General features: G+C 65.7%; 184 protein-coding genes, 3 tRNA genes and 1 pseudogene (2 of these 188 cut by a window edge). 83 read left to right on the forward strand and 105 right to left on the reverse strand.

The genetic code is table 11. The features are described 5' to 3' along the window. Together W930_RS26395 and W930_RS26400 are read right to left on the reverse strand one after the other, a co-directional pair. Positions 1 to 191 carry the 5' end (the start) of an IclR family transcriptional regulator gene (locus W930_RS26395; RefSeq protein ID WP_023595864.1) on the reverse strand. The gene continues 676 nt to the left of window position 1, outside the view, so the window shows 191 of its 867 coding nt (coding positions 1-191); its start codon is at positions 189 to 191; the stop codon falls past the left edge of the window. A gap of 33 nt (positions 192 to 224) precedes the next feature. Further along, entirely contained in the window at positions 225 to 902 is a 678-nt protein-coding gene (locus W930_RS26400; RefSeq protein ID WP_023595863.1) for a hypothetical protein, read from the reverse strand. 213 nt (positions 903 to 1,115) lie between these two features. On the opposite strand from W930_RS26400, the gene W930_RS0106565 reads away from it, so the two are divergent. Then, positions 1,116 to 2,378 (forward strand): MFS transporter, encoded by a 1,263-nt coding sequence (locus tag W930_RS0106565; protein WP_023595862.1) that lies wholly within the window; start codon positions 1,116 to 1,118, stop codon positions 2,376 to 2,378. Positions 2,379 to 2,499: 121 nt separating this feature from the next. Here W930_RS0106565 and W930_RS0106570 read toward each other — a convergent pair whose 3' ends face one another. From W930_RS0106570 to W930_RS0106590, 5 genes are all read right to left on the reverse strand, one after another. Beyond that, complete coding sequence (locus W930_RS0106570; protein WP_023595861.1) at positions 2,500 to 4,371, reverse strand: feruloyl-CoA synthase; 1,872 nt, start codon at positions 4,369 to 4,371, stop codon at positions 2,500 to 2,502. Next, a complete protein-coding gene (locus W930_RS0106575) occupies positions 4,356 to 5,528 on the reverse strand; it encodes an ABC transporter substrate-binding protein (protein ID WP_023874427.1) in 1,173 nt (390 codons plus the stop codon). Before W930_RS0106575 ends, W930_RS0106570 begins: the two co-directional genes overlap by 16 nt. Before the next feature lie 63 nt (positions 5,529 to 5,591). After that, positions 5,592 to 6,512: a 3-keto-5-aminohexanoate cleavage protein gene (locus W930_RS0106580; RefSeq protein ID WP_023874429.1), complete on the reverse strand. Its 921-nt coding sequence runs from the start codon at positions 6,510 to 6,512 to the stop codon at positions 5,592 to 5,594. A 129-nt stretch (positions 6,513 to 6,641) separates the two neighbouring features. Next, a complete protein-coding gene (locus W930_RS0106585) occupies positions 6,642 to 7,568 on the reverse strand; it encodes a 3-hydroxyacyl-CoA dehydrogenase NAD-binding domain-containing protein (RefSeq protein ID WP_024788492.1) in 927 nt (308 codons plus the stop codon). Between the two features lie 26 nt (positions 7,569 to 7,594). Next, the gene (locus W930_RS0106590; protein ID WP_023874433.1) at positions 7,595 to 8,353 is read right to left on the reverse strand and encodes a crotonase/enoyl-CoA hydratase family protein; all 759 of its coding nucleotides are present in this window, start codon (positions 8,351 to 8,353) and stop codon (positions 7,595 to 7,597) included. A 219-nt stretch (positions 8,354 to 8,572) separates the two neighbouring features. Here W930_RS0106590 and W930_RS26405 point away from each other — a divergent pair, with 219 nt between their 5' ends. Then, a complete protein-coding gene (locus W930_RS26405; protein WP_023874435.1) occupies positions 8,573 to 9,490 on the forward strand; it encodes a helix-turn-helix transcriptional regulator in 918 nt (305 codons plus the stop codon). Positions 9,491 to 9,665: 175 nt separating this feature from the next. Then, on the forward strand, positions 9,666 to 10,451 hold the full coding sequence (locus W930_RS0106600; RefSeq protein ID WP_023595855.1) for an FRG domain-containing protein: 786 nt from the start codon (positions 9,666 to 9,668) through the stop codon (positions 10,449 to 10,451). Positions 10,452 to 10,497: 46 nt separating this feature from the next. Here the strand turns inward: W930_RS0106600 and W930_RS0106605 are convergent, their stop codons facing one another. Next, positions 10,498 to 11,871 carry a diguanylate cyclase domain-containing protein gene (locus W930_RS0106605; RefSeq protein WP_048806355.1) on the reverse strand — a complete coding sequence of 458 codons (1,374 nt, stop codon included), beginning with the start codon at positions 11,869 to 11,871 and terminating at the stop codon, positions 10,498 to 10,500. A 635-nt stretch (positions 11,872 to 12,506) separates the two neighbouring features. On the opposite strand from W930_RS0106605, the gene W930_RS0106610 reads away from it, so the two are divergent. Beyond that, the gene (locus W930_RS0106610) at positions 12,507 to 12,977 is read left to right on the forward strand and encodes a VOC family protein (protein ID WP_023874438.1); all 471 of its coding nucleotides are present in this window, start codon (positions 12,507 to 12,509) and stop codon (positions 12,975 to 12,977) included. A 24-nt stretch (positions 12,978 to 13,001) separates the two neighbouring features. On the opposite strand, the gene W930_RS30740 is transcribed toward W930_RS0106610, so the two are convergent. From W930_RS30740 to W930_RS0106625, 3 genes are all read right to left on the reverse strand, one after another. Beyond that, entirely contained in the window at positions 13,002 to 16,109 is a 3,108-nt protein-coding gene (locus W930_RS30740) for a VTT domain-containing protein (RefSeq protein WP_023595852.1), read from the reverse strand. Next, positions 16,110 to 16,766, reverse strand: coding sequence for a DUF4142 domain-containing protein (locus W930_RS0106620; protein ID WP_024788490.1), 657 nt, complete (start codon positions 16,764 to 16,766; stop codon positions 16,110 to 16,112). Between the two features lie 87 nt (positions 16,767 to 16,853). Beyond that, a complete protein-coding gene (locus W930_RS0106625) occupies positions 16,854 to 18,272 on the reverse strand; it encodes a sigma-54 dependent transcriptional regulator (RefSeq protein WP_051399364.1) in 1,419 nt (472 codons plus the stop codon). 166 nt (positions 18,273 to 18,438) lie between these two features. Between W930_RS0106625 and W930_RS0106630 the strand changes: the two genes are divergently transcribed. Continuing rightward, entirely contained in the window at positions 18,439 to 19,392 is a 954-nt protein-coding gene (locus W930_RS0106630) for a sigma 54-interacting transcriptional regulator (RefSeq protein WP_051399266.1), read from the forward strand. Positions 19,393 to 19,742: 350 nt separating this feature from the next. Further along, a complete protein-coding gene (gene dapA / locus W930_RS0106635; protein WP_023874444.1) occupies positions 19,743 to 20,705 on the forward strand; it encodes a 4-hydroxy-tetrahydrodipicolinate synthase in 963 nt (320 codons plus the stop codon). A gap of 16 nt (positions 20,706 to 20,721) precedes the next feature. Here the strand turns inward: dapA and W930_RS31050 are convergent, their stop codons facing one another. The 5 genes from W930_RS31050 to W930_RS0106660 form a co-directional block, all read right to left on the reverse strand. After that, positions 20,722 to 22,359 (reverse strand): methyl-accepting chemotaxis protein, encoded by a 1,638-nt coding sequence (locus W930_RS31050; protein ID WP_023874445.1) that lies wholly within the window; start codon positions 22,357 to 22,359, stop codon positions 20,722 to 20,724. 306 nt (positions 22,360 to 22,665) lie between these two features. Continuing rightward, on the reverse strand, positions 22,666 to 23,538 hold the full coding sequence (locus tag W930_RS0106645) for an AraC family transcriptional regulator (protein ID WP_023595846.1): 873 nt from the start codon (positions 23,536 to 23,538) through the stop codon (positions 22,666 to 22,668). Between the two features lie 58 nt (positions 23,539 to 23,596). Beyond that, positions 23,597 to 24,439 carry a trans-aconitate 2-methyltransferase gene (tam, locus tag W930_RS26420; RefSeq protein ID WP_023874446.1) on the reverse strand — a complete coding sequence of 281 codons (843 nt, stop codon included), beginning with the start codon at positions 24,437 to 24,439 and terminating at the stop codon, positions 23,597 to 23,599. A gap of 38 nt (positions 24,440 to 24,477) precedes the next feature. After that, positions 24,478 to 25,227 (reverse strand): anti-sigma factor, encoded by a 750-nt coding sequence (locus W930_RS30645; protein WP_023874447.1) that lies wholly within the window; start codon positions 25,225 to 25,227, stop codon positions 24,478 to 24,480. Continuing rightward, positions 25,214 to 25,501: a hypothetical protein gene (locus W930_RS0106660; protein WP_038617659.1), complete on the reverse strand. Its 288-nt coding sequence runs from the start codon at positions 25,499 to 25,501 to the stop codon at positions 25,214 to 25,216. Before W930_RS0106660 ends, W930_RS30645 begins: the two co-directional genes overlap by 14 nt. Positions 25,502 to 25,764: 263 nt before the next feature. Here W930_RS0106660 and W930_RS26430 point away from each other — a divergent pair, with 263 nt between their 5' ends. Both W930_RS26430 and W930_RS0106675 read left to right on the forward strand, forming a co-directional pair. After that, on the forward strand, positions 25,765 to 26,463 hold the full coding sequence (locus W930_RS26430) for a phosphatase PAP2 family protein (protein ID WP_023874449.1): 699 nt from the start codon (positions 25,765 to 25,767) through the stop codon (positions 26,461 to 26,463). 254 nt (positions 26,464 to 26,717) lie between these two features. Beyond that, the gene (locus W930_RS0106675) at positions 26,718 to 28,640 is read left to right on the forward strand and encodes an alpha/beta fold hydrolase (protein ID WP_028730870.1); all 1,923 of its coding nucleotides are present in this window, start codon (positions 26,718 to 26,720) and stop codon (positions 28,638 to 28,640) included. Here W930_RS0106675 and W930_RS0106680 read toward each other — a convergent pair. Then, positions 28,622 to 29,212: a phasin family protein gene (locus W930_RS0106680; RefSeq protein WP_023595839.1), complete on the reverse strand. Its 591-nt coding sequence runs from the start codon at positions 29,210 to 29,212 to the stop codon at positions 28,622 to 28,624. The genes W930_RS0106675 and W930_RS0106680 overlap by 19 nt on opposite strands. Before the next feature lie 63 nt (positions 29,213 to 29,275). After that, on the reverse strand, positions 29,276 to 30,019 hold the full coding sequence (phbB, locus tag W930_RS0106685; RefSeq protein WP_023874451.1) for an acetoacetyl-CoA reductase: 744 nt from the start codon (positions 30,017 to 30,019) through the stop codon (positions 29,276 to 29,278). A gap of 454 nt (positions 30,020 to 30,473) precedes the next feature. Here phbB and W930_RS0106690 point away from each other — a divergent pair, with 454 nt between their 5' ends. From W930_RS0106690 to W930_RS26445, 4 genes are read left to right on the forward strand one after another with little or no spacing between them, the layout of a single operon-like run. Further along, positions 30,474 to 31,649: an efflux RND transporter periplasmic adaptor subunit gene (locus tag W930_RS0106690; protein WP_023595837.1), complete on the forward strand. Its 1,176-nt coding sequence runs from the start codon at positions 30,474 to 30,476 to the stop codon at positions 31,647 to 31,649. Positions 31,650 to 31,708: 59 nt separating this feature from the next. After that, positions 31,709 to 34,828: an efflux RND transporter permease subunit gene (locus tag W930_RS26435; RefSeq protein ID WP_051399366.1), complete on the forward strand. Its 3,120-nt coding sequence runs from the start codon at positions 31,709 to 31,711 to the stop codon at positions 34,826 to 34,828. Then, entirely contained in the window at positions 34,825 to 36,378 is a 1,554-nt protein-coding gene (locus W930_RS26440) for an efflux transporter outer membrane subunit (RefSeq protein WP_023595835.1), read from the forward strand. The genes W930_RS26435 and W930_RS26440 overlap by 4 nt, the downstream gene beginning before the upstream one ends. Next, entirely contained in the window at positions 36,375 to 37,076 is a 702-nt protein-coding gene (locus tag W930_RS26445; RefSeq protein WP_023595834.1) for a TetR/AcrR family transcriptional regulator, read from the forward strand. Before W930_RS26440 ends, W930_RS26445 begins: the two co-directional genes overlap by 4 nt. A gap of 101 nt (positions 37,077 to 37,177) precedes the next feature. Here the strand turns inward: W930_RS26445 and W930_RS26450 are convergent, their stop codons facing one another. Continuing rightward, a complete protein-coding gene (locus W930_RS26450) occupies positions 37,178 to 38,434 on the reverse strand; it encodes an MFS transporter (RefSeq protein WP_023874456.1) in 1,257 nt (418 codons plus the stop codon). 280 nt (positions 38,435 to 38,714) lie between these two features. Between W930_RS26450 and W930_RS0106715 the strand changes: the two genes are divergently transcribed. Further along, positions 38,715 to 39,980, forward strand: a complete 1,266-nt coding sequence (locus W930_RS0106715; protein ID WP_023874457.1) for an NAD(P)/FAD-dependent oxidoreductase — start codon at positions 38,715 to 38,717, stop codon at positions 39,978 to 39,980. Positions 39,981 to 40,085: 105 nt separating this feature from the next. Here W930_RS0106715 and W930_RS29075 read toward each other — a convergent pair whose 3' ends face one another. The 8 genes from W930_RS29075 to bcsB form a co-directional block, all read right to left on the reverse strand. Continuing rightward, positions 40,086 to 41,024 carry a universal stress protein gene (locus tag W930_RS29075; RefSeq protein ID WP_023595831.1) on the reverse strand — a complete coding sequence of 313 codons (939 nt, stop codon included), beginning with the start codon at positions 41,022 to 41,024 and terminating at the stop codon, positions 40,086 to 40,088. Between the two features lie 276 nt (positions 41,025 to 41,300). Next, positions 41,301 to 42,296, reverse strand: coding sequence for an aldo/keto reductase (locus tag W930_RS0106725; RefSeq protein ID WP_023595830.1), 996 nt, complete (start codon positions 42,294 to 42,296; stop codon positions 41,301 to 41,303). Positions 42,297 to 42,444: 148 nt separating this feature from the next. After that, the gene (bcsG, locus tag W930_RS0106730; RefSeq protein ID WP_023874459.1) at positions 42,445 to 44,079 is read right to left on the reverse strand and encodes a cellulose biosynthesis protein BcsG; all 1,635 of its coding nucleotides are present in this window, start codon (positions 44,077 to 44,079) and stop codon (positions 42,445 to 42,447) included. Between the two features lie 12 nt (positions 44,080 to 44,091). Beyond that, positions 44,092 to 46,749, reverse strand: coding sequence for a UDP-forming cellulose synthase catalytic subunit (gene bcsA, locus W930_RS0106735; RefSeq protein ID WP_024788485.1), 2,658 nt, complete (start codon positions 46,747 to 46,749; stop codon positions 44,092 to 44,094). Continuing rightward, positions 46,746 to 47,528 (reverse strand): cellulose synthase operon protein YhjQ/BcsQ, encoded by a 783-nt coding sequence (locus tag W930_RS0106740; RefSeq protein WP_023874461.1) that lies wholly within the window; start codon positions 47,526 to 47,528, stop codon positions 46,746 to 46,748. Before W930_RS0106740 ends, bcsA begins: the two co-directional genes overlap by 4 nt. Positions 47,529 to 47,617: 89 nt before the next feature. Then, complete coding sequence (locus tag W930_RS26460) at positions 47,618 to 51,454, reverse strand: cellulose synthase subunit BcsC-related outer membrane protein (protein ID WP_158516337.1); 3,837 nt, start codon at positions 51,452 to 51,454, stop codon at positions 47,618 to 47,620. 29 nt (positions 51,455 to 51,483) lie between these two features. Beyond that, complete coding sequence (gene bcsZ / locus W930_RS0106755; protein ID WP_023874464.1) at positions 51,484 to 52,731, reverse strand: cellulose synthase complex periplasmic endoglucanase BcsZ; 1,248 nt, start codon at positions 52,729 to 52,731, stop codon at positions 51,484 to 51,486. Beyond that, entirely contained in the window at positions 52,732 to 55,101 is a 2,370-nt protein-coding gene (gene bcsB / locus W930_RS0106760; protein WP_023874465.1) for a cellulose biosynthesis cyclic di-GMP-binding regulatory protein BcsB, read from the reverse strand. Positions 55,102 to 55,388: 287 nt separating this feature from the next. Between bcsB and W930_RS0106765 the strand changes: the two genes are divergently transcribed. From W930_RS0106765 to W930_RS0106780, 4 genes are all read left to right on the forward strand, one after another. Next, positions 55,389 to 55,604, forward strand: coding sequence for a hypothetical protein (locus tag W930_RS0106765; protein ID WP_141571682.1), 216 nt, complete (start codon positions 55,389 to 55,391; stop codon positions 55,602 to 55,604). Positions 55,605 to 55,610: 6 nt separating this feature from the next. Next, the gene (locus W930_RS0106770; protein WP_023595821.1) at positions 55,611 to 56,261 is read left to right on the forward strand and encodes an HAD-IB family hydrolase; all 651 of its coding nucleotides are present in this window, start codon (positions 55,611 to 55,613) and stop codon (positions 56,259 to 56,261) included. A gap of 22 nt (positions 56,262 to 56,283) precedes the next feature. After that, positions 56,284 to 58,209 carry an FUSC family protein gene (locus tag W930_RS26465; protein WP_023595820.1) on the forward strand — a complete coding sequence of 642 codons (1,926 nt, stop codon included), beginning with the start codon at positions 56,284 to 56,286 and terminating at the stop codon, positions 58,207 to 58,209. A gap of 102 nt (positions 58,210 to 58,311) precedes the next feature. After that, entirely contained in the window at positions 58,312 to 59,472 is a 1,161-nt protein-coding gene (locus W930_RS0106780; protein WP_023874467.1) for a class I SAM-dependent methyltransferase, read from the forward strand. Positions 59,473 to 59,566: 94 nt separating this feature from the next. Here W930_RS0106780 and W930_RS0106785 read toward each other — a convergent pair whose 3' ends face one another. After that, positions 59,567 to 60,859 carry a TIGR03862 family flavoprotein gene (locus tag W930_RS0106785; RefSeq protein ID WP_023874468.1) on the reverse strand — a complete coding sequence of 431 codons (1,293 nt, stop codon included), beginning with the start codon at positions 60,857 to 60,859 and terminating at the stop codon, positions 59,567 to 59,569. A gap of 247 nt (positions 60,860 to 61,106) precedes the next feature. Here W930_RS0106785 and W930_RS0106790 point away from each other — a divergent pair, with 247 nt between their 5' ends. Next, positions 61,107 to 61,856, forward strand: a complete 750-nt coding sequence (locus W930_RS0106790) for a class I SAM-dependent methyltransferase (protein ID WP_023874469.1) — start codon at positions 61,107 to 61,109, stop codon at positions 61,854 to 61,856. Positions 61,857 to 61,939: 83 nt separating this feature from the next. Here the strand turns inward: W930_RS0106790 and W930_RS0106795 are convergent, their stop codons facing one another. The 6 genes from W930_RS0106795 to astD form a co-directional block, all read right to left on the reverse strand. Continuing rightward, complete coding sequence (locus tag W930_RS0106795) at positions 61,940 to 62,131, reverse strand: DUF2964 family protein (RefSeq protein WP_023874470.1); 192 nt, start codon at positions 62,129 to 62,131, stop codon at positions 61,940 to 61,942. 147 nt (positions 62,132 to 62,278) lie between these two features. Beyond that, positions 62,279 to 62,488, reverse strand: a complete 210-nt coding sequence (locus W930_RS0106800) for a DUF2964 family protein (RefSeq protein WP_023595816.1) — start codon at positions 62,486 to 62,488, stop codon at positions 62,279 to 62,281. Positions 62,489 to 62,668: 180 nt separating this feature from the next. Then, the gene (locus W930_RS26470; RefSeq protein ID WP_023874471.1) at positions 62,669 to 62,971 is read right to left on the reverse strand and encodes a DUF1488 domain-containing protein; all 303 of its coding nucleotides are present in this window, start codon (positions 62,969 to 62,971) and stop codon (positions 62,669 to 62,671) included. A gap of 200 nt (positions 62,972 to 63,171) precedes the next feature. Next, positions 63,172 to 63,738, reverse strand: coding sequence for an NADPH-dependent FMN reductase (locus tag W930_RS0106810; protein ID WP_023874472.1), 567 nt, complete (start codon positions 63,736 to 63,738; stop codon positions 63,172 to 63,174). 69 nt (positions 63,739 to 63,807) lie between these two features. After that, the gene (gene astB / locus W930_RS0106815) at positions 63,808 to 65,172 is read right to left on the reverse strand and encodes an N-succinylarginine dihydrolase (protein ID WP_023874473.1); all 1,365 of its coding nucleotides are present in this window, start codon (positions 65,170 to 65,172) and stop codon (positions 63,808 to 63,810) included. 58 nt (positions 65,173 to 65,230) lie between these two features. Then, positions 65,231 to 66,712, reverse strand: coding sequence for a succinylglutamate-semialdehyde dehydrogenase (gene astD, locus W930_RS0106820; protein ID WP_023874475.1), 1,482 nt, complete (start codon positions 66,710 to 66,712; stop codon positions 65,231 to 65,233). Positions 66,713 to 66,911: 199 nt separating this feature from the next. On the opposite strand from astD, the gene astE reads away from it, so the two are divergent. The 3 genes from astE (at position 66,912) to ydiK (ending at position 71,402) form a co-directional block, all read left to right on the forward strand. Beyond that, positions 66,912 to 67,952 carry a succinylglutamate desuccinylase gene (astE, locus tag W930_RS0106825; RefSeq protein ID WP_024788483.1) on the forward strand — a complete coding sequence of 347 codons (1,041 nt, stop codon included), beginning with the start codon at positions 66,912 to 66,914 and terminating at the stop codon, positions 67,950 to 67,952. Between the two features lie 457 nt (positions 67,953 to 68,409). Further along, entirely contained in the window at positions 68,410 to 70,050 is a 1,641-nt protein-coding gene (locus tag W930_RS0106830) for a hypothetical protein (protein ID WP_145929460.1), read from the forward strand. A gap of 128 nt (positions 70,051 to 70,178) precedes the next feature. After that, positions 70,179 to 71,402 (forward strand): AI-2E family transporter YdiK, encoded by a 1,224-nt coding sequence (ydiK, locus tag W930_RS26475; RefSeq protein WP_023595809.1) that lies wholly within the window; start codon positions 70,179 to 70,181, stop codon positions 71,400 to 71,402. A gap of 563 nt (positions 71,403 to 71,965) precedes the next feature. Here ydiK and fahA read toward each other — a convergent pair. Then, positions 71,966 to 73,240 (reverse strand): fumarylacetoacetase, encoded by a 1,275-nt coding sequence (gene fahA, locus W930_RS0106840; protein WP_023595808.1) that lies wholly within the window; start codon positions 73,238 to 73,240, stop codon positions 71,966 to 71,968. Between the two features lie 105 nt (positions 73,241 to 73,345). Then, positions 73,346 to 74,665: a homogentisate 1,2-dioxygenase gene (gene hmgA, locus W930_RS0106845; RefSeq protein WP_023874480.1), complete on the reverse strand. Its 1,320-nt coding sequence runs from the start codon at positions 74,663 to 74,665 to the stop codon at positions 73,346 to 73,348. Positions 74,666 to 74,779: 114 nt separating this feature from the next. On the opposite strand from hmgA, the gene W930_RS0106850 reads away from it, so the two are divergent. Further along, on the forward strand, positions 74,780 to 75,685 hold the full coding sequence (locus W930_RS0106850; RefSeq protein WP_023595806.1) for a LysR family transcriptional regulator: 906 nt from the start codon (positions 74,780 to 74,782) through the stop codon (positions 75,683 to 75,685). 24 nt (positions 75,686 to 75,709) lie between these two features. Here W930_RS0106850 and W930_RS0106855 read toward each other — a convergent pair whose 3' ends face one another. The 10 genes and pseudogenes from W930_RS0106855 to W930_RS30755 form a co-directional block, all read right to left on the reverse strand. Next, a complete protein-coding gene (locus W930_RS0106855) occupies positions 75,710 to 79,093 on the reverse strand; it encodes an ATP-binding protein (RefSeq protein WP_080685112.1) in 3,384 nt (1,127 codons plus the stop codon). Positions 79,094 to 79,122: 29 nt separating this feature from the next. Then, positions 79,123 to 79,797 carry a response regulator transcription factor gene (locus tag W930_RS26480; RefSeq protein ID WP_023595804.1) on the reverse strand — a complete coding sequence of 225 codons (675 nt, stop codon included), beginning with the start codon at positions 79,795 to 79,797 and terminating at the stop codon, positions 79,123 to 79,125. Between the two features lie 285 nt (positions 79,798 to 80,082). After that, on the reverse strand, positions 80,083 to 80,622 hold the full coding sequence (locus W930_RS0106865; RefSeq protein ID WP_141571693.1) for a hypothetical protein: 540 nt from the start codon (positions 80,620 to 80,622) through the stop codon (positions 80,083 to 80,085). Between the two features lie 450 nt (positions 80,623 to 81,072). Further along, on the reverse strand, positions 81,073 to 81,984 hold the full coding sequence (locus tag W930_RS0106880) for a sulfite exporter TauE/SafE family protein (RefSeq protein WP_023874484.1): 912 nt from the start codon (positions 81,982 to 81,984) through the stop codon (positions 81,073 to 81,075). Positions 81,985 to 82,244: 260 nt separating this feature from the next. Continuing rightward, positions 82,245 to 83,549, reverse strand: a complete 1,305-nt coding sequence (locus W930_RS0106885) for a CaiB/BaiF CoA-transferase family protein (RefSeq protein WP_023874485.1) — start codon at positions 83,547 to 83,549, stop codon at positions 82,245 to 82,247. Between the two features lie 211 nt (positions 83,550 to 83,760). Beyond that, positions 83,761 to 84,738 (reverse strand): magnesium/cobalt transporter CorA, encoded by a 978-nt coding sequence (gene corA / locus W930_RS0106890; protein WP_023595798.1) that lies wholly within the window; start codon positions 84,736 to 84,738, stop codon positions 83,761 to 83,763. Positions 84,739 to 84,811: 73 nt separating this feature from the next. Further along, entirely contained in the window at positions 84,812 to 87,517 is a 2,706-nt protein-coding gene (locus tag W930_RS0106895) for a bifunctional acetate--CoA ligase family protein/GNAT family N-acetyltransferase (protein WP_023595797.1), read from the reverse strand. Positions 87,518 to 87,650: 133 nt separating this feature from the next. Then, positions 87,651 to 88,136 (reverse strand): DNA starvation/stationary phase protection protein Dps, encoded by a 486-nt coding sequence (gene dps, locus W930_RS0106900; RefSeq protein WP_024788480.1) that lies wholly within the window; start codon positions 88,134 to 88,136, stop codon positions 87,651 to 87,653. A gap of 132 nt (positions 88,137 to 88,268) precedes the next feature. Next, on the reverse strand, positions 88,269 to 88,697 hold the full coding sequence (locus tag W930_RS26485) for an HdeD family acid-resistance protein (protein WP_051610636.1): 429 nt from the start codon (positions 88,695 to 88,697) through the stop codon (positions 88,269 to 88,271). A 19-nt stretch (positions 88,698 to 88,716) separates the two neighbouring features. After that, positions 88,717 to 88,839 (reverse strand): annotated as a pseudogene (locus W930_RS30755) (HdeD family acid-resistance protein); the annotation flags it as partial. A 559-nt stretch (positions 88,840 to 89,398) separates the two neighbouring features. Here W930_RS30755 and W930_RS0106910 point away from each other — a divergent pair. Then, the gene (locus W930_RS0106910; protein ID WP_023595794.1) at positions 89,399 to 89,926 is read left to right on the forward strand and encodes a spore coat U domain-containing protein; all 528 of its coding nucleotides are present in this window, start codon (positions 89,399 to 89,401) and stop codon (positions 89,924 to 89,926) included. A gap of 15 nt (positions 89,927 to 89,941) precedes the next feature. Next, entirely contained in the window at positions 89,942 to 90,700 is a 759-nt protein-coding gene (locus W930_RS26490; RefSeq protein ID WP_023874488.1) for a molecular chaperone, read from the forward strand. Positions 90,701 to 90,706: 6 nt separating this feature from the next. On the opposite strand, the gene W930_RS30395 is transcribed toward W930_RS26490, so the two are convergent. Beyond that, entirely contained in the window at positions 90,707 to 91,027 is a 321-nt protein-coding gene (locus W930_RS30395) for a hypothetical protein (RefSeq protein WP_023874490.1), read from the reverse strand. Positions 91,028 to 91,124: 97 nt separating this feature from the next. Between W930_RS30395 and W930_RS26495 the strand changes: the two genes are divergently transcribed. Beyond that, positions 91,125 to 93,377, forward strand: coding sequence for a fimbria/pilus outer membrane usher protein (locus W930_RS26495; protein ID WP_023595791.1), 2,253 nt, complete (start codon positions 91,125 to 91,127; stop codon positions 93,375 to 93,377). Between the two features lie 50 nt (positions 93,378 to 93,427). After that, the gene (locus W930_RS30035) at positions 93,428 to 94,342 is read left to right on the forward strand and encodes a spore coat protein U domain-containing protein (RefSeq protein ID WP_051399270.1); all 915 of its coding nucleotides are present in this window, start codon (positions 93,428 to 93,430) and stop codon (positions 94,340 to 94,342) included. A 6-nt stretch (positions 94,343 to 94,348) separates the two neighbouring features. On the opposite strand, the gene astA is transcribed toward W930_RS30035, so the two are convergent. The 6 genes from astA to ilvB all read right to left on the reverse strand — a co-directional run bounded on the left by astA (position 94,349) and on the right by ilvB (position 101,488). Next, positions 94,349 to 95,389 carry an arginine N-succinyltransferase gene (astA, locus tag W930_RS0106935; RefSeq protein WP_023874494.1) on the reverse strand — a complete coding sequence of 347 codons (1,041 nt, stop codon included), beginning with the start codon at positions 95,387 to 95,389 and terminating at the stop codon, positions 94,349 to 94,351. 206 nt (positions 95,390 to 95,595) lie between these two features. After that, on the reverse strand, positions 95,596 to 96,837 hold the full coding sequence (locus W930_RS0106940) for an aspartate aminotransferase family protein (RefSeq protein ID WP_023595788.1): 1,242 nt from the start codon (positions 96,835 to 96,837) through the stop codon (positions 95,596 to 95,598). Positions 96,838 to 97,048: 211 nt separating this feature from the next. After that, entirely contained in the window at positions 97,049 to 97,771 is a 723-nt protein-coding gene (locus W930_RS0106945; protein ID WP_023595787.1) for an amino acid ABC transporter ATP-binding protein, read from the reverse strand. Continuing rightward, entirely contained in the window at positions 97,755 to 98,507 is a 753-nt protein-coding gene (locus W930_RS0106950) for an amino acid ABC transporter permease (RefSeq protein WP_023595786.1), read from the reverse strand. The genes W930_RS0106945 and W930_RS0106950 overlap by 17 nt, the downstream gene beginning before the upstream one ends. 150 nt (positions 98,508 to 98,657) lie before the next feature. After that, on the reverse strand, positions 98,658 to 99,437 hold the full coding sequence (locus W930_RS0106955; RefSeq protein ID WP_023595785.1) for a basic amino acid ABC transporter substrate-binding protein: 780 nt from the start codon (positions 99,435 to 99,437) through the stop codon (positions 98,658 to 98,660). A gap of 230 nt (positions 99,438 to 99,667) precedes the next feature. Continuing rightward, complete coding sequence (gene ilvB, locus W930_RS0106960; protein ID WP_023595784.1) at positions 99,668 to 101,488, reverse strand: biosynthetic-type acetolactate synthase large subunit; 1,821 nt, start codon at positions 101,486 to 101,488, stop codon at positions 99,668 to 99,670. Positions 101,489 to 101,660: 172 nt separating this feature from the next. Between ilvB and W930_RS26500 the strand changes: the two genes are divergently transcribed. From W930_RS26500 to W930_RS0106975, 3 genes are all read left to right on the forward strand, one after another. Further along, the gene (locus tag W930_RS26500; protein ID WP_023595783.1) at positions 101,661 to 102,155 is read left to right on the forward strand and encodes an Lrp/AsnC family transcriptional regulator; all 495 of its coding nucleotides are present in this window, start codon (positions 101,661 to 101,663) and stop codon (positions 102,153 to 102,155) included. A 147-nt stretch (positions 102,156 to 102,302) separates the two neighbouring features. Then, on the forward strand, positions 102,303 to 102,860 hold the full coding sequence (locus W930_RS0106970) for a peroxiredoxin (RefSeq protein WP_023595782.1): 558 nt from the start codon (positions 102,303 to 102,305) through the stop codon (positions 102,858 to 102,860). A 14-nt stretch (positions 102,861 to 102,874) separates the two neighbouring features. Next, positions 102,875 to 103,540: a hemolysin III family protein gene (locus W930_RS0106975; RefSeq protein ID WP_023595781.1), complete on the forward strand. Its 666-nt coding sequence runs from the start codon at positions 102,875 to 102,877 to the stop codon at positions 103,538 to 103,540. Here W930_RS0106975 and W930_RS0106980 read toward each other — a convergent pair. Then, positions 103,531 to 105,171, reverse strand: coding sequence for an ATP-binding protein (locus W930_RS0106980; protein ID WP_023874495.1), 1,641 nt, complete (start codon positions 105,169 to 105,171; stop codon positions 103,531 to 103,533). The two genes, W930_RS0106975 and W930_RS0106980, sit on opposite strands and share 10 nt — an antisense overlap. A 284-nt stretch (positions 105,172 to 105,455) precedes the next feature. Between W930_RS0106980 and W930_RS31055 the strand changes: the two genes are divergently transcribed. Then, entirely contained in the window at positions 105,456 to 107,087 is a 1,632-nt protein-coding gene (locus W930_RS31055; RefSeq protein ID WP_269203725.1) for a methyl-accepting chemotaxis protein, read from the forward strand. A 150-nt stretch (positions 107,088 to 107,237) separates the two neighbouring features. Here the strand turns inward: W930_RS31055 and W930_RS0106990 are convergent, their stop codons facing one another. After that, a complete protein-coding gene (locus W930_RS0106990) occupies positions 107,238 to 107,522 on the reverse strand; it encodes an acylphosphatase (protein WP_023595778.1) in 285 nt (94 codons plus the stop codon). A gap of 119 nt (positions 107,523 to 107,641) precedes the next feature. Next, a complete protein-coding gene (locus W930_RS0106995) occupies positions 107,642 to 110,236 on the reverse strand; it encodes a sulfite reductase flavoprotein subunit alpha (RefSeq protein ID WP_024788478.1) in 2,595 nt (864 codons plus the stop codon). A 444-nt stretch (positions 110,237 to 110,680) separates the two neighbouring features. Here W930_RS0106995 and otsB point away from each other — a divergent pair, with 444 nt between their 5' ends. Genes otsB through W930_RS0107010 form a run of 3 tightly spaced genes read left to right on the forward strand, consistent with a single transcriptional unit; the run spans position 110,681 to position 113,704 of the window. Then, positions 110,681 to 111,409: a trehalose-phosphatase gene (gene otsB / locus W930_RS26505; RefSeq protein WP_023874500.1), complete on the forward strand. Its 729-nt coding sequence runs from the start codon at positions 110,681 to 110,683 to the stop codon at positions 111,407 to 111,409. Between the two features lie 11 nt (positions 111,410 to 111,420). After that, on the forward strand, positions 111,421 to 112,839 hold the full coding sequence (gene otsA / locus W930_RS0107005) for an alpha,alpha-trehalose-phosphate synthase (UDP-forming) (protein WP_023874502.1): 1,419 nt from the start codon (positions 111,421 to 111,423) through the stop codon (positions 112,837 to 112,839). 55 nt (positions 112,840 to 112,894) lie between these two features. Continuing rightward, entirely contained in the window at positions 112,895 to 113,704 is an 810-nt protein-coding gene (locus tag W930_RS0107010; RefSeq protein ID WP_051399271.1) for a crotonase/enoyl-CoA hydratase family protein, read from the forward strand. Positions 113,705 to 113,723: 19 nt separating this feature from the next. On the opposite strand, the gene W930_RS0107015 is transcribed toward W930_RS0107010, so the two are convergent. The 5 genes from W930_RS0107015 to mltG all read right to left on the reverse strand — a co-directional run bounded on the left by W930_RS0107015 (position 113,724) and on the right by mltG (position 118,123). Beyond that, complete coding sequence (locus tag W930_RS0107015; protein ID WP_023595772.1) at positions 113,724 to 114,398, reverse strand: ankyrin repeat domain-containing protein; 675 nt, start codon at positions 114,396 to 114,398, stop codon at positions 113,724 to 113,726. 61 nt (positions 114,399 to 114,459) lie between these two features. Further along, a complete protein-coding gene (locus tag W930_RS0107020) occupies positions 114,460 to 115,242 on the reverse strand; it encodes a TatD family hydrolase (RefSeq protein ID WP_023874505.1) in 783 nt (260 codons plus the stop codon). A gap of 29 nt (positions 115,243 to 115,271) precedes the next feature. Beyond that, complete coding sequence (holB, locus tag W930_RS0107025) at positions 115,272 to 116,312, reverse strand: DNA polymerase III subunit delta' (RefSeq protein ID WP_023595770.1); 1,041 nt, start codon at positions 116,310 to 116,312, stop codon at positions 115,272 to 115,274. A gap of 147 nt (positions 116,313 to 116,459) precedes the next feature. After that, positions 116,460 to 117,131 carry a dTMP kinase gene (gene tmk / locus W930_RS0107030; protein ID WP_023595769.1) on the reverse strand — a complete coding sequence of 224 codons (672 nt, stop codon included), beginning with the start codon at positions 117,129 to 117,131 and terminating at the stop codon, positions 116,460 to 116,462. After that, positions 117,128 to 118,123 (reverse strand): endolytic transglycosylase MltG, encoded by a 996-nt coding sequence (gene mltG, locus W930_RS0107035; RefSeq protein ID WP_023874506.1) that lies wholly within the window; start codon positions 118,121 to 118,123, stop codon positions 117,128 to 117,130. Before mltG ends, tmk begins: the two co-directional genes overlap by 4 nt. Positions 118,124 to 118,321: 198 nt before the next feature. Between mltG and W930_RS0107040 the strand changes: the two genes are divergently transcribed. From W930_RS0107040 to W930_RS0107055, 3 genes are read left to right on the forward strand one after another with little or no spacing between them, the layout of a single operon-like run. Continuing rightward, positions 118,322 to 119,446 carry a folate-binding protein YgfZ gene (locus W930_RS0107040; protein WP_023874507.1) on the forward strand — a complete coding sequence of 375 codons (1,125 nt, stop codon included), beginning with the start codon at positions 118,322 to 118,324 and terminating at the stop codon, positions 119,444 to 119,446. A 20-nt stretch (positions 119,447 to 119,466) separates the two neighbouring features. After that, a complete protein-coding gene (locus tag W930_RS29085) occupies positions 119,467 to 119,781 on the forward strand; it encodes a DUF4936 family protein (protein ID WP_023874508.1) in 315 nt (104 codons plus the stop codon). Further along, positions 119,772 to 120,602 (forward strand): NRDE family protein, encoded by an 831-nt coding sequence (locus W930_RS0107055; RefSeq protein WP_023874509.1) that lies wholly within the window; start codon positions 119,772 to 119,774, stop codon positions 120,600 to 120,602. The genes W930_RS29085 and W930_RS0107055 overlap by 10 nt, the downstream gene beginning before the upstream one ends. 62 nt (positions 120,603 to 120,664) lie before the next feature. On the opposite strand, the gene W930_RS0107060 is transcribed toward W930_RS0107055, so the two are convergent. From W930_RS0107060 to W930_RS0107100, 9 genes are all read right to left on the reverse strand, one after another. After that, positions 120,665 to 121,660 carry an NADP-dependent oxidoreductase gene (locus W930_RS0107060; protein ID WP_023874510.1) on the reverse strand — a complete coding sequence of 332 codons (996 nt, stop codon included), beginning with the start codon at positions 121,658 to 121,660 and terminating at the stop codon, positions 120,665 to 120,667. A 59-nt stretch (positions 121,661 to 121,719) separates the two neighbouring features. Then, positions 121,720 to 122,160 (reverse strand): PaaI family thioesterase, encoded by a 441-nt coding sequence (locus tag W930_RS0107065; RefSeq protein WP_023595763.1) that lies wholly within the window; start codon positions 122,158 to 122,160, stop codon positions 121,720 to 121,722. Between the two features lie 157 nt (positions 122,161 to 122,317). Next, positions 122,318 to 122,923 carry a bifunctional nicotinamidase/pyrazinamidase gene (gene pncA, locus W930_RS0107070; protein WP_024788476.1) on the reverse strand — a complete coding sequence of 202 codons (606 nt, stop codon included), beginning with the start codon at positions 122,921 to 122,923 and terminating at the stop codon, positions 122,318 to 122,320. Positions 122,924 to 123,019: 96 nt separating this feature from the next. Further along, on the reverse strand, positions 123,020 to 125,116 hold the full coding sequence (locus W930_RS0107075) for a 3-hydroxyacyl-CoA dehydrogenase NAD-binding domain-containing protein (protein ID WP_023874512.1): 2,097 nt from the start codon (positions 125,114 to 125,116) through the stop codon (positions 123,020 to 123,022). Positions 125,117 to 125,205: 89 nt separating this feature from the next. After that, a complete protein-coding gene (locus W930_RS0107080; RefSeq protein WP_023874513.1) occupies positions 125,206 to 125,967 on the reverse strand; it encodes an ABC transporter ATP-binding protein in 762 nt (253 codons plus the stop codon). Further along, on the reverse strand, positions 125,960 to 126,787 hold the full coding sequence (locus tag W930_RS26515; protein WP_023874514.1) for an ABC transporter ATP-binding protein: 828 nt from the start codon (positions 126,785 to 126,787) through the stop codon (positions 125,960 to 125,962). The genes W930_RS0107080 and W930_RS26515 overlap by 8 nt, the downstream gene beginning before the upstream one ends. Then, positions 126,784 to 128,046, reverse strand: a complete 1,263-nt coding sequence (locus tag W930_RS0107090) for a branched-chain amino acid ABC transporter permease (RefSeq protein WP_024788475.1) — start codon at positions 128,044 to 128,046, stop codon at positions 126,784 to 126,786. The genes W930_RS26515 and W930_RS0107090 overlap by 4 nt, the downstream gene beginning before the upstream one ends. Beyond that, positions 128,046 to 128,999 carry a branched-chain amino acid ABC transporter permease gene (locus W930_RS0107095; RefSeq protein ID WP_023874516.1) on the reverse strand — a complete coding sequence of 318 codons (954 nt, stop codon included), beginning with the start codon at positions 128,997 to 128,999 and terminating at the stop codon, positions 128,046 to 128,048. Before W930_RS0107095 ends, W930_RS0107090 begins: the two co-directional genes overlap by 1 nt. Before the next feature lie 262 nt (positions 129,000 to 129,261). After that, positions 129,262 to 130,890 carry a 3-(methylthio)propionyl-CoA ligase gene (locus W930_RS0107100; RefSeq protein WP_023595756.1) on the reverse strand — a complete coding sequence of 543 codons (1,629 nt, stop codon included), beginning with the start codon at positions 130,888 to 130,890 and terminating at the stop codon, positions 129,262 to 129,264. 317 nt (positions 130,891 to 131,207) lie between these two features. Between W930_RS0107100 and W930_RS0107105 the strand changes: the two genes are divergently transcribed. From W930_RS0107105 to W930_RS0107130, 6 genes are all read left to right on the forward strand, one after another. Then, positions 131,208 to 132,725: a YdiU family protein gene (locus W930_RS0107105; RefSeq protein WP_023595755.1), complete on the forward strand. Its 1,518-nt coding sequence runs from the start codon at positions 131,208 to 131,210 to the stop codon at positions 132,723 to 132,725. Positions 132,726 to 132,843: 118 nt separating this feature from the next. Continuing rightward, the gene (msrB, locus tag W930_RS0107110) at positions 132,844 to 133,266 is read left to right on the forward strand and encodes a peptide-methionine (R)-S-oxide reductase MsrB (protein ID WP_023595754.1); all 423 of its coding nucleotides are present in this window, start codon (positions 132,844 to 132,846) and stop codon (positions 133,264 to 133,266) included. Positions 133,267 to 133,435: 169 nt separating this feature from the next. After that, entirely contained in the window at positions 133,436 to 133,852 is a 417-nt protein-coding gene (locus W930_RS0107115; protein WP_023595753.1) for a YgiW/YdeI family stress tolerance OB fold protein, read from the forward strand. 156 nt (positions 133,853 to 134,008) lie between these two features. Beyond that, a complete protein-coding gene (locus W930_RS0107120) occupies positions 134,009 to 134,542 on the forward strand; it encodes a septation protein A (RefSeq protein WP_023595752.1) in 534 nt (177 codons plus the stop codon). 29 nt (positions 134,543 to 134,571) lie between these two features. Further along, a complete protein-coding gene (locus W930_RS0107125) occupies positions 134,572 to 134,835 on the forward strand; it encodes a BolA family transcriptional regulator (RefSeq protein WP_023595751.1) in 264 nt (87 codons plus the stop codon). Positions 134,836 to 134,897: 62 nt separating this feature from the next. Further along, positions 134,898 to 135,692 carry a peptidylprolyl isomerase gene (locus tag W930_RS0107130; RefSeq protein WP_023595750.1) on the forward strand — a complete coding sequence of 265 codons (795 nt, stop codon included), beginning with the start codon at positions 134,898 to 134,900 and terminating at the stop codon, positions 135,690 to 135,692. Between the two features lie 188 nt (positions 135,693 to 135,880). Here the strand turns inward: W930_RS0107130 and purL are convergent, their stop codons facing one another. After that, a complete protein-coding gene (gene purL / locus W930_RS0107135) occupies positions 135,881 to 139,912 on the reverse strand; it encodes a phosphoribosylformylglycinamidine synthase (RefSeq protein ID WP_023874520.1) in 4,032 nt (1,343 codons plus the stop codon). 292 nt (positions 139,913 to 140,204) lie between these two features. Between purL and W930_RS0107140 the strand changes: the two genes are divergently transcribed. The 3 genes from W930_RS0107140 (at position 140,205) to pgi (ending at position 145,203) form a co-directional block, all read left to right on the forward strand. Further along, positions 140,205 to 141,479, forward strand: a complete 1,275-nt coding sequence (locus W930_RS0107140; protein WP_023874521.1) for a D-amino acid dehydrogenase — start codon at positions 140,205 to 140,207, stop codon at positions 141,477 to 141,479. Positions 141,480 to 141,729: 250 nt separating this feature from the next. Then, entirely contained in the window at positions 141,730 to 143,433 is a 1,704-nt protein-coding gene (locus W930_RS26520; protein WP_145929461.1) for an NAD(P)H-hydrate dehydratase, read from the forward strand. A gap of 111 nt (positions 143,434 to 143,544) precedes the next feature. Beyond that, complete coding sequence (pgi, locus tag W930_RS0107150) at positions 143,545 to 145,203, forward strand: glucose-6-phosphate isomerase (RefSeq protein ID WP_023874524.1); 1,659 nt, start codon at positions 143,545 to 143,547, stop codon at positions 145,201 to 145,203. Positions 145,204 to 145,229: 26 nt separating this feature from the next. On the opposite strand, the gene W930_RS0107155 is transcribed toward pgi, so the two are convergent. Continuing rightward, positions 145,230 to 145,922 carry an ABC transporter ATP-binding protein gene (locus W930_RS0107155; protein WP_023874525.1) on the reverse strand — a complete coding sequence of 231 codons (693 nt, stop codon included), beginning with the start codon at positions 145,920 to 145,922 and terminating at the stop codon, positions 145,230 to 145,232. A 52-nt stretch (positions 145,923 to 145,974) separates the two neighbouring features. Here W930_RS0107155 and W930_RS26525 point away from each other — a divergent pair, with 52 nt between their 5' ends. Next, positions 145,975 to 146,619, forward strand: a complete 645-nt coding sequence (locus W930_RS26525) for an arylesterase (RefSeq protein ID WP_023874526.1) — start codon at positions 145,975 to 145,977, stop codon at positions 146,617 to 146,619. Between the two features lie 69 nt (positions 146,620 to 146,688). Here W930_RS26525 and W930_RS0107165 read toward each other — a convergent pair whose 3' ends face one another. The 8 genes from W930_RS0107165 to tig all read right to left on the reverse strand — a co-directional run bounded on the left by W930_RS0107165 (position 146,689) and on the right by tig (position 155,755). Then, positions 146,689 to 148,614, reverse strand: coding sequence for a SurA N-terminal domain-containing protein (locus tag W930_RS0107165; protein ID WP_023874527.1), 1,926 nt, complete (start codon positions 148,612 to 148,614; stop codon positions 146,689 to 146,691). Between the two features lie 82 nt (positions 148,615 to 148,696). After that, a tRNA-Asp gene (locus tag W930_RS0107170) sits at positions 148,697 to 148,773 on the reverse strand. A gap of 14 nt (positions 148,774 to 148,787) precedes the next feature. Then, positions 148,788 to 148,863: transfer RNA gene (locus W930_RS0107175), tRNA-Val, on the reverse strand. Positions 148,864 to 148,919: 56 nt separating this feature from the next. Further along, the gene (locus tag W930_RS0107180; RefSeq protein ID WP_023595742.1) at positions 148,920 to 149,192 is read right to left on the reverse strand and encodes an HU family DNA-binding protein; all 273 of its coding nucleotides are present in this window, start codon (positions 149,190 to 149,192) and stop codon (positions 148,920 to 148,922) included. A gap of 309 nt (positions 149,193 to 149,501) precedes the next feature. Further along, positions 149,502 to 151,922: an endopeptidase La gene (gene lon, locus W930_RS0107185; RefSeq protein ID WP_023874528.1), complete on the reverse strand. Its 2,421-nt coding sequence runs from the start codon at positions 151,920 to 151,922 to the stop codon at positions 149,502 to 149,504. A gap of 195 nt (positions 151,923 to 152,117) precedes the next feature. Continuing rightward, the gene (clpX, locus tag W930_RS0107190) at positions 152,118 to 153,398 is read right to left on the reverse strand and encodes an ATP-dependent Clp protease ATP-binding subunit ClpX (protein ID WP_023595740.1); all 1,281 of its coding nucleotides are present in this window, start codon (positions 153,396 to 153,398) and stop codon (positions 152,118 to 152,120) included. A gap of 237 nt (positions 153,399 to 153,635) precedes the next feature. Next, positions 153,636 to 154,292 carry an ATP-dependent Clp endopeptidase proteolytic subunit ClpP gene (clpP, locus tag W930_RS0107195; RefSeq protein ID WP_023595739.1) on the reverse strand — a complete coding sequence of 219 codons (657 nt, stop codon included), beginning with the start codon at positions 154,290 to 154,292 and terminating at the stop codon, positions 153,636 to 153,638. Positions 154,293 to 154,414: 122 nt separating this feature from the next. Then, a complete protein-coding gene (gene tig, locus W930_RS0107200; RefSeq protein ID WP_023595738.1) occupies positions 154,415 to 155,755 on the reverse strand; it encodes a trigger factor in 1,341 nt (446 codons plus the stop codon). A 441-nt stretch (positions 155,756 to 156,196) separates the two neighbouring features. Here tig and W930_RS0107205 point away from each other — a divergent pair, with 441 nt between their 5' ends. The 7 genes from W930_RS0107205 to W930_RS0107235 all read left to right on the forward strand — a co-directional run bounded on the left by W930_RS0107205 (position 156,197) and on the right by W930_RS0107235 (position 166,633). Next, on the forward strand, positions 156,197 to 157,045 hold the full coding sequence (locus tag W930_RS0107205; RefSeq protein WP_023595737.1) for a TetR/AcrR family transcriptional regulator: 849 nt from the start codon (positions 156,197 to 156,199) through the stop codon (positions 157,043 to 157,045). Between the two features lie 345 nt (positions 157,046 to 157,390). Beyond that, entirely contained in the window at positions 157,391 to 159,889 is a 2,499-nt protein-coding gene (locus tag W930_RS0107210; protein ID WP_023874529.1) for an acyl-CoA dehydrogenase, read from the forward strand. Between the two features lie 58 nt (positions 159,890 to 159,947). Further along, positions 159,948 to 161,417, forward strand: a complete 1,470-nt coding sequence (locus W930_RS0107215) for a 3-oxoacyl-ACP reductase (protein WP_023595735.1) — start codon at positions 159,948 to 159,950, stop codon at positions 161,415 to 161,417. A gap of 24 nt (positions 161,418 to 161,441) precedes the next feature. Continuing rightward, positions 161,442 to 162,377, forward strand: a complete 936-nt coding sequence (locus tag W930_RS26530; protein WP_023595734.1) for a MaoC/PaaZ C-terminal domain-containing protein — start codon at positions 161,442 to 161,444, stop codon at positions 162,375 to 162,377. After that, a complete protein-coding gene (locus tag W930_RS0107225) occupies positions 162,374 to 163,696 on the forward strand; it encodes an acetyl-CoA C-acetyltransferase (RefSeq protein ID WP_023595733.1) in 1,323 nt (440 codons plus the stop codon). Before W930_RS26530 ends, W930_RS0107225 begins: the two co-directional genes overlap by 4 nt. Before the next feature lie 113 nt (positions 163,697 to 163,809). Beyond that, positions 163,810 to 165,609, forward strand: coding sequence for an AMP-binding protein (locus W930_RS26535; RefSeq protein WP_023874532.1), 1,800 nt, complete (start codon positions 163,810 to 163,812; stop codon positions 165,607 to 165,609). Position 165,610: 1 nt separating this feature from the next. Next, the gene (locus W930_RS0107235; RefSeq protein ID WP_023595731.1) at positions 165,611 to 166,633 is read left to right on the forward strand and encodes a DUF1571 domain-containing protein; all 1,023 of its coding nucleotides are present in this window, start codon (positions 165,611 to 165,613) and stop codon (positions 166,631 to 166,633) included. A 164-nt stretch (positions 166,634 to 166,797) separates the two neighbouring features. Here W930_RS0107235 and minE read toward each other — a convergent pair whose 3' ends face one another. The 3 genes from minE to minC are packed head-to-tail and all read right to left on the reverse strand — an operon-like array spanning position 166,798 to position 168,679. Beyond that, positions 166,798 to 167,052, reverse strand: coding sequence for a cell division topological specificity factor MinE (gene minE, locus W930_RS0107240; protein ID WP_023595730.1), 255 nt, complete (start codon positions 167,050 to 167,052; stop codon positions 166,798 to 166,800). 9 nt (positions 167,053 to 167,061) lie between these two features. Next, a complete protein-coding gene (minD, locus tag W930_RS0107245) occupies positions 167,062 to 167,877 on the reverse strand; it encodes a septum site-determining protein MinD (RefSeq protein ID WP_023595729.1) in 816 nt (271 codons plus the stop codon). A gap of 43 nt (positions 167,878 to 167,920) precedes the next feature. After that, positions 167,921 to 168,679: a septum site-determining protein MinC gene (gene minC, locus W930_RS0107250; protein ID WP_023595728.1), complete on the reverse strand. Its 759-nt coding sequence runs from the start codon at positions 168,677 to 168,679 to the stop codon at positions 167,921 to 167,923. A gap of 350 nt (positions 168,680 to 169,029) precedes the next feature. Here minC and W930_RS0107255 point away from each other — a divergent pair, with 350 nt between their 5' ends. Then, complete coding sequence (locus W930_RS0107255) at positions 169,030 to 169,218, forward strand: hypothetical protein (RefSeq protein WP_023595727.1); 189 nt, start codon at positions 169,030 to 169,032, stop codon at positions 169,216 to 169,218. Positions 169,219 to 169,705: 487 nt separating this feature from the next. Here the strand turns inward: W930_RS0107255 and W930_RS0107260 are convergent, their stop codons facing one another. After that, a complete protein-coding gene (locus W930_RS0107260) occupies positions 169,706 to 170,497 on the reverse strand; it encodes an SDR family NAD(P)-dependent oxidoreductase (protein WP_023874536.1) in 792 nt (263 codons plus the stop codon). 26 nt (positions 170,498 to 170,523) lie between these two features. Next, positions 170,524 to 171,237 carry an SDR family oxidoreductase gene (locus tag W930_RS0107265; protein ID WP_023595724.1) on the reverse strand — a complete coding sequence of 238 codons (714 nt, stop codon included), beginning with the start codon at positions 171,235 to 171,237 and terminating at the stop codon, positions 170,524 to 170,526. Between the two features lie 179 nt (positions 171,238 to 171,416). Here W930_RS0107265 and W930_RS0107270 point away from each other — a divergent pair, with 179 nt between their 5' ends. Beyond that, positions 171,417 to 172,322, forward strand: coding sequence for a LysR family transcriptional regulator (locus W930_RS0107270; protein ID WP_023595723.1), 906 nt, complete (start codon positions 171,417 to 171,419; stop codon positions 172,320 to 172,322). A gap of 274 nt (positions 172,323 to 172,596) precedes the next feature. Here W930_RS0107270 and W930_RS0107275 read toward each other — a convergent pair whose 3' ends face one another. From W930_RS0107275 to W930_RS0107285, 3 genes are all read right to left on the reverse strand, one after another. Continuing rightward, positions 172,597 to 173,505 carry a recombination-associated protein RdgC gene (locus W930_RS0107275; RefSeq protein ID WP_023874537.1) on the reverse strand — a complete coding sequence of 303 codons (909 nt, stop codon included), beginning with the start codon at positions 173,503 to 173,505 and terminating at the stop codon, positions 172,597 to 172,599. An 87-nt stretch (positions 173,506 to 173,592) separates the two neighbouring features. Further along, positions 173,593 to 174,060: a DUF1854 domain-containing protein gene (locus W930_RS0107280; protein WP_023874538.1), complete on the reverse strand. Its 468-nt coding sequence runs from the start codon at positions 174,058 to 174,060 to the stop codon at positions 173,593 to 173,595. A gap of 19 nt (positions 174,061 to 174,079) precedes the next feature. Next, positions 174,080 to 176,512: an ABC transporter ATP-binding protein gene (locus W930_RS0107285; RefSeq protein ID WP_028730879.1), complete on the reverse strand. Its 2,433-nt coding sequence runs from the start codon at positions 176,510 to 176,512 to the stop codon at positions 174,080 to 174,082. 294 nt (positions 176,513 to 176,806) lie between these two features. Between W930_RS0107285 and cphA (W930_RS0107290) the strand changes: the two genes are divergently transcribed. Together cphA (W930_RS0107290) and cphA (W930_RS0107295) are read left to right on the forward strand one after the other, a co-directional pair. Continuing rightward, positions 176,807 to 179,440 (forward strand): cyanophycin synthetase, encoded by a 2,634-nt coding sequence (gene cphA, locus W930_RS0107290; RefSeq protein ID WP_023595719.1) that lies wholly within the window; start codon positions 176,807 to 176,809, stop codon positions 179,438 to 179,440. A 168-nt stretch (positions 179,441 to 179,608) separates the two neighbouring features. Continuing rightward, the gene (gene cphA, locus W930_RS0107295) at positions 179,609 to 182,188 is read left to right on the forward strand and encodes a cyanophycin synthetase (RefSeq protein WP_023874540.1); all 2,580 of its coding nucleotides are present in this window, start codon (positions 179,609 to 179,611) and stop codon (positions 182,186 to 182,188) included. Positions 182,189 to 182,264: 76 nt separating this feature from the next. Here the strand turns inward: cphA (W930_RS0107295) and W930_RS0107300 are convergent, their stop codons facing one another. From W930_RS0107300 to W930_RS0107315, 4 genes are all read right to left on the reverse strand, one after another. Then, the gene (locus W930_RS0107300; RefSeq protein ID WP_023595717.1) at positions 182,265 to 183,716 is read right to left on the reverse strand and encodes a hypothetical protein; all 1,452 of its coding nucleotides are present in this window, start codon (positions 183,714 to 183,716) and stop codon (positions 182,265 to 182,267) included. Further along, positions 183,703 to 184,419, reverse strand: a complete 717-nt coding sequence (locus W930_RS0107305; protein WP_023874541.1) for a hypothetical protein — start codon at positions 184,417 to 184,419, stop codon at positions 183,703 to 183,705. Before W930_RS0107305 ends, W930_RS0107300 begins: the two co-directional genes overlap by 14 nt. Before the next feature lie 345 nt (positions 184,420 to 184,764). Further along, complete coding sequence (locus tag W930_RS0107310) at positions 184,765 to 185,301, reverse strand: GNAT family N-acetyltransferase (protein WP_028730880.1); 537 nt, start codon at positions 185,299 to 185,301, stop codon at positions 184,765 to 184,767. Next, positions 185,298 to 186,323 carry a LysR family transcriptional regulator gene (locus tag W930_RS0107315; protein WP_023874544.1) on the reverse strand — a complete coding sequence of 342 codons (1,026 nt, stop codon included), beginning with the start codon at positions 186,321 to 186,323 and terminating at the stop codon, positions 185,298 to 185,300. Before W930_RS0107315 ends, W930_RS0107310 begins: the two co-directional genes overlap by 4 nt. Before the next feature lie 239 nt (positions 186,324 to 186,562). Here W930_RS0107315 and W930_RS26540 point away from each other — a divergent pair, with 239 nt between their 5' ends. The 7 genes from W930_RS26540 (at position 186,563) to W930_RS0107350 (ending at position 197,310) form a co-directional block, all read left to right on the forward strand. Then, complete coding sequence (locus tag W930_RS26540) at positions 186,563 to 187,492, forward strand: alpha/beta hydrolase (RefSeq protein WP_024788472.1); 930 nt, start codon at positions 186,563 to 186,565, stop codon at positions 187,490 to 187,492. 28 nt (positions 187,493 to 187,520) lie between these two features. After that, the gene (locus tag W930_RS0107325) at positions 187,521 to 188,795 is read left to right on the forward strand and encodes an efflux RND transporter periplasmic adaptor subunit (RefSeq protein ID WP_023595713.1); all 1,275 of its coding nucleotides are present in this window, start codon (positions 187,521 to 187,523) and stop codon (positions 188,793 to 188,795) included. Between the two features lie 38 nt (positions 188,796 to 188,833). Further along, complete coding sequence (locus tag W930_RS0107330) at positions 188,834 to 192,019, forward strand: efflux RND transporter permease subunit (protein ID WP_023874546.1); 3,186 nt, start codon at positions 188,834 to 188,836, stop codon at positions 192,017 to 192,019. 12 nt (positions 192,020 to 192,031) lie between these two features. Further along, positions 192,032 to 193,588 (forward strand): efflux transporter outer membrane subunit, encoded by a 1,557-nt coding sequence (locus W930_RS26545; protein WP_023874547.1) that lies wholly within the window; start codon positions 192,032 to 192,034, stop codon positions 193,586 to 193,588. Between the two features lie 500 nt (positions 193,589 to 194,088). After that, the gene (locus W930_RS0107340) at positions 194,089 to 194,547 is read left to right on the forward strand and encodes an RcnB family protein (RefSeq protein ID WP_023874548.1); all 459 of its coding nucleotides are present in this window, start codon (positions 194,089 to 194,091) and stop codon (positions 194,545 to 194,547) included. Between the two features lie 529 nt (positions 194,548 to 195,076). After that, positions 195,077 to 196,189 carry an HPP family protein gene (locus W930_RS0107345; RefSeq protein WP_023595711.1) on the forward strand — a complete coding sequence of 371 codons (1,113 nt, stop codon included), beginning with the start codon at positions 195,077 to 195,079 and terminating at the stop codon, positions 196,187 to 196,189. 293 nt (positions 196,190 to 196,482) lie between these two features. Next, positions 196,483 to 197,310 carry a hypothetical protein gene (locus W930_RS0107350; RefSeq protein WP_023595710.1) on the forward strand — a complete coding sequence of 276 codons (828 nt, stop codon included), beginning with the start codon at positions 196,483 to 196,485 and terminating at the stop codon, positions 197,308 to 197,310. A gap of 51 nt (positions 197,311 to 197,361) precedes the next feature. Here W930_RS0107350 and map read toward each other — a convergent pair whose 3' ends face one another. From map to W930_RS26550, 3 genes are all read right to left on the reverse strand, one after another. Beyond that, on the reverse strand, positions 197,362 to 198,219 hold the full coding sequence (map, locus tag W930_RS0107355; protein ID WP_023595709.1) for a type I methionyl aminopeptidase: 858 nt from the start codon (positions 198,217 to 198,219) through the stop codon (positions 197,362 to 197,364). After that, positions 198,219 to 198,473 (reverse strand): ParD-like family protein, encoded by a 255-nt coding sequence (locus W930_RS0107360; protein ID WP_023874549.1) that lies wholly within the window; start codon positions 198,471 to 198,473, stop codon positions 198,219 to 198,221. Before W930_RS0107360 ends, map begins: the two co-directional genes overlap by 1 nt. Before the next feature lie 80 nt (positions 198,474 to 198,553). Then, a complete protein-coding gene (locus W930_RS26550) occupies positions 198,554 to 199,861 on the reverse strand; it encodes an NRAMP family divalent metal transporter (RefSeq protein ID WP_023874550.1) in 1,308 nt (435 codons plus the stop codon). A 275-nt stretch (positions 199,862 to 200,136) separates the two neighbouring features. Here W930_RS26550 and W930_RS0107370 point away from each other — a divergent pair, with 275 nt between their 5' ends. Next, positions 200,137 to 200,763, forward strand: coding sequence for a hypothetical protein (locus W930_RS0107370; protein WP_023874551.1), 627 nt, complete (start codon positions 200,137 to 200,139; stop codon positions 200,761 to 200,763). Here W930_RS0107370 and W930_RS0107375 read toward each other — a convergent pair. From W930_RS0107375 to W930_RS26555, 3 genes are all read right to left on the reverse strand, one after another. Further along, positions 200,757 to 201,365 carry a hypothetical protein gene (locus W930_RS0107375; protein WP_023874553.1) on the reverse strand — a complete coding sequence of 203 codons (609 nt, stop codon included), beginning with the start codon at positions 201,363 to 201,365 and terminating at the stop codon, positions 200,757 to 200,759. The two genes, W930_RS0107370 and W930_RS0107375, sit on opposite strands and share 7 nt — an antisense overlap. 70 nt (positions 201,366 to 201,435) lie before the next feature. Further along, positions 201,436 to 201,810 (reverse strand): hypothetical protein, encoded by a 375-nt coding sequence (locus tag W930_RS0107380; protein ID WP_145929462.1) that lies wholly within the window; start codon positions 201,808 to 201,810, stop codon positions 201,436 to 201,438. Between the two features lie 135 nt (positions 201,811 to 201,945). Beyond that, positions 201,946 to 202,818: a LysR family transcriptional regulator gene (locus tag W930_RS26555; protein WP_029753906.1), complete on the reverse strand. Its 873-nt coding sequence runs from the start codon at positions 202,816 to 202,818 to the stop codon at positions 201,946 to 201,948. Positions 202,819 to 202,954: 136 nt separating this feature from the next. Between W930_RS26555 and W930_RS0107395 the strand changes: the two genes are divergently transcribed. The 6 genes from W930_RS0107395 to W930_RS0107420 all read left to right on the forward strand — a co-directional run bounded on the left by W930_RS0107395 (position 202,955) and on the right by W930_RS0107420 (position 209,015). Then, complete coding sequence (locus tag W930_RS0107395; RefSeq protein WP_023874558.1) at positions 202,955 to 203,968, forward strand: quinone oxidoreductase; 1,014 nt, start codon at positions 202,955 to 202,957, stop codon at positions 203,966 to 203,968. A gap of 21 nt (positions 203,969 to 203,989) precedes the next feature. Next, a complete protein-coding gene (locus tag W930_RS0107400) occupies positions 203,990 to 204,283 on the forward strand; it encodes a YciI family protein (protein ID WP_023595701.1) in 294 nt (97 codons plus the stop codon). Positions 204,284 to 204,884: 601 nt separating this feature from the next. Continuing rightward, entirely contained in the window at positions 204,885 to 206,156 is a 1,272-nt protein-coding gene (locus W930_RS0107405; RefSeq protein WP_023874561.1) for a M20 family metallopeptidase, read from the forward strand. A gap of 9 nt (positions 206,157 to 206,165) precedes the next feature. Continuing rightward, positions 206,166 to 206,831, forward strand: coding sequence for a trimeric intracellular cation channel family protein (locus tag W930_RS0107410; RefSeq protein WP_235195519.1), 666 nt, complete (start codon positions 206,166 to 206,168; stop codon positions 206,829 to 206,831). 264 nt (positions 206,832 to 207,095) lie between these two features. Further along, a complete protein-coding gene (locus tag W930_RS30990; RefSeq protein WP_255315166.1) occupies positions 207,096 to 207,227 on the forward strand; it encodes a hypothetical protein in 132 nt (43 codons plus the stop codon). Positions 207,228 to 207,437: 210 nt separating this feature from the next. Continuing rightward, positions 207,438 to 209,015 (forward strand): carboxylesterase/lipase family protein, encoded by a 1,578-nt coding sequence (locus tag W930_RS0107420; RefSeq protein WP_024788469.1) that lies wholly within the window; start codon positions 207,438 to 207,440, stop codon positions 209,013 to 209,015. Between the two features lie 74 nt (positions 209,016 to 209,089). On the opposite strand, the gene W930_RS0107425 is transcribed toward W930_RS0107420, so the two are convergent. After that, positions 209,090 to 209,176, reverse strand: a tRNA-Leu gene (locus W930_RS0107425). A 303-nt stretch (positions 209,177 to 209,479) separates the two neighbouring features. On the opposite strand from W930_RS0107425, the gene hpnD reads away from it, so the two are divergent. After that, the gene (gene hpnD, locus W930_RS0107430; RefSeq protein ID WP_023595696.1) at positions 209,480 to 210,364 is read left to right on the forward strand and encodes a presqualene diphosphate synthase HpnD; all 885 of its coding nucleotides are present in this window, start codon (positions 209,480 to 209,482) and stop codon (positions 210,362 to 210,364) included. Positions 210,365 to 210,386: 22 nt separating this feature from the next. Here the strand turns inward: hpnD and W930_RS0107435 are convergent, their stop codons facing one another. From W930_RS0107435 to W930_RS30590, 3 genes are all read right to left on the reverse strand, one after another. After that, positions 210,387 to 211,643 carry a DUF1501 domain-containing protein gene (locus W930_RS0107435; protein WP_023874567.1) on the reverse strand — a complete coding sequence of 419 codons (1,257 nt, stop codon included), beginning with the start codon at positions 211,641 to 211,643 and terminating at the stop codon, positions 210,387 to 210,389. Between the two features lie 115 nt (positions 211,644 to 211,758). Continuing rightward, on the reverse strand, positions 211,759 to 213,201 hold the full coding sequence (locus tag W930_RS0107440; RefSeq protein ID WP_023874568.1) for a DUF1800 family protein: 1,443 nt from the start codon (positions 213,199 to 213,201) through the stop codon (positions 211,759 to 211,761). Positions 213,202 to 213,570: 369 nt separating this feature from the next. After that, positions 213,571 to 213,891 (reverse strand): hypothetical protein, encoded by a 321-nt coding sequence (locus W930_RS30590; protein WP_144347317.1) that lies wholly within the window; start codon positions 213,889 to 213,891, stop codon positions 213,571 to 213,573. A gap of 169 nt (positions 213,892 to 214,060) precedes the next feature. On the opposite strand from W930_RS30590, the gene ompR reads away from it, so the two are divergent. From ompR to W930_RS0107465, 4 genes are all read left to right on the forward strand, one after another. Next, positions 214,061 to 214,786, forward strand: coding sequence for a two-component system response regulator OmpR (ompR, locus tag W930_RS0107450; protein WP_010808867.1), 726 nt, complete (start codon positions 214,061 to 214,063; stop codon positions 214,784 to 214,786). A 191-nt stretch (positions 214,787 to 214,977) separates the two neighbouring features. Further along, positions 214,978 to 216,318: an ATP-binding protein gene (locus W930_RS0107455; protein ID WP_115344360.1), complete on the forward strand. Its 1,341-nt coding sequence runs from the start codon at positions 214,978 to 214,980 to the stop codon at positions 216,316 to 216,318. Positions 216,319 to 216,552: 234 nt separating this feature from the next. After that, entirely contained in the window at positions 216,553 to 217,101 is a 549-nt protein-coding gene (locus W930_RS0107460; protein WP_023595691.1) for a peroxiredoxin, read from the forward strand. A 59-nt stretch (positions 217,102 to 217,160) separates the two neighbouring features. After that, complete coding sequence (locus tag W930_RS0107465) at positions 217,161 to 217,688, forward strand: carboxymuconolactone decarboxylase family protein (protein ID WP_023595690.1); 528 nt, start codon at positions 217,161 to 217,163, stop codon at positions 217,686 to 217,688. A gap of 238 nt (positions 217,689 to 217,926) precedes the next feature. Here the strand turns inward: W930_RS0107465 and ispF are convergent, their stop codons facing one another. Together ispF and ispD are read right to left on the reverse strand one after the other, a co-directional pair. Beyond that, a complete protein-coding gene (gene ispF / locus W930_RS0107470; protein ID WP_023874574.1) occupies positions 217,927 to 218,460 on the reverse strand; it encodes a 2-C-methyl-D-erythritol 2,4-cyclodiphosphate synthase in 534 nt (177 codons plus the stop codon). Between the two features lie 46 nt (positions 218,461 to 218,506). Further along, on the reverse strand, positions 218,507 to 219,229 hold the full coding sequence (gene ispD / locus W930_RS0107475; protein WP_023874575.1) for a 2-C-methyl-D-erythritol 4-phosphate cytidylyltransferase: 723 nt from the start codon (positions 219,227 to 219,229) through the stop codon (positions 218,507 to 218,509). Between the two features lie 108 nt (positions 219,230 to 219,337). On the opposite strand from ispD, the gene mfd reads away from it, so the two are divergent. From mfd to W930_RS0107510, 7 genes are all read left to right on the forward strand, one after another. After that, on the forward strand, positions 219,338 to 222,802 hold the full coding sequence (gene mfd, locus W930_RS0107480) for a transcription-repair coupling factor (RefSeq protein ID WP_023874577.1): 3,465 nt from the start codon (positions 219,338 to 219,340) through the stop codon (positions 222,800 to 222,802). Positions 222,803 to 223,079: 277 nt separating this feature from the next. Next, on the forward strand, positions 223,080 to 224,297 hold the full coding sequence (argE, locus tag W930_RS0107485) for an acetylornithine deacetylase (protein WP_023874579.1): 1,218 nt from the start codon (positions 223,080 to 223,082) through the stop codon (positions 224,295 to 224,297). A gap of 286 nt (positions 224,298 to 224,583) precedes the next feature. After that, complete coding sequence (locus W930_RS0107490) at positions 224,584 to 225,870, forward strand: MFS transporter (protein WP_023874581.1); 1,287 nt, start codon at positions 224,584 to 224,586, stop codon at positions 225,868 to 225,870. A 70-nt stretch (positions 225,871 to 225,940) separates the two neighbouring features. Beyond that, positions 225,941 to 226,969 (forward strand): threonine/serine dehydratase, encoded by a 1,029-nt coding sequence (locus tag W930_RS0107495; protein WP_023874582.1) that lies wholly within the window; start codon positions 225,941 to 225,943, stop codon positions 226,967 to 226,969. 111 nt (positions 226,970 to 227,080) lie between these two features. Continuing rightward, positions 227,081 to 228,106, forward strand: a complete 1,026-nt coding sequence (locus W930_RS0107500; protein ID WP_028730887.1) for an ornithine cyclodeaminase family protein — start codon at positions 227,081 to 227,083, stop codon at positions 228,104 to 228,106. Between the two features lie 152 nt (positions 228,107 to 228,258). Next, positions 228,259 to 228,816 (forward strand): cysteine hydrolase family protein, encoded by a 558-nt coding sequence (locus W930_RS0107505; RefSeq protein ID WP_023595682.1) that lies wholly within the window; start codon positions 228,259 to 228,261, stop codon positions 228,814 to 228,816. 43 nt (positions 228,817 to 228,859) lie between these two features. Next, complete coding sequence (locus tag W930_RS0107510) at positions 228,860 to 229,894, forward strand: GlxA family transcriptional regulator (RefSeq protein WP_023595681.1); 1,035 nt, start codon at positions 228,860 to 228,862, stop codon at positions 229,892 to 229,894. A 12-nt stretch (positions 229,895 to 229,906) separates the two neighbouring features. Here W930_RS0107510 and W930_RS0107515 read toward each other — a convergent pair whose 3' ends face one another. Next, positions 229,907 to 230,686, reverse strand: partial view of a hypothetical protein gene (locus W930_RS0107515; protein WP_023874585.1) — the final stretch only. It continues 4,983 nt past the right edge of the window; the window shows 780 of its 5,763 coding nt (coding positions 4,984-5,763); its start codon lies beyond the right edge, outside the window; the stop codon is at positions 229,907 to 229,909.

The raw sequence follows: 230,686 nt of genomic DNA on the forward strand, positions 1-230,686 counted from the left end.
AGATGCGTCACCCCACACTCGGCATTGCGCTCGGCCAGCAACTCGAGAATGCGCAGCGAAATCACCGAAGTCGACGACGTGTTGAGTTCGTCGCCGCCCGCCTCGCCCTGGCTTGACGGATTCGGCAGGGTCGTGGCGGCATCGTGCGCGCCGGGCCTTACGCCGTTCGGGGTGTCCTTCGATGGTTTCACTGCGTGTCCTTTGTCACTGGCGCCGCACGGTGACTACTGCGCGTCGAGCGAGATGAAACGCTCGCCGAACACATGGTAGCGCTGCGGCTTGTTCTTGTTCGCGTCCTCGGCGTTGACATAACGGATCGAACTGCGATTCCGGCAGGCCCGCGGCAGGATGAAGCAGCGGATGAATGTCGTGTCGCGCGCCTCGGTCGTGGGCGCGAGCACGGGCGCGTGCCCCAGTTCGAGCCAGGCCTCGCCGGGCCCGTGCGTATGCGACGCGCCGAGCGTTTCGATCGTGATCTCGCCCTCGAGCGTGCAGCGCACGCCAGGTCCTTGATGCACGTGCGTATGCGCCACGCCGCCGGGGGGGAATTGTACCTTGTCGCATCGCATCAGCCAGCGCTGCCGCGGGTCCAGCTCGATGGGCGCGGCCAGTTTGAGCGTCGACGACGCCCCCGGGGCGGAAGCGATCTCGCCCGGTGTCGGCGCATCGCCCGACATCAGTTCCCAGCGCCACAGCGTCGCACCTTCGCTGCCCGCGTTCAATGCCACATCGTCTTCGCCCAGCCAGGCACTGTGCGCAGGATGATGCTGCGCTCCCGTCTCGAACTCGATGGCTACGTCACCGCGCACGACAAAAATCGCGCGCCTCGCCGCAGGCAGATAGACAGGCGCGTGGTTCGGCGCGATGACGTCCTCGTACAAACGCAATTGAAACGGCTTCACTTCTCGATCTCCTGTAACCCATCGCTTGCCCCGACCATCGAGACAATGCTGATACGAAGTATCGTTCATCGATACGCAAAGCACCATTTATGGTTTACCACAACACCCGACTCCGGATTGTCCTGCTACTATTCAAACGAAATCATTCCTGCTCGTATCGATAATCGATACAAAGCACATGATATAACGATGACATCCATGAAGGAGACAAGAATGGACACTGGCACGACCGCCCTGAAATCGGCGGGCGGGGCACGCCGGCCGTGGTATCGCGGCGCGAGCCCCGCGCAATGGCGGGCATTTGGTTCGGCGTATATCGGCTGGATGCTCGACATCATGGATCTGATGCTGTTCGCGATGGTGATTCGCTACATCAGCGCCGATCTGCACTTCGACAAGGGCGTGGCGGGCATGATCGCGTCGCTCACGCTGCTGGCCACCGCTTTCGGGGGATTGTTCTTCGGCTTTCTCGCCGATCGCATCGGCCGCACCCGTTCGATGATTCTGTCGATCCTGTGCTACTCGATCGGGACTGCGCTGTGCGGCTTCGCCGACTCGGTGACGCAACTGCTGGTATTCCGCTTCCTGCTCGGGCTCGGGATCGGCGGCGAGTGGTCGGCCGGCGCCGCCCTCATCACTGAGACGTGGCCCGCCGAGCATCGCGCGAAAGTCATGGCGTGGGTGCAGAGCGCGTTTGCCGTCGGTTACGCGGTCGCCGCGATCGTTGCCGCCGTCATCCTGCCGTATTTCGGCTGGCGTTGGGTCTTCGCGTTCGGCCTGCTGCCGACGGTGCTGGCGTTCTGGGTCCGTCGGCACGTCGAGGAACCGGCCATCTGGCGCGAGCAGCGCGTGCGTCTCACGCTGGGGCAGACGCTGGGCATGCTCTTCGGCCCGTATGCCCGCAGCACGATGGTCGGTCTCGCCTTCACGGCGGCGGCAATGTGCGGCTACTGGGGATTGTTCACGTGGATCCCGGCGTATCTCGCCACGCCCGTCGATCAGGGCGGACCGGGCTTCGACCTGCTGCGCTCCACCACCTGGATCGTCATCATGCAGATCGGTGCGGCGGCCGGCTTCGTGTGTTTCGGCTACATCGCCGATCGCATTGGCTGCCGCAAGTCGTTCCTGCTCTTTTTCCTCGTGTCGGCGGTCACGGTGCCGCTCTACGTGGCGATTCGCGAGCCCCTGCTCCTGCTGGCGTTCGGTCCGGTCGTGGCGTTCTTCGGCACGGGGTTCTACAGCGGCTTCGCCCCGACCTTCGCCGAGATGTTTCCGACGCAGGTGCGCGCCACCGCCCAAGGCTTCATCTATAACACCGGGCGCGCGGCCAGCGCACTCGCCCCGGCCGCGGTCGGCCTGCTCTCGCGCGGCGAAAACGTGAGCGCCGCACTGGGGGCGACAGCCGGCTTCTTCCTGCTCGCGGCCGTCATCGTGTACTTCTTCCTGCCGGAAAGCCACGGCGACGCGCTCGCCTGAGCGACATCTTCCCGGGCAATGAAGGCCTGGCGCGCCGGTCGGTGCACGTTGTGCCACCGGCGCGCCTTCGCGCTCACATTCCTACGCTTGCAGGTTGGCCCCGCGCGGGCCGCCGAACGTGTCAGAGCGGCGGCAGGCGAATCACCGACTCGCACGTCGAATACAGTCTCGCAACATCGTCCGCACGCAAATTGAGCACCGCTCGCTGATTGACGTAGCCCTTGTCGGTGATCTCCCCCAACTCCAGCGATGGCGGCGACCCCAGTATCGCCGCGCGCGCCGCGCGCTGCGAACTGCCCGCATCCTGAGCCAATTGGTCGAGCGCGGACGCAATCGCGGCACGCACCTCGCCATGCATCGCCATCGCCTTGCCGGCATGCGCGGCATCGCCCGCCAGTTCCACCGCCTTTGCGCGCATGGCAGGGCTCGGGAAGATCAGCAAACCGATCTCGTCGCGGTCGTGCCCGGCGATCACCACATCCGACGCGTAGGGTGCGAGGGCCATGACCGCCCGCAAGCGCAGCGCGCCAACGGAGACCCATGTCCCGCTGGTCAGCTTGAAGTCTTCCGATACGCGGCCGTCGAAAATCACGCCTGCCCCCGGATCCCGGGGATCCGACAGGCGACCGGCGTCGCCGGTGCGATAAAACCCTTCGTCGTCGAACGCCTGCGCCGTCGCGGCGGGATCGCCCGCATAGCGCTCGAATACCGCCGGGCCTCGCACGCGCATTTCCAGCTTGTCGCCGTTGGGCACGAACTTCAGCTCGTTGCCCGGCGCCGGCACGCCGATGTTGCCCGCGCCCGGGATCGGAAAATGCACGCTGGTGATGAGCGGCGAGGTTTCCGTCGCCCCCCACGCCGACGTGAAGAACGGCAATGTCTCGCAATGGCGCGACGCGAGCCGTTCGAAGCGCTGCCAGAGCGCGGGCGGCAAACTCGCCGCCGCGTAAAACAGCACTTGCAGGCGGGCGAAGAATCTGGCGGCGAACGCCTCGTCGTCTTCCAGGAACGGCGCGAGCGCCTCGAACCCCTTCGGCACGTTGAAGTGCAACGTCGGCGATACGTCGCGCAGCGCCTCGACCGAGCGCTCGATCAGCTCCGGCACCGGGCGGCCGTCATCCACATAGAACGCACCGCCGTTGCGCAGGGCCATATGGAAGTTGTGATTGGCGCCGAACGTGTGGCTCCACGGCAACCAGTCGACCACCACCGGCGCGGCCTCGTCGATGAACTGCCAGCACTGCGCGATCATCTGTTGGTTCGCGGCGAGCATGCGGTGCGAGTTGACAACGACCTTCGGCTTGCCGGTCGATCCCGAAGTCAGCAGCAGCTTGGCCGTATCCTCCGCTCGCACCTGCGCGAATGCGATGTCGACGGCAGGTGAGGCCTCGGTCCCCGCCAGCGCATCGAAGCACAGCCAGCCCGCGCGCCCGTTGCGGGTCGCGACGATCGGGCAGCGAATCGGTGCGCCGTCGAGCGCACGCCCATAGGCATCGCCGTCTTCCACATAGATCAGCGACGGGTCGAGACGCGCGAGAATGCCGTGCAGCTTGCTCATGTCCTTCGCAATTCGCGAATACGCCGACGACACGATGGCGGCGTGACGCCCCGCCATCATCGCGCCGAGCACGAGCAACGCATGATTGACGCTGTTGTCGGACAGGATCACGACCGGGCGATCGCGGGCAATGCCGAGATCCAGCAATGCCTGCGCCACGCCGCGAGCGCGGCGCAGCGCGTCGCCATACGTCACACACCGCCACAACGCCGGGCCACGCTCGCCCGGTTGCGCGCGCTCCGCCACGAACACGGCGTCGGGCGTGCGCGCGGCCCACTGCACCAACCAATCGGCAGGACTGCGTGCGTAAGCGCCCAGCGGGGTACGCGACCGGATGATGAAACTGCCGTCGGCGCGCGCCTCCCGTTCGATATCCGGCCGGGCGAGGCGTGGCGTGCCGGCCGCTGCGAAGCCGGGATTCAGTCGATGGTCCACTTTCCGCCCTTGACCGTGACGAGCACACGACCGTCTTCGCCATAAGCCGAATGGTCCTGCGCGCTGACATTGATCATGCCGTGCGTTGCCGCAAGGCCACGGGTTTGCTCGATGGCCGAGACCAGGGCGTCGCGAAACGCCTGTGTGCCCGGCTGCGCCTGCTTCACGGCCACCGCCACCGCGCGATCGAGCACCAGGTAGGCATCGTAGGCGTACCCGGCGAACAGATTACGCGACCCGGCGCCATACTGCGCTTCGTAGCGCTTCGCGAAATCGGTGGCCACTGCCTTGCCGGGGTGGCTGGGGCTCAACTGTTCGGCAACCAGAATGTTGCCCACGGGCAGGATCACCCCCTCGGCGCTCTTGCCGGCCACGCGCAGGAAATCGTTGTTGGCGACACCGTGCGTCTGGTAGATGCGCCCCTTGTAGCCACGCTCGCGCAACGTGCTCATGGGCAACGCACCCGGCGTGCCGCTCGCGGCGATGATCACGGCGTCGACATTGGCGGACATCATCTTGAGCGCCTGCGCGGTGACCGATTGATCGTTACGCGCGTAGCGCTCGACCGGTGCGACCTGGATCTGCCGCGCGCCCGCGCGCGCCTGAATGTCCTTGAGCCACGCTTCGCCATACGAATCGCTGAAGCCGATGAAGCCAAGCGTCTTCACCTTGTGCGCCTTCATGTCGTCGAGCACCGCGTCGGCCATCACTGCCACCGATTGCGGCAGCGAAAAGACGTAGCGCATCTGTGCCGCGCTCGGCACGAACGGACACAGCCCCAATTGCGGCGTGCGCGTGTCGGCGGCCACCGCCGCCACGGCCAGGCAAGCGGGGGTCGTCGACGACCCGATGATCGCATCGACCTTGTCCTCCGTGGCCAGGCGCCGTGCGTTCTTTGTCGCCGTCGTCGGATCGGTGGCATCGTCAAGCACGATGTAGCGCACCGGCAGACCGCCGAGCGTGGGCGCAAGCATGCCGATGGCCTGCTTCTCCGGGATGCCCAGCGATGCGCCGGGACCGGTGCTCGAGAGTGTTACGCCGATGGTGACGGCCGCCGGTTGCGCGCCCGCCTGGGTGGAAGTGCACAATGCAGCCACGCAAAACGAGAGCGTGGACAGCGAGAAAGCGATACCGCGCGTGAATCTGTTTGCCGCCATGTGACATGTCTCCTTGTCATTTTCGTTATCGGGGCCGGACAGCCAACTACGCACCGCTGAAACTCATCGCATGGCGAACTCCGGCAGCACCTCCCGGTTACGCGGCAAGCCCATGATTTCACGGGCTTCGGCCGGCGTTGCGGGCTCGTAGCCCATATCGCGCACCATGCGCACGATGCGCTCGGTCAACTGCTGGTTGGTCGCCAGCACGCCTTGTTCGTAATAGAGGTTGTCTTCCAGGCCCGTGCGCACGTGACCGCCGAGCAGCAGGGAGTTCATCGCCGAGGGCAACTGCGCTGGGCCGATGCCCGATACGCAGAAGATGCTCCCCTTGGGCAGCATGTCGACCATTTGCTGCAATACGCGCGGGGTGTAAGGCATGGCGTTCTGAAAGCCGCGATGCACGCCCAGCACGAGGTTCACGAAAAAGGGCTCCTCGTCGAAGCCTGCCGCGGTAAGCGTGGCCAGGTCCTGCACGATGTGCGTTGGGCTGAACACTTCCCACTCGGGCTTGATGCCGCGCTTTTTCATTTCCACGGCCAATTGCTTGCAGCGCTCGGGCGAGGTGTGCATGAGCAGCTCCTTGCCGCCGAAGCTCGCGATGATGGTCGTGGCATCGAGCGTGCACATCTCGGCGCCAGCCTCCATGCCCTTGATGCGCTCCTCCCACAGAATTTCCCAATAGCCGTTGGCGGCCTGACCGATCATGTCGCCATGCACGCCGCCTCCGGTCGAGTTGTTGATGACGATGTCGCACTTGTCGCGGATGCGGCGGTTGATGTCGCGGTAGATCGCCGGATCGCACGTGGCACCATCGTCACCCGGACGTCGCGCGTGGATCGCCACGACGCTCGCGCCCGCGTTGTAACAATCGTAGACGTCGCGTGCGATCTCGTCGGGCTGCGTGGGCAAATGCGGATTCTGCGACTTGTGGGCCATCCCCCCCGTGGGGGCAATGGTGACGATGACTTTCGGCTTGCTCATGCGTGTCTCCTTGAATCGTTCGTTCAATCGTTTCATCGGCCGACAGGCCGACGACATCGGCGTTGCGTCGCAGCGCACCGGTTGTCTTGCCCCGTGGCGCCGGCCGCCTCCCCACCGCGGTGACGGGCGTTACGGCTTGCTCGCGAGAATGCCGAGAATGATCTCGTCGCGCTGGGCTTCGAGCCGGGCGTTGCCGCGCCCCGCCAGTTCGGCCTCCACCCCCGCGGTGATACGCGCCTTGAGCGCGTCGGTCAGCTTCGGCTCACCCAGATCGGCCCACCATGACTCGATGGGCGGGCCCAGATGGTCGAGCAGATGCGCGATCCCACCGGCGCCGCCGGAGAGGTGCAGATTCAGGAACGGGCCGAGCGCTGCCCAGCGCAAGCCCGGGCCGTAGGCAATGGCGTCGTCGATGTCCCCGACCGACGCCACGCCGGTATCGACCAGATGCATCGCTTCGCGCCATAGCGCCGCCTGCAACCGGTTAGCGATATGCCCCTTGACCTCTTTCTTCACGTGAATGGGTCGCTTGCCGATTGCGCGATAGAACTGCATCGCGGTGTCGATCGCCGCCGCTGACGATTGCTCGCCGCCGATCACCTCGACGAGCGGAATCAGATGCGGTGGGTTGAACGGATGCCCGAGCACCACGCGGCCCGGGTGCGCGCACACGGATTGCACCCGGCTCATCAGCAACCCCGACGAACTCGATGCGATCACCACGTCCGGAGGCAACGCCGCGTCCATCTTGCGAAACAGCGCCTGTTTCAGATCCTCGCGCTCAGGGCCGCTTTCCTGCACGAATCCAGCACCCGACAGCGCGCCCTCGAGCGTGTCGTGGAACGTCAGCGCGTCGCGGTTCGCGTCGGGCGACAGACCGATGCGGATGAGCGTAGGCCAATGGGCATCCACCGCTTCGCGCAAGCGCTCGCGTGCGCCGGGCGCGGGATCCCATGCGCATACGCGCAGCCCGCGCGCCAGAAAATAGGCCGCCCAACTCGCACCAATCACGCCGGTGCCGATCACCGCAACCTGCTCGATGTTGTCGTATTTCACGTTCGTCTCCGTGGTGGGCCGCACGATTAGCGCGACGCGCGGCCGAGAAATCGTTCCATGCGCTCTCGCGCTTCGGGTGTGGCGAGCATCAGCGCACTGGTCACCGACTCGGTGAACAGGCCGTCGCCCATCGACATGTCATGGATGCGCGAAAGCGCGTGAATCGTCGCCCAGTTCGACAACGGGCTGTTCTGCGCCGTGTCGCGTGCGAGTTGCGTGGCGAGGGCGAGCCCCTCGCCTGCTTCGGTCAGGTAATGCCCCAAGCCGAGTCGTTCGCCGTCGGCCGCATCGTAGCGACGGCCGGTGAGCATCATCTCCGTCATGCGATCCGGCCCGAGAATCCGCGCCACGCGCACCGACGCGCCGCCACCGACGAAGATGCCGCGCTTGCCTTCGGGCAACTGGAAGAACGCGCTTCGCTCGATAACGCGCACATGCGCACAGAGCGCCAGCTCCAGGCCCCCACCGATGACGGCCCCATGCAACACGGCGATCACCGGGCGTCCCCCGAACTGGATCTCGTGGAATACCTTGTGCCAGCGCTGCGAGACACGCAGTACGTCGATCGGGTCGCGCGTGCTGTTCTCCGAGAGGTCGAGCCCCGCGCAGAAGTGCTCGCCCGCGCCGCTCAACACCACGGCGCGCACACTGTCGTCGAAATCGCGGAACGCCGCCTCGAGGGAATCGATGGCGGCGTCGCACAGAGCGTTGCGCTTCTCGGCACGCTCGAGCGTCACGAAAGCGATCGCGTCTTCAACGTGAACTCGCAAGTGGGAATAGGTCATGTCTGCATTGGCTCCGAAACGTAGAAAGTATCTTATAAGATATTTTCTACGTTTCGCCATTTGTGCAATGCAGTTCAGGGTTAACAGGGACAATCCACCGCTCAAAGAAATTTATTGCACAATAATCGCAACCCGTCTTCGTCGAACCCCGCACGATTGTCGCGAGAGAGCTATCCCATAGTATATTTACGTGCGACATCTTCGAATCCCTGCTGCCCCATGCCGAAACTGCCTGCCGATGCGCACCTGCCCGCCAAGTTCGACGACGTCGGTGCGGGCGTGACGTCGCGCCTGGCGTCGCTTGCTATGCGAATTCGCACGCTGCGCGCACAGCGCGGCATGACGCGCAAGCAACTTGCCGCCCAGTCCGGCGTGTCGCTGCCGTACCTCGCGCGCGTGGAAGCCGGTACCGGCAACGTGTCGCTTGCCGTACTGCACAAGCTGGCCGAAGCATTGAATGTCGGCGTGGAGACGCTGGTGGCCGAGCGCACCGCCTACGACGGCGATCTGCTCATCCTGGTCGAATATTTGCGCCAGCAACCGCCGGAAGTGCTCTCGCGGTTGCGGCGCGAGATCGTCGTGCCGCAGCCCGCGGACGGGCGCCGTGCGGGGCAACGCATCGCCCTTATCGGACTTCGCGGCGCGGGCAAGTCGACGTTGGGCCCGATGCTTGCGGAGGCGATTGGCGCGCCCTTCATCGAACTGGATAAGGAAGTCGAGCGCGATGCCGGCATTGCCATCGGCGAAGTGATCACGCTCTACGGTCAGGCGGCGATGCGGCGCATCGAACGCCAGTGCATCGAGCGGATCATTGCCGAGCATGACCACGTGGTGCTTGCCACGGGCGGCGGCATCGTGTCGGAAGCGCCGACGTACGAGCGCGTGCTCCGCGCCTTCCGCACGGTATGGCTGTGCGCCAGGCCCGACGTTCACTTCCAGCGTGTCATGCGGCAGAACGATGCACGCATCGCCACCGAGGCCTTGCGCAACGAAGCCCTCGATCACATCCACCGCATGCTCGACGCGCGCGAATCGCTTTACCGGCTGGCCGACATCACGCTGGACACTTCCGACATCACGCCCGACGCCGCCCTCGAAGCCCTCACGCGCCACCTCGCACCGGTCCGAGCAGCGTAAGTCGGCGTCATCGGTCATTCGCCCGAAGATGCCGACGCCAACATGCTTGAGCTGCCACGGTCGCCGTACTATAGTGGCCGACGCATCGCTGGCGCTGCGTTGGCGAGCTCACAAAACCGGCATGAACGCTTCGCCCAGCGCATCGCTGCAGGCCGACTCAAGGATTTCGCCCACTATGGACACCACCGTCGTCGAGAGCTGGAAGGATTTCACGGAACTCTCTTCGCGCTTCGAAGGATGGGCGTTTCGCGGGCAGCAGGACCAGCGTTGGCACCTGCAAAGCTCGCTGTCCCGCTACCTCCACGCCTATGTATCGGACAAGGAGCAGTGGCGCAGCCGCGAAGCGCGCGCCATTCGCATCTTTCGCCGCAAGGCGCACAACCACGTCCCCTGGCCCGAGTTGCTGCACGACGACCTGCGCTGCCTTGGCCTGATGCAGCACCACGGCGCACCGACCCGCCTGCTCGACTTCACCAAATCCCCGTTCGTCGCCGCGTTCTTCGCACTGGAGCGCGCAACAACCGACGCAGCCATCTTTGCACTCAATACCCCCGCGCTGTATGCGGACCGCGCGCGGCCGCGTCACGCGCCATGGCTCACCCGGGACACGATCGATCCGCGTGTGAAGGGCAATATGGAGAAATACTTCCTCGGCAACGACAACGAGGTGGTCTGGTTTGGAGAGCCGGAGGAAATGGACGGGCGCCTGATCGCCCAGTCGGGAACTTTCGTGTTGCCGGGCGTGATCGACCGCCCGCTGCATCGAATTCTCGACGGCTACGAAAGCGACGAGCCGCTGCTGCGCAAGATCGTGTTGCCATCGACGCTGCGCGCCGACGCGATGAAATGGCTGTACCGGATGAACGTCACGAATGCGTCGCTTTTCCCCGACCTCGACGGTCTGGCGCGCTCGATTGCCGTCGAAATCGAAATGGTCTGGCCGACGCAGACCCTCGGCTGACGATCACGGCGAAATCGCTCGGTCAGCCACGCCGCGCAATGACGCTTTACACCAACCGTTCGAGAAAGCTCGGGCCGCCCGACTTACGCTCGGACTTGTTCGCGTACATGCGCTGATCGGCAATTCGAATGAGTTCGCTCATCGATTCGCCGTCGTCCGGGAACACCGCCACTCCCACGCTCACTTTCACGCCCACCCTCACGCTTCCGGCGGCATTGTCAACATCGATGGCCTGCTCGATCTCGGCACGCAAGCGCGTTACCGCGAAGTCGATGCGCTCGACGATCTCGGTGTCCTGGAGAATGGCGACGAACTCGTCGCCCGAGTAGCGCGCCACGAATCCGCCCTCGCCCACGACTGCCTTCATGCGTCCGCCGATTTCGCACAGCAGCCGGTCGCCCACGGCATGGCCGTGGCTGTCATTGACGTCCTTGAAGCCGTCGATATCCGCGAACAGCAGCGCGAGCTTGCCGTTGGTGCGTTGCGCGCGTCTCACCGCCTCGCCGACGAATTCCCCGAACGTGCGACGGTTCGGCAGTCCGGTCAGCTCATCGAACCTCGCCGCGTGATAGAGATCGTCGATGAGCTGCTTTCGCTCGATTGCCAGCGCCGTCTGATCGCAAACAAAGGCCAGCAGACGCTGCGCGGCGTCGACCTGCAAGGCTCCCGCCGGACCGTAGATCATGAGCGTGCCTACCGCACGCCGCGCCGTGACCATGGGCAGCACGACGAGAGCCGGACGCTTACCCTGCTCATTCCCATCAGGCAAGAACTCAATGGCACGCACGGACGAGATCGCCTCTGCCGCCGCCCCGGGGTCGGCCTCGATCAGTCGCCACAGCGGCTGCTGGCCGTGCGTCGCCTGCATCGATAGCGCGCGGGCCTGAGACCAGTCGAGCAACGCAACGTTGGCGCTTTCGCGGTATTGGTACGCCTTTTCCCACGATGCGATAGCCGCGTCGCAAGTCCCCACGACCATCGCATCGACGGGAAACAGCGTGGACAGGGTGTCATGGACGGCCCGGCACAGGGAGCGGATGTCGGCCGCGTCGTGAGCGGCCTCGGAGATCGAGTAGGTTGCCCGCTGCATTGCCTCGGCATGCTTCCTGGCGGAAATGTCGCGCGCCACGCCAATGCGCAGCCCGTGGGCTTCGGACCAACGGGCGGACCACATGATGTGCACATAGTGGCCGTCCTTGTGCACGTACCGATTCTCGAATCCGATTCGGGGAACGCCCGACATGACGCGTTTCGATTCCTCGATCGTTCGCTCCCGGTCTTCCTTCGCAACGAATTCGAGCATCGAACGCCCGATCAGCTCCTCAGGCGCGTACCCGAAGATGGCAGCACTCGCCGGACTCACATAAACAAGTGTGCCGGTGCGATCGACGAGAAATACGGCGTCCAGCAGCAGCTCCATGCAGCTCGCCAGAACGTCTTTTGTTACGAATTCCATTCATTTCGAACGGACACGAAGCGCTCGCCGATCTCCCGGCGATTCCAATATGTGCACATTACAGCAATATGTTGCCTATCCGCCCCGGCCCGTGTTGCTTAAGAAATCGGTTGTTTTATGCTCGGATTCGCCCGAATCCCGAAATCGACTTCGGGTGATGACGCCGATTGTCACTTGAGCGATTCAAATTGGCAATCACAAAGATTCGCCCCGTGGCGACCGTACCACGGGCCCCGAGACCTGTGCCCGCGCGAAGAGATATGCGCTTTTGATTCAACATTGATTCACATGTTTTCGATAAATCCATTGGATTGCGAATTAAAACATTTTCTGGCTTCCACTCAGACGTATCACCGCCACAATGCGACCGTCCGGGGAAATTCCAATACCTGACGCTCAGGACGACGACGCACGATCAGGCGTTGGCACGGCTCCATAGCGTCGCCGCGCCACGCGCGTCGCGAACAGCGGCAATCCCGTTTTCGACACCGATGGCATGGCGTCCTACCCGATCCTGCGCGGGTCGACTAGGATGGAGGCGGGAAGATCGATATTGCGGGCCTGCCGCTCGTGCGAGCGGCGCATCAGAGGAGACTGACATGACGAAGCTCGTCACGTGTGTTTGGTTCAACGGCGACGCGCGCGAAGCGGCCGAATTCTACGCCGCCACTTTTCCCGACAGCCATGTCGACGCCGGTCACCGCTCGCCGATCCCTGGTGTCGGCACGGGCGAGGAGCTGACGGTGGAATTCACGGTGCTCGGCCAGCACTTCGTCGGCCTGAATGGCGGTCCGGAGTTCACGCCGAACGAAGCCGTGAGCTTCATGGTGCTCACGCAAACCCAGGAAGATACCGACCGCTACTGGAATGCCATCGTCGGCAACGGCGGTACCGAATCGGCGTGCGGCTGGTGCAAGGATCGGTGGGGCTTCTCCTGGCAGATCACACCACAGCGACTGCTCGATCTCGTGACGCATTCGGACACATCCCTGGCACGACGGGCCATGGAGGCCATGATGACGATGCGCAAGATCGACATTGCCGCGCTGGAGCGTGCCGTGGCCGTCTGACGCGGTGTCCTGCCGTACGAGACGTCACCGGCGGGCGCAGTCTCGGCAGACACGCACGAAGGCGTCGTCGGACATGGCGGTCGCAGGATCCGACCATGCACAGGCATCGGCTCGCGAGGCGGGACGCGCAGCGGCGGGCGCGTGAACCACGCTCCCACGCGGCGCCGTCGTGCGCAGCGTGGCGACCATCGGCAAATGATCGGAAGCGCGCCGGGCGAGCGGCGACGCGTGGCGTCGTACCGTGCGCAGATGGGCGCGCGGCGACGTCCATATCCGGTCCAGCGCAAGCAACGGCCAACGCGACGGGAATGTGGCCACGTGTGGCGCGCGCTCGAAATACCGGTGTAGCCAGCGCAGCGGTCGTCCCCAGAGAAACCACTCGTTCACGTCGCCCAGCAATACGGTCGCGGTGCGCGGCTGATTCGCCAGGCACTCGAGCAGACGACGCACCTGCTCGCGACGCTCGCCCGGGTGCAGTCCCAGATGCGTGGCGATGACCCGCAATTGCATCTCGCGACCCTGCGCGTCATGCCACGCCAGTGTCGCGTCGATCGCACCACGCGGCTCGCGCCCCGGCACGCTCAGGTCGATGTGCCGCACCGCCACGGGCGCCAGGCGCGTCACGATGGCGTTGCCGAAATCCATTCCCGCACGCGTGAGCGTCGGTCCGGGAATCACATGCATGCCACGGCCTTCGGCCAATTGGGCCAGCATGCCTACGCCCGTGGCGCTCGCTTCCACTTCCTGCAAGGCCACGATATCGGCGTCGATCTCGCCGAGCACGCCAGCCACGCGTTCCGGCGCGTGGCGACCGTCCGTGCCGACGCCGCCATGCACGTTGTAGCTGGCAAGCGTGAGCTCACGACTCACCGCCTCCGGACGGGCATCGCATCGAACCGGCGCGCGCATCGTATCCGTCGCATGGCGCGCACCGGCGCGGGTGGCTGCGCCGTCATCGTCGCCAGCACCTCCCATGCGTCGCCGAAGCACGACGACGCCGATGCCGGGCAACACCAGCACCGCGGCCAGGAGCGCCGCGGTAAACCCGCTGGGTCGCTGCGCGAGGGCCGCGACGCGATCGACCAGCGCGGCGGCCACGAGTATCCCCGGCGACATGCCGATCAGCGTGCCCAGCAAACAATCCCGCAAGCGAATACGTGATGCTCCGACGACAAGATTGACCAGCGTGAACGGCGCCAGCGGCATCAGGCGCAGCACGACCATGGCCAGCAATCCGTGATTGCCGATCTGCCGGCTAAGGGCATTCAGGCGACGTCCGCCCAGACGCCGCACGGCGTCTCGCCCCGCCACGCGTCCGACCCCGTAGCCGGCGACCGTCCCCACGGCCGTCCCCATCAAGGCGTAAACCGCCCCCATGACGGGTCCGAAGACAATGACCGTCACAACGATCAGCACCGTCACCGGCACCATGATGAGCGCGCCCCCGAGATAGACCGCCATCATGACGAGCGGCGCAAACGGCATACGATGAATGTGCTCGACGATACCAAGCACGCGACGCACGTCGGCCCACTCGCGCAGCGGCGTGTAACGCCAGGCGAGCGCGAGCCCGGCGAGCACGAGCAGCAGCACGACCAGCGCCGTAATGCGTCCGATGAGCCGTGGACGCGCCCGCGTGGCGATGACCGTGCCCATCACGTTCTCGAAGTCGATGGGCTCCGTCGGATCCAGCACGACCGGGCCGGGCGACGCTGCATCGTCGGCCTCGCTCAGTTCGGGCTCGAAGGCCTCGAGCGTGCGCATGCCGGGGCGATGCAGGACCTCGATCGCCGCATGCAGCCCTTTATCGCGCGACAACGCGAGTGACACCGATGACACCGGCACATCGAGGTGTTCGGCCAGCAATCGATCGCGGGCGCGGGCAATGCCGGCGGCAATGCGTGCGTCCCCGTTCGCGGCCACCGCCAGATTGCACTCCGTATCGAGCGCCATGGAACGGTTGTTGAGATTCGCCGAACCGATGACGAGCAGCGCGTCGTCGACCACCATCACCTTGCTGTGCACGTTCACGCAAGCCGGGGCGATGCCCGGCACCTCGGGGCAATACAGGCGGAAACGTCCGGTGGGGTCGGCCTCGCGCAGCCGCCGGTACAGGCGTGCACGCAGCACCCCCATGCTCTGCTCCTGCAACCACCCCGTCTCCGCGCGCCGCGACACCACGGCGATGTCGGGGCACCCGGGCGTCGCCAGTCGCGCGCTGAGTGCATCGCCGATCGGGGTCGCGGTGAAATACTGGTTCTCGAAGTAGAGACGGTGGCGGGCGCTGGCGATCGCATCGAGATACAGTGCCTGGATTTCCTGGACTGCGGGTCGCCCGTCAAAGGCCGGCGCCGTGCGCGAGATCGCGACCTCCACATCGGTCAGATCCGGCGCCACGCTGGCCGGCCATGGATCGAGCGGCGCGTAAGGCGCGTCGCGCGCGTCCCTGAGGCGCAGGTCGACGTGGATGCCCGTCGCGCGATGCCAGCGATCTTCCGCGAGTGTCGCGAGCGCCTGCGCGGCCGGTCCGTCCACCATGGCGTGAACGTCGTGGAACGGCGGATACGCGTGGCCGGACGGATCGCGTCGCCCCGGTTCGTCCGGCGCATGCCGCGATGTATCCCAGCGACAACGGGTGAGGTCGAGCCCACCGACGAAGGCGAGCCGTTGATCGATGACAACGATCTTCTGATGGTGGGAGGCCCCCGTCGGATGATTGCCGTCGAGGCGAAAGCTCAGCCGGCGGTGCGTCTGCCAGTCGAGCTTGACCGACGGCAGCCACTCGCGCTCGAGCGCGTACAGCATGGCGAAGTCCCAGCTCAGACCGTAGATGTGCAGCCCCTTGCGGCGTCGCACCAGCGCGTCGAGGAAGTCCCGCAAGCCCGACGGGAAGCCGTCGTCCGGCCCGTTCGGCGTGAGTTGCATCCGGCTGTCGATGTCCCACCCGAGAATGAACACGGTGTGACGCGCCGCGCGCAGGGCGTCGCGCAGCGCGCTGAAATAGGCCTCGCCATCGACCAGCATGCGCATGCGGGACGCCGGCGCGATGCGCCAGCAGTTGCGGCCCTCACGCAGCAGTGCCTGCTCGTCGGGCGCCCCACCCGAGGGCCCATACGTTCGTGAGTCCTGCACTTACTTCCCCATCTCGACCTTGGCGGACACTTCGCGCGCCTCGCTCAAGTGATGACGCAGTGTCGGCAGGGTTTGCTGCGCGAAGGTGCGCAAGTCGGGGTCTCGCCCCTTCTCCGCTTCCGACTGGAAGAGCGTGACGGCCCGCTCGTGCGCATCGGGTCCGGCCAGCGCCATGTAGGCGACGTCGAACTCGCGTCCCGTCTTGCGCTTGAGCGCTTCGATGTCCGGGTCGACGGCAGCGTCGTTGGGAACGCTCACGCCTTTCTTCGCGCCCAACCGGCGCAGTGCCTCGTTGGTCTTGCTGTGATCCGAGACCATCTGTTGAGCGAAGCGCTTGACGGCCGGGTTCGCGGATCGCCGCACGGCAACCTGACTGGCCTGCACCTCCGATTTGCCCGCCTTCTGCGCCTTGTCGACGAACTCGACGTCCAGACCTGCCGTCGGTTGCGCCGTGCGGGTCGCGGCCGATTTGCCATGCGTGACTTCCTGCCCCGCCGTCAGTCCGGCCTGATCGGTGCCGCCGTCCTGCGCCGGCACCCCCTTGGGCAGCTCCTGCGCCACGGCGAGCGCACTCGCCATGAGGGCAACGCCTGCGAACGACGCGCCTGCGGCGCGCATACGGCTGACCTCCTGTCGTGAACGATGCAGCGATTTCATGGTTCCTCCCGGATGAGCACATTGGTCTATCCCCTTGTCGCGTCACGCCGCGATTCGCGCGTCGACACGACGTGCAGGGTGCGTGATTCATGTCGTCGTGCGTAACTGGGCAAGGCGCGCGTACAGCGTCTTCAGGCTGATGCCGAGTTGACGCGCCGCGCGCGCCTTTACACCCCCACATTGCGCCAGCGCCCCGAGAATGACTTGACGGTCGAGCTCGGCCAGCGGCGCGTCGAGCGCGATGTGCGTCAGTTGGTCGCGCACGGGAAATGCGGCAATCTCCGCCAGGATCGGCGGCGGCAGCGTGTCGATTTCAGGGGTGGCGGTGAGAATGCGCACACGCTGGACGAAGTTGCGCAGCTCACGAACATTGCCCGGCCAATCATGCTGCGACAGCGCCGCCAGCGCGCGCGGCGTGAAGTGCATGCGCACGCCATCGCGGTCGCCGGCCTCGTCGAGCATCGCCTGCGCCAGCAACGCAATGTCGCTGCCCCGCTCGCGAAGTGGCGGCAGGGTAACCGGAAACACGTTCAGCCGATGGTAGAGGTCGGGGCGCAGCTTGCCCGCCTGCATGGCCTCATCCGGGCGGACGTTGGTCGCGGCGACGATGCGCACGTCCACGGCGATCTCCTGTGTGCCGCCAAGACGTGTGAGCCTGCCCGTCTCGAGCACGCGAAGCAGGTTGACCTGCGAGGCGAGCGGCATTTCGGCGACTTCGTCGAGAAACAGGGTGCCGCCATCGGCGCGTTCGAAAAGTCCCTGGTGCCGACGTTCAGCGCCGGTAAAGCTGCCGCGATCGTGACCGAAGACCTCGCTCTCCACGAGGTTTGGCGCGATCGCCCCGCAGTTGACTGCCAGAAATGGGCGGTCGCGCCGCTCGCTGAGATCGTGCACGGCACGCGCGGCCAGTTCCTTGCCGGTGCCCGATTCGCCGGTGAGCAAGACCGCGGCGTCGGTCGGCGCGACACGCGCGAGGGCATCGAAGACCCGGCGCATCGCATCGGACTTGCCAAGCATGCGCCCCAAAGCTGTTGGGTGATCGGTCGAGTCGGTGCGATCCGTGTAGCTCCATGTCTTCCCGTCGGTAGCGCGAACACGATCCCGCCCAGGCATGGGTTCGGACGCCCTCACCATCCATTCGCCCGCGCGATCGCGGTCTTCAGGCAATACGAGGTAATCGCGCGCGCCGCGCCGCAGCGCTTGCACCGCGCTCTCCCACTGCGGACGCGCCGTGCACATCACGACATCGAGATCGCGGCGGTGCGCCCATCCGTCGAGCACATCGAAGCCACTGCCGTCGGGCATCTCCAGACCGGTCATCACCAGTGACGGCAACGTCCGGGCAAGGCACGCATCCGCGTCGGCGAGCGTGCCCGCCCACGTGGGTGGCGGCATGGTGGATGGACAGATGGCGTACAACGTGTCGCGCGTCACCTTGTCGGGCCCGACCAGCAAAATCGGCGACCGGCAGGCAGCTTGTCGCAACGCGTCGGAATCGACTGACATGGCTCCTCCGTAGGGCGGCAGATGGCTGTTCGACTGCGTGATCCGCGATGCCGTTCGGCATATCGCCATCGAAACTTCCTATGCGGCACGCGATCCGACTACAAAATTTCAATGTCGATTTCGAAAACGTGCGGGATATTCGCGGCGCACTTCACGTCACACAGGGATGACACCTCAGCCTACCCACGCGGCCACGGCGGCACTGCTCGGCGACTCCGAGGCGATACGTGCGCTACGTGCACAGATCGATCGGGTCGCGCGCACGTCGTTGAGCGTGCTGATTCTCGGCGAGAGCGGCAGCGGCAAGGAACTGGCCGCGCGCGCCATGCATGCGGCCAGCGATCGCCGTGACGGGCCGTTCATTGCCGTGCCGTGTGGTGCCATGCCCGCCGATCTTGCGGAGTCCCAATGGTTCGGTCACGAGCGAGGCAGTTTCACGGGTGCGACGCAGCGTCGGCGCGGGGTCTTCGAAGCCGCGCATCGGGGCACGCTCTTTCTCGACGAGATCGGCGATATGCCGCCTGCCATGCAAGTCAAATTGTTGCGGGCACTCGAGTCGGGCGTCATCGTGCGAGTCGGCGGCAGTGACCCCATCCCCGTCGACGTGCGTGTCATCGCAGCCACACGCCACGACGTGCTGCACGCGCTGCGCAACAAGGGGCTTCGCGACGACCTGCTGTACCGTCTTGCGGCGTTCGTGCTGCACGTGCCCGCGCTTCGGCATCGGGAAGCCGACGTGGACGCGCTGGCCAGAGCGCATTTGCGTACCCTCAACGTGCGTGCCCGCACGGCCAAAACGCTCTCGCCGCAATCAATACGTCGGCTCGGACAACACCACTGGCCGGGTAACGTGAGAGAACTGCACCACGCGATCGAGCGCGCGTTCATTCTCGCGGACGACGTGCTGCAAGTCGTGACCGATCCGGTCTCGCCCGCCATCCCCGCGGTACTCGACGGCACCTTGGCGTTACCCCGCGAAATCAAGCTGGCCGACGCACAACAGCACTTCATCGCAGCATCGCTCGCCCATCACGCCGGCGACAAACCGGGCGCCGCCCGCTCGCTCGGCGTGAGCCTCAAGACGCTTTACAACCGCCTGGCCGCGATGGGCCAACGGTGACACGCCACAGGTCGACGTGCTTGACGTGACACGCGCAAAGCGGATAGAGTCGCTGCATGACGAATTCGCGCCTTTGCTTCCCGCAAGCCTTGCACGCTGTCCCGATGGGTCAGCCGGGTGCGTTCGTCAAAAGCAAAAAACAGTCGCTCAACTGACCGGAGCGTGCTGTTCCGTCAGTTGAGCGACGGAACAGCCACGTGGACCCGGCAGTCCCGCACAGCGCCCTGCGCGCGCCTGCCTCGCACTCCCCGCGTATCTGAACTTCCTCGTCGCCCTGCTGCGCGGTTTCCGTAAGGGTCATCACGCGTTCGCGGCTCGCTTAGCCGCGCGTTGCGTCCTGGGAGACATTCATGCACGTCGCACAGCCTCACCTCGCGTCCACGGCTTCGGCCACATCGTCGACATTGCGCGGCATCTGGCTGCCACTTGTCACGCCATTGCGGCGTGATGGAGCCGATACCGCCGTCGATCACGCCGCCCTGCGGCGGCTGGTGGCGCACTATCGCCACTCCGGCATCGCCGGTCTCGTCATCTGCGGTACCACGGGCGAGGCCGCCGCGCTCGACGATGCCGAGCAACTCGCCGTATTCGACACCGTGCTGTGCGAAGCCGGCTCGCTGCCGGTGATCGCCGGGCTCGCCGGCAACCATCTCGGCCACACGCTGGCGCGACTCGACGCTCTCAACGGTCTGCCGCTGTGCGGTGTGCTGAGCCCGGCACCGTACTACATCCGGCCGTCGCAGGCGGGCCTGCTCGACTGGTTCCACGCCCTGGCCGACCGGTCGCGCGCGCCGCTGGTGCTTTACGACATTCCCTACCGCACCGGCGCAACGCTCACGCTCGACACGCTGCTCACGCTTGCCGGCCATGACAACATCCAGGGGATCAAGGATTGCGGCGGCAATGCGCACACCACGCAGGCGCTCATCGCCGATGGCCGTCTGTCGGTGCTGGCCGGCGAGGACCACCAGTTGCTATCGACACTCGCCATGGGTGGCCACGGCGCGATCATTGCGTCGGCGCATTGCCGCCCGGCTCACTTCGCCGCGCTCTACCGCGCCGTGCGCGCGCAACAGCTCGATGTGGCACGCGTGCTGTTTCACGCGCTCATGCCGGTGGTAAGGCTGCTCTTCGCCGACGCCAATCCCGCCCCGCTCAAGGCGTGGCTGGCGCGCGAAGGGTTGTTGGAAGACGTGCTGCGAGCGCCGATGGCGAATGCGTCACCGGCGCTCGCGCAACAGTTGGTGGATGCCGTGGCCGCGATCGACGCCGCATTCGGCGCGCAAACGTCCACCCCGGCAAACGCCGCCTGACACGTCGCCCGCGACCTCAGGCGGCGGCGCGCTGCGCGATGAGCGCGCCGGCACCTGCCGGGGTCTCGCGACGGGGCTCCGGCAACGTGGCAACTCGGGACAGCCCGACGTCGGCGTCGACGCGGAACTTCGACGTCTCGCTCACGAGATCGGCGGCCTGCTGGCGCATATGCTCGGCGGCGGCGGCAGCTTCCTCGACGAGTGCCGCGTTTTGTTGCGTGACCTGGTCCATCTGCGTGACGGCCTGGTTGACCTGCTCGATACCGCGAGCCTGCTCGTCGCTGGCGGCGGCGATTTCGGCAATCAGTTCGTTCACGCGGCGCACCGACACCACGATCCGGTCCATCGTCTGCCCGGCGACTTCGACCCGCGAGGTGCCATCCTGCACCTGCTGGATGGACGCGGCGATCAATTCGCGAATGTCCTTGGCGGTGCCCGCCGAGCGCTGGGCCAGCGTACGGACTTCGCCGGCCACGACAGCGAAGCCGCGGCCCTGCTCGCCCGCGCGCGCCGCTTCGACCGCTGCATTGAGCGCGAGGATGTTGGTCTGGAATGCGATGCCCTCGATGGCGCTGATCATGTCGCTCATGCGGGCCGAGGCGCTGGCCATCGCCTGCATGGTTTCGATCACGGCCCGCACGCTCTGCGCTCCGGCATCGGCAACGCCCGACGCCTCTTGCGACAGGCGCCGCGCCTGCATTGCGTGCTCCACGTTCTGGCGCACGGTCGAGGTCAGCTCTTCCATCGACGCGGCCGTCTGCTCGAGCGAAGCCGCCTGCTCTTCGGTGCGTTGCGACAAGTCGGTATTGCCCTGCGCGATCTCGCGCGCGGCGTTGTCGATCGCGCCCGACGCGCTCTGGATATTGCGCACCAGGCGGCTGAGCTGGTCGATCGCGGTGTCGAGCGAGGTCGCCATCCGGCCGATTTCGTCGGTGCTGTCCACACGGACACGATAGGTGAGATCGCCGCGCGCGAGTGCCGTGGCCCCCTCGGCGGCGGCCTTCACCGGACGCGTGACCGAGCGCACGATCGCCAGCCCCGCAATGACCGACAGCACCACGGACGCCAGCAACGTCAGCATCAGCCACAGCCGCGCGGAGATATAGGCCGCATTGGCGTCGGCGGCTTCCTTCGCGCTCACGGCCTTGCCCACGCCCATCAGGTCGTCGAGCGGCGAAAAGTAAGCAACCTGGGCCTTCTGCATGGGCCCCATCAACTCTGCCTTCGCCTGGGCGAAGTCACCGCTGTGCACCAGTGTCTTGATCGTGTCGAGCTCTTTGCTGTAGACCACGTTGGCCTCGGTCAGGGAGCGATACAGCGCCTTGCCCTTCTCCGTGTAGAACATGGTGGCCATGCCGGCGATGCCCTTGTTGTTGGCTTCGCGCAACTCGTCGATCTTGGCCAGGCGGGCGTCGATCTGTGATGCGTCGGCCGACATCACGATGTCGCGCAAAATGACCGCAACGTGCGCCGCACGATCCTTCAGATTGTGGAATTCCAGAATCTTGTGGTTCAGGTCGGAGACGATGAGCTGCGTGTTCGCATCCATCGTCGACATCTTCGTGACCGCCACCACCGCCACGACGAGCAGCATGACCACGTTGAGGGAAAAGGCGGCGATGAGCCGTTTGCTGATACTCAGATTCTTGAACATTGCCTTGCGCGTCCAGCGATTCGTCCTGCGTGTCGAGAAAGATCCCCCGCCTGACTCGCGCGGCGGATCTCGTTCGATACCTTCCCCGGTACCTCTGACGAGGATTAACGAATCGTTCGCGGGAAAACTTGAGCCGTTTCAGGCAAACCTATGGAATACCCTGAAACGCCCGGTCCGCAATGTGTTTCACAGGTGAAAACGTCGATCCACGACGCACAATGCGCGCATGCAACAGCCCGAATGAACGGGGCGCCGACGCGTGCACAGGCTCGAGGCATGCAACGTTCGCCCTGCGAACGTGACCGGTTACACGCCCCGACCGGCGCTCCATTTTCCGGGCGACACACCGAACGCGCGTCGGAAATAGCGGGTGAAGTGCGACAGGTCGCTGAAGCCCTGCGCCAGTGCGACGTCGGTGGCGGAGACGCCCGCGCGCAGTGCGGGCAACGCTCGCGCCAGTCGCAACTGATTGCGCCACGCATGCGGCGCCAGGCCCGTCTCTCGGGAAAACAGACGCGCGGCGTGAAATGGGGAAAGGTCGACTGCTTCGGCCAGCGACGTGAGCGACATCGGCTCGGTCAGATCGGCCGACAAGCGCGCCTTCATCGTCTCGACGCGCACGCTGTCGCGATGCGTGGGCGTCTCGGGAATACGCGCCTGCGTGTGGCGGACCAACATCATCGACACCGCATCGATCAACACGCTCTGGGCGAGCAGCGGATCGGCGCCCGTCTGCAGCAGGCGATGGGCGGCAAGCAACCGCTGCATGACCTGCACGTCGCGCACCACGTCATCGCCGAACCAGGGCAGCGCATCGGCGCATGCCGCCAGCCCGGGCAGCGGGTCGGTCAACTGACGCTGCACGCCCTGCACGAAATCCACCGGCAGGTAGAACACGCGGTAACGCCAGCCGAAGTCGGTCTCCCGCGATCCGGTGTGGACTTCGCCGGGATGGATGATGGCCACCGACCCGGCATCCGCCACGTGCTCCCCGCCGCGATAGGCATAGCGCTCCGCTCCCTCGACGATGCACGCGAACGTATACGCGTCGTGCCAGTGCGGCGCGAACGTATGGTCGTTGTATTCCGCCGTGACCATGTCGGCCCCGGGCACCAGCGACGAGCGCCAGTACAACGGGGCATTGCGGAAAGGCTGGTGAGGAGGACGAGCGGCGCTCATGGCCGTTACTTTACACCGGGGCAGCGGCCGGCGCCGGGCGCACGGCGCGCCGACGCGCTCAGCGTGTGGCGACCACGAAAAGCCGCGGAAACGGCAGCAGCACCGTACCGTCGGCGAGTGCCGGATAGGCCTTGGCGATCTCGTCGGTGTAACGGGCGAGAAACGCCTCGCGCTCGCCCTCGTCGAGTCTTGCAAGGAACGGTCGCAACGCACTGCCCTTGAACCACTCCACCACCGCCGGAGCACCGCCCGCGAGTGGATGATGGTAGGTGGTGCGCCAGATGTCGATGCGCGAGCACAGGGCGCGCAGCAGCGGGTAATAGAACATTGCGTCGTGACGCGCCGTGCGCTCCACGCCCCTGAGCCGGTCGGCCCATCGCGCGTCGGCTGCCACCTCCCGCATCAGCCGATGCGCCGGTTCGTCCAGATTGTCGGGTGTCTGCACCGCCAGCGAGCCACCAGGCGCCAGGCAGGCGACGAGGCGTGGATACAGCGTCTCGTGATCCGGCAGCCATTGCAGCACGGCGTTGGCCAGCACCACGTCGAACGGCCCCGCCTGCCAGGTGGCGATGTCGGCGACTTCGAAGCGAAATTGCGGCAGACGCGAGCGCGCCGCGTCGATCATGTCGCCCGAGCTGTCCAGTCCGAGCACCTCCGCGTGGGGATATCGGGCCGCAAGCACTTCCGTGGAATTGCCGGGGCCGCATCCGATATCGACCACTCGCGCGTGCGCCCGCTCCGGCAGTTCCGGGATCGCCGCCACGAGATCGCGCACAGGGCGCGTGCGCTCGTCTTCGAACTTGACGTACTGCGCCGCCTGCCAAGCCGGATTGACGGGCGCCGCGGGCGCATTCTTGACATTCTCGACCTTCGACGGACTCGGCGACGGCACTTGCTGCATGACTCACTCCAGGGGGCACGAACCATGACGCAACGATATCAGGTCGCCGCCTGCAACGCCTCCACGAAGACCCGCAGGTGCGAGGCCTCGGCGTCGGTGATCGCCCAGTAGGTCATGCCGCCGCGCCGCCAGCGGGCGATCGCGTAACCGTCGGCGCCGGTCATCATCGGTGCGGCAGCCGCCTTGTCGCGCGCCGGAAACACATACACGTCGATCGGATGCTTGTCCGTACGATAGACGAGCACGGCAACCGTGCGGCCGCCGACATAGTCGATACGCCCCCCTGCGAGCGGGAAGCCGTTCGCCGACAGGTCGACCACCGCAGGCGCGTAATCGATGCGGCCGTTGAACCACGGCTTGACGGTGTGTCGATCCGTCGAGATCACATCGATGGGATGCTGCGACAGCAGCGCGCGCACGTGGCTCGCCACGATTTCCTGCGGTTGCAGGCCCTGGGTCGCCGCCACGTCCGGCGCGGGTTCGGGCTGCGTCGGCGGACGACCCACGAGCAGCGCCATCGTCACGGCCAGTCCCCCCAGGATCGCGCCGCCCGCGCCCCCGAACAGCCACGGCGCCAGGCTCGGCCCCCATGCCGCTTCGGCCGGCCTGACAGGCGCGCCGGGCGTTGAACGCGACGGCGCCGGTTTCTGTCCGGACGCCTCGCCGTCGCCCGGTGCATCGCTTTCCCCCACCCCCGGGACGGCACGCCGCATGCGTCCGCCGTCCTCAGGTAAGCCGCCCGGCACTTCTGGCGCCTTCGTCACGTCCGCATCATCAGGCCGGTTCATCACGTCCTCCCCCATGGGTGCCGTCGAGCGGCAAACGCGCAAGGCGTGTGACCTGCGCCGAAGGTGTCACCGGTGCGCCCGGTGTCGCCGCAGCCAAGGACGCACGCGTGCGGCGGGCGTCCGGCGCCGCGAGCGCTTCGCGCACCAGTTCGCGCTCGTCCCGGCGCACGGCCAATCGCTCCGGATCGCCGGGCGAGGCGTCGTCCCATCCCGGCAAGCGCAGTGCCCGGAGTGGGCCGGTCTGACGTTGGCAACGCCACGTCATTGCTTGCATTGAATCACATTCGCCGAGGCTGCCGTTTTATTCCCGGAAGATGTGCCACCGTGCGCGCCAGGCAATCCCACCGGCGGATCGACCGCGCATCTTCACGCCGCCACGACGAACTGACGCCCGCGCACTGGCGAACGAAAGACCTCGACCGATGTCGGACGCTCTGAGCTGCGTGCCGTGCGTTCGTGGCGTCCCCCTCGAACGCACGTGCGCGTAAGATAATGCGTTTGCCCGGCTTTCCCCGCCGGGCCGATTTTTCGGTAGTCATGTCAAGCGCCTGGATTTCCATTACCAATTTCGGCGGTGCGGCCGTGACGGTCCCCGCCGCCGCCGCTCTCACGCTCTGGCTGCTCTTCGCCCGCGCCTGGCGCATGGCGCTGGCATGGGGCATGCTCTTCGGCGCCGCCGCCCTCGTCGTCGCCATCTCCAAGATCGTGTTCCTCGGCTGGGGCCTTGGCCTGCGCGAGCTGGACTTCACCGGGGTGAGCGGGCACACGATGCTCGCCGCCACGGTCTACCCGGTCATCGCGTGGCTGCTGCTGCGTCGCGTCGCGTGGCCCTGGCGCACGCTCGGCACGCTCGCGGCCATGGCGGGAAGCGTGGCCGTCGGTGTGTCACGTGTGGCCCTCTCGGCGCATTCGATTTCGGAGTCCGTGGCGGGATGCGCCGTGGGTTTCACCGTGGGTGCGGCCTTCGCGTGGTTCACCCGACACGACGACGCCCCCAACCTGAAGACACTGCCGATGGCCGCCAGCCTGTTCGTGCTCGTCATGTGGCTGCACGGCGAACGGGTGCCCACGCAGCGGTGGATCACGCATATCGCGCTGACCCTGTCGGGCCGCGAGCAGCCTTTTCGCCGCATCAGCTGGCATGCACGCAAGCCACAGCCGCGCCCGGCGCCGCTGTCGCCCGCCGCCGGGACTCCGGTGGTTTCCCCTGGCTTGCCGTCGGCCCCCGCCCGATAAGTCCTCGTCACGACCGCGCAACTTGTCGCAGATCACGGAAGTCTCGCGGGGTCTGCGTTATATTCGTCGCATTCGTGGCATGTTTCGAAACGCGCGAACCGGTTCGACGGCGATCCGCGAGGCGCCGGGCCACGCGGCAGACAAAGCCTGATACCTCATTGACGCGGCGACCGGAAGCTCGCGGCATCCCCTCTTCTCGTTGTCGCAACCGGCAGGCGCTCGCATGCCTGCGGCAGATCGAAACGGAGTCCGCCATGCCAGACCGCAGCAAAATGTCACCGTCGGCGCCGTCGGAAGTTCGGCAACCCGAACCGCCGCCGGCGTCCAAGGCGGCATCGCGCTCGCGCGGAACGCGGCTCACGGGATCGCACACGCGGCGCGCAACGCCTGCCGGCACGGCCCCTGCCCATGCGAGTGCCGCCCACACGAAGGAACCGCACGCGCCCGAGAAGGCGCCGACCTCGGCGGCATCGACGTTTGCCGACCATCTCGATCGCGCGGCCATGGCCACCACGGCGCGATTTACCGGCAACGTCTCTCCAGCGGCCGTCGCGCTCGCATGGGCCGATTGGGCGATGCACGCAATGACCGCGCCCGGCCATCAGCTCGACGTTTTCAGGGCATTCACCCACCTGGACCAGTCCGCCGCCCCATCGAAGGCCACGGGCGGTCCGCCACCGGCCGACCGGCGCTTTCGCGATCCCGCCTGGGATGCGTTGCCGTTCTCCTGGTGGAGAGACCGCTTTCTGCGTGCGCAATACTTCGTCGACGAGATGACCGGCGATATTCCGGGGGTGGATCCGCACCATCGCGACGTGGTGCGCTTCATGGCGCGCCAATGGCTCGACGTTTTCGCGCCGAGCAACCAGTGGTTCCTGAACCCTGAAGTGCTTGCCGCGATTCGTGCGTCGCACGGGCAGAACCTCGTCGACGGTGCGCAACGCTGGTGGTCCGACCTCCAGGACATGGCGGCCGGCCACGCGCCCGGCGCCGGACCCAAGGCCTGCGAAGCGTTTCGCGTCGGGCATGAGATCGCCGCCACGCCAGGCAAGGTCGTGTATCGCAACGCCTGCTTCGAGTTGATTCAGTACGCCCCGATGCAGCCGCGAACCTGGCGCGAACCGGTACTGATCGTGCCGTCCTGGCTGCTGAAGTACTACATCCTGGACCTGGAGGCACAGCATTCGCTGGTGCGCTTTCTTGTGGAACAGGGGCTCACCGTCTTCATGATCTCCTGGCACAATCCGGGCCCCCAGGCGCGGGACCGGGGTCTCGAGGACTATCTCGACACCGGCCTGCTCACTGCCCTGCGCGAGGTTCGGCGTCTGACGGGAGAAGTGCCGGTGCACGCCTGCGGATACTGCCTCGGCGGCACGCTCCTCGCCATTGCCGCGGCCGCCCTCGCCCGGCGGCGCGGGCGCGGCGACCTGGATGCCAGGGCCCTCGCCAGCGTGACGCTGCTTGCCGCGCAAACCGACTTCAGCGAACCCGGCGAACTGGGCCTGTTCATCGACGCCAGTCAGGTTGCCTACCTGGAAGCGATGATGTGGCGCCAGGGGTTCATCAGCGGCGAGCAACTTGCCGGGACCTTCCAGTTGCTCAATTCGCGCGACCTGATCTGGTCACGGCTCATGCGTGACTATTTGCTCGGCAAGCCCGCGCAAACGACTGACTTCACTGTGTGGAATGCCGATACGACACGCATTCCCGCGCGTCTGCACAGTCAGTGTCTGAGAGAGTTGTATCTGAATAATGCGCTGGCCTCCGGCGCGCTCAAACTCGGCGCGCAACCGGTCGCACTCGCGGACATTCGCACGCCGATGTTCGTGGTGGCTACCGAGCGCGACCACATCTCACCGTGGCGATCGGTCTACAAGCTGCATCTGCTCTACCACGGCGACCTCACATTCGCGCTGGTCTCGGGTGGCCACAACGTGGGCGTGGTGTGTCCGCCGGGACACCCGAGCAGCCACTATCGGGTGGCGACGCGCACGGCGGGGTCGACCTATCGGGATCCGGACGCATGGTTCGACGCCACGTCCGCCATGCCGAGCTCGTGGTGGCCCGCCTGGCAGGCGTGGCTGCTCGCACGGGGCGGCGGCGAGTCCGTCGCCGCGCCCTGGCCACCGGAAAACCCGCTGGGCGACGCGCCCGGCGATTACGTGCTGGAGCGATGAGCCTGCGCGCCGCCGCGCTTGGGCGCCACACGGCCGTTGAGCGGCGATGACTGCGACACGGCCGCTTCCGTCGCCTGCGCGGCTTCGCTCGACATCCGACGCCAGGCATCCATGGTGCCTTGCGTGGCGTCGTTGAACGCCTGGAACCACTTCTGCAACGGTGCTTCAGCCGCCCGGGCCGCGTCGCCGGCCGCCACGCCCGCCCCCATCATGTCCGGCACCGCCATGGCACCCGCCATCCCATGCTGGAGCTCCTCGCCCGTCTTGCGGCAATGCTCCGCCCACAGCATCTGATTGTTCGCCACCACCGCGAGCCACTCGCGCCAGAACTCGTTCTGTTGCGCGAGTTGGCCATTGATCAACTGCAACTGCGCGGTGAACAATGCATTGAAGTCCTTCGCCCCGCCGAGCGACCGCGCCGCCTCGGCATGGGTCTTGAGCAATTCCGTATCGCGCGCGGCCTGCAACTGGTGCATGCGCTGCGCGGCCTCCAGCATGATGCCGTAGGCGCCCAGCGCACTCGCCGTGCCAAGCTTGACCATTGCCAGCGCAGGATTCGTTTCCTTTGACATCTTGAATCTCCTAAGTCAGTAGTGAGCCGTGGTGAGCAGTAATGAGCCATGCCGCGCGACGCGCTACTCCATGTGCATGCCGCCGTTGATGGCGAGGTTGCTTCCGGTGATGAAAGCGGCGTCGTCAGATACGAGGAATGCGACGAGCGCGGCCACCTCGTCGGGCCGTCCGAGGCGACCGACCGGAATTTGCGGAAGAATGCGCGATTCGAGCACTTCCTTTGGCACCGCTGTGACCATCTTCGTCGCGAGGTACCCCGGCGAGATGGTGTTGACGGTGACCCCCGATTTGGCGACTTCCAGGGCGAGGGATTTGGTGAATCCGTGCATGCCCGCCTTCGACGCCGCATAGTTCGCCTGCCCGAAAGCGCCGCGACTGCCGTTGACCGACGCGACGTTGATGATGCGTCCCCAACCACGCGCCACCATGCCCCCGAAGAGCGGGCGGGTCATGTTGAAAACGCTGTCCAGATTCGTGCGCAATACCGACTGCCAGTCCTCGGCCGTCATCTTGCGCATCGTGGCGTCGCGCGTGATCCCCGCATTGTTGATGAGAATGTCCACCGGCCCCGTGTCGGATTCCACCGCCCTCGCGCAGGCCTCGCATGACGCGAAGTCGGCAACGTCGACACGATAGGCAGCGAATTCACGACCGGTCTCGCGCATGCGCTCGACCCAGCCTTCGCAATCGTGATTCGTGGGGGAACAGGTCACTGCAACGCGGTATCCGGCATCGGCAAGACGCAGGCTGATGGCCTCGCCCAGCCCACCCATGCCGCCAGTCACCAAAGCGATTCGTGTTGTCATGGCTATTGGTCCCTCGTCCTGACGTCGGTCGTTAAACTTCGGATACCTCCAGCATAGTCGCGAACCTCCGGCTTGCTCCCGCATTCGACACCCTGGCATGACCTTCGCTTGACTTTGGTCAAGCCTCACGCGCCAGGACGGCGCCCGGCATGGCACGTGCTGCCGCAATTGCGTCACATTGCCGATCGCAAGCCATGGAACACTGACGCGGCCCCGGCCAATGACACGTGCGCTCGAAGCGCCTGCGCGGGCGTACCGCTCACAGGCATCGTACTCCAAAATAATTCGGCGATCGGGCTTTGCCCGGCGCTTCGAAACAAACCAATGACGCCCCCCTGTCGATAGTCACAGGCCGACGTGAAATGTCGATGACGCCCCATTGCGGGGCATGGGCAATCCATATATCATCGCCCGTAGATTTAATTTCTCACCCCCTGTGAGTCACGAGCGCATGATGCCCTTCCTGTCCGATATCGCACCACGCCGCCGCCGGCTCACGCTGGCGCTCGCCTCCACGGCGCTGGCCGCGGCCGCCCTGGCGGCCTGCTCACGCAAAGCGCCGCCCGAGCCGCCGCCGCGCCCGGTTGTCGCGGTTGCCGCGACGCTGGCGGCGCAAACGCCCATCGCGTCGTTGCCCGCACAGATCGAGGCGCGCTATTCCACGCCATTGTCGTTCCGTGTCGCGGGCAAGATCATCGATCGCTCGGTGCGCCTGGGCGACGCGGTCAAAACCGGTCAGGTCGTGGCCCGGCTCGATCCGGCCGACCTGTCGAAGAATGCCGCCAGCGCTCGCGCACAGCTCGACGCCGCCCAGCATCAGCTAGACTACGCCACGCAAACGGTCACCCGCGACCGCGCGCAGGCGCGTGAAAACCTGATCGCCCCGGCGCAACTCGAGCAATCGGAGAACGCCTATGCAAGCGCGCTCGCGCAACGCAATCAGGCCAGCCAGCAGGCTGCGCTGGCGAGCGACCAGTTGCGCTATGGCAACCTCACGGCCGTTCGCGACGGCGTGATCACCGCGGAACAGGCCGACACCGGACAGAATGTCAGCGCCGGCCAACCGGTATATCAATTGGCCTGGACGGGCGACGTCGACGTGATCGTCGATGTGCCCGAAGTGGCGCTCGGCGCCTTCCGGGTGGGCCAGACGGCAAGCGTCACGCTGCCCGCCGTGCCGGGCAAGACGTGGCAGGCGCGCGTGCGCGAGATCGCGCCGGCGGCCGATCCGCAAAGCCGGACCTACCGCGCCAAGCTATCACTGCTCTCGCCGGGTCCCGACGTGAAGCTCGGCATGACGGCCAACGTCGCCTTCGCGCAGCCGTTCACCTCGCCGACGTCAACGGCGAGCGCCGCCGGCGACGCGCAGGCACCGTCGCTTCAGCCCATCACGCTGCCCTCGACCGCACTCTTCCACGACGGCAATCAGCCGGCGGTATGGGTGGTCAAGCCGGATGACACGCTCGTGCTGCGCCGCGTGCGCATCGCGCGCTATGGCGAGCGCACGATCACGGTCGCAAGCGGCATCACGCCGGGCGAGCGCATTGTCTGGCAGGGCGTTCATACGGTGACGGCGGGTGAGAAGGTCCGCGTCATCGCGCCGCTTCACCCCGAGGACTTCGCGTCATGAGCACGCAGGACGGGAAGCCGCCCGTGCCCCAGACGACACCCCAGTCCCCTGTGGAGCCGATCGATTACCGTCACGAGGAGGGACGTTTCAACCTCTCCGCGTGGGCGCTGCGCCATCGCGCGCTGGTCGTCTTCCTGATCGCGATGGCCACGATCTTCGGCATCCTCGCGTACTCGCGACTTGCGCAATCCGAAGACCCGCCGTTCACCTTCCGCGTGATGGTGATCCGCACGTTCTGGCCCGGTGCCACCGCGAAGCAGGTTCAGGAGCAGGTCACCGACCGGCTCGCGCGCAAGCTGCAGGAGATGCCCGCAATCGACTTCCAGCGCAGCTATTCGCGTCCCGGCGAGTCGTTGCTGTTCTTCGCGATGAAGGACTCGGCGCCCGCGAGCGAAGTGGCGCAAGAGTGGTATCAGGTGCGCAAGAAGGTCGGCGACATCGCGTACACGTTGCCGCCCGGCGTGCAGGGCCCGTTCTTCAACGACGAGTTCGGCGACGTCTACACGCACATCTTCACGCTCGAAGGCGACGGCTTCGGCCCGGCCCAGCTGCGCGATTACGCCGATTCGCTGCGCACGGTGCTGCTGCGTGTGCCGGGCGTGGCCAAGGTGGACTACTTCGGCGATCAGGACCAGCGCATCTACGTCGAGATCAGCAACACGCAGCTCACGCGTCTTGGCATCTCGCCGAACCAGATCGCGCAGGCGGTCAACGCTCAGAACGCAGTGTCGCCCGCCGGCACCATCGAAGCCCCCAACGACCGCCTGGTGGTGCGTCCGAGCGGTCAGTTCCGCAACGTGCAGGAACTCGCCGACACGCTCATCCGGGTGAACGATCGCACGTTCCGCCTGGGCGACATTGCCACGATCAAGCGCGGCTACGTCGATCCGCCGGTCTCGGAGATGCGTTTCGGCGGCAAACCCGTGCTCGGCATCGGCATCACCATGCAGACCGGGCAGGATGTCGTGCATCTCGGCAAGGCGCTGGCAAGCACGATGGGGTCACTGCGCGCGCAACTGCCCGCCGGCCTGAAACTGACGGAAGTGGCCAGCATGTCGGAGTCGGTGTCGCATTCGGTCGACGACTTCCTCGAAGCCGTGGCCGAAGCCGTCGCCATCGTGCTGATCGTCAGTCTCGTGTCGCTGGGATTCCGCACCGGCATGGTGGTGGTGATTTCGATTCCGGTCGTGCTCGCCGTCACGTCGCTGTTCATGTACATCTTCGACATCGGCCTTCACAAGGTCTCGCTCGGCACGTTGATCCTGGCGCTCGGCCTGCTCGTCGACGACGCGATCATCGCCGTCGAAATGATGGCCGTGAAGCTCGCCCAGGGCTGGGACCGCAAACGCGCGGCCGCCTTCGCCTACACGAGCACGGCCTTCCCGATGCTCACCGGCACGCTGGTGACCGTCTCGGGCTTCCTGCCCATCGCGCTGGCCAAGTCGAGCACCGGCGAGTACACCCGCTCGATCTTCGAGGTCTCGGCCATCGCCCTGCTCGCCTCGTGGCTCGCCGCCGTGGTCCTCATACCGCTGCTGGGCTACAAGCTGCTGCCCGAGCGTCCACGCGAAGCCCATCATGGCGACGATCACGAGCACGAAGTCTACGACACGAAGTTCTATAACCGGCTGCGTGGCTGGCTCACCTGGTGCATCGAGCGCAAGCTCGTCGTGCTCGTCATCACGGTCGTGTTGTTCCTCATCGCCATGGCAGGCTTCTCGCTCATCCCGCAGCAATTCTTCCCGAGCTCGGACCGCCCGGAACTGATGGTCGACTTGCGGCTGCAGGAAGGGGCGTCGTACCAGGCGACCCTGCGCGAGACGCAGCGCGTGGAAAAGCTCCTCGAGGGCCGCAAGGAAATCGATCACACGGTGAGCTTCGTGGGTACCGGCGCGCCCCGCTTCTATCTACCGCTCGACCAGCAACTGCCCACGCCGAACTTTGCCCAGTTGGTGATCACCGCCAAGTCGGTTGAGGATCGCGAGGCGCTCGCCCAATGGCTCGAGCCGAAGCTGCGCGACGCCCTGCCCGGTGTGCGCACCCGTTTGTCGCGACTCGAGAACGGACCGCCCGTCGGCTTCCCGGTGCAATTCCGCGTGAGCGGCGACGACATCGGCACCGTGCGCAAGATCTCGGAGCAAGTCGCCGACGTCATGCGGGCCAACGGCGACACCGTGGACGTGCAGTTCGACTGGGACGAGCCTTCGCAGCGCTCAGTGCGGTTCGAAGTCGATCAGCAAAAGGCACGTGCGCTCGGCGTGAGTTCGACCGACATCGCGAACTTCATCGCCATGACGCTCACCGGCTACGACATCAGCCAGTACCGCGAGCGCGACAAACTGATCTCGATCACGTTGCGCGCGCCGAAGGCCGAACGCGTCGATCCGGCAAAACTCGCCACGCTGGCTATGCCCACACCCAACGGTCCCGTACCGCTCGCCACACTGGGTCACGTGGTCGACGACCTCGAATACGGCGTGATCTGGGAGCGCGACCGCCAGCCCACGATCACCGTGCGCTCGGACGTCCGCCCGGGCAAGCAGGGCATCGACGTGACCGACGCGGTCGACAAGAAGCTTGCCGACATTCGCAAGGCGCTGCCGGTCGGTTATCGCATCGAGATCGGCGGTTCGGTGGAGGAGTCGGCCAAGGGCCAATCGTCGATCAATGCGCAAATGCCGATCATGATCATCGCCGTGCTCACGCTGCTGATGATCCAGTTGCAGAGTTTCGCACGCACCATGCTGGTGGTGCTCACCGCGCCGCTGGGCATGATCGGCGTGGTCGCCACCCTGCTGCTGTTCGGCAAGCCGTTCGGCTTCGTCGCCATGCTCGGCGTGATCGCCATGTTCGGCATCATCATGCGCAACTCGGTGATCCTGGTCGATCAGATTGAACAGGACGTGGCCGCGGGTCACCCGCGCTTCGACGCCATCGTCAGCGCCACGGTGCGGCGCTTCCGCCCGATCACGCTCACCGCGGCCGCGGCCGTGCTGGCGTTGATCCCGCTGCTGCGCAGCAACTTTTTCGGTCCGATGGCGACCGCGCTGATGGGCGGCATCACCAGCGCAACCATCCTGACCGTGTTCTTCCTGCCTGCGCTGTACGCCACGGCATTCCGCGTGCGCCACGACGAACGCGCCTCGCACGCCGACACCTCGCAAGGAGGCCGCTCATGATCCCGCGTCGTACCCTGCGCTGGTGCGCCCCGCTCGTTCCCGCGCTGCCACTGTGGCTGGGGGCCTGCTCGTTCACGCCCGGCGACACACCGCCCGCCATGCCCTCGCCCGCCCACTATGGCGCGAGCGCGCCGCCCGAGCGCACGGTCAGCGCACAGGGCGCGTCGCAGCAGTTCGACGTCGGCGCGGCACCCGTCGACGCCTGGTGGCATGCCTATCGCTCCGACAAGCTCGACGCGCTCGTGGACGAAGGGTTGCGCAACAGCCCGAACCTCGCGTCGACCGAGCGCGCATTGCAGGCCGCGCGCGAACAGCTCAAAGCACAAGTGGGGTCGTCGCTCTTCCCCGAGGTGGACATCGGCGGCCAGGCCGCGCGCGAGCGCAATCTCGGCATTCCCACATTCGGGCCGCCGACCGCGCTGTACAACATGTTCGTGGGACAGATCCAGGCGCGCTACACGTTCGACTTCTTCGGTGCATCGCGCTTCGCCAATGCGTCGCTCGCCGCGCGGGTCGATCAGCAGGCGTTCCAGTTGGCCTCGGCACGCCAGGCGCTCGCGGCGAACATCGTCTCCGGCGCCATCGGCGCGTCCGTTCTCGGCGCGCAGGTCAAGGCGACCGAGCGCCTCGTCGCGCTCGCACAGGCCGACGCCACCGACATGGCGCGACGCGAAGCGCTCGGCGCGGTCTCCCGCTCGGACGCCCTGGCGTCGGCCCAGAACGCCGAGTCGCTGGCTGCGTCGCTGCCGGGCCTCAGTGCGCAGTGGCAATCCACGCGTCACGCCCTGGCCGTATTGCTCGGGCGCACGCCCGATCAGGCGCCGGACGATCTCGCACTGGGTGAGCTGAAGGTGCCGGAGCGCGTACCCGTCGTGGTCCCGTCGACACTGCTGAAATCGCGCCCGGATATCCAGGCCGCGGAAATGGCGCTCAAGGCGGCGTCGGCCGAAGTCGGCGTGGCGACGGCGCAGATGTTCCCAAGCCTCTCGCTCACGGCGTCGATGGGCAAGGGCGGCTTCAACTGGCCGACCGTCCTCTCGGGCGCCGGGTCGCTCTGGAGCATTGCCGCGTCGATCTCGCAGCCGATCTTCCACGGCGGTGCCCTGCTTGCCCAGCGGCGTGCCGCGATGGCGACATACGAAGCGTCCGTCGACCAATACAAGCAGACCGTGCTCACGGCGTTCCGGAACGTGGCGGACACCCTCGCCTCGCTCGAGGCCGACAATACCGCCCTGCTGCACGCGGACAACGCGAGTGCGGCGGCCGAACAGATCTATCGCGATACGGCGGCGCGGGTGCGTCTGGGGGCGCTGCCGGTGTCGGCGGCGCGCGGGCGCGAGCAGCAGTACTGGAACGCCTATTTGACGACAGTGCGTGCAACCGGCGCACGTTTGTCGGATACTGCGCTACTGTTTTACGCGATGGGGGTGCCACCCGAGCCCGCCGCCGACACGACCGGCCAGGGCGCTTCCGGAAGCGGGAACCCGGCGCCGCAGACGCAGCGCCGGGTGCAGCCCGCGCCCGCATCGCAAGATGTCGCCACACGATGACTGCCACACCGACCACCCGGGGCCGACGCCCCAAACACCTGCCCGATGGCCGTGCCGCGCTGCTCGGCGCGGCCATCCATGCCTTTTCGCAACATGGTTACGATGGCGCCAATCTGCGCGGCATCGCCCGTGCGGCCAAGGTCGACGCCAGCCTGGTTCGCGTGCACTTCGGTTCCAAGGAGCAGTTGTGGCGCGCCTGCGTCGACACGCTCGAAGCCGCGCTGGCCGAACCCGCCGAACGCTTGCGCGCGCTGTCGCTGGATACGTCGCGGCCCGTGACCGATCGGCTCAAGGAAGCCATCGAGATCATTGCCGCGCACGCGGTACGGCATCCCGAGCACAAGCAATTCATTGCGCAACACGCCTCGGAGACCGGCGAACGCGGCGCGATCCTGCACGGTCACCTGGTCATGCCGGTGTACGACCGCATGGCGCCGCTGATCGAGCAAGGCATGGCCGCCGGCGTGGTCCGCGCCGAGCACCCCGCCATGTACTTCTGCCTGCTGGTGCACGCGCTGCATCCGCCACCCGGCTCACCGGTGCTCATGCAATTGATCGCCCCGCAGGTCGGCGGCGACGCGTTCGCGCCCGCCCTCATCCATCAAGTCGAGATGCTGTTCTTCGCACCGCCTGCGACACCACCTTGCGGGGTGCTGCTCGGCAACCTGCGAGACCACTCGGACAGCAAAAAGGGCTGACACCCGTCAACCCTTTCAACCCTTTCAGCCCTTTCAGAGCTCTTCCGCACCCCGGGTACGCATCAAAACCGGCGGCGCGCCCGGCCCGGATCGCGGCCTCGCTATCTCGTGGCCGTCGCTCCCGGTGGCAGCCCGGCGGCGCCGGTGTTTTCCTCGCCGGTGTGCAGCACCACGCCGCGACGTTCGCGACCGAAGCAGATCATCACCGCGATCACCACGGCCACCGTTCCGGCAACGAGCGCCATGGCCAGGCCGAAGTTGCCGCCATGCGCCTTCGCGATGCTCGCCTGCAGATTGCCGTTCACCGAGGCAAGCAGATTTCCCAACTGGTACACCAGCCCCGGGAACGTGGCGCGAATCTCGTCGGGCGAGAGTTCGTTGAGGTGAGCGGGTATCACGCCCCACGCACCCTGCACCGAGATCTGCATGAGGAACGCGCCAATCGCCAGCATCACCGCACCGCTGGAAAACGCCCACAGCGGCAGCACCGGCAACGCGATGAGCGCGGCAATGATGATGGCGCGCCGACGGCCGATCCGCTCCGAAATCGCCCCGAAGAACAGGCCGCCGATGATCGCGCCAATGTTGTAGGTGATGGCGATCCAACTCACCGTGTGCGGATCGAACTTGTGCTGCACCTGAAGGAACGTCGGGTAGAGATCCTGCGTACCGTGCGAAAAGAAGTTGAATGCCGTCATCAGCACGATCGCGTAGAGCGCGAGCTTCCAGTCGCGCGTGAGCACCTGCACGAAGTTGGCGCGCGGCGCCGCGCTGCGCGCCTTTCCTTTCGCCCACGCGGGCGACTCCGGAACGTGCCGGCGGATGTAGAACACCAGCAATGCCGGCAACACGCCGACAAAGAACATTCCGCGCCAGCCGATGCTCTCGTAGAAAAGGCCGTACACGATCGAAGCCAGCAGATAGCCACTCGGATAGCCCGCCTGCAGCAAGCCGGACACGATGCCACGCGAATGCGTCGGCACACTCTCCATCGTGAGCGCCGCGCCAACGCCCCACTCTCCCCCCATCGCAATACCGAACAGGGCCCGCAGGATCAGCAGTACCGTAAGACTGGGCGCGAAGCCAGAGGCCAGTTCGAGCACGGCATAGAGCAGCACGCTGGCCATCATCGCCGGTCGTCTCCCGAACCTGTCGCCCAACCGACCGAAGATGAAGGCGCCAACGGGACGCATCGCCAACGTGAGCAACAGCGCGAACGCCACACTGCCCAGCTCGGTGTTGAACTCCTTCGCGATGTCCTTGAGCACGAACACCATCAGGAAGAAATCGAACGCGTCGAGCGTCCACCCAAGATAGCTTGCCGTTACCACATGCTTCTGTTCTTTTGTCCAGGACATGGTGTCTCCTTCATCGGCGGCAGTATTGCGCGACGAATTCACTCTACTCCTGAATCCGCATGGGAATGCAAGACGGGCCGCAAACCCGCATGAACACTGGAACGACACCTTTGCGACGAAGGTTTTATCTGTCATAACACGCGGACTCGGCCTGGCGCGGCGGAATGATCGCGGGTATCGAATGCCTCCGGGGCATCGCGCGCAAATGCTGTCTTGGCGGTATCCGGGACGCCACCGATGCGCCGATGCATTACACTGGCGGCCGAATTCTTCAGCTCTCATGTCCATGTCCGAAGCCATTTCCACCACCGTCATTCTCGGCGCCGGCCAGGCTGGCGGCGAAACCGCCCTCGCCCTGCGCCAACTCGGCTACTCTGGCCGCATCGTCCTTGCGGGCAGCGAAACGCATCTGCCGTATCGCCGCCCGCCGCTCTCGAAGGCGTTTCTGGCCGGTCAGGCCGACGAAGCCAGTTTGCTGATTCGTCCGGCAGAAGCCTGGGAGAAGGCCGAGATCGATGTGCGGCTGGGCGTGACGGCCACCGCCATCGACCGCGCCGCACGCACCGTGACGTTCGATGACGGCGAGACACTCGGCTATGACCATCTGGTGCTCGCGCTTGGCGGGCGGGTCCGTGCGCTGCCGCTGCCGGGCGCTCAGGCGCCGAATGTCCATTACCTGCGCAACATCGCCGACGCGCAGCGCCTGCGCGAGGCGCTCACGCCCGGCAAGCGCGTCGTGGTGGTCGGCGGCGGCTATATCGGTCTGGAAGTGGCGGCCAGCGCCGTCAAGGCCGGTACGTCGGTGACCGTCCTGGAGGCTGCCCCGCGTCTGCTCGCCCGTGTGGCGGAAGCCGACCTCGCCGGTTTCTTCGCCACGCTGCACCGCGACAACGGCGTGGACGTGCAAACCGGTGTCGGCGTCACCGCGCTGGAGCAGGATGCATCGGGCAACGTCGTGGCGGTTGTCGCCGGCGAGAAGCGCCTGCCGGCGGACGTGGTCGTCGTAGGCATCGGCCTGATCCCCAACACCGAGCTGGCGCAGGCCGCCGGTTTGCAGGTCGACAACGGCATCGTCGTCGACGAATTCGCCCGCACGAGCGACCCGGCGATTCTCGCCGTGGGCGACTGCGCGCATCACGCGCACCCGGCCCTGGGCCGCCGCATTCGACTGGAGTCAGTGCCCAGCGCCAGCGAAATGGCCAAGGTGGCCGCGAGCGTGGTCCATGGCGAAACGCCGAAGGCCGTTGCCACCGAACCGTGGTTCTGGTCCGATCAATTCAATGCGAAGTTGCAGATGGTCGGCATGACCGAGGGTCACGATGCCGTCGTCGAGCGCCGTTTGCCGGATGCACAGGGCGCGGCGGTGTTCATGCTGTTCTATCTGCGCGCCGGCGCCATGGTTGCAGCGGCAAGCATCAACCGTGCGCAGGAGTTTCTGGCCGCTCGCGAACTGGTCGGCCGTCGCGCGGTCATCGACCCCGCTCGTCTGGCCGATGCCGCGACGCCGCTCAAGACGCTGCTCGCCGAACTCGGCCCGACCGCCTGAAGCGCGTTGCTTTGCCCTGACGCCGCGACGCGCTCAGACGTTGCGGCACGGGGCTGAAGCCCCCGGACCGCCGGGACCGCCGGCCCGCCCTGCATGCCAGTCATGTCAGACATGACTCGCGTGGGCGGGCAACAACAACACCGGCCGACCCGCGTTGCGGGCGGTTTCCTCCGCCACGCTGCCCAGCGCGAAGCGCCGGAAACCGCGCCGTCCATGCGTGCCCAGCACGATCAGATCGACGTCGGCATCCTTGCCCGAGGCGACGATCTGATCGGCCACCCCTTCGCCAACCGGCTGAATCTCCCGCATTTCCACCTCGCCCGGCACGCCCGCTTCATGCATCCGTTGTCGCGCCCAGTTGCGCACCTGGTCGCCGACCGCGCGTACCGCATGGAGCAACGGCTCCGGGTCGAAGCCGGCGATGAACGGGCCCGGTAGATCGAGCACGTGCACCACGCGCAGCAATGCGCCATGGGTGCGCGCGAGCGACAGCGCATAGTCGAAAGCGCGGCGCGACGTCTCACTGTCGTCCAGCGCGACGAGGATCTGTTCATAGTGCCCGCCGGCGCGCAGTGGCGCATGCGGACGCGCCTCGCCGGCAACGAGCATCACCGGCACTTCGGCGCTGCGCAGGATCTGTTCGGCCACGCTGCCCAGCATGGCACGCCGCACACCGCTGCGGCCGTGCGTGCCAACGACGATGATGTCGGCGCCACACTCGATGGCTTCGCGCCTGATGGCTTCGGGCACTGTCTCGCCCGTCGTTCGCAGATCGATCAGGTGCGCCTGCGCGTCGTCGAATCCCTCTTCGCGCAGGTACAGCACGGCCCGGGCGAGATGCTCCTCGCCCTCGCGCTGCATGTCCCGGCGCACCTGTTCCAGATCGATGAGTTTGCCGAAGGCCGACGTGAGCAGCGTCACGGGATCTTCGACGGTATGAATGACGCGAATCACGTCGCCCTTGCGGGCAAAGGCGGCGGCCTCGCGCAACGCCCGGCGCGACGACTCGCTACCGTCGGTGGCCAGCAGGATGCGTTTTGTCATGGAAGGCCTCGCGTGGAAAGTGACGAAAAATCGCACGCACCCGAGGGTTTCGACTGGCAAACCGGCCGCGCGATGCTTCCACTATACCGCCCGATGACCGACCTGCGCCAGCGTGGCGCGAGCCAGCGCCGGCGCGGATCGGAAAACAGCGAACCGTGTCTCCGCACGACGGCCGCTCACGGCCCGACATCGTGCTTCATCGTGCTTCATCGGGCTGCATCGCGCGCCATGGCGCGTGATGCAGCCCGATGGCACGCGATGGCACGTCATCTCGCTTTAGCGCGCTGCGTCGCCCCAGCGATACGCGTGCGAGGCGTCATCGAGCTTCGCTTTGAGCGCCGGGTCGAGGGCGTAATCGATGGTGCCGAGCGTCTCGCTCAACTGGTCGACGCGACTCGCACCGATGATGGCCGAGGTGACGACCGGATTGGCCAGCACCCAGGCGAGCGACAGTCGCGTGAGCGACTCGCCGGCGTCTTTCGCGATGCCCTTGAGCGCTTCGATGGTCTCGAACTCGCGCTCATGCCAGTAGCGCTGCTGGTACATCGCGCCGGCCTTGCCGACCGTTGCGGTGAAACGGCCCTCGTTGGGCGCGGCGTCGTGACGATACTTGCCCGTGAGCAGCCCACCGGCGAGCGGATTGTAGGGAATCACGGCAAGACCTTCCTCGCTTGCGAGCGGCAGCAGTTCGCGTTCAATCTGGCGGAACAGCAGGTTGTAGCGCGGTTGCACCGAAACGAAACGCGTCGCGCGCAGCACGTCGGCGCGGCCCAACGCCCGGGCGAGACGATACGCCAGATAGTTCGACACGCCGATGTAGCGCGCCTTGCCCGACTTCACGATGGTGTCGAGGGCTTCGAGCGTCTCGTCGATGGGGGTTTCCGTGTCGTCGGAGTGCAGTTGATACAGATCGACGTAATCCGTTCCCAGACGGGCCAGCGAGGCGTCGATCGCGTCGAGCAGGTGCTTGCGCGATGCCCCCTTGTCCCACGGCGACGGCCCCATCTGGCCGCAGGCTTTCGTGGCCACGATGAACTTGTCGCGCCGCCCCTTGAGCCAGCGGCCGACGATCTCCTCGGTACGGCCTGCCAGCGACGTGTCGGCGCCGAGCGGGTAAACGTCGGCGACGTCGATAAAGTTCACGCCCGCGTCGGTAGCGCGATCGAGGATGGCGTGGCTTGCCGCCTCTTCGGTCTGGAGACCGAACGTCATGGTCCCCAGGCACAGGCGGGAAACGGTCAGGCCGGTGCGGCCGAATTTCGTGTATTGCACGGTAACTCCCGGAAGGTTCGGTTCTGGCGATGGTACTGCGCGGTACCGTCCGCGCGCACGCGCCCGGGCGAGCACGCTCGGGCAAGACGCACAGTATGCGCGATTCCGGGCAAACCGGTGTGCGAGCGGTTCAAGGACCGCTTGAGCGCTACTCGACGGATTTCAGATCGAGCCAGACGCCATCCACGCCGCGAATCATGATCTTGCCGCCGTACTTCATGACGGTTGTCTGTTCGTTTTCCGACACGAAGGCTGTCTGTGGCAAATCGTTGGCGTAAGGCGCCAGGTCGGGCGCGCCCGCGAAGGGGTTGTTCGCGACGAGATGCGAGACAAGCGTCATGAGCGCCAGATAACTCGTGGGCGTGGAGATCGCGATCGGCCTGCCATGCGAGGCCGTCGCGCCGGCGCCGAAGCCCACCAGCTTGACCGCCACCGGCACATGGGTGATTTCGGGCAGCGGAATCTCGCGCATGCCGGAAATCTGCAGCTTGCTGCCGCGCAGTGCCGCCCCATGTTCGGGCACGAACACGACGATCGCCTTGCGCCCCGACTTCTCGATGGTGTCGATGAACTGGCCAAAGTCGTCGAACATGGCCTTTGCGCGAATCGGGTAACTCTGCACGCTCGAGAGCTTCGAGCCTTCGAGACGATTGCCGTCGTGCAGCGAGATCGTGTTGTAGTAGAGCGCCACGCGCTTGTCCGGCATCGCGGTGCGTTGTTTCCACCACGCTTGCAGCACGTCGCCGTCGGAGCGGATCGGGGTTTCGTCGAAGGCGCGCATGGACACGCGGGTGTGCGTGTTGTCGAACGGTGCGACGCCCGGCACATTGAAGTTTTGCTGCACCTCCTGCATGAAATTGTCGAAGTGCCCGTCGTGGTTCATGGCGAGCGAGGGCGTGAAGCCGAGATTCTTCAAATCGCTCATGACATAGCATTGCGGGCCTGCCGGGTCGTACAGCGCCTTGTGCGTCGGTTGACCGCAGCCGGCGCGCAATACGCGGATGGCCGCCGGTCCGCTGTAGCTCGCCGCCGAGTTGAAGTTCTTGAAGATGAAATCGAAGCGCGAGAGCAGCGGCTGGTTTTCCAGATTGTCGACGTCCAGATCGTCCTGCGCGAGCGAGCAGATGTGCAGGAAGATGATGTCGTAGTCGGGCCCCGCGCCCGCCTGGGCCGGCAACGAGACCGAGCGGGTGAGCTCACGTGCATAGAAGCTGCTGAGCGCCGCGTTCGGCGTGGGGCCCGGAGGCACCTCGCCGTCGCCGACAACGAACTCGCCCGTCGTCGCCGCGGCGCCGTTCGCGTCCGCGGCCGGGCCGGTCGCCACCGCCGCGGTATCGCCCTGCGCGGCCACCACCGGCGGAACCGACACGAGCGAGCTCACGCGCAGCATGCCGGGCACGATCAGCAGCGCGAGCAGCACGAACGTCGTCACTCGCACCCAACGATTCACGATCCAGTAGACAAGCAGCAGGATGGCCAGCAGCAGCCAGTCACGCGCGGAAACGAAGCGCCCGAGCAACTCGACGATGTAGGAGAAGCGGAACTGCAGCAGCGCGGGCAGCTGTTCGATGAAGCGGCCGAACGGCGGCAGGTTCGAGTCGTAGTAAAGCAATGCCGCGCCCACCGGAATGGCAATGACCTGCCGGGTGATGCGCGCCCAGCGTGGCCGCAGGCGAATCGCGAGCAACAGCGCGAAGACGAGGTTCGGCAGCACATGGAAGCCGATGATGCCCGCCCACAGCAGCAACAGCTTGAGAATGAAATAGAGGTTCCAGATACCCATCGTGGGATTTCCTCACGTATGACGTGCGCCGCGCAGACGATTCTGCCAGCGAGTCACCAGTTTGCTCAGCAAATAGTTCGCCAGCACCTGATAGCCCCGCAGGCCCATCGCCAGCATTTCGAAAAGCGCCTTGATCGGCTCGTCGCGCGTGCGCTCCGCGTCCCAGTCGCGCCACGCGTCGGCACGCCCGAAGGTGAATTGCACCAAATGCTTGTCCTGCTCCGGCGTGAGAGGCAAGAAGGCAAGGAACAGGTCATGTCCTCGCGCGCCGACCACGCTTACCGGAAAGCCGTATTCGGTTTCGCCGCGCGTGAGCGCCACCTGCGCCTCGGTACCGGCCGTCAAGTTCAGCGCTACCGGCAATTGCAGCGCCAGACCGCCGCCCGAGAAGTCTCGCGTGTGGCATGCCATCGCGCGGCCGTCGGGCAGATAGAGCGTGGCGGGCAGGCGCATCGTCACGCGGTGCGTGCGCCGTACCTGCCTGACTTCCGTTGCCACCGCGACAGCCGCTCCGAGCACCGCCAGGTTGAACGTCACCCACGCCAGATTGAACCCCAGGGCCCCGCCCTCGCCCGACGGTCCGTAGAAGTACCGGACGATGCCGGCGAGAAAGCCCAGCAAGTTGAAACCCAGCAGCACCAGATAGGGTTTCGAGATGCTCCAGTCGAAGAAGCTCTGCTCGATCAGCCCACCCTTGGCCGTCACGTTGAACTTGCCATAGCGCGGATTGATGAACGCGACCGTGGTCGGCAGCGCCACGTACCACGCCAGTACGGCCTCGTAGACATCCGACCAGAACGAATGACGGTATTTGCCCTGGATGCGCGAGTTCGCGATGTTCGCATGGGCGATGTGCGGCAGGACATAGGCGCAAATGCTCAGCGCCGCGGCCTGCACGATGTGCAGACCGAAGAACAGGTAGCAGATCGGGGCGAGCAGGAAAATAATACGCGGAATGCCATAGAAGAAATGCAGCATGCCGTTCGCGTAACAGATCCGCTGGCCGAACTTCAGGCCGCGCCCGAACAGCGGATTGTCCACGCGAAAGATCTGCGCCATGCCGCGGGCCCAACGAATGCGTTGCCCCACGTGCCCGGAGAGCGACTCGGTGGCCAGCCCCGCCGCCTGCACCACCTTCAGATACACGGTATTCCAGCCACGACGGTGCATCTTGAGCGCCGTATGGGCGTCCTCCGTCACGGTCTCCACGGCCACGCCACCGACTTCATCGAGTGCCGTGCGGCGCAGCACCGCGCAGGAGCCGCAGAAGAACGACGCGTTCCAGAAGTCGTTGCCGTCCTGCACCACGCCATAGAAAAGCCGCCCTTCGTTTGGCACCGCACCGCGCGTGGCGAGGTTGCGCTCGAAAGGATCGTCGGAAAAGAAATGGTGCGGGGTCTGCACGAGCGAACAACGTTCGTCCTTGAGAAACGCGCCCATCGTCGTTTGCAGGAAGGAGCGCACGGGGATGTGATCGCAATCGAAGATCGCGATGAACTCGCCCTGCGTCTGGCCAAGCGCGTGATTGATATTGCCCGCCTTGGCATGGCGATTGTCCGCTCGCGTGACGTAATGCACGCCGGCCTGCTCGGCGAACCGACGCATCTCGTCGCGACGCCCGTCGTCGAGCAGATAGATGTTGAGTTTCTCCGGCGGCCAGTCGATCCCGCATGCGGCATACACGGTCGGGCGCACCACATCGAGCCCCTCGTTGTAGGTCGGAATGTAGACGTCAACGCTTGGCCAGAGGCGCGTGTCCGGCGGCAGCGGCGTGATACGGCGATGCAACGGCCAGACGGTCTGGATGTAGCCGAACAGCAAGATCATCCATGTGTACATTTCGGCGGCAACAAGCGTGTAGCCGACGATGGCCTCGGGCAGCGTGTCAAACGCGAGCGACTGCGTCAGGCGCCACCACACGTAGCGAATCGTCGAGATCAGCGACAGGCCGATCAGCACCAGCACCGAGTACTGGCTGTCGAGACGGCGAAATACCAGTGCCAGCGCGAGTGTGCACAGCGAGAACAACAACTGCTCGAAGGGATCGAACGGCGTGGTCACGATCCAGAACACGCCCATCAGCCCAAACAGCGCAACGATCGTGGAGGTCAGGCGCCAGGCCATGACGCGCTCGAGTTGTTTGTCGAATCGGTGCGCGAGTTGTGCCGGCGTGTCGGGCGGAATGCCGAAGAGCGTCTGCACCACCCACAACCGCGCGCGTTCGTTGCAGGCGCGAAATGCGAGCCACGCGGAGTACGGCGGAAATGGCGGACGCCGGTCCGCGCGACGCCACAGCAGCGCCCGCACCATCTTCCAGAAGCCCGCGTCGACGGGCAGGTCGAGTCGCTGCGTGACGCGCTCGTTGATCCACGCGAAGGCACGCCCCGGGTAGTCGGGCCGTCCGCTGCGCGGGGGCTGGAACAGTGCGCGCAGCCACCAGTCGCGCCACTGGTCGAGTTGGCGCACGTCGAGCCGCATGGCCAGCCGCGCCACGACATGATCGCCCCGCCGCGTGATCCACAGGCGGTGTTCCGGCGCCCGCAGCGTCGCGGCGAGCAGCCATTGCACCACACCGGGCGGGCGACCGTCCGGTCGATGCGGCACGCACAGGCGACGCGCCGCGATTTCGCGCCCAAGCTTGTACACGGACGCCAGCGTGTCGCGGATCATGGTACCGCCCTCCCCGCCGAGCCCGGCGTGCCGGTCCCGTCGTCGGGCGTCGTGGCGCGCAGCACCCAGGCCGCGAGCTCAACGAAGTCGAGCGCGGCCTGCGAGCCGTGTCCGGCCTTCGCCAACGGTTCGCCGGCGGCGCCGGCAATACCGACGGCTTCATCGCGGTGAATGCGCAACGGCACGACGGCATCCCCACCGCGCCCCTGGATCAGATGCAGCAAGTCGTTGTTGAGCGGCGAGCTCGCTGCGGCCAGGTTCGGCACCATCTGCACACGTCCGGCGCATGCGGTCATCAGATCGGGTTGCGTGACGCAGCCGGTCGTGGTGACCGGCACGACCCCCAGCACCAGATCGGCGCTCGCTATCAATGCCTGTGTCATCGCGTCCGGAAGTCGCGGCGTGTCGATGAACACCCGGGCGCCATCGGGCAATCCCGCAGCGCCGAGTTGGCGACGCAGTCCGCCGGTGTCGTCGCGCAGCCACTGCGCCATGGCTGCGACGCTCGCGGCATTGCTGTGTCCGGCGGGCAGCAGCGCGACGCCTGGCGGAGTGTCGCGCACGATCGTGCGCCAACCATCGGGCGCGACACCCTCGGTCAGCACGCCCGCCTCGCAGGTTTCGCGCAAGCCGAGCAGCGCGGCAAGACTGTTCTGCGCATCGAGCTCGATCACGGCGGCCGGATGCGACGCATGAGCCAGTTGCGTGGCCAGGTGTGCGCACACCGTACTGCGGCCAGCCCCTCCCGCGCTCGAGACGACGGCGATGAGCGTCAGCATGCGACCTCCCAGTCGGTGGCACTGGCCGCCGGGCGCGGTGCACGCAAATCCGGCGCGTTGAAGGTGACATCGATGCAGTCGCGCATAAGTCAGTAACTCCAGATCGGGCGAACCGGCGACGGCGGCATCGGGACATCGCCGCGACGGGCATCGAAGTGGTACCGCATATAGACAAGGAAGCGGTTCGGCGCATAGTAGTCGGAGCGTTCGAACTGCACCTGCCCCCCGATCACCCAGTGCCGGTTGATCCAGTATTCGGCACGCCCGAGCAACGAGAAACCGACACCGAAACCGCCGCCGGACCCATACGTGAGGTCGCCACTGGCCGCTTGCAGCGCGCCGTTCGTGGGGAAGTAAGGCATCGACTTCTCCTGACTTTGCGAGAAGGACACCGAGCCGCGCAGGTAGTACGACCAGCGCTGGGTGCGACCGTACCACTCCAGCGGCAGTGTCAGAGACACGTAGGTCTGCGGGCTGTAATAGCCGCCGTGGCCATAGGTATAGAAACGCTCATTCTGCGCAAAGCTGTCGAAGAACAGCGTCACGCCCGTGTTCATGCGCATGTCGCGCTTGTAGATGAGCGGCAGATCCACGCCGGCGCGCGCCGACACTTCCGTATTGTTGAGCACATTCTCCCCGGTGAGCCGCGCCACGCTTGCCTCGCCGAAGATGCCCCACTTGGGGAAGTCGCGCGACGCGTGGAACGTGAGCGCGTCGCGTCTCACGCCGCCCCACTTGCCGTCCCCGAAGATCTCGGGCAGCGGCAGATTCGCGCCGGCGTATGACACCATGCTGCCGGTCATCGGGCGGCGCGACGCATCGACCCAATAGTTATAGCGCCCCAGATTGCCGAACAGGCGCACGCCGCCCGTCACATACGATACGGGGAAGCCGATCGGCGTGTGGCCGATGTCGGCGCGAATCCAGTCGTTCTCGTAGCCGAGCATGAGCGCCTGTCCGTGCGCCTTCTGCCGCTTCGTGCCATAGTCGGCGAGCACCCCGGGATTGGCCGCTCGAAACGACGGCACGTTCAGCAACGGCAGCGTGCCGAATTCCGAAGTGCCATTGAGCGGCAGGTCGCCCGAGTCCGCGCTGACGTAATCGGTCTGGGCAAACACATGGCCGTCGTAACCCACGGCATATTGACCATACAGCGGCACGGCCCGCGCGTTGAACATCGAAATGCCGCCGTCGCCCTTCTTCTGGTCGATTTCATAGCCCGCCGCGACATAACTGTTGCGCCGCGCCTCGAGCGAATCGATCGCCGATTCGGCCGATGTCATGCCGTCATAGCCCGGCAATGCCCCCTGCACGATCTCTTCCTTGCGTGCCTGGTCGTACCACGCCTTGGCCTCGTTGTAGTGGCGTTGCGATTGCGCGATTCGACCGCGTTGCACCGTCACCGCAGGCGTATCGGGAAACTGCGCGCGCAGCCTGTCGTTCAACGCGATGGCTTCGTCGTAGCGCTGCATCGCATTCAGGCGTCGTACCGCGGCCAACTGCGTCCAGACGTCGTCGGGCGGCGCCTCGGCCAGCGCGCGATCGAGCTCGCGATTGGCGGCCTCGTCGTCCTGCATCTCGTAGAGCACGCGTACGAGCGAAAGCCGTGCGTCCTGATCGTTCGGGTCCTGACGGATCTGATCTTCGGCGATCTTGCGAGCGTCGTCATAGCGCCGCTCGTCGAAATAGATGTCGCCCAACGTCGACAAGGCGCGCTTGTCGGGCGGCTGGCGCGAGAGCAACGGATCGAGCTTCGCGCGTGCCGTCGTGAAGTCGCCCAGCGCGCGCGCGCGGTCGGCCTGGCGCAGCGCGAGCCGATCCTGCAGGTCCCGCCATTCGTCGCGCTGATCGGCGCCAAGGACGGCCGGGTCCATGCTGGCCAGGAACGTACCGAGCTCCGCATCCCGCTCCGCGGTGTTGAGCAGCTCGGCATAGCGCAGCTGGGCATCCGGCTGCGGCTTGTCGGCATGCGCGGCGAGCCAATCGCGCATGAGCGCCAGCCCCTGCTCCGGCTGACCGGCCGCCACGCGCGCCCGGGCCACTTCGCCGATCAGCTCGGGATCGTCGCCCGCCATGGCCAACGCTTCGCGATAGCGCGCTTCGGCCTGTGCGTCGTCGCCGGCCGCTCGTGCCTCGCGTGCCTCGCGCGCCGCATCGCGAATGGCGAGTGTCGTTTGCATGCGTTTGATCGACGGTGTGGCGTTCGCCGCCGGAATCTGCGCGAGCGAAGCGCGCGCGCCGGCCTCGTCGTCGATCACGTTCAGGTAGATCGCTTGCGCATACAGCATTTGCGCCCGGTCGTCAGGGTCGAGCGGCACTCGCATGCCTTCGGCCATCACCTCACGGCCGATTTGCGGCAGACGCAATTTCCGGTACAGGCTGGCGAGCGAATAACGCGTCCAGGCGTTGCCCGGATCGAGTGCGACCGCACGCTCGAGCGCCGCGAGTGCCGGGCCGTTGTGCCCCCGGGCAATCAGGCGCTCGGCGTCGTCGGCGAGCGCCGCCGATTCTGCCTTGTCGAAGCGCGCCTTGTCCTGTGGGAAACGGCGGCGCAGGTCGCCGAGCAGATTCGCAAGCGCCGTGCGGCGTTGCTGGCGCGAATACAGCGTGATCATTCCGCGCAGCGCCGTATCGTTGTCGGGCTCGATCTTCAGCGCCTGCTGGAAAAGTCGCTCGGCGTCGTCATCGCGCTTGTCGTCGAGCGCAATGTCGCCGAGCAATGCGAGTCCGTCGGGATTGCGCGGATCGCTTGCCAGCGCGCTGCGCACCAGACGGTCGGCTTCGGCCAGTCGGCCGGCGTCGCGGGCTTCGCGCGCGGCCGACATGGCGCCCCAGAACTGCGATGTCTTGAGCAGGCTGCGCCACTTGCCCGCGTTCTCCGGATCCTTGCGCAGCGCTTCGGCAAACAGCGCCTGGGCCGCCTTGTGATCGCCCTGGCGCATCTTCACCAGCCCGAGCGAGCCGAGCAACTCGCCGTCGTTCGGCCGTTTGGCGCGCGCCGCATCGAGCGACTTCTCGGCCTCGCCCAGGCGCCCCTGATCAAGCGCCTTGATGCCCGCCTGCCGCGACTGGTATGCGGGATCGCTGAGCATGCGCGTGCGGGCGGCCTGCTGCGCGTTGAGCTTGTCATACGCCGAGCGGATGTCGGCATCGTTCGGCGCGAGCGCCAGATAACGCTGATACAGCGGCAGCCAGGCGAGGTTGCCGTCGGCCTTGGATAACCCCTTCTGCCAGAGCGGCAGCAGCGCGTTCATGTCGGCGTTCGGGCGCGCCGCGAGCTCGGCCACCATGCGCGTGCCCGCGAGCCGCGTCGAAGGCCGGTCGATCATGAGCTCGGCCAGCGACTGGGCAGCGCGCGTATCGTTCGGCGAGCGTCTGGCCAGATCGGCCAACCCCTGTTGCGCGGCCGGCCAGCCGTTGGTCGCATTGGCTTGCGCCCGGAAGTATTCCACGCCGAGTTGGCCCGTCGGCGGGCCGTCGGGGAACAGCGCCTTGTATTCGGCAAACGCGGCGTCGGCCTGGCCGCTGCGTTGAAGCAATCGCGCACGTGCGATTCGGGACTTGTCGACCGTGTTCACACGGATCACATCCGCCAGGGCTTTCGTCGCCGGGGCGTTCGGATAACGCGCACGAAGCTTCTGCAACGCCTGGTTTGCCTGCTGCGGATGATTTTCCTCGATCTCGATCTGGCCGAGCAGCGACAGGGCATCCGGCTGGTCGGGCTGCACGAGCAACGCCTTTTCCAGCGCGGCACGCGCGAGATCGTTGCGATGTCGGGCCTGCCAGAGCACGGCGCTGGCGAGCAGATTGCCGACGTCGCGATTGGCCGCGACCGCGCCGCCGGCCCCGGCGTTGGCCCCGTTGGCGCCGGCAGTCGACGACGTCGGCCCCGGAGCCGCGCGCACGTGCACAGCGCCTGCGGCCATCAACAGGCATGTCATGCATGCGGAGCGGATCAGCGTGTGGCGCAAGCCGCCTCCCATGGCACCTGCAACGTGCCGTCGGCGGCAAAGCGGTAGCGCCCGTCCTGCCAACCGAGACCGAACAGCGAAAGCACCGAACTGTAGTAGCCCGGGGCCGATTGCGCATCGAGCGAGCGTGCGCGCGCCGCCTGCGCCTGCGCTTGCGCCGTGTCGCCCACGGCGTGCAGCAGCGGCACGAGCGCCGCCGAGAAGCCGGACCCGCCGTCGCGGTTCGCCGTACCGTCGCGCGTATTCACCCGCTCGGGCGGCGCGCCATGCTGCGCAACGTATTTGAGCATGCCGCCGAAGCTATGCGTCAACGCGCGAAAGTCATCGCCTCCCGGTGCCAGCATGCCTGCCCAGAGATAAACACGGATGGCGTTGTAGCTGCCTTCGCCCTTCGTTTCCGGATCGATCTCGAAGCCGCGACCGGCGCGATACATCGCCCATTCAGGCGCGAAACCCAGCGGCGGCGCCGTCAGCGTGATCTGCTTGAGCGAGGACGTGATCAGTTGCGCCCATCCACTGTCCGGGAACAATCCCGCCAGACGCCTGACCACCTGCATCGGCACGTAACTCGGGTTGAGTCGCCAGAGATCGTTGGCCGGGTGGAAGCCGACGGGCGCCGGGAGCAGCGTGCGCCCGAGCCCCGGTACGAAATCTGTCTCCTCGGCGGCAATGCGCCGGGCGAGCAGTGCGCCCAGTGCGAAGTAGCGTCGCTCCTTCCACAGTCGGCCCGCCTCGCCTAGCGCGTAAGCGATCCACATGTCGGCGTCGCTCGCGGGATTGGTGTCGAGCACGCCCCACTGGCCGTCGTCCTTTCGACCCCAGAGCCACGCGGGAAGGTGCGCGGTGAGGTCGCCCCTCGCCAGGTTGTTGACGGTCCAATCCAGTACCCTGTCGAAGGCGGCGCGATCGTTCGCCACGAGCGCGAACATCAACGCATACGCCTGCCCCTCCGACACGGTGCGCTGGTCGCTCTCGCTGCGGTCGATCACGCGTCCGTCGTCGCTCAGAAAGCCTGCCTTGAAGCGCGTCCAGTCAGGCCAGCCGGCACCCGCGCATGACCGCGCACCCATGCTGTTGCCCGCCCCGTCGGTGGATGTCGCGGGACGTGCCGCGTTCGGCGACGCGGCGTGCGCCGTCTGCGACAGGCCGGCGAGCACCGGCCCCGCGCCGCACGCTGCAAGCGCACGTAACACGGCACGACGGCGCCGGCCGTAGCTCTCGGCGCATTCCATTTACTTCTCCAGACGACGGGCAGCGCGACGCTGCAGCCAGCCGAAGCACTTGAGCGCGATCGCAAATGCCGCGAGCAAGGCCACAAGGCCGACCAGGATCGGGTGACTCGAGAGGTGGTAGCGAATGCGAGTCCACCAACTCACGTCTCCCACGAAGTAGGTCTTGCCAAGCCGGAAGGACTCGGTGCGATTGTCGGTCACCACCGCGAGATCGCCATGGATCGCCGAGCCGCGCACGTTGTCGTCGATGGCGTTGACGACCTTGAGCAATGCCGCGTCGTTCGACGCATTGATCGCCACGACCGAGCGCGACGAACTCACCGGCGATTCGAAGCCGATCAGTGCGGCCAACATCCCGTCCGACTGCGCATCCATGCGCTCGGGCGCCACGCGGCTCGCCGCCATGGAAGACCCCGTGGCGCCATCACCGCGAAAACCCTGCGGCTGCGCCGACAGCACGCGGCGCTGCTCGTCGATGATCAGAGGCAGATTCTTGCCCCACTTGTTGAGCAGCGCCGCCACGTCCTTACCGCCCACGAGCAGCAGGTCACGATCCTTGAAGCGGTCAGTCTGCGTGGTGTCGAGCACCTCGAAGCGGTCGGCATAGGTTCCGGTGGAACGGCCAAACTGGCCCAACGCCGAGAACACCGTTTCGAGCTCCGCGGTGTCGGGTGTTTTCGACGTCACGACGGCGGTCTGCGCGAGATCGGCGTATTTCGTGAACGGGAAGCCGCTGCCGACGAAGAAGTTCAGGTTCGGCATCTCGGCGTAGTGCGGCAGACCGCTGAAGTCGATCGTCGAATCGGCGTCGATGGCCGAGCGCACCGCATTGGTGATCGTCTGGCTGCACAAGCCTTCCTTGTGCGGCTCCATCGCAAACTGGAACGACAGCGAGTTGCGCGCGCCCACCTGGAACGCCGGGATGCGCACCGACTTGCGATCGGCCATGGTGCCGTCGGACAGCAGATCGACGAGCATGTGGCTTCGGTCGGCGCTGGCACCGGCCGCACGCAGACGATACGCCCGCACGAACTGGTCGTTGATCGACACGCTCAGCGACGAGTCGTCAGCCTTGACCGGCGGCGTATAGCGATACTTCAGCTCCATCGGCACGCCAGTGTTCTGCCAGGTCAGCAGGTCGGCCGGCAGGTTCAGCGGGATACGAATCGGCCACGGCATGTAGCCGCTCGCCTGCAGGTCGTTGGGGTTCTCCACCAGCTCGCCGAACTTCACCGGACGGTCGGTGCGAACCCAGCGCGGCGCGTCGTAGGCCGGGCGCGGCGGCAAGGGCGTGAGCGCGGCAATGCGCGCGGTATCGCCCGACAGCGCGGCGCGCCCGGAGACGAGCGCAAGGGCCGCCGTCTCCAGGTCCTTGGCGTCACGCCCCTGAACGACCAGCAGCTTGAGCGACGGGTCGTTCGGGTTCGACATCATGCGCAGCGTCGGCGCATCGACCTTCGAGAGCGCCAACCCGGGCAACAGGGTGTCGTTCGTGACGAACACGATGGCGTGCTTCGACGGCAGCACATTCACCGAGACCGGGAAGCGCGTGCGGCGGTAGTCGCCGATCGCCCCCGCCCAGGTCGCCACCACACCGGCGGCGTGCACCACGGCAAGCGACGGCGGCGCGCCGAAAACGAAAGGGATCGATTGATCGCGGTTGTCGTGGCGATCGAAGAACGGCGACGGCAGCGTGGCCAGGTCGTTGCGCAGCGTAAGCGGTTGCGTGCTCGTGACGATCTCGCTTTGCGGGCTCACGTCGGCCCAGAGACTGGAATGCGTCGGGTCCTCGCATTCCATCGTGTAATGCCCGATGAGCACGAGACGCACGCGATTGAAGCCCGAGAGCATGCGGGGGTCGAGCGCAATCTCGCGCACGAGGTTCTTGCCCCCGTCCTGCTTGCTGAACGGCAGCGTGGCGATCAACTCCTCGTTCAGATATACCTTGAGTTGCGAGAGATCGGGAAGCAGCGCGGGAGAATACGCGTAGCGCAGACGCAGCAGCGCCGACGCCACGGTCTGATCGAGTCGGATTCCGAAGCTTACGTCGCCCGACCCTTCGGTGCCGCGCAGGCGCAAACCGTTGGTCTGTCCAAGTTGCGCGAACGTGACCGTCCGCTGGCTCGTGCCGGGCGCGGGCGGCGCCAGGACGAGTGCACCGGCGTCGGATGCCGCTGTGGCACCGGACGCCACATCCGGGGCCGCGACCGCGGCAGCGCCTGTGGCAGGTTTGCCGGTCTTGCCGGCACCCGCGGGAGCCGCCTGCGCGGGCCCGACGCCCGCCGGACCCATCGCCGCAACGACCAGCAGACAGACGGCGGTGACTTTTGTAACGTTGTTGTAGCGCGAGCAAGACTCTCGAAGCCGCATTGTCGATGCCTCATCTGTTCGTGGGCTGCAATCTCGCCATCTCGACGCGCGCCTCGCCTGATCGACCCGACGCCGAGCGTCGTCGTGCAGCAATCCGAAGGTTGCCCGGGTCCGGCGGGACAGCGTTGCCCGTGTCTCAGGAAACGGTACGTTGCGCCATGCTAGCTTGCCTGCACGCAAGTAATCAAGCGCACATTGCGCTCCGGGTGTCGTACCGCCGGTACAACGGCCGACGCGTCGACAACCATCGTTGCCGTGCGCCTTCGCCACCGTATAGAATGCCCGACATGACCCGGAACGAACCGTCCCACACCCCCTTGCCAGACAACGCCGACACGATGATCGAGCGACGCCACCCCTCGGACGTCGATCGCCTGCGCGACGTCATCGGCAGCGACGTGTTGCCGTTCTATCGGGACGAACAAGCCGTGGCGGCCTATCGGCAGGCCGCAGAGCGTTGGCCCCACCTCGTCGCCGTTGCCAATTCGCGCGCGGCGCACTGAGCTCGCATGCCGGACACCTCCATCGTCGCCGCCTTCGATTTCGACGGCACGATTTCCACCACTGACAGCCTGCGTGTGTTCGTGCGCGACACGATCGGCACGCCGCGATTCGTCGCGGGCGCCGTGCTCGCCGCGCCATGGCTCATCGGCGCCGCCCTGCGCGTCGTCGACCGGGGCACCGCCAAGGCGGCGTTCCTGCGCGCCTCGCTCGGCGCGCGCGAAAAGGCCCAGTTGGAGCGAGACGCACAACATTTCGTCGCTCACCGCCTGCCCCGACTGCTGCGTCCGGAGATGCTCGCCCGATTGCGGCAGCATCGTGCGCTAGGGCATCGCGTGGTATTGGTGAGTGCGTCGCCGGGGTTGTACCTGCGCCCCTGGGCGGCGTCCGTCGGGTTCGAAGCCGTCTTGAGCACCGAGCTGGCCTACGACGAGCAGGCACGCTTTTCCGGGCAATTCTCGAAGCCCAATTGCTGGGGTCCCGAAAAGGTACGGCGCCTCGAGGCGTGGTGGGGCGACAATCCGCCGCGCGTGCTGTTCGCCTATGGCGACAGCCGGGGGGACAGAGAGATGGCCGCGCGAGCCGATCACGCGTGGATTCGCGGCCAGGGCCGGCTCATGCCGCTCACGGACGCCGACGCCTCGCCGCGCGCGTCCTGACGACCGCGCGCACGCCCGGATCATGTCCGCTTCCACGGAACCCGGCCGCCGCGTTGCCTGGGTCTCGCGTCTCGCCCGGCTGGAGCCCGTCGCCTTCTCGCGTTGGGATGCCGTGCACGCCGCGCTCTCCGTCGCCATCCCCACCGCCATCGGCGCGGCGATCGGCCATGGCGCGGACGCGTCCCTCATCGCCCTGGGCGCCCTGCCCGCCATCACCGGTGACCGCACCGGTCCTTACCGCTCGCGCGCGCGCTCCATCCTGCTGACCATCGCCACCGGCGTGGTGGGCTTCCACGCGGGAATGCTGATTCACGACGTGGGCCTGACCCACCCGTGGCTGGCGCATGTGCTGTTGCAATTGGCGATCCTGTTGCTCAGCTTCGCGGGCACGTTCGGCAACGTGGCGTCGGCGGCGACCCTGCAGGGCGCCATTTACCTTCTGGTGGGATGGGGGTTGGCGCTGCCGCCGCCTGAATGGCGAGCGCCCCTGCTGCTGGCCGCCGGCGGCGTCTTCAGCGTGCTGCTCATGGCCATTCACTGGCTCCGGCATCCGGGCGCGGCCGAGCGCGACGCCGTCGCCGCCATTTACCAGCAACTGGCGAACGTCCTCGATGCGAGCGGCACGCCACGCGTGCGGCTGGCGCGCCGCTCGCTCGAGAACGCCATCGCCGCTGCCTGCGACACACTGCTCACGGCGCGCGCCAGCACCGCAAGCGGCCGGGACCTGCTGGAGCGTCGCGCCGCCCAGGTGCTGGCGGCCGAACCCATGACTTCGGCGGTCATCGCCCTGGCGCAGGGGGGGCAACCCGTGCCCGCACCGCTCGGGCGTGCACTGTATGGCATCGCTCGAAGCATCGCGCGTGACCGCCCCATCGACGTCGAAGCGGCCGCCGCCGTGGCGAGCGACCATCACGCGCCATCGCTGGCCGCCGCGCTGCACCGCGCCGAACCCCTGCTCAGCGGCACCGTGCGGACCGCCGAGGCGCCGCTGGAGGCGCTGGCACGGCATCAGGCACGGGCAGTCGCGCATCCTCGCTGGGTGCCCAAGTGGCCGTGGCCCGACGTTTGGCGCTATTTGCTGCGCATCGGTCTGTGCGTGCTCGCCGCCCAGCTATGCATCGCCGTGACCGAGTTGCCGCGCTCGTACTGGGTGCCTCTGATCGTCGTGGTGATTTTCAAGCCGAACTTCGGCTCCGTATTTGCCCGCGCGCTGCAAAGCGGCGTGGGCAGCATCGTCGGGGTGGCCGTTTCGGCGGCGGTCGTGGCCGTGGACCGCAACGGTCTGGTCAGCCTGGCCGCCCTGATCCCGCTCGCGGCCTGCCTGCCGTGGGCCCTGCGGCGGAACTACGGCTTGTTCAGCGCGTTGCTGCTGCCCATCCTGATGCTGGTGATGGGCGCGCTGCAGCCAGGCAGTCAGGACATCGCGTTCGCGCGCTTCGTCGATGCCGTCGCGGCCTGCGCTATCGTGCTCCTCGTGGGCTATCTGCCGTGGGCGAAGTGGGAGCGTCGCCAGCTCGACGAGCGCGTGGCCAACGCCGTCGACGCATTGGGACGCTATGCCGCGCTGGCCGACGCACATGACGCGGACGCGGCGTTCGCGGCCCGGCGCGCCGCCTACAAATCGCTGGACGACGCCCGCGTGGCGCTTCAACGCGCCCTGTCCGAACCGCCGCTGGTGAGCCGCCGGGCCGCGCGCTGGTGGCCGGCACTCATCGGACTGGAACGCGTGGCGAACGCCATCACCGACACCGTACCGCACGGTGACGATCACACCGCGCCCGTTCACCCCGCCGCGTCGATCCTCACACACATGGCCGCCGCGCTGCGCCATGGGGGACCATCGCCCGCCATGCCCGACGGCCCGGTACAAGGTATCGATCCGATACTGGAAGGCGTGTTGCGCGAAGCCATCGCCTTGCTGTTCGACGCCCCCGGCCGCGCTGCGTAGTACCGCGCCCGAGGCGGCCAAATCCGGACGTCGGTCCGTCAACACAGGCATAATGCGGGCTTCCGGCGCAATGGCGCCGTCACGAATGACAGAAGACACCGCATGAATACCACCCCGACGCTTGCCTGGACCGAAGACGGTCGCCCCGTGACAGCGCGCTGGCGCTCCGAAGCGGGTGTGGCGGCGCCGCGTCGCGTCGAAGTCGTCGACGACACCCTCACCGCCGACGAGGCCTACCACCTCGCCTGCGGCGGCACCGCCGTGCTGTATCGCGGCGATTACCAGAATGCACGGCAGTTGATGCAGGCGATGGCCCGGCGCGTGGATCGTCCGCCGCATCGCCAGCGCCGCAAGACCTCCGGCCACGCGGACGCCGCCACCGGCCCGGCCGAGGCGTTTCACAAGCATCGCATGGCGCAGGCCCAGCGCGCACGCATTCTGGGCATGGTGCTCATCCCGCTCGACGCCGATTACGGCATTCCGTTACGTCGCGCGCCCGACGTTCGCGAGGCGTGCACCGAGGCCTGGGGCGCGCCCGACGACATGCCATCGGTGGCCTCGTTGCGCGAAATTCTGGGCTTGATCGGCGCGCACGAATGGCGCAAGAAAGGCGTGGCGATCCCCGCGCTCGGCGCGTCCATCCACCCGTGGTACGGCGTGTTCTCGCCGGTGCGCGGCGAGTATCTCCAGTTGATCGATCAGGCGCCGCTGCCGGCCAAGTCGGTGGCGTTCGACGTGGGCACGGGTACCGGCGTGATCGCCGCCCTGCTCGCGCGCCGCGGCGTGCAACAGGTCATCGGCACCGACCGGGACGCCCGCGCACTGGCGTGTGCCCGCGAGAACATCGCGCGACTGGGATACGAGCGAAGCGTGAGGATCGTCGAGGCAGACCTGTTCCCGGAAGGCCTCGCGCCACTGATCGTCTGTAACCCGCCTTGGTTGCCCGCAAAGGCCAACGCGCCGATCGAGCATGCGATCTACGACCCCGACAGCCAGATGCTCAAGGGCTTTCTCAATGGCCTGGCGGCCCACCTGAGCCCCGGCGGCGAAGGTTGGCTGATCCTGTCGGATCTGGCCGAGCATCTGGGCCTGCGCACGCGCGAGACGCTGCTCTCGTGGATTCACGGGGCCGGACTGGTCGTGCTCGCACGCCACGACGTGCGACCGCACCACCCCAAGGCGGGCGACGCCAGCGATCCGTTGCACGCGGCGCGCCGTGCCGAAGTCACCTCGCTCTGGCGCCTGGGCGTTCGGCCCGCCTGAGCACGCCGGAGCGCCCCGCGGGCGAATCCCGGGATCCCGGGCGCCCCCTGAGCGCGCGCCCCGCCACGCGCCGGCCCGAAGTGTCGGCGAGCGTTCAGCGCAGCGACTTGAGATAGGTAGCCGCGCCGTCGCCCGCCACGCACGCGCTCGCGAAACAGGCCGTAAGCAGATAGCCGCCTGTCGGCGCCTCCCAGTCGAGCATTTCTCCCGCACAGAACACGCCCGGGAGCGCGCGGATCATCAGGTGCGCATCCAGTGCGTCGAGCGACACGCCACCGGCGCTGCTGATGACTTCGGCGATCGGGCGCGTGCGCAGCAACGTCAATGGCAGCCGCTTGATGCCGGCGGCGAGCGCCGCCGGCGAATCGAACGTCTCGCGCGGCAGGCACTCCCGCAGCAAACCGGCCTTCACGCCCGCGATCCCCAGCCGGCTTTGCAGATGGCTCGCCATGGAGCGCGATCCGCGCGCATGATTCACTTCCCCGACCACCCGCTCCAGCGGCCAGTCAGGCAGCAGATCGAGGTAGACCGTAGCCTGGCCATCGGCGGCGATCGCATCACGAATCGGGGCGCACATGGCGTACACCAGGCTACCCTCGATGCCATGCTCCGAAATCACGAACTCGCCCCGGCGCGCCTGCCCGCCGGGCAGCGACAGGGTCACGGATTTGACCGGCTGGCCGGCGAACCGCTCACGCATGTGCGGCGTCCAGTCCACCTCGAACCCGGCATTGGCCGGACGCATCGGCGCAACGTCCACCCCGCGTTCGCGTAGCCAGGGCACCCATGCGGCGTCCGATCCCAACTGCGGCCAGCTCGCGCCACCCAGCGCCAGCACAACGGTCTTGGCGCGGATCTCCAGCTCGCCTTGCGGCGTGGCGAACCGGAGCCGATGCACGCCGTCCGACGTCGCGCAGGGCTCCCAACCCAGCCAGCGATGCCGGACGTGCAGGCGGACGCCCGATGCGCGCAGGCGTGCGAGCCACGCCCTCAGGAGCGGCGCCGCCTTCATGTCGACGGGAAACACTCGCCCCGAGGTGCCAACGAAAGTATCGATGCCCAGCCGGTGGGCCCAGGTGCGCACGTCGTCGGCACCAAAGCGCCGCAACCACTGTCCGACTTCATTCGCACGCGTGCCGTAGCGGGCCACGAACGGCCCGGCGCTTTCGCTGTGCGTGAGGTTCATGCCCCCCTTGCCCGCCATCAGAAACTTGCGCCCCACCGACGGCATCGCGTCATACACGTGGGCACGCCACCCGTCCGCCGCCAGCACTTCGGCGGCCATCAGCCCCGCCGGGCCGGCGCCGATCACGGCGACATCGATGGGGTCGACGCCCGCCGAGGTCGGAAGATCGGGCGAGGTCCTGGAAACGTGGGTCGGGGTCATGCGCTGGGATCGGAATGGCAGGATATCGGTGTCACGGCAGCCGCCACACCCGTCGAATACCTGGAAACACGGGCGCTCGAGTCGATGGGCGGCGTCGAAGCCCGATATTGTCCCACATCGAAGGCCCGGCTCGCATTGCCATGGCCCCGGCGCCCCCGTGCCGTCGCCATGTGACGCCTGCCATGAACATCGGGCGCTTTGGCGTTACAATCGCCCCCCATTTTTCCGTTCGCTCAGGGAGTCACGCATGTCGTCATCCGATTCGGCGTCGATGGGACGCGCCGCTTATGCCAGCTTCGCGGAGCGCTACGCGCAAATTGCCGTCACGAAACCGCACAATGCGCTCTACGAGCGCCCCGCGACCCGCGCGCTGCTCGGCAGCGTGGGCGGGCTTCACGTGCTCGACGCCGGTTGCGGCCCGGGCATCAACAGCGCCTGGCTGGTCGAACAAGGCGCGAGCGTGCATGGCATCGACGTGACGCCGGAGATGATCACGCTGGCGCGCCGGCGCTGCGAAGGGATGAACGCCAAGTTCGATATTCAGGATCTCGGCACCCGCTTCGAGACGCTGGCGGACAACAGCTTCGACGCCATCGTGAGCGCACTTGCCCTCGATTATGTGGAAGACCTCGTGCCGACGTTTCACGAGTTCGCCCGCGTGTCGCGCCCGGGCGCGACACTCGTCTGGTCGATGGGACATCCGATGCGCGACTGGCTCGACGAGCGCACTCGCCGCAACCGCCCGTACTTCGACACCACGAAATTCGGGATGTACTGGAGCGGATTTGGCGAACCCAAGCCGTACGTGGAGTCGTTCCGTCGCCCGTTGGCGGACATTCTGAACGCCGCCGCAGGCGCTGGCTGGCAGCTCGAGCGCATGGTCGAGCCTCTGCCGCAACCGGAAATGAAAGCCGTCGATCGTCGCCTCTACGACGAACTGTCACAGGTGCCTGCGTTCATGTGCCTGCGCGCGCGCCTCGGCCCGACGGCCCGCTGAAGCCGCGATCCGGTCTCCCAGACGACGCACCACGCTTCACGACGCCCCATGCACGGGACCTGACGTCAACGGCCTCGGGCATCTCACGTCTGGTCGCGCGCGCCCCAGGGAATCAACATGGTCGCGGTACAGGTCGCCCCCAGCAGGACGGCGGCCACGCCGTAGCGCGACACGTCGGGCAGGTTGAACAGCAGACCGTGAATCGTGGCAAAAATGCCTCCGAGCATCACGAACGAAGTGATGGAGGCAATTGCGACGCGCAGATCGGAACACATACGTCACCTCACCACGAGGCCACGCCCGTTGCGAAGCGCTGCACGCAGGAGATCGATGCGAGCGCCGCTCACGCGGCGCCCGGGCGGCTTCGACGGCGTCCCTCACTTAGTAGTGTAGGTCGCCATCGACGGGAACGTTAGTCCCCTTCAGGGCTTGGACGGTGTATCGCGCTCCTCGTCGCGCGGCCACGGCGTGAGCATCACGACGATGAACAGAATGCCGAACAGCACGGTGATCACGCCGCCGTGCATGACTTGCGATTTGTCGTACAGCAACCCGTGAATGGTGGCGAATGCCCCGCCCAGCGTCATGAACGCCGCGATCGAGGCAATGACGACGCGGAATTCCGAACCCATGGCGACTCCTTATCGTTATCGGCAATAGTGCCGCTCGGGTTACGCATCGCGCGTTCACCCGAATGACAATTGAAGTCTACGCCGAACCCTTTGGCTCGCCAATTGAGTCGCATGCCTAATCATGCCGACCGTTGACGCATGTCAACGTCTCCGTAGAGAAGGCGTCAGCGCCAGTGGCGGTTATCGCCCCGCCTCCTGACGCCGCGCCTCGCGCACCCAGCGAAAATGCCCGCTGCGCAGCAGCACCGGGCCGGCCAGCCCCATCGTCAAGTATTGACGCGTGAGCGCCTCGATATGACTGCGACCGTGTTCGAAGGCATGCAGCAGATCGTCCGCGCGCGCCGAATAAGCGCCGAAGTGATCCTCCAGCGCTTCGGCGGATACGGCGCAATCGATCGGGCGGCCATTCACGACAACCGCGAATTCGATCGTCAGGTCCTCATAGTTGAACACGGGACGGTGATCCGGAAACTCGATTTGCATGGCGACACCCCGGGTGAAAGGCAGGACGCGATCGACGTGTCGGCCGACACGTTCCATCCAGCATAGTGCATCGCCGGACGATGGGTAAATCGCATCGCTTATCCGTTCGTCCATGGCGATTGGGGAAGGTTCGCGTCACCTGCACACCGAATAAATCACCTCAATATATTCCCACAAACCATTGATTTAAATGAATTTTATCAGCCCTGCACATTTCCTTGCCTCAGGAACATCACGAAGCCTTCGACGAAGGCGGCCAATTGCTGGCGCACCGCATCGTCCTGCAGCTTGCCGTCTGCGTCGATGGCCTTGTTGGCATGCGACACCATCAATCGGCCCTGCCACCAAGGGGTCGTCTGGAGCGTGCGAAGCACCGGCAGCCATGCTTCCTGGCTGAGGATCGTGCCGAAGCCGCCGGGCGACGCCCCCATGATCGCTACCGGCTTGCCGCGAAACACTCGCGCGCTATCGGCAGGCGGCCGCGATAGCCAATCGATGGCATTCTTGAAGACGCCCGGCATGCCGTTGTTGTACTCGGGGGTCGACAGGAGCAGGCCGTCGGCGTTCGCAATGGCGTCCTTGAGCGTGGTGACGGCCGCCGGAATTCCCTCGCTCGCCTCGACATCGCCGTCGTATAGCGGAATGCCGTGCAGCGTGCGAATGTCGAGCGTGACGCCCGCCGGCGCCACCGCTTTGGCCGCCTCCAGCAGCGCCGTGTTGTACGAGCCCTTGCGCAGGCTGCCGGACAAACCAATGATCGTGGTCATCGAATCAACTCCTCCCAGAGGTAACAGATAGCAAACAGAACCGCATGTGCAAGTGCACCGGACGTCGGGTCAGGCATTGCGCTGGAACGGGTAGAGATCTGCGCCCAGGCCCAGCAGGCGGGTAAGGTCGTCGAGCGCGGTGCGGCACTCGTCGAGCAGCGCCGGGTCGGCCAGATCGCTCACGGCCAGCCGGTCTCGATAGTGGCGCTTGACCCAGTCGGTCAACGCGGCATAGCGCGCGTCGTCGATCCAAAGCCCGGCGTGTGTTGCCCGCCGCTCCTGTTCCGTCAGCACAACCCGAAGCCGCAGGCACGCCGGCCCGCCACCGTTGCGCATGCTCTCGCGCAGATCGAAGACATGCAGCTCGCGAATCGGGCCGTCGTCGGCCACGAGCGATTCGAGATAGCGCCAGACCGCCGTGCGCTCACGGCACTCCTGCGGCACGACCAGACGCATTCCGCCCCCCGCATCCGGCGGGCGGGCGAGCAACTGGCTGTTGAAAAGATAGCTGCCGACCGTGTCTTCAAGAGAGACGGCGTCGGAAGATACTTCGATCACCTCCAACTCGGCGCCGCGCGCGGCAAGCCGCTCGCGCAGCCGCGCCAACACCGCCGGTTGATCGACGAACGCCTGCGCGTGGCAGAACAGGACGTTGCCGTTGCCCACGGCAATCACGTCGTTGTGGAAAACACCGGCGTCGATGGCGTCCGGGTGTTGCTGCGCGAACACCACATCGTCCTCGGCCAGCCCGTGCAGCCGCGCAATCGCCTGGCTGGCCTGTAGTGTCTGACGCGCGGGGAAGCGGCGCGGTGCGGGCGCGCTCGAGAGATCGTCACGGCCGTACACGAAGAACTCGACGCCGCGCTCGCCATAGGCGCCGCACAGGCGCGTGTGATTGGCCGCGCCCTCGTCGCCGAGCGACGGCCAGCCCGGGAGGGCGTCGTGATGCGCGAAATGCGAGGCGTCGCCGAACGCGACGCGCAGCACGCGCGACGTGGTGTCGTGTTCGATGGCACGGTGCAGCTTGCTGCAAAGGTTGGCCGCCGTGAAATGCACCCGGCCGTCTGCGGTATCGGCCGACGGACTCACCGTTGCGGCGTTGGCTGTCCACATGCTCGCCGCCGAACAGGCGGCGCCCAGCAACGCGGGCGCGGTGCGCGCGGCCTCGCGAATCATCGCCCCGTCGCTGCCGGAGAACCCCAGCGTGCGAAGCATGGCCACCGACGGGCGCTCCTGGGGCGGTAATACCCCCTGGGCATAACCGAGATCGGCCAGCGCCTTCATCTTGGCCAGCCCCTGCAACGCCGCCTCGCGCGGATTTGAGACGCGATTGGCGTTGTTCGCCGAGGCAACGTTGCCGAACGACAGCCCTGCATAATTATGCGTGGGGCCGACCAATCCGTCGAAGTTGGCTTCGATGGCAAAACGCGTCATGACGATTCCTGAATAACGAAGTTACGGAGCAGCGGCATCGTGGATGCGATGCATGCGGTCAAGCCACCGTGAAGTCCAGCCCCGGACTCAGGGACGCCGGCATGACCGGGTGATCGGCTTCCATGGATGCGATCGGGTACGCACAGTAATCCGCTGCGTACCAGGCGCTGGGTCGATGATTGCCCGACGCCCCGATGCCGCCGAACGGTGCGCTTCCGGCGGCCCCGGTCGTCGGCCGGTTCCAGTTGACGATGCCCGCACGGATTTCGGAGAGAAACCGCGCATGGCGAGACGGATCGTCCGACAACAGGCCCGCGGCCAACCCGTAGCGCGTGCGGTTGGCCAGCGCGATCGCCTCGTCGAACGTGTCGTAGCGCAGCAGTTGCAACAGCGGACCGAAATACTCTTCGTCCGGCAGCGCATCGCGCGCCGCGAGCGCGCTCACGTCGATAATGCCGGGGGTGAGCAATGCGCTTCTCCCGTCGGGTTGCGCGAGCGGCACGACGATACGCGCGCCAAGCCCCATCAGTTCCGCCTGCGCGGCGATCATGCGGCGGGCCGCCTGCAACGACACGACTGCGCCCATGAACGGCTGAGGGTCGGCATCATAACGCCCAACGGCGATGCGCCGGGTGACGAACGCCAGCCGTTCGATGAAAGCATCGCCCTGCGCCCCGCGCGGCACGATCAGGCGGCGTGCACATGTGCAACGTTGCCCGGCCGACAAGAACGCTGACTGAACGGCCACGTGCACGGCCGCATCGAGATCGCGGACGACGTCGACAACCAGCGGATTGTTGCCGCCCATCTCCAGTGCCAGGATCTTCTCGGGGCGTCCCGCGAATTGCTGGTGCAGCGCGCGCCCCGTGGCCGAGCTTCCGGTGAAGCACACGCCGTCGATCCCGTCGTGCGCGGCGAGCGCGACACCGGTATCGCGTGCGCCCTGCACAAGATTGAGCACACCGGGTGGAACGCCGGCGTCGATCCAGCATTGCAGCGATTGCTCGGCGACGCCGGGCGCCAGCTCGCTCGGCTTGAACACCACCGTATTGCCCGCGAGCAGCGCGGGCACGATGTGCCCGTTAGGCAGATGCCCGGGGAAGTTGTAGGGGCCGAAGACCGCCATGACGCCATGCGCGCGATGTCGAACCACACCGCGAGCGTCCGCGACGGCGCTGCGTCGCTCTCCCGTGCGCTCCTCATGGGCCTTCGCCGAATGCGCAACCTTGGCGGCCATGGTCGCCACTTCCGTACGCGCTTCCCACAGCGGCTTGCCGGTCTCTCGGCCAATGGCATCCGCCAGCGACTGTGTTCGTTCCGTCACTAGCGCGGCAAAGCGCTGCAATACCGCAAGTCGCTCGTCGAGTCGCCAACGCGACCAATCGTGCTGCGCGCGTCGCGCGGCCTGCACGGCGGCGTCGACATCCGCCGCATCGGCCGCGTGGCCGCGCCAGACGACATCGCCCGACACGGGGTCGACCGATTGGAGTTCCGCCCCGCCGGCGCCGCGCCAGAGACCTTCGATATAGAGATCGGCCATGAACGACAATTCCCGAGGCCACGCCCGATAGTGCGGCGTGCAATGCGGATCATGATGACACGGATTCGACAGCCGGAACAATGCGCGCGCGTCGCACATCGGGCCAAGCCCGCGTCAGACCGACATCGTCCGCGTCAGATCAAGGTCATCGCGAAGACACGCATAGAATGAGGGCCTGAGTTTCCGGAGATTCCCCACCATGACCGCTGCTGATCGCTCACCCCTGCGTCGTTGGCTAAGCGACGTACGCGATTCGCATGAATCGCCAGATGCCCCTCACGGCGAAGGCATCGACCCCTGCGGCGTTCGCTGGCGACGACATGCGGAGGGCGTGCTCGAACTGACGCCGGCAGCGACAGGCGGCACGACCCACGGCCACCGTTTCGATGCGATTCTCTCGTGCGGCATTCACGGCGACGAGACGGCGCCGATCGAAATCGTCGACGGCATATTGCGCGATATCGCCGACGCGCGCCTGACGTTGCGCGAGCGCGTGCTCGTCGTGCTCGGCAACCCGGACGCCGTGCGGGCGGGCAAGCGCTATCTCGAGTACGACCTCAACCGGCTGTTCCAGGGCGCTCACGCCACGCGCGCCGAATCCCCGGCCGTACAGCGCGCGCGTGAGCTCGAGGTCATCGTGGGGCAGTTCTTCTCGGGCGTCGACGGCGTGCGCCGCAAGCGACGCCATGTCGACATGCACACGGCGATCCGCGCGTCGCTTTTCCCGCGCTTCGCCGTGGTGCCCGGCACGGCGCAGCACGTGCCGGACGATGCATGGCTCGACACGCTCGCCGCCGCCGACATCGACGCCGTCATGCTGACCGAGCAACCTTCCGTGACGTTCTCCTATTACACCTGCGCCCGCTTTGGCGCCGAGAGCTGCACGCTGGAACTCGGCAAAGTCGCGCCTTTCGGCCAGAACCGGCTCGCCGATTTCGTCGGCATCGACGCCGCGCTGCGGCGCTGGCTCTCAGGCGACGAGATGGGTGCACGTGACAGCGGCCAGACCCGGCAGGCGCGGCGTTTTCGCGTGGCCGCGGAAATCGTTCGACACACCGACGCCTTCGTGCTCGACGTGCCCGCCGACACGCCGAATTTCACCCCCTACCCGGCCGGCACGGTGCTCGCGCGCGATGGCGAGAACACGTACATCGTCTCGCACCCGGAAGAGCGCATCGTGTTTCCGAATCCGAATGTCGCAAACGGTTTGCGCGCCGGTGTGATGGTTGTGCCGGCCTGAGCGCGCGCTGGCGACGGAGCGACGGGGCGACACCTGGCGTCGACATCTGGCCGGCGGGAGGATGGCGAAGCGCCTGCGGGCCTCGCCCCTACGCAACTTCGCGCATGAACGTTTCCAAACGCACGAATGGGCGTCGTCGGGGCATGGGGTTGCAGGTACCATCGCCGACATCTTTTCATCTGCGAAATGGCGGCGAGCGGCGCGGGCAAAGGGATTTGCGTGTGTCCGGCTGTCCATCGACGACATGCCCAACTCATGGTTCTCCTCGCAATCCGCCAGCTCGACGCCCCTCCATATCTACGCGAATCACGCCCCATCCACGCCGAATGTCGCCTGCCATGGCGGCCTCGCCGACGATTTCGCCCACGCCCGTCAGACGGCGGTTGGCACGTCGGCCTGTCGACCGGGCCCCGCGGCACCGACACGCGTGCGAGCGCGACATGACGAACGGCAATTGGTGGCCCGCCGCCCCGCGCCGCTGCAAGTCTCGAACGAGGCGACGGCGACGCCGCCGATTCGCCGCGTCGTGGACGACAGCGTTTCACGCACCGAGCAGATCTACACCGCACTTCGCGACGACGTTGCGCTGCCCGCGCTGCGCCGGTTCGAACGCCTGCATCGCTTCCGCGCGTCGCCGGGAAACGGTGACACGGGCCGCGCTTCGGAGGACCGACCCAATCCTGTCTGGTTCGACAATCTGCAGCCGCACCTGCGGGTGGAGGCGCAGATCCTGTCGCAGCGCGGACTGGACGCCGCGAAGTTCCGGCAGCGCCTGGGCGAACTCATTCGCCACGAGCATCCCGGGCTTTCATGGCGGGCCACGCGTGCAGGCCTCGAGCGCGATGCATTGCCATTTGCGCTCGGCTCGACACTGCTGTCGATGCTGGCCGATCTCGTCGATCCGGGGCGCTCGCGGTCCGTGCTGTGGCCACCGGTGGAGGCGGCGGGCGTGGTGCTCGTCAATCTGCTCGGCATGGCGCGCTTCAACGCCGTCCATCCCACGTTCGCCAGCCGCCTGGGACGAGCCACGCCCGCGCAGGCTCAGGAGGCCCTGGCGCGCATGCTTCGTTGTCCGGTACGCGAAGTGCTCGGGCACGTTGCCGCCTTCGTCCTGTGCTACGGATTGCTGCGCAACCTGGGACGCGTGGTCGCCGAAGCCGGCCTGACGGCGTGCGTTCCCGGACTGATGTCGCACCGTTTCGGCAACACGATTCACTCCGCACTCGAAATTCTGCTCGCCCCGATTCCCGGCGCTTTGCTCGGACCCGCCATCGACCGTCTTTCCATGCCGAGGGAGTATGCGGCGCTGGAAATCGCCATCCAGGACCGCTTTGCCGACCTGATCTGTCGCACCGGCACCGATACTGGCGCCGGCGGCAGTTGGCCGTCCGTCTGGCACCAATTCTCGGGATTGGTACGGTCGACCGCCCCGAAAGCGATATGGGCGACGTTGACGCTGGGCTTCTATTTCCTGTCGACCCTGCACGACGGCGCCGCGCAGGCTCAGGACGGCGAGGCAATGGCCGAGCCCGGCGCCCCGCTCTCGGCCAACGCCACATCGGCGCCCGCAGCGGCGGGCCAGCAGGGGACCGACGTCGACTGGCACGGGCTGTCCGTGCTCGGTGTGCTGTACGGACTGATCGGCGGCATTGTCGCGTTGCAGGGCATGGCGGCGCGAAACGACGACATGGCCACCGCATACACGCGCCGACGCGGCCGTCCGAAGGTCAGCACGGCCACCGTGACATCGCAGGCCGACTCGGGCCGCGCGTCGACCAGTTCGTATGCCGGGACACCGGACAGCCCGCTCGGCCGACCCGCCCTTCCGAGCGACGCGAGCGACTCCCTCACGGACCCCGGCGACACATCCGGCGACGATTCGGTCTTCTTGCCGATGCCCGGCACGGACATCGGGGACGTCATCCCGCGCCTTCCACTCGCCTCCGCCTCGCAACGGGCGCTTCGTGCGCCGCCGGTGTCGAAGCCGCAAACGCGCAGGCATGGCACCTGCGTCGCGCCGGATCAACGCTCGTCCTCACCTTCCTCTGCGTCTTCGGCATCCTCGGCGGACGAAGCGCCCCGCACGACGCCTTTGTGACGAAGTGTTGCGCGCACTTGCCGTGGCTGGCCCGGCGTGGCATCTTGCTCCCAGAGCGCAATCGATGCGCATGAATCCCCTTTCGGACGCACCGCACGACGCGTCACGCCCTGCCTGCCGGAGCGCCTATGCTTTCCACCACCCCGAGCGAACTCGCCCGTAACCTGCTGGTCATCCTCGTGCTCAGCCTGTTGATGATCGGCACCTTGTGGGTCCTGTTGCCCTTCCTCCCGGCTTTCATCTGGGCAGTCACGATCGTGGCATCCACCTGGCCATTGCTCGTCGGCCTGCAAAGGCGCCTGTGGGGCAAGCGCTGGCTGGCGACCACGGTCATGATCATCGGCATGCTGATCATCGTCGTCGCCCCCCTGTCGGCCGCGATCGGCACATTGATCGGTCACGCGTCGGATATCAGCGAACAGGTGCATGCGTTCGGTCAACGCGGCCTGCCGATGCCGCCCGACTGGCTCGCCCGCCTGCCGGTGATTGGCCAGCGCGCCAGCGAGGAGTGGCAGACCCTTGCCGCGGCCGGACCCGATGGTCTGGTCGCGAAGATCCAGCCTTACGCCGCGAAGGCGGCGTCCTGGGGATTCGCAAAGCTCGGGTCGATCGGATTGCTCGTGGTCCACCTCGGCCTGACGCTCATCATTTCCGGCATTTTGTTCATGCAAGGCGAACGTGCGGCGCGCGCACTCATTCGCATGGCGCGTCGACTGGGCGGTGACCGCGGCGAGGAGTCGGTGCGATTGGCTGGCATGTCGATTCGCGCGGTGGCCCTGGGCATCGTCGTGACCGCCGTGACGCAATCGCTGCTCGGTGGGCTCGGATTATGGCTCACGGGTGTGCCGCTTTCCGGCTTCCTGACCGCGTTGATGCTCGTGCTGTGCATTGCGCAGATCGGGCCGTTTCCGGTGTTGCTCTCGAGCGTCGCGTGGCTTTACTGGCAGGACAGCCCCACCCTCGCCACGCTCCTGCTCGTACTCTCGGTGTTCATCGGCATGCTCGACAATGTCATGCGTCCCATGCTCATTCGGCGTGGCGCCGACCTGCCGATGACGCTGATTCTCGCCGGCGTGCTCGGCGGCATGTTGACGTTCGGTATCGTCGGCCTGTTCGTCGGGCCGGTGATTCTCGCGGTGACCTATACGTTGCTGACGGCATGGATCAACGAAGGGCTGAACCGCCCCCCGATGGCACCCAGCGGGGCGCCCTCGCCATCTTCGGCGGCAGTCCCCGATGCGACGAGCGTGCCGGGCACGCAGGGCAGGTCGACCGCCGACGATTCGTCTGGCGCCAATGCGCTCGCCAAGGCACCCGCTGCCGGGACACCCCCCGGCAATCGGAGGCCATAACCCTGCGCGCCGATTTGCGCGGTCCGGAAAACCTCCTCGTCACGCAAATCGGCCCGATTTTTCAGACCGCTTCACCTGTCGCACTTCGCCCCGGCGTGGCTAAATGCTTCCCTACTCACATGATTCGGGAGAGCTCGAATGTCACGCAACGCAGCAGCTTCCTCGCGCACCTCACCTCTTGCGCGCGCGCAGCACAAGCCACGCGCGCCGCGCATTCCGCGCAGGGCGCGCCTCGGCGACCCACCGCTACTGCGCCGCGTCGGCAACGAACTTGTGTACACACCGACACGTTGCCGCGTGAGCGCCAGCCTGCTCGTCGGGCGCGTCAATCCTTGGTGGCTGCGCCTTGCGTCGCCCCCCACCTCGGGGGCATAAATACGAACACGCATGGCGTCTGCGGAAACGACAAGCGCGCCGGCCGGCGAACCGGCACAGCGCGCTGTGCGTCTCCGAGCGCGGCGACCGGTGTGAGACCGGGTACCGCGCAACGGCATTCGACGAGCGTCAGTGAGACCCGACCCGGCCTATTGGCGCATGGCCGGTCTCATGTCCCGGGTCGCTCGTTATTGCGCCTTGGCAGGCAGAATCTTGCCCGCGACCTCGCCGAAGCCGATGCGATAGCCGTCGCCCTGGCACCAGCCCGTCATCACGACCGTATCGCCGTCCTCGATGAAGGTGCGCTTGGCGCCGCTGGCGAGGGTGATCGGATGCTTGCCGTTCCACGTCAACTCGAGCAGGCTGCCGAACGAGTCGGGCGTCGGCCCGCTGATCGTGCCCGAGCCCATCAGGTCGCCCACGCGCACATTGCAGCCGGAGACAGTGTGATGCGCAAATTGCTGCGCCATGCTCCAGTACATGTGGCGGAAATTGGTCCGGCAAATGGACGTGGCCTGCGCATCGCCTTCGGCCTGCATCGACACTTCGAGTTCGATGTCGAAGGCGTGCTTGCCGACTTGGCGGAGGTACGGCAGCGGTTCCGGATGCTGCTCGGGACCCGCCACTCGGAACGGCTCGAGCGCCTCCATCGTCACGACCCACGGCGAGATCGACGTGCCGAACGTCTTTGCGTTGAACGGGCCGAGCGGCACGTATTCCCACTGTTGCAGATCGCGAGCCGACCAGTCGTTGAGAATTACCATGCCGAAGATGGCGGCCTCGGCGGCGTCGACACTCAGCGATTCGCCGAGCGCAGTCTCGCGACCGACGATGAAGCCGGTTTCGAGTTCGAAGTCGAGCTTGCGGCAACCGTCGAAAATCGGGCGCGGCTGATCCGGCAGCTTGATCTGCCCGTTCGGACGATGGATGTTCGTGCCGCTCACCACCACCGAGCTGGCACGGCCGTTGTAACCGATCGGGATCTCAAGCCAGTTCGGCAACAGCGCGTTGGCGGGGTCGCGGAACATGCTGCCCACGTTCGTGGCGTGTTCCTTCGACGAGTAGAAGTCGGTGTAGCCCGGGACCTGCACCGGCAGGTGCAAGGTGGCGTCGGCGAGCGGCACGAGCGCTTTCGCGCGCAACGTCGTGTTCTCGCGCAGTGCGGCATCACCGTCTGCGGCCAGCAGCGAGATGAGGCGCGCACGCGTGGCTCGCCAGGCAGCGCTGCCCAACGCGACAAACGCGTTGATCGACGATTGCGCGAAGACGGGCGAGGGCCCCGCCTGGAGCACGCCGGCCGCTTCGAGCGCGGCCAGATCGAGCACCTGGTCGCCAATGGCCACACCAACACGCGGCGACGGTTGCGATGCGGTGCTGAATACGCCAAACGGCAGGTTTTGCAGCGGGAAGTCCGTCGTACCGGTGTTGGCAGACGCGACCCAGCTTTGCGGAAGTGCGGACATGAGGGAGTTCCTTCTTCGGGGGAGCGCTTCGGCCGGCAACCCGCACAAAGCGCAGGCAGCCGGCCGTCTCAGGGTTCGGTAATATCGTGACGCGACAGGCGCCACTTACTTCTGGTCAGGGTTGAAGTGCTTCTTCAGACCTTGCCAGCAGGTGTAGTAGTTGTCTTGCAACTGTTTGGTCTCGAGCGCAAAACGCGTGGGGTGAATCACCGCGGGCGTCTCGAACATGAACGCCATTGTCGCGTCGACCTTGTGCGGCTTGCTCGTATCGGCGGCGGACGCCTTCTCGAACGTATCCGCATCCGGGCCGTGGCCCGACATGCAGTTGTGCAGGCTCGCACCGCCCGGCACGAAACCCTCGGCCTTGGCGTCGTACACGCCGTGGATCAGGCCCATGAACTCGCTGGCGATGTTGCGATGGAACCAGGGCGGACGGAACGAGTTCTCCATCGCCAACCAGCGCGGCGGGAAAATCACGAAATCGATATCGTCCACCCCCGGCGCATTGCTTTGCGATTGCAACACCAGGAAGATCGACGGATCCGGATGGTCGTAACTGATCGAGCCGATCGTGTTGAAGCGACGCAGATCGTATTTGTACGGCGCGTAATTGCCGTGCCAGGCCACCACATCGAGCGGCGAGTGGCCGATTTCGGCGCGCCACAGGGCGCCACCAAACTTCGCCACCAGTTCGAAGTCGCCTTCCACGTCCTCGTAGGCCGCCACCGGCGTGAGAAAGTCGCGCGGATTCGCCAGGCCGTTCGAGCCGATCACGCCCAGATCCGGCAGTCGGAACAGCGCGCCATAGTTCTCGCACACATACCCGCGGGCACGACCGTCGGGCAGCGTGACGCGGAAACGCACGCCGCGCGGCAGCACGGCGATCTCATAGGGTTCCACTTCGAGCACGCCAAATTCGGTGGCGATGCGCAAACGCCCTTCCTGCGGCACGATCAGCAATTCACCGTCGGCGTTGTAGAAGAACCGACCGTCCATCGACTTGTTGGCGGCGTAGACATGGATACCGCAGCCGTGGCCGCCATCCGGTCCGCCGTTGCCGGCCATCGTCACCATGCCGTCGACGAAATCGGTCGGTGCGTCGGGCATCGGCAGCGGATCCCAGCGCATCTGATTCGGCGGCGTCGGTACCGCGTCGAAGCGGCTCAGCCAACGCGTCTGCTCCACGGCCACGAACGGCTTGTGCATGGCGGCAGGACGAATCCGGTAGACCCACGAACGACGGTTATGGCCGCGCGGCGCCGTGAACGCCGTGCCGGAAAGCTGCTCCGCGTAGAGGCCATACGGCGCCCGCTGCGGCGAGTTTTGCCCGATCGGCAATGCGCCGGGAAGTGCCTCGGTCGCGAACTCGTTGGCAAAGCCGGACAAATAGCCCAGTTCCCCCTGAATTTGGTCTGCTTGGCGCATGAATGCCCTCGTCTCCTGATTTCGAATGCGTTTATTGTCCGACAAGCCATCAAATTTTGCGATATAAATAGACAAATCCACTATATTCATAATGCGAATACTAATCGCCGAGCCATGATTTCATTACGCGACGTCGATTTGAACCTGTTGGTCGTTTTTCATGCGGTGCTGACCCATCGAAGCATCTCCCAGGCGGCACGCGAACTGGGTCTGTCGCAGCCGGCCGTGAGCAATGGCCTGGCACGTCTGCGCCAGACCTTTGACGATGAGTTGTTCACGCGCACCGGGGCCGGCATGCAGCCAACCCCGTTTGCCGAGGCACTTGCCGAACCCGTTTCCGCGGCGCTCTCGGGTATTTCGCGGGCGATCAACCACCGGGAAGCGTTCGATCCGGCAAGCAGTCAGCGGGAATTCACGTTGGCGATGACAGACGTCGGGGAGGTGTACTTCATGCCGGCGTTGGTCGATCTGTGCACGCGGCTGGCACCGGGGGTACGGGTGCGCACTGTGCGAACGACCCTGCCCGACCTGAAGGAAGCCATGGCGGCCGGGCGCATCGACCTGGCCGTCGGGGCGTTTGACGATCTGACCGGGCCATTCTTCCAACGCCGGCTGTTCAGCCAACGATACGTGAGCATGTTTCGCATCGGCCACGCGCTGGACAACGCACGCTCGGGACTCAAGGAATTCCAGGCAGCGCGGCATCTGTTCGTCGCCACCGGCGACAATCCCTATGCGCGCGTAAATCAGTTGCTCGCGCAAGCAGGCTTCGGCGCCGACGCCAACTTTTGGGTACCCCACTTCATTGCCGTGCCGTACGTGGTGAGCGCCAACGACCTCGTCGTCACGGTACCGCAGAAGTTTGCCGAGCGTGCCGCGGCCCCGTTCGGCCTACGATTCGTCAAGCCGCCTGTGCGTCTTCCCGCCTTGCAGACGAATGTGTTCTGGCACCGGCGATACCATCAGGATGCCGGCAACCAATGGCTGCGGCAGTTGATTTCGGAATACTTCGTGGAATAGCCACGCCGCCTCGTAATGGCCGCGTCAGGCGTGGCTCGCGATGGCGTGCCCCTGGGCGCGAAGCCAGTCGTTCCACGCGACGTCGAGCGCATCGAACGCGGCCTCCATCTGTCCGGCCGACGCCTGCGGCGCCAGATGTTCCAACTGCGCCGCGAGCGACGCGAGTGAACTCAGACCGAACGCCATGAAGCCACCGCGCAGCCGGTGAGCCGAATGCCGCAGCGTTTCGCGCGACAGTTCGGTCAATGCCGCCCGGCAGTTTGCAATGTCCTGATCCGCGATCTTCACGAACGTATCGAGCATGTCCGAGAGCGGCAAGCGCCAATCCCGGGCCACCGCCGGCTCCGGCGCCGGCTCGAGCGCGCTTTCCACCTGACGCGCCGAATCCGCCAATGGGGCAATGTCGACGCAAAGCGACGGGTAGCGTGTACGCACGAGTTCGATCACGCGAAGCAGCGAACGGGCGTCCACGGGCTTGTAGACAACCGCGTCATAGGGCGATCTGGCGTCGCGATCGTTGCGCAGCGTCACATCCGCCGTGGCGACCACGACCGGCACATGCGGCGCCCTGGACTTGATCGCGGTCGCCAGCGCGTGGCCAGATACATGCGGCATGTTCGCGTCGGTGATCACGAGCATGTGCGATTCCGCGTCGAACGCATCGAGCGCTTCGCGCGGATCGTGGTAGCAGTCGACCATCGCGCCGAGCCCCTCGAGTTGACGCGAGAGCAACATGCCGCTGATCGGATGATCGTCGGCGACCAGCACATACCACCCTGCCAGCGGTCGCACGCGGGTCTGTGCATGGGCGGCGTCCTGCACGCCACCGGATGCCGCATGTCCTCGACGTGGCACCGCGCCCAACGCCTCCCAAAGCTCCGCCTGTTGCAGCAACGCAATGTCCTTCGGCCATGCCGGCATACTTCCCGCCGGGCGGTCCACCGGTGTCGCGCGCAGCAGGTAGACCTGCGCGCCGGCCATCCCCCGGACCGGCCATTCGTCGGCGAACAGGAGCAACCCCGCGTCCTGCGAACGCCCGCTGCCGGTGGACCACGTCACGGCGTCGCTGTATTGCATGGGCTCATAGCCCGCACGACGAATCAGCGCTTCGAGATACCAATGCCGACGGGGCAACGCACTGACATATGCGAACGTTTCGCCCGCGGCGACGACGGCCGGCGCCTCGCTGTCGGGTGCCCACGGCAGTCGCAGCGTGAAACGCATCGTCGTGCCCTCGCCCTCCTTGCTGTCGACCTGGAGCACGCCGCCCAGCATGCCGACGAACTGGTGCGAGATGGCCAGCCCCAGTCCGGTGCCGTGCTGCATGCCCGGCTCTGTCGTGCTTTTGCCGAAGGGCTTGAACAAATCGGCGAGGTCCGCCGCCGCAATGCCGACCCCGCTGTCGCTGACAGCGAACGCGACGTCGCACCCCTGCATGTCGGCGCGAGTGATCATGGCACTGAACGCCACGTGACCCTTATCGGTGAACTTGATCGCGTTGCCGACGAGATTCGTGACGACCTGGCCGAGTCGCAGCGCGTCGGTGTGCACGGCGCGGGACAACTGGGGATCGATCATCCAGTCGAGCGTCAGTCCCTGCAATCGCGCGCGGCCGGTAAACGACAGCCCGACCGCCTCCAGCTCCTTGAGCAGGGAACCGTCGCGCGAATTCAGCTCGAAGCGCCCCACCTGAATGCGCGAGTAGTCGAGCAGGTCGTTGATGAGATCGAGCAGGTTGCGCGTCGAGCTCTCCATCACGTCGACGTAATAGCGATGATCGTCGCCCAGGTTCTGCGCACTCAAGAGCTCCAGCGACGCCAGCGTGCCGTACAACGGCGTACGCATTTCGTGGCTCACCGTAGTCAGGAAGACGTCTTTCGCGCGATTCGCGCTTTCCGCTGCCAGGCGCGCCTTGCGTTGCTCCAGCTCGAACCGGCGTTGCTCCGTGACGTCCGACAGCGTGCCAATCAGCACCGGCTGCTCGCGAAACACCGTGTCGACGAAACTCACGGCATAGTGGCGCTCTCCCGCGTCGTCCATCGCACTGAGCAAGCGTCGCACGGGGCGCGCGACCACGCCGCTGTGCAACTGCCGATACATGCGCGTGAGCTCTCCGTCGCCGAGATGACGCAACAGATCGACGGTGCCGGCATACGCCGGATTGCTCATGACCACGGCCGGCTCGAAGGGGTCGATGATCGCCATGCCGACCGGCGCGGTTTCGATGAGGGTCTGAGTGAAGGCGTCTCGCTCGAGCAGCGCTTTCGTGCGCTGGCGCGCCGGTTCGATGATGCGCTGTCGCATGTAGCGCATCCCGGCGAACACGCCCGCCGCGTAGAGACACAGCAGGAGGGTTGCGCCGAGCAGCAGCGTGGCATTCTCGCGCAACAGCTCTTTCGGGCGAACCGCGTAGCGCACGAACCAGGGCGTGGACGACAGGCGACGCTCGAAGACGAGGCGCTGACCGTCGGAGCGCAGCGTCATCTGTGCGCCCCCGAAGAGCGGCAATGTCACAAGCGTTCGCAGATTGCCCAGCGAGGCGAGCGGCTGGCCTGCACTTGCAATGATGAGCCCGTCTTCCGAGATCAGTTGCAGCGCTTCCCCCGAGCGTTCCAGATTGCGCATGCGCGGCGGCACGATCATGTCCGGCGACATGCTGGTGCCAACGTAGAGCACCAGGTGGCCATCCAGATCGCGAATCGGTACGAAGCTCGATACGGTCTTCAGATGGGTGACGGGATGCTCGTAGTTGTAAGTCCAGAACGGACCTTCGCTGTTGCCCCTGATGCGCGCGTGATAGCGCTCCACCTTGTTGATCTCGGCGATCATCGCCTGCGTGTCGCTCGCCAGCTTCGACGGCGTGAACGACGCGCGTCCGATCGCCGGTCGATAGGCCGCAAAGGCGCCATCCGCGGAAATGATGAACGTTTCGTCCTGACCGTCGAGGGGACTCCAGAAGTTGGCGTCGAGCACCATGAGTCGCAGCGTCAGGCGCGCATACAGGGCGGCACGTTCAGGGGTAATGTCCGCCAGCTTGACGATCTCGAACTCGCTGTCCCATCCCACGCCGCTGATACGGCGTGCGCTGCCGGGGCTCATGCCGAGCAGCGGCTGCAGAATGCGATCGGTCAATGCCCGCGTGGCCCCGCCTTGACGCACCTTGCTGGCCTGGGTGGCTTGCGCCATGGCACGGGCCTGCTCGTTGAAGATCTCGAGGTCGCGAATTTCACGGCCGACGGCGGCGAAGAAGGACTCGGTCTTCTGGCCGCTTTGCCACAAGGTGCCGAACAACGCGTACGAGACCGCCGCCACCCAGACCGACAAGCCGAAAAGAAGTGCGAGCAGGCCACCGATACGCAGCAGGCGGCCGGCGATCGCGATGTCACGCGTCATCGTTCTGGCGGGCATATGCTCCAATGTCCGATCGGGTCACGCGCTCAGGCGGCACTCGGCGTTTCGGTCTCGCCGTCACGCGAAAACTGCACCGGGCTCGACACGTGGAGCTTGAACAATTCCATGTCGGTCCGGCAGCCCAGCTTGCACATGGCCATGCGCTTCTGGTTGTTGATCGTCTTGGCCGAGCGCTTGAGCGCGCCTGCAATCTGCGACACGTTCTGGCCGTCCAGATACATCCGCAGCACTTCCATCTCCTTGGGAGACAGCGGACGGCGCGCGGTCGGCTTGCGACGCATTTGTTCCTCGAGAATCTGCTCGGCACGCCCGCCGCGGTAACTCATGCCCCGGCGGCAGCGCTCGACGCAGACGGTGATTTCGCGAAGATCGTCGGACTTGGTCATCACACCGAGCACGCCACAACTGTCGAGCGCGTGAATGATGGCCGGTTGCTCGATCGACGTGAAGACGATGATCTTCACATCCGGATACTTGCGCCGTACGCGGTTGATCATGACCAGGCCGTCGCCGAACGCGCCGCCCGGCATGCAATAGTCGGTGATCAGAACGTCCACGGAATTCGTCTCGAGCGCCTTGAAGAGCTCAGTCGAATTGGAAACCGGCGGGAGCACGTGAAAGCCGGGGTCCGGGGAGAGCATTTCACGCAGCGTCGAGGCGACGATCGGGTGATCATCGGCAATCAGAATTTTAACCATCATGTGCGGAATCCTTTTAAAAGAAGTCAGCCGTGGGCGCGCGCGATTCTCCGCCGTGTCTACGCGTCATGGCTTCCAGAAAGAGGAATGTGCGTCTTGCCGACACACTCGTTGGTCACGAAGGCGTGACCACGTTGTCGCTACGCGGCGCTGACGGACGGAATCGTCCCCCGCGCCGCCGCGGCTACGTTATTCGGCGTAACTCGTCGCTCGCCGGCGCTGTCCGGCAATCCGGCGCTCCGGCAACATCCGGTGTCGATCTGACGCTGTCGGGCGACTATTCGACGGTTATCCGGCGTCACGGGCCGCTTTCGGCCCGTCGACGGTTGTCCAGGCCGAGCACGTCTTGTGCCCGGTCAACCGGGAGGCGCCTGTGCCGATGACCGGCTTGACACAGTAGCGAATGCGCACCCCGCGCAATCCCGCCGACGGCATCATCTCCCGTGCGCGTCCAACCACACGAATGCGTGTCGGGCCGGGCGCGGCCTCCCACAGATGCACGCTCTCGGTCTCCGGCCAATCGGCCATCCATCGATAGGTCCCGCTCACCACGCGCCCCACCTGCGGCGTACCACTCATGGCCACAGCCGCCGCGACCGGCCGCATGCGGGCTTCCACCACTTTCGCGTCTGCTCCCGCTTGCGCCGACGCCGACAACGACGCGCCCTCGTGCGCCGCTTCGCCGCCCGACACACTGGGCGTCGACGCCTGATACTCGGTGCACCCCGCCAGCAATGCCATCGCCATCGCCGTCGAGACGATCACCCGTTGCCGGATCGCGGCGGCACGGCGGCTCGCCGGTGTGCAAGCTTCCGGGGAGTCAGGCAAGACGGTCGTGGAAGTCTCAATGTGTGTCGTGGTCATCGATGCCAAAGCCGATCGCAACGCCGCGTGACGCATCGGCGAGGCGACGTCGTTACGCGCCGTTTTACGACCAGCGGAAATATAGGATAAATCTACAAAATCCTGCCGTTTTGGATCTGTTTATAGGAATCATCCTAGTCCAAATTAAGAGCATTACCGTCCGTGATTTGCATGCATCGCGCACATCGACGCCATTTCACGCGCAAGACATTCAATTCAGCGAGATGTGGTGCTCGGGCAACGTTTCAATGGACAGTCCTGTGACGAAAAGATTCATTGTCGCGTCACGAACGGAAATGAAAGGCATGGCGGGATCGCGCGGACCGTCACGGCGATCGATATTGAAGATCACTCGAAAGACGTTGCGATTTTCGAAGTATTCGAGAATCGCAAGCCGCGCCGGCGTTCGTCGAATCAGGCGCCGAATGCCTTGACGAACATGCCGATGGCGACGGCGGCCATGAGCGTCGAGAAGATTTGTTGCAGCCGGGAGGCCGCCAACCGTGGCGCCAGCGCGCGACCGAGGAGCATGCCGACCACCGCGCCCGCGACGAAAACCCAGCCCTGAGCGCCCGGATGCATGCCTTGCCACCACGCGTTAGCCACGGTGCCCGCGGAAATGAGCGCGATGACGAACAGCGAAGTGGCCACCACACCGTGCACGGTGATATCGGTAAAGCGGCGCAAGGCCGGCACGATGACGAAGCCGCCGCCGACGCCAAGCAAGCCGGACGCAAAGCCGGAAACCGCGCCGATCGCCCCCAGAACGCCCGCGACACGCGGTGTCCAGTGCAAGCGGCCCGTCGCCGGGTTCAACCGGCACGGCGGCAGCGCCTCGCCCGTCTTGCTTGCCGCCTGATTTGCCGCCTGACTTGCCGCTTGGGATGCGGCCTGATCGTCCGACGGGTTCGCCGTCTCACCTGCGGGTGGATTCGCTGCCGTTACGGCCTTCGCGGCGTTTGCCGACAGCCCGCGGGACGCGCGGTACATGCGCGCTGCCACAACCAGCATGGCGAGGGCAAACAGCCCAACCAGCCAGCGCTCCGGCAGCCGATGCGCCATCCAGGCCCCCAACGGCGCCACGCAAACACCGATCCCGGCCATGAGCATGGCCGCGCGATAGCGCACCAGACCGGCGCGCAGCCCTTGCACGCTGCCCACGGCCGCAGCAACCCCCACCGCAAGAAGCGCAACCGGCCCGGCCTGCGACACGCCCCACCCCAGCCCGAAGACCAGCGCCGGTACCGCGAAGATGCCCCCGCCCGCCCCCGTCAATCCCAGCACGAGCCCGACTGCGGCGCCAAGCAACGCAGCCGTGGGAGACATACTCGAAAGATCGGCAATCATCGGTCGGCATCCAGCAAAAAATCGGGGGGAAGTGATCGGCGAGACGCCTAATCACTAATAGTCATAAGCTTATGACCATGAATTATATAGAGACATCGGGCGGCGCGAAAGCCCCGCCTGGCAACGGGGATGGGCAAGTACCCGACGTCGCGAGGCGATGCCCCGCAGACCGCAAAAACGCCGACGGCGCCCGAAGGCGCCGTCTTGGCATACGTTTGTCGGCGCCGGAGCGGCCTGCGTCAAAAACGGCCGGGGCCGCTCACAGGCCGAGCCGTCACGTCGCCCTCGTCCGCCCCCAGCTCCGCAAGAATGTCACTCGTGTGCTCGCCGGGTGCGGGCGGATCCATCGGCGATACCGGACTGCGCCCGTTCAGGCGAACGGGAGAGACGATGGTGTGCGTCGTCTCTCCGCTAGGCAACACCATGGGCCGCACCCAGCCCATGTGTGCCACCTGCGGATCGGCCAGCACCCGCGAATAGGTACTGATGGCCGTGCATGGCACACCGACCGCGACGAGCCGGGCCAGCCAGACACCGCGGTCCTCGAGGACGAAAACCGCTTCGAGCACGTCGCGCAGCACGGCCTGATGCCGGGCACGCTCCCGCGCGTTGGCGAAGCGGGCGTCGTCGAGCAGATCGACCCGGTGCACCAGCGCGCAAATCGCTTGCCAGTGAGCCTGTCCGTCGAGATCCATGCCGAAATAGCCGTCGCGGGCACGGAAGGTCGGCCAGGGTGCCGATGGCCCGCCGAATCGCATCGTGTCGCCCTCGGCGTCGCCTGGCTCCAGGGCTCCGACGCGCGGCGCGGCGCGAGCGACGCCCGCGTTGGGCGGATTCACGCCGACGGCACCGTCACGGTCCCCGCCCATGGTCGCGGGCGGCACCAGCCCCGCGCGGTGCGCCGCCTCGGCACCTTCGTCGCCACCGCGCAATGCCGCAATGGCGAGCGTGGCGCCGAGCATCGGCACGTCGATATGAACACCCCGCCCCTGCAGTCTCGCGGCCACGAGCGCCGCGGACGTGGAAAACGCCGCATACAGCCCGGCAGCGAGGTCCGCTACCGGCAAATCGCGTGGCGGCTCCAGACCGCTCGGCGCCGCACCAAGCATTCCTCGAAGCGCCTGGAGCGCGGGCACGCCCGCGGGCTGCGTCACGGAGCGCGGCCCCTCCTGCCCGAACGCGGAGATCGATACGTAGACGAGATGGGGTTGCACGCCCGACAGCGCGTCGTAGCCGAGGCCGGCACTGGCGAGCGTGCCCGGCGGCAGGCATTCGATGACGACGTCGGCGCCGCGCACGAGCGTGTGCGCGAGGCTGCGGCCTTCGAGGGTAAGCAAATCCAGCGCCACGGAGCGCTTGTTGCGTCGCAGGCCGAGTTGTGCGGATTCGCCGAGCGGACTCCGGCTATCGTTGGAGAGATCGTCGACGGGATCGTCGACCATGATGACATCGGCCCCCATGTCGGCCAGCAGCAAGCCGCAATAAGCGCCCGCCGCGCCTCGACAGAACTCGATGACGCGGATCCCCGAGAGTGGTGCGTTCAATATCTGACCCCTAAGCGCCTGGTGTTTGTTGTATTTCTCAACCCTTGGCTGCCGTCTGACGCGGCGTTGGGGAATTCTAGTGCAATTACTCTACGCCGGTCACGACGGAAAACGGTGCGCGACGCGACCCGTTGCCACGGGGCAACACGGCGCGCTGAAGGGCATGCCGCGACACGCCCCTGACACAGATTGCGCGGGCCTCGCGGCTGCGTCACAACCAGCCGGCCTTGCGGAATTTCCGGTACAGGAGCAAATCGATGAGGATCATGGCCCCGATGCAGAGGGGGTAGCCGTACCGGAATTTCAATTCCGGGATGTCGGCGAAGTTCATGCCGTAGATGCCGGCGATCATGGTGGGCACGGCAAAGAGTGCGGCAAACGACCCCAGACGCTTCGTCGTCTCGTTCTCCGACAGCGAGATCATGCCGAGATTGACCGAGAGTGCCGTCGTGACCATTTCGCGCAGCAGATCGACATTCTTGGTGATGCGTTGAAGGTGGTCGAACACGTCCCGGAAGTACTCCTGCATGCCGCCGCAGAGCTTCGGCGCCATCGCGCCGAACAGTTTGCTGACCGCCTCCATGAGCGGCACACAGGCGTGCTGCAACGTAATGAGGCGTCGTTTGAGTTGATACAGGTCTTCGATGATGGCTCGCCCCTTGGCCGGCGCACTCGGCGTGAAGATCTGCGCCTCGATCGCCTCGAGTTGCGCTTCGAGGTCGTCGAATACGGGAAAGTAACTGTCGACGATGGCGTCCATGAGCGCGTAGAGCACGAAGATCGAGCCCTGCCGCAACAAATGGGGCTCTTTCTCCGCGCGCGCACGCACGGCGCCGAGCCCCTGCGTGGCGTTCGTACGCACGGAAAGCACGTAATTTTGCCCTGCGAAAATCGCCACTTCCCCGAGCGAGAAGTCGCCGTCGGCGTCCTTGTTGAGCACGTGCAGCACGGCGAAGAGCGAGTCGCCGTACTGCTCGATCTTCGGACGCTGGTGCCCGTGCTGCGCATCTTCCACGGCAAGGTCGTGCAGACCGAATTCATGTTGCATCTGCGCGAGCTCGCCGGGACCGGGGTCCTTGAGCGCCACCCATACGAAGCAATGCGGGCGCTCAAGGTAATCGGAGATTTCGTCGGGGTGCAGATCGGCAATCTTGCGGCCATCCTCATAGGCCACGCAATTCACTAGCATTCGTCGTCCTGGTCGAGGCGGCCGCCCTGCCGACGCATGCGGGCCGACAACGCGCGGCGCCGGGCCGTGGCCGCTATGCCTTGCGTGTCTCCTGCGCCTGCGCTGTCTGTTGCAACGGCAGCCGGATGTGAAGAACGCCCGCCTCCATCTCCTTGTCCTCGACAAAGCCCAGATGACGGGCGAGTGTCAGCATACGCGTATTTGCCGTGAGTACATAGCCGATGAGCTCGCCCGTGCCGCGCCGGCGGCTGTAATCGACGATGTGCTCCATGAGGGCGCGCCCGAGGCCGCGACCCTGCGCGGCCGGACTCACGGTCACCGCGAACTCGGCGACCGTGTTGTCCGGATCGGCCAGCGCCTGCACCACTCCCAGCAGGCGCGTGTTGCCCTGCTCATCGCGCTCGGTCGCCACGAACGTCATCGCGCGGTCGTAGTCGATCTGTGTCACGCGCGCCATTTGCGAGTGCGAGAGCTCCTTGATCAGGCCGAAATAGCGGAACTGCACGTCCTGCGGGGTGAGCGTGTGGAAAAAAGCGTTATAGGCCGGCTCGTCCTCGGGCCGGATCGGGCGCACTCGCACCGGCTTGCCGCCCGCGTCGACCGTGCTCTCCAGTTCCTGCGGATAGGGCCGGATGGCGAGGCGTCCGTGCCCGGCCGATGCCGGCTTGCGCGCCACGATGCGGGCGTCGAGCGCCAGAACGCCGTGCGCGTCGGCGAACAGGGGATTGATGTCGAGCTCGGCGATCTCCGGCACGTCGCACACGAGCTGGGAGAGCTTGACCAGGGTGAGGTAGATGGCCTCGTGATCGGCCGGCGGACGATTGCGGTAGCCCGCGAGCAGCTTCGACACCCGGGCGCGCGCCACCATGTCGCGCGCGAGGTTCAGGTTGAGCGGCGGCAGACCGATGGTCCGGTCGGCGATCACTTCGACGGCAGTGCCGCCCTGCCCGAACAGCAGTACCGGCCCAAACACGTTGTCGGTGGCCACACCCACGATCAGTTCGAACGCCTCTGCCCCGTTGGCCATGCGTTGGACCGAATAGCCCGTCACGCGCGCGTCCGGTTTCGCGGCGAGCGCGCGCTTGCGGATCTGGCGGGCCGCATCGCATGCCTGCTCGGCCGTCTCGATGTTGAGCACCACACCGCCGACGTCCGACTTGTGTGTAATGTCCGGAGAGACAAGCTTGACCGCCACGGGAAAGCCAAGGCCCTGCGCCAGCGCTCCCGCCTGCTCAGGCGTCTCGGCAACGAGCGTCTCCACGACCGGAATGCCGTATGCGGCCAGCACACCCTTGGCTTCCGGCTCCGAGAGCAACGCCCGCCCCTCGCGCATCACCCCGTCGATGATGGCGCGTACCCGTGCGACATCGGGCGCGAAGCCCGGGGGAATGGAGGGCGGCGTTTCCATCAGCAACGACTGGTTGCGACGATAATTTACCGCCTCGAGAAACGCGCGAGCGGCATTTTCCGGCGTGTCGTACGTCGGCAGCCCCGCCTCGCGGCAAATGCGCCGGGCCCGCTCCGCCGTCTCGCCGCCGAGCCAGCACGTGAAAATGTTCTTCGACGGCTTCGGCAACGCGGCGAGTGCATTGGCCACATCGAGGCTCGGCATGACCGCCGTGGGCGCCTGGATGAACAGGACGGCCGCGGTCTCCGGATCTTCGCATAACGCCGCCAGCGTGCCCGTGTAGCGCGCCAGGTCAGCATCGCCGCCAATGTCGACCGGATTGACGCGGCCCAGTGTCGTTGGCAACGCTGCGTCGAGCGCCGCGCGCGTCTTGTCGGACAGACGGGCAAGCTTGCCGCCGTCGAGTACCAGCGCGTCGGTCGCCATCACACCCGCGCCACCGCCGTTGGTCATGATCGAGAGCTTGTCGCCCCAGAACGGCCGCAGCCGCGCGAGCGTCTCCACGGCGGCGAACAGTTCATCGGTGGTATCCACGCGCAGCATGCCGGCACGACGGATGGCGGCGTCGTACACATCGTCCGCCCCCGCCATCGCCCCCGTATGCGAGGCGGCGGCCTGCGCCCCCTCCGGCACGCGACCGGACTTGATCACCACGACCGGTTTGTTGCGTGCGGCCGCCCGCGCGGCCGACATGAACTTGCGTGCGTCGCGAATGGACTCCATGTACATCAGGATCGCGTCAGTACCGGGGTCGCTCGCGAGGTAGTCGAGCATATCGCCGAAATCCACGTCGGCGCTGTCGCCCAGCGAAACGAAATGCGAAAAGCCGATCTCGCGGGCATCGGCCCAGTCGAGCACGGCGGTCGTCAACGCGCCCGATTGCGAGACGAACGCCAGCTTGCCCGGGCGCGCGCCCATGTGCGCGAAGCTGGCGTTCAGACCGATGCCCGGGCTCAGCAGCCCGATGCAGTTCGGCCCGAGAATTCGCAGCACATGGGGCTTGGCATGCTGGAGCATGCGCTCCTGCAACGTGACGCCATGGCGATCGCGTTCGCGAGCGAGCCCCGAGGTGAGGACAACGACCGCGCGTGTCCCGCGCTCGCCGAGATCCCGGATAAGGCCCGGCACGGTCTCGGGTGGCGTGCAGACGATGGCGAGATCGGGCGCCTGCGGCAAATCGCTCACGTCGCGATAGCACTTGCGATCCGCGAGCGACGAATATTTTGGATTGACCGGGTAGATCTCCCCCGTGAACCCGCCATCGATGACGTTCTGCAGCACGGTCGTGCCCACGCGCCGTTCACGCTGCGACGCGCCGATGACGGCGACCGACTTCGGCTGGAACATCTGGCTCAGATTGCGGGTGGTCATGGCGACTCCGGGGGATGGTCAGGGAAACAGCACCCCGGACTCACCGGGTGCGCGCGCTCGCCGATTCGCGCCATGCGAAGCCGGACGGTCGCTTGCGCGCCGGGGGGCCTGCGGCGCCCCGGCGACGCCGGGATCACTCGCCGCGCAGGTGCGCCTCGACTTTCCACAGATGGTCGTCCACGCCGCGCGAGATCTCCGTGAAAACGTCCGACGTGGTGGCGTCGCCGATCTCGGCCGACGCATCGATCAGCCCCCGGATGATTTCGCCGTACGCCGCCAGGGTCTCGGCCAGCGCCGCCGCATGATCCAGCCCGCGCTTGAACTCGTTCTTGTAGACCGGCAGTTCGGTCGCCTTGGCAACCGTCTGCACGCGTCCGTCGGCCACGCCGCCCAGTGCCACGAGACGCTCGGCGCAAAGATCCGTCCATTCGATGGCGGCGTTGTAGACCTCGTCGAACAACAAGTGCAGTTCGATAAAGCCCGGACCGTGCACATTCCAGTGCGCCTGCTTGGCCTGGCGCTGAACGTCGATGCCGTTGACCAACCCGCGATTGAGCTGATTGACCGATTCGATCCGGATCTTTTCACCGAGGGTGTTACGCGTATGATTCAGAGCCATTTGACACTCCTGACGTCAGGCAGCCCGCTGGCTGCCAGGGGGAAGCCGTCAGCAACAGGCAACTGCAGCCCTTGCGGACGAAAGAAAAAGAACGCGTCCCGGCATTTCCGGTCGGGACATGGTTAGGGATGCTCAGGACCGCAACGATCCTGCGGGCGTTCGCGAAGCGCCATGCGCGGCGCCCCGCAGCCTGAAACCGGCCATCACGAGCAGTGCGCCCCAGACGATGGCCCACGATCCGATCGCCCAGATCAGCGCAAGCGCACCCGCGCCGGGCTGCCACATGATGAAGATGGCAAACAGAATGCTGAACACACCGGAGAGAATGACCCACAGTTCGCCCTGAATCTCGCGACGCAGCGCGATTCCGGCAGCCACCTGCAAAACGCCGGTGACAAAACTCCAGGCCACGATATAGATAAGCAACGCCACGGCGGTCAACGCCGGGTTGAGATAGGTGAGCACGCCGATCACGATGCCCGCAATGCCTTGCAGCAACGGCAGCCACCAGTCGGCATGTTCCTTGCGCGCTCCACGCACCGGCCAGGGAGAAGACACCATCGACAAACGAAAACGCGCCGAAACACAGCACCAGCACCGCGATCGTCACGCCGGGCAAGGCAAACGCCGCGACCCCGAAGGCAACGGCCAGTACTCCACGCAGCACCAGCAACCACCAGTATTTCGACAGAAGTCTGAGCATGGCATCCCTCTCGAGAAATATCCGCAGGTAGCGAACACGTCCAACGGGCCGCCTATCACACGTATGGCGTGAATGGCGTCCGATATGCGACAAGAAGTCATTCTAGAGACTGCGTCGTCGCAAGATCAAGTGAAAATTACACGTTGCCTCGTGCCGCTGGCACGCCTTTTGATTGACATCATCCCGGCGCGATTTTTCTCCCCCAAAACGCAGGACGGCTCCCTGCCCGATCTCCCGATCGGCGCCGCCCCGCGCCCAACGCCGGTGTGCGCCCGGATCGCCCCGCATCGCCCCCCCGCGGCGTTCCATGCGCATTGCGGGCCCCACCGACATGCGCTTTGCGCGTATGTCCATCTCGGTCAGCCAGCATGCTCTCCCGCACAGCATGGGACTATTCCGAAAGCATTGGCCGCGAAGACATTTCAGCCCAATGCCCTCCTAAACTACGCAAAAAACGTGCAAAAGAAGCGTGACCTTTTGCCGTCCGTTCTGCCATCCATTACGTAGTCGGATACCGTCACCGCCGCACCAACGAATAGGAATACTAAGGAGAATGACGATGAATCGTTCCTTGTTGTGTCTCGCCCTGTGCGCCGTCGTTGGCATGTTGAGCCAAAGCGGGCCGGCCCGGGCAGCCGTATACACCAACGGGTCGGCGACGGCTCAGATGCGCGTGCAACTGACGATCCTGCCCGGATGCACGATCGCCGCCACGCCGATGACGTTCAACGCCGTGCAGGGATCGGCAACCGGACCCGTCGCGAGCACGTCGTCGCTCACGGTCGTCTGCACGGCGTCCACAGGCTACAACATCGGCCTGAACGCGGGCACCGTGCCGAACTCGACCGAAACCAATCGTCTGCTCGCGGGCACGATCACCGGCAACGCCACGACGATTCCGTTCGGCCTGTACCAGGACGCGGCCTATGCCACGCCGTGGGGAAATACACAGGGATCGAACACGTTGAGCGATTCGGGCAGCGGCGTGGCGAAGACCTATACCGTCTATGGCCAGGCCACGCTCTCGGCGACCATGCCCGAACCCGACGTCTATTCGTCCACGGTCACGGCGACCGTCTACTTCTGAATCGCGGGGACGATCATGCACCCGTCGAGACTTGCCTCGCACCGCCACGCCGCCCGTGCATGCCGCGGCGCCTTCGTCGCGCTGCTCACGCTCGGCGTGCCCGACGGACATGGCGCCACATTGCAAGTCTCGCCGGTCATCGTCAACCTGTTGCCTTCGCAGCCAGCCACCACGCTCACGTTGGGCAACTCCGGCGAACTGCCGATCCACGGTCAGTTGCGGTTGTACGCCTGGGCCCAGCGCAACGGCGAAAACGTGCTCACACCCACGCGTGCGCTCATCGCCAGCCCGCCAATCATCCGCATCGAACCCGGCGAGCGGCAGATCGTGCGACTCGTACGCGCGGCGCGCGGCCCCGCGCAACGGGAGCAAAGCTACCGGCTGCTGGTCGACGAATTGCCGCCGGTCGGATTGCCTCCAGGTGAAGGCGTGTCCATCCGGTTGCGCTACTCGGTGCCGGTGTTCGTTCAGGCAAGTCGCGAGCACAGCCCCGAGCTGCACTTCGATCTCGACATCGCGCGACGGCAATTGGCGGTGCGCAACGACGGCGCGCGGCATGCGCAACTTGGCGCGACGCGAGTGCGCGATGCGACCGGGCGCAGCGTGGAGCTCGCGCATGGCTTGCTCGGCTACGTGCTCGCGGGACAAACGCGGCGCTTTGCCGTGCGCTGGCCTTCGGGTTCGCCGCCCATCGCGCCATTTACGGTCGAGTCTCGCATCGATGCCGTCCCGATGCGCTTTGCCGCTGACGAAGCGTCGGATGGCACGCGCTAGGGGCATTCACCACGCCGCGCGCCCCGCCGGCCTCGCGGCCCCGTCCCTGCCCACCCGGAGGGCGGCCGTGGCAATGACCATTGCCGCGATCGTGACGGCCCTCGCATGGCTGGGCCGGGCGACGGACGTGCACGCGGCATCCGCGCATCGCATCGCCGACGACCCCGGGCCGCCGACGCGCCTGCCCGTGGCATCTGGGTTCGACGACGCCGTATCCACCGCAACACTGAATTCGCCGACCTCATCAACTTCCTCGATCTCCTCGAACGCCTCGTTTTCATCCACTTCATCGATGCCATCGACGCCATCGACGCCAGCGACATCCACGATTTCGTCGACTCTACCGGCACAGTCGGCGCCGCCATCTGCGGCCCCGGCGCGCGCGTCGAACGCGCCGCGTCCCGCGCGACTCGACGGCCCCTACGTGCTCGCGGTAGTCGTCAACGGCGAGCCCACCGGGCTGATCGCGCCCTTCGTGCGCCGACGGGGACGCTGGTTCGTGCGCGCGGGCGACCTTCGGGCGTTGGGACTGAACTCGCCGGAACTATCGACGCAGGACGTGACCGAAGTCGCGCTCGACGCCCTGCGCGGCATTCGTTACGCCTACGATGCGCCCACGCAGACACTCGAGCTGACGGTGGACGACAAGTGGCTCGCCCCGTACACGCTGGGCGCTCCGGCACCGGCGCCGATCCGCGCGACGGCGGGCACCGGGGTCGTCGTCAATTACGACGGCTACGTGCAGCGCGACCGGTTCACGCGTGCCTCCGTATGGAGCGAGTTTCGCGGCTTCTGGCCGGGCGGCACGCTGCGGCAGACCGGCGTGACCGAGCATTCGCGCTGGCGGCGCGGCTACCGCCGATACGACACCTGGTGGCAGCATGACGATCCGGCGCGTCTGGCGAGCTGGACGGCCGGCGATCTGATCACGGGCTCGCTGTCATGGACGCGATCGCTGCGCATCGCGGGGATGCAATGGCGGCGAAATTTCAGTCTGCGACCGGATCTCGTCACGTTTCCCGTACCGGCGTTGCGCGGCAGCGCCGTCGTGCCATCGTCGGTGGACCTGTATCTGGACGGCGTGCGACGCATGGGGGCACGCGTACCGCCGGGCCCTTTCGTCATTCAGGAGGCCCCCGGCCTAACCGGCGACCTCCAGGCAAGCGTGGTCACCCGAGATGCGCTTGGGCGTGAGCAAATCACCACAGTGCCGCTATACATCGATCCGCGTTTGCTCGCCCGCGGACTTTCGAGCTTTTCCGTGGAAGCCGGCTGGCCGCGCGAGGCTTACGGCATCCGCTCGTTCTCGTATCGGGGCGATCCCGTCGCATCGATCGCCGCGCGCTACGGCGCGAGCGACACGGTGACCGTGGAGGCCCAGTTACAGGCAGGCCGCCGTCTCGCGCTGGGTGGCGTGGGCGCGCTCGCCGCGCTGGGACACGCCGGGGTCGCCGGCGTGTCGGTCGCGGCGTCCAGCGGGCGCGGTGCCGGCGCGCAATGGAGTGCGGGCTATCAGTATCTGTCTCGATACCTGAGCGTCGACGCCCGCATGGTTCGCGCCATCGGGCACTATCGCGACATCGCGTCGCTCGACGGCACGCCCGTGCCGCGTGCAAGCGACCGCGTGAGCCTCTCGCTCCCGCTTGGTCGCGGCAGCACCGCCTCGCTCGCCTGGTTCGCCCAGCGCATGCGGCGCCAGCCGGCCACGCGCGTGCTGTCGGCGAGCCTGACGCTCCCAGCGGGCACGCGCGGCATGATATCGCTGGGCGGCTTTCGCGACTTCGCACGTCGCGGGGTGCACGGGGTGTTCGCCATGCTCAGCGTGCTGCTCGGCGGCAATGCATTGGGCAGCGCCTCGATGACCAGCCAGGGTGGCGGCACGCAAACCTGGGCAGGCGCGAGCCGAACGCCCGACTATCAAGGCGGCTGGGGGTGGCAGGTGCTCGCGGGGCGGGCCTTCTCGCGCCACACGGCACAGGGCGAACTGCAATACCTCGGCCGGCACGGTCAGATATCCGCTCTGGTGCAAAGGGTGGGACGCGAGACAGGCACCGGCATTGGCGTGACCGGCGCGCTCGTGGTCATGGACCACGGTGTGCATGCGACGCGACACGCTTACGACGCCTTCGCACTCGTGAGCGCCGACGGTCAGGCGGGCGTACCGGTGTTGCGCGAATCGGTGCGCGTCGGTCGAACGGACGCGCGCGGCTACTATCTCGTGCCGGACCTGAGCGGCTACGAAGCCACGCGGATCGGCATCGACCCCATGCACCTGCCCGCCGACCTGGAAGTCACGACGACAGAACGCCGCATCGCGCCGCAATCGGGCAGCGGCGTGCTGGTGCGCTTTCCCGTGCGGCGATATCGCGCCGCACTGGTCACCCTCGTCGGGTCGACGGGACAGCCCCTTCGCCCCGGCACCGCCGTGCGTCATGTACAAAGCGGATTCGTCACGATCGTGGGCTACGACGGCGAAGTCTTCGTCGACGATCTCGGCATGCGCAATACGCTCGAGGCGCATGACGGTTCACAGCGATGCCGCGCGTCGTTCGAATGGTCCGAGTCGCCCAACGGCAACATTGCGCGCATCGGCCCCCTCGAGTGCGTGGCGTTCGGCACGCTTGCCGAGCGGCGCCCGGGACGTCCCCGCGCGCCCACCATAGAGGCGCCGTCGTGACGCCCGGGACACCCGCGCGAGGCTGCCGGACATTGGCGGCGGCCGTCGCGTTGATCACCGCGAACGCCTCGGCGCAGACGTGCTCCGTCGGCACACCGTCGCTCGCCTTCACCGCGTTCAGCCCGATTTCCGGCGCAGCGCTCAACGCCACCGGCACGATTCCGGTGACATGCACCTGGCCTTTGCTCGGCGCCAACCCTAACGTCAAGGCATGCCTGGCGTTGAACGCCGTGCCGCCGCTCACCCTCACCAACGCCGCAAATGCGATCCGCTTCGGCCTCTTCGTCGACGCCGCCTACGCCAACACCTGGGGAAGCAGCCCCGGCAACATGATCGCGCTCACCATGACAGCCCCGCCGCTGGGCGGCACCCTGACGCAGAACGTCAGCTTCTACGGCAAGATCGATGCCGCGCAAACGACCGTGCCCACCAGCGGTGACGCCAACACAGTGTATTCACACACGTTCGGTGCGGCGGATATCAGTCTGCAATACGCGTCCTACGCACTGCTCGCGCCCGCCCCCGCGTGCGGCAGCGCCATGACTGCGGCCCCAGGCGTGCCGTTCACGAGCAACGTGACCGTCATCAACAACTGCACCATCGCGGCGACCAATATCACCTTTGCTTCGCAGTCGACGTTGACGACAGATGTCAGCGGCAGCGGACAACTGACCATCCAGTGCACGAACAACGATGCGTATCGCGTAGCACTCTCGGGCGGGATCTCGGGCAGCGTGAGCACGCGGCGGATGACCGGTACCACAGGCGCGAGCGTGGACTATCAGCTGTATCTGGACAGCGCCCGCACGACGATCTGGGGCGACGGCACGTCCGGCACGTCGCAATTGACGGGGATCGGCTCGGGTCTGGTCCAGTTCGTTCCGATCTATGCCCGGGTACCGTCGCAGTCGACGCCGCTGCCGGGCGTCTACACCGACACCGTCACTGCCACGATCCAGTTCTGAGATCGCTCAGACGGCTTCGGCACGCGGCGGCTTGAGCGGCAACACCTGGATGCGCTCGCCCTGCGCGACGCCGAGCGCCTGGGCCGCCATCGGGCTGAGGGTGAACGTGCGCCGCTCGGGACGCCCATTGACCAGCGTGGCACGGAACTCCGCGAGCCCCAGACGCGCCACCAGATAGGGTTCGGGATTGGCGACGGTAGCGTCTTGCGCAATGTTCACACTCGGATACCGGCTATCGCGCGCCGCGCGCAGATCGGCCACGCGCGCCTCGAGCACCGGGCCGCTGTCGAAGATGTCGACATGCGCGCCGGAGCGCATGCCTTCCTGCTCGAGCAGACGACGTGCGGGCAGGGTATCGCGATGCGTGACGCCAATGGCCGCCTGGGCCTGCGGCGAGAGAAAGTCGACGTAGATCGGGTACTTCGGCATCAACTCGGCCACGAATGATTTCTTGCCGATCGACGTGAGATAGTCCGCCTGGTCGAAGTCGATCTTGAAGAAATGCTGGCCGAGCGATTGCCAGAACGGACTTTGGCCGTCATCGTCGAAGAAGCCGCGCAACTCGGCGCACACGTGCGTGCCGAAGCGCTCCGGGAACTGCGCCATGAACAGGAAACGGGCCTTCGACAGCAGCGCCCCGTTGCCGTGCCCGCGCCAGGCCGGGTCCAGCAGCAACGAGCAGAGTTCGCTGTATCCCGTGAGGTCGTTCGACAGGGAGAGCGTGAGCATGCGCGACCACACATTCAACTCGCGACTGGCGTGCACGATCGTATCCTTGCGATACGTGTAGAACGGCTGGTCGAGCCCGACAGCGGCTTCCAGCCCGCAGACTCCCGTAATCCCACCCGTTGCAACATCCTCCATCACGAACAGGTAGCCCTGCTCGGCCGTCGGCGCCCGACCGTCGAGCGTTGCCGCCACCCGCGTCAGGCGGGCCTCGAGCGCCGCCCGGTCGGGCTTGAACGACGTCATCCCCGGCCCGGCCAGCGTCGCAAGCTGCAACAATGCCGGCAGATCGCCCGGCCCCGCCAGGCGTACCACGCGCAACGATGTCGACGGATCAGGCGCCTCGTCCGGCGCCTGCGTCGGCGTGACCAGTTTCGATTGACGGTTCATGGACATATCCGACGAAGAAGAAGACTGGAGGCACGCCGTCAAAGCACGGGCCGGAGCGGCGCGATCCGCCGGTCCGGCCCGAAGTCCCGAGCTTGCGGCACGGGCTGGCGCGAGTGGGAGTCGGTGTCCTGGCGCGCTCAGGCGGCCTTCGCCGTGGCGGCGACCGCAGCTACCGCCTTTTCCAGCGATGCCAGGCCGGCGTCGATGTCGGCGAATGGAATGTTCAGCGACGGCGCGAAGCGCACGACGTCGCCGCCCGCCACCAGTAGCATCAGCCCTTGCTTCTCGGCTTCGGCCACGATGTCCTTCGCACGGCCGGCGAACTCCGGCTTGAGCACGGCGCCGATGAGCAACCCCATGCCGCGCACCTGCGCAAACACGCCGTGGCGCGCATTGATCGCCTCGATGCCCTTGACGAAGTGCTCGTGACGCGTCTTCACACCGCCGAGCATTTCAGCCGTATTGATCAGTTCGAGAACGCGACCGGCGATCGCCGTGGCAAGCGGATTTCCGCCGTAGGTGCAGCCATGCGTGCCCGGCGAGAAACTCGCGGCGATCTTGCTGGTGGTCAGCAGCCCGCCGATCGGATAGCCGTTGCCCAGCGCCTTCGCCGTGGTCAGGATGTCCGGCGTGACGCCGTATTGTTCATAGGCGTACAGCGTGCCCGTGCGGCCCACCCCCGTCTGCACTTCGTCGAAGATCAGCAACGCGCCATGCTTGTCGCACAGGGCGCGCAGACCTTTCAGGAACTCCGGATCCGCCGGCAGAACGCCGCCCTCGCCCTGCACCGGTTCGACGATCACGGCCGCCGTGGCGTCCGAGATGGTGGCCTCGGCGGTCTGCAGGTCGTTGTAAGGCAGATGCATGATGCCGGCCGGAATCGGGCCGAAACCTTCGGTGTACTTCGCCTGGCCGCCCACGCTGACGGTAAACAGCGAACGACCGTGAAACGAGTTGTAGAACGAAACGATCTCGCTCTTTTCCTTGCCGCCGCGCTCGGCGGCATGGTCGTATGCGTAACGGCGCGCGAGCTTGAGCGCGGCTTCGTTCGCTTCGAGTCCCGAATTGCAGAAGAACGCCTTGTCGGCAAAGGTGGCTTCGGTGAGCGCCTTCGCCAGACGCAGCACCGGCTCGTTGGTGTAGCCATTGCCGATATGCCAGACCTTGCGCGCCTGCTCCTCGATGACCTTCACGAGTTCCGGATTGGCATGGCCGAGCGCATTGACCGCGATGCCACCGGTGAAGTCGACATACTCGCGGCCCTGCTGGTCCCACATGCGCGAGCCTTCGCCGCGCACGGGCACCATCTGGGCGGGAGCGTAATTGGGCACCATCACGTCGTCGAACGTCTGGCGGGTCACAGCGATTGGCTGGCTCATGACTTCCTCGTGAAATCGGAATGCAATCTGCGATTGCGGGACAGGCCCCGGGGACGGGTCACTGTCCTGTGAGAAAAAATCCTGGCTGGGCGCTCAGGGTGCCTGCGGGGTGCGTGTGCCGCTGCCTTCGCGGCACTCGACGCGCGTACCCTCGCATTGTAATCAGATGCGGCGCGCGCATATACCTTCGCGCGCCCCGTCATCGCGAGATTTACAGAACTTTGCGCAGAAATTCGCGCGTGCGCTCGTGCCTGGGGGCCGAGAATATCTGGTCCGGCTTGCCCTCTTCCATGATCACGCCCTGATCGATGAAAAAGACGCGGTCGGAGACTTCACGCGCAAAGCCCATTTCGTGGGTAACCACGACCATCGTCATGCCCTCTTCGGCGAGCGACTTCATGACCTCGAGCACTTCGCCCACGAGTTCCGGGTCGAGCGCCGAGGTCGGCTCGTCGAAGAGCATGACGGTCGGCTTCATGGCCAGCGCACGGGCAATCGCCACGCGCTGCTGCTGGCCACCGGAGAGCTGGTTCGGAAAGGCGTCGATCTTGTCGATCAGGCCGACCTTTCGCAGCAGTTGCTCGGCAATGGTCACGGCTTCGGCACGCTTGATGCCGTTGACCTGCATGGGCGCCAGGATCAGGTTCTCGAGCACCGACATGTGCGGAAACAGGTTGAAGCGCTGGAACACCATGCCGACGCTCGCACGCATCGCGTTCATGTCGGTCTTCGGATCTTCCACGTGAAAGCCGTTCACGAGCACTTCGCCGCCGCTTACGTCCTCAAGCCCGTTCAGGCAGCGCAGGAAGGTGCTCTTTCCCGAGCCCGACGGGCCGATCACGCACACCACTTCCTTCTCTTCGATGCGGCAGGTAATGCCGCGCAGCACGTGCGCATCGCCGTACTGCTTTTGCAGGTTATTGACGACGATCACCTTTGCCGTACCTCGTTTCCAGATGTTGAACAAAAGCCGAGAGCACCAGCGTGATCGCCCAGTAGATGAGCGAAATCGTCAGGTACGGCTCCCAATAGCGCGCGTACGCGCCCGACACGGTGCGCGCGGCGTACGCCAGCTCCGCCAGACCGATGGCCGACGCCAGCGACGAGTCCTTCACAATGGCGATCGCGTTGTTGCCCAACGGTGGGAGCATGCGGCGAAACGCCTGCGGCAGCACGACTTTGCGCAGCGTCTGCATATAGGTCATGCCCAGCGAGCGTGCGGCCTCTGCCTGCCCGCGGTCGATCGACTGGATGCCCGCACGGAAGATCTCGGAGACGTAGGCGCCGGCATTGAGCGAGATGGCCAGCACCGCCGACATGAACGCGCCGTACTGCGAGCGAATTTCACGCGCGAGGTCGCCGCTCACGATCAGCCCTTCGGACGGATTGATCAGCACGGGCATCAACGCGAAGTGAATCAGAAGAATCTGAACGAACAGCGGCGTGCCGCGGAAAAAGCTGACGTAAAAGCGTACGGGGTATTGCACCACGTAGCGAAGGAAATACTTGTAGAAACCGTGACGCGCCTCGGCCAGACGGCCGACGCCGAGCACGAGCCCAAGTAGCGTACCGGCGATCACGCAGATCACCGTGCACTTGAGCGTCATCAGCGTGCCCTCGACGAACAGGGGCATGTACTCGCTGATGATGTTCCACTGGAACCCACCCATGAAGCACCTTTCTCACGAAATGAAACGAACCGGTTGCCCGGCAGAAAAACGCTCGCGGCCCGGGGGTTGACGTCGGAACTCGACGATCAGCTCACGGGCCGCGAGAGGCCAGCTATTTGGCGCGCGTGGCGCGAATCTTACACGCGTTGCTTATTGTTGCGGCAGCGTCGGCACTTCCGAGTCGAACCACTGCTTGTAGATCTTGGCGTAGGTGCCGTCGGCCACGATCTTCTTCAGGCCCGTGTTGATCTTGTCGAGGACCACCTTGTTGCCCTTCTTCACGGCGATGCCGAAGTACTGGCGCTTGAACTTGCTGTCGTACACCAGCTTGAACGGCTTTTCCGGATGGCTCTTGATGTAGAACTTGATCACGCCGACGTCGCCCACGGCGGCGTCGACACCGCCGCGATACAGCTCTTCGAGCATGAGCGGCGTGTTGTCGAAGCGACGGATCGCAGTGCTTGCACGGCCCAGTTCCTCCGAGACGGCGATGTCGCCCGTGCTCGAATTGACCACGCCCACCTGGAGCTTCTTGAGATCGGCCAGGCTCGCGACCTTGGCGCCCGGCGCGGTGATGATGACCTGGTCGGCCGGGAAGTACGGCGCCGAGAAGTCGACCATTTCACGACGCTTGTCGGTGATGGTGATGCCCGAGATGATGATGTCGCGATCGCCCTGATCGAGCGTGGCGAAAATGCCTTCCCACGGCGTGCTGACCAGCTTCACGTTGAAACCGCCTGCCTTGCCGACCGCCTTGATCACGTCGATGTCGAAACCCACCAGTTCCTTTTGCGGCGTTTCGAATTCGAACGGGCGATACGTACCGCCGGCGCCGACCGTGTAGGTCGGTTCAGCGGCCTGCGCTGCGGGCACCGCGGCGAAGGTCGTCAGAAAACAGGCGGCGGCCAGCACGAGGCGCTTCGTCAACATGTTGATTTCCTTGGCGAGAATTCTTGAAAGAGCGCAATGATACTCCTGGCCGTCCGGGAAACGAAAAAAACCCGCCGAAGCGGGTTTTGTCGTTGCGATCTCGCGACGAGACGTCGAATTCTCACTGGACGGTAATGCCTGGATGGCGCGCGGATGCGCGCCACATTGGCGGTCGCCGGCGCGCGTCGTCAAACCAGCCGGCCTGCCGCGCCCCGCCTGCGCGGCGCGCGTCAGAACGCGCCCGCGGCGATCGGCCCCGCTGCCTGCCCGGGCCCGAAGACCACGTCGCGATACGTCTTGCCTGCGGGAATCATCGGATAGACGTCGTCCTCGCGAGCGACCAGCACATCGAGCAGGTACGGCTCGCTCGGGTCGGCGAGCATGCGTTCCAGGGCACCCCGCAGCTCGTCGGCCCGCGTGACTCGCGCGCCCGCCACGCCGTAGCCCGCCGCGATGGTCACGAAGTCAGGGTACGGACGGCCGTCGTCGGCCCCGTCGGGCGCGTTCGGATCGACCAATGACGACGCCACGCGATTGCGCGCGTAGATCATGTCCTGCCACTGTCGAACCATTCCGAGCCACTGGTTGTTGATGACCAGCACCTTGACCCCCAGTCCGTAGCGGCGGCACGTCGACAGTTCGTTGACGGACATGTTCAGGCTGCCGTCGCCGTCGATGTCGATCACCGGCACGTCGGGCAGCGCGACCTTCGCGCCGATGGCCGCGGGCAGACCGAAGCCCATCGTGCCGAAGCCCGCGCTGGACAGGAATGTGCGCGGCGCGCGCAGGCGCAGGTGCTGCATCGCCCACATCTGATGCTGGCCCACACCTGTCGTGACAACCGCTTCGGGCGGAAGCTGCGCCGCGAGCGCCGAGATCACGTCGACACCGGTGAGCACGCCCGCACTGCCGCCCGCGTCCACTGTCGGCGCGCGCAGCGGGTGCGCCTCGCGACGTTCGCGCAGATACGCATGCCAACCGGGCACGTTGCGGCGCTTCGCGTGCGCCAGCAGCCCGGCAAACGCATCTCGCAGATCGGCATGGACGCCGAGCGTCACAGGTTTGTTCTTGCCGATCTCCGAGGCGTCGACATCGATATGCACGATCTTGGCGTGACGCGCGAACGCGCTCGGATCGCCAATGACGCGATCGTCGAAGCGCACGCCGAGCGCCAGCACCAGATCCGCCTCGTTGACGGCCACGTTCGCGACATAGGCGCCATGCATGCCCAGCGGCCCCAGCAGCAGACGATGGTCATCCGGCAAGGCGCCAAGGCCCATCATCGTGAGCGCGACCGGGCAATCGAGCGCCTCGGCAAGCGCCGCGAGCTGAGCGCCGGTGCCCGAGGCGATGACCCCGCCACCGGCATAGATGACGGGACGCTCGCTTTGCGCGAGCAACGCGGCGATGCGCTGCGCCGTCTCGTCGCTCATGCCGGCGGGCGCGGGAACCGTGAAGCGCTTGTCCGTCGGCTGATCGGGACGGGCCTGCTGGATGTCCTTCGGAAAATCGAGCAGCACCGGACCAGGACGCCCGGCCAGCGCGCAGGCGGCCGCCTCGCGGATGGCGGCCGGAATGTCGCGCGCCTCGCGCACCTGGCGCGCCAGCTTCGTCACCGGTCGGGTGATGGCGACGATGTCCACCTCCTGAAACGCGTTCTTGCCAAGCCAATGCGTGGCCACGTTGCCCGTGATCGCGAGCACCGGTACGGAGTCGCTTGCGGCGTCTGCGATACCCGTCACGAGATTGGTCGCGCCGGGGCCCGAGGTGGCCAGGCAAACGCCGAGCTTGCCGGTGGCGCGCGCATAACCCTGCGCACCGAAGACCGAACCCTGCTCATGTTCGGTGCGCACCAGCGTGATGGCCACGCGCGAGAGCGCGTCGAGCATCTCCAGGTTCGCGCCGCCCGGGTAGCAGAACACGGTCTGCACGCCAATCTCGACCAGTGTGCGCGCAATCAGATCAGCGCCCTTGGCGGACAGCGGGGCGACGGGCTGGGCAACGGCCCCGGTTGCGGTTTCGCTGGCGGGCAGCGTCAGATCGAGTTTCATGATGTCTTGTGTTCCTGCGGATTCCGCCAGACAACGACGGATTGTTGCGGCAAATGCGCCTTATGAAGCTCAAGCTTACGGAAACCCGTCGGTAAATGCTTCGCGTATCGTTGACAAATCCCCACCAATTTCACATGATTCATTCAAATATTGCCGCACTAAGGAATAAATCATGCAACTCGACGAATTTGACGAAAAAATTCTCGCAATCCTGCAGGAAGATGCCTCGCTTTCGGCGGCACAAATCGGCGAGCGAATCGGGTTATCGCAGTCGCAATGTTGGCGGCGAATCGACCGCCTGGACGCGGAAGGCGTGATCGAGCGTCGGGTGGCGCTGGTTGACCGGAAGAAAGTCGGCCTGAACGTGATGCTCTTCGCGCACGTGAAGCTCGCAGGCCACAACCGCAACGCCCTGCCGGAGTTCTCGAAGGCGATCCAGGCGTTCCCGGAGGTACTCGAATGCCATGTGCTCATGGGCAATGTCGACTTCCTGCTGCGCATCGTCACGCGCGACGTCGATGCCTATGAGCGATTTTTCTTCGAGCGCCTCTCGCAACTGCCGATGGTCCAGGAGGTGAACTCGATGATTGCCCTCTCGCAGATCAAGTCGACCACCGTCCTGCCGATCGGCGAGGGTCACACGGGCGGTGTCTCCGCGGCGTCGTAATTTCGCGGGCGCATCGGTGTTGCCAGCGTCAGACGCGTCGACGGGGCCGTCTGTGCGCGGGTGCGGACGGCGCGCCCGGCGCAAGGGCCACGTTGGACAGGGTGCGCGCAAGCCTCTATCCTTAAGCATCCACTCCGGGAGCCTCGCATGAAACGTTGGTTCGGACTGACGGCCGCCGCCGCGATTATCGGCGTCACGGCCTGGTGCTTCATCCCCGCCCACGCGGCACTCAAGAACGGTTCGCCCGCACCCGACTTTTCGGCGCAAGCCTCGCTGGGCGGCAAGGTCTTCACCTTCTCGCTGGCCGACGCCCTGAAGAAAGGCCCCGTCGTGCTGTACTTCTATCCGGCCGCGTTCACTCAGGGCTGTACCATCGAAGCGCATGATTTCGCCGAAGCCACCGACACCTTCAAGTCGCTCGGCGCGACGGTAATCGGCGTGTCGCACGACAACATCGACACGCTCAACAAATTCTCCGTATCCGAGTGCCGCAGCAAGTTCGCCGTGGCCGCCGACACGAATCAGCACATCATGCGCGCCTACGACGCCGTGCTCTCGCTCAAGCCGGACTATGCCAATCGCGTGTCCTACGTGATCGCACCCGACGGCAAGGTGATCTACAGCTACGTCAGTCTCAATCCCGACAAACACGTCGCCAACACGCTCGAGGCCGTTCGCCAGTGGCGCAAGACGCATCCCGCATAAGGCCCCCCGTCGTCATGCTCACCGCCGAATCCCGCGCCAAGGCGCTGGCACGAGAACAAACCCGCAGCGAAGAGCTCGCCAACAGCATCAGTCACGGCGTCGCCTGCCTCGCCGCACTTGCAGCCATTCCCTTCCTGTTCGGCACCAATCGCCTGCCGTTGCCGAACACGGCCGAACAAATCGGCCTGGGCGTGTTTGCCGCCACGATGGTTGTCGTCTACCTGGCGTCGGCGCTCTATCACGGGCTGCCGGACGGACGTGCGAAGCGGCTGTTCATGCGCGTCGACCACTGCGCCATCTTCCTGTTCATCGCAGGCACGTACACGCCCTTCACGCTCAAGATCCTGAACGATCCGTGGGGGTTGCCCCTGCTCACCGGGGTATGGACCATGGCGATCGCCGGCCTGCTTGCGAAAGCGTTCGGCCTGCTCGACCGGCCGCTCGTCTCGACGTTGCTCTATATCGGGCTCGGCTGGATGGCGGTACTGGTCGCCGGCCCCGTGCTGGCCGCGATTCCGGGGCCCGGTGCCGGATGGCTCTACGCGGGCGGCGCCGCCTACACGATCGGCGCCGTCTTCTATTCCCTCGACGGCCACATCAAGTTCGGGCATTTCGTCTGGCATCTGTTCGCCATCGGCGGTACTGCCTGCCATTACCTCGCGGTGTGTCGCTACCTCTGATCCCCGCCATCGGCCGATAGACGCCTGCAATCCGCCAGCTTCGCGCTCAACCGGTCGCAGCGCGCGGTCAACGCCGGATCGCCGAACATGCGGCAGGCGCCACGCATGCGATGGAGCAACGCCTGCGCCGCATCCAGGTCCTCCCGGCGACGGCGGCCCATCAGACGCCGAAAGCGCGCCAGATCCTTCGCCATCTCGTCACGCATCAGACGACGGGCGCATGGATCCTCGGACAAGGGCGCCCGCCGCACCGCCGGCAACGCCACGGGCATTGGCGACGCAGACCATTCCCCCGTCTCACGGGGCCACCGCAGCGCAAGCACCCGCCCCAGCTTCGCGCACGACACCGGCTTCGTCAGCACGGCATCGATGCCGGCCTCACGGGCCGCGCGCGCGGCAATGATCGATCCCGTCACGGCAAACACCACGGGCGGTCGACGGCCGAGCACCGGCGCCAGCGCCTGAAGGGTCTTCGCGAGCGTCAGTCCGCAGGCGCCGCCAAGGTGCACGTCCGTGAGCACCACGTCGATCTCGTGCGACACCCATTGCAGCAACGCCTGCGTCAGGTCCTGCGCGCGCTCGACGCGGCAACCGAGCGACGCCAGCTGGTCGGCCAGAACGGCACGATTCATCGCATGATCGTCGACCACGAGCGCGTGCAACCCCGGACGCACGTTCACGGGCGCGGGCGCCATATCGACCGGTGCGGGCCTCGGAGTCCGTGCGGGCGCCACGCGTGGCGTGGCCAACGGCACGGACAACCGGAACCGGGCACCCGTCGTCGACGGTTCCACGTACAAGGCCCCGCCCATGCGATTCGCCCATTGCCGTGCGATCCACAATCCAAGCCCCGAACCCGGCACCGCTCGGTCGCCCCGGGCAAACGCGGCGAACACCTCGTTCTCCATGCCCGCGGGAATACCGGGCCCCGTGTCGCTGACGCGAACGGTCAGCCAGCCGGATAGCGGCGATCCGACGGGCGCGCCGGTGCTGCCCGTTCCACCTGTGCTGCCGGGGTCGTCGGGGGCGCCCGCCCGCCATGACACGGTCGCCGCCACGCCGCCGCAGAGCGTGAATTTCAGCGCGTTGTCGACCAGCGTGCGCACGATCTGACGCAGCCGCACGGCGTCCCCTGTCACCGTTGACGGAACGTCATCCGCAATGTCGCAGTCCAGCGCAAGCCCCTTGCGCCGGGCGATCTCGCCGAACGCATGGATTTCCTCGTCCAGACAGGCACGAATCTCGAAATCCGACGCCTGAAGCGGCAGGTCCGCCCCGCCGTCCCCGAGGCACCGCAATTGCAGCACGTCGTCCACCACACCGGCCGCCACGCGAAGCATGCTGCCCATGGCGTTCAGGCGCGAGCGCCGCAGCGCGCCACCCTCATCGACGCCCTCGACGGTGTGGCTGCCGCCTTCCGGTGCCACCGGCACCGACGCCTCCGCCCGCAGCGCATCGAGATGGCCCTGAAGCACCTGGAGCGGCGCGCGCAATTCGTGCACCAGCGCCAGCCGAAACGTGTCGGGATCCGGGAGGGCGTGCCTCTCGGCGCCTCGCGCCTGCATGCCGCGCACTTCGCACCGCCCGGCGCCGGCCGGCTCATGCGGGTTGTTGAATTTACCAAGATTCATCGCATCGTTGACGCCACGTCACGGCTCGTGCGCTTCGGCGTACTGAAGAAACCAAATGAGCTTCAAAGTCTCGCCTTTTGCCGGTTTTGTGCGGCTGCGCAAATTCTGATCTTCCTTTCCCGGCGTCGCGTTTTCGGAATCGCCCGAGCCGAATGACTCAAGTTCTGCCTCTCATGTGCCGATAATCCCTATGCCCCGCCTTGCACACACCGATCGACGGGGAGGCCGCACGCTCTCAATCCGCGACCCGGGCATTCAATCCACCAATCCATATGTATAAGAACATGACGATTCGGACCAGCCTGACACTGGTCCTCGGTTTGCTTGGTGCACTACTCGTTCTCGTCAGCGTGCTGGGCCTTCAGGCACTCGGTTCCAGCAACCAATCCCTGAGCAAGATGGCGGAGGAGGACACGCCCGCGCTGGCGGAACTCAAGGGGACCGGCGAGCAAATTCTGCGTACCCGGATGTCGATGGCAACCTACGCGTCTTACGTGAGCCTCGGCGCTGATCCGGATGAATCGGAAAAAGTTCTCAAGCGTGGCGCGGAATATGTCGCCACGTCGGACGCGCTGTGGAAGGCCTATCTGAATCGTCCCAAGGAGGATGCGCACGAAGCGGAGGTTGCCAAGGCAGCGGACGAAAAGCGTCGTGCCTTTTTCGACAAGGTCATCACACCGGCCCGGAATGCCCTGACGCAGGGCGATGTGGCCGGCTTTCATCAGATTCAGGCGCGCGTCGCACCCGCGGCGTACAACGCGCTCGATGGCTTGATGCGGGAGTTGCAGGACATCCAGATTGCGCGTCAGAAGGCCCGCTTCGAGGCGGCGCAAACGCGCTACAACGTCATGCGCATCGCCCTGGGCGCCACGCTGGCCGTGGCGCTGCTGCTCGCGCTGTGGGGGCGTGCCATGCTCGCGCGCGCCGTGCTGCGCCCCATTCGTGAAGCGATCACGCATTTCGAGCGTATGGCCGCCGGGGATTTGAGCCAGCGCGTCGAACAACGCACGAACAACGAAATGGGGCAACTCTTCGGCGCTCTCGGCCGCATGCGCGACGGGCTCGCCGGCACCGTGGGAACGGTGCGCGAGAGCACTGAAGCGATCCACGCCAGCGCCCGGGAAATCGCCGACGGCAACGCCAATCTCTCACAGCGCACCGAATCGCAGGCCTCGTCGCTGGAGCAAACCGCCGCGAGCATGGAAGAACTGACCGCAGTGGTCAAGCAGAACGCCGAAAACGCCCGTGCGGCCAGCCAGCTGGCAGTGACGGCTTCGGAGACCGCCACGCGCGGCGGCGACGTCGTCCAGGAAGTCGTGACGACGATGCGCGACATCGCCGACGCCTCACAAAAGGTCACCGACATTCTGACGGTCATCGATGGCATCGCGTTCCAGACCAACATCCTGGCGCTCAACGCCGCGGTGGAAGCTGCGCGCGCCGGTGAACAAGGCCGCGGCTTCGCCGTGGTCGCGGGCGAAGTGCGCACGCTGGCCCAACGCAGCGCGTCGGCGGCAAAGGAAATCAAGGGACTGATCGAAGCCTCGGGCAATCGCGTGGAGACCGGCACGCGGCTCGTGGAACGCGCCGGGGCCACCATGGTGGACGTCGTGCAGTCGGTGCGGCGCGTCACCGACATCATGGGCGAGATTTCGGCGGCGAGCGTCGAGCAGTCGAGCGGCATCGAACAGGTCAATCGCGCCGTCACCCAGATGGACGAGATGACCCAGCAGAACGCCGCGCTCGTGGAAGAGGCCTCGGCAGCTGCCGCCGCGCTCGAGGCCCAGGCCGCAAGGCTTCGCGAGTCGGTTGCCCTGTTCCGCCTCTCGGCTCACGAAACGGCACACGCCCAGGCCGGTGCCAGAGGCGAGCCGACGCTCGGCGCCACCTCCGACGCCCTGCCCTTGGCAGCCTGAACGCCCGATTACCTGTCCCCGGCCCGGCCTCGAGGCGCCGGGGACGCCCTCCCTACCCTATCGGCCGCTGCGTCCGGCATTCCCCACCGAGCGTGCCATCGGCAGGCCGCCCCCCCCCCCGATGGCGGCAAAGGCGCCTGCCCCCGCGCATCAGATACTGGCGCGCTGCTCGAAGCCCTTGAGCGGCAACTCCGCTACCCACGTCCGATCGACATCGCACGACGACACCTGCGCGCCGGGCGGCCCCTGACGCATCCACTCGCACAGCGCCAGCAACTGCTCGGCCTCGCCATGCGCAATGGCCTCGACGGTACCGTCGCGCCGGTTGCGTACCCATCCGGCCAGACCGATCCTGCGTGCCTCGACCACGCACGCCGCGCGGAAGCCGACGCCCTGCACCAGCCCATGCACCACGATTTGCCACGTTGCCGTCATTGCCCCTCCTCGCGCGATGGCTCGACGCCCCGAACCATGGATCTCCATGGCGCGTCACGGAAAAAGGGCCCGATCGACGTCGAGCCCTTGCGTTACGTTAGCACACCACCGGTTCACGTCTAATAGATGTCGCGTCGATAGCGGCCCTGCGCGCCGAGATCGAGCACAACCTCCGCGCCAAGGGCGTCGGACAACGCGGCATCCACTGCGGGTGCCATGCCGGCGAGGCTACCGCAGACGTAGATCGACGCGCCGTCGGCCACCCATTGCGCGATTTCCGGCGCCACTTCGCGCACACGATCCTGCACGTAGACGCGCTGCGCCTGATCACGCGAGTACACCCGATCCAGTCGCGCGATCCCGCCCTGCGCCCGCCACTCGTGCAGCGTCGTGTCATAAAAGCTGTCATGCCCGGCCTGGCGCTCCCCGAAGATCAACCAATTGCGGGTATGTCCCTGGGCGATGCGTTGCGCAAGATGCGCCCGCAGGCCCGCCAGTCCGGTGCCGTTGCCGATCAGGATCATGCCGCTCGCGTCCGACGGCGCATGGAAGCCTGGATTCCGACGCACGCGCATGCTGACCGCCTCGCCCAACACCGCGCCCTCGGTGAGCCAGCCCGAACCCAAACCGAGCGAGCCGTCGGCGTTGCGCGCCTGACGCACGAGGAGCATCAGGCGGCCCTCGGCCGGCGTGGACGCAATCGAGTATTCGCGCCGCGGCAGCGGCGCCAGACGCGAGAGCCAGTCCTGCAAATCGATGCCGGCCGGCGGCGCCGCCTCGGGCAGCACACGGTCGCGCAGCGCTTCACCTAACGTGGTTTCGCGTCCGGCAACACCCACACGCACGTCGGGAGTCCATACGCTTGCGCACAGAAACGCGTCGATGCGCGCCGCGGCGTGGCGCGGCAGTACCTCGACCAGGTCTCCGGCGACCCAGTGCGCATCGGGCGGCGGCGTGAACGCCAGATGATAGGCCGGGAGTCCGGTACTGCCGGGGTTGAGGACGTCGCGCTCGGCCAGGGTCCATGACTGAAAGCCGGGGGCGTCTGCGGTCCGGTCGGGCACCAGCGGGTGCCCCAGCCATTCGCCCAGTCGCACCTGCCAGCGGGCCCATGCGCCGGGATCGCCGCGGTCGACTTCAATCGGCTCGAACGCCGCCACGCCGCCCTGTGCCCGCAGCCAGCCGTCCAGCTTGCGTCCGAATCCGCAGAAGCGGTCGTAATGACTGTCGCCCAGCGACAGCATCGCGAAGCGAAGCGTGGGCAGGGCCATCGCCTGATTCATCAATTGCTGCGCGAAGCGGCGCGCGCTGTCGGGCGGCTCGCCGTCCCCGAACGTGCTGACGATGAAGAGCGCCCGCCGGGCTGCCGCCAGTTGCGCCTGGCCGATCTGGGCCAGCGGCTGAATCTGCGCCGGCACGCCGGCGCCCTGCAACATGCCGGCCGTCTGCCACGCGAGGCCCTCGGCCACGCCGCTCTGGCTGGCATAGCCGATCAGCACGCCCTCCTGTGGCGCCATGTCGACCTTGGCACCGCGCATCGGCCGCGCCGCCGCCAGCGTCCGCTTCTTCTTGCGACGGTCCAGATAGAGCATCCAACCCGTGACGAAAAACACCGGCATCATCAGGCTCGAGAGCAGCATCACGACGATGCCGGCCTGACCGAAGAAACTGCCGCGATGCAGTGCGTAGATGCTGGTCATCAACTGGCCGCCGGTCGTCTTCGACGCGTAACGCTCCTCGTTGCGGATCTCCCCGGATGCCGGTGCAATGTCCATGCGACTGAACGCGCGCTCGTGCGGTGCCGAGGCGTCGAGCCAGGTCACTTGCAGCGCGCCGCCCGGCTTCTGCGCCGGGCGCAGATAGACCTTCGTGTAATCGGGCACGCGCGCGGTGAACTGGCGCCACGCGGTCGCCAGATCCGACGCGGGCGTCGCCGCCAGGTCCGGCAGCGCGGCTTTGCTTCCCGCCCCTCCGCCCGCAGGCTGGGCTTCGCCCCCCTTGCCCGCCGTCCTCGGGGGCGAGGACGGTTTGTTGCGCACCGGTTGAGCCACGCCAGCCATCGTGAACAGCATGCCGCGCCACCAGTCGTACGACCAATAGAGCCCCGTGGTGGCCGACAGCAGATACGGCACCAGCACCACGGTGCCGATCACCGCATGCAAGTTCCAGAGCAGCGGCCGGCCGCGCTTCTTGAAGTCGATGTGGAGCCACGCGCGCCAGTTGCCGATACGGCGTGGCCAGCGCAGGTACAGCCCGCTCAACGCAAGCAGGAACAGCAGCAGCGTCGCCGCGCCGGTAATCTGCTTGCCGATGCCATCCACCGTCAGAAAGCGGTGGATGTCCATGATGAAGCGAAACACGACATCGGCCGTCGAGCGCCCGAGCATCTGCCCGGTGTAGGGGTCGACGAAGTACGTCTCGCCACGTCGCCCGTCGCCAACGGCCAGACGCACGCCTACCGCGTCTTCGGGTGAGCGCGCGAGGGTCATGAGCAGGATTCGGCGCCCGGGTTCGGCGCGGTGCACTCGCGCGACCAGTTCGGGCACGGACAGCGGCGCCGCATCACGCACGGCGACCGTCATCACGCCGGGACTGAACGCCCGCGTCAATTCCTCATAGTAGGAAAGCAGTGCGCCGGTCAGGCCGACCACCGCCAACACCAGCCCGGCAGTGATGCCGAAGCACCAATGCAATTGAAACCACAGTCTTTTCATCATTGTTGTCGTGCAGCGCACGTCCGGGCGCCGAGATGGCGCGCCGGGCGCGCGCGCGGCAGGTGTACCGTATGCCGCGTTCCCCGATGGAGCGCTTTGCGCAAGTAACGAATGGTATTGCAAACGATTCTCATATTCAATACCAATCAAACTTTCCATTCGTTGTAGGCGTCATCCGACAGGAATTTCATACATCGGACGACGCCCTACCGCTTTTCGACGAGTTAGGATGGCTTTATCCGCGCGGATGTCCGCGCTCCCGCCCACCGAATCGCCGCAAGTCACATCTCGTCTTCCCTCCCCCGCGCCTGACGCCCGGCCCCGGATATGACCTGTCGACCTGCGGCACGACAGCGACGGAGAGCCATGCAACCCAATGCGTCTACCCCTTGCGCCCCGCCGGTCACGACGCCGGCCGATCATTGCGATGTCGACGTGAGCGCAATGGCGTTCTTTTTCGACCTGGACGGCACACTCGCGCCGCTCGCGCCGCGCCCGGATGCCGTAAAGCTGCCGCTCGACACCACCCGCGTGCTGACCAGTCTGTTCCAACGCACGCGCGGCGCGGTGGCGGTGGTCTCCGGACGCGCCATCGACAATATCGACGGTCTGCTCGCCCCGCTGCGGGTGCCCGCCGCCGGGCTGCATGGGGCCGAGATCCGCCACGGCGACGGCGAACTCGTGCGCGCTCCGGGTCATGCCGCGGACACGACCGCCATTGCGAGCATGGTCGCGCCGCTGCAAGCGCTCGTTGCCCGGCATCCCGGCTTGTTGCTGGAGAACAAGGGCAGTGCACTCGCGCTGCACTATCGCGGCGCGCCGGAGCTCGCGGGTGTGGCGCGCGAGACCATGCAGGCGCTTGCCGCACTGCACGCCGAGCGCTTCGCGCTCCAGCCGGGAAAGCTCGTCTTCGAGTTGCGTCCCCGGCATGTCAGCAAGGGGCACGCGATTACTACACTGCTAAAGGAAGCCCCGTTCGCCGGACGCACGCCGCTGTTCGCCGGCGACGATCTGACCGACGAGGCCGGTTTTGCCGACGTGAACGCCCTGGGTGGCGTCACGATCAAGATCGGCGAGGGAGAGACCTGTGCCCGCTACCGGCTACCCTCGCCGGATGCGCTCACGTCCTGGCTGCTCACGTTGCGTGAGGGCTCCCCGCGCCAAACCCGATAGGAGGAAGGAGTATGAGTCGCTTAGTCATCGTGTCGAACCGGGTAGCCCCGATCACCGAGGGCAAACCCACGGCCGGCGGTCTGGCCATCGGCGTGTTCGACGCGCTCAGGGACACCGGAGGCATGTGGTTCGGCTGGAATGGTGAAATCGATGCCGAACCGGCGACCGCGCCCGAGATCGCGCATCGCAACAACGTCACCTTCGCCACCGTGCCGCTCACGCGGCGCGACTACAACACGTACTACCGCGGCTTCTCGAACGCGACGCTCTGGCCCACGTTTCATTATCGCGATGACCTCACACGCTTCCAGCGCGACGACTACAACGGCTACCGTCATGTCAACGCGCGGTTCGCCTCGCTGCTCGCACCGCTGCTCAAGCACGACGACCTGATCTGGGTGCACGACTACCACCTGCTCCCATTCGCACAGGCATGCCGGCAGATCGGGCTGCAACAACGGCTCGGCTTCTTCCTGCACATTCCCTTTCCGTCTCCGCAGGTCCTGATGACCGTGCCGCCTCATGAAGCGCTCGTGCGCGCCATGTGCGAGTACGATCTCGTCGGCTTCCAGACGGAGACCGACCGCACCGCCTTCACCGATTACCTGCTGCGTCATGCCGGCGCGACACGTCACGACGACGATACGATCACCGCATATGGACGCACGCTGCGCACTGGCGTCTATCCGATCGGCGTCTATCCGGACGAGATTCAGCAGCAGGCGACCGCGCGTGCCACCGTCAAGCACATTCTCGACCTGAAGCAGGGCCTGCAGGAGCGCAAGCTCATCATGAGCGTGGATCGCCTCGACTATTCCAAGGGGATGCTCGAGCGCTTCCGTGCGTTCGAGCGCATGCTCGAACTCTGGCCCAACCAGCAAGGCACGGTGAGCTTCGTGCAGGTGGCGCCGCCCAGCCGCTCCGACGTGGCAGGCTACGGCGAGATTCGGCGTCAACTGGAAGCCGAGGCCGGTCATATCAACGGACGCTTCTCCGATCTGGCCTGGACCCCGCTGCGCTACATCAACAAGCGCTACGATCACGAGGTATTGATGTCGTTCTTCCGGGCGTCGCAGGTGGGCTACGTCACGCCCTTGCGCGACGGCATGAACCTGGTCGCCAAGGAATACGTCGCCTCGCAGGACCCGGCCGATCCGGGCGTGCTCGTGCTGTCGTGCTTCGCCGGTGCCGCACAGGAGCTCGACGGTGCCCTCATCGTCAACCCTTACGACATCGACGGCATGGCCGAAGCGCTGCGCACCGCGCTGAACATGTCGCTGTCCGAGCGGCAAGTCCGCCACGAACGCATGATGGGTACGTTGCGCGAGCATGACCTGTCGACCTGGCGCGATCGTTTCATCGCCGACCTGCGCTCACCGGCGGCCCAGACACCGGCCTTGCTGCGCTGCGCCCAACCTGCTGCCGCCTGACCGGAGACTCAGGCCGCCCGGGAAGACCGGGCAAACCACCGCAAGGAGAGATGCCATGCGCCAACGTACCTCACCTCCAGCCACCCAGTGCGTGGAACTGGAGACAGACGGGCCTGTGACGATCATTACCCTCTCGCGCCCTACGCGGCGCAACGCGGTGGACCGCGCGATGGCGACCGCCCTGCGCGACGCGCTGATCGCATTTGAGCAGGACGCCAATGCGAGCGTCGCGGTGTTGTGCGGCCAGGGCGCGTCGTTCTGCGCCGGCGCCGATCTCTCGGCGTTCGACGACCCCGAGCGGCGCAATGTGGTGACGCCCGATGGCAGTGGCGACGGCCCGATGGGCCTCACGCGTCGCCACCTCGACAAACCCGTGATTGCCGCGGTCAGCGGCCATGCCGTGGCGGGCGGCCTCGAGCTGGCCCTGTGGTGCGATTTGCGTGTCGCGGACGATTCCGCGACATTCGGGGTCTTTTGCCGCCGTTTCGGGGTACCGCTCATCGACGGCGGCACCGTACGTCTGCCGCGGCTGATCGGCATGAGCCGCGCGCTCGACATGATCCTCACAGGCCGCGCCGTGGGCGCGCAGGAGGCGTTCGAGATCGGGCTGGTGAACCGGCTGGTGCCGGAAGGCATGGCGCGCCAGGGGGCACTCGCGCTGGCGCAACAACTCGCAGCGTTGCCGCAGGGGGCCCTGCGCGCCGACCGTCGCGCGGCTTACGCGCAGTGGGATCTATCCCTTGAAGCGGCATTGCGCCAGGAAGGCGCCGCCGGGTATGACGTGGTGTTCTCGGAGGGCATCGCGGGCGCCCGCGCCTTTCTCGGGGGCGCCGGGCGCCACGGCGCGCCGCGCGACGCCTCCTGACGACGAGCGGCCTGTCGGCTTACTTGCCCGCCGGGCGCGACGCGTTGACCTGCTCGAGTCGCTTGCGCAGACCGTCCGCGATTTCCTTCTGATTCGACTGCATTGCGAAATCAACGGCCGTCATGCCGAGTTGGTTCTTGAGACGGACATCGGCGCCGCCGTCGAGCAGCACCTTGCAGGTCGTGATGTGGCCACCGCGCGCGGCCATCATGAGTGGCGTGGTGCCGTTGGGCGATTCGGCGTCGACGTACGCCGAGGCGTCAAGCAGGATCTGCACGATGTCGTCATGGCCGTTGGTCGCGGCATAGTGCAACGGTGCCCAACCCTTCTTGTTGACCTCGGCGTCCTTGTCGATCAGCAGCTTGACCATGGGCGTGAGGCCCTGCAGCGACGCAATCATCATCGCGTTTTCGCCAGCGGCGTTGGTCGCATCGAGGTCGGTGCGTTGATCGTTGATGAGCAACGTCGCCACGTCCGCCGACTTTTCGCGCATGGCGATCACGAGCAGCGGATTGCCCTTTTCGTCTCGGGAGTTCGGATCGACGCCCGCCTTGAGCGCCTGTGCCACCGCCTTGGTGTCGTTGAACACGACCGCCTTGACCAGCGCCGTGTTGGACGTGGCCGCTGTCGCGCATGCCGTCAGCGAAAGTACGCTGAGCAACAGCCAGGCTCGGACCATCAAAAATTTTCGCATCGGGTGCTCCTGTCGGTCGTTCGTGAATGAGACGAAGGGAAGTGACGAATCGCCCTGACGATCAGGGCCGGGCCGCGGCGAACAACCGGAAGAAGTTTTCCGTGGTCGCCTCGGCAATCTTGTGCAGCGGCTCGCCGCGCAAGTCGGCAATGAATTCGGCCACGTGACGCACATAGCCGGGTTGATTGAGCTTGCCGCGGAACGGCACTGGCGCGAGATACGGTGCATCGGTTTCGATCAGCATGCGCTCGAGCGGCACGCGGCGCGCAACGTCCTGCAAGTCGCGGGCGCTCTTGAACGTGACGATGCCCGAAAACGAAATATAGAAGTTCTGATCCAGCGCGCCCTGGGCCACCTCCCAGCTCTCGGTGAAGCAATGCATCACGCCCGCCGGTTCGCCAGCGTGTTCCTCGCGCATGATGCGCAAGGTGTCCTCTGCGGCCGAGCGCGTGTGGATGATCAGCGGCTTGCCCGTTGCCCGCGCGGCCCGGATATGCGTGCGAAAGCGCTCGCGCTGCCACGCCATGTCCTCGATGGTGCGGCCTTCGAGCCGATAGTAGTCGAGCCCGGTCTCGCCGATGGCCACGACCTTCGGCGTGGCTGCGAGTCGCACGAGATCGTCGACGCTCGGCTCGGGCGTGTCCTCGTAATCGGGGTGCACCCCGACGGACGCGAACACGTTCTCATGCTGGGCTGCGATTGCCAGCACCTGCGGCAGCGTCGGCAGATCCACGCTCACGCATAGCGCGTGGCTCACCTTGTTCTCGCGCATGCGCGCGAGCAGGTCGGGCATTTGCTCGGCCAGTTCGGGGAAATTGATATGACAGTGCGAATCGATGAACATGATGTGCGATCGGTTGCCGAGGCCCTGCGTCAAAGCGACGCCGGCCCACCGAACAACTGTTTGTATTGCAGGAAAAGCGCCTCGAGCAGCACACGCGTGTTGAGCGGGTGATGCTGCACCTGACGCTGCTGCGCGAGCTCGCGCAGGAAACCGAGCAGACGAACGTCATCCGTTGCCTCGCCACAGCGACGCAACGCCGGCGCCTGCCCCGGGAAAAAGCGTACCGCCCCGGCCATGCGCTCGGCGAGCACGTCGAAGCACCAACGCTGGAGCGTCTCCAGAATGCCGGGCAGATTGCCCTTGTGGAGCTGTTCGGCGCACGCAAGCGCATCGATGGCGGCGCCCTGCGCGAGCTGGCCGAGCATCCAGTCACGCCAGCCGCGCTCGTCGGGCGCCGCGAGCGCGCGCGCAGCCAGCGGCGCGCCGCCCGCCTCGGCCAGCACCGCACCGGCCGTGGCCGCATCGAGCCCCGCTTCGCCCATCAGCCATTGCGTGGCCTGCTGCGCGTCCGGGCGGGTCAGCACCAACCGCCGGCAGCGGGAGAGGATGGTAGGGAGCAGACGATCGGGCTGCGTCGTCACCAGCAGGAACACGACCCCCTCGGGCGGCTCCTCGAGCGTCTTGAGCAAGGCATTCGCCGCGTGAACGTTGAGCGCCTCGGCCGGATACAGCAGCACGACGCGACGCCCTTGCCGATGCGAGCCCAGACTCGCGAAGTCGATCACCTCGCGCACCTGTTCGATCTTGATTTCCTTGCTCGGCGTCTTGGTCTTCTTCTCGCCGTCCGCATCGGCGCGCGCCTCGGCGCCAGGCAAGCTGTCGGCCAGCGCTTCGGGACAGACGGCGCGAAAGTCCGGATGATTGCCGCTGGCGAACCACTGGCACGCGCCGCATGTGCCACAAGGCAGATGGTCGTCACGCGGGGATTCGCACAGCAAGCCCTGTGCAAACGTACGGGCCAGCGCGATCTCGCCGATGCCCGGCACGGCTTGCAGCAGCAAGGCGTGCGGCATCTGGGCGCGCAGGTCGTTCAGGCGTGTCCAGTCTTGTGACTGCCACGGATAAAGCATGTGAGCTCCTTGGCCGGGAGAGCGAAAGCGGCGCGACAATGCCACGCCGGTCTGGGCGTCAACGCCCTGATCGTGCCGCGCCCGTCGACGACATGACCGGATTATCGCGCGTACTGCGCGTATTGCACGTATTGCGCGTATTGCGCATCAGCGCGCCACGTGCCCGGGTACGCCCAGTCGGGCGAACACGCCGGCGAGCTTTGCGGCGATGGCGTCGATGCTTTGGGCGGCGTCGATCACGACGAACCGTTCGGGCGATGCCTCGGCACGGCGCAGATAGGCTTCGCGAACCCGGGTGAAGAATGCCGCCGATTCGCGCTCGAACTTGTCCGGCGCGCGGGCGCCGGCCAGACGGGCGGCGGCAATCGCCGGATCGAGGTCGAAGAGAATGGTCAGGTCGGGCTGGCGAGTGCCCTGCACCCAGCGCTCGAGAATCGTGAGCTTCTCGTCTGACAACCCGCGCCCGCCGCCCTGGTAAGCGAACGTGGCATCGGTGAACCGATCGGAGACGACCCAGTCGCCGCGCGCGAGCGCCGGCTCGATCACCTTGACCAGATGCTCGCGGCGTCCGGCGAACATCAGCAATGCCTCGGTTTCGAGCGCCATCGGCTCGTCGAGCACCAGCTTGCGAAGCGCTTCGCCCAGCGGCGTGCCGCCCGGCTCGCGGGTGGCGACGACATTGCGCTCCACAGCGGCAAGCCCCTGACGCAGCGTGTCGACAAACGCGTTGACGTGCGTGCTCTTGCCCGCGCCGTCGATCCCTTCGAACGTCACGAACTTGCCCGGCGTGACGGCCGGCGTTTCGGGAGAATGCGTCATTGCTCACCTCGCTGATATTTGTCCACGGCGCGATTGTGTTCCTGCAGATTCGTCGAGAAGTGGCTCGTGCCGTCGCCGCGCGCCACGAAGTACAAGGCGTCGGTCGGCGCGGGGTTGAGCGCCGCCGCGAGCGACGCCACGCCCGGCAATGCGATCGGGGTCGGCGGCAAACCCGCGCGCGTGTAAGTGTTGTACGGCGTGTCCGTCTGCAAGTCGCGCTTGCGCAGGCGCCCCGTGTACAGATCTCCCATGCCGTAGATCACCGTGGGATCCGTTTGCAGCAGCATGCGCTTGCGCAGACGGTTCACGAACACGGCTGCGACCTGCGCGCGCTCCACTGCCTGCCCCGTCTCCTTCTCGACGAGCGATGCCATGATAAGCGCCTCGTACGGCGTGGTGTACGGCAGGCCCGGTGCACGCGCGGCCCACGCTTCGTCCAGACGCTTCTGCATCAGGCGATACGCGCGCCTGTAGATGTCGATATCGCTCGTGCCTTTCGGAAAAAGGTAGGTATCCGGAAAGAACATGCCTTCGGCTTCGGCCCGGTCGGCGCCCACGAGTTGCATGATGTCGGCATCCGGCAGGCCGGCCGTGTCGTGGCGCAGCGCCGGGTTCGCGTCGAGCTCGGCGCGCATTTTCTTGAAGGTCCAGCCTTCGATGATCGTCACGACGTATTGATTGACGTCGCCGCGCGCGAGCTTTTCCATGACTTCGATGGGCGTGACGCCCGTGGCGAACTCGTAGTTGCCGGACTTCAGACGGGTTCCCACGTCCATCACCCGTGCCAGCAGGTTGAACAGCAGCGGATGCACCGGTACGCCGCCGCTACGCAATTGCGTGGCCACGCTGCGCACCGAGCTGTAGGGCTTGATCGTCACGTCGAGCGTCGGCTTGCCCAATTGGAGCGGCGTCTGCGCCCAATAGTAAAAGGCGCCGCCCGCCGCCAGCGCCGCGACGATCGACAATACCAACAGGCGTTTGATGAAATACATGAATTGCATGAGTAAGCCACGTGCGCCATTCGAGGGCGGCCGCGGGTTCGGGGGGACTCGGTCAGCCGGGGCGATCGGGCCGCACGGGTATCTCGCGACGCATTTCGCGCATCGAACCGGGCTCGCACGTCCTGGCGGAAGACCCAATATAATACTTTGACTTGCCGAACCCTCACAGATTGACAGGCACCCTCGTTTATGACCTCCCAATGGCGTGACCTTCTGCCGCAAGCGGCAGCCGCATCTTCCACAGAACTCTCGCTCGATGCCGACGCGCTCGCCGCTCAGTTCGACGCGCTGCGCAACGGCAGTTTCGTGTCGCTCGCGAGCGATACCGGATTGATTGCCGTGAACGGCGCCGACGCCGCCGCCTTCCTGCATGGACAGCTGACGAACGACGTCGAGCGTCTCGCGCCGGCACAGGCGCGCCTGGCGGGCTATTGCTCCGCGAAGGGCCGCCTGCTCGCCACGTTCCTGATGTGGCGCGACGCCTCCGCCGACGCGACGATCTACCTCGCATGCGGCGCCGATGTGCAGGCGGGCGTCCAGAAGCGTTTGTCGATGTTCGTACTGCGCGCGAAGGCGAAACTCACCGACGGCACGGCGACGCATGTATTGCTTCAGGTCGGAGGCCCGGCTGCCGAAGCCGTGCTCGCCGGGACGTTCGCTTCGCTGCCGGACTCGGCGCTCGCAGCCGCGCACGGCACACTGGGCGACGCACCGACGAGCCTCGTACGTCTGCCGGACGCCGGTACCGCCCGCGCGTTGCCACGCTTCCTGTGGAGCGTACCGGTCGCGCAGGCCGGTGCCGCATGGGCGTCGCTCACGCAGGCGGCCGGGGTCGTGACGGTCGCCCCCGACATCGCCGCCTGGCTGGATGTGCATAGCGGCGTGGCACGCGTCACGAGTGCGACGCAAGAGCAGTTCGTGCCGCAAATGATCAACTGGGAAGTCGTGGGTGGCGTGAATTTCCGCAAGGGGTGCTATCCCGGGCAGGAAGTCGTTGCTCGCAGTCAGTATCGCGGCACAATCAAGCGACGCCTGCATCTCGCCCATATCGACGGCGCGCCGCCCCAACCGGGTCAGGCGCTCGTCGAGACGAGCGACCCCGACCAGCCATGCGGCATGATCGTGCAGGCTGCCATCGCGCCGAGCGGCGGCTACGACGCACTGGTCGAACTGAAGCTCGCCGCGCGCGAGGCGAACGATGTGCGCCTGGGGGCGGCCGACGGCCCGGCACTTGCGTTTGCCGAACTGCCTTACGACATCGTCGATCCCACCGAGTCGCCCGCCTCGTCGGCGTCGTCCGCCGCTGCGTCCTGAACGGCGCGCCGCGACAGCCGATGGACTGTTACGTCTACTACCGCGTCTCGACGCACGATGCCGCCGCCGCGCGGCAAGCCGTCGCGCAGCTCCTTGCGCTGGCGGCGGCACGCTTCGGCGTGACGGGACGCCTTCAATGGCGGTTGGATGCGCCGCAAAGCGATGCCGCCACCTTCTTCGCCACCTGGATGGAGCGATACGACAGTGTCGATAACGCCTTCGTCGCCGCCCTGCCCTCGCTGGTTGCCGAGTCCGGCCTGGCAACGCTGGTGCAGGGCGAGCGCCATGTCGAGTGCTTCGTCGACGCGACCGCCGCCCAAACGCCATGTGCCTGATCGTCTTCTCCTGGGCACCTGACGCCCCCACCCCGCTGGTTCTGCTGGCCAATCGCGACGAGTTCTTCGAGCGTCCCGCCGAGCCGATGCACTGGTGGCGCGATCGCACTGACGTGCTGGGCGGACGGGACCTGCGCGGCGGCGGAACGTGGCTGGGCGTCAATCGCTCGGGACGGTTTGCCGCGCTCACGAACTTCCGCGACGGCAGGGCGCCGATGGCTCCGAAGGACGCGCCTTCGCGCGGACTGCTGGTGTCGGCAATGCTCGACGCCACACCGTTTGACGGCGATCTCGCGCGCGTGGAGAAACATGCCCATGAATATGCGGGCTTCAACCTGCTGACGGGTGATCTGCGTGCGGGCAAGCTGTTCTGGCTCGGCAATCGCGACGATGCCCGCAGGGGCCAAGACGGCGACACCCAGAGGCGCCCCCCTCCCGTCGCCCACCCGATCGCCGCAGGCATTCACGGGCTCTCGAATGCCCTGTTGGACACGCCCTGGCCGAAGCTGGTGAGCCGTCGCGACGCGCTCGGGGCTGCCCTGGCCGAGGGCGCCGACGACATGACGTTGCTCACGCTCATGCGCGATCCAACCCAGGCGCCGGACGACGCGTTGCCCGAAACCGGCGTGACGCCCGCGTGGGAGAAGGCGCTGTCCGCGGCCTTCATCGCGTCTCCCGCCTATGGCACCCGGTGCACGACGCTGCTGCGTTATCACCGCGACGGCACGCTCGAACTGACCGAGTCGACCGTGTCGCCGGGGCAAAGCGCCGACGATCTGAACGATTTGCGACGGTATCGCTTCCAGATTGCGCGAACCTGATGCACCTTCGCCGCGTTACATCGGGCGCGCCGTGACGCCAGGGCGCCCGATGTGCCGCGCGCCTACACCAGTCTCACGATCTGCTTGCCGAAGTTCTCGCCCTTGAGCAGGCCGAGAAACGCGGCCGGCGCGTTCTCGATGCCTTGCGTGATCGTCTCGCGGTAGCGCAGTTCTCCGGCGGCGATGGCATCCGTGAGTTCCCTGAGCGCCTGCGGCCAGACGTCCATGTGCTCGGTCACGATGAAGCCTTCGAGGCGGACCCGGTTCGTGAGCAGCAGCGCCGGATACTTCATCGGAATCGGCGCGCCGTTGTAGCCCGAGATCATGCCGCACAGCGCAATGCGCGAATGGGCGTTGAGGTTGCGCATGACGGCGTCGAATACCTCGCCGCCAACGTTCTCGAAGTATCCGTCGATACCGTCCGGCGCCGCCGCGCGCAGCGCTTCGTCGATGTTGCCGGCCTTGTAGTCGACACAGGCGTCGAAGCCGAGTGTCTGCACAACATAGTTGCACTTCTGTTCGCCGCCGGCGATCCCGACCACGCGGCATCCGGCGCGTTTGGCGAGTTGCCCCACGACACTGCCCACCGCGCCCGACGCCGCACTCACCGCCACGGTCTCCCCGGGCTTCGGGCAGATGATGCGGTTCAGGCCGTACCAGGCCGTCACACCCGGCATGCCGGCCGCCCCGAGATACACGCTCATCGGTACGCGCGAGTCGCGAAGTCGCTGAAGATTGCTGCCGTCCGAGATGCCGTACTCCTGCCAGCCGAACATCGCGGAAACCGCATCGCCCGGCTGCCAGTCGGGATGGCGCGATTCGATCACTTCGCCGACCGTTGCACCGATCATCACGGTATCGAGCGGTTGCGGCGGCGCATACGATCTGGTGTCGTTCATCCTGCCCCGCATGTACGGGTCGAGCGACAGATAGAAATTACGGACCAGCACCTGGCCCTCTCCCAATTCCGGCAGCTCGGGGGCCGCGAGGTGAAAGTTGTCGAGCGTGGCTTCGCCCTTCGGGCGCGAAACCAGCAGAATCTGACGGTTGATCGTCATGGCATTTCCTCCGTGTCCTGCGCGCTTTGCGGCACGCTTCACCAGACCAATACTGCCGGTCAGTCGCCTCGCGGCTCGCTCGGCCGGCGTTGCTCGCGCACGTCACGCCCTACCGCGAGGCGTCGCAGATACTTGAACGTACCCATCGCCTTGGCCACCAGCTTGCCGTTCGCATCGCGCACTTCGCCTTCGCAATAGGCCATCGTGGTCGAACGATGCAGCAAGCGACCGTAGGCGCGCATTTCGCCGGAGCCCGGCTGCATGAAGCTCGTCTTCATCTCGATGGTGACCACCCCCGTGCCCTCTGGCGCCACGCTGCGGCTCGCCGTGCTCAGCGCCACGTCGAGCAGCGCCATCGTCACGCCGCCGTGCATCACTTCCCAGCTGTTGAGATGCTTCGGTGCGAGCGGCAAACGCAACTCCGACGCGCCATCCTCGGCGCGCACCAATTCAATACCGAGAAGATCGATAAAGCCCGAGTGGATCGTCACCGCGCTCATAGGGCACTCCGGAACTGCCGAAATTGTTTGTTCATCATCACATTGTCCCCTAACAGCCCTGCACCTTGCACGCAGCGCCTGTCATGCCTTCCATCGTCGTCGCCACGCGCAATGCGCCCTGCCCCCGGCCCGCTGGCCCGTTGGCCCGTTGGCCCCTTTACTCCCGCGATACCCCTGCCGCGGCAAGCGACGCCCACGCGCTGGCCAGCGAACCATTGAGATCGATCGCCCGGCACGCGTGCTCGATCACGCAGACGTCGAAGCCTGCCGCCCGCGCGTCGAGCGCGCTCCACGCCACACAGAAGTCCGTCGCGAGACCGACGCAATGCACGCGCCGCACACCCTTCTCGCGCAGGTATCCGGCCAGTCCCGTCGGCGTACGTCGATCCGCCTCGAGAAAAGCGGAGTAGCTGTCGACATTTGCCTGATAGCCCTTGCGCACCACGGCCTGCGCGTGCGGAATATGAAGATCCGCATGTAATGCCGCGCCGTGCGTGTCCTGCACGCAATGCGCCGGCCACAGCACCTGCTCGCCGTATGGCAGCGCGATAGTCTCGAACGGTTGTCGCCCCGCGTGGTTGCGCGCAAACGAGACATGCCCCGCCGGGTGCCAGTCCTGCGTGAGCACCACGTGCGCGAACCGACTCGCGAGTCCGTTGATCACCGGCACCACTTCGTGACCGTTCGGCACCGCCAATGCCCCACCCGGCATGAAATCGTTCTGCACGTCGATCACGAGCAGCACTTCGTCCATCGGTTTCATTTCCACATCCCTCATCTGCCGTCCCGCGATGGCGTCACGTCGATCCGGCGAACCCGTCGCCCGACATCGTATCGCTCAGCAGTTGCCACGCGCCGCTCAACCATTAAAGCGCTTGCCCGCCTCGGCCAGTTCGACGAGTCGCGTCGCCGGGGTCCAATCTTCGCCATGCTCGCCCTGGGCGAATTCGCGCACACGTGCCAGCACGTTCTCGAGGCCAATGCTGTCGGCATAGAGCATCGGACCGCCGCGCCAGAGCGGGAACCCATAACCATTCAGATACACCATGTCGATGTCGGACGCGCGAGCCGCCGTTCCATCGGCCAGCACCTTGGCGCCTTCGTTCACAAGCGCGTAGACCAGGCGATCCACGATCTCTTCGTCGGAAAAGACACGTGGGGCGATACCGTTCGCGCTGCGGTAGTCGTCGAGCATCTGCGCCACCTTTGCCGATTCGCGCGGTGTGCGGTCGCCCTCGGCGTAGTCATACCAGCCAGCGTGCGTCTTCTGTCCGTACCGGCCGGCCTCGCACAGCACGTCGGCGATCTTCGGATATGCAATGCCGGGATGCTCGGCGTGACGTCGCTTGCGGATCGCCCAACTGACATCGTTGCCGGCCAGATCGCTGGTTCGGAACGGCCCCATCGCGAAGCCGAACCGCTCGATGGCGGCGTCGACCTGCGCGGGCGTTGCGCCCTGCTCGACCATCCACTGCGACTGTTTGAAGTACGGTTCGAGCATGCGATTGCCGATGAAACCGTCACACACACGTGCCACCACGGCCAACTTGCCGATTCGCTTGGCGAGCTTCATGACGGTGGCCAGCACGTCTTTGGCGGTGTCGGCGCCGCGCACCACTTCGAGCAGACGCATCACGTGGGCCGGGCTGAAGAAATGCATACCGACCACGTCATGCGCCCGCGACGTGGTCCGCGCGAGCGCGTCGAGATCGAGCGTCGACGTGTTCGATGCGAGAATCGCGCCGGGTTTGGCCACCTTGTCGAGCTCGCGAAAGACGACCTGCTTGATCGCCATGTCCTCGAAGACCGCCTCGACGATCAGGTCGGCGTCGGCGACCGCCGCGAAATCCGTGCTGCCGTGAATGCGGGCCAGGCGCTTGTCCGCCTCATCGGCAGCGAGCTTGCCGCGCGTGACGGCACGCGCATAGTTACCGCGCATCGTCTCGAGACCGCGCGCCAGTGCGGCGTCGGTCGTATCGACGAGCGTGACCGGGAGTCCCGCATTGGCGAACGTCATGGCAATGCCGCCGCCCATCGTGCCGGCGCCGATCACGGCCACGCGCTCGATCGTGCGCACCGGCGTATCGTCCGGCACATCCGCGATCTTGCCCGCCGCGCGTTCGCCGAGAAAGGCATGACGCAAGGCCTTGGACTCGGGCGAGCTGACCAGTGCCAAGAAACACTCGCGCTCGAACTTCACGCCGTCGTCGAACGCACGCGACAGTGCCGCCTCCACGGCCGCCACGCATTTATGTGGGGCAGGAAAGTGCGGTTGCTCTCGCTGGACTTTCTCTCTCGCGGCGTCGATGGCCGCTTTCGCGGCGCCGTCGGGGTCGTCGATCGCGACATCGCGCAACCTCGGCAACGTCTCGCCGCGCGCGGCCACGTCATTGGCGAAGGCAATGGCGCCAGTCAGCAGGTCGTCATGCGAGCCCTCGAACAGTTTCGAAAAGAGCGTGCCGACCAAGGCTTCCGACTTCACCACGCGACCCGACACGACCATGTCGAGCGCACGTGCGACACCGATGGCGCGCGGCAGTCGTTGTGTGCCGCCCGCGCCAGGCAACAGCCCGAGCTTGACTTCCGGCAGTGCGATCTGCGCCCCGGGCAGCGCCACCCGGTAGTGACACGCCAATGCCAGCTCCAGACCGCCGCCCATGGCGACGGCATGGACCGCGGCAACCACGGGTTTGGTGCAGGCGTCGAGCGCGGCAATCACGTCCACCAGCAGCGGACTTTGCGTGGCCTTCGGCGTATTGAACTCGCGGATATCCGCTCCGCCGGAAAATGCCTTGCCGGCACCGATCAGCACAATGGCTCGCACCTGCGTATCGGCCTGGGCGCTGGCCAGCCCCTCGGCGATACCCGCGCGGGTCGCATGTCCCAGGCCGTTGACAGGGGGATTCTCCAGCGTAATGACCGCTATGCCGTCGCGAATCTCGTAAGCCGTGCTCATCGTTGTCTCTATCCTTGTATTGTCCGTTCGTTGGGGGTGCCGCGAGCACGCAGGCCGCAGCAATACGATCGTTCGATTCTAGCGCAGCGCTAGACCTCGAGCCATTCGCGCCGGACCGCGGGCGCGGCGACCAGCGCTTCCGGCTCGCCCTCGAAGACGAGCGCGCCTCGGCCCATGACCGCAACCCGTTGCGCACACGTGAGCGCGAGCGACAGCTTCTGTTCGATCAGCAGGATCGCCACGCCAGTGGCCCGAAGATCCGTGAGGATTCGCCCGATTCGCGCGACGACACGAGGCGCCAGACCTTCGGTCGGCTCATCAACGATCAGCAACGACGGCCCGGCCATCATGGCCCGACACAGCGCGAGCAGCTGTTGCTCGCCGCCGGAGAGCGCCCCCGCCGGCGTGTCCCGGCGCGGGGCGAGCTCCTCGAACCGCTCGAATGCCTGCGCGAGTGTAAGCGCACGACGCTCATTCGCAATGGCCTCACCCGAGCGCTGCCGCCCTGCGCGCAGACGTCCCCATCCTCCCAACAGCCCGCGACTTGCCCGCTGGCCCAGCAGCAGATTCTGCGTCACCGTCAGGGGTGCGAAGACATCGCGCGTCTCCGGCACGTAGCCAATGCCCAAGCGTGCGATTCGATGCGGCGCGAGCGAGACCAGCGATCGTCCTTGCCAGCGAATTTCACCCTCTCGCGGCACTTGCCCCATGATCGCCCTGGCCAACGTGGAGCGCCCTGCGCCGTTGCGGCCGAGCACCGCCACGATCTCCCCGGGACCCACTCGCAGCGTGACGCCGTGCAGGACACGGCTTCCTCCATACCCCGCACGGACGTCGATCAGCTCAAGCATCGCGGGCCTCCCCGGCGCCGGCGGGTCCGAGCGCGTCGGCATATTCGCCCAGATACGCGGTACGAACATCCGGATGCCGACGAATTCGCTCCGGCGTGTCGCAGGCGATGACCGCGCCTCGCGCGAGCACGGCGATTCGGTCCGCCAGCGAGAAAACCACCCGCATGTCGTGCTCGATCATCAGCAATGCTCGCCCGCGGCTCAGTTCCGCAATGAGCGCCACCATGCGCGCGGACTCCGACTGACTCATCCCGGCGGTCGGCTCGTCGAGCAACATCACGCTGCCCGCCGACGCCGCGCACATCCCGACTTCGAGCACGCGCTGTTCCGCATAACTCAACGCGCCCGCCGGCACGTCGCGCCGAGCCTCCAGTCCAAGGCGCGCCAGCCAGGCTTCGCTGCGCCGTGTCACGTCGTCAAGTCCACGCATGCGCCGCCAGAAGGTGTAGCGGTGGCCGCTCGGCCAAAGTCCCGCGCAACGCAGATGGTCGATCACGCTCATGTGTCCGAACAACTGCGACGTCTGAAAACTGCGCGACAGCCCGCGACGACTGATGACGTGCGGCGCGCGCCCGGTGACGTCGCGATCGTGCAGCAGAACACGGCCCTTGTCGGCGTGCGTTCGGCCGGTAATCACGTCGAACAAGGTACTTTTGCCAGCGCCGTTCGGTCCGATGATGGCCAGACGCTCCCCGGCCGTCAGCGTCAGATCGACACCGCACAACACCTGCGTCCGGCCGAACGACTTGTGCAGCCCACGGATGCTGAGCACTGGTGCGGGCGTCGCGGCGGTCGTCGCGTGTTTCGTCGCGCGCTTCATCGCCCCTCCTGCGCCGACATGCGCATGGCGGCCACCGCGCGACGCAATCGAGCCCCCGTGCGCACAAGCACCGCCAGCCCGGCCACGGCCGCCAGCGCGGCCAGCGCCCATGCGCCTGCGCCGGGTGTGCTCGCGCCGCCGTTCGCCGACACCCCGGCGTCGGCCGCCAGACGCGAACCGTAGGTCATCTCGACAATCGCGACCAGGCCGCCGGCAAACAGCGCCATGCCGACGCAAACCCCGGCATAGGGCTTCCACAGCCGACGTACCGCGCCGCAACGCCACGCCTGCACGTGCGCCGCCATCAGCCCCGCGACGCCCCCGGGCGCGAAGATCACCACGGCGAGAAACCCCAGCCCTACGTAGAGCTGCCACGCCCGCGTGAATGTGGCGAGCACCACGGTCGCCAACACCCCGATCACGGCCCCTAACATGGGTCCGACGAAGTAGGCCGCACCGCCGAGCACCGTGAAGACGAGCACGACGCCCGAGCGCTCGAGGCTGAACGTATCGGCGCTGACCAGTTCGAAATTCAGCGCACCCAGCGCGCCGGCCAGACCGGCGAACGCCGCCGCGATGATCTGCATGCGGTAACGCACAGCGGCCGGCGATTGTCCGAGGAACGCGACCCGACCGTCGTTATCCCGTACGGCGCGCGCAAGAAACCCCAGCGGCGTGCGTGTCACGCCGTACATCAGCGTGGCGCAGACGAACCACCAGAACGCGACCAGCCCGTAGACTTCGCGCTGCGTCGCGAACGTCACACCGAACCAAGCCGCGCCGAGCGTTCTGTCCGTCGGTATGCCGCGCTCGCCGCCGAACCACTCAGGCAGCATGGCGGCCATCACCCAGACGAGTTCCGCGACGCCCAGCGTAATCATGGCGAACGTCATGCCGGCGCGACGCGTGGTGACAAAGCCCAACGTGGCGCCCGCAATGCCTCCGGCGAATGCGCCCGCAAGCGGCACCAGCGCCATCGAGACGGGCCAGCCCTGCAAGCCGATACGATTCATGCACCACACCGCGGCGTAGGCGCCCACGCCGGCATAGGTCGCGTGGCAGAAGCTCAACAGTCCCGTCGTCCCGAGCAGCAGATTGAACGACAGCGCGAGAATCGCCGCCGTTCCCATTTGCGTCATGAGTGTCAGGGCGGCGTCGGAAGGAAAGCACCAGGGGGCAACGCCGAGGACCGCCGCGAAGCACACCCACGCGATGGCTCGACGCGCGATCGGAGCGGCGACCACGGAGATGTCCCGCATCATCCCTCCCGCACGCCAGCAAGCCCGCGCGGGCGCCACAAAAGCACCGCCACCATCAACAGATATGGCACCGCGGGCGCGAGCTGCGCCACGCTCAGGCGCGCGAGGGGTGCCAGGGGGGCGAGCGCGCCCCCCTGCGCCGAGGGCCACCACGCCACCAGGCTCGCATCGCTCGTGACGGCCCACGTTTGCAACAGCCCGATGAGCAGCGATGCCACGAAAGCCCCGCCCAACGATCCGAGCCCGCCGACCACCACCACCACGAACACGACACTGCCCACCGTTGCCGCCATCCCCGGTTCGGTGACGAGCACATTGCCGCCTGCCGCGCCGGCGAGCGCCGCCAGCGCCGCGCCGCAGGCGAACACGCCCGTGTATAGCGCGGGCACATCGTAGCCGAGCGCCTGCGTCATCGCGGGCTGCGACAGCGCGGCCTGAAGCACGAGCCCGGCGCGCGTGGCACGCAGCGCCCCCCACACGAGAAGCGCAATCGCGCACGCCAGCAGCATCAGGAACAATCGGTAGGCAGGCACCGCCACCCCCGCGATGCCGATCAGGGTCCCGTCGAGAACGGCCGGCACGGCATAGTCCACCGGACCACGCCCCCACGCCAACTGCACCAGCTCGACCACGACGTAGGCCAGCCCGAACGTGGCGAGCAACTCCGCCAGCACGCCGCGCGCCCGTAGCCGCCGAAGCACGCTGCGCTCGAACAATGCCCCGACAGCGCCGACGAGCAGCGGCGCCGCGATCAGCGCCGCCCAGAACCCGATCCGCGCCGACAGCGCGTAAGCAAAGTACGCGCCCAGCATGTAGAAGCTCGCATGCGCGAAGTTCAGCACCCCCAGCATGCTGAAGATGAGCGTGAGTCCGCTGGACAGCATGAACAGCAGCAAGCCATAGCTCACCCCATTCACGAGTACGAGGCCGGCGGTGGCACTCAGCAGATGCACTGCGTCTCCTTCGGAATCGTCAGGAAAAGACGCGGCAGAAGCCGCCGCGTCGGGGAAATTTCAGGCTGACATTATAGAGGGGACGGACGTGGCGACCGCTGACGAATCGCGCGAAAAGCGCCGCCATTACAGGATTTCGGATGCGTCCGAGGCAGCGCTCGGCGCTTTCCCAGCCCCGGTCGGGGCACGCCGCCACCCTGGCTGCCATGGCCTATGCCCCGGGCCGACGGGCGCCGGCCGGGACGCGACGCGAGCGTCGAAGCTAAGACGCCGCGCGATGGTCGCGGAACTTCTCGCGCAGTTTGAGCTTGAGCATCTTCCCGGTTGCGGTGTGAGGGATTTCGTCGACGAAGACGACGTCGTCCGGAATCCACCACTTCACGACGCGCCCCTGATAGAACGCCAACACGTCCTCGCGCGACAGCGACGAGCCGGGTTTGCGTACGACCACGAGCAGCGGCCGCTCCTCCCATTTCGGATGCGGCATGGCGATGCACGCGGCCTCGTGAATTTCCGGATGCGCCATGGCGATGTTCTCGACGTCGATCGAACTGATCCATTCGCCGCCCGACTTGATGACGTCCTTGCTTCGGTCCGTGATCTGCACATATCCCTCGGCATCGATGGTCGCCACGTCGCCGGTGGGGAACCAGCCGTCGACCAGCGGCGACGCGTCGGCGCGGAAATAACGCTCCAGCACCCACGGCCCCCGGGCGTAAAGGTCTCCGAACGCCTTGCCGTCCCAGGGCAACGCTTCGCCGTCGGGTCCCACGATCTTCAGGTCGACACCATAGATCGCCGTGCCCTGCTTCTCCAGAATATGCTGCTGCGCCTCGGCCGGCAGGTCGCGATGATGCTTGCGCAAATGACACAGCGTGCCCAGCGGCGACATCTCACTCATGCCCCAGGCGTGAATCACGCGTACGCCGTAGTCCTTCTCGAAGGTCTGCAGCATGGCCGGCGGACAGGCCGATCCTCCGATCACCGTACGCTCGAGCGTGGAGAAACGCGCACCGATGGACTTGACGTACGTGAGCAACCCCAGCCACACGGTCGGCACGCCCGCCGAAAACGTCACGCCCTCGGCCTCGAACAGTTCATAAAGCGACTTGCCGTCGAGATCCTTGCCCGGAAACACGAGCTTGGCACCGACGAGCGCGCTGGAGTACGGCAGTCCCCAGGCGTTCACATGGAACATCGGCACCACCGGCAGCACGGCGTCGCGCGCCGACATCGCCATCGCATCGGGCAACGACGCACCGAAGGCATGCAGCACGGTGGAGCGATGGCTGTAGAGCACGCCCTTCGGGTTGCCGGTCGTGCCCGACGTGTAGCAAAGGCCCGACGCCGTGTGCTCGTCGAGGGACGGCCAGACGAAATCGCCGCTTTCCGCCTCGACGATGTCCTCGTAGCACAGCAATGGCAACTGCGAGGGCGGCAGATGCGCCCGGTCGGCCAGGGCAATCCAGCCCTCGACACCCGGACACTGAGGCGCGATCGCCTCGACCAGCGGCAGGAAACCAATGTCGAACGCGACGAAGCGATCTTCGGCGTGATTGACGATGTAGGCGATCTGCTCCGGGAACAGGCGCGGATTGACCGTATGAATCACGCTGCCCATGCCCGAGACGGCGTAGTAAAGCTCGAGATGGCGGTAGCCGTTCCACGCGAGCGTGCCCACGCGCTCGCCGTCACGCACGCCAAGGCGGCGCAGGGCCTGGGCAAGCTGTCGCGACCGCCGCTCGGCGTCACGCCACGTATAACGGTGAATGTCGCCTTCCACGCGACGCGACACGATCTCGGTATCGCCGTGGTGACGGGCGGCGTGCGTGAGCAGCGAGGAAATCAGCAGCGGCGCGGCCATCATCTGGCCGAGGAGCGGTGTTGCCATGCGTCGAATCTCCAGGAAAGTCGGAAATACCGGAATTACGGGGATACGTCGGGAACAGCGATCGGCATTCGTGCGACGCGCGCCGCGCGTGAAGCGCGAGTTGGCACGTGTGATGCGTGCATTCGTGAGCACCGCGGAGAATCATTCTTGACGCGCGCGCGCTGCGGGTCAACGCCCTTCGCTTGTGCGCCGCAACACCGCGGCACGCCGCGCGCCGCGCCAGCACTTGGCGCGTGCCAGCCCGCCAGGGCGAGGCCCCGGCAGCACGCGACGGATACCTCAAGTAGAATGTTTGTTCACCATCAGGAACGTCCCCAATGCCGGCCAACGACCGCTGCGCTGCTGCGCCTCATTCGCTCGAACCGTTCGGACCGCTCCGTCTGATCAACCGCTTCGCCACGCTCGGCACGGATTTCTACACGCGCCTGTCGCCGCAACCGTTGCCCGAGCCCTACCTGGTCGGCTTCTCGGCCGACGCCGCCCGGCTGCTCGGTTGGTCGCCCGCCGCGGCACGCGACCCCGAGTTTCTCGCCACCTTTGCGGGCAACGCACCACTGACCGGCGGCGACCCGCTCGCGAGCGTCTATTCCGGGCATCAATTCGGTGTCTGGGCCGGGCAATTGGGCGACGGTCGCGCACTGCTGCTCGGCGAGTCGGACGGTCCGGGAGGACGCTGGGAAATCCAGATCAAGGGGGGCGGACTGACGCCCTATTCGCGCATGGGCGACGGCCGTGCGGTGCTGCGCTCGTCGATTCGCGAATTTCTTGGCTCGGAGGCGATGTTCCATCTGGGCGTGCCGACCACGCGCGCGCTGTGCGTGATCGGCTCCGACGCCCCCGTGCGTCGAGAAACCATCGAGACGGCCGCGGTTGTCACGCGCCTGTCGCCGAGTTTCATCCGATTCGGGCATTTCGAACATTTCTGGGCCGCCGATCAGTACGAGGCGCTGCGGCAGTTGGCCGACTTCACGATCGATCACCACTATCCGCATTGCCGCGAGGCCGCCAATCCGTACCTCGCAATGCTCGAGGCGGTGTGCGACGCGACGGCCGAACTGGTGGCGCACTGGCAAGCCGTGGGCTTCTGTCACGGCGTAATGAACACCGACAACATGTCGATTCTCGGGTTGACGATCGACTACGGCCCTTTCGGATTTCTCGACGGATTCAACGCCCACCACGTCTGCAATCATTCGGATTCGCAGGGCCGATACGCGTACCAGGCGCAGCCGAATGTCGCCTACTGGAACCTGTTCTGCCTCGCGCAGTCGCTGTTGCCGCTGTTCGGCGAAGGCGATGCGGCCATCGAGCAGGCGCAGTCGGTGTTGCCCGTGTTCAAGACCCGCTTCGCCGAGGAGATCGATCTGCGCATGCGCGCCAAGCTCGGTTTGCGCGAGTCGCATGCGGATGATGAGACGCTCATCAACCGGCTATTCAAGCTGATGCACGAGGGGCGCGTCGACTTCACGCATCTGTTCCGTCAGCTCGCCACACTCCAGCTCGACGCCCCGTCAGCCGACGCCCCGTTGCGCGACATGTTCATCGATCGCGAAGGTTTCGACGCCTGGGCCGTGGACTATCGCGCCCGCCTGCGGCACGAGGCGAGCACCGATGCGAAGCGCGCGGTGGCCATGCGCCTGGTCAATCCCAAGTACATCCTGCGCAACCATCTGGCCGAAATTGCGATCCGGCGCGCCAACGAGAAGGATTTCTCGGAAGTCGACACGTTGCTCAAGGTGCTTTCGCGCCCCTACGACGAACAGCCGGAATTCGAACGCTACGCCGAATTACCCCCCGACTGGGCCGGACAACTCGAGGTCAGTTGCTCGTCCTGAGCGGCCTCGCGCCAGCGCGGCGCATTGCAAAACACGCACGCCGCCCCCATCTGTGGCGAGTGCGCAGTCATACGACGCGTGACGGCAACCACCGGCCGTCACCCATCAGGAGAACCTCATGAGCAAAGTGGAAAAGAGCGACGCCGAATGGCGCGCCCAACTCGACGACGTCGAATACCAGGTCACGCGCCACGCCGCGACTGAGCGCGCGTTCACGGGCCGCTACTGGGATCACTGGAAGGACGGCACCTATCGCTGTGTGTGTTGCGGCGCGCCGCTGTTTCAGTCGACCGAGAAATTCGACGCCGGTTGCGGCTGGCCAAGCTATTCGAAACCCATCGACAAATCGGGCATCGACGAGGTGATGGACTACAGTCACGGCATGGTGCGCGTGGAAGTGCGCTGCCACAATTGCGACGCCCACCTCGGCCACGTGTTCGAAGACGGCCCGCAGCCGACCGGATTGCGTTACTGCATCAATTCCGCTTCGCTCGATTTCGAGGACAAGGACGGCCAGACGGAGTCGCCGAAGGAAGACTGAGCGCCGTGCGACGGCGGAGCACAGAACTTTGGCGGATCGAGGCATTCAAACAGTGGCCATGTGCCACAAAATACCGGTGAAATGGCGTGAAATCGACGGCATTTCACCCTGAATCGGCGTTTTTTGGCAGTAGGCTTGCGTCCACCCAAATTGTTAGGGAGTCCATGTCGTGTCCATAAAATCGAATCGCTTCGCCTTCCTGCCCGTCGCCGCCACGCTCATCGCCGGCGCGTTTGCCTTCGGTTCCCCGGCGCAGGCTCAGGTCAACGTGCCGTCGGCTTCGGCTGGCGGCACGGTTGCCGTGCCCGCCGTCATGCCACGTGCCGTGACAGTGGAGCAGGCACTCGCCGCACCGAAGGACGTCGAAGCCGTCATCGAGGGCTACATCGTCAACAAGCTCAAACACGAGCACTACACCTTCCGCGACGCCGCCGGCAAGACCATCGAAATCGAGCTCGACGACAAGCACCTGCCGCCGGGTCGCGAAATTACCGAGAAGACGCACGTGCGCATCTGGGGCGAAGTCGACAAGCATCGACTCAAGCCCAACGATATCGACGTCAAACGCATTGAAATCATCGAGTAAATCGAGGCGGCCGCGGCGCTCGTGCGCGCCGCACGTTTCGCGCGTCGCCGCGCTCGCCCGCCGGGGCTTTGAAATATAATGCGGGTTTGCGCCCGGCCCTCCGATATTCTCGGGCTCAGGACGCCAAATCTCCCGAAGCCCCCAAGCCGAGACTTCATGAAATTTCTTTTCGACCTGTTACCGGTCATCCTGTTTTTCGTCGCCTTCAAGTTCGCCGGCATCTACGTCGCTACCGGCATTGCCATCGCGACGACGATTGCTCAGGTCCTGTGGATGTGGCTGCGACACCGCAAGGTCGAGCCCATGCAATGGGTCAGTCTGGCGATCATCGTGGTGTTCGGCGGTGCCACCATGCTGCTGCACGACGAAACCTTCATCAAGTGGAAACCCACGGCACTTTACTGGCTCTTCGGCATCACGCTGTTCGTCGCCGAACTCGTGTTCGACAAGAACCTGATCCGCGCGATGATGGAAAAGCAAATGGCGTTGCCCGAGAACCTGTGGCGCGCCGTCAACTTCAGCTGGGCGCTGTTCTTCCTCGCCATGGGTGCGCTCAACCTGGTAATCGCCTATCACTTCTCGACCGATACCTGGGTCGACTTCAAGCTCTTCGGCGGCATGGGCCTCATGGTCGTGTTCATCGTCGTGCAGAGCCTTTGGCTCGCGAAGTACATCAAGCAGGACGAATAAGGTCCAACGTCCGTCAGGAAGCCTCCGTCATGAGCATGGAACAGCAAATCGAAGCGCGCCTCACGGCGGCCCTCGCCCCCCTCGAGTTCGCACTGGAGAACGACAGCGCCCGCCATGCGGGCCATGCCGGCGCCGCCTCGGGCGGCCATTACAATCTGCGCATCGTCTCGGCCGCCTTTACCGGACGTAACCGCGTGGCACGTCATCGCCTGGTGTATGATGCGCTAGCCGATTTGATGCAGAACGGCATTCACGCCCTCGCCATCGTCGCGCTCGCCCCCGGTGAAGCGTGACCCGCATGCGACGCGTCCCCCGTCGATTAACCCTGCCTTCGTCATTCGTTAGGAAAAACAGCATGGCATTGAAACTCGCCCGCACGGCCATGGCGCTCGGCGCCGCCGTGTCGCTGACCGCCGTCTCCCTCCCTGCGCTCGCCCAGAACGTCGCCGTCGTGAACGGCACGCCGGTGCCTGTGTCGCGCGCCGACGCCATGGTGCGCGAAATGGTCCGTCAGGGTCAGCCGAACTCGCCGCAGTTGCAGCAGCAGGTGCGCGAAGAACTGGTCAAGCGCGAAGTGCTCGCGCAGGCAGCCGTCAGCAAGGGTCTGGCCTCGCAACCGGACGTCAAGGCGCAGCTCAAGCTCGCCGAGCAAGGCGTGCTCATCCGCGCGCTGATCGCCGACTTCCAGAAGACCTCGCCGGTGAGCGACGCCGAAGTGCAAGCCCGCTACGATCAACTGAAGAAGCAGTTCGGCGACAAGGAATATCACGCGCGCCACATCCTGGTGCCGTCGGAAGACACCGCCAAGGAGATCATCGCGAAACTGAAGGGCGGCGCGAAGTTCGAAGATCTCGCCAAACAGTATTCGAAGGACCCGGGTTCGGCAAAGAATGGTGGTGACCTCGACTGGTCGCCGGCCAATGCCTATGTGCCCGAATTCGCCGATGCACTGCAAAAGCTCCAGAAGGGCCAATACACCCAGGCCCCGGTCAAGACGCAGTTCGGCTATCACGTGATCGAGCTCGACGACGTGCGCGACGCGCAAATCCCGCCGCTGTCGGACGTCAAGCCGCAACTCGTGCAGCAGATGCAGGAAGAGAAGCTGCAAGGCTTCATCGAAGGCCTCGAGAAAAAGGCCAAGATTCAGTAACTGCCACAACGGCATCGCCGAACGAAAAAACCCGCCGAAAGGCGGGTTTTTTTGTGGCCTTCCCGGCTTGACCGGGCGAGCCGCTATCCGCGCCGGCGCCGGGAAAGACGCCTGCCCTGACGAACGAGGCAAGCGGCCTTCATGCATGCCGGCAAGGGCGACAGCACATCGCCCTCGCGAATCGGCAATCAGGCGACCCAGCGACGCGCGTTGCGGAACATGCGCATCCACGGGCTGTCTTCGCCCCACTGGGCAGGTGCCCAGCTCATCTGCACCGTGCGGAACACGCGCTCCGGATGCGGCATCATCACCGTGAAGCGACCGTCGGCCGTCGTCACCGACGTCAGCCCGCGCGGCGAACCGTTCGGGTTGTACGGATACTGCTCCGTCGGCTGCCCCCGATGGTCGACAAAGCGCATCGCGGCAATCGCCTGGTCGATGTTGCCCTGCTGACCGAAGTTGGCGTAGCCCTCGCCGTGCGCGACCACGATCGGCAGTTGCGAGCCCGCCATGTCCTTGAAGAAGAGCGACGGCGATTCCAGCACCTCGACCTGCGTCAGACGCGCTTCGTACTTCGACTGGTTATACGTAAACTTCGGCCACGCCGCGGCGCCCGGAATCAGGTTCGACAAGTTGCTCATCATCTGGCAACCGTTGCATACGCCCAGAGCGAAGGTGTCGGCGCGATTGAAGAACCCGGCGAACTGTTCGGCAAGCGAGGGGTTGAACAGGATCGTCTTGGCCCAGCCTTCGCCGGCGCCCAGCGTGTCGCCGTACGAGAAACCGCCGCAGGCGATGAAGCCCTTGAACGTCTCGAGCGAGTGACGGCCGGCGAGCAAATCGCTCATGTGCACGTCGTACGCGTCGAAGCCGGCCTTGTCGAGCACGTAAGCCATTTCGAGGTGGGAGTTCACGCCCTGCTCTCGCAGGATCGCCACCTTCGGACGCACTCCCATCGCGATGAACGGTGCCGCGACGTCTTCGCTGGGGTCGAACGTCAGCTTCGGCGAGAGGCCCGGATCGCTGGTGTCGTTCAGTGCTTCGTACTCGGCGTCGGCCGCGGCCGGGTTGTCGCGCAGACGCGCGATCCGCCAGCTCACCTCCGACCACACACGCTGCAGTTCCGCACGCGGCGCGCCAAAGACCTTTTTCGCGTCGCGATAGATTTCGATGACGTCAGTCGTGTTCGGCTTGCCGATCACGTTCGTGCACGCCGACAGACCCGCTTCGCGCAGCGCCTGCAGCACGGCGTCGCGCTCCGATGCGCGCACCTGGATGACGCCGCCGAGCTCTTCCGAGAACAGCGCGCGCAGCGTCTTGTCTTCCCGGCGACCGGCCGTCTGCTTGGCCCAGTCCTTCGCGTCGCCGTAATCGGATTCGAAGCCGTCGTCGAGCGTGAGCATGTCGACGTTGAGCGACACACCGACATGCCCCGCGAACGCCATTTCCGCGACCGTGGCGAACAGACCGCCGTCCGAACGATCGTGATACGCGAGCAGCTTGCCGTCGCGATTGAGTTTCTGGATGGCGTCGAAGAAGCGCTTGAGGTCGGCCGGATCGTCGAGATCCGGCGCCACGTCGCCGATCTGTTGCGTCACCTGAGCGAGGATACTGCCGCCCATGCGATGCTTGTTGCGCCCCAGATCGATGGCGATCAGCACTGTCTCGCCAACGTCGGCGGCCGAGCGCAGTTGCGGCGTGAGATGACCACGTACGTCCTCGACCGGCGCGAACGCCGACACGATCAGCGAGACCGGCGCCACCACGTCCTTGCCGCGACCGGCGTCTTCCCACTTGGTGCGCATCGACAGCGAATCCTTGCCCACCGGGATCGACAGTCCCAGCGCCGGGCACAGCTCCATGCCCACCGCCTTGACCGTGTCGAACAGCGCCGCGTCTTCGCCTTCGGTGCCGCAGGCCGCCATCCAGTTGGCCGACAGCTTGATCTGGTCGAGCGACGCAATCGGCGCCGCCGCAATGTTCGTGATGGCTTCGCCAACCGCCATGCGGCCCGATGCGGGCGCGTCGATCACGGCCAGCGGCGTGCGCTCGCCCATCGTCATCGCTTCCCCACGATAGCCGGCGTAGTCCATCAGCGAAATGGCGCAGTCGGCCACCGGCACCTGCCACGGACCGACCATCTGGTCGCGCGCCGTCAGGCCGCCCACCGTGCGGTCGCCAATGGTGATGAGGAACGATTTGCTTGCCACGGTCGGATGACGCAGCACCGCACGCGCCACGTCGTCGAGCGACAGGCCGGTCACGTCCACCGGAGGCAGCGCCGCCTGCACTCGCTTCACGTCGCGATGCATGCGCGGCGGCTTGCCCAGCAGCACATCCATCGGCATGTCCACCGGATCCGGCGACTCCGGATGCATCGGATCGACGAGCTTCAGCTGGCGCTCGTCGGTCGCCACGCCGACCACCGCCACCGGGCAACGCTCGCGCTGGCAGATGGCCTGGAATGCGGGAAAGCTGTCGGGTGCGATCGCGAGCACGTAACGCTCCTGCGCCTCGTTGCTCCAGATCTCGGCCGGCGACATGCCAGACTCCTCCAGTTGCACCTGGCGCAGGTCGAAGCGCGCGCCCTTGCCCGCACCGTCGACCAGCTCGGGGAAGGCGTTCGAGATACCGCCCGCCCCCACGTCGTGAATCGACAGGATCGGGTTGGCCTCGCCCTGACGCCAACACCAGTTGATGACTTCCTGCGCACGACGCTCGATTTCCGGATTGCCGCGCTGCACGGAGTCGAAGTCCAGTTCCGCGGTGTTGGTGCCCGTCGCCATCGAGCTTGCGGCGCCGCCGCCCATGCCGATGCGCATGCCCGGACCGCCGATCTGGATCAGCAGCGTGCCGGCCGGCAGATCGTGCTTGTGCGTGTGCTGCGCGGCGATGTTGCCCATGCCGCCGGCGATCATGATCGGCTTGTGATAGCCGCGTACACGACCGCCCACGTTCTGTTCATAGGTACGGAAGTAGCCACCGAGGTTCGGACGGCCGAATTCGTTGTTGAACGCCGCGCCGCCCAGCGGACCGTCGATCATGATCTGCAGCGGCGAGGCGATGCGGTCCGGACGGCCGTAGTCCGCGCCGGTGTCGTCGGGCTTGCGCAGCGACGGCGGCACCGCCACGTCACGATCGTTCTCCCACGCTTCGCGTGCGTCCGGCAGCGCCAGGTTCGACACGGTGAAGCCGGTCATCCCCACCTTCGGCGTGGAGCCGCGCCCCGTCGCGCCTTCGTCGCGAATCTCGCCACCCGCGCCGGTAGACGCCCCCGGGAACGGCGAAATCGCCGTCGGGTGGTTGTGCGTCTCGACCTTCATCAGCGTATGCGTGAGTTCCACGCTGCGGCCGTACTTGCCGTCGGCGCCGCGCGGATACCAGCGCTCGACTTCGGCGCCTTCCATCACCGAAGCGTTGTCCGAGTACGCAACCACCGTGCCCTGCGGATGCAGCTGGTGCGTGTTCTTGATCATCTGGAACAACGACTTGTCCTGCGCCTGGCCGTCGATGGTCCATTGCGCATTGAAGATCTTGTGACGGCAGTGTTCGCTGTTCGCCTGCGCGAACATCATCAGTTCCACGTCGGTCGGATTGCGCTTGACGCTCGTGAAGGCATCGACCAGGTAATCGATCTCGTCGTCGGCCAGCGCGAGGCCCAGGTCACGGTTGGCGGCCTCGAGCGCGCCGCGTCCGGCACCGATCACGTCGACGGTCTGCAGCGGCTTGGCCGGCAGCTCGACGAACAGGGCTTCAGCGTCCTTGCGCGAGGCGACGACCGTCTCGGTCATGCGATCGTGCAGCACGGTGGCCACGCGGGCGAGCACGTCGGCCGGCAGCGATTTCTTGCCGCCGAGCAGTCCTGACTTCACGCCGATCGTGTATTCGACCGCGCGCTCGATGCGTCGCACGTGATCGATGCCGCAGTTGCGGGCAATGTCCGTCGCCTTGCTCGCCCAGGGCGAGATCGTGCCCAGCCGCGGGATCACGAGCAGCTGATCGCCCACCGGCTCTTCACGCACCGGCTCACCGTAGGTAAGCAGACCAGCGACACGTGCCACATCCTCGCTCGAGAGCGGCTCGACGCTGGCCACGAGGTGCACGTAGCGCGCGTCGACGCGCACGATCGAGCTGTCGATGGCTTGCAGGGTCTGCAGAAGACGTTGCTGGCGGAATTCGGAGAGCGCCAAGGCGCCGGCGAAGCAGGCAATGTGATTCATGGAAGGACGGAAGGCGAGGCGTTCAAAACGCGGGGGAACGACAAACCGGGATTATACCCTGCTTACCCCGGGTTATACCCGAGTGCGCAACACGTATTCTGGCCCGCTGCCGCCCTGTCGCGGCCGCTCTCTGGTAACCTATGCGCCCCGTACCGAACTCGAAATCGGAACACGGCTCGCGCCGCCCGGCGACCCCGGAGGCGAGGCCCGGCACAAAACGTCACTGGCAAGACACTAATACGACACTAACAAGCGAACGAACGGGCGTTCGCCACACACCAGACGGTTGGGAATGAAGGTCATCGTTATCGGCGGCGGGGTTATCGGCACGTGTACCGCCTACTATCTGGCCGCCGCGGGGCATACGGTCACTCTCGTCGAGCGCAACAGCACGGTCGCGCAAGAGAGCAGCTTCGGCAACGCAGGCGTCATCGCGCCGGGCTACGTCACGCCCTGGGCAGCGCCCGGCATGCCGCGCAAGCTGCTCGGCTACCTGTTCAGCTCGGCCAGCCCGCTCATCTTCCGGCCGGGCCTGTCGGCGGGGACGTGGCGCTGGGCCGCGCGCTGGCTGCGCGAATGCAAGCTCGAACGCTATCGCGCGAACCGCGAGCGCATGCAGCGCCTTGCGTTCTACAGCCAACGCTGCCTCCACGAATTGCGCGACGTCCATGTGTTCGAATACGAGCACACGCAAGGCTACCTGCAACTGTTCCGCACCGAGCGCGAAATCAAGATGAACGAGCCCGCGCGCGCCATGCTCGCCGAGAACGAGGTGCCGCACCGCCTGCTCACGGCCGAGGAGTGTCGCAAGCTCGAGCCCGCGATTTCCACCGACGCCGAACTCGCGGGCGGCCTGCACCTGCCGCGCGATGAAACCGGCAACTGCCCACTCTTCACCAAGCGCCTGGCCCAGATCGCACGCGACATGGGCGTGACGCTGGCGACCGAGACAAGCGTGCTGTCGGTGCGCTCGAACCTTGGGCGCGCCGGGGTCACCGTCGAGACCTCGAGCCACGCCGAAGGCGGCCGGCGCGCCACGCTCGACGCCGACGCCGTCGTGATCGCGGCAGGAGTGGCGAGCACGGAACTGCTGCGCCCGCTGGGCATCGATCTACCGCTCTGGCCGATCAAGGGCTACTCGATCACGGTTCCCGTCAAGAACGAGCTGTTCAGTCCGCGCATCGCCGTCATGGACGAGTCGTACAAAACCGCCATCACGCCTCAGGGCAACCGGCTGCGCATTGCCGGGACAGCCGAACTCGGCGACACCGAGCTGGTGCTGCGCGAACGCGCCATCGCCACGCTCTACAAGGTGGCGACCGACTGGTTCCCGGGCGCGGGGAAGTATCGCGAAGCCAGATCGTGGGTCGGCGCACGGCCGATGTTGCCCGACGGCCCGCCGCTGCTCGGGGCAACGCACCTGCCGGGCATTTTCCTCAACGTCGGCCATGGCTCGACCGGCTGGGCCATGGCCTGCGGTTCGGGGCGTGTGCTTGCCGACGTCATCTCGGGACAGACGCCCGAGATCGATCTGAACGGCCTGACGCTCGCCCGGTACGATCGCTGAGCGGCCCGTCGGACGCCGCCGGCAAGGCATCGGGAGACATCCTTGCAGGCAGAACGGCGCAATATCGGCATAATCTGCTGATCGACACCTAGGTTGCCTGCGCGCCATCGCGTCCCTGGTTTCCCTGCCGTCCGCCCCGCGCCTCGCACGACATCCGGCATGCGGCGCGCGGCCTGCGCCCGGTGACAGCGCGACAGCGCGATAAAGCGATAAAGCGGTAACGCTCAGGCTTACGGGAGCTTCGCCAGCCATGTCCGACCCTCTGCACGCCAACCTCCCTGCCGGGCCCGCCAGCGCGAGTCCACTGTCTCGGCCCGTGAGTCGCCCCCCGGCCCCGGTTCCCGAGACGTCGGTGGCGCTCACCGATGCCACCTTCACCTCCGACCCCAGCGCCCCCTGCCGCGACTTATACGTTCCCGCGGCCCTTCGCGATGTCGAGAGAGCTGCCGCGGCCGGACTGCCGCCGCACACCTTGATGTCCCGCGCCGGGACGGCCGTCGCTAGCTGGCTTTACGCCCATCTGCCCGCGCTGGCAACGGCTGGCCGCCATCCGGTCCTGTTGCTCGCGGGGCCCGGCAACAACGGCGGCGACGCCTACGTGGCGGCGCGCGAATTGCAGCGGCGCGGCGTGCTTGTCGACGTTTGGCAGCTTGCGCCCCCGGGCGCACCCGACGCCATCTGGGCGCATGACGAGGCGATCGCCGCCGGCGTGCCGGTGCGCCCCGCGCCAACGACGTGGCCGCAGCCTTCCGCCTACGCATGGATCGTGGACGGCCTGTTCGGTATCGGCCTGTCGCGCGCGCTCGACGGTGCGGCCGCCACACTCGTCGAGAACATCGGTTACGCCCACGCGCAGGGCACACCGGTGCTGGCGATCGACATCCCGAGCGGACTTATGGCCGCCACCGGTGTCGCCGACGGTCCGGCCATCCGGGCGGACGTCACGATTGCCATGCTCGGCGCCTGCCCTGGACTTTTCACGGGTGTCGGACGCGACCTGTCCGGCGACGTGCTCGTGGCCACGCTCGGGGCCGACGATGGGCTCACGGCCAGCAGCATCCGCACGAACGTGCCGGAAGTATTCGAGCCACATCTGGCGCAACGCCGTCATGCATCCCACAAGGGGAGTTACGGATCGCTCGCGGTACTCGGCGGCCATGAGGGCATGGTCGGGGCGCCACTGCTCTGCGCGCGCGCCGGACTGATGTCGGGTGCCGGGCGCGTCTACGTCGGTTTCGTCGCCCAGAACGGCCCGTCCTGGGATCCCGTTCACCCCGAACTGATGCTGCGTCAGGCAGAAAGCCTGGATCTGGCCACCATGCAGGCGGTCGCGATCGGACCGGGACTCGGCACCTCGGCGGCGTCGACCGCCTGTCTTGCCCGGGCCCTGGCGTTGGAGCATACGCCGCTGGTCATCGATGCCGATGCGCTCAATCTGCTCGCCATCGAGCCCTCGCTCGCCGAGCGAGTGCGCCGCCGTGCCGGCCCTACCGTGTTGACGCCGCATCCGCTCGAGGCCGCTCGCCTGGCAGGCTGCGACGTCGCGCGCATTCAGTCCGACCGGCTGGCGTGCGCGCGCGCGCTGGCGCAGCATTTCGGCGCCACCATCGTGCTCAAGGGGTCGGGCACGGTCATCGACGACGGCAACGACACCTGGATCAACACGACCGGCAATGCCGGACTGGCCACGGCCGGCACGGGGGATGTGCTCACCGGCGTCATCGGCGCTCTCCTTGCCCAGGGCATGCCGGCGACACCCGCCGCGCTGGGCGCCGTCTGGCTTCACGGGCGGGCCGCCGAGCGGTGCGTGAGCGCGGGACAGGGGCCGGCAGGTCTCACGGCATCTGAACTTTTGCCCGCCATCCGCACCGAACTGGGACTGCGGCTGAACGACTCGGCGCGTGCGACGCGAAGCGTTCAGCCCACTCGTGGGACGCCGCCCGCCCCCCGATAAGGCGGCCCCGGCGGCGCAAAGCCTGTATCCGCGCCGCCCCGCACCCGATTTCGGGCCGTATGCGCGGCGACTCCCGTTATACTTCGCCTTATCGAAATGTTCCTATCGCACATGCCGTACAAGTCATCCGTTCGTCTGGATCAACTCCCCGCCTGGCGCACCCTGCTCGAGCATCGCGACGAAATCGCCGGGCAGCACATGCGCGACTGGTTTGCCGGCAGGGGCGCCAACACACGTGTCGAGCGCTTTTCACTGCGTGCGGCCGGGCTGTATCTCGACTACTCGAAGAATCGAATTACCGACAAGACGCTGACGCTGCTCACGCATCTGGTGCGCGAATGCGGGCTGCCTGCCAAGCGGGATGCCATGTGGGCGGGGGAAAACGTCAACGTCACGGAAGATCGTGCCGCCCTGCACGTCGCCCTGCGCGCGCCGCGCACGATGGCGTTTCACGATGCCTCGGGCGACGTCAGTCACGGCGTGAGCGACACGCTGTCCCGGATGCGCGCGTTCAGCGACAGTGTGCGCAGCGGCGCGTGGGTGGGTGCCACCGGCAAGCGCATCCGGCATCTGATCAATGTCGGCATCGGCGGCTCGGATCTCGGCCCCCGCATGGTCTGCGATGCGCTCGCCGTCTACGGGCGTCACGATCTGTCGGCACACTTCATCGCCAACATCGATCCCACGGAACTCGCCCGCACACTTCCTTCCCTGGACCCCGAAAGCACACTGGTCGTTGTGTGCTCGAAGACGTTCACGACGCTCGAGACGATGACCAACGCGCGCACGATTCGCGCCTGGTTCGTCGATCACGGCATTCCGGAAAGCGAACTCGGCAGGCATTTCGTCGCCGTGTCGACGAATGCAGAAGAGGCTGTGCGATTCGGCATCCGCAAGGAGAACGTTTTCGAGTTCGGCGAGTGGGTCGGTGGCCGCTATTCGCTGTGGTCATCCATCGGGCTCATCATCATGCTGTATCTCGGCGCACGGAATTTCGAAGCGCTGCTCGCCGGGGCCCATGCCATGGACGAGCACTTCCGCCACGCACCGCTCGAAGCCAACATGCCGGTGCTGCTCGGCCTGCTCGGCGTCTGGTACCGGAATTTCTTCGACGCCCAGACGTTGTCCATCGCGCCGTATACCGACGCGCTGCAGAAGCTTCCCCCCTATCTCCAGCAACTGGACATGGAGAGCAACGGCAAGTCGGTACAGGTCGACGGCACCCCCGTGGCGTGGCAAACGGCGCCCATCATCTGGGGCGAGCCAGGGACGAACGGACAGCACGCCTACTTCCAGATGCTCCACCAGGGCACCACGCTGGTGCCGGTGGATTTCATCGCCGTGCTGGAGCCGCAGTACGACGCCCCCGGCCTGCTCGATCACCACCGCAAGCTGCTCGCCAACTGCTTCGCGCAGAGCGAGGCATTGCTGCAGGGCGGTTCGATGGCCACGGCGGAACAGGCAGGTGGCCCGCTGGGCGCGCAACGCCGTTTTGACGGCAATCGTCCCAGCAACACGCTGGTCATCGACAAATTGTCGCCGGAGCGACTGGGCGCGCTGATCGCGCTCTATGAGCACAAGGTATTCGTGCAGGCCGCCATCTGGAACATCAATCCGTTCGATCAATGGGGCGTGGAGCTCGGCAAGACGTTGTGCCGCGCCATCGAACCGGAGCTCGTCGACCCGGATTCGCTCCGGTCCGATGCCCATGACGCCTCGACCGCCTCCTTGATCCGACTGGCGGGCGAAGCGCTAAAGGAAAAACGCTGACGGAGTGTGAGACGGGCGTCGCTGGATCAGGTCGGTTCGCGCCGGACCAACCGCCCGCCCGCGAGCTGCACCGTTGCATCGCAGCGCTGTGCGATCGCCAGATCGTGCGTGACCAAGACCAGGGTAGCCCCGCTCGCCTTGTTGAGCGAGAACATCAGGTCGATGACTCGTTCGCCAGTCGCCGTGTCGAGACTTCCCGTCGGTTCGTCGGCAAACAGCACGACCGGCCCGGTCACGAACGCACGTGCGAGCGCCACACGTTGCTGTTCGCCGCCGGAGAGCTGCTTCGGGTAATGCGTGAGGCGCGACCCCAGCCCCACCCGGTCCAGCATGTCTACGGCACGATCGCGCACGTCGCGTGTCTCACCCAATAATTCGAGCGGCAGCATCACGTTCTCGAGGGCGGTCAGATGCGGCATCAACTGAAATGATTGAAAGACGAACCCCACGGCACCGCGCCGCAATGCCGCACGCCCCTCTTCGTCGAGTTCTCCCAGCGATTTGCCCAATAGCGTGATGCTGCCGTCGGTCGCCGTGTCGAGGCCCGCCATCAGCCCGAGCAGCGTCGACTTGCCGGATCCCGAGGCGCCGACGATGGCAACGCTCTGGCCTTTCGCGACGGAGAAATCGATATCCTGCAAAATGACCAGCTCACCGGTGGCATCGCGCAACCGCTTCCCCAGGCCCCGCACCTCAATTACGTTTTCGGAAAACGACATGGCAAGAAGAGAGTTCTTGAAATTGGCCGCCTCAGCCTTGATTGGCTGGTGCATGCTCTCAGGGACCGCGGCGAACGCCGCAAGTTCGGGAGCGCCCACGATCCTGGTCGTGGGCGACAGCCTCTCGGCGGAATATGGCATCGCTCGCGGCGCCGGCTGGGTGAATCTGCTGCAGCAGACGATCACGCAAAACGGGTTCGATTATAGCGTCGTCAATGCGAGTATCAGCGGCGACACGACGAGCGGCGGACGTGCCCGCCTCGCGCCCCTGCTGGCGCGCTACCACCCCGCCATCACCATTCTGGAACTGGGCGGCAACGACGCCTTGCGCGGCATTCCACTCGATCTCACACGCACGAACCTGCGCGAGATGATTGCCGCTGCACGCAAGGCAGGCAGCCGTGTGATCGTCGTCGGCATGCGCATTCCACCGAACTACGGCCCCGACTACAGCGAACAGTTCTTCAACATGTTCTCCGCGCTCGCCAAACAGGAGAAGACGGGCTACGTGCCGTTCCTGCTGGCCGGCGTTGTGGAGCACCCCGACTGGTTCCAGCAGGATCAGATCCATCCGCTTGCCAAAGCCCATCCCCAGATCTTGCAGAACGTGTGGCCGACGGTGAAACCGCTGCTCAAACCGGGAGGCAAGCCATCGGGAAAAGCGGCAGACACCCGCACACCGAAATCGGGCGCATGATCCAGACGTAAAAAAACGCGGCCACACGGCCGCGTTTTTCGTTGTGTCGTCTTCTTGTCGCTCAGGCGCTCAGTTGCTCGACGCCTTGGTGACATCATTGACCACCTTGACCTTCGAGCGCGCGCGCAGATCACCCAACCAGGCGTTCCACTCGGCCTGTGCGGCCAGTTGATTCAACTGTTGTGCTTCCGCGGCAAGACGCTGCGGATCCTGAGCGGCCGGCTGCGTCACTTTGCTGATGCGGTACACGGCGTAACCTTGCCCATCGCCTAGCTCGACGCCCACGTAGGCAGGCAGCTTCGAGGTATCCGCGCCAAAGATGGCCGTGAGCGCGGCCGGTGCCAGCTTGCCCGGATTGTCGCGCGATACCGTCTGCGCGGCCCCGAACGTCGCGTCCCCACCCTTCTTGAGCGCGTCGAGCTTCGCGATACCGGCCTTCTTTGCTTCCTGCTCGGCCAGGTCGGCAATCGTCTTTTCCCTGACCTGTGCGGCGATCTGCGCGAGCGGCGGCGTGGCCGCGGGGTGATAGCTGACCACGTGCGCCGAGACCAGCACGCCCTGGCCCACATCCACGGCTTCGGTATTGCGCTTGTTCTTGAGCGACTCGTCGCCGAACACGGCCTTGAGCAGTTTCTCGTTGCCGAGCGGCCCCTGTGCCTGCGACGGATCCGGCTTGCGCGTGACGGTCGCCGTCTGCACCTTCAGGTTCAGCTTGTCAGCGGCCGGTTGCAGGCTGTCAGGCTGCTCGTACACCGCGTTGGTGAACTGGTCGGCGAGCTTGGCATACGCCTTGGCCGACTCCTGTTGACGATACTGCTCGGCCAGTTGCGATTTCACATCGTCGAACGACTTCGTCTGCGCCGGCTTGATGCCGGTGAGCTTGATGATGTGATAGCCGAAATCGCTCTTCACCACATCGCTGATGTCCCCTTCGCTCTTCAGGGCGAAAGCGGCATCGGCAAACGGCTTGACCATCGCATCGCGCGTGAAGAAGCCCAGATCGCCACCCTTGGCCTTCGAGCCCGGGTCTTCCGAGTTTTCGCTCGCCAGCTTGGCGAAGTCGTTGGGGTTCTTGCGGAGTTGCGCGAGCAAGGCGTCGGCCTTCGCCTTCGCCTTTGCATGGTCGGCCGGCGATGCGTCTGCCGGCGATGCGATCAGAATGTGCGATGCACGACGCTCTTCCTGCGTGGTGTACTGCTTCAGGTTGTCGTTGTACATCTTGCGCAGCGCGTCGTCGCTCGGCGCCGCTTGCGCCGACGCCGGCATTGCCTTCGGATCGAGTACCACGTACTGGATCTCGGCGGACTCAGGCGTCTGGAAGGCGGCCTTGTGGGCGTCGTAGTACGCCTGGATCTGCGCTTGCGTCGGGGTGATCTTGCTGGCGAAGTCCGACACAGGGAAGTTCAGTGCAGACACTTCACGCTGCTGGGCGCGCAATTGTGCAAATCGGTCGAGAACCGTCTTCGGCAGCATCGCGCTCGCCTGCACACTCGTGGGCAGTTGATTCGACGCGAGTTCGAAACGGATCTGCGCCTCGAGACGTTGCGGCGTCAGATTCTGCGCCGACAGCAGTTGCTCGTACGCGGCCTGATCGATCGAGCCATCCGCACGGCGCAGTTGCGCAATCGCCGGAATCGCGAGCAGCGCATCACGCACTTGCGTATCAGGCACCGACAGGTTCTTCTTGAGCGTTTCCTGCGTGAGCAACTTCTGCTGGATCAGGTTATCCAGCACGGCGCTACGCATTTCAGGCGTATTGATCTGGCTTGCGTCGACCGCACCGCCGAACATTTGCTGCATGCGCTCGGTCTGCGCGCGCAGCACGCTGTCGTACTCCTGGCGTGTCACCGTCTGATCGCCGACCTTGGCAATCGTGCCGGCATCCGAGGCGTATTCCTGCCAGCCGTGCACGCCGAACACCACGAACGACGGCACGATCAGCACCGTCAGGAAGATGAGGACCAGTCGTTGATGACGGCGGATGAAGTCGAACATACGAAATCGGAAAAGTCGTCTGGAAGCGTCTTAGGACGTCATATGGCAAAAAAGGCGAACCGAAGTTCGCCTTTTCACAATTTGGCGGAGCGGACGGGGCTCGAACCCGCGACCCCCGGCGTGACAGGCCGGTATTCTAACCAACTGAACTACCGCTCCCCAAGATCTGGAACTGGTGGGTGCTGAGGGGTTCGAACCCCCGACCTACGCCTTGTAAGGGCGCCGCTCTACCAGCTGAGCTAAGCACCCGTTCCCGATTCAAGTGTTGTTCTTGATGCTGTCCCCTGCCGAAGCAGGAAAGCTCGTTAGTTTATCGTATCTTTCAAATCTTTGCCAGGGCGAAATTTCGGAACCTTCGCTGCCTTGATCTTGATCACATCGCCGGTGCGAGGATTGCGCCCTGCGCGCGCTGCGCGCTTGGCCACGTAGAACGTGCCGAAGCCCACCATCGTTACGTCATCACCCTTCTTCAGCGCCTTCTTTACTGCTCCCACCATTGCGTCAAGTGCTCGACCCGCGGCCGCTTTCGAAATGTCGGCCTCACCCGCGATATGTTCGATCAGTTCCGTCTTGTTCACTGTAACCCCCTTGCAAGGATAGTAGGCGATTGAGCCGCGGAGGCGCTCTTTGCGCGCCTTGACATTGATCTGCGAGGTCCGCTGGCTTTGCCATTAGACAAGCCGGAAACCCTGATGTCAAGCCGTTTTGCACCGTTCCGGCAGCATAGAAAGTACTCCTGAATCCGAACTTTCCGGTCGCTATTTTCGAGCACTTTGCGTGAATAAAAAAAGCCCGGGGAAAACCCCGAGCTTTTTTCGTCTTTTCCCATTAGGCGATCATTCGCTGAACCTGTCGCTCCGCCAACGCTGCCCGATGATCAATGACTGTCAGTGCTTGATGACATCCTGCTTGCCGCTGGCATCCGCCGTGGGCGTGACAGGCGCCGCCTTGGCTTCATCTTCCGGCAGCGGTTCCGGCGCATGTTCGAGCGCGAGTTCGAGCACCTTGTCGATCCAGCGCACCGGCACGATTTCCAGCGCGTTCTTGACGGTATCGGGAATCTCGGCGAGATCCTTCACGTTCTCTTCCGGAATCAACACGAGCTTGATGCCGCCGCGATGCGCTGCCAGCAGCTTCTCCTTGAGACCACCGATCGGCAGGACTTCACCGCGCAGCGTGATCTCACCGGTCATCGCCACATCCGCGCGCACCGGAATACCGGTGAGCACCGACACGAGCGCGGTCGTCATGGCGATACCGGCAGACGGGCCGTCCTTCGGCGTCGCACCTTCCGGCACGTGAATGTGGATATCCCGCTTCTCGAACTGCTCGTCGGTCACGCCAAGGCGCCGTGCACGCGAACGCACCACCGAGCGCGCCGCCTCGACCGACTCCTTCATCACATCGCCGAGCGAACCCGTGCGAATGATGTTGCCCTTGCCCGGCATCACCGCCGCTTCGATGGTCAGCAGATCGCCGCCCACTTCCGTCCACGCGAGACCCGTGACCTGGCCGATCTGGTTTTCCTTCATGGCCAGACCGAAGTCGAACTTGCGCACGCCCAGGAAGTTGTCGAGATTGCTCGCATCGACCTTGATCGAGGTGCCTTCGACCTTCTTGAGCAAGAGCATCTTCACGACCTTGCGGCAGATCTTCGAGATCTCACGTTCGAGCGAGCGCACGCCCGCTTCGCGCGTGTAGTAACGAATGATGTCGCGGATGGCGGCTTCGGTCAGATCGATCTCGCCTTCCTTCAGGCCATTGTTCTTCTTCTGCTTCGGCAGAAGATAACGCTGGGCGATGTTGACCTTCTCGTCTTCCGTGTAACCCGACAGACGAATCACTTCCATACGGTCGAGCAACGGTGCCGGAATGTTCAGCGAGTTCGAGGTGGCCACGAACATCACATCCGACAGATCGAAGTCGACTTCGACGTAGTGATCCGAGAACGTGTGGTTCTGTTCCGGATCGAGCACTTCGAGCAGCGCCGAACTCGGATCGCCACGGAAGTCCATGCCCATCTTGTCCACTTCGTCGAGCAGGAACAACGGGTTACGCACGGCAACCTTCGACAGGCTCTGCAGAATCTTGCCGGGCATCGATCCGATGTACGTGCGACGGTGACCGCGGATTTCAGCCTCGTCACGCACACCACCCAATGCCATGCGCACGAACTTGCGATTCGTGGCACGTGCGATCGACTGGCCGAGCGAGGTCTTGCCCACGCCGGGAGGCCCGACCAGGCACAGGATCGGCGCCTTGACCTTGTCCACGCGTTGCTGCACGGCGAGATACTCGAGGATGCGTTCCTTGACCTTCTCGAGACCGAAGTGATCCTCGTCGAGCACCTTCTCGGCATTCGACAGATCGTTGTTCACCTTGCTCTTCTTGCGCCACGGCAGACCGACCAGCGTGTCGATGTAGTTGCGCACGACCGTCGCTTCGGCCGACATCGGCGACATCAGCTTGAGCTTCTTGAGTTCGGCGTCGGCCTTCTTCTTGGCTTCCTTCGGCAGATGCGCGGCCTTGATGCGCTTCTCGAGCTCCTCGAGATCGGCGCCTTCTTCGCCTTCGCCCAGTTCCTTCTGGATCGCCTTGACCTGTTCGTTCAGGTAGTACTCGCGCTGGCTCTTCTCCATCTGGCGCTTCACGCGGCCGCGGATACGCTTTTCCACCTGAAGAATGTCGATCTCGCTCTCGAGTTGCGCGAGCAGATGCTCGAGTCGCTCGATGACCGGGAACATCTCCAGAATCTTCTGCTTCTGCTCGAGCTTGAGCGGCAGATGGGCCGCAATCGTGTCGGCCAGACGACCCGCTTCGTCGATGCCCGACAGCGACGTCAGGATCTCCGGCGGAATCTTCTTGTTGAGCTTCACGTACTGATCGAACTGCGCGACGATGGCACGACGCAGCGCCTCGGATTCCGGCGAATTGCCATCATCCGGCTCGAGCGGCATGACTTCCGACGTGAACTGGGTTTCCTCTTCGTCCACACTCAGCGTGCGGGCGCGTTGAATCCCCTCGACCAGCACCTTGACGGTGCCGTCGGGCAGTTTGAGCATTTGCAGGATATTCGCGACGCAGCCGATCTCATAGAGATCCTTGGCCGTGGGCTCATCCTTCGCGGCCGCCTTCTGGGCGACCAGCATGATGTGCTTGCCGCCTTCCATGGCGGTTTCAAGCGCTTTGATCGATTTCGGACGCCCCACGAAAAGGGGAATCACCATGTGCGGAAACACGACCACGTCGCGCAAAGGCAACAGGGGCAGTTGAATCGCTTCGGGCGGGAGGATTTGGGTGCCTGACATCTCGTTCCCCATATTTAACGATACCGTTGTGTTCCTGCTAATTGAGGCCGCCGGCGAGAATTACAAGAGGCCGCGAGAGGCCCTTTCGCCGATAAGGTGCACCACTCGGGGTTTCATTGCCCGTGGCACTAGTATGAAGGAAAAAAAGCCGCCCATGTTTCCATGAACGGCTTTCGGTGGCATTGAGTTGACCGTTCAATTGGAGCCGGCAACCTTGGGCGGCTCCTGGTAGATCAAAAGCGGCTTTCCGTCGCCGCTGATGGCGTTTTCGTCCAGAATCACCTTGGTCACGCCCTTGAGCGACGGCAGCTCGTACATGACTTCGAGCAGCGCCTGCTCGATGATCGAACGCAGGCCCCGCGCCCCGGTCTTGCGCTTGATGGCCTTGCGGGCCACGGCATGCAGCGCCGCCGGGCGGATTTCCAGCTCCACGCCCTCCATCATGAACAGACGCTGGTACTGCTTGACCAGCGCATTCTTCGGCTCGATGAGAATCGTCACCAGGGCGTCCTCGTCAAGCTTACCCAACGTGGCAACCACCGGCAGACGGCCGATCAGTTCCGGAATCAGACCGAATTTGATCAGGTCTTCCGGTTCGACGTCGCGCAGCAATTCGCCGGCATCGCGCTCTTCGCCCGTCTTGACCGTCGCACCGAAGCCGATCCCCGTCTTCTCCGTGCGGTTCATGATGATCTTCTCGAGACCGTCGAAGGCACCGCCGCAGATGAACAGAATGTTCGTCGTGTCGACCTGGATGAAATCCTGATTCGGATGCTTGCGACCGCCTTGCGGGGGCACCGAAGCCATCGTGCCCTCGACGAGCTTGAGCAGCGCCTGCTGCACCCCCTCGCCCGACACGTCGCGCGTAATCGACGGATTGTCCGACTTGCGGCTGATCTTGTCGATTTCGTCAATATAAACAATGCCCTTCTGCGCCTGCTCGATCTCGTAATTGCAGTTCTGCAGAAGCTTCTGAATGATGTTTTCGACGTCCTCACCCACATAACCGGCTTCGGTCAGCGTCGTGGCGTCGGCAATCACGAACGGCACGTTGAGCAAACGCGCCAGCGTCTGTGCGAGCAGCGTCTTGCCCGAGCCGGTCGGCCCGATGAGCAGGATGTTGCTCTTGGACAGCTCCACCTCGTCGCGCTTGTCGCCGAGGTGCTTCAATCGCTTGTAATGGTTGTAGACCGCCACCGCCAGAATCTTCTTGGCGCGGTCCTGGCCGATCACGTACTGATCGAGGCTCTCGCGGATCTCCTGCGGCGAGGGCAGATCGGACTTGCCGCCGCTGCCGCTTTCGTCCTCGGCTGCCGCGGCCTCGTCACGAATGATCTCGTTGCACAGATCAATACACTCGTCGCAGATGAACACGGACGGCCCCGCGATGAGCTTCTTGACCTCGTGCTGACTCTTTCCGCAGAACGAGCAGTAGAGCAGCTTTTCGCCGTTGGAAGTGCTTTTTTTATCCACCATATCTGTGTCAGCCTGCTAGCAATTTGCGCCCCGGTCGTCCCCCATCGGGGGCGGCAAACGCGGCATACGTGAATTCCATTGTAACGCCATGCCGCGCGAGCGTGTGGCCCACCCGCGACAGTGACAAATTCCCTTTTACGACAAAGACTTGACGCGAACACCCGCATTTTCGAGACGAAAATACCGAATGCCGCGTCACGCCTTTCAACCGTCGATCGCCCCGGAGTCGGGCCGCGATCAGGGACGCTTTTCCAATACGCGATCGATCAACCCGTACTCGACCGAGTCGGCGGCCGACTTGAAGTTGTCGCGGTCGGTGTCGCGCGCGATGACTTCGAGCGACTGCCCGGTATTCTCGGCAAGCAGGCGGTTCAGGCGATCCTTGAGCAACAGGATTTCGCGGGCGTGGATTTCGATGTCCGACGCCTGACCGCGCGCGCCACCCAGCGGCTGGTGAATCATGATGCGCGCGTTCGGCAGCGCGAAGCGCTTGCCCTTCTCGCCGGCCGCAAGCAGAAACGCGCCCATGCTGGCCGCCATGCCCAGGCACAGGGTCGAGACCGGCGGCTTGACGAACTTCATCGTGTCGTAGATGGCCAGGCCCGCCGAGACGGAGCCGCCCGGCGAGTTGATGTACATCGAGATTTCCTTGTCCGGATTCTCGCTCTCGAGGAACAGCAACTGGGCGACGACGAGGTTGGCACTCTGGTCGTTGACCTCGCCCACCAGGAAAATGATGCGCTCCTTCAGGAGTCGCGAATAGATATCGTAAGCGCGCTCACCGCGCCCGCTTTGCTCGACGACCATCGGCACGAGGCCAAGGCCTTGCGTCTCGAGGGCGGAGCTCTGGGGTTGGGAGGCGAGTTGGGCGAGCAATTCGGAACGGGTAAGCATATCGGTTCGACCCTTCTATCGAGATGGTTTTGCGCGCCGCAGGGAGGAGGCCCGGGGGCCATTTGGAAAAGAACCGCCACGGCCTTGCGGCCGCGGCGGTTCAGTCGGTCGTACGCGGTCGATTACGCTTGCGTGTTGCCAGCCAGCTCTTCGAAGCTAACTTGCTTGTCGGTGACCTTGGCCTTGCCCAGGACGAACTCGACAACGTTGTTCTCGACGACGAAACCTTCCATTTCCGCCATGCGCTGCTGATCGCCATAGTACCAGCGGACGACTTCCTGCGGGTCTTCGTAGCTCTTCGCGAATTCCTCGACTTCCGCCTTGATCTGTTCCGGCTTGGCCTGCAGGTCGTTTTGCTTGACGAGCTCGGCCAGGATCAGGCCCAGCTTGACGCGACGCTCGGCTTGCTCCTTGAACATTTCCGCGGGGATCGGCACGTTGCCGGCGTTGGGCACACCGCGCTGCGCGAGGTCCTGACGCGCCATCGCGACCAGACGCTCCTGGTCCTGTTCGACCAGGGCGTTCGGCACCTCGAGCTCGGCCACCGAGATCAGGGCGTTCATCACCTGATCCTTGAGCAACGCCTGCGTGCGACGCTTGACTTCACGCGACAGGTTTTCCTTGATGTCGGCGCGCATCTTCTCGAGGCTGCCGTCGGCGATACCGAGCGACTTGGCGAACTCGGCGTTGACTTCCGGCAGGTGAGCCCACTCCACCTTCTTGAGCGTCACGGTGAACGTGGCGGTCTTGCCGGCCACTTCCTTGCCGTGGTACTCGTCCGGGAACTTGAGTTCGAACTCCTTCGACTCGCCAACCTTCAGGCCCAGCGTCGCCTTTTCGAATTCGGGCAGCATACGGCCTTCGCCGAGCACGAACACGAAGTCTTCAGCGCTGCCGCCGGCGAATGCCTCGCCATCGATCTTGCCGACGAAATCGACCGTCACGCGGTCGCCGTCCTTGGCCTCGACCGAGCCGCCGTCGCCGTGCTCGCCGGCTTCGCCGCGCACGTGGTAGTGCACGCGCTGCTTGCGCAGGATATCAATGGTGCGATCGATCTCGGCTTCCGAGACGTCGGTCGTGGTGCGCGTGACTTCGGCGTTGGCCAGATCACCGATCTTGACTTCCGGGTAGACCTCGAACGTCGCGTCGAACGCGTATTCGGTCTCGGCCGCGTCGGCCTTCGGCGCAAAGCGCGGCTGACCCGCCACGCGCAGATCCTGCTCCTTCGTGATTTCGAAGAATTGCTGGCCGACCTTGTCGCTCACGACTTCGGCTTCGACCTGACCACCATACTGCTGGGTGACCATCTTCAGGGGCACCTTGCCGGGGCGGAAGCCCGGCATACGAACCGTCTTCGACAGCTTCTGGATGCGCGTAGCAACTTCTTTTTCGACGTCCTGCTTGAGCAGGGCGATGGTAAAGCGACGCTCGAGCTTGCCGAGGTTTTCAACAGCGATAGTCATGAGGATATTCGTCCTTCCAGAGGGTCGTTCTGTGTTACGGCGAGGGATGGCCGCAAGCGGACCCTGTCAGTTAATCAACCTTGGGCCGGTACCGACGATGCGACGCCGGCTTCCCTCCGCCCCCGAGAGAATCGGGGTCGCGCCAAAACGGTTTTGCACACAAAGCGGAACATTTTAGCAAACTATTGCCCCGCCTCCAGACTTTCCGGCCGGAAATCCGCGAAATGAGGCCATCGCGCGGCGTGATGACTGCGTCGCGCACCCGACCCGCCAACGGCGCCTCGACGGACCGGAATTGCATATTAGAGGGTCTCACCCAGAAAAAGGTCTTGGGGAGGACGTGCGAACCGCCTAGGATTCAATCGAACGTTTGAATGAAACATCGGTTCATTGAGACTGGATGGATGCGGCATCGCGCCGCGTCGCCGAGGAGAAATCGCCGTGAGCCCACGCCTTGCAGCCGGCCGACAAGCCGGCGACACGAAATTGCGGATACTCGACGCCGCGGAAGACCTGTTCATCGAGTACGGTTACGAAGCCATGTCGCTGCGCCAGATCACATCGCGCGCGGAGGTCAACCTGGCGGCCGTCAACTATCACTTCGGCAGCAAGGAAACCTTGCTCCAGGCGATGCTGGCGCGACGTCTCGACCGCCTGAACGACGAACGGCTGGCATTGCTCACCCGGGCCGAGGCCGAATGGCCCAACGGGCAGCTCACCTGCGAGCATGTGCTTGGGGCGATGTTCATCCCGGCGCTCGCCATCTCGCACCATCGCGAGATCGGCGGCCCTGCGTTCCTGCGCCTGCTCGGCCGGGTCTACGCGGATCCGTCGCCCTTCATCCGCGAGTATCTGCAGCAGCATTACGCACCGGTGTTCGAACGGTTCTTCGAAGCATTCGCCCGGGCGCTGCCGGAGCTTCCGCGTCAGGAACTGGGCTGGCGCCTTCACTTCGCATTGCAGGCCCTGTCGGGCGTACTCGCCAGCAGCGACACGTCGCGTCTGATCGATACCTTCGCGCAGGGCCAGCCCATGGGCGACCTGCAGGTCGTCGCCCGCCTGACCGCGCTGATGGTCGCCGCGCTCAAGGCGCCGATGCCGGGCGAAGCGCAGCTCGCCAGTTTCGCCGCCGTGTTCGCACTGGCCAGGGACGCCGACGTCACGCCGCCGCGCGAAGCGGGCGCCGCCCCTGGAGCGGATCACGGCGCCGCCTCCGGTGACGGCAACGCCCCGCCCGACGCATCCGCGGCGATGCCGGGCGGCCACGGCCGCTCGCTGGCGAGCGCCTGAAAAAATCGACGCACCCCGAGGCCCGCGCCGAAGGGGGTCCGACCGAAAGCGCGTCCTGCCGCTCTCCGGTCGAAGCAACACTCGGACGTGCCAATTCCCGGCGCACCAACATGCCGCTGGGTCATCAAACAAGAACGCCGTCGTCGTGCCAGTCGGGGGACGGGGCAACGCAACACCGCCCCCCTGACCAGACTCGCCGACAGACGGCGCGAGGAAGACAGTCCCGCCCGCTTGCCGCCGGCTTGCCACCCGCTTGCCACCCGCTAACCGGCAACGGCGATCGGCTCGAGCGCCGACACGTACGGTAGCGGGCGTCGGGACTGAACCCAAAGGGAGGAAAACATCATGGCTGTCTGGATTCTCGCGTTTGTGGTGGGCGTGTGCGCGCTGCTCCTGTATCGGGCTCGCGCATGGCAATGGCTCGTTGCCATGGCGCTGTGGCTCGGCGCGGGCGTTGCGACGGGATTGATCGGGACGGTCGCGACCGCAGTGCTCGCCGTCGCCTTCGTGCTGCCCCCGCTCGTGCTGAGCATCGATCCGCTGCGTCGGGCATGGATCACCGCGCCGGCGCTCGCCAAGTTCCGCACGATCATGCCGGAAATGTCCGAGACGGAAAAAGACGCCATCGAAGCCGGCACTGTCTGGTGGGACGCCGACCTCTTCTCGGGCCGCCCCGACTGGCGCAAGTTCATGGCGTTACCGGCCCCGAAGCTGAGCGCTGAAGAGCAGGCGTTCATGGACAACGAGGTCGAGCATCTTTGCGACCTCTCGAACGACTGGGAAAGCACGCAGGTCTGGCAAGACCTGCCGCCCAGGGCGTGGCAGTACGCCAAGGACGCGGGCTTTCTCGGCATGATCATTCCCAAACGTTACGGCGGCCTCGAATTCTCCGCCTACGCACATTCCCAGGTGGTGATGAAACTCGCGTCGCGCTGTTCCGCGGCCGCGGTCTCGGTGATGGTGCCGAACTCCCTGGGTCCGGCGGAGCTGCTGCTCCACTACGGCACCGAGGAGCAGAAGCACTATTACCTGCCCCGTCTGGCGAGGGGACAGGAAATTCCCTGCTTCGCGCTGACCAGCCCCTACGCCGGCTCCGACGCCGCCGCCATTCCCGACGTCGGCATCGTCTGTCGGGGCGTGCACGAGGGCCGCGAGACGCTGGGTTTTCGCGTGACGTGGAGCAAGCGCTACATCACGCTCGGCCCCATCGCGACCGTATTGGGCCTGGCCTTCCGCGCGCTCGATCCCGACCATCTGCTGGGCAGCGACGACGAGCCGGGCATCACCTGCGCGCTCATTCCGACGACCCATCCGGGCGTGGTCATCGGTCGGCGCCACTGGCCGCTCAACGCCGTGTTCCAGAACGGCCCCAACTCGGGCAAGGACGTCTTCATTCCGCTCGACTGGGTCATCGGGGGTCAGGCACAGGTCGGCAAGGGATGGCGCATGCTGATGGAATGTCTGGCCGCGGGCCGCGCGATCTCACTGCCGTCGTCGAACGTCGGCTATTCGAAGATCGCCGTGCGCGCCACGGGCGCGTACGCCGCCGTACGCCGGCAGTTCCGCACGCCCATCGGCAAGTTCGAGGGCGTGCAGGAAGCGCTCGCGCGCATGGCGGGCAATCTCTACGCGATGGATGCCGCGCGCCGCATGGCCGCACTGGCCGTCGATCTCGGCGAGAAGCCCTCGGTAATCTCTGCCATCGCGAAGTACCACGTCACGGAGCGCGCACGCAAGGTCGTGAACGACGGCATGGACGTCGTCGCGGGCAAGGGCATTTGCATGGGGCCCAACAATTTCCTCGCGCGCGCCTACCAGCAGGTACCGGTCTCGATCACCGTCGAGGGCGCGAACATCATGACGCGCTGCCTGATGATCTTCGGCCAGGGTGCCATCCGCTGCCATCCCTACGTCCTCAAGGAACTCGCCGCCGCGCAGACGACCGATCACGACGCTGCCGTGCGCGCCTTCGACGACGCCCTCTTCGGCCACCTGAGCTTCGTGGCGAGCAATATCGTGCGCGGCGCACTGCAAGGCGTCACGCACGCGAGATTCTCGGCCGTGCCATCCAACGCGGCGCCCGAGCTGCATGCGTACTACCGCGCGGCAAACCGCCTCTCGACACTGCTCGCGATTGCGGCCGACGTCTCGATGGCCGTGCTCGGCGGCTCGCTCAAACGCCGCGAGAGCATTACCGGCCGGTTGGGCGACATCCTGTCGCAGTTGTTCGTGCTCACGGCAACGCTCAAGCGATATGAGGACGAGGGACGCCCACAAGCCGACTTGCCGCTCGTGCACTGGGCCGCGCAGGACGCGCTGTGGCAAGCGCGTGAGGCGTTCGAAGGCGTGCTCGCCAACTATCCGTCGCGCCCGGTCGCCTGGTGGATGCGCTGGAAGCTCGCGCCGCTCGGCCTGCCTTACGCGAAGCCGTCCGATGCGCTTGCCGCGCGCGTGGCCGACCTGATGCAGACGCCGGGCGACACCCGCGAACGCCTGATCGCGGGCAGCTACTCCCCGCGCCCGGAAATCGACGAACTGGCCTACGGCGAAATCGTCTTCCAGATGTCACCGCAAGTGGCGGCCATCGAACAACGCCTGCGCATCGCCGTCAAGGAAGGCCGTCTGCCGACGATGCCGCAAAGCCTGCCGGAATTCACGCAATGGGTGGCGCATGCCGCGCGGCTGCAACTGGTGAGCGACGACGAGCAGCAGTTGCTGGGTCAATACGCCGATTACGCCGCACGTGCAGTCGCCGTCGACGATTTCCCGGCCGACTTCGGCCGCGTCGTCGACATGCAGCGTGCGCAACGGCAGGAACCGGCCGACACCGCGCTCATCTCGTGATTGCGGCGAGCGCCGACATCGATGCCTTTCTTTTCGCGATCTCGAGGGTGAACGCGCCGTGACGACGTCCGACCGATATCTGGCTTTCGCCAACTCCCCCGTCGGCAGCCGCCTGGCCAATGCGCTGGGCCTGCCGCGTCCCGTACCGCTGGAGCGCATGCCACCATACGGCGATGATCGCGATGATCGCGATGATCGCGTCGATGGCCAGCATGGCGCCGAGGCCCGCGCCGTGCCCGCGCCACTGGCCGTCGTAGGCGGTGCCGGCGACGCACCACTGTTGCCCGGACTGGCTCGCGAGCTGCATTGGCTCGGGGTACCGAGTCTTGCGCATACGCAGCGCCTGGATTGGATTTCGTACGCCAACAAGGCCGGCACGATGAGCGGACGTTTCAATCCGGACGAAGGCGTGCGACCGAAAGCACTGCTGTTCGACGCGAGCGCCATCGAAGACACCGACGCACTGAGCGCGCTGTATGACTTCTTCCACGACACAGTCGCCACGCTCGACCGATGCGCGCGCGTGCTCGTGCTCGGCTTGCCGCCGGGGCTCGCGCCGACACCGCGGGCCAGCGTTGCGCAACGCGCGCTCGAAGGGTTCGTGCGTTCGCTGGCCAAGGAAGTCAAACGCGGCGCGACGGCGCAACTACTGTACGTTGCGCCGCAGGCGCGCGAGGCGCTTCACTCCACGCTGCGTTTCTTTCTGTCGCCGCGGGCCGCCTATGTCAGCGGCCAGGCGGTGACACTGCAAGCCCCCGTGTTCGATACACCGCCGATGCGCGACCAACGCCCACTGGCCGGTCAGGTCGCCGTCGTCACCGGCGCGGCACGCGGCATCGGCGAAGCCATTGCCACCGTACTCGCACGCGATGGTGCCCACGTCGTCTGCGTTGATATCGCGTCCGCGCAAAGCGCGCTGGAGACGGTCGCCGCGCGCCTGAACGGCAGCGCCCTCACCTGCGACATCGCCGCGCCCGAGGCGGGTGCCACGTTGATCGCGCATCTGGCCGTGCACGCGCCGAACGGACTCGACATGCTGGTGCACAACGCCGGCATCACTCGCGACAAGACCCTCGTGCGCATGAGCGAGGCGCAATGGCAAAGCGTGCTCGACATCAACGTCGGCGCGCCGCAACGACTCAATGCCGCGTTGCTCGACGCGGGCGTTTTACGCGCGGCCAGCCGCATCGTGGGCGTGGCGTCGATCAGCGGGATCGCAGGCAATCGCGGGCAGACCAACTACGCCGCCTCGAAGGCCGCGGTCATTGGCATGGTGCAGGCGTGGGCGCCGCGCCTGGCCGAGCGCCGGATCAGCATCAACGCCGTGGCGCCGGGCTTCATCGAGACGCAGATGACCGCGGCGGTGCCCTTCGCCATTCGCGAAGCCGGACGCCGCATGAACTCGCTCGGCCAGGGCGGCCAGCCCGTCGACGTGGCCGAAGCGATCGCGTGGCTGGCGCACCCGGCCTCGGGCGCCCTGACCGGACAGATCGTGCGTGTGTGCGGGCAGAGCCTGCTCGGCGCCTGAGTCATCCTCGTGGAGTACAACGCGATGCCCAACGACCGCCCCCGCCCCTGCGACGACGTGCATGACGCGTTGCCCGCCGTGGACGTCACGCACCTGCCCTCGCCGCTGCATCTCTACCTGCGCGCGCTGCTGACCTCGCGCAAGCCGGCCGAGGCGCGCGCGCTCCCGACGCTGGCGTTCGCGAGGCGCAATGTCGCGCTCGATGCGGCGGCCATCGCCCGTTACGCACAGCTGTGCGGATTTCGCGACGCGAACGCAGTACCGCCAACGTGGCCGCATCTGCTGGCTTTCCCGCTGCACATGCTGTTGATGACGGATCGTGCGTTTCCGTTCGCCATGCTCGGCATGGTGCACCTGGCCAACCGGATCCGCTCGAGCGCCACAGTCGCGCCGGGTGAGAGGATCGATCTCGACGTGCGAAGCGGCGCGCTGCATGCTCACGACAAGGGACAGGTTTTCACCGTCGTCACCACGGCGCGCCGCGACGGCGTGGTGGTGTGGACCGGCGAGAGCCTGTACCTGCGCACCGGGGTGCGCGATGCGCTCGGCACGCCCTACCGGGCCGAACTGGCCGCCGGCATACCCATGGAAGCATTGCGCACATGGCAAGTGCCGGCCGACCTCGGCCGCCGGTATGCGCGCCTGTCGGGCGACTACAACCCGATCCATCTCTGGCCCGTCACGGCAAGGCTTTTCGGCTTTCAACGCCCAATCATCCACGGCATGTGGAGTTTTGCTCGCGCGCTCGCCGAGGTCGTACCTGCCCATGCCGACGATCTCGATCTTCTCGTCGAGTTCAAGACCCCCGTGCTGCTGCCGGGCGAAGTCACTTTCTGGCGCGCGCCGCGGGGCGATGTCTTCGAGTTGCGCGATGCGGCGGGCACCGTCCCCCATCTGCGCGGACGCTGGCAAGCGCCGGCGCCCTTTTCCTCTTCTTTCGACACGGAACCCCAGTCATGAGCGCATTCAAACCGACCGCACCGGCGCCTGCCTTACGGCGCGTGGCGATTCTCGGCGGCAACCGCATTCCGTTCGCGCGCTCGAACACCGCCTACGCCACCGCGTCGAATCAAGACATGCTCACGGCCGCGTTGCAAGGCCTCGTCGACCGCTTCGACCTGCATGGGGAGTGCCTCGGGGAAGTGGCCGCGGGCGCCGTCCTCAAGCATGCGCGCGACTTCAACCTCACGCGCGAATCGGTGCTGTCCACGACGCTGGCGCCGCAAACCCCCGCTTACGATGTCCAGCAGGCCTGCGGCACCGGCCTGGAGACGGCCATCCTCACCGGCAACAAGATCGCGCTGGGCCAGATCGACGTCGCTATCGCGGGCGGCGTGGACACCGCGTCGGACGCCCCGATCGGCGTGAATGAGCACCTGCGCAAGATCCTGCTCGAGGCCAATCGCCAACGCAGCACGGGCGGCAAGCTCGGCGCGCTGTCCAAGGTGCGCCCGGGCATGCTGTTCCGCCCGGCGCTGCCGCGCAACGGCGAGCCGCGCACCGGCCTGTCGATGGGCGAGCATTGCGAGTTGATGGCAAAACAGTGGCAAATCGATCGCGCGGCGCAGGACGAACTCGCGCTCGCGAGCCATCGACATTTGGCCGCGGCGTACGAGCGCGGCTTCTTCCTTGACCTCATGACGCCGTTTCGCGGCTTGCAGCGCGACAACAACCTGCGGCCCGACGTCTCGCTCGAGACACTGGCCGGCCTCAAACCGGTGTTCGACCGCAGCGCCGCCGGCACCCTCACCGCGGGGAATTCCACGCCACTGACCGACGGCGCATCCTGCGTGCTACTCGCGAGCGAGGACTGGGCGCGCGCGCACAACCATCCGGTACTCGCCTATCTGACCTACTCGCGGACGGCCGCCGTGGACTACTTCAATCCCGACGACGCGAAGCGTGAGGGCCTGCTCATGGCGCCCGCCTATGCCGTGCCGCGCATGCTCGCGCAGGCCGGTCTCACGTTGCAGGACTTCGACTTCTATGAAATCCACGAAGCGTTCGCGGCTCAGGTGCTGTGCACGCTCAAGGCATGGGAGGACCCGCAGTACTGCCGCGACCGGTTGGGGCTTGCGGCGCCGCTGGGCAGCATCGATCGCCGTCGTTTGAACGTGAACGGCAGTTCGCTGGCCTGCGGTCACCCATTCGCCGCCACCGGCGGGCGAATTCTTGCCACGCTCGCCAAACGGCTCGCCGAGCGCGGCGGCGGACGCGGCCTGATCTCGATTTGCGCCGCCGGTGGTCAAGGCGTCGTTGCCATGCTGGAGCGCGAATGAGGTAACGCCAATGAAGGGGCAATAGGTATCGCCGGACCGGGCGCGAACGTCGAGTTGCCGTCAGAGCAGCCGCGCCGCGCCGCCGGGTCGGTGAACGATACAGGGAGACGATGATGGATCAAGCCGTAGCACAGGCGCGCGTCTGGTTGCGTGCCTACCCACCCGGCGTGCCCGCCGATATCGACGTGACACGTTACACGTCGCTCGTGCAGGCGTTCGACGAGTGGATCGACAAGTACCGCGAACGCGTCGCGTTCGTGAGCCTCGGCAGCGAAATGACATACGCGGAAGTGGCGCGTCAGGCCCATGCGTTCGCGGCGTGGCTGCAATCGCAGGGCGTGCGAAAAGGCGAGCGCGTCGCCTTGATGATGCCGAACTGCTTTCAATACCCCATCTGCCTTTTCGGCACGCTCATCGCGGGCGGGGTCGTCGTCAACGTCAATCCGTTGTACACGGTTCGCGAACTGAAGCATCAACTGGTCGACAGCGGCGCGCGCACCCTCGTCGTGTTCGAGAACTTCGCGAAGACCGCTCAGGACGCGATTGCCGGCACCGACGTGCAGCAGGTCCTCGTGACACAGATCGGCGATCTGCTCGCCCCCGGCGCCAATCTGAAGGGACGCGCCGTCAACTTCCTCATGCGACACATCGGCAGGCAGGTCCCCCCCTACGATCTGCCGCAGGCGATCCCGCTGCGTCGTGCGCTCGCGCAGGGCGCGAAACATGCGCCGATGCCCGTGCCGCTCATGCGCGACGATCTCGCATTCCTCCAGTACACGGGCGGAACGACCGGCGTGGCCAAGGGGGCAATGCTCACCCATGGCAATGTGCTCGCCAACCTGTTGCAAACCGAAGCGTGGGCTGCCGATCAGCTCAACGGCGACATCGAGGTGAACCTTTCGCTGTTGCCGATGTATCACATCCTCTCGCTCACGGTGAACTGCCTCATCTTCATGAGCCTGGGCGGGCGCAACATCCTCATCGCGAATCCACGCGACGTGAAGAAGGTCGTGTACATCATTCGCAACGAGACCTTCACCGGCGTGACCGGCGTGAACACGCTCTTCAACGGCTTGCTCGAGAACGCCGACTTCTGCGCGCGCGACTTCTCGAAGCTCAAGCTCTCGCTCGCGGGCGGCATGGCCACGCAGCGCGCCATTGCCGAGCGCTGGCGTGAGGTGACCGGCAAGCCGATCATCGAGGGCTACGGGCTGACCGAATGCTCGCCGATCGTCACGATGAACCCGGTCGATCTCGCCCATATGGACACGTTCGAATTCACCGGCTCCATCGGACTGCCAGCGCCGTCGACCGAAGTCAGGTTTCGGCGCGAAGACGGCACGTGGGCCGATCTCGGCGAGCCGGGCGAGCTGTGCGTGCGCGGCCCGCAGGTCATGCGCGGCTACTGGCAGCGCCCCGAGGAGACCGCCAGCACCATCGATGCCGACGGCTGGCTGATGACCGGCGACATCGGCGTGATGGACGAGCGCGGCTATGTGCGGCTCATCGATCGCAAGAAGGACATGATCCTCGTGTCGGGCTTCAACGTCTATCCGAACGAGATCGAAGACGTCGTCATGCTCCACCCCGGGGTGCGCGAGGCGGCAGTCGTGGGCGTGCCCGACCCGATCGCGGGAGAGCGCGTGAAACTCGTGGTCGTGGCTCGCGATCCGCAGCTCGATGCCGATGCGATCCTCGCGCACTGCCGCGCACACCTGACCGCCTACAAGGTGCCGCGCATCGTCGAATTCCGCCAGGGCGAACTGCCCAAGACGACCGTGGGAAAGATTCTGCGGCGCGAACTGCGCGGCACGCATGACGAAAGTCACTCGCGCGCTGCGCACGCCACGACCGCACCGAGCGACGGGCGCGACTCGCACGCGCCGACACCCGCGAACCAGGGAGACAAATGACATGATCCATCGAACCCTCATGCGCGCCATGCCCGACGTGCCCGCCATGCCCGCCATGCCCGACGTGCCGGCTCAGCGCGCCAGCCGGGCCGCTCGCCGCACGCCGCGAACGATTCGGCTGGCGATCTCGCTGCCGCTGCTCCTGGCCGCGCTGCACGTCGCCGATGTGCGCGCGCAAGCGCAGCCGCAGCCCGAAGCCACGCCGTCGAGCGCCGTCGCCCCGGACACCGGCACACCTGACGCCGAAGCGTCGAGGCTCGCGGCGATGCCCGTCGCCGCACAGGCCCAGTGGCTCACGCAAGCGATCAAGAGCGGCGAGTTGGCCAAAATGCGCGACGAGGCGATCGTCGCCCGCCTGCAGGCGCTGCAGGCCGACGCGCTCGTTCGCGTACTCAAGGCGGAATCCGCCGCACTGCCGGAATACCAGTACGAGCTCACGCGCCACGAGCGCATCAACGACCAGTGGCAGACTACGCCCGATCGCATGTTCGTGAAGATTCGCGAGAAGCCCTTGCAGATCTACGCGAAGTGGCTGCCCGGCGGCGCGCATGCGGGGCAGGAGATCATCTACGACGAGACGAAGAACCCGAAGGAAATGTACGGCCACCTCGGCGGCATTCTCGGCTTCACGTCGATCTGGAGCAGCATCGATGGCCCCCTCGCCCGCTCGCAATCGAACCACACCGTGCGCGATCTCGGCTTCGCATTCATCGCCGAACGGATCGCGCACGACGGACGAAGCTTCCGTGCCGAAGGCCTCTCCGACAAGCCCGCAAGAATTTCGGCATCCGAACTGAATGGCGTGCGCGTGGCGGCACTGGAATGGGAAGCGCCGTCCGGGCCGCCGCAGCACTACGCCAGGAAGTCACGCGTGCTGATCGATCTGAAGACGGGGTTGCCGCGCGGCATCGAGGCGTGGGATGCCTCGGGACAGAAGATCGAGGAGATGCGCTTCGAGAAGGTGCGCAAAATGCAGTGGACAGACGCCACGTTCGATCCCAGGAACCCGGACTACAAGTTCTGATCCGTGGCCGTGCACGGGGCACGATCCGGCGCAATCTCGTGCCATCGGCGCCGCGCGCACGGCGCGGGCAAGACGAAAGCCCGCCATCCGTACCAGCGGGTGGCGGGCTTTTGCCTGACAGGACATTCGTGACCGGAGAATGCGCGCCGGTCGGCGGCGCACGCTCAGGTTTGCGGTAGTTCGATCTTCACTTCGAGCACTTCCAGGTTGTCCTGGTGCTCGACACTGACCTTGATGTCGTCTTGTCCGATTTTGACGTATTTGGAGATGACGGCAACCAGCTCGCGCTGCAAGGCCGGCAGATAATCCGCCGGCGGCGACGAGCCCGCGCGTTCGTGCGCCAGAATGATCTGCAGGCGCTCTTTCGCCACGGCGGCGGTCTTTTTCTTCTCCCCCAGGAGGAAAGACAGGAAGGACATGGGCGCTCCTTACTTCGAGCCGAAGATGCGCTGCAACAACCCCGGCTTTTGATAGTCGGTAAAGCGCATGGGCTTGTCCTCGCCCTTGAATCGGCTCACCACGTCACGGTAGGCGTCGGCCACGTCGGTGCCGTCCAGATGAATCGCCGGCGTGCCCTGGTTGGAGGCATGCAGGACCGATTCCGACTCGGGAATCACGCCGATCAGTTTGATCCGCAGGATTTCCTGAATGTCCTCGAGCGACAGCATCTGACCGTCGTTGACACGCTTGGGGTTGTAACGCGTGATGAGCAGGTGTTCCTTGATCGGCTCGCTGCCTTCGATGGCGCGCTTCGTCTTCGACGAAAGAATGCCCAGAATGCGATCCGAGTCGCGCACCGACGACACTTCCGGGTTCGTCACCACGAGGGCTTCGTCCGCGAAATGCATGGCGAGCAGCGCGCCCGATTCGATACCGGCCGGCGAATCGCACACGATGTACTCGAAGCCCATGTCGCTCAGGTCCTTGATGACCTTCTCGACGCCGGCTTGCGTGAGCGCTTCCTTGTCGCGCGTCTGCGAGGCGGGCAGGATGAAGAGGTTCTCGCAGGACTTGTCCTTGATAAGCGCCTGGTTGAGGTTCGCCTCGCCCTGAATCACGTTGATGAGGTCATACACCACGCGGCGCTCGCACCCCATGATGAGGTCGAGATTGCGCAGACCCACGTCGAAATCGATGACTGCCGTCTTGTGCCCCTGCAAGGCGAGGCCGGCGGAAAAGCTGGCACTGGTCGTCGTCTTGCCGACGCCACCCTTGCCAGAGGTCACCACAATCACTTTTGCCATCTGTCGATGCCTTCCCAAACTTGAGGATGAAATTAGCTACGAATCATTTGAGCCCGAGGGGCTCGAAAATCAGTTTGTCGTCTACCAGCCGCACCTGCACCGACCGCCCCTGAACTTCGGGCGGCAGCGCATATTCGCCAGTCCGGTATATGCCGGCGATGGAAATCAGCTCGGGTTCCAGACAGGTGCAGAAGATGCGAGCATCGAGCTTGCCCTTCACACCTGCCAGTGCCCGCCCCCGCAGCGGCGCGTAAATGTGAATATTACCTTCCGCGATCACCTCGGCCCCATAACTCACGAGATCGAGGATGATCAGATCGCCCTTTGCGTAGATCTGCTGACCCGAGCGAAGCGGACGGTCGATGATGGTCGAAGGAATCGCCGACGCCTCGGACGGCGCCGGCGCGGCAGGCGCGGCCGCCTCGGCGACACTCGCTTCGGCCTCAGCCTCGCTCGCGCTCTCGCGTGCCGCACGCGGCACTCGGCGCTCGTGGCTGTCCAGTCGCGGAAGACCGTCGACGACTGCCCACTCGGCCTGTTCCGCATTGGCGACCACGCCGATGGGTTTCATGCGGAATTCGGCCAGCATTTCGGCCAACGCGGGCACGGCAACGCGCTCGTCGCCGGCCAGACGCCGAACGTCGATGGCGACCGTGTCGCCCGCAAAAAACTCCGGGGTCGCCTCGAAACGTTGCGCCAGTTCCGAGCGCAGGGTGTCCAATTGCGGCGTCTTGACAACGAAATGCAGGGTATCGACGGCTCCACTGCGTAACTCGAAGTACGGCGTTTTCTTTTGCGGCATGTCAGGTGAGTGTGCGCGAATTGCTGGCAAATTGGGCCATTCTACCGTTCCTTGCGTGCGAGCAAACCGCAAATCAGCAGGGCAACCCCATGATTGCCTCAAATATCGACCGTGCTGCATTGCAGCATATGCCTATGTTTCACACACCACTCGACACTTGCCCCTGCCTGGGGATTGACACACTCTCGTCATCGCCAAAGGCTACTCTGGCGGTGGAAAAGTCCATGGCAACGCTTGCTGCATAGCAGCAACGAAAGTGCGAATTTTGTCGCGCAAGTGCCATATTCGTGACCTATCCTTAAAGTCCCTGACGAGGGACCCCTAGTGGAACCGCAAACCGGGAGACGAAGATGCTGAGTCATCATGAATTTGCCACCCTGATGCTGGTGAAGGACGCTCCGGAGCAAGTGGAGCTCAATCGCCCGGACCTCGAATCGTTGCTCGAAAGCAAACTGATCGAATGGGAAGAGTTGGAGCCGGGTGTGAAGTCCCCGCGCCTGACTGTCCAGGGCAAGTACGTCCTCCAGGCCGTCGCCTGAGCCCCCCCAGCCTGCAGTAGAGGTGTCAGCCGCAACAAAAAAGCCCGCCGGAAGGCGGGCTTTTCATTGGGCGGAGCGCATTGCCCCGACAATCCGGCGCAACTCAGCTGTGCCGTATGTCGCCACGACGGGTGCGCCGCCACGTGTGCCTCGCACTCGGGTGCTCACGGCACCAGTTGCGATCCACGAGCCAGGCGACGGCCGCGCCGACGACCAGCACGATCACCAACATTGCTATCAAGCTCCCTGTAAGCATGGCGGCCTCCTAACTTCGACATGGCGGGATGGCACGCTTCCATTCTAGGCAATCCCTATCGAAATGGGTACTCGAAAGTCATTCGGGTATACCGTGTTTTGCGCCAGGTCAAAATGCGCCGCATGGATATCGCACGCCTGTCGCGGCGCAGCAATTTCCGGCCCGGCGCCGCCATGACCGTCCGTCGACATCGGTTCGCCGGACGGCCATCGTGTCATACAGGACGAACGCTCATAGCGAATCGATCACACCACCGTCCACGCGCAAGGCGGCGCCCGTGGTGGCCGACGCCTGCGGCGACGCAACATAGACGACCATGTTCGCGACCTCGGTCGTGCTTGCCGCTCGACCGATGATCGACGACGGGCGGTGCGCTCGCACGAACTCCGCCGCCGCCTGCACCATGTCGGCGTTCTCGGGCACGCCCGCCTGCCGCAGCATGCCCGCCATGCCGTCGGACAGCGTCGGCCCGGGCAACACGGCATTGACCGTGACGCCCGTGCCGCGCATACGCTTGGCCAGTCCGCGTGACACCGCCAATTGCGCCGTTTTCGTCATGCCGTAATGAATCATGTCCTCGGGGATGTTCAGCGCGGATTCCGAGGAGATGAAGATCACGCGCCCCCAGCCTCGCTGCGCCATGCCGGGCAAGTAGGCACGGGACAGGCGCACGCCGCTCAGCACGTTGATGTCGTAGAACCGCTCCCACTCGCTGTCCGGGATGTCGAAGAAATCCTGGGGCCCGAACACGCCCGCGTTGTTCACCAGAATGTTCACATCCGGTACCGCCGACACGAGTGCGTCGCACCCGGATGCGGTCGACAGGTCGGCCGCCACGCCGCGTACCTGTGCATGCGGCAGTGCTTCGCGAAGCCTGGCCACCGCTGCATCGACGCTCGCGGTCGAACGACCGTTGACGATCGTCGTCGCACCGGCGGCGGCCAGACCGTGAGCAATGGCGAACCCGATGCCCGCCGTGGACGCGCTTACCAGCGCGAGCTTGTCTTTCAGATCGATATGCATGTATGCGCTCCCGAAAATGCCAGATGTCAGGCGATGGCCCCGCCCGCGTCGATGAGCACGGTCGAGCCCGTGGCGCTCGGCGTGCCCGCGAGATAGAGAATCGCATTGGCGACATCGTCCGCGGCCACCACGCGGCGCGCCGGCAGACGCTCGGCGGCGTTGCGATACATCGCCTCACGGTCGGTTTCGGCCATTTTGTTCCAAAGCGGGGTGACGGTCAGCCCCGGCGACACGGTATTCACGCGAACGGGGGAGAGTTCGAGCGCAAGGCCTCGGCCGAGCGCCTCGACGGCGGCGTTGATCGCGCCTTGCACCACCGACGCCGTGCTCGGGCGCACGCTCAGGTAGCCCGACGTAAGCGTGAGCGAACCGCCCGCCTCGATGCGCGCGTGACGCGCCACGTGGTAGGTCCCCCAAAACTTGCTGTCGAACGCGGCATGCGCGTCTTCGAGCGGGAGTTTGCGCACCTGCCCCGTGGGGGTCTGGGCGGCGGAAATCACAACGTGCTGCCACGGGGCGTGTTCCTCGAAAAAGCGTTCGACCGCGGCGGCGTTGCCCGTGTCGAGCACAACCGCGCGCGCGGTACTGCCGATCGTGGCAAGCGCGGCGTCGAGCTTCGCCTGGCTGCGCGAGGCGATCGTCACGGCGGCGCCCGCTTTTGCAAATGCCTGCGCCGCCGCGCGACCAATGCCGGAACTGCCCCCAATGACCAATACGCGCTGACCTTCGAAATCGAACATGCTAAAACTCCTGAATGAAGAAGTGAGACCTTGCGGGAAAGGCGACATCGGTGCCTGGCGGGCGCTTGCGCGCCAACGGCGTCGTCATGTCATGAGGCTATTGTGATCCTGATCGTAAAAAACGATAATCCCTTAAAAAATGGAATCACTCTCTTCAAATTATTGAGAATCGAAGCGCGATGATCGAGCATACGCTGGACCTCACCCTCTTCGACCGCATCGTTGCCACGGGGAGCCTGTCGGCGGCCGCTCGCGAGATGGGGCTGTCGCTGGCCGTCGTGAGCAAGCGGCTCGGACTGCTCGAGCAGCGACTGGGGGTGCGGTTGCTCAACCGCACCACGCGCAGGCAGGCATTGACCGAGGAGGGGCAGGTCTTTCACACGTGCTGCCGGCGGATCCTCGCGGAAATTGCGGAGACGGAGCGGCTGATGTCGCGTCAGTCGGACACCGTCGGCGGCGTGCTTCGCATCAGCGCGCCACGCGCGTTCGGACGCCGCCAGCTCGCCCCGCTGCTGGTCGCGTTTCGCGAGCGGCATCCCGACGTGAAGATCCATCTTTCGTTGAGCGATCTGTGGGTCGACCTGGTGGCGCACGGCATCGATGTGGCGATCCGCGTCGGGACCTTGCCCGACTCCAGCCTCGTCGCGCAGGAACTCGCGCCGAACTATCGCGTGCTCATCGCCTCGCCCGACTATCTCGCACGGCGCGGCACGCCGCGCGACGCAGGTGAACTGCAACAGCACGATTGCATTCTGTTCGGTAATTCACCGCATGGCGACTGGCGATTCATATGGCAGTCCGAAACGGTTCGGGTGCAGGTGCGTGACACTTATGTCGTGGACGACGGCGACACGGCCCATGAACTCGCGTTGCATGGCGCGGGCATTGTCCAGAAGTCGATCTGGGACGTGGGCGACGATATCGAGGCGGGACGCCTCGTGCGCGTGCTGCCCGATCTGCCGATTCCGGCGTCACCGTTGCATGCCGTGTATCCGCACGGTCCACATCTGGCGCCGCGCACGCGCGCGTTCATCGACTTCATGCGAGACCGGTTGCGCGCGGCATGGCGTTGGCCGGAGCGTTGACGCACCGCGACACTCCCACTGCGCCTCGCCGGCGCATGCGCGCCCGACGGATCGGTCCCGCGCCGGATCCGCACACCGCAAAGCAAACGCCGCGATGCCCCTTTCGGACATCGCGGCGCTTTTTCATGCTGGATGACGCCTGCCACACCGGTGCAGCGCGCGGTGAAGCTTGCTATCCGTCCGCGTCCGTCCGCGTCCGCCTGGCACACGTCGGACGTATCGGACGTATCGGACGTATCGGACGTATCGGACGTATCGGACGCGTCGGGCGAACTCAGGCGGCCTTGTCCATCTGACGCTCGCCGCCCACGGCTTCGACAAGGTCGTCGAGCATGCGCGCGAGCTCACCGGTCATGAGGGCCACGTCGGCATCGAACTTCTCGGCCTCGCCTTCGGCCGTCGGATCGGCGGCGTCCTTGATGATGTCGAGCGGTGTCACGCGCTTGATGATGAACGCATCGGTGAGCACGAACGAGATGCGGTCGTTCCACGTCATCGCCAGCTTGGTACAACGCTTGCCCGCCTCGATGTGCTGGCGAACGTCCGCGCCGTCGAGCGGATGCGCCACATAGCGCACGGCGGCCTTCTCGTCGGTATTCGAGCGCAGCTCCACGTCCTGGTCGACGGTGAACCCCGGCGGCGCGTCGTTGCCCGCCAGCCACGACGTCATCACGGCCACCGGCGCCTCGTTGAGCTCCACGCTCTCGAGCGTGATGTCGAGCGTCTTCAGCAGCAGGCTGCGCACCTCGTCGGCCTTGGCGGGCGAGGCGGCGTCGATCACCAGCCAGCGGTTGACAGGATCGATCCACACACGCGTGTCGCGGCGAATGCCGAAGGCACGTGGCAGCAACTCGTCGGTGACCTGCTCCTTGAGCTCGCGCATCTGCTTGCGACCGGGCTTGAAGCCCTGCTGCTCCTCGAGCTCGGCCGCCTTCGCACGCGTGACCTGATTGACGACGGTCGTCGGCAGCAGCTTCTTCTCGGCGCGGTACGCCAACAGGAACTGCCGGTTGACGCTATGCACGAGCTCGCCGCCGTCTCTCGGCGGCGCCCAGCCCTGCACCTGCATTTCGAGGCTGCCGCCCTCGCGGAAGGCATGCTTCTCGAGCGCCTCCTCCATTTGCGCGACGCTCATGGACCAACCGGCAGGAATTCGGTGCAACTGAAGATTCTTGAACCACATCGGCATCACCGCAAAAAGCAAAAGCAGCGATTTTACCAGTGCCGCGTCATCGCGCGAAATGCAGGCTCGCGAAACACCCCGCCCCGGTCAGAGGAAGCGGTCCAGAATCTTGCGGCTGGGCTTGTCGAGCCTGGACGAATCGCGAATCAGGAAGTGGATGCCGTGACTGTCGGTAATGAGCAGCGTCTGCGCGCCGAGCCGGCGAATGTCCTCTTCGCCGCGCAACACGAACGTGGCCTCGCCGCGGTTGGTCTCGACCGTCCAGTAGCTGGGTGTTGCGTACGTCGATACGCCAACGATGCGCAGCACCTCCGGCATGAACTCGCGCGCGGCGAGCTCTTCCTGCACCAGCGCGCGCATGGCGGCGGGCAGCGCGTCGAGCGAGTCGAGCCAAACCAGCTCGCGGCCGTCGACGCTCACGAGCGCCAGCCCCTCTTCCGGCGCGGCAATGGGAAAAGCGCGCACGGGCACCACGCCCTCGTGGGCGATGCCGGCGGCATCGGTCAGCACCAAACGTCCAAAGGCGTTGCGCGACAAGGTGAAATCGATCTGCATGGGAGTCTTCGCGAACGGTTCAGTTGACGGACAGCGGCTGGACCGGGGCGGCGGTTACCGCGGCCACGCTGGCGGCGGCCTCGGCCGATGCCACGGCCTCGTCGGCGTCCGTGTCGACGTTGCGCTGCTGCGCCTGGTAGAGCTTGTAATAGGCGCCCTCGCGCGCGATCAGTTCGTCGTGGTTGCCCACTTCGACGATCCTGCCCCGATCGAGCACCACAAGACGATCGGCCTTGCGCAATGTCGAGAGACGGTGCGCGATGGCGATCGTCGTGCGCCCCTTGACGAGATTGTCGAGCGCCTTCTGAATTTCCTTTTCGGTGGCCGTGTCGACCGACGACGTTGCCTCGTCGAGAATGAGGATTCGCGGATCGATCAGCAACGCTCGGGCGATGGAAATTCGCTGACGCTCGCCGCCCGAGAGGGCTTGCCCGCGCTCGCCCACGAGAGAATCGTAGCCATGCGGCAGACGCAGGATGAATTCATGCGCGTGCGCGGCGCGCGCGGCGGCGACGATCTCGGCACGTGTCGCGTCGGGCTTGCCGTAGGCGATGTTGTCCGCGATCGTGCCGAAGAACAGGAACGGCTCCTGCAACACCAGGCCCACGTTGCGGCGGAAGTCGGAGACCGGCAGCGCCCGGATATCCACGCCGTCGATCTGGATCGCGCCTTCAGCCACATCGTAGAAACGGCAGATCAGGTTCACCAGTGTGCTCTTGCCCGAGCCGCTGTGTCCGACCAGACCGATCATCTCGCCCGGCGCGATGCGCAGGTCCATGCCCCGGATCACCGCCCGGTTGCCGTAGCGGAAGCCGATGTCACGCAGATCGATGGCCCCCTTCACTTCCTTGAGGTGCACGGGGTTGACCGGCTCGGGCACGTTCGAGACGTGATCGAGGATGTCGAAGATGCGCTTCGCACCAGCTGCGGCCTTTTGCGTAACCGACACGATGCGGCTCATCGAATCGAGACGGGTATAGAAACGGCTGATATAGGTGAGGAAGGCCGTCAGCACGCCGACGGTAATCTCATGCTTCGAGACCTGCCAGATGCCGAAGATCCACACGACAAGCAGGCCGATTTCCGTCAGGAACGTGACCGTCGGCGAGAACAGCGACCACACCCGGTTCACGCGATCGTTGACCACGAGGTTGTGACGGTTGGCCTCCTTGAAACGCGACACCTCGCGATTTTCCTGCGCGAAGGCCTTGACCACGCGAATGCCCGGAATGGTGTCGGCCAGCACGTTGGTGATTTCGGACCAGATCCGGTCGACTTTCTCGAAGCCGTGACGCAGCCGGTCGCGCACCAGATGAATCAGCCACGCGATGAACGGCAGCGGCACGAGTGTGACCAGCGCCAGCCACGGATTGATCGACACCAGAATGACTGCCGTCATGACGATCATCAGCACGTCGGTCGCGAAGTCGAGCAGGTGCAGCGACAGGAACACGCAGATGCGGTCGCTTTCCGAGCCGATGCGCGCCATCAGGTCGCCGGTGCGCTTGCCCCCGAAATATTCCAGCGAGAGACGCAGCAGATGCGAATACGTGGCCGTACGCAGGTCGGCGCCGATGCGCTCCGACACTTTCGCGAGCAGGTACGTGCGCGCCCAGCCGAGCACCCAGGCCACCAGCCCCGCGCCCAGCAGCCCGGACAAATACTTGCCGACCAGCATGTAATCGATCGGCTTGCCGTTCTGGAACGGAATCAGCACGTTGTCCATGAGCGGCATCGTCAGATACGGCGGGATCAGCGTGGCGCCCGTGGCGCACAGCGTGAGCAGAAAGCCGGCCAAAAGCTGGAAGCGATACGGCCTGGCAAAACGCCACAATCGCAGCAGCGCCCACGTCGACGGCGGGGCCTCGGCTTCCGGGTTGCACTGCGCGCACTCGTCGTCGCCCGCCGGCAGTTCGGCCTGGCAGATCGGGCAGACGCCCGGCGCTTCGGGCTCGTGACGGGCGGCATGACCCGCGACGAGCGCGTCGCGCTCACGCACGATGGTGTCCATCAACGCCAGCGCCGCCGGGTTGTGTCCCAGCGTGTAGCGCCAGGTAGCCAGTTTCTCGCGGGCGTCGCAAAGCTCGAGCGAGCCCACGCCGGCGTGGTCGGTATGCGTGATCGACAAGTCGGCGCGATACGGCCACGACTGCCAAGCGTGGGCCGCGGGCGTCGGCCGGCCACTTTGCGCCTCGCGCGCCAGAATGCGCCGGTCCGTCGCCACGGCGACACCCTGCGCGAAGTGAAGCCGGGCGTCGAGATCGAGCGAGAGCCACGCCAGCACGGTTTCGCCGTCAGCCAATTGGGCGGCAAGCGCCGGATACCATGGCTCGGCGGCAGCGTTTCGGGGCGAGGCGAACGACACGGAAGTCGAGGCGCCGGCGGGGCTGCTCTCGGAGGACGCGGTCGGAGTGGCGGCGGAAGAAGCCGCCGGAGTGGAGGTGTCGGTCATTGCTGCGGCAGACGTGTCCTCAAGGGGCGGACATCGGCAAACGGGGTAGAAAACGAGGCGAACTTTCCCTGTCAGTCCGCGAAATTGCCGCAAGTATAACCACAGCGACGCCTTTTGCGGCGCGGAGTTCCCGCATGACACGGTGCAACATGGAAATATTGTTGTGACGGTCAACCGAATGTGAATTTTTGCGTTAAGTAACCAGTTAACTGTAAGAGCGCGACCGGCCGTCCCGTCTGAAACTGGCGTTGCCGGCCTCTCCGAAACCCCGCCCTCACGCGTAATTAGCCTTAGATGAAAAAGAAAGACATTGAGATTTTCGATGTCCTGTCGCTGCGCGGCCCGAATATGTGGACATATCGGCCGGTGCTTGAGGCATGGGTCGATATCGGCGAACTCGAAGACTTCCCGTCAAACAAGATCCCGGGGTTTCCCGAGCGGCTCTCCGCGTGGCTGCCCACGCTCATCGAGCATCGTTGCAGCATCGGCGAGCGCGGCGGTTTTCTTCAGCGCCTGCGCGAAGGTACGTGGCCGGGCCACATCCTCGAACACGTCACGCTCGAACTTCAGAACCTCGCCGGCATGCCCGGCGGCTTCGGCAAGGCACGCGAAACGCCGATCCGGGGGGTCTACAAGGTCATCGTGCGCGCCTGGCATGAAGACGTGACCCGCGCGGCGCTGTTCGCCGCGCGCGACCTCGTCATGGCCGCGATCGAGGACCGCCCCTACGATGTGGAGGCTGCCGTGGAACATTTGCGGGGCCTGGTCGACAAGCACTGTCTCGGCCCGAGCACCGCGTGCATCGTCGATGCGGCCGACGACCGCGACATTCCGCATCTGCGACTGTCGGACGGCAATCTCGTGCAACTGGGCTACGGCGCCGCCGCGCGCCGCATCTGGACGGCCGAGACCGACCGCACCCCGGCCATCGCCGAGAGCATCTCGCGCGACAAGGACCTCACCAAGCAACTGCTCGAATCGTGCGGCGTGCCCGTGCCGGAAGGCCGGCTCGTCGACAGCGCCGACGACGCGTGGGAAGCGGCCGAAGACATCGGCCTGCCGGTCGTCGTGAAGCCTTACGATGGCAACCACGGTCGCGGCGTGTTCATCAATCTCACCACGCGAGAAGAAGTCACCACAGCGTTCGAGGTGGCACTCGAAGAAGGCAACGGCGTCATCGTCGAGCGCTTCGTGCCGGGTCTCGAGCACCGCCTGCTGGTAGTGGGCGGACGCGTCGTGGCGGCTGCCATGGGCGAAACGGCGTCGGTCGTCGGCGACGGCAAGCACACCATTCTGGAACTCATCGAGCGCCAGATCAACAGTGACCCGCGTCGCGGCAGTGCCGAGGACCAACCGCTCAATCGCGTGCGCATCGATTCGTCCGCGCGGCTCGAACTCCGGCGTCAGGGTTTCGACGCCGACTCGGTGCCGCCCGAGGGCAAGAACGTGCTGATCCAGCGCAACGGCAACGTTGCGTTCGACGTCACCGACCGCGTGCATCCGAGCGTGGCCGCGCACGCCTCGCTTGCCGCACGTATCGTCGGACTGGACATCGCCGGCGTCGATCTGGTGGCCGAAGACATTTCCCGCCCGCTCGCCGAGCAGCGCGGCGCCATCGTCGAAGTCAACGCCGGGCCGGGCCTGCTCATGCATCTGAAGCCGGCTGACGGCTCGCCACGCCCCGTGGGCCGGGCTATCGTCGATCACCTCTTCCCCGACGGCGACAGCGGCCGCATTCCGGTCGTCGGCATTACCGGCACCAACGGCAAGACCGTGACGGCCCGTCTGCTCGCGCACCTGCTGCAACTGGCGGGCGAGCATACCGGTCTGGCATGCAGCGACGGCCTGTTCCTCGACAAGCGCCTTGTCCAGAGTGGCGACCGCGCCAATTGGGACGCCGCGAATCGCGTGCTGATGAACGCCAGCGTGACCGCTGCCGTCTTCGAAAACGACAACACCGCCATTCTCTCGGAAGGCCTCGCCTACGACCGCTGTCAGGTCGGCATCGTGACGAACATCGATCGCCCGGACCATCTGGGCCAGTATTTCGTCGAAGACGTCGACCGAATGTTCAGCGTAATGCGCACCCAGGTCGATGTCGTGCTGCCCGACGGCGTGGCCGTGCTCAATGCCCGCGATCCGCTGGTCGTGGAAATGGCCGAGCTCTGCGACGGCGACGTGATCTTTTTCGGGCTGGACGAGCATCTGCCCGCCATCGCCGAGCACCGTGCCGCCGGCAAGCGCACCGTGTTCGTGCGTGACGGCCAGGTGGTGCTCGCGACGGGAACGGAGGAAGTCGGCGTGGGCGCCACGGCAAACATGCCGCTGACGTATGCCGGCCGGGTCGGTTTCCAGGTCGAGAACGTGCTCGCCGCCGTGGCTGCCGCGTGGTCCATGGGCGTGGCGCTCGAAGTCCTGCGCGCCGGCGTGACGACGTTCGACGTCGGCCAGGTCGACGCACCGGGCCGCTTTACGCTGTTCGAGAAGCAAGGCGCCACGGTCGTGGTCGACGACGCACACAACGCGCCGGCGCTCAAGGCACTGGTCGACGCGCTGGCCACCCTGCCCGCCGAGCGCCGCATCGCGGTCTACGGCCCGGGTCTGGACCGCATGGACGAAGACCTGCAAGCCGAAGGCCGCCTGCTCGGCCAGACCTTCGAGCGCGTAGTGCTGTGCGACGACTTGAGCGTGTCCCGCAAGCATGGGCTGGCGCAATCGCGCGCCCAGCTTCGCACCGGCATCGAAGCGGTGGAGCGCAAGGTGCAAGTGGTCGACGCCGGCACCCGCCGCACGGCGGCCGAAGCGGCGCTGGCCGAACTGGCGAGCGGCGATTTGCTCTTGCTGCAGGCCGACGAAGGCGGTGCTGCCGCGATGCTCGATCTCGTGCATCTGTGGATGGGTCAACCGATGCGGGCCATGGCCGCCTGACGCCCACGAGCCGTTGCCGCGCCTGAGCGGCGGTTCGCGGGCGCGTCCCGCGCCGCCGTCTCCGAGGCGCCTGTTAGTTAGTTACCGAACACCCAAGCCACAGTCGTTTTTTCTCGCCAACCAACCGGTATACAGGGACGCGAAGTGGACAGACAGGGATTGCAATTTATGGAAGTCTCCCGTATCCGCGCGCTGCGCGGTCCGAACCTCTGGAGCCGTCACACCGCCATCGAGGCGATCGTGACCTGCACCGATCTGGAATACTCGATCGGCAATCTGGCCGGTTTCGAGGCCCGCCTGCGCGCCCGCTTCCCCGAGCTGCCCGCGCTCACGCCCGACGCGGAGGAGCGTCCGGTGTCGCTCGCCGACGCGCTCGCCACCACGGCGTTGCACCTGCAAGCCGCCGCCGGCTGTCCGGTCACGTTCAGCCAGACGACGCAAACCATCGAGCCCGGCACGTTCCAGGTCGTGGTGCAGTACAGCGAGGAGCCGGTCGGCCGCCTGGCGTTCGATCTGGCGCAGCAACTGATCAACGCCGCACTCGAAGATACGCCCTTCGATCTGCCCGACGCCCTGTACCGCCTGCGCGATCTCGACGAAGATGTGCGTCTCGGCCCGTCGACCGGGTCGATCGTATACGCCGCCGTCGCTCGGGGCATCCCCTATCGCCGCCTGACCGAAGGCTCGATGGTGCAGTTTGGCTGGGGCAGCAAGCAGCGTCGCATTCAGGCCGCCGAAACCGACCGGACGTCGGCGGTGGCCGAATCGATCGCACAGGACAAGGACCTGACCAAGACGCTGCTGCACGCGGCCGGCGTGCCGGTGCCGCTTGGCGGTACCGTGCGCGACATCGAAGATGCGTGGAAGCTGGTGCAGGAAATCGATGCCCCCGTCGTCGTCAAACCGCGCGACGGCAATCAGGGCAAGGGCGTGGCCGTGCGCCTGCGCACGCGCGAGGAAATTGAAAAGGCGTTCGAGGTCGCGCAGGACATCTGCCGCGACGTGATCATCGAGCGCTATATCCCGGGCCACGATTTCCGTCTGCTCGTGATCGGCAACAAGCTGGTGGCGGCGGCGCGTCGCGACCCGCCGCAAGTGACCGGCGACGGCGTGCACACCGTGCGTCAGCTCGTCGATGCGGTGAACGCCGATCCGCGCCGGGGCGAAGGACATGCCACGTCGCTGACCAAGATTCGTTTCGACGACATCGCCCTCGCCACACTGGCCAAGCAGGGCCTAGGCGCGGATTCCGTGCCGGAAGCCGGCGCGCGCGTGGTGCTGCGCAATAACGCCAACCTGTCGACCGGCGGCACCGCCACCGATGTGACCGACGACGTGCATCCGGAAATCGCCGCGCGCGCGGTGGCCGCGGCACTGCAGGTCGGGCTCGACATCGCCGGGGTCGACGCCGTGTGCGAAACCGTGACCAAGCCCTTCGAGGAGCAGGCCGGCGGCATCGTGGAAGTCAATGCCGCGCCGGGGCTGCGCATGCACCTTCAGCCCTCGTACGGCAAGGGCCGCGCGGTGGGCGAAGCGATTGTCTCCACCATGTTCGACGACGGCGACGACGGACGCATTCCGGTCGTGGCCGTGTCGGGCACGAACGGCAAGACGACGACGGTGCGCCTGATCGCTCACCTCATCGCCCAGCAAGGATTGCGCGTGGGCATGACCGGCACCGACGGCATCTATATCAGCGGCCAGCGTATCGACACGGGCGATTGCAGTGGCCCGCGCAGTGCGCGCAACGTGCTGATGCACCCGGACGTGGATGCGGCCGTGTTCGAAACCGCGCGCGGCGGCCTGCTGCGCGAGGGCCTGGCCTACGACCGCTGCGACGTGGCCGTGGTGACCAACATCGGCATGGGTGACCATCTGGGCCTGTCGTATATCAATACGGTCGAAGACCTCGCCGTGCTCAAGAGCGTGATCGTGCGCAACGTGGCGCCGCGCGGCATGGCCGTGCTCAACGCCGCCGATCCCATGGTGGCGCGCATGGCCGACGCCTGTCCCGGCGACGTGACCTACTTCGCCATGGATGCGGTGCATCCGGTACTGGCCACGCACCGCGCCAAAGGCAGACGCGTGGTGTATGTCGACGGCGGCAGCATCGTCACGGCTCAGGGCGCCGAGGAGACCCGCTACGCCCTGTCGGCGATTCCGCTCACGCGCGGCGGCGCCATCGGCTTCCAGGTCGAGAACGCGATGGCGGCAATCGGCGCGGCCTGGGCGCTGAACATCGATGCGACGACGATCCGTGCCGGTCTGGCCACGTTCGTCAACGATGCGGGCACCGCTCCGGGTCGCTTCAATGTGTTCGACTACAAGGGCGCCACGGTCATTGCAGACTACGGTCACAATCCCGACGCCATCGCCGCGCTCACGCAGGCCGTCGAGACGATGCCGGCGCGTCGCCGTTCAGTGGTGATTTCGGGCGCGGGCGACCGTCGTGACGAGGACATCCGCCGCCAGACCGAGATCCTCGGCGACGCCTTCGACGACGTGCTGCTCTATCAGGACCAGTGCCAACGCGGCCGCGAAGACGGCGAAGTGCTCAGGCTTCTGCGAGAAGGTCTTGCCGGCGCGCGCCGTGCCAGCCACGTCGACGAGATCCATGGCGAGTTTCTCGCCATCGATACGGCGCTGGGGCGTCTGCAACCGGGCGACCTGTGCCTGATTCTCATCGACCAGGTCGACGAGGCGCTCGCGCATATCGGCCAACGCGTCGCCGAGGCGGCCGCGCACTGAGCACGGCCGTGTCGTTGGGCGCGCCAAGCACCCAACGACACCCCATGGCGCGCAGCGTGCAGCGCGCATGCCCGATTCAGGATGCGGCCACCGGATCCGGCGCGCCCGGCACGGGCTCGTCGGGCCGCACTGCCGCCGCGGCGTCCAACCCCGTTCCACGCAGGCGATCCGCCATGCTGCGCCGGCTTTCCAGCGCGCGGTTGATGGTGCGAATATCGACGCGGGTCCTGTGATCCTTCGCACGCGCGGTATTGCGCTGCGCCTCCTCCCGATTGCCCAGCCGGATGAATTGCTTCGCCGCTGCCTCGTACAGGGCGACCGCCTCCTCACTGGCGCCGCGCAACGCGTAAATATCGGCGCACTCGACGACGAGGTGCGCGGCGTTCATCGCGTTGGCCTTGCCATGACACTGAACGGCTTGCTCCAGTGCCGCACGCATGTTCGCCGCCTTGCCCGGGCAACGCGCAAAATTCTTCGCCGCGAAGCCGTACGCGAACGCGGCGGCATCGAGATGGCTCAGCGCCTCATGCTTCGACGCCGCCGCCAGATAGGTCGTCGCCGCGATTTCGTAACGCCTTACCCCCTCATACCGTCCCGCGGCCAGCTCTGCGTGCAATGCGCTCGCCAGGCGCAACTCCTGCCGAACGCGCGAGCGCTCGCCGCCCAGGCAAAGCAGCGCCATGCCGCGCACCCGCTGCGCCTGCGCATCCGCGGCCTTCGCGGATAACCAGTCGATATGCCCGAGTCGGAGGTTGTCGCCCTCCTGGGCAAAGAAGTTCGATGCGCCGAGCGTCGCACTCTCGGCATGCTTGTCGCGCCAGAGCGCATCGAACAGGTCGCAGAACAGCTTTCGAAACGCGGTGCCGTCGAGCGACTCGGGCACCTTGCCGTCGCCGTCGAGTGCGAGATTGAGCAGCGCGTAGGTGGCATGCATGGACAGGTCGCTCAGCTTCATGTCGCTCAGCGTCTGCAGGATGGTGCGCGATTCGTCCGGCCGCACTGACGCGCCGAGCAGCGATACCGCCTCGGCCTGCGTGAGATGGATGCCTCCCTCGCCCATGCCCGCTGTCGTCAGCGGACAACGCAATCCCACGCCAGGTGCCGTGAGCACAATCGCGCCGAAATCGCCCAGCGCCGGGCGGGCGAGCATGTCGGCGCGCGCCTCGGGCGTGAGCGAATGCAGTTGCCGGCGGCAGGCGTCATCGAAGGCCGGTTGCCCGATGCGTGCTAGCTCGACACGCAGTCCGACGAAATACGACGCAATATGACACGTCACCGCGTCGCCGCGGCGCCATTGGCTCCCGTGCATCCCGAAAAGCTGCCGGAATCGCTCGACTGACGAGGTCCGCGCCATCGCGTCGCGAAACTGCGCGATCACCTGCCGCTGGCTCTCGAGGGCGCCGCGCTCGGGACGCATTTCGGCGTCGAACGCGGCGATGCTGCGCCGGATGTCGTCGATCCCGGGTTCGTCGAACTGCTTGTTGATGTACGGACTGACCGGTTGCGTAGTTACCTCATTGACCAGCATGCAGACTCTCCTTGGTCGACTGCGTATTGAATGCGAGACGTCGCAATTCCCTTAACAATCCGCGCGACTCGAGGTCGTGCAGCGCACACGGCAGGCTGCCGTCGAACGCCCGCACGAGATCCACGAGCCCGGCCGCGGCGGCCTTGCCGTCGTCGTCCAGGGCCGTCTGCGTCAGGGCGTACAGCACGGTGCCCCTGCCGTCCATGCGGTGACGGACGCATGGCGTCGTGAGCACCTGCGCCATCTCGTCCGGCGTCAGGTCGAGGCCCGCGTCTCGCACGCACGGCGCCAACAACGGCACGCGACAGCCCGGTGTTCCGGGCACGGCGAGCGTCACCACGCCCGACGACAGCACGCGAGGCAAATCGGCATCGCTCCCGGGATGCGGCCGCCAGAGAAACAATGCGTCGCGCGCGTCGGCACGCAGTTGCGACAACACATCGCGCACCCAGGTGTCGACACGTGCCTGGCCAAAGGTATCCCGCACGAACGTCAGCCCATGCGGCTGCGAGGCGACGTGGCAAACGTGAAGCGCCTTTGCCAGCGACTGGCTGTCGTGTTCCGTCGTCCGGAAATGCGTGAGCCATGGCGCGTCGCATGCGCCGCGGCCGCTAGCGAGAAACGCATGCATCGCCTTGTGCCGCGCGGCGGCGTCGGCCGCGTCGATCCGGCCCAGCGCGATGTCAAGCGCGTCGACACGCATCGCAAGCCCCGGCCGCGGCGCGGCGGGGTCTGTGTCGGCACATGGCCACTGAAGTGATGCGACGGTTGCGGCGGCACCCCGCATGGCGTCCCCGGTGTTATGGAAAAGAGGGACTCAGTGTCGCATCGCGCCCATGTCGCGGCATGCACGAATCGCCCACACGTGGCGGGCCGTCCGACGCAAAAAGCGACGCGAGCAAAGGCGGGAAACGTGGGAAACGCGGGAAACGCGGGAAAGGCGGAAAACGCGGAACCGATGGGAACGGTTGGAACGGTGGGACCGCGGAGGAGATGGAGGAGATTGAGAGGGCGGAGAAGGCGGCAATTCAGCGGGCCGCGCGAACGGCTATCCGGTGACCAGTCGGCGCCGCATGGCGCAGCGCCGTGCAGGAGAAAGTCCCGCGGCGCGCTCGCGTGCCAGTACCGCGCGCAAACGCGCGCACAAGGTGTCGTCGTTGATCGTCTCGAAGCCCGCGCGGGCGTAGAACGGCGCATTCCATGCGACATCCCGGAACGTGGTCAGGGTCACGGCACCAAGTCCGGCCTCGCAGGCATGCCCGATCGCCGCGTCGAGCAATGCGCGCCCGATCCCCCTGCCCTGCCACGACCGATGCACCGACAGCTCCCAGACATGGAGCGCGGTGCCGAAGACTTCGGCATCGAGCAATCCGACCGGGGCATCGTCGGGGTCGGTCGCGACCCACGCGGTGCCGGCGGCGATCCACGCGAGCTGGTCCGCTGCCGCGATCGGCTCGCCGTCGGCCAGCCAGGCCAACTCGGGCAAGGTTCGAAAGCGCGCCGCCGCGCTGCGCTCCACGACCGCCATCGCAGGCACATCCGCCGGCGTCGCGAGGCGAACCCGCGCCGCCCGCTGCCGGGTCAAACCACAACCTCCTGCGGCGCCATCTCGGTGCCGTAGGCGGCCCAGCGATCGTTGGCCTTGCCCTCCGCGTCGGCCGCCGCGACCGTGGGCTTGCACTGCCCGGCGGTCTCGTCGAGCCCCTGCAACAACGGGCATCGCTCGAAAAGTTCAGCGATGAAGTCGACAAATACGCGCACTTTCGGCGACAGATGGCGGTTATGGGGATAGACGGCGGAAATGGGCATGGGCGGTGGCTTCCACTGATGCAGGATCTCGACCAGTTGCCCCGACTGGAGATACGGCAGCGCCATGAAGCGCGCCAGTTGCACCGTGCCGAAGCCCGCCAGCCCGAGTTGGAGATAGGCTTCGGCGTCGTTCACGGCGACCGAACCCTGCATGTGGATTTCGACCTCCTTGCCGTCGACGAGGAACTGCTCATCGATCACCCGGCCCGTGCGACTCGAGAAGTAGTGCACGGCGGTGTGCCGCTGCAGATCCTCCAACGTATGCGGCATGCCCATGCGCTCGAGATACGCGGGCGATGCGCACGTCAGACTCTGGAACAACCCGACACGGCGCGCCACGAGGCTCGAATCCTGCAGCGTGCCCACGCGCAGCACGCAATCGACGCCTTCCTGAATCAGGTCGACGGGTTTGTCGCCCATGCCGACCATGAGCTCGATTTCCGGGTAGCGGTCGTGAAATTCGCACAGCGACGGCAGCACCACCAGCTTGCCGAGCGAGCCCGGCATGTCGATGCGCAACTTGCCGCGCACGCGCTGGCTGCTCTCGCGAAACGACGATTCCGTCTCTTCGATGTCCGCGAGAATTCGCAGGCATCGCTCGTAATACGCGGCGCCGTCGGGCGTGAGGTTGAGTCGCCGGGTCGTGCGCTGCAACAGGCGCGTGCCCAGATGCGACTCGAGGTTCTGGATGATCGTGGTCACCGAGGTGCGCGGCAACCCGAGATTGTCGGCCGCGCGCGAAAAGCTGTTCGCCTCGACCACTCGCGTGAAGACCTGCATCGCTTGCAAGCGATCCATGATATTTCCCCAATGAAAACGCGGTTGCACTGACCGATCCGCGAATTTCGCGGCAATGCCGAACGCCTAAGCTTATTGGTCGACGGCATAAGCCAATGCCCGCAAGGCTCAGGTCGATTAGTCGAGCTGGCCGAACAGTGTTGCCAAATTATAGGCGTTTATCCGGATGTCCGTGGCCTCTAGACTTCGCTCCATCGAATGTCATCAGAGGGGCATCGCTCGCGCGAGCCCAAAGCCATATGTCCAGCAACGCCAAGCCGCAATCGGGAAGCAAGGGAACGACGACGCATACCCGTCGCCCGGGCAACGACGACGGACTGCGTATCGAGGAAGTGAGCATCGCCGGCCACGTGGGTCCGGTCACGTTGCGCCTGTACCGCCCGATGGGACCCTGCGCATCGGTGGGCGCGGCCCACGCGCATGCGGGACAACCGGGCGTGGTCGTGCCGCTCGAAGCGCACCTGCCCGCCGTCCTGTACTTCCACGGCGGCGGCTTCTGCGCCGGTTCGCTCGACGACGGCGATGCGGCCGCCCGATATCTCGCCACCCATGTACCGGCGCTCGTCGTCTCGGTCGGCTACTCGCTCGCGCCCGAGCATCCGTTTCCGGCCGCGCCCGAGGACGCCTGGAACGCCGCGCGCTGGCTGCAACGCCATGCCCGCCGGTACGGTGCCAGCCCGCGCCGCCTGGCGGTTGCCGGTCACGATGCCGGTGGCAACATCGCCACCGCGCTCACGATGATCGCCCGGGATCGCGGCGAGATCGCCATCTCGGCGCAGGCCTTGCTCGCCCCGCTGCTCGATCCGAGCATGACGCGCCTGGCCGACGGCCGCACGCCCAGCGACATCGAGGCGAGCGAGTGCGCGCAGTGCTACCGCAAGTACCTGCCGCATGCGACGCAGCGCCTGCATCCCTACGCCGCGCCGCTCGAATCGCGTCGGCTGGCCGGTCTGCCGGCCACGCTGATCGCATCCGCGGAACACGACCTGCTGCACGTCGAAGCCGAAAAGTATGCCGCCGAGCTCATCGCCGCAGGCGTGCCGACACAGGTCACGCGCCACCGCAGCGCATCCCATCACGGTCTGGCCGCGCTTCCCGCCGCATTGCGGGAGGTGGCCGCGTTCCTGACACGCCGGCTGGCGCCGCCCGCCGCCGGCCCTACCCAGTGAGTCCATCCGATCCCGGAGATATTCAATAATGACCACCCTCGCTCGCAAACCCGTACTCATTGCCGCCGCCGCGACCGCCGCGCTCGTGGCCATCGGCACGCTGACCGTCGTGCGCGTCGACGCCAGCACGCCCCCCGCCGCGCAAGTCATGCCGACCGTCGAGGTCGATGTCGCCAACGTCATCTCGCGCACCGTGACCGACTGGCAAAGCTACTCGGGCAGGCTCGACGCCGTGGACCGCGTCGACATCAAGCCGCTCGTGTCGGGCACCATCACGGCCGTGCACTTCAAGGACGGGCAACTCGTGAAAAAGGGCGACCCGCTCTTCACGATCGACCCGCGCCCGTACGCGGCGGAAGTCGACCGCGCGGCCGCGCAACTCGCATCGGCGCAGGCACGCGATGTGTTTACCAGCACCGACCTCGCACGTGCGCAGCGCCTGATCGCCGACAACGCCATCGCGAAGAAAGACTTCGATCAGAAGGAAAACGCCGCACGCGAAGCGGCGGCCAATGTGAAGGCCGCGCGTGCGGCGCTCGAGACAGCACGCATCAATCTCGGTTACACCCAGATCGTGGCGCCGGTGGCCGGACGCGTGTCGCGCGCGGAAATCACCGTCGGCAACACAGTCTCGGCCGGCGCACAGTCGCCGGCCCTGACCACGGTGGTCTCGGTCTCGCCGATGTATGCCGCATTCGATGTCGACGAACAAACGTATCTGCGCTACCTCGCACGCGATACGGGCAAGAGCGGCGTGCCGGTCGACCTGGGCCTGGCCAACGAGTCTGGCTATTCGCGCAAGGGCACCGTGTACTCGGTGGACAACCGCTTCGACACCACGTCGGGGACCATCCGCGTGCGCGCACGCTTCGACAACGCCGACGGCGCGCTGGTGCCGGGACTGTACGCTCGCATTCGGGTCGGCGGCGGCGAGCCGCACCCCGCGCTGCTCGTGGATGAAGCCGCCATCGGCACCGACCAGAGCAAGAAGTTCGTGCTCGTGGTCGATCCGGCCAACAAGGTGCAGTACCGCGAAGTCCAGCTTGGCGAGCGCCACGGGGGGCTGGTGGAAATCGCCGGCGGCCTGAAGGAAGGCGAGCGCATCGTGGTCAACGGCCTGCAACGCGTGCGCCCTGGCGACCCGGTGACGCCCAAGACCGTGAAGATGGCGGGCGACACCGGCGACGGTCACGACATTGCCGTGGCCGACGCTGCACCGGCCGCTCCGGCGGCCAAACCGGCCAAGCCGGCCAAACCTGCCCAGGCGGCCACGGCCACCGCGGCAACGGCGTCGCGCTCGTAATCGATGCGACGCCCTGAACGACACCCCAGAGTTTCGTCATGAACATCTCAAAATTCTTTATCGACCGGCCCATCTTCGCGGGGGTTCTTTCGGTCGTCACGCTGCTGGCCGGCCTGATCGCCGTGTTCCAGCTGCCGATTTCGGAGTACCCGGAAGTGGTCCCGCCGTCGGTCGTCGTGCATGCCCAGTACCCCGGCGCGAACCCGAAAGTGATCGCCGAAACCGTTGCGTCGCCGCTCGAAGAGCAGATCAACGGCGTGGAAAACATGCTGTACATGCAGTCGCAGGCGAACAGCGACGGCAACCTCACCACGACCGTGACCTTCCGTCTGGGCACCGACCCCGACAAGGCCCAGCAGCTCGTGCAGAACCGCGTGGCGCAAGCGTTGCCGCGCTTGCCGGACGACGTGCAACGCCTGGGGGTCACGACCATCAAGTCGTCGCCGACGCTCACGATGGTGGTGCACCTGATTTCGCCGAACAATCGCTACGACATGACGTACCTGCGCAACTACGCGCTGATCAACGTCAAGGATCGGCTCTCGCGCATCCAGGGCGTGGGTGAAGTCCAGTTGTGGGGCGCGGGCGACTACTCGATGCGCGTGTGGCTCGATCCCGCCAAGGTTGCACAGCGCGGCCTGACGGCGTCCGACGTGGTCAAGGCCATTCGCGAGCAGAACGTGCAGGTCGCGGCCGGAGTGATCGGCGCGACACCGGCCGGCCCGAACACGCCGCTGCAACTGAACGTGAACGCACGCGGTCGCCTGAACACGGAAGAAGAGTTCCGCGACATCATCCTGAAGACCTCGCCGGACGGTGCGGTCACGCATCTGGGCGACGTGGCGCGCGTGCAACTCGACGCGTCGTCGTACAGCCTGCGCTCGTTGCTCGACAACAAGCCGGCCGTGGGTCTCGGTATCAACCAGTCGCCGGGGGCGAACTCGCTGCAAATCTCCGACGAGGTTCGCGCGGCGATGGCCGATCTGCAAAAAGACATGCCGCCGGGCGTCGAGTACCGCATCGAGTACGACCCGACGCAGTTCGTGCGCTCGTCGATCAAGGCCGTGATTCACACGCTGCTCGAGGCTATCGCCCTCGTGGTGATCGTGGTGATCGTGTTCCTGCAGACGTGGCGTGCGTCGATCATTCCGCTGCTGGCCGTGCCGGTGTCGATCGTGGGCACCTTCGCGCTGTTGCTCGGCTTCGGCTACTCGATCAATGCGTTGTCGCTGTTCGGGATGGTGCTCGCCATCGGGATCGTGGTCGACGACGCCATCGTGGTCGTCGAGAACGTGGAGCGCAACATCGCGGCCGGGCTCTCGCCCAAGGAGGCGACATATCAGGCCATGCGCGAAGTGAGCGGGCCGATCATCGCGATCGCGCTCACGCTCGTGGCCGTGTTCGTGCCGCTCGCGTTCATGTCCGGCCTCACGGGACAGTTCTACAAGCAGTTCGCGATGACCATCGCCATCTCGACGGTGATCTCCGCGTTCAACTCGCTCACGCTGTCGCCGGCCATGGCTGCCCTGCTGCTCAAGGACCATCACGCCGAGCCCGACTGGCTCACCCGCCAGATGAACCGCTATCTCGGCGGCTTCTTCCGGGCGTTCAACCGTGTATTCCATCGCGGCTCGGAGAAGTACGGCCAGGGCGTGACGCGCGTGATCGGTCGCAAGGCACTCATGATGGCGATCTTCGCCGTGCTCATCGGCGCGACGATCCTGCTGGGCAAAGTGGTACCGGGTGGCTTCGTGCCCGCCCAGGACAAGGAGTACCTCGTGGCGTTCGCGCAGTTGCCCAACGGCGCATCGCTCGATCGCACGGAGAAGGTGATCCGCGACATGACCGACATTGCGCTGAAGATCCCCGGCGTGAAGAGCTCCGTGGCATTCCCGGGCCTGTCGGTCAACGGCTTCACGAACTCGTCGTCGGCGGGTATCGCCTTCATCACGCTCAAGCCGTTTGCCGAGCGCAAGGACAAGTCGATGTCGGCCGCCGCCATCGCGGCGAAGCTCAACGCCGAGTACTCGAAGAACAAGGATTCGTTCATCGCCGTGTTCCCGCCCCCGCCGGTGATGGGTCTGGGCACGCTCGGCGGCTTCAAGCTGCAGATCGAAGACCGCGGCGCGCTGGGTTACGAGGCGCTCAACAATGCGACGCAGGCGTTCATCAAGAAGGCGTCGCAGACGAAGGAACTGGGCCCGACGTTCTCGTCGTATCAGATCAACGTGCCGCAACTGAACGTGGACCTCGATCGCGTCAAGGCCAAGCAGCTGGGTGTGCCGATCACCGACGTGTTCGACACCATGCAGATCTACCTCGGCTCGCTGTACGTGAACGACTTCAACAAGTTCGGCCGGGTGTACCAGGTGCGCGTGCAGGCCGATGCGCCGTTCCGCGCCCATGCCGAGGACATCGGTCTGCTCAAGACACGCAACAGCAGTGGCGACATGGTGCCGCTCTCCTCGCTGGTGAAGGTCACGCCGACCTACGGTCCGGAAATGGTGGTGCGTTACAACGGATACACCGCCGCCGACGTCAACGGCGGCCCGGCACCGGGCTATTCGTCGGGCCAGGCGCAGGCGGCCGTCGAGCGCATCGCCGCCGAGACGCTGCCGCGCGGCGTGAAGTTCGAATGGACGGACCTGACGTATCAGCAGATTCTCGCGGGCGACTCGGCGCTGTGGGTGTTCCCGATCTCCGTGCTGCTGGTGTTCCTGGTACTTGCCGCGCAGTACGAGAGCCTGACGCTGCCTTTGGCCGTGATCATGATCGTGCCGATGAGCATCATGTCGGCCCTGTTCGGGGTGTGGCTCACGCGGGGAGACAACAACATCTTCACGCAGATCGGTTTGATGGTGCTGGTGGGGTTGTCCGCGAAGAACGCGATCCTGATCGTGGAATTCGCCCGGGAGCTCGAAATGCAGGGCCGCACGGCGGTGGCCGCGGCCATCGAGGCCAGCCGCCTGCGTCTGCGCCCGATTCTTATGACGTCCATCGCGTTCATCATGGGTGTGGTGCCGCTGGTGATGTCGACCGGCGCCGGTTCGGAAATGCGTCATGCCATGGGCGTGGCCGTGTTCTTCGGCATGATCGGCGTGACCGGCTTCGGCCTGATCCTGACGCCGGTGTTCTACGTGCTGCTGCGCACGCTGGCAGGCAAGAAGCCGCTGCACAGCGCACACGCGTCGACCATGCCCAACAACGTCAAGGCCGAAGTCTGAAGGATGCCAATCATGCAATCGCAATGGATCAAACGCAGTCTGGGTGTCTCGACGCTGCTCGCCACCCTGCTGGTGGTGGCGGGCTGCTCGATGGCCCCCACGTATGAAGTGCCGTCGGTGACCGACAAGGGTACGCCCACGGCATTCAAGGAGGCCTCGCCCGTCACACTGCCGGCCGGCGAGGCCGGTACGTGGAAAACCGCCGAGCCCGCCGAGGCGATGGCCCGCGGCGAATGGTGGAAAGTGTTCGGCGATGCCACGCTCGACAAGCTCGAGCAGGACGCGCTCTCGGCCAACCAGAATCTGAAGGCAGCCGCCGCCCGCGTGCAGGAAGCGCGCGGCGTGCAGCGGCAGGCACGCGCCGCCCTCTTCCCCACGCTCGATGCCGGGTTCGGGCCGACGCGCCAGAAGATTTCGCCTGCCTCGCAGATGCAGCCGGACGGCACGAACATCGCACCATTTACGCTGTGGCGCGCGCAAGCGAGCGTCGGCTACGAAGTCGACCTGTTCGGTCGCGTGTCGGACAACGTGGCCGCGGCCCGTGCCGACGCGGAACAAAGCGAAGCGCTGTACCGCTCGGTGCAACTCGCCTTGCAGGCCGACGTGGCGCAGAACTACTTCAGCCTGCGCGAACTCGACGCCGAGCAGGCGCTGTACACGCAGACCGTGAAGCTGCGCGAGGAAGCGCTCAAACTGGTTCAGCGCCGCTTCACCGAGGGCGACATCGGCGAGCTCGACGTGGCGCGTGCGAAGGCGGAACTCGCCACGGCGCAGTCCGATGCGCTGGCCGTCGCGCGCTTGCGCGCGGCGTCCGAGCATAGCCTGGCGATTCTCCTGGGCAAGACACCGGCGGAATTCACTTTCGCGCCGTCGCCACTCGTGCCGGTCACCGTGCAGATTCCGGCCGGACTGCCCTCGGCGCTGCTCGAACGGCGCCCGGACGTCGCCGCCGCCGAGCGCGCCATGGCTGCGGCCAACGCGCGTATCGGCGTGGCAAAGGCCGCGTTCTTCCCGTCGCTCTCGCTCACCGGTTCCGGTGGGTTCGAAGCGGCGACGCTGGGCGACCTGTTCAACTGGTCGAGCCGTACGTTCCTGCTCGGCCCAGTCGTGGGTGGCCTGCTCTCCATGCCAATCTTCGATGGCGGCGCGCGCAGCGGCAATCTGTCGCGCGCCCGCGCCAAGTACGAAGAGGATGTCGCCAACTATCGCCAGCAGGTTCTCGTGGCGTTCCAGGAAGTCGAGGACAACCTGTCGAACCTGCGTCTGCTCGCGCAGCAGACCCGCGCGCAGGACGACGCGGTCAAGGCATCGAACCGCGCGGCGCAACTCTCGCGCGTGCAATATCAGGAAGGCTCGATCGCCTATCTCGACGTGATCGATGCCGAGCGGACCGTGTTGCAGTCACAGCGCAGCGCGGTGCAGCTGGCCGGCGCGCAGGCGGTGTCGACCGTGAATCTCATCCGCGCGCTTGGCGGCGGCTGGGGCGATACGGCTGGTGCCGATGCGCCGGCCAAGCCGACGCCGACGGCCGAGGCGCCCACCTCGGGCGCAACCGTGGCAGCGCGCTAATTCGCTGAATCGAGCCTGGCAGGACGGCGCGACAGTCAGCAACGGATTGCGCGCCGACGTGGGGACAACGGGCCGTATGGCCGCCTCACGTCAAAAGGATGCATCGAACCGGCGGACGCCCTCGTGTCCCCCAAGGCGAGTGGCGCACTGACCCGCCCCCGATGTGCGCCGATGGCGCCGCCGGTTCCGATGCACCCGCCCGACAGTTCCTCGTAAGCGTCGGAAAGGTAATGAAAAGGGTTTCTTCCCTGCGTCCCTGCTTGCCCGGCACTGCCCGACGTCATACGACATTCGGCAGGTCCGGGCTCTTTTTTTGCCCGGCAATGGTAGGATGGACGAACGATTTTCGCTTTCGCCGCGCGTCGTATGGACGTATGGACGTATGGACGTATGGACGTATGGAAGACGAAGGGCGAGAACGCGACGATCGTCGCTGGCAAGTCATCTCGGATGCTTTCCCCGCGTCAGGCCCCTCGGCCCTACGATAAGGAGTGCAAACAATGAAGATGCGCAACACGCTGTCGCTGTGCCTCGCCGCCGGTCTGGCGGTTTCCTCGACAATGACACTCGCGCAAGGCGGCCCGCCCCCCATGGGGGGTCCGGGTGATCGCGGCGGTCCTCCGGGGCAGCGTCCCGGCGGTCCCCATGGTCCGCATGGAGGCTCGCCGGGGCATGGCCCTCAGAAGGGGCACATGAATGGACCTCGCGGCGGCCCGCCGCCGCGCGCGCAGCCGGGCCCGGGGCCGGACCAGGATTCATGGCAACACCCCAACTGGCGCCGCGGCGATCGCGTGCCGCAGCAATATCGCGACCGGCAGTACGTGGTCGACGACTATCGCCAGTACCGTCTGAACCCACCGCCGCGCGGCTATCACTGGGTCGGCGTTGGCGGTGACTTTCTGCTCGTCGCGATCACCACCGGCGTGATCTCGCAGATCGTCCTCGGCAGCGGTCGCTGACCGGCGCTGCTCGACGCCCCACCCGGGAGCCGCATGGCTTTCGCCGGGTGGTGCCGTCGATGCGGAGCCCCTCTTCCATCTCTTCCATCCTTCTCGAGCCCCGCCAATCCCCTTTGCTTCGCCAGACTGAAGCCGCCCGGCGTTGACCAACGCCTCACCCAGTGGCCCCGAGGCCATTGCCGGACAGCGCCCTCGATGCACTGACCTGCGTTCATCCGTCGCGAGCGCCGCGAATGCCCGTCGTCTCGCCGGCTCGCCTGACGTCCCCCCTGCGGCGCACTACGTCGCGGCCCCCTCCCGCGCTAGCAAGGTTCACGCCGGTTTTCCGGTCCGCTTCCCCGCCTCGTCTCGTTTTCCTTGATTTGGTGCATCGCCCGACCCGCGCGCAGACCGAGGTCGAGATTTCGCTGCGCCGCAGCATTAAAATCACGCGCTCATGCCCTCCCAATTCATCGATATACGATATATCATGCACAAAATATCAAGCAGACGCTCCAAACCGGTGCGCGTGGAGAGGGACGAAATGGCAATGACACGACGTGATTTGCGGGACTGGGCCGTGGGCTTCCTGCCTGCCGTGGTCGCCGTGCACTGGCGCGAGCGATTGCGAGCGGGGTTCGGCGCGCTGTGCGGCATCGGCCTGACGGGTGGCCTGATGCTCTGGATGCTCGGCCCACAGGGGTACATTCCCTGGCTGGTGGCCCCGATGGGGGCGTCGGCCGTTCTGTTGTTCGGCGTGCCGGCCAGTCCTCTCGCCCAACCCTGGTCGATTCTCGGCGGCAATCTGGTGGCAGCCGTTGTCGGGGTGACGTGCGCAACCTACATTGCATCGCCGGTCGTGGCGGCCGCGGCGGCCGTCGGCGTGGCCATCGCCTTGATGTTCACGTTTCGCTGCGTGCATCCGCCTTCGGGTGCTGTGGCGCTGACTGCCGTGCTCGGCGGGCCGGCCGTTCATGCGCTCGGCTACGGTTTCGTGCTGGAGCCCATTGCGGTGCAGTCCGTCGTGCTGCTCGGCGCCGCGATCGGGTATCACGCGCTGACCGGCCATCGTTATCCGCACGCCATGCGGGCACAGGCTCCGGCCCGGCCGGTCAATGCGCAGGCAATTCCCGTCACGACGGCCGATGCCGAAAAGGCGCTGGCACGTCGCAGCGAATTGCTCGACATCTCCGCCGACGATCTGGCCAGCCTGCTGCGTGATACCCAACGGGAGGCGTTCGCGCGCCGGGCCCGCGAATTGACGGCCGCCGATGTCATGGGGCCCCCGCTGGCGAAGGTCCAACCGCACGACGAAGCGCCAGCCGCCTGGCGCCTGCTGCAACGGCATGGACTGGATGCATTGCCGGTCGTCGATGGAGATCGCGTGATCGGTCTTGTGACGCGTCACGATCTGCACACGCGGCGCGCCCGCCGTCAGCACTGGCCGCGTTTCGGCGTGTCGATCGGTACGCGGCAGCGTCCTGCGGTTCGAGACCTCATGCAAGGCGATCTCCAAACCGCCACGACCGGCATGCCGATCTCGGAGCTGGTGCCGCTGCTCATGACGCAGCGTCACGGCACGCTGCCGGTCCTTGACGACGCCGCGCGGCTGGTCGGCGTGGTCACCCACGCCGAAGTGCTGCGCAAGGTCATGGCCGCTTGAATCCCCTGCCCGCTCGCGATGCCACTTCGGCATCGCGGGCGTTGCCCTCACCCCGGCGCGTTCGCGGGCACTCCTCCTTCCCTGCTCGCCCCCTCTCTTCGCTTTCCCTGCCTTCCCGGCGCAGCGCACTTCCCGCACTTTGCGCACTTCCCACGCTTTCCTGTATCTGCTGACGACGTCGGCTTTCGCAGCGAAATTGTCAGCCCCAGGCCGATCTGCAAGAATGGCGGCGGCGCGCCACACCGGCGCCAGACAGCTTCGATGACCGAAGCAAAATTCGCTCAGGGAGAAACATGGAACCAATCACGTTCAAGCAGTGTTTTACGGGGGCATGGCGCGACGGCCTTCGGGCGCTGCGCCATCGTCCGCTGCTGTGCCTGAGCATCGCGGTGGTGATTCTGGTGACCTCGGCGCTGAGCATTTCGCTCAAGGAGCTCGCCGCGCAGGCCGTCCAGAACGGCGAACCGCTCTCCTATCGGATGCGCATCGTCCTCATGTCGTTCGGCGTGGTGACCGTCAATCTCGTCGCGTTCTGCGTGCTTGCCATTCACGTCATGCGATACACGGTGCTCGGCGCCCAGGCCACGCAGCAGACATCGTGGTACGGGCGCGATCTTTGGCGTTATCTGTGGGCGTCGATCCAGATTGTCGTTGGGCTCGCCATCGTATGGTTCGTGATCGCCTTCGGCCTGGCATTGGCGCTGCGCCTGTCGGGGCACGGCAATTCCTTCGCCATCATCGGCACGCTGCTCGCGCTCCTGTTCTGTGCCCTGATGTATGTGCTGGTACGTGTGTCGCTTATCTACCCGCAAATCGCTGCGGGGCGCAGCAAGCGGTGGCAGGCGGCGTGGCAGGATTCGCGCGGGCACTTCTGGGTGATGTTCGGGACGACGTTGGCCACCATCCTGCCGCTGATTGTTGCGGGTCTGGTGCTGACGATGCTCTTCGCGGCCGCGCTGCATTACTTGCCTGGCGCCACGACGGTGGTGCTTGGCACGCTGGTGCTGCAGACCGTGATTTCCATTGCCTGGGTGGCGCTCGCATCGAGCGTGTCCGCCTGGATTTACCGGCGTTTTGCCGATCGCCTGCTCACGCTGGAAGACGCCCCGGACGACGTCTGAGGCGCGGACTTCGTGCCTCGGACGTCGGGGGCGTATCGACGCATCCGCCGCTCAGGCGGCATTGACGTTCGCGATGCCGGCCGTGTTCGCGGTGACGGCGATGCTGCCGTCGACCGCCCCATACCGGGCGAACTCGCCGAGGCCATCGGGCCACTGCGTGAGTACCTGGAAGCCCGTGTCCGTCACGGCGACCATGTGTTCCCATTGAGCGGACAACGAGCGGTCGCGCGTGACGACCGTCCAACCGTCGGCGAGTTGCCGGGTGTCGGGCTTGCCGGCGTTGATCATGGGTTCGATCGTGAAGATCATGCCCGAGCGCAGCGTAAGACCGGTATTCGGGCGACCATAGTGCAAGACTTGAGGATCGTCGTGATAGGTGGTGCCGATGCCGTGTCCGCAGTAGTCGCGCACCACGCTGAAACCCTCGCGATGCGCGACTGACTGAATGGCGTAGCCCACGTCGCCCAGCGTGGCACCGGGGCGCACGGCGCGAATGCCGGCGAGCATCGCCTCGTAGGTCGTGTCGACCAGGCGTTTGGCGAGAATGCTCGGCTTGCCGGCGTAGTACATGCGACTTGTATCGCCGAACCAGCCGTCCTTGATGAGCGCGACGTCGATGTTCACGATGTCGCCGTCATGCAGTTTCTTGTCGCCGGGAATGCCATGGCACACGACGTGGTTCACCGACGCGCAGACTGTCTTCGGGTACCCGTGGTAACCGATGTTGGCCGGAATCGCCTTGAGGTCGTTGACGATGAAGTCGTGGCAGATCCGGTCGAGTTCGTCGGTCGTGACGCCAGGCCTGACGTACTCGCCGATCATCGCGAGCACCTGTGCCGCCAGTTCCCCCGCGTGACGCGACAGCGCAATTTCTTCTTTCGAGCGGATGACAACGCGTTCGCGCACCATTAGGCCACCTTGTTCAATGCGGTGACGGGTGCACCGGTTGCGGGAGGAACGGCTGCCGCGGTCTCGCTGACCGTGGCGCCGTCGGACTCGATGAGACGACGGCAGATTTCGCCATAGCTCAACGTCGGGTTGAGCTCGGCGAGCATGCCCACGCGCAGCCAGTGTTCGGCCTGCGCGTTGATGGAGCGACTCAGCGCGCCGCTGGTGTTGCGCAGCGCCTCGTGCATTTGCTCCGAAATCTTAACGATACCCATGTGGCGGGCTCCATATATACGAAATAGCTACGGAACGTATATTACCACCTGGATGGCCAGTTGTCTTGCCCGCCCGCCCCTCACGCCATCATCGTGTAGAACATCACCACAACGCACACGGCCATGAGCGCCGTGGCGAACCATCCTCCGATCGTCACTGCGCGGGCATTGACCATCTTGCCCACGACGGCCCTGCGCGACGAAAGCGACATGACCATCACCATGCAAGGCACCGCCGCGACACCATTGATGACCGCGCTCCAGTAAAGCGCCTTGACGGGACTGATCGGACTGAAGCACAGCAACGCACCGAGCACCGTGCAGACGACGATCACGGCATAGAAAGTGCCCGCGCTGCGTGGCGTCTGGCTCATGCCGCCTGGCAGTCTGAGCGCGCCGGTAAGCGCGTAGGCAGCGCTACCGGTGAGCGAGGGGATGGCCAGCAACCCGCATCCGATCATGCCGGTCGCGAACAGGAGAATCGCCGACTTGCCGGCGACGGGTGCCAGTGCGTGCGCCGCCTGGCGAGTCGATTCGATCTGATGGACGCCATGTCCGAAGAACGCGGATGCCGCGGTCACCATGATGCACACCGCGATGAAATTGGAGGTGAGCATGCCGACCCACGTGTCCGAGAGAATGCGCCGCGCCTCGGTCTTCGCTTGCGCGGTGGCGTCGCCGCGCGCATGCGCATCGCCGTTCGCCTTGATTTCCTCGACCTCCAGGGCGGACTGCCAGACGAAGAGATAAGGACTGATCGTCGTGCCCAGGATCGCGACCAGCGTCGTGGCGTACTCCCTCGTCGGCGTGATGCGCGGCCACACCACGTCCCGCAACGCGGCGTGCCAGTCCGTATGGACCACAAAGAGATTCGCCACGTAAGTGAACAGCGCGAGCGTCAACCATTTGAGATACCGCGCATAGGCTTCGTACTTCAGGCGGATCTGCAGGAACAGGGTGAGTCCGGCGAAGAGCAGCGCATACGCGTAATTGGGCCCACCGAGCGTGACGGAGGCGGCATCGCCCATGGCGGCCAGATCGGCACCCACGTTGATGATGTTGGCGATGACGATCAGAAGCGCCAGCGATGTCGCGATTCTGGCCGAATAGTGCTTTCTGACCTCTCTCAGGATGCCATGTCCTGTGCCGCTGCCGATGTGTGCCGAGGCGAGTTGGATGCACACCATCAACGGCACCGTGACGACAGCCGACCAGAGGACCTGGTGCCCGAATTGCGCGCCCGATTGCAGATAGGTGCCGATGCCGCTGGGATCGTCGTCGGCCACGCCGGTCAGCAGACCGGGGCCGAGTCGTTGCAAAAACGAACGCGGCTTGTCGCTGCGTCGATCCTCGGTATGCGCACCACGCGGCTCGCGTGTTGTTCTCATGGTCGCCCTCCCGCGCTTTCGCGCAATGGCTGCCCGATGGCTGTGTCCTTCCCGCGCTTTCGACCTGGGTTGGGGTCTGAATTGGGGCCCGACGTCGTAACGCCATCGTCGCATCGCTGCCCGGGCCGTCTCGCCGTCTCGCCGTCTCGCTGCCTCGCCGTATTTGCCGTATTTGCCGTATTCGCCGCAATTTCCATGCCACCAGATACCGGCATGAGACTTGCGTGCGTCGTCTGCTGAAGTCGACGCGGCACTTTCACTCAAGGAGAAACAACATGGCATCAAGCAAGCACAACCCGCACGAGCAAGGTATTCGCGAGCTTTTGTACCAGGCGTACGAGACCGAGCTTGGAGGCGAGAAGGTCTACTCCGCGGCATTGGGGTGTGTAAAAAATGCAGACCTCAAGAAGGAATGGACCGAATATCTCGAGCAGACACGACAACACCAGCAAGTCTTGTTGAACGTCATCTCCGCGCTTGGCCTCGATCCGGACGCGCAATCGCCGGGACGGGATATCGTTGCCCACCACGGGGCGTCGCTCGTCAAGGCCATCGCTCTGGCAAGCAACGCCGGCAATCCGACGCTCGCGCAAATCGTTGCAGCGGAGTGCGTGGTGCTCGCCGAGACGAAAGACCATCAGAACTGGGAGTTGCTTGCCATGATCGCCGGCAAATCGGAGGGGGATCTGAAAGCGGTGCTGTCAGACGCGGTGGCCGCGGTCGAGCATCAGGAGGACCACCATCTGTACCACACGATGGGCTGGGCCAGGGAACTGTGGATCGATACACTCGGCTATCCGGCCGTGCTGCCACCCCCGGAGGAAAGAAAGCACGTCGAGTCCGCCATTGGGGCTTCGCGCGCGGAGCAGGCACGCGAGACGCTGCTGTCATCCCGTCACTGACGTTTGGGGGCACGGGTCCGCGCGGCGTAAAGCGTCGCTTGCGCGGCCCGCTGCCGAGCGGCCTGTCGAGGATGCCGCACACACCGAACGAGCTCTTCGCCATAGGGAATCACGGCGAAAAGAATGGCTGCCGTGACCACCCCACCGATGTACGGCAACGGCACTGGGCTGGGAGACATCGTCCAGTCCTGCGGACTCGCATGCACGATGGCACGCCACACCCGCTCCGCGTTCGCGCCGATGACCAGCGTTACCGCGCAAATCGGGAGCAGCTCGAGAAAGCTGTGCGCATGTTGCTCAATGGTGCCGATGTCACGCTTTTGCTTCGCGTAGTGAACATCCCATAACGCCGTGATTTCGTGAAGTATCAGGCCCAGCAGCATGATGGCGATCACGATCGCGTTGATTCGGAAAATCAGTGCGACCAGCAATGGAATACCGACTTCGAGCATTTGCGCCAGATGCATGGCGGATTCCTTCGCCCCCGCATTGCGCTCGATATGGGCGCGGCGATGGCATGCCCAATCGGCCAATCCCGCGATGAGCCAGGCAGGAACGATCGCGTATCGAAGATAGGCATCTACAAATTCCGAAACGCTCATTGGCGGCCTCCGTGGAAACCTGGCGCGGTGCGGAGTATGCAAGGCATTGCCGGTTGCGGCGCGAATGCCATCACTCGGATGCGTCTCGTATGAGCCGCTCCCATGCTGGCGTGAGCGCCGGATCGGATGCACGCGTGCCTTTGGGCTGTGTTCGTGCCCGACGCTTTTCAAGGCATTCTTCGCCGTTCGTCGACATGCCATCCGAAATCGGGCCGGGCGTGCAATAGGTGTCGCATGGGACGTGTGCTGGCCAATAGCCGTTGCCGACGCAACCGTGGTGGGTGCCGATGGTCTCTTCATCGCCGTCTTCATGCAGAAGCCGGTAATCGAGACATTCGTCTTGCGACGGCATGCGATCGGTCATGAAATGCAGTCTCCGGCGAAATTGCGCGTGGTTCACGATGACATCGCCCGTCTGACTCGCAGTTTTCATGCCGACGCGCACCGCCGGTTCATGCGCCGTCGTGCCGACATGCCCGTTCAGCACGGCATGTCGGACAGCGGCATTTCTGCACGAATTTGTAGTTCTTCGATGCTTCGTGCTGTTGCGACACCGCAAAATGCTGTGCCCTGGGTCGGATCACCGTGGCGCAATGCCCGACATCAGCGCTTGCGCCTCGACGACCACTTCCGCGAGAAGATCGGCAATCAATCGCACACGCGGCGAACGTTTGACATCGGGATGCATGACCAGCCATAGCTTCCGTACCGTGGGACAGACCGGGGCGGGCACCAATGCCAGTGCGTCGTCGTTGGCGGCCAGGAAGTGGGGCAGGACCGCAATGCCGAGGCCGACGCGTGTGGCATTGAGCAGTGCCGTGAGGTCATTGCTCCTGAACACAAAGCGTCGACGGCCTGCGACCTCGGCCAGCCAGCGCTGCTGCGGCACCTGGTCGAGGCTGTCGTCGTAACCGAGAAACTCCCACGCGTCGGCCGGTCGGCGGGTATAGCCATGGGCTGCGTAAAGTCCATACCCCATGTCCGCAATGGCACGGGCTACCAGGCCCGCCGCAGTGGGCCGGGACATTCGGATCGCCAAATCCGCCTCGCCGCGCGCCAGATTGGCGTCGCGCGTTTCCCCGATTACCTCCAGGTCGATGTTCTGCCATCTGCCGCGCATGGCGGCCAGCCGGGGCGCGAGGAAATGACCGGCGAACGCCGGCGGCGCCGAGAGCCGGACCGTCCCCTGCAAGGACGAGACACCGAGCGCCACTCGTGAGAATGCCTGCGCCTCATCGTCGAGTCGCCCCGCCTGAGCCACCAGCGTCTCGCCTTCCGCCGTCAGCGACCATGCCTTGGGCAAGCGATCGAAAAGCCGAATCCCCAGCGACTGCTCCAGTGCCTCGACACGCCTTGCCACGGTCGAATGCTCGACCCTGAGCCGCCGTGCCGCGCCAGACAGGCTGCCTGTGCGCGCCAACTCGAGGAAATAGCGGATGTCATCCCATTGCAGCGCGCGCTTCTCGGCCGCACTGGCCGCATCGCCATCTGTGTTTTTTTGCACAATAAATGTCGAATTCTTGAGAATTGTTGATCCATTTTGCTCAACGTAAGCTGCGCTTGCAAGCTCATTCCTCAGGAGAACCCCCATGACCCAGCGCGAGTCATTTCCCGACACATCCGCCGTTTCCGTTTCCCAGATCGTCATCGGTCAATATGGCGACGCTTCGGCACTGACCGCCGTGGAGGCGGTGTTGCCCGCGCCGGGGGCGGGTGAGATCCGCGTGCGGCACACCGCGATCGGCGTGAACTACGTCGATGTCTATCACCGCACCGGTCTCTACCGGTTGCCGTCGCTTCCCGCGGTGCTTGGGGTGGAGGCTGCCGGAGTCGTCGAGGCGCTCGGGCCGGGCGTCGACTCGGTGCGTGCGGGGCAGCGCATCGCGTATGCCGGCCCGCCCACCGGCGGCTATGCCAGCGCCCGCAACTTGCCGGCCGACCGGGCCATCGTGCTGCCCGACGACGTATCCGACGACGCGGTGGCCAGCCTGCTGCTGCGGGGTATCACCACGCACATGTTGTTCACGTACGTCTACCCGCTGAAGGCTGGCGATACAGTGCTCGTGCATGCAGCGGCCGGCGGGCTGGGGTTGGTGCTGGTGCAGTGGGCGAAGGCTTTGGGCGCTCGCGTCATCGGCACCGTCAGCTCGCCGGCCAAGGCAGCGCTGGCCATGGAACACGGCCTTGACCATGCCATCAATTACCGCGAGACGGATTTCGTGACGGAAGTCATGCGGCTGACCGACGGCCGGGGCGTCGATTACGCTGTCGACGGCATCGGCGGACAGACCCTGGTCGACACCCTCGGCTGCGTGCGCCCCTACGGGATGGTCGCCAACGTCGGTCAGGTGGCTGGCGACCCCGGACCGCTCGATTTGTCGCTGCTGGGTCCGACGCGCTCCGTGGCGCTCTCGCGGCCGGGGGTTTTCCGCTTCATGACGGATGGAGCGCGTTACCGCGAAGGCGCGCTTGCCACGATCCGGCAACTTCAGGCCGGGCTGCGACCGACGATCGGCGATATCCTGCCATTGAGCGAGGCGGCACAGGCACATCGCCGGCTGGAAGCCGGGCAAACCGCAGGTGCCGTGCTGCTGCGCCCCTGAGCCAACCCAACGAGGACCCTCATGTTGTTTCTCATCCTTCTCGACTACCTTCGCCCGCTGTCCGAAGTGGATACCCACATGGAAGCGCACCGCGCTTTTCTGAACCGCCATTACGCAGCGGGACACTTCCTGCTCTCGGGCCGGAAGTCGCCGCGAACCGGTGGCGTGATTCTCGCCAGAGCCAACACGCTCGACGAAGTTACGCAATGGATTTCGGAAGACCCGTTTCGTCAGGCCGGAGTGGCAAGCTACCAGATCATCGCGTGGGAACCCACGATGGCCGCGGAGGGAATGCCTGACTTCAGCGCACAATGATTTGTCATCCTAACTATATCGCAAGGAATTGAGATGTTCCGGCGACGCGACGCTGCTTTGCCGACCGTCCCGGAACATTGAAGCAGTGCAAGCGCCTCCGCATCGGTGTCCGGGGGCGTTCCACGGTCGTGCGGGGGCGCGGCAATGCCGCGGCGGGCGCACGCGTTGCGAGATGCTCGACCATGCGCTGTGCGTCGGGCGGCAGGAATCCCATCGAAAGGCTCACCTCAGCCCGCCCCATCAGTCTTGGCACTTGCATCAGTAATCCCCTGATTGATCGGCGATTCCGAGAGGCGTATTGTGTTTCGACAGCCTTGATAAGGCCGCCTTCCAAGAGCGCTCCCATGGCCAACGCCCTCCTCCGTTTTGCTCTGGACGCCTCATCGCGATGCGGCACACGGAGGCCATCGCCGACTGGGAATCGGCATTGGTGTGGGCGCCATCGCTTCCCCCGCGCTCGGCGGGTAGAACGCGACATGTCGCCAGCCGTGCGCTGCAACGTAGGCACATATGCGCGCCAACCGAACGCTGCGGCGACCATCGCCTCGCGAGCGTTTCGTCCTATCTCGCCCAACGTGATTCGGCCCTCTCTGGAGCTACCATGAATGCCCTCACCCAAGCGCTCGGCTCCGCCGCACCCGCCCTGATGGCCGATCTGGAAGCGCTCTACAAGGACCTTCACCAGCATCCCGAGTTGTCGATGCAGGAAGTCCGTACAGCGAAAATCGTTGCCGACACGATGCAGGACCTTGGCTACGAGGTAACACGCGAGGTTGGCGTGACCGGCGTGGTGTGTGTCATGAAGAACGGCGACGGTCCGACCGTGATGTTGCGTGCGGACATGGATGCATTGCCCATGGCAGAGAACACGGGGCTGCCCTATGCCAGCAGCGTCACAGCGCGCGATGCGGACGGCGTCGAGGTCGGGGTGGCGCACTCGTGCGGCCACGACATGCACGTCACGTGGATGATCGGCGCGGCACGCGTCCTGTCCACGAATCGCGCCGCCTGGCGGGGCACGCTCATGATCGTGTTCCAGCCCGGCGAGGAGACCGCCGAGGGCGCGCATGCCATGGTGCGGGACTGGGGCGAGGGTCGCTTTCCGAAGCCCGACATTATTCTCGGACAGCATGTGATGGTCGGGCCCGCCGGCACCGTCAATTACCGTCCTGGTGTCACCCTGTCCGCCGGCGACAGCCTGAAGATCAAGCTCTTCGGGCGCGGCTCGCATGGTTCACAGCCGCAGACCTCGATCGATCCCGTGATCATGGCTGCGGCGACCACGCTGCGGCTCCAGACCATCGTGTCTCGCGAGATCGCGCCGAACGAGCCGGCCGTGCTCACGATCGGCTCCCTGCAGGCCGGCACCAAGGAAAACATCATTCCCGACGATGCCACCATCAAGTTGAACATGCGCACGTTCAGCGAAGATGCGCGCGACTACATGCTCAAGTCCATCCGTCGTATTTGCTGTGCGGAGTGCGATGCCTCCGGTGCCGAGCGCCCCCCGGAGTTCACCACCATCAACAGCTATCCGCTGACCGAAAACGACCGCGTCGCGACGGAACGGGTGGCACAGGCATTCAATCGGCAATTTGGCGAGAACGCTACGCTGGCGCCAGGCCCAGCATCGGCCAGCGAGGATTTCAGCGTCTTCGGACGTACCTGGCGTGTGCCGTACGTGTTTTGGTTCGTCGGCGGCACCGACCCCACGGTGTTTGCCACGGCGCAGCGGGAAAAGGCCGTCAACAAAATTCCCAGCAATCACTCGCCGAAGTTCGCGCCGCAGATTCATCCCACGCTTGAGACGGGCTTGCAAGCCATGCTGACTGCCGCCGCTGCCTGGCTATGTCCCCCCGATGTCGCCGTCTGAATAGAGTCCATGAACGTTCATGAATTGGCGCTAGCCGGCCTGAACGACCATCGCCTGTTCACAACGCTCGACCTGGCGGGCACGTTCGCGTTTGCGATCAGCGGTGCGGTCGCGGCCCGAGGCCGCGGCCTCGACTGGTTCGGTGTGATGGTCATCGCGTTTACGGTCGCGTGCGGCGGTGGCGTTCTGCGCGACCTGTGCATTGGCGCCGTGCCGCCGGCCGGGTTGACAGACTGGCACTACCTTGCGGTTTCGATGGCTGCGGCATTCATGGCGATCGCGGCGAACCCGTTGGTGGGGCGCCTTGCCCACCCGGTGATCCTGTTCGACTCCATCGGACTGGGACTGTTTGCCGTAACGGGTGCGCAGAAGGCCATGATTTATGGCCACAACGCCGAGGTGGCGGTGCTGCTGGGCGTTGCCACCGCGGTTGGCGGCGGCGTGGCGCGCGACGTGCTTCTCAATCGTGTCCCCGTCATACTGCAGCGCGAGATCTATGCGTCCGCGGCACTTGTCGGCGCGGGCATCGAGGTTGTCGGCGAACGGATGGGATGGATGTCGAGCGGCAGGACCTGGTTCGCGCTTGCGGCGTGCTTCGCACTTCGTTACCTGTCGCTGCGGTACCAGTGGAACCTCCCGCGCGCCGACGGGCGCGATGCAAGCGACGCCGATTAACGCGGGGGCTCGACGCTACAGCGTGGCATCGGCATATAGAGAGCTTCACCTGACCATGGGAAGCCATTTCGAGGCGCGTCTGATCGGCACGTCGGATGAGTAATCACCCCGCGTCCGCGGCGCAGTCGTAATGGGGGACGCGGCGCGGACGTCGCTGCGATTTATCACAGGTGACCGCGATGGCTCGCGTTGATACTCTGGCGTCACCGCTCGGGCAACACCAATTTCCGGGCACGAATGCGCTGACGACCGGAGGCCAAAATGATGTTCATCCCCGCTATTCCTTATATTGTCGCGGCAGGCAAGGGAGCCCTCGTGGCCGGCGCCACCTACGGCACGTACCAGATTTACAAGGGCATTCAGTTCCTGGCCGATGCCATCCCTGCCTTTCTGTAACACGGCCTGGCAGGTTCCTTGCCCGTGGCCCGCATGGTTCTGCGACGCGAATAGACGTTATTCGTCATCAGTGCGGCGGCCGCCACGGACGTGCCAGCGACCTTGGCGCCCGGATCACACAAATCCATCAATCCGCCGGAAGAATGAAGCATGCAGACAGGACGTCGACGATTCATCGCCCAAGGCGCGAGTTTGGCAGCAGCGGGGAGCTTGGCACCGTTGCTCACACAGGCCCGGTCGACACGCGAGCCGCAGCCGTTGCGTCGGGCCATCACGATTGACGCGCCGGCGGGTCCGGTGCGTGGTGCGGTGGAAGATCAGGTGCGCGTGTTCAAGGGCATTCCGTTTGCGCTGCCGCCGGTGGGCGAACTGCGTTTTCGCCCACCACAGCAGTATCCCGGATTCACCCAGCCGCAAAATGCGTTCTCCTTCGGTCCTGCGCCGATGCAGCCGGTGCGCATCCAGGCCGGCACCGGCCGCAATTTCCTCGGTGATGCGCGACAGGGCGAAGATTGTCTTTACCTGAACGTGTGGGCGCCGGACACACCGGGCCCGCATCCTGTGTTCGTCTGGATCTATGGCGGCAGCAACATGTTCGGCGCCACCAGCCAGCCCATCTACGACGGCACGCAGTTCGCGCGCAATGGCGTCGTGTGCGTGACCATCGGGTATCGCGTCGGTGCGCTTGGCTTCCTCGAACTTGGCGACCTTTTGGGCGAGTCCTATCGCGGCTCCGGCAACAATGCCCTGCGCGATCAGGTGATGGGGCTGCAATGGGTCCAGCGGAATATCCAGGCGTTCGGGGGCGATCCCAAGCGCGTCACGCTGGGGGGCGAATCGGCCGGAGGGAAGAATGTCTCCACGCTGCTGACGCTGCCGGCGGCACGCGGTATGTTCCAGCAGGCAATCATCGAGAGTGGCGGCGCCCTCACCACGCATTCGCTGGACGAGGCGTACAAGGTGGCGCATCTCTTCGCCGAACAGGTACAGCCGAATGGCCGCGGCGAGGCACTTCGCGCGCGCCTGCTCAGCCTGCCGGCGGATCAGTTGATCAAGGCGCAGATCGCCACGGCTGCCGCCTATCCGCGCAACTTCGCATTCCGCACGGTCATCGATGGCGACTTCGTGCCGCGCTCGCCGCAATTGAGTCTGGAACAAGGGCACGCGAGCCACTTGCGCCTGCTCGTCGGCAGCAACCGCAATGAATCGCTGATCTTCTTCCGTCCCGAATTGCTGGCTGCCTATCGCAAAGGCGAGGCCACCACTGCGCCCATCGCGGCTCGCGAGATGGCGCAGCTCGATGTGCCCACCATCGAGCGCATGGCCCAGCGCTATCGCGACGCCTTCCCTGACCAGCACGCGTTTCTGCGACGTATCGACCTGCTGAGCGCCGAGGAATACTGGGTGCCCATGCTGAGATTGGCCGAGGCGCATGCCCGCAATGGTGGCGAGAGCTACATGTACCGCTACGATCAGGCATCAGTGGAGGCCCCTTTCCGGGGCTTTGCCGTGCATGCGTCGGAGCTGCCGATGGTCTGGAAGAACTTCCGCGAGCCCTTTCTTTCCATGCTGTATCGCGAAACGCCCGCACTGGATGCGTTCGCCAGTGTGGTTCACGAAACCTGGATCGCCTTCATGCGCGAAGGCCGGCCCTCGCACAGCGCACTGCCGTCCTGGCCACGCTTCCAACTGACGCAGCGCCCGACCATGCTTCTGGCCGCAGGTGATAACCGCGTTGAGGAAGACCCCGCAGGCGATCAGCGACGCTTGTGGGAAGGAGTGCTCTAGGCTAGGTCGGCGAGCGTTTGCGAGGTATTTCGGGAAGAAGTAAGACCTACGAAACCGATGCCAAAACGGGGAGTTGGTGCGAGGAAGGGGACTCGAACCCCTACACCCTTGCGGGCGTCAGGACCTAAACCTGGTGCGTCTACCAATTTCGCCATCCTCGCAGCCCGTGGGTGTCGTGACCTGGGTAAGGTACGGCATCCCGGCATCGGGTTGACGTCGTGCATCCTGTCGGACATGAAAAGGGGCGACTTGTCGCCCCCCGTTGCACGCGTCAAAGCAGGCCAGCATTCTACATGAAGTGATTTTCACCGGCAAATTCCCCGCGCGCCCCAAGCCTGCCCGCGCACCCCGGCCCGTCTTCTCGTCGCGCAATGCTAAAATTCGCACCAATTCATGGCAGTTGCCCCGACTGCGCGCCCGCGCACCGGCATCCGGGCACCTGACCAAACCGATACCCCATTCGCATGCAACCCCACGACAACGCCGAGAACGCCAACCAAAGCACCGGCACCCCAGCCAGCCCCGCTCAGGCCAACGATTACTGCCGACAGAAAGCCGGCCCGCCAGGCTCCGCGCTCTACTACGCGCTCCTTCAGCTCCCGCCGTCCAAGCGCGATGCCGCCTACGCCGTCCACGCCTTCTGCCAGGAAATCGCCGACATTCATGCCGCCGTGCACGACCCCGGCGTCGCCCACGCGAAGCTCGACTGGTGGCGCCAGGAGCTCGCTCGCCTCTTCTCCGGCGCCCCCGCCCACCCGGTCGCACGCGCACTCGCCCCCGTCATCGACAACGCAAGGCTCAACCGCGCACAGTTCGAGGCCGTCCTGCATGGCGCCGAAATGGACCTCTCGCAGATGCGCTACCTCGACTTCGCCGGCCTGTCGCACTATTGCGATGCCGCAGGCGGCGCCCCCGCAGAACTCGCGTCGCACATCTACGGTTTCGACAACGACAGCACCCCCGCCCTCGCCCGCGCACTCGGCCACGCCATCACGCTCGGCCGACGCGTGACCGACGCAGGTGTCGACGCCCGTGCCGGCTACGTCTACTTCCCCATCGACGAACTACAGCGCTTCGGCGTTACCGCCGCCGACCTGCAAAACGGCAAGTACTCGCCCGCGTTCGTCGAACTGATGAAGTTCCAGCATGAACGCGCCAGCCAGGCGATCGCCAACGCCGCCCGCGCCATTCCTCAAACGGATCGCCGCCGGCAAAAGCCCCTGCTGGCACTCGCATCCCTGCAGTTGGCCCTGATGGATGAAGTCGCCGCCAGCGACTATCAAGTCCTGCACCAGCGCATCGACCTCACGCCGCTGCGCAAATTCTGGCGCGCCTGGCGCGCACGCTGAACCCTCCAGGCGCGCACGTCACTCAGGTCCGAAACACATCCAGCGGCCTGAACACGCCACCCAGCACCGGCCGCGGATTCACCCCCCACCAGCGCTGCAATACCGTCGCGTACACATCCCGGAAATCGACGGCGAACGGCAAATTGCCGTTGCCGTCGAGTCGATCCAGTCGCGGCGCTTCACCGTACAGACCGCCACGAACACGACCGCCCGCAACGAAGTGCGGCGCCACCGTCCCGTGATCCGTGCCGTTGCTCTGGTTCTCGCGCGGCCGACGCCCGAACTCGGCATACGTCACGATCAGCGTCGATTGCCAACGATTGAGCTCCGTCAGCCCCGCGCGCAACGCCATCATCCCCTGCGACAACTGACGCAACAGATTCGCCTGCTGCCCCGGTTGATTCTGGTGCGTGTCGAATCCGTTGAGCGTCAACCTGAGCACGGCCACCCCGCGCCCCGGCTGTGGCATGCCTGACGGTGAGTCAGCGGCAGCCACGACCTGCAACGCCGTCTTCACTACGTTGCCGAACGCCCCTGCCGGCATGGGCGTGCGTAACGTGTACTGGCCCTGGCGAGGACGCAGGCCATCCGCCGCCTTCACGATATCGTTCTCCACCCGCAGCACATGCGCGAGCGCCGGATTGCTCACCCGCGCCGCATGCGCCGACGCCAGCCCCGCCTCCCGCAGGAATTGCGCCGGATTCGTCAGCGTCACCGCACGTGCCCCACCGCCCAGCGGTCCCAGTTCCGCGCTGCCGACGATCACCCCGTCCGCATCGAACCCGGCCGGCACGGGCCGTTCGGCAAACGCGCGCGACAACCAACCGTCACGCAAGTACTCGTCCGCGCGCGACGCCGTATTCCAGATCTCGATGGAACGAAAATGCGAGAGATTCGGCTCCGGATACCCCACGCCCTGCACCACCGCCAATTCTTTCGCCTGCCACATCGGCAGCAGCGCGCGCAGCTCAGGATGCAGGCCGCTATGCGCGTCGAGTTGCACCACCTGGTCACGCTTGACGCCAATGTTCGGGCGAAGACTCGCGTATAACGGATCGGCATAGGGAATGACGGTATTCAAGCCGTCATTGCCGCCCTTGAGTTCAATGAGAATCAACAGATTGCCGTAATCACCGCCTGCGCCGACTGCGCCCACCGCGCCCACTCTGCCGCCCGGCATCATGCCGGAGAGATCACGTGCCGCAGCATGCGCCGGCCACGGCGCGAGCCATGCCGCCCCAAGCCCCCCGGCGAAAGTCAGAAAATCGCGTCGACGCATTTCACACCTCGCATTGCGTGCCATCCATTCGCCTGTCGGCATCGCCCATTGGCGATCGGCCATTGGTCATCGCCGTTGCCACCGCGCCCGACGTCATGCCGTCAGGCCCGTCGTCTCACTTCAATTGATACGCCGGATCCATCAACAGCGCCTGTAGGTACGCCGCGCTGTTGTCACCGGAGGTCTGCGGCGCAGCGGGGGCCATCGGCAACACCGCCCGTTGCAGTGCCTCCCGGGCACGCGCGTCCGGTACATCCACCGGCCCCAACGCGTACGGTTGCAGCCAACGCGCCAGATCGAAACGCACGCCCGCCACCGTCCTCGGCATCGACGGGGCCATCGTCAACGCCGTGCGACGCACATCGGTACGCATGGACATCGACGGCACCATCGACGCTGCGCCGGCGTTCGCCTTCTCCGTCGCCCGGAACATGCGCTCGACGAATTGCTTGCGCGCAAGCAAGGTGCTGCTGTCGATCCAGGCGTCGCCGCCCGGCCACCCCTTCACATTCGGCGGACGAAACAGGGCCTGGCCGAGCGCGCCCATCTGCCGCGCGAGCATTTGCGGATCGTCGTAGCCGATATCGAACTCTCGCACGGTGTCCGTCACAAACTCGGAAGGCGACTTCACGAGCGTGCCGCGCGCGTCGCGATCCCAGAACGACGGCGTGAGCAGCAAGGCGCGCAGGGCCACGCGGATATCGTAGCCACTCGCCCGAAATGCGTTCGCCACGCGTGCCGCCTGCTGCGGATCGGGTGTGGGCGACACGAATTCACGCCACAACTTGCCCGTGACGAAGGTAGCCGTCTCCGGACGCGCCAACAAAATGTCGAGCACCTGGTCGCCATCGAAATCGCCTGTCTGGCCCAACACGGTCTTCGTGCCGGTATCGTGCAAGTTGGCGCGCCAGACATAAGTCATCGTCGGACGGTCGATGCTCCATCCGGTATAGGCGCGTGCGGCTTCGCGCACGTCCTGCTCCGTATAGTGACCTTCCCCGAGCGTGAAAAGCTCCATGACCTCGCGCGCAAAATTCTCGTTGGGCCGCCCCTTCCGGCTACCCGCCCCATCGAGATAAATCAGCATCGCCGGATCCTTCGAGACGGCATGCAGCAACGTGCCGAAGTTTCCCAGCGCATTCGCCCGCAGCAGCACGTTCTGCCGGTACATCACGACGGGTTCGCGCACCTTGTCGCTGCTCGACACGAAGTGGTTGTGCCAGAACATGGTCATGCGCTCGGTCAACGGCGACGGCGTGGTCGCCATCTCCTGCGCCCACCAGGCGGCAAGCGACGCCGCCATCCGGTTGCGCCGCTCGTTGAGATCGCGCTTCTGCTCGGCGGTCATGGACTTCACGCGCGCGTCGTAGAGCGGCGGATCCGCAGCCCAGGGCGGCGGCTCGGTCACGGCGGTGCGTCGCGACTCGTCAAGCAAACGGTCGACGGCCTGTGCGCGCGTCAGCCCGACGAAAGGGGCAAGCTCACGGGCATCGGGGGAATAGCCCGTACGCGTGAGCAGGTAGCGGGCGTCGTCTTCGCCAAGCAGACGCTTCGACATATCGACGTTGCGCGAACTCGCGCGCGGCCCAGGTGCGGAGGCGACGTGCCTTGCCCCGGCCGCGTAAGCGTCGGGTGACGTGCCCAGCGCGGTGACAACCAGTCCAGCCAGCAGGGCAATGCAACGTGGCACGAAGCCAAGCGTCTGCGGTACAGCGGACGGCGGCGAGCATGTCGCTGCCGAGCGGCACGCCGTCGGCGACACGCCCGGGGGCGATCGGCGAGCACAAAAAAAGCCAGCGTCGGCAGAGGCTGGCGGATTTCGATTCGGCTTCATGGGACGCTCGCGTCAAAATGACATCAGTGGCGTTTGGTGAGAAGCGATGGGCGCATGTCGCGACGCATTGTCGGCGCACGCACCGTCTGTCGGCTAGTGACTGTAGAGCTCGCGCACGGCGTCCTGAATATGCTGGCGCAGCAGGCGTCGGTCGTCTGCCGACATATGGCCGTTCGGGCGACGGCCCGGCGGCGGGTTGGGCAGCTCGTCGCCCCGACGCTCGGCGGCGGCGTCACTCGCAGGGGCGGCTTTCCCGCCATTGCGCGGCGCCGGCGCCGCATGCTGCACCCGGGCCGCACTGCTGCCATGGGATTGCGCACTGAAATGGGGGACGGGACGGGCATACGTCACGCCCAGGTGTCCCCAGAGCATGATTCCCCCGAACAGTAGCGTCAACTCAGCAGCCCATCTCATCTTGTGCGTGTGTCCTTCATGCCGTACGACAGGTTTTCGCCCTGGCAGGCGTGCAAGTGTACCCACTGCCTATGGTCAGCGCACAAGCCGTAGGGTAAATTGTGTAACCCTTTGTAACCCGCTTTGGCGGCCTCCTCAGTTCGCAACATTTCGGGCTAAGATACGTGGCATGGAAAACAAAAACTCTCCCAAAATTCTGGTTGTCGACGACGATCCGCGCCTGCGCGACCTGCTGCGTCGTTACCTCGGGGAACAGGGTTTCAATGTCTTCGTGGCTGAAAATGCGACGGCCATGAACAAGCTTTGGGTGCGCGAGCGTTTCGATCTGCTCGTGCTGGACCTGATGCTCCCCGGTGAAGACGGTCTCTCTATTTGTCGCCGTCTGCGTGGCGCCAATGATCGCACGCCGATCATCATGTTAACGGCCAAAGGCGAGGATGTCGACCGTATCGTCGGTCTCGAGATGGGCGCTGACGATTACCTGCCCAAGCCCTTCAACCCGCGCGAGCTCGTCGCCCGCATCCACGCCGTGCTGCGCCGCCAGGCACCGCCCGAACTTCCCGGTGCGCCCAGCGAAACGATGGAGACGTTCGAGTTCGGCGACTTCGCCCTGAACCTGGCCACGCGCACACTCACCAAGAACGGGCAGGAAATCGCGCTCACCACTGGCGAATTCTCCGTGTTGAAGGTCTTCGCGCGCCATCCGCGCCAGCCGCTCTCGCGCGAAAAGCTCATGGAGCTCGCGCGGGGGCGCGAATACGAAGTCTTCGATCGCAGCCTCGACGTGCAGATTTCGCGTCTGCGCAAGCTCATCGAGCCGGACCCGGGCAGCCCGCGCTTCATTCAGACCGTTTGGGGCCTCGGGTACGTGTTCATTCCGGACGGCGGCGCGTGATCATCCGCGCCCACGTCTCGCATCGTAAAACAACGCCGGTCGCGATTCACTCGCGCACCGGCGTTGTGCGTTGTCCGATGCCGGCCGGTGACGTGCCGCATCCGTCTCTCCCGGGCCATCGCACGAGCGTGTGTCTTGGGGTGCCCCGGGACTGTCGACAGGCCCGAATCACGCATTAGCGGAGCAACCCCATGCATCCGATCCGGATGGTACGCGGGCTGTTCGGCGGTCTGTTCTGGCGTACCTTTTTTCTCATTGCCCTGCTCATCGGCGTGAGCCTCGCCGCCTGGTACCAGAGCTTTCGCGTGATCGAGCGGGAGCCGCGCGCGCAGCGCGTCGCACAGCAGCTTGTCTCGATCGTCAAACTCACGCGTACCGCCCTGCTTTACTCCGAGCCCGATTTGCGCCGAGCGCTGCTGCAGGATCTCGAGAGCAACGAGGGCATTCGCGTGTATCCGCGCGAACCCGCCGACAAGATCGAGAAGCAGCCCGGCAGCGTGGTGCAGGATCTGATCGCGCGTGACGTGCAGCGACGCCTCGGCACCGACACGGTGATCGCCGCCTCGGTCAATGAAATCCCCGCCATGTGGATCAGCTTCAAGATCGATGAAGACGACTATTGGGTCGCCATCGAGCAAGACCGGATCGACACGGCCACCGGTCTTCAACTTTTCAGTTGGGGCACGTTCGCGCTTGCGCTCTCGCTCATTGGCGCCGCGTTCATCACGGCACTCGTGAACCGCCCGTTCGCGCGACTGGCGCACGCGGCGCGCGCCATCGGCGAGGGACATCGTCCGGACCCACTGCCCGAACGCGGCATGGGCGAAGCCGCCGAGGCCAATCGCAGCTTCAACCAGATGGTGCAGGAGCTCGAACGCCTGGAGGCGGACCGCGCGCTGATGCTCGCCGGCATCTCCCACGACCTGCGCACGCCGCTGGCCCGTCTGCGGCTGGAAACCGAAATGAGCCCGTCCGAGGAGTCCGTCAAACGGGACATGATCAGCGACATCGAGCAGATGGACGAGATCATCGGCCGCTTCCTCGATTACGCGCGCCCCGCCTCTCGTACGATGCAGTCGCTCGATTTGTCCGACATCGCGCGCGAGACGGTGTCCGCCTTCGAAGGTCGCGAGGATCTGAGCCTGAGCACCGATCTGGCCGATGGCGCCCCCGTACTCGCCGAACGCACCGACCTCAAGCGCCTGCTCACAAACCTGATCGAGAACGCGCGAAAGTACGGACGCGATGCCCAGACCGACATCGCCAACGTCCACATCTCCACGCGCGTGATCGGCGAACGCGTCGAAATGCGCGTGCGCGACACCGGGCCGGGGATTCCCGAGGATCAACTGGGACTGGTGTTCCGTCCGTTCTATCGCGTGGACACCGCCCGCACGAAAGCCGACGGCACGGGGCTGGGCATGGCCATCGTCCAGCGCATCGCCAGCCGCTACAAGGGCCTCGCCACGCTGCGCAACGTCCGGCCGGGTACCGGCCTTGAAATCATCGTGTCATTTCCACTTGCTAAATAGATGATGTCGTGCCGAAATTTGGCTATGCTCAAGGCCTGCCCCGCATGCGCTGCGCAAAATCCTATCGACGGCATTTGATTTAACTATCCCCTGCATAAAAAGAAACTATTGCGATCGATTCGCCAATAGCGTACACTACTTTGGTTGACCGGGATCGCGAGATTCCGGTCAGTTGCCAGTTGCGATGTCCCCTGCGATATCTCGACATAAACCGCACTAATTTAGGAGTAATCGATGAAGACTGTCGGCGACAAACTCGAAGCGTTCTCGGTCGAAGCTGCCAAGCCTGGTTTCAACAACCACGAAGAAAACGGCGTGTCGGCTTTCGAAACGATCACCGAAGCCTCGTTCCCGGGCAAGTGGAAAGTCATTTACTTCTACCCGAAGGATTTCACGTTCGTGTGCCCGACCGAAATCGTTGAATTCGGCAAGCTGGCGAACGATTTCGCAGACCGCGACGCCGTGCTGATGGGCGGCTCGGGCGACAACGAATTCGTGAAGCTCGCATGGCGCCGTGAGCACAAGGACCTGAACAAGCTGAACCACTACTCGTTCGGCGACACCACCGGCTCGCTGATCGACCAGCTCGGCGTGCGCGACAAGGCTGCCGGCGTGGCCCTGCGTGCAACGTTCATCGTTGACCCGGACAACGTCATTCAGCACGTCTCGGTGAACAACCTGAACGTCGGCCGCAACCCGGAAGAAGTGCTGCGCATTCTGGACGGTCTGCAAACGGACGAACTCTGCCCGTGCAACCGCGCTGTTGGCGGTGCAACGCTGTAAGCGTCGTCTCGAAGCCCGCGCGAGCGGGCTTTTTCAGCCCCACGCAATAGGAGAAATTTATGGAATTCATCACCGCGATTAAGGCCCAGATCCCTGACTACGCCAAGGACATCCGCCTGAACCTCGACGGCACCATCGTCCGCTCCTCGCTGGAAGGCAACGACGCCGTGGGGGTGGCGCTCGCCGCCGCTTTCGCCGCCAAGAGCCAGCCGATCGTCAAGGCGATTCGCGAAGCCGGCGTGCTGGCCCCGGAAGAGCTCGAAGGCGCGTTGACCGCAGCCGCGCTCATGGGCATGAACAACACCTGGTATCCGTATCTCGAGATGGCCGACAACGCCGAGCTCAAGAACGAGAAGGCCCAACTGCGCATGAACGGCTATGCCACGCGCGGTGGCGTCGACCAGCGCCGTTTCGAAATGTACGCGCTGGCCGCGTCCATCGTCGGCAAGTGCCACTTCTGCGTGCAGTCGCACGCGGCGTTGCTCGTCAACGAGCACAAGATGAGCACCGCCCAGTTGCGCGACGTCGGACGTATCGCCGCCGTCATCAACGCTGCGGCTCAGGTGCTCAGCGCCGAGGCAGCCTGATGTCCGGGCAATGCCAAGGTCGTGCCGCGTCGTCTCGAGGACGCGTTGAGGGTCTGATCGTCTGACGGCCCGGGCCGTCAGACGCGGCGCAAAAAAACGGCGCTACCGGGTGCACTCCGGTAGCGCCGTTTTCACATCTTGCGGATTGTCACATCCCGCCGTTGCCAACCACGGGACCGCGTGCCTCGGCACGAGGCCTGCGCGTTGCGCGATCATCACCTTCTGGTGCGCTCAATGCTCAGGGTGCGATGAGCAATGCGGCCGCCTGTGCCTCGATCCCCTCCTGACGCCCCAGATACCCGAGCTTCTCGTTTGTCTTGGCCTTCACGTTGACCTGACCGACGGCAATGCCGAGCGCGTCGGCAATCGACTGCGTCATCGCAGCGATGTGCGGCGCCAGTTTCGGCGCCTGCGCAATGACCGTGCAATCGACGTTGACCAGTTCGTAACCGTGCTCGCGTACGCGCCGCATGGCTTCCTTGAGCAGCACCACGCTGTTCGCGCCCTTGAATGTCGGATCGGTGTCGGGGAAATGGCGGCCGATATCGCCGAGCGCGGCGGCGCCCAGCACCGCGTCGGTGATGGCGTGCAGCAACACGTCGGCGTCCGAGTGGCCAAGCAGTCCGCGATCGAACGGAATCGTGACGCCGCCCATCACGAGCGGGCGGCCCGGCACGAGCGCATGAACGTCGTAGCCCTGACCGATGCGGAGTTTGGAAAGCGCGCCGAGCACGGCGAGCGAGGAGGAGGAGGAACCGGCTTGTTCAGTCATGGAGAGTCGCCAAATGCGAAAAATCGATGCGTCGAATCGGAGGCGCTCAGGCCGACCGGACCGCGCCGAGAAACGCCTCGGCCAATGCGAAATCCTCGGGGTACGTCACCTTGAAGTTGCGCAGACTGCCGCGAACCAGCTTCGGTGCGTGGCCCATGCGCTCGATGGCGCTGGCTTCGTCGGTCACTTCCGCGCCGGCGGCGAGCGCGTCTTCGAGAGCGTGGCGCAGCATGCCCAAACGGAACATTTGCGGCGTTTGCGCCTGCCAGAGGCCGTCGCGCGACTCGGTCGCCCCCACGGCCGCCAGCTCGCCCTTCTCTCCCGACGCCGCTTCGCGCTTGAGCGTATCGGCGACCGGCAGCGCGAGAATGCCACCGACGGGATCGTCGCGAAGCGCCTCGACCAGCGCACGGATCAGTGCGGGCGTGATGCCCGGGCGCGCGGCATCGTGCACGAGCACCCAGTCGCTGTCCTGCGCCCCGAACTCGGTGAGCGCCTGCAGACCGCCGAGCACCGACGCGTGCCGCGACGGCCCTCCGCAGCGACGCACGGCGAAACGCAGCGGACCGAAGCGCCGGCCGTCGAAGTGATTGTCGTCAGGCGCGAGCACCAGCACCGTCTGAGCGAACTCGGAACAGGCGTCGAACGCAGCGAGCGCATAGTGAAGCATCGCCCGTCCGCCAACGCTTCGGTATTGCTTGGGCACGTCGGCCCCGGCGCGCACGCCGGCCCCGGCGCACGGGATGACGGCAAAAAGTCGGTCGCTCACGATAAAACGCAGGTAAGGGTAAAGCAGGGATTTTATAATAGTCGCTGACTGTCACGGGGCCCCATGCGAATGGAGCCCCGTGCTTTGCCATTTCTGCAACGTTTTCCTATGTCATCCGCCAACGCCCCAGCCCGTACTACCGCGCCCGTGCCGCTCGTGAAAGCGGGACAGCGTTACGCCTTCGCCGGATCGCACGCCTCGAGCGATGCCCTGCTCATCGCCCGCTATTTCGAGGGCAACCGCGAGCGCCTGCCGCTGCTGGCGGTGGTCTGCGCTCAGGCCACCGACGCCCTGCGTCTGCAGCAGGAACTCAAATGGTGCGCGCCCGAACTGCGCATACGTCTGCTGCCCGATTGGGAGACGCTGCCGTACGACACGTTCTCGCCACACCAGGATCTGGTTTCCGAGCGCCTCGCCACGCTGCACGATCTCGGGGAAAAGCGTTGCGACATCGTGCTCGTGCCGGCGACTACGGCGCTCTATCGCATGGCCCCGGCGAGCTTCATGGCGGCCTATACGTTCTTCTTCACGCAGGGCGAGCGACTCGACGAAGCGCGGCTGAAGTCGCAACTCACGCTCGCGGGATACGAGCACGTGAGTCAGGTGATGCGCCCGGGCGAATACTGCGTGCGCGGTGGCCTGATCGACCTCTTCCCGATGGGCTCCGCACTCCCCTACCGTCTCGACCTGTTCGACGATACCGTCGACAGCATTCGTGCCTTCGATCCCGACACGCAGCGCAGCCTGTATCCCGTCAAGGAAGTCCGCTTGCTTCCCGGGCGCGAGTTTCCGTTCGACGAGCCGGCGCGCACCGCGTTTCGGGGTCGCTGGCGCGAGGTGTTCGAGGGCGATCCGAGCCGCAGTCCGATCTACAAGGACATCGGCAGCGGCGTGCCTTCCGCGGGCATCGAGTACTACCTGCCGCTGTTCTTCGAAGAAACGGCCACCCTCTTTCACTATCTGCCGGCCGACGCGCAGCTCGTGTTCGTGGGCGACCTCGACGCGGCCATTACCCGCTTCTGGAACGACACGCGCCAGCGCTACAACTTCCTGTCGCACGATCGCGAGCGGCCGGTGCTGCCGCCCGAGCAACTGTTCCTGCTCGATCAGGACTTCTTCACGCTCGCCAAGCCCTTCGCACGCCTGACGCTGCCCACGCCGGGCGACGGCACCTGGGCCACGGCACTGCCGCCGCTGGCGATCAACCGGCGCGCCGACGACCCGCTCGCCGCGCTGCGCGCCTACCTCGCTCGCACGCCTGCGCGCGTGCTGCTGTGCGCCGACTCGGCCGGACGCCGGGAGACGCTGCTGCAACTCCTGCACGACCACGATCTGCGTCCCGTCTCGGTCGAATCGCTCGAAGATTTCCTGACGTCGGACGCCCGCTTCGCCATCGGCGTCGCCCCGCTCGCCGCCGGCTTCCTGTTGCCGACCGAGGATCTCGCGTTCATCACCGAGAACGAACTTTACGAAGGTCTCGCGCGCCGCGCCGGCAAGCGCCGTCAGGAACAGGCGACGTCCGTCGACTCCATGGTGCGCGATCTGGCCGAACTCAAGGTCGGCGACCCGGTGGTGCACAGCCAGCATGGCATCGGACGCTACCAGGGCCTCGTGAGCATGGACCTCGGCGAAGGAGAGACCGAGTTCCTGCATCTCGAGTATTCGGGCGACAGCAAGCTGTACGTGCCCGTCTCGCAGCTGCATCTGATATCGCGCTACAGCGGCGCCGATCCGGACACGGCACCGTTGCACTCGCTCGGCTCGGGGCAGTGGGAAAAGGCAAAGCGCAAGGCGGCACAGCAGATTCGCGACACCGCGGCAGAACTGCTCAACCTGTATGCCCGTCGCGCGGCGCGCTCGGGCTACGCCTTCCAGCTCTCGCCGCGCGACTACGAGAAATTCGCCGACAGTTTCGGCTTCGAGGAAACGCCGGACCAGGCCGCGGCCATCGCTGCCGTGATGAGCGACATGACGAGCGGCCGCCCAATGGATCGCCTGGTGTGCGGCGACGTGGGCTTCGGCAAGACCGAGGTGGCCTTGCGCGCGGCCTTCATCGCCGTGCTCGACGGCAAGCAGGTCGCCCTGCTCGCGCCGACCACGCTGCTTGCCGAGCAGCATGCGCAGACATTCTCCGACCGCTTTGCCGACTGGCCCGTGCGCATCGCGGAACTCTCGCGCTTCAAGACGACAAAGGAAGTCAACGCCAGCGTAAAGGCGATCAACGAAGGCCAGGTCGATATCGTGATCGGCACGCACAAGCTGCTCTCGAACGACATTCAGTTCCAGCGACTGGGGCTGGTCATCATCGACGAGGAACACCGGTTCGGCGTGCGCCAGAAGGAAGCGCTCAAGGCGCTGCGCGCCGAGGTCGACATGCTCACCCTCACCGCCACGCCGATCCCGCGCACGCTGGGCATGGCGCTCGAGGGACTGCGCGACTTCTCCGTCATCGCCACGGCGCCGCAGAAGCGGCTCGCGATCAAGACGTTCGTCCGACGAGAGGAAGATGGCGTCATTCGCGAAGCCATGCTGCGCGAGCTCAAACGCGGCGGGCAGGTGTACTTCCTGCACAACGAGGTGGAGACGATCGAAAATCGCAAGGCGCAACTCGAAGCCCTCGTGCCGGAAGCGCGCATCGTCGTCGCGCATGGCCAGATGCACGAGCGCGATCTCGAACGCGTCATGCGCGACTTCGTGACGCAACGCGCCAACGTGCTGCTGTGCACGACCATCATCGAGACCGGCATCGACGTGCCGACCGCCAACACGATCCTGATGCATCGCGCCGACAAATTCGGCCTCGCGCAGCTGCACCAGCTTCGCGGACGTGTCGGACGCTCGCATCACCAGGCCTACGCCTATCTGCTCGTGCACGATCCGAAGTCGCTCACGAAGCAGGCCCAGCGACGTCTCGAAGCGATTCAGCAAATGGAAGAGCTGGGTGCGGGCTTCTACCTCGCCATGCACGACCTGGAAATTCGCGGCGCGGGCGAAGTGCTCGGCGACAAGCAGTCCGGCGAGATTCACGAGATCGGCTTCCAGCTCTACACCGACATGCTGGCCGACGCCGTGAGCGCGTTGAAGGCAGGACGCGAACCCGACCTCACCGCGCCGCTGGCCGCCACCACCGAGATCAACCTGCACGTGCCGGCCATTCTACCGAGCGACTTCTGCGGCGACGTGCAGGAGCGCCTTTCGCTCTACAAGCGGCTGGCCAACGGTACGCAGCCCGACGCCATCGACACCATCCAGGAAGAGCTCGTCGACCGCTTCGGCAAGCTGCCGCAGCAGGCCCAGGCGCTCATCGAGACGCACCGCCTTCGGCTGCTGGCCAAACCGCTCGGCATCCTCAAGATCGATGCGAGCGAGGAGGCCATCGCGCTGCAATTCGAGCCCACGCCCGCCGTCGATCCGATGCGCATCATCGAGCTGGTGCAGAAGCATCGCCACATCAAGCTCGCTGGCCAGGACAAGCTGCGCATCGAGGTCAAGCACGCGCAACTGACCGATCGCGTGCGTGCCATCAAGGAGACGTTGCGTGCGCTCGGATCACCCAGCGCGAGAGCGGCCTGATCCGCGCGACGCCTCCGGCCAGGCGCGCCGACGAGGAAAATCGCCGGCGCACCGCCGTGTCGCTTCACGCCGCAAAATGGTGTGCATTGCAGCAATTTCATCGTCTTTCCTTTCAGGCGCGCCCGCACGACGTCCGTGCGGACGCGCCAATTCCCGCGAGGCAAGAATGGTTGTTCGCACAACCTTTTACCTCTAAATTATTTTTGAGTAAGATTTCCCAGTATCGATACGCATTACGCGTGTTGCACGAAGGACTGGAAGATTCACGGAGATTCGAATGACAAGCGCTTCCCCCCAAGCCGTTGCGGCTCAGGCTACCCCCGAGACCGAACCGGCATCGCTCGACTGGATCAAGAAGCTGGTCAGTATCGACACCACCAGCCGCGAATCGAACCTCGGCCTGATCGAGACGGTACGCGACAGCCTCCAGCAGGCAGGCGTCGAACCGTGGCTGTCGTACGACGCCACCCAGCGCAAGGCCAATCTGTTCGTCACGCTGCCTGCGGCCGATGGCAATACCCAGGGCGGCATTGTGCTCTCGGGCCACACCGACGTGGTGCCCGTCGACGGCCAGCCGTGGGACACCGATCCGTTCAAGCCGGTCGTGCGCGACGGTAACCTGTATGGCCGCGGCACCTGCGACATGAAGGGCTTCATCGGCTCGGTCATGACGCTGTTGCCCGAAATGCGCGATGCCAAGCTCAAGACACCGTTCCACTTCGCGTTTTCGTACGACGAGGAAATCGGCTGCGTGGGCGCACCGGTCATGCTCGCCGAATTGCGTGAGCGCGGCATTCGTCCGGACGGCTGCATCGTCGGCGAGCCGACGAGCATGCGCGTGATCGTCGCGCACAAGGGCATCAATGCCTATCAGTGCTGCGTGCGGGGCCACGCTGCCCACTCGTCGCTCACTCCGAAGGGTTCGAACGCCATCGAGTACGCCGCGCGTCTGATCTGCTACATCCGTGATCTGGCCGACCACTTCAAGCAGAACGGTCCGTTCGACGAACTGTTCGACGTGCCGTTCACCACGGCACAGACGGGCACGATCTCGGGCGGCATCGCCCTGAACACGATCCCGGCGCTGTGCGAATTCGTCTTCGAGTACCGCAACCTGCCGGGTGTCGACGCGGAAGGCATTTTCCAGCGCATCCAGCAATACGCGATGGACGAACTCGTGCCGAAGATGAAGAAGGAGCACCCGAACGCGGGCATCGAGTTCAAGAAGATCGCCGCCGCGCCCGCGCTCGATGCGTCCGAGCAGGACGCCATCACGCAACTCGTGCGCGCACTCACCAAGGACGCCGACAAGCGCAAGGTCGCCTACGGCACTGAAGCCGGTCAGTTCCAGCGGGCTGGCGTGCCGTCGATCGTGTGCGGCCCCGGCAACATCGAACAGGCGCACAAGCCCAACGAATTCGTCTCGCTTGAACAGATCGCCCAGTGCGAATCGTTCCTGCATAAGCTGATTCGCAGCAATACCGTCGGCGCCTGACACCACGTGCGGCCGAGCGTGTGCAATGCACCGACCGGCAGCACCCGCAGGCCCGACGTCGCGTACGTCCAGCCGGGCCGTATTCCGCTTGCGGGATGCGGCCCGTTCCCATGGCGGCGTCGCTTCACGAGACAGGCATCACGCATCACGTATTACGTATCACGCAGCTCGTATCAGGCACCAGACAGTACAAGACGCCTCACGCAAAGGCGCACAGGACATCCCGTCGCAGCAGAACAATCACATAACAAGCACCTACGCCACACAGGTATTGGAGATCTCGCCCATGAGCGCAAGCGCAGCCCCCAACGCGACGGCCTCGTCCGCCCGCACTTCCCCGCACGCATGGCGTGTGATCGTATCGGCCTCGATCGGTAACGCGCTCGAATGGTTCGACCTGGTGGTGTACGGCTTCTTTGCCGTCACCATCGCGAAGCTGTTCTTCCCGACCGGCAACGATACGATTTCGCTGCTGCTCACCCTCGGCACGTTCGGTGTGTCGTTTTTCATGCGGCCGCTGGGCGCCATCGTGATCGGCGCGTACGCCGACCGGGCGGGACGCAAGGCCGCCCTAACACTCTCGATTCTGCTGATGATGGTGGGCACCCTGCTCATCGCGGTCATGCCGACGTATGCGTCGATCGGCGTGCTCGCGCCGGTGGGCATCGTCATCGCGCGCATGGTGCAGGGCTTCTCGGCGGGTGGCGAATTCGGCAGCGCGACGGCGTTCCTGGCCGAGCACGCGCCGCAGCGCCGCGGCTTCTTCTCGAGCTGGCAGGTGGCGTCGCAAGGCCTCACCACGCTGCTTGCCGCCGGTTTCGGCGCACTGCTGACCGGCAATCTGTCGGCCGAAGCGATGGCCTCCTGGGGCTGGCGCGTGCCGTTCTTCTTCGGTTTGCTGATCGGACCGGTCGCGTACTACATTCGCCGCCGCCTGGACGAGACGCCCGAGTTCCTCGACATCGAGCCGACGCAGAGCCCGCTGCGCGACACCTTCGCCAGCCAGAAGGAACGTCTGATGCTCGCCATCGGCGTGGTCGTGATGGCGACCGTGGCGACCTATCTGGTGCTTTACATGCCGACGTATGCCGTCAAGCAACTCGGCCTGCCGTCGTCGGCGGCGTTCTCGGCGGTGCTGCTCACCGGGGTGGTGCAGTTGATCGTCGCCCCGATCGTCGGCCACTGGTCGGACACGCACGGGCGCATCAAGCCCATGCTCAGCGCCGCCGTGGCGCTGCTCATCCTCGTCTACCCGATGTTCCACTATCTCGATGCGCACCCGACGTTCGGCTCGCTGATGGTGTTCCAGATCGTGCTCGGCCTGCTCATGACGACCTACTTCGGCGCCCTACCCGCCTTGCTCACCGAGCTGTTCCCGGTGCAGGTGCGCACCACCGGTCTCTCGCTCGGGTACAACATCGCCGCGACCGTGTTCGGCGGCTTCGCACCGTTTATCATCACGTGGTTGATCGGTGCCACGGGCAACAAGCTCGCCCCCAGCTTCTACCTGATTTTCGCGGCCGTCATCAGCATTGCCGCGTTGCTGCGCAGCCGCTCGCTCGGCATGCGCTGATGCCCAACGCAGGCGGCCCCGGGCGGTGTCCCCATCGCCCGGGCCTCATGACTAAGGAGACAGAATTCAAGTGACACAATCGCTCCCCGAACTGCACGCCGAAACCATCGACGGCCAACCGGTGCCGACGAAGGACGCCATCGCCGCCCTGCACGAGCGGCTCAAGCCTTACGTGCGCACCACGCCGGTGTTCACCCGAAACGACTTCCCGACGCTCGGCGACACGCGTGTGACCTTCAAGTACGAGCTGCTGCAGGCATCGGGCACGTTCAAGGCCCGCGGCGCATTCTCGAACCTGCTCGCGCTCGACGACGCGCAACGCAAGGCCGGCGTGACGTGCGTATCCGCGGGCAACCACGCCGTGGCCGTGGCCTACGCCGCGCAGGCGATGGGCGTGGGCGCCAGGACGGTCATGCTCAAGACTGCCAGCCCGGCACGCTCCGCGCTGTGCCGCGAATACGGCGCCGACCTGATCCTCGCGGAAAACGTGCACGAGGCATTCGACATCGTCAAACGCGTCGAACAGGAGGAAGGCCGCTACTTCGTGCATCCGTTCAACGGCTACCGCACGGTACTCGGCACGGCCACGCTAGGCTACGAGTGGGCACAGCAGGCGCCGGATCTGGACGCCGTGATCGTGCCGATCGGCGGCGGCGGACTGATCTCCGGCGTCGCAACCGCCTTCAAGCTGTTCGCCCCGCACGTGAAGGTGTACGGCGTGGAGCCGGCCGGCGCCGACGCCATGGCACAGAGCTTCGCCGCCAACGGCCCGGTGAAGATGGGGCCGATGACCGGCATCGCGGACAGTCTCATGGCGCCGCATACGGAGCTGTACAGCTACACGTTGTGCCGCCGTCACATCGACGAACTGGTCACCGTCACCGACGACGAGATGCGCGCCGGCATGCTGACGTTGTTCCGCCAGCTGAAGCTCGCCGTGGAACCGGCCTGCGCCGCGGCGACGGCCGCGCTCATGGGGCCGCTGCGCGATACGCTCATGGGCAAACGCGTCGGGGTGCTGCTTTGCGGCACGAACACCGACACCACCACATTCAACCGCCACATCGAAGCCGCACTCGCGGCGCAGGCCAACGGTTGAGACACGGCGCTCCAAGCCCTGCATGACACCTGAGACGCGACCCGACGGTCGCGTCTTCGTTTGGCCACCCGTGAACGCTCGTTCACCCCGACCGCGCACAAGGACCCCCGCATGCCCGCCACCTCCCCCTCCCCGGCCGTTCTGCTACTCGACGCCGCGCAAATCGCCGCACTCATGCCTGTGGCCGACGCCATTCCGGTCATGTCCGACATGTTCGCAGCGCTCGCGCGCGACCGGATCCACCTGCCGCTACGCCAGATCATCCGCCCGCCCGAGGCGCTCGGCGCCAAGGGCATGCTGGGCATGATGCCTGCCTTCCTCGGCGCCGAAGCCTGTGGCACACCTGTCTACGGCGCGAAGGTCGGCACGTTCTTTCCCGAGAACAGCCGCCTCGGCAAGGACCCTCATCAGGGCTGCGTGCTGTTGATGAGCGGCGAGACGGGCGAACTGCTTGCCGTGATGAACGCGGCGCAGATCACCGGCATTCGAACGGCGGCCGTCACCGGGCTCGCCACGCGACTGCTCGCTCGCCCCGACGCTTGCCGGCTCGCGCTGATCGGCGCGGGCCATCAGGCGCACTGGCACCTCGCCGCGCTAGCCGCCGCGCGAGGGTTGACCCACGTGCGCGTGGCCAGCCGCTCGCTGGCGTCGGCCCAGGCCTTCGTCGATCGTGAGCAGCCGAACTACGCGTTCGGCCTCGAGGCGGTGTCCACTGTCGAGGCCGCGGTACGCGACGCCGATATCGTCGTCACGGTCACCAACACGACCGAGCCAATCCTTCAGGCCGAGTGGATCGCCCCCGGGGCGCACGTCAATCTGGTCGGCAGCAGTACGCCACGCCATCGCGAAGCCTATACCGAACTCATGGCGCGCGCTGAATTGTTCGTCGATCGCCGCGAATCGACCGTCAACGAGTCCGGCGATTACCTGGCCGCCGCCGCCGAGGGCCGCATCGGTCCGGAAGACCTGCTCGCCGAACTCGGCGAACTCGTCATCGGCCAGCACGCCGGACGCTCCGGCGCGACGGCTGTCACGTTGTTCAAATCGCTCGGTATGGGGGCGCAGGACGTCGCCCTGGCGGCCGCGTTGTACCGGCGGGCACAGGCGGAAGGCGCGGGTACGCACGCATCGATCTGACGCCGGTACTGCGCGAGGTGTCGACCGGGATTCGGCATTGCGAGGTCTGAATTCGATGTCGGAATCCGTCCGGTTCCGGTCTCTCCAGGGGCTGTCGTGCGCCACGACCCCGCCTTAACATGGGGTCATTGCCACCCCACCGGAGCCACGCCATGTCGCAAACCCCATCGTCCCGGACCGCCCTGCTCGTCATCGACGCCCAGGAATCCTTTCGCCAGCGCCCGTTCTGGCGCGAAGACGATCTCGCCCAGTACTTCGAGCGCCAGCAAGCGCTCATCGACGGTGCCGTCGCGCGCGGCGTGCCCGTCGTCCAGGTGTTTCACGTCAGCTCAGGCCCGTTCGCCCGGGACTCGGGCTTTGTGCGCACGCTCGAGGAACTGCGCATCGCACCGGACTTCACGCTCGACAAGGTCAAGCACAGTGCCCTCGCCGGCTCGACACTCGGCGCCTGGCTGGTGGAGCACGGCATCACGCGGCTGATCGTGTCGGGCATTCGCACGGAACAATGCTGCGAGACGACCACGCGCGCTGCCTCGGACGCGGGCTACGCCGTCGATTTCGTGACCGAGGCCACGCTCACCTTCCCGATGACGCATCCGGGCACCGGCCGCGAGCTGTCCGTCGCCGAGTTGAAGGAACGCACGGAAACGGTGCTGGTGAATCGCTTCGCACGTATCGTCACGGTTGAGGAAGCCCTCGCCGCGGTGTAACTTCGAGGTCTGTCCGAATCCGTCCTCAACGGGATTACCCACAATGCCGCGCGAACAACCCGTCTACGTTCTGGTCACGCCCAACGCGTTGTTGCTCGATATCGCCGCGCCGGCCGAAGCGCTGCGCATTGCCAATCACCAGCAGGACGCGGTTCGATTCTCGCTGCGCTACGTTGGCGCGCAGCGCTCGGCCACCACGTCCATCGGTCTGTGCGTCTCGCCGCTGGAAACGCTTCCCGAGACGCTGCCCGACGGGGCGTGGCTCGTCGTCACGGGAACGGTGTCCAAACCGTTGCCGACGGTCCTGCCGGAGGCTTGCGCCACGACTGCGGACCCCGCCGACCCGACGCAGCACATCGAGACCGGGGAGGCGATCGAAGCCCGGGTCGTCGACTGGCTGCGCGGCGTCGTGCGGCCGACGCATCAACTCGCCTGCATCTGCACCGGCGCACTGCTCGCCGCCCGTGCGGGTTTGCTCGACGGGCGCGCATGCACGACTCACCATGCCAGTTGCGACGCGCTGCGCATGCTCGCGCCAGGTGCTCGCGTAGCCGACAACCGTCTCTATGTGCACGACGGCAACGTATGGACGAGCGCCGGCGTGACCACCGGGCTCGATCTGATGCTCACCCTCATCGCAGAGACGACTGACCCGTTGTGCGCGGCTGCGGTGGCACGACAGATGGTCGTGTATGCGCGTCGCGCGGGCGCCGATCCGCAGCTCTCCCCATGGCTCGAAGGGCGCAACCACCTGCATCCGGCGCTGCATCGCGTGCAGGACGCGATTGCCGCCGACCCCGCGCGTGACTGGACCCTGGCCGGCATGGCGGAAATTGCGTGCGTGAGCGAGCGTCAGGTCACGCGGCTGTTTCGCGAGCACGCGGACACCGCCCCCATCGACTATGTCCACCGGCTGCGCATCGCACTGGTGCGTGAGCTGCTCGGCAACAGCCAACTGGACCTCGAGCACATTGCCGAGCGCGCGGGCTTCGGTTCGAGTCGTCATTTGCGGCGCGTCTGGCAGAAATTCAGTCCGACGCCCCCGAGCCGGGTGCGTCGCGAAGCTCGCGCCACATGACATGCCGCAGCACTATTGATCGTCGGGATGCCATCCAGGTTGCGGAAAGTGCGCCCAGTCGGGGGCGTGCAGGAGCGTGCCGTCGCCTCGCTCGTCGTAGGGCGACACACCCGGCTCGCTCTGGTACTCCAGCGCAAGGTCGACCGCGAGATCGGCGTGAATCGCCGTGCGGTACTTGATGCATTGATTGCCGGCCCTGGCCACATACATCTGCGCCCACGCGTGCTCGCCCAACACATTGCCGGCCGTCGAGACGCCCTCTTGTGCGCCCAGCACCCGTGACGCAAACAGGTCGACCACGAGATTCCGGTCGCCATCGGTGTCACCCTGCGGGCGAGACGTGCGCCCGATCACAGCGAACGACATCGACGGTCTGAGCTGCGTGGGACGCGACCACGCCAGCACGATGCGATAGCGGATCGACGTCACGCCGAACTGCGTCAGAATCCCCTCGATCTTCCCGAGCACGTGCCGCTCGGCACCCGTCAACGCCCAATGCCCCATCGCCACGTTCTGCTGAATCGCCGCTCCGATCTGCTTGTCGTTGAGCAAGGCGCGAAGGATGTCCGCGGTGTCCAGGGTCGCGTCGCTCGCGGGCGGCGCGGGAATCTCTGCAAAGATGCCCGGCGTGCCGCGCTCCGCCCACAAGCGAACCGGTATGGCGCCATTGAGCCACCATCGCCCATCCCTGAACCGTATCGGTGCGTTGCCGCGCGCCAGATCGACGCAATAGTATGCCGTGGACTGCACCGCACCGTCGTCGTCGATGTGATGCATCGCCGCGAGGCCGTC

Origin of the sequence: Pandoraea sp. E26 (assembly GCF_000681415.1) — a bacterium.
Taxonomy (GTDB): domain Bacteria; phylum Pseudomonadota; class Gammaproteobacteria; order Burkholderiales; family Burkholderiaceae; genus Pandoraea; species Pandoraea pnomenusa.

Excerpts from the sequence above, each read along its gene's own strand:
- W930_RS0107300 (WP_023595717.1), bottom strand. The coding sequence starts at position 183,716 with ATGCTGGTCAATGAGGTAACTACGCAACCGGTCAGTCCGTACATCAAC.
- dps (WP_024788480.1), bottom strand. The coding sequence starts at position 88,136 with ATGGCTCTGAATCATACGCGTAACACCCTCGGTGAAAAGATCCGGATC.
- W930_RS0107315 (WP_023874544.1), bottom strand. The coding sequence starts at position 186,323 with ATGGATCGCTTGCAAGCGATGCAGGTCTTCACGCGAGTGGTCGAGGCG.
- argE (WP_023874579.1), top strand. The coding sequence starts at position 223,080 with ATGACAAGCGCTTCCCCCCAAGCCGTTGCGGCTCAGGCTACCCCCGAG.
- W930_RS0107510 (WP_023595681.1), top strand. The coding sequence starts at position 228,860 with ATGCCGCGCGAACAACCCGTCTACGTTCTGGTCACGCCCAACGCGTTG.
- W930_RS0107435 (WP_023874567.1), bottom strand. The coding sequence starts at position 211,643 with ATGCGTCGACGCGATTTTCTGACTTTCGCCGGGGGGCTTGGGGCGGCA.
- W930_RS0106975 (WP_023595781.1), top strand. The coding sequence starts at position 102,875 with ATGCTCACCGCCGAATCCCGCGCCAAGGCGCTGGCACGAGAACAAACC.
- W930_RS26540 (WP_024788472.1), top strand. The coding sequence starts at position 186,563 with ATGTCCAGCAACGCCAAGCCGCAATCGGGAAGCAAGGGAACGACGACG.
- tmk (WP_023595769.1), bottom strand. The coding sequence starts at position 117,131 with ATGACGCATTCTCCCGAAACGCCGGCCGTCACGCCGGGCAAGTTCGTG.
- purL (WP_023874520.1), bottom strand. The coding sequence starts at position 139,912 with ATGAATCACATTGCCTGCTTCGCCGGCGCCTTGGCGCTCTCCGAATTC.
- W930_RS0106610 (WP_023874438.1), top strand. The coding sequence starts at position 12,507 with ATGACGAAGCTCGTCACGTGTGTTTGGTTCAACGGCGACGCGCGCGAA.
- W930_RS26490 (WP_023874488.1), top strand. The coding sequence starts at position 89,942 with ATGCACCCGTCGAGACTTGCCTCGCACCGCCACGCCGCCCGTGCATGC.
- W930_RS0107165 (WP_023874527.1), bottom strand. The coding sequence starts at position 148,614 with ATGTTCGACTTCATCCGCCGTCATCAACGACTGGTCCTCATCTTCCTG.
- W930_RS0106910 (WP_023595794.1), top strand. The coding sequence starts at position 89,399 with ATGAATCGTTCCTTGTTGTGTCTCGCCCTGTGCGCCGTCGTTGGCATG.
- astE (WP_024788483.1), top strand. The coding sequence starts at position 66,912 with ATGACCGCTGCTGATCGCTCACCCCTGCGTCGTTGGCTAAGCGACGTA.
- W930_RS0107305 (WP_023874541.1), bottom strand. The coding sequence starts at position 184,419 with ATGCGTGTCGACGCGCTTGACATCGCGCTGGGCCGGATCGACGCGGCC.
- W930_RS0106740 (WP_023874461.1), bottom strand. The coding sequence starts at position 47,528 with ATGCTGACGCTCATCGCCGTCGTCTCGAGCGCGGGAGGGGCTGGCCGC.
- W930_RS0107010 (WP_051399271.1), top strand. The coding sequence starts at position 112,895 with ATGCGCCAACGTACCTCACCTCCAGCCACCCAGTGCGTGGAACTGGAG.
- W930_RS0106565 (WP_023595862.1), top strand. The coding sequence starts at position 1,116 with ATGGACACTGGCACGACCGCCCTGAAATCGGCGGGCGGGGCACGCCGG.
- W930_RS0107020 (WP_023874505.1), bottom strand. The coding sequence starts at position 115,242 with ATGTTCATCGATTCGCACTGTCATATCAATTTCCCCGAACTGGCCGAG.
- W930_RS31055 (WP_269203725.1), top strand. The coding sequence starts at position 105,456 with ATGACGATTCGGACCAGCCTGACACTGGTCCTCGGTTTGCTTGGTGCA.
- W930_RS0107125 (WP_023595751.1), top strand. The coding sequence starts at position 134,572 with ATGAGCATGGAACAGCAAATCGAAGCGCGCCTCACGGCGGCCCTCGCC.
- W930_RS0106795 (WP_023874470.1), bottom strand. The coding sequence starts at position 62,131 with ATGTGTTCCGATCTGCGCGTCGCAATTGCCTCCATCACTTCGTTCGTG.
- W930_RS0106680 (WP_023595839.1), bottom strand. The coding sequence starts at position 29,212 with ATGTCAAAGGAAACGAATCCTGCGCTGGCAATGGTCAAGCTTGGCACG.
- pncA (WP_024788476.1), bottom strand. The coding sequence starts at position 122,923 with ATGAAACCGATGGACGAAGTGCTGCTCGTGATCGACGTGCAGAACGAT.
- W930_RS0107040 (WP_023874507.1), top strand. The coding sequence starts at position 118,322 with ATGACCTCCCAATGGCGTGACCTTCTGCCGCAAGCGGCAGCCGCATCT.
- W930_RS26485 (WP_051610636.1), bottom strand. The coding sequence starts at position 88,697 with ATGGTGTCTTCTCCCTGGCCGGTGCGTGGAGCGCGCAAGGAACATGCC.
- W930_RS0106630 (WP_051399266.1), top strand. The coding sequence starts at position 18,439 with ATGACACCTCAGCCTACCCACGCGGCCACGGCGGCACTGCTCGGCGAC.
- W930_RS0107080 (WP_023874513.1), bottom strand. The coding sequence starts at position 125,967 with ATGCTTGAGCTGATCGACGTCCGTGCGGGGTATGGAGGAAGCCGTGTC.
- W930_RS0106600 (WP_023595855.1), top strand. The coding sequence starts at position 9,666 with ATGGACACCACCGTCGTCGAGAGCTGGAAGGATTTCACGGAACTCTCT.
- W930_RS26445 (WP_023595834.1), top strand. The coding sequence starts at position 36,375 with ATGACTGCCACACCGACCACCCGGGGCCGACGCCCCAAACACCTGCCC.
- W930_RS26480 (WP_023595804.1), bottom strand. The coding sequence starts at position 79,797 with ATGATGGTTAAAATTCTGATTGCCGATGATCACCCGATCGTCGCCTCG.
- W930_RS0107055 (WP_023874509.1), top strand. The coding sequence starts at position 119,772 with ATGTGCCTGATCGTCTTCTCCTGGGCACCTGACGCCCCCACCCCGCTG.
- otsB (WP_023874500.1), top strand. The coding sequence starts at position 110,681 with ATGGCGTTCTTTTTCGACCTGGACGGCACACTCGCGCCGCTCGCGCCG.
- W930_RS30590 (WP_144347317.1), bottom strand. The coding sequence starts at position 213,891 with ATGAGATGGGCTGCTGAGTTGACGCTACTGTTCGGGGGAATCATGCTC.
- W930_RS0107210 (WP_023874529.1), top strand. The coding sequence starts at position 157,391 with ATGGCTGTCTGGATTCTCGCGTTTGTGGTGGGCGTGTGCGCGCTGCTC.
- W930_RS0106800 (WP_023595816.1), bottom strand. The coding sequence starts at position 62,488 with ATGGGTTCGGAATTCCGCGTCGTCATTGCCTCGATCGCGGCGTTCATG.
- tig (WP_023595738.1), bottom strand. The coding sequence starts at position 155,755 with ATGACTATCGCTGTTGAAAACCTCGGCAAGCTCGAGCGTCGCTTTACC.
- W930_RS0106625 (WP_051399364.1), bottom strand. The coding sequence starts at position 18,272 with ATGTCAGTCGATTCCGACGCGTTGCGACAAGCTGCCTGCCGGTCGCCG.
- tam (WP_023874446.1), bottom strand. The coding sequence starts at position 24,439 with ATGCAGCAAGTGCCGTCGCCGAGTCCGTCGAAGGTCGAGAATGTCAAG.
- W930_RS0106980 (WP_023874495.1), bottom strand. The coding sequence starts at position 105,171 with ATGAATCTTGGTAAATTCAACAACCCGCATGAGCCGGCCGGCGCCGGG.
- cphA (WP_023874540.1), top strand. The coding sequence starts at position 179,609 with ATGGAAGTCTCCCGTATCCGCGCGCTGCGCGGTCCGAACCTCTGGAGC.
- W930_RS0107460 (WP_023595691.1), top strand. The coding sequence starts at position 216,553 with ATGAAGACTGTCGGCGACAAACTCGAAGCGTTCTCGGTCGAAGCTGCC.
- W930_RS26550 (WP_023874550.1), bottom strand. The coding sequence starts at position 199,861 with ATGAGAACAACACGCGAGCCGCGTGGTGCGCATACCGAGGATCGACGC.
- W930_RS0106715 (WP_023874457.1), top strand. The coding sequence starts at position 38,715 with ATGTCCATGTCCGAAGCCATTTCCACCACCGTCATTCTCGGCGCCGGC.
- ilvB (WP_023595784.1), bottom strand. The coding sequence starts at position 101,488 with ATGAAACTCGATCTGACGCTGCCCGCCAGCGAAACCGCAACCGGGGCC.
- W930_RS0107370 (WP_023874551.1), top strand. The coding sequence starts at position 200,137 with ATGGCATCAAGCAAGCACAACCCGCACGAGCAAGGTATTCGCGAGCTT.
- astB (WP_023874473.1), bottom strand. The coding sequence starts at position 65,172 with ATGACGCGTTTTGCCATCGAAGCCAACTTCGACGGATTGGTCGGCCCC.
- ompR (WP_010808867.1), top strand. The coding sequence starts at position 214,061 with ATGGAAAACAAAAACTCTCCCAAAATTCTGGTTGTCGACGACGATCCG.
- cphA (WP_023595719.1), top strand. The coding sequence starts at position 176,807 with ATGAAAAAGAAAGACATTGAGATTTTCGATGTCCTGTCGCTGCGCGGC.
- minC (WP_023595728.1), bottom strand. The coding sequence starts at position 168,679 with ATGCCGCAAAAGAAAACGCCGTACTTCGAGTTACGCAGTGGAGCCGTC.
- W930_RS0106590 (WP_023874433.1), bottom strand. The coding sequence starts at position 8,353 with ATGACCTATTCCCACTTGCGAGTTCACGTTGAAGACGCGATCGCTTTC.
- mfd (WP_023874577.1), top strand. The coding sequence starts at position 219,338 with ATGTCATCCGCCAACGCCCCAGCCCGTACTACCGCGCCCGTGCCGCTC.
- lon (WP_023874528.1), bottom strand. The coding sequence starts at position 151,922 with ATGTCAGGCACCCAAATCCTCCCGCCCGAAGCGATTCAACTGCCCCTG.
- ispF (WP_023874574.1), bottom strand. The coding sequence starts at position 218,460 with ATGACTGAACAAGCCGGTTCCTCCTCCTCCTCGCTCGCCGTGCTCGGC.
- W930_RS0106780 (WP_023874467.1), top strand. The coding sequence starts at position 58,312 with ATGAATACCACCCCGACGCTTGCCTGGACCGAAGACGGTCGCCCCGTG.
- clpX (WP_023595740.1), bottom strand. The coding sequence starts at position 153,398 with ATGGTGGATAAAAAAAGCACTTCCAACGGCGAAAAGCTGCTCTACTGC.
- W930_RS0107395 (WP_023874558.1), top strand. The coding sequence starts at position 202,955 with ATGACCCAGCGCGAGTCATTTCCCGACACATCCGCCGTTTCCGTTTCC.
- W930_RS0107140 (WP_023874521.1), top strand. The coding sequence starts at position 140,205 with ATGAAGGTCATCGTTATCGGCGGCGGGGTTATCGGCACGTGTACCGCC.
- W930_RS26530 (WP_023595734.1), top strand. The coding sequence starts at position 161,442 with ATGCCCAACGACCGCCCCCGCCCCTGCGACGACGTGCATGACGCGTTG.
- W930_RS0106770 (WP_023595821.1), top strand. The coding sequence starts at position 55,611 with ATGCCGGACACCTCCATCGTCGCCGCCTTCGATTTCGACGGCACGATT.
- W930_RS0107075 (WP_023874512.1), bottom strand. The coding sequence starts at position 125,116 with ATGAGCACGGCTTACGAGATTCGCGACGGCATAGCGGTCATTACGCTG.
- W930_RS0107235 (WP_023595731.1), top strand. The coding sequence starts at position 165,611 with ATGATCCATCGAACCCTCATGCGCGCCATGCCCGACGTGCCCGCCATG.
- W930_RS26525 (WP_023874526.1), top strand. The coding sequence starts at position 145,975 with ATGCTCTCAGGGACCGCGGCGAACGCCGCAAGTTCGGGAGCGCCCACG.
- W930_RS0107105 (WP_023595755.1), top strand. The coding sequence starts at position 131,208 with ATGCCGGCCAACGACCGCTGCGCTGCTGCGCCTCATTCGCTCGAACCG.
- corA (WP_023595798.1), bottom strand. The coding sequence starts at position 84,738 with ATGCTAGTGAATTGCGTGGCCTATGAGGATGGCCGCAAGATTGCCGAT.
- W930_RS0107350 (WP_023595710.1), top strand. The coding sequence starts at position 196,483 with ATGGAACCAATCACGTTCAAGCAGTGTTTTACGGGGGCATGGCGCGAC.
- W930_RS26430 (WP_023874449.1), top strand. The coding sequence starts at position 25,765 with ATGTCAAGCGCCTGGATTTCCATTACCAATTTCGGCGGTGCGGCCGTG.
- W930_RS0106995 (WP_024788478.1), bottom strand. The coding sequence starts at position 110,236 with ATGAAAAGACTGTGGTTTCAATTGCATTGGTGCTTCGGCATCACTGCC.
- W930_RS0106790 (WP_023874469.1), top strand. The coding sequence starts at position 61,107 with ATGTCGTCATCCGATTCGGCGTCGATGGGACGCGCCGCTTATGCCAGC.
- W930_RS0107375 (WP_023874553.1), bottom strand. The coding sequence starts at position 201,365 with ATGAGCGTTTCGGAATTTGTAGATGCCTATCTTCGATACGCGATCGTT.
- W930_RS0107455 (WP_115344360.1), top strand. The coding sequence starts at position 214,978 with ATGCATCCGATCCGGATGGTACGCGGGCTGTTCGGCGGTCTGTTCTGG.
- W930_RS0106675 (WP_028730870.1), top strand. The coding sequence starts at position 26,718 with ATGCCAGACCGCAGCAAAATGTCACCGTCGGCGCCGTCGGAAGTTCGG.
- clpP (WP_023595739.1), bottom strand. The coding sequence starts at position 154,292 with ATGCTTACCCGTTCCGAATTGCTCGCCCAACTCGCCTCCCAACCCCAG.
- W930_RS26515 (WP_023874514.1), bottom strand. The coding sequence starts at position 126,787 with ATGAAGCGCGCGACGAAACACGCGACGACCGCCGCGACGCCCGCACCA.
- W930_RS0106620 (WP_024788490.1), bottom strand. The coding sequence starts at position 16,766 with ATGAAATCGCTGCATCGTTCACGACAGGAGGTCAGCCGTATGCGCGCC.
- W930_RS0107500 (WP_028730887.1), top strand. The coding sequence starts at position 227,081 with ATGCCCGCCACCTCCCCCTCCCCGGCCGTTCTGCTACTCGACGCCGCG.
- W930_RS0106855 (WP_080685112.1), bottom strand. The coding sequence starts at position 79,093 with ATGCCCGCCAGAACGATGACGCGTGACATCGCGATCGCCGGCCGCCTG.
- W930_RS29085 (WP_023874508.1), top strand. The coding sequence starts at position 119,467 with ATGGACTGTTACGTCTACTACCGCGTCTCGACGCACGATGCCGCCGCC.
- W930_RS0107285 (WP_028730879.1), bottom strand. The coding sequence starts at position 176,512 with ATGACCGACACCTCCACTCCGGCGGCTTCTTCCGCCGCCACTCCGACC.
- W930_RS0106990 (WP_023595778.1), bottom strand. The coding sequence starts at position 107,522 with ATGACGGCAACGTGGCAAATCGTGGTGCATGGGCTGGTGCAGGGCGTC.
- W930_RS0107490 (WP_023874581.1), top strand. The coding sequence starts at position 224,584 with ATGAGCGCAAGCGCAGCCCCCAACGCGACGGCCTCGTCCGCCCGCACT.
- W930_RS0107255 (WP_023595727.1), top strand. The coding sequence starts at position 169,030 with ATGCTGAGTCATCATGAATTTGCCACCCTGATGCTGGTGAAGGACGCT.
- W930_RS0107225 (WP_023595733.1), top strand. The coding sequence starts at position 162,374 with ATGAGCGCATTCAAACCGACCGCACCGGCGCCTGCCTTACGGCGCGTG.
- W930_RS0107060 (WP_023874510.1), bottom strand. The coding sequence starts at position 121,660 with ATGACGATCAACCGTCAGATTCTGCTGGTTTCGCGCCCGAAGGGCGAA.
- W930_RS0107015 (WP_023595772.1), bottom strand. The coding sequence starts at position 114,398 with ATGCGAAAATTTTTGATGGTCCGAGCCTGGCTGTTGCTCAGCGTACTT.
- W930_RS26500 (WP_023595783.1), top strand. The coding sequence starts at position 101,661 with ATGCAACTCGACGAATTTGACGAAAAAATTCTCGCAATCCTGCAGGAA.
- msrB (WP_023595754.1), top strand. The coding sequence starts at position 132,844 with ATGAGCAAAGTGGAAAAGAGCGACGCCGAATGGCGCGCCCAACTCGAC.
- fahA (WP_023595808.1), bottom strand. The coding sequence starts at position 73,240 with ATGTCCGCACTTCCGCAAAGCTGGGTCGCGTCTGCCAACACCGGTACG.
- W930_RS0107400 (WP_023595701.1), top strand. The coding sequence starts at position 203,990 with ATGTTGTTTCTCATCCTTCTCGACTACCTTCGCCCGCTGTCCGAAGTG.
- bcsZ (WP_023874464.1), bottom strand. The coding sequence starts at position 52,731 with ATGGAATGCGCCGAGAGCTACGGCCGGCGCCGTCGTGCCGTGTTACGT.
- W930_RS30645 (WP_023874447.1), bottom strand. The coding sequence starts at position 25,227 with ATGAACCGGCCTGATGATGCGGACGTGACGAAGGCGCCAGAAGTGCCG.
- W930_RS0107405 (WP_023874561.1), top strand. The coding sequence starts at position 204,885 with ATGAATGCCCTCACCCAAGCGCTCGGCTCCGCCGCACCCGCCCTGATG.
- W930_RS0106660 (WP_038617659.1), bottom strand. The coding sequence starts at position 25,501 with ATGCAAGCAATGACGTGGCGTTGCCAACGTCAGACCGGCCCACTCCGG.
- W930_RS0107065 (WP_023595763.1), bottom strand. The coding sequence starts at position 122,160 with ATGAGCGCGGTGACGATCCACTCGGGCTTTATCGATCTTCTCGGTATT.
- W930_RS0106880 (WP_023874484.1), bottom strand. The coding sequence starts at position 81,984 with ATGTCTCCCACGGCTGCGTTGCTTGGCGCCGCAGTCGGGCTCGTGCTG.
- W930_RS0106895 (WP_023595797.1), bottom strand. The coding sequence starts at position 87,517 with ATGACCACCCGCAATCTGAGCCAGATGTTCCAGCCGAAGTCGGTCGCC.
- W930_RS0106605 (WP_048806355.1), bottom strand. The coding sequence starts at position 11,871 with ATGGAGCTGCTGCTGGACGCCGTATTTCTCGTCGATCGCACCGGCACA.
- astD (WP_023874475.1), bottom strand. The coding sequence starts at position 66,712 with ATGGCCGATCTCTATATCGAAGGTCTCTGGCGCGGCGCCGGCGGGGCG.
- W930_RS31050 (WP_023874445.1), bottom strand. The coding sequence starts at position 22,359 with ATGTTCAAGAATCTGAGTATCAGCAAACGGCTCATCGCCGCCTTTTCC.
- otsA (WP_023874502.1), top strand. The coding sequence starts at position 111,421 with ATGAGTCGCTTAGTCATCGTGTCGAACCGGGTAGCCCCGATCACCGAG.
- W930_RS0106970 (WP_023595782.1), top strand. The coding sequence starts at position 102,303 with ATGAAACGTTGGTTCGGACTGACGGCCGCCGCCGCGATTATCGGCGTC.
- W930_RS0107345 (WP_023595711.1), top strand. The coding sequence starts at position 195,077 with ATGACACGACGTGATTTGCGGGACTGGGCCGTGGGCTTCCTGCCTGCC.
- ydiK (WP_023595809.1), top strand. The coding sequence starts at position 70,179 with ATGCTTTCCACCACCCCGAGCGAACTCGCCCGTAACCTGCTGGTCATC.
- bcsG (WP_023874459.1), bottom strand. The coding sequence starts at position 44,079 with ATGGGTATCTGGAACCTCTATTTCATTCTCAAGCTGTTGCTGCTGTGG.
- pgi (WP_023874524.1), top strand. The coding sequence starts at position 143,545 with ATGCCGTACAAGTCATCCGTTCGTCTGGATCAACTCCCCGCCTGGCGC.
- W930_RS26460 (WP_158516337.1), bottom strand. The coding sequence starts at position 51,454 with ATGGCCGCAGGCGCTGTGCACGTGCGCGCGGCTCCGGGGCCGACGTCG.
- W930_RS0107120 (WP_023595752.1), top strand. The coding sequence starts at position 134,009 with ATGAAATTTCTTTTCGACCTGTTACCGGTCATCCTGTTTTTCGTCGCC.
- W930_RS0106690 (WP_023595837.1), top strand. The coding sequence starts at position 30,474 with ATGCCCTTCCTGTCCGATATCGCACCACGCCGCCGCCGGCTCACGCTG.
- mltG (WP_023874506.1), bottom strand. The coding sequence starts at position 118,123 with ATGTATTTCATCAAACGCCTGTTGGTATTGTCGATCGTCGCGGCGCTG.
- W930_RS0107360 (WP_023874549.1), bottom strand. The coding sequence starts at position 198,473 with ATGGGTATCGTTAAGATTTCGGAGCAAATGCACGAGGCGCTGCGCAAC.
- W930_RS26440 (WP_023595835.1), top strand. The coding sequence starts at position 34,825 with ATGATCCCGCGTCGTACCCTGCGCTGGTGCGCCCCGCTCGTTCCCGCG.
- W930_RS0107440 (WP_023874568.1), bottom strand. The coding sequence starts at position 213,201 with ATGTCGAAGCGTCTGCTTGGCGAAGACGACGCCCGCTACCTGCTCACG.
- W930_RS0107130 (WP_023595750.1), top strand. The coding sequence starts at position 134,898 with ATGGCATTGAAACTCGCCCGCACGGCCATGGCGCTCGGCGCCGCCGTG.
- W930_RS26465 (WP_023595820.1), top strand. The coding sequence starts at position 56,284 with ATGTCCGCTTCCACGGAACCCGGCCGCCGCGTTGCCTGGGTCTCGCGT.
- hmgA (WP_023874480.1), bottom strand. The coding sequence starts at position 74,665 with ATGCGCCAAGCAGACCAAATTCAGGGGGAACTGGGCTATTTGTCCGGC.
- minD (WP_023595729.1), bottom strand. The coding sequence starts at position 167,877 with ATGGCAAAAGTGATTGTGGTGACCTCTGGCAAGGGTGGCGTCGGCAAG.
- holB (WP_023595770.1), bottom strand. The coding sequence starts at position 116,312 with ATGCTTTATCCGTGGCAGTCACAAGACTGGACACGCCTGAACGACCTG.
- W930_RS30990 (WP_255315166.1), top strand. The coding sequence starts at position 207,096 with ATGTTCATCCCCGCTATTCCTTATATTGTCGCGGCAGGCAAGGGAGCC.
- W930_RS0106575 (WP_023874427.1), bottom strand. The coding sequence starts at position 5,528 with ATGGCGGCAAACAGATTCACGCGCGGTATCGCTTTCTCGCTGTCCACG.
- W930_RS0107270 (WP_023595723.1), top strand. The coding sequence starts at position 171,417 with ATGATCGAGCATACGCTGGACCTCACCCTCTTCGACCGCATCGTTGCC.
- W930_RS0106950 (WP_023595786.1), bottom strand. The coding sequence starts at position 98,507 with ATGGGTGGGTTCCAGTGGAACATCATCAGCGAGTACATGCCCCTGTTC.
- W930_RS0107410 (WP_235195519.1), top strand. The coding sequence starts at position 206,166 with ATGAACGTTCATGAATTGGCGCTAGCCGGCCTGAACGACCATCGCCTG.
- W930_RS0107280 (WP_023874538.1), bottom strand. The coding sequence starts at position 174,060 with ATGCAGATCGATTTCACCTTGTCGCGCAACGCCTTTGGACGTTTGGTG.
- minE (WP_023595730.1), bottom strand. The coding sequence starts at position 167,052 with ATGTCCTTCCTGTCTTTCCTCCTGGGGGAGAAGAAAAAGACCGCCGCC.
- W930_RS0107325 (WP_023595713.1), top strand. The coding sequence starts at position 187,521 with ATGACCACCCTCGCTCGCAAACCCGTACTCATTGCCGCCGCCGCGACC.
- W930_RS0106955 (WP_023595785.1), bottom strand. The coding sequence starts at position 99,437 with ATGTTGACGAAGCGCCTCGTGCTGGCCGCCGCCTGTTTTCTGACGACC.
- W930_RS0106785 (WP_023874468.1), bottom strand. The coding sequence starts at position 60,859 with ATGACCCCGACCCACGTTTCCAGGACCTCGCCCGATCTTCCGACCTCG.
- W930_RS0106580 (WP_023874429.1), bottom strand. The coding sequence starts at position 6,512 with ATGAGCAAGCCGAAAGTCATCGTCACCATTGCCCCCACGGGGGGGATG.
- W930_RS29075 (WP_023595831.1), bottom strand. The coding sequence starts at position 41,024 with ATGACAAAACGCATCCTGCTGGCCACCGACGGTAGCGAGTCGTCGCGC.
- phbB (WP_023874451.1), bottom strand. The coding sequence starts at position 30,019 with ATGACAACACGAATCGCTTTGGTGACTGGCGGCATGGGTGGGCTGGGC.
- W930_RS26405 (WP_023874435.1), top strand. The coding sequence starts at position 8,573 with ATGCCGAAACTGCCTGCCGATGCGCACCTGCCCGCCAAGTTCGACGAC.
- W930_RS26520 (WP_145929461.1), top strand. The coding sequence starts at position 141,730 with ATGTCCGACCCTCTGCACGCCAACCTCCCTGCCGGGCCCGCCAGCGCG.
- map (WP_023595709.1), bottom strand. The coding sequence starts at position 198,219 with ATGGTGCGCGAACGCGTTGTCATCCGCTCGAAAGAAGAAATTGCGCTG.
- bcsA (WP_024788485.1), bottom strand. The coding sequence starts at position 46,749 with ATGATCCGCGACACGCTGGCGTCCGTGTACAAGCTTGGGCGCGAAATC.
- W930_RS26470 (WP_023874471.1), bottom strand. The coding sequence starts at position 62,971 with ATGCAAATCGAGTTTCCGGATCACCGTCCCGTGTTCAACTATGAGGAC.
- W930_RS26535 (WP_023874532.1), top strand. The coding sequence starts at position 163,810 with ATGGATCAAGCCGTAGCACAGGCGCGCGTCTGGTTGCGTGCCTACCCA.
- W930_RS0107275 (WP_023874537.1), bottom strand. The coding sequence starts at position 173,505 with ATGTGGTTCAAGAATCTTCAGTTGCACCGAATTCCTGCCGGTTGGTCC.
- W930_RS0106810 (WP_023874472.1), bottom strand. The coding sequence starts at position 63,738 with ATGACCACGATCATTGGTTTGTCCGGCAGCCTGCGCAAGGGCTCGTAC.
- W930_RS26450 (WP_023874456.1), bottom strand. The coding sequence starts at position 38,434 with ATGTCCTGGACAAAAGAACAGAAGCATGTGGTAACGGCAAGCTATCTT.
- W930_RS0107100 (WP_023595756.1), bottom strand. The coding sequence starts at position 130,890 with ATGGCAACACCGCTCCTCGGCCAGATGATGGCCGCGCCGCTGCTGATT.
- W930_RS0107465 (WP_023595690.1), top strand. The coding sequence starts at position 217,161 with ATGGAATTCATCACCGCGATTAAGGCCCAGATCCCTGACTACGCCAAG.
- W930_RS0106850 (WP_023595806.1), top strand. The coding sequence starts at position 74,780 with ATGATTTCATTACGCGACGTCGATTTGAACCTGTTGGTCGTTTTTCAT.
- hpnD (WP_023595696.1), top strand. The coding sequence starts at position 209,480 with ATGCAACCCCACGACAACGCCGAGAACGCCAACCAAAGCACCGGCACC.
- W930_RS0107260 (WP_023874536.1), bottom strand. The coding sequence starts at position 170,497 with ATGCATATCGATCTGAAAGACAAGCTCGCGCTGGTAAGCGCGTCCACG.
- W930_RS0107155 (WP_023874525.1), bottom strand. The coding sequence starts at position 145,922 with ATGTCGTTTTCCGAAAACGTAATTGAGGTGCGGGGCCTGGGGAAGCGG.
- W930_RS26545 (WP_023874547.1), top strand. The coding sequence starts at position 192,032 with ATGCAATCGCAATGGATCAAACGCAGTCTGGGTGTCTCGACGCTGCTC.
- W930_RS0106645 (WP_023595846.1), bottom strand. The coding sequence starts at position 23,538 with ATGAGCGCCGCTCGTCCTCCTCACCAGCCTTTCCGCAATGCCCCGTTG.
- W930_RS0107090 (WP_024788475.1), bottom strand. The coding sequence starts at position 128,046 with ATGCGGGACATCTCCGTGGTCGCCGCTCCGATCGCGCGTCGAGCCATC.
- W930_RS0107340 (WP_023874548.1), top strand. The coding sequence starts at position 194,089 with ATGAAGATGCGCAACACGCTGTCGCTGTGCCTCGCCGCCGGTCTGGCG.
- W930_RS0107330 (WP_023874546.1), top strand. The coding sequence starts at position 188,834 with ATGAACATCTCAAAATTCTTTATCGACCGGCCCATCTTCGCGGGGGTT.
- W930_RS0106765 (WP_141571682.1), top strand. The coding sequence starts at position 55,389 with ATGACCCGGAACGAACCGTCCCACACCCCCTTGCCAGACAACGCCGAC.
- W930_RS0107505 (WP_023595682.1), top strand. The coding sequence starts at position 228,259 with ATGTCGCAAACCCCATCGTCCCGGACCGCCCTGCTCGTCATCGACGCC.
- W930_RS0107265 (WP_023595724.1), bottom strand. The coding sequence starts at position 171,237 with ATGTTCGATTTCGAAGGTCAGCGCGTATTGGTCATTGGGGGCAGTTCC.
- bcsB (WP_023874465.1), bottom strand. The coding sequence starts at position 55,101 with ATGCGGCTTCGAGAGTCTTGCTCGCGCTACAACAACGTTACAAAAGTC.
- W930_RS0106940 (WP_023595788.1), bottom strand. The coding sequence starts at position 96,837 with ATGAGCCAGCCAATCGCTGTGACCCGCCAGACGTTCGACGACGTGATG.
- dapA (WP_023874444.1), top strand. The coding sequence starts at position 19,743 with ATGCACGTCGCACAGCCTCACCTCGCGTCCACGGCTTCGGCCACATCG.